This is a genomic window from Solwaraspora sp. WMMB335, from assembly GCF_049179075.1.
Classification (GTDB): domain Bacteria; phylum Actinomycetota; class Actinomycetes; order Mycobacteriales; family Micromonosporaceae; genus Micromonospora_E.
Map to the genome: position 1 here is coordinate 3389032 of NZ_JBMHMF010000001.1, position 230686 is coordinate 3619717.

The window sequence follows — 230686 nt, forward strand, 5'->3', positions numbered from 1 at the left end:
TAACCGGCGGCCTATCGTGACGGCATGACGCAGGTCCCCGGCGATCCCGGCCACCCCGATCCCGGCCACCCGACCCTACCGAGCTACCCGGGATATCCGAACCGCCCGGAGTATCCCGGGTATCCCGGGTATCCCTGGGCGGTTCCAGGCCAGCCCTGGGCGGATCCGGGTCAGCCCGCGGCAGCCAGCCCGTGGCCGGCGATCGTCGCGGTGCTGGTCGGCGTCTGGTCGGTCGCGGTGACCACCGTCGGCCAGGTCGGCGGCTGGCTGACCGACCAGGTCCTGCTGGCCAGCGGCCTGCCGACCCCGGCGCCGGTGTGGCCGCTGCTCGGGATCGGCACCGCGCTGCTGGTCGGGCTGCCCGCCATGCTGCTGGCCGTGGTGCCCCGATCCCCGGCGGTCCGGGCCACCGGCCGGGCCTGGCTGATCGGCGCTCTCGCCGTCGCCGGATGCGGTCTGCTACGGGCCGTCCCGACGGCGCTTCACGAGCTGTACCTGGCCGGGCTGACACTGCTGGCGGCCGGCGCGGCGGTCGGGTTGCGGGCGCTGCGCCGACGAACCGGACACGGACCGGACCGGGCCGCGGCGCCCATCGCAGCGCCCACCGCGACGCCGACCGCGACGCAGACCGAGAGCGGGCGGGACCGGGAACGCGACCGTGCCGTCGCGCTGCTGCTGGCCGGCGCGGCCGGGCTGGCCGTACTGCTGCCGTGGGTGTGGTTCGGGGCGCTCGGCGGTGCCCTGGAGACGGTCCTGGTCGGCACCGCGTCGGCCGCCATCGGCTGGTACGCGGCCGAACTGCTCGCACCCGGCCTCTGGGCCGCCATCGGTCGCCACGGCACCGCTTCCCCGGCGCGGGTGATTCTCGTCGGCGGGACCATCGCCGGGGTCGGTCTCCTCCTGCTCGCCGCCGCGATCGGGCAACCGGGCCTCCAGTTGGCCGCGATGCTGGTGCTGCCACCCCTCGGGTACGCGGCCGCCGCCATCGTCTGGGCGGCACGCCGGGACAGCGGCGCACCCGTCGGCGTACTGGTCGGTCTGGCCATCGCCGGGCCGCTGGCCTTCTTCGACGCCGAGGAGGTCTCCCTACTGCTGGCCATCGGCCGTGAGGTGCCGTTCTGGGCAGCGGTCGCCACCGCCACCGCGCTGGCCGCCGCCGTCGTGGTCGGACTGGTGCTGGGCTTCGGCCTCGGCCGTCGGCGGGCCGGCTGGCCGTCCCGCCCGGTCGCCGCGGCGACGGCCGTGGTGCTCGCGCTGGCCGGCACCGCCGTGTATCTGACCGTCGGGCAGCCGGGCCTGCACGGCGAGCGGGTGTTCGTGGTGATGCGGGAGCAGGCGGACCTGTCCGAAGTGGCCCGCGACACCGGGCCGCAGGCCCGCGACGCCCGGGTGGGTGAGGTGTACCGGCTGCTGGTCGACACCGCCGAACGCAGCCAGGCGGAGCTGCGTCGGGACCTGGACCGGTGGGGGCTGTCGTACACCCCGTACTACCTGGTCAACGCGATCGAGGTGGACGCCGGCCTGGCGATGCGGGCCTGGTTGTCGCGCCGCGACGACGTCGACCGGGTGTTGGTCAGCCAGCAACTGCGGCCACTGCCGGCCACGGTGACCGCCGAGCAGGGCGACGAACCGGCCCCGGACCGAACACTGTGGAACATCGACATGCTCGGCGCCGAGCGGGTCTGGACCGAGCTCGGCGTCAACGGCGACGGGATCGTGGTGGGCAGCTCGGACTCGGGCGTCGACGGCGATCATCCGGCTTTGTCCGGCGGGTTCCGGGGTGGCGACGATTCCTGGTACGACCCGTGGACGGCAACCCGCGCCCCGACCGACCACAACGGGCACGGCACCCACACGACCGGCTCCGCGGTCGGTGCCGACGGTATCGGGGTGGCACCCGGCGCGTCCTGGGTGGGCTGCGTCAATCTGGCCCGCAATCTGGGCAACCCGGCCCGCTATCTGGACTGCCTGCAGTTCATGCTGGCGCCGTTCCCGGCCGGTGGTGACCCGTTCACCGACGGGCGGCCGGAGCGGGCACCGCACGTGCTGACCAACTCGTGGGGCTGCCCGCAGGTCGAAGGCTGCGACCTGGGCTCGCTGCGGCCGGCGGCGGCGGCGTTGGCCGCGGCCGGCCTGATGATGGTGGTCGCGGCCGGCAACACCGGCCCGTTCTGCGACTCGGTCGACGACCCGCCGGCCCCGTACGCCGACGTGTTCACCGTCGGGGCGGTGGACAGCGACGGCGATGTCACCGACTTCTCCAGCCGGGGACCGACGCCGGACGGGCAGACCAAACCGGACCTGGTCGCGCCCGGGGCAGGCATCCTTTCGGCGATGCCCGGTGGCGGCTACACCACACTGGACGGAACATCGATGGCGACCCCGCACGTCGCCGGGGTGGTGGCGTTGATGTGGTCGGCCAACCCAGCGCTGATCGGCGATCTCGACACGACCGCCCGAATCCTACGGAGCACGGCCACCGACGCGGGCACCGGCATCGACGAGACCTGCGGCGATCCGGCCAATCTCACCGGCGCGGGACTGGTCGACGCGTACGCCGCGGTGCAGGCGGCCCGATCGGCCGGCTAAGGTCGGCTGTCGTGGACCGCGAACCCCGTGTCGAGTTCGGCGTCGAAGAGTTGTCCCAGCGGCACTGGCCGGAGGTCGTCGCGCTCTGCCGCGACGCGCTGGATCTGCCCGAGGACGCGGCCGAGGCGGAGCCGATCGTCACCCGGTTGCACCCGGTGACGACCGTACCCGCCGACGTCGACACCGTGGTCGGGCCGCGCCGCGGCATCGGCCTCGTCGCCCTGGTCGCCGGAGCGGTACGTGGGGTGGTGCTCGGCTCCCTGGGCCACCGGGATCCGGCCGTCGGGCATGTCGACCTGATCGCCGTACACCCGGATTTCCGGCGCCAGGGCCTGGGCCGGGCGCTGCTCGGCCGGGCGGAGAGCACGCTGGCCGCGCGCGGCGTCACCGAGGTGCTGCTGGCCGGCAACCCGCCGTACTACGCGTGGCCGGGGATCGACGTGCGTTATACGCCGGCGATCTGCCTGGCCATGGCGCTCGGCTACCAGCAGGACCGCACCGCCTGGAACATGACGGCCGACCTGACGTCGGCCAGCTCCCCCGCGTTGCGCGACACCGCGTCGGCGGAGCGACGGCTGGCCACCGCCGGCGTGACGGTACGGCGAGCCGCGACGCCGGACGCGTCGGCGCTGGTGAGCTTCGCCCGGTCGACCTTCGGTGACGCCTGGGCGGCGGAGGCGGCCCAGGCGATCGGCCGTGAACAGGCCGGCTGTCACCTGGCCGTACGCGAGCGCGACGGCGAGGTGCTCGGGTTCGCCGCGTACGGGTCGTCGCGGCCGAGTTGGTTCGGCCCGATGGGCACCGCGCCGACCGCGCAGGGGCTCGGGATCGGCGCCACCCTGCTCCGTCGCTGCCTGCGTGATCTGCGGGCAGCGGGTCACCAGCGGGTCGAGATCGGCTGGGTCGGCCCGGTGCCGTTCTACGCCTCGGCCGCCGCCGCCCGCATCGAACGCGTCTTCTTCCTCTACCGCAAGCAGTTCTGAGCCGCGCGGGGAGCGACCGCAGGGGCGGTCACCGGTGTCCCCGGTGACCGCCCCTGCGGTCCTTGCACGTACTACTACCGCAAGCAGTTCTGAGCCGCGCGGGGAGCGACCGCAGGGGCGGTCACCGGTGTCCCCGGTGACCGCCCCTGCGGTCCTTGCACGTACTACCTCCGGACGAACTGCCGGGCAGCCCGTCGCCGGTGAGAGGTGGACTCAGAAGTCCATCTCGCCGCCGCCCGGCGCACCCGCCGGGGCCGGGGTCTTCTCCGGCTTGTCCGCCACCACGGCCTCGGTGGTCAGGAACAGCGCCGCGATCGACGAGGCATTCTGCAGCGCCGACCGGGTCACCTTGGCCGGGTCGATGATGCCGGCCTCCAGCAGGTCGACGTACTCGCCGTTGGCGGCGTTCAGGCCGTGGCCCGGGCTGAGGCTGCGGACCTTCTCCACCACGACGCCGCCCTCAAGGCCGGCGTTGACGGCGATCTGCCGCAGCGGGGCGTCCAGCGCCAGCTTGACGATCTGGGCACCGGTCGCCTCGTCGCCGGCCAGGTCGAGCTTGTCGAAGGCGGTCTTGCCGGCCTGTACCAGGGCGACACCACCACCGGGGACGATGCCCTCCTCGACGGCGGCCTTGGCGTTGCGCACCGCGTCCTCGATGCGGTGCTTGCGCTCCTTGAGCTCCACCTCGGTGGCCGCGCCGACCTTGATCACCGCGACGCCGCCGGCCAGCTTGGCCAGCCGCTCCTGCAGCTTCTCGCGGTCGTAGTCGGAGTCGCTCTTCTCGATCTCGGCGCGGATCTGGTTGACCCGGCCCTGGATCTGCTCGGCGTCACCGGCACCGTCGACGATCGTGGTCTCGTCCTTGGTCACCTGGATCTTGCGGGCACGGCCCAGCATGTCGAGGGTCACCGCGTCGAGCTTGAGGCCGAGTTCCTCGCTGACGACCTGGCCGCCGGTGAGGATCGAGATGTCGGTCAGCATCGCCTTGCGGCGGTCGCCGAAGCCGGGAGCCTTCACCGCGACCGACTTGAAGGTGCCGCGCACCTTGTTGACGATCAGGGTGGCCAGCGCCTCGCCCTCGACGTCCTCGGCGATGATCAGCAGCGGCTTGCCCGACTGCATGATCTTTTCGAGGATCGGGAGCAGGTCCTTGACCGACGAGATCTTGCTGTTGACGATCAGGATGTAGGGGTCGTCGAGGACGGCCTCCATCCGCTCGGGGTCGGTCCAGAAGTAGGGCGAGATGTAGCCCTTGTCGAAGCGCATACCCTCGGTGAGCTCCAGCTCCAGGCCGAAGGTGTTGCTCTCCTCGACGGTGATGACGCCTTCCTTGCCGACCTTGTCCATCGCCTCGGCGATGATCTCGCCGACGCTGGCGTCACCGGCGGAGATCGACGCGGTGGACGCGATCTGCTCCTTGGTCTCCACGTCCTTGGAGAGCTTGCTCAACTCCTCCGCGACGTTGGCCACGGCGGCCTCGATGCCCCGCTTGAGGGCCATCGGGTTCGCGCCGGCCGCCACGTTGCGCAGGCCTTCACGGACCAGTGCCTGGGCCAGGACGGTCGCCGTCGTCGTGCCGTCACCGGCGACGTCGTCGGTCTTCTTGGCGACCTCCTTGACCAGCTCGGCGCCGATCTTCTCGTACGGGTCTTCGAGCTCGATCTCCTTGGCGATGCTCACACCATCGTTGGTGATGGTGGGAGCGCCCCACTTCTTTTCGAGCACGACGTTGCGGCCCTTGGGGCCGAGCGTCACCTTGACGGCGTCGGCGAGGGTGTTCATGCCCCGCTCGAGACCGCGGCGCGCCTCTTCGTCGAACGCGATCATCTTGGCCATACGGCGTTGTCCTCCTGGACGCTCGCGACACCGGAGCCGGTCGGCCCCGCCATGCCGCCTGCTTTACGCACCTTCGGACGTCACTACCTGGCGACAGTGACGTCCGCCGGCCGGGCCGGATAGCCCGCGACGACCGGCCATGCCCGCAGCGTCCCCGAGGGGACCGCGGTGATGGCCCCACCGCCCCGACCTTTGGCACTCCCGCTTGGCGAGTGCCAATCCTTGTTTAGCACTCTCCCCTGCCGAGTGCAAGCGAACAGAAGCTTGCCACCGATGTGATCCGGCGGGATGCCTCGACGCCGGTGCCGATCGGGCGGCCGACCGCCGCCGCAACGACGAAAGGCGCCGGCTCCGTGATGGAGACCGACGCCTTGGTGGTACGTACCTGGTGCCGTCCGGTCGGCGGCCGGATCGACTACCGGCGGCTAGGCGATGAGCCGGACCCTCTCCGCCTGAGGGCCCTTCTGTCCCTGGGCAATCTCGAACTCGACGCGCTGTCCGTCATCGAGCGCCTTGTAGCCGTCCATCTCGATCGCCGAGAAGTGGACGAAGACGTCCTGACCTCCGTCGACCGCGATGAAACCGTAGCCTTTTTCGCTGTTGAACCACTTCACGGTGCCCTGCGCCACGGTGCACTTCCTCACTTCTGTCGTGCCGGGCCTCTGCCGGCCCTCAGCCAGGCGCGTTCGCCTGACTGAGCCGCCGATCGGACAAGCCTGACGGACGTCCGAACACAGCAGCCGAAATCGCACGCTACACGAGGCATGACGGCGCCGCACTATCCCAAAATAGGACATTTAATCCCAGTCAAGTCTCCGGAACACCACACTTCGTTGACCACGTGTGTCCCGTACACCGCAGAACGTGAAGACCGGACGCCATCGGGCCCCCGGCCGCCGCGCCGTCCGCCCCGCCGACGTCCGCCCCGCCGACGTCCGCCCCGACTGCCGGGTCCGTGGTTCCCACCAGCGGCACCCGGTCGCCGCCGGCCTCGGGCTGCTCGTGGTGCTCGCGGCGTTCGCCGGCGGGCTGCCCGGCGATGTCGGGCCGCCACCGGCTCGCGAGCCCGGCTGGACCGCTGCGGGTGTCGACCAACGCTACGTCCTGCTGCGCGACGGGCAGGTGCCCACACCGGCCGACGGCTTCTTCTCCTGGGCGGCACTCAACCGGCGTACCGGCCTGCTGCGCGGGTCCGCCAACCTCGCCGCGCCCAGCGACACCATGTCACTGGTGAAAGCCTGGTTGGCCGCGGACGACCTGCGCCGCTCCGACGAGCAGGGCCACCTGCCGCGCGCACCGCAGCTGGCGCAACTGTCCGCGATGATCCGGGACAGTGACAATCCGGCCGCCGACGCGACATACGCCCGGGTCGGCCGGCGCGCGTCGATCGAGCGGATGGTGGACATCTGCGGGTTGACCGACTCGGCACCGGAGATGAACCGGTGGAGCAACACCGTGGTGTCCGCCCGCGATTTGACCCGGCTGGGCGACTGCCTCGCCAACGGCCACGCCGCCGGCCCACGCTGGACGCCGTGGTTGCTCGGTGAGATGCGGGCGGTCCGTGGTGAAGGCGACTTCGGCCCACGGGCCGCGCTCACCCCCGAGTACGCGGCGACCATCGCGATCAAGAACGGCTGGCTGTTGCGCGACGAGGACGGGCTCTGGCACATCAGTTGCCTGGCCATCGGCGAGACGTGGGTGATCGCGGCACTGGCCCGCTACCCCGGCGAGCGCGGTCTGGCGTACGGAGCCGGATTCTGCCGACAGATCGGCGCGGCACTGCTCCTGGTGGTCTGACCCTCGTCGGCCGACGACCGGGTTTGCCGACCGCCGACGAGAACGGGTAGGCATTCCGCTATGACTCAGCTCAGCGGCGGGACCACGGTCGTCCGGCGGGTCCAGTTGGCCGACGCCGCCCGGATGCGGGCGCTGCGACTGGAGATGCTCGCGGACTCGCCGCTGGCGTTCATCGAGCGGCTCGCCGATGCCGCGGCCCGACCGCACGACGAGTACGCCCGGCGGGTCGCGCAGGCCGCCACCGGCCGGTACCTGGCGCAGTTCGTCGCCGAGGAACCCGGAGGACGGCTGGTGGCACATGCCGGCGGACACGAGGCACGTGACGATCCGGCCACGACGGTGCTGTTCGCCATCTACATCAGCCCACCGTGGCGCGGCCAGGGCCTGCTCCCGGCCCTGATCGACGCGGTCGGCGCCTGGTCACGATCGGTCAACCGGCCCAGGCTGCTGCTGGAGGTGGTTGTCGGCAACGACCGTGCGGTGCGGGCGTACTCCCGGCTCGGCTTCGTCGACACCGGGGCACGGCTGCCGCACCCCAGCGTGCCCACGCTCACCGAGTTGCAGATGCGCCGCGCGGCCTGACCGGCCGCCCCGATCGCCGGCCGGTCGAGGTGGCACCCGGGCGGTCGCGGACGCGGTCCGCTCGCTGTCCCGCTGAACGCGGCGCCGCCAACCGGCGGACCCGGTCAGACGTGCCGGCGGGACTGGACGATCCGGAACCGTCCGGCGACGTACGCGCCGTCGGTCAGTGCCGCGTTGGCGGCCGGGTTGGCACCGCTGGCGTGGAAGTCGGAGAAGGCCGCCGACTGGTTGACGAACACACCGCCGGTCAGGTTCGCCGACAGGTGCACTCCGACGTCCAGCGCCGCCGCCTCGACATCGGCCAGCACCTGCTCGTCGGTGCTGTAGACGCCGGCGGTGAGGGCGCCACAGCCACCGACCGTACGCCGGAAGATCTCCACGCTCTGTGCCGTCGACGCGGTGACGACCACGAACGTGATCGGGCCGAACCACTCCCGGCCGTAGACGTCGTCGGCGGCCGAGTCCAGCTTGACCAGCAGCGGGGTACGGACCGTCGCGTCCGGGTACGCCGGGTGGGTCAGTTCCCGCGATTCGAGCACCGGCTCGCCCAGCTTGGCCGCTTCGGCGAGCCGGGACAGCACGCCGTCGTTGACGATCGCCCCGGTCACCTCGACCGCCCGGGCCGGGTCGCCGGTCATCTTGCCGAGCGCGGCACCGATCCCGTCGGCGACCTCGTCGAGGCTCTTGTGGCCCTGGTCGGTGTCGATGCCGCCGGCCGGTACCAGCAGGTTCTGCGGTGTCGTGCACATCTGGCCGCTGTAGAGGGCGAGGGAGAACGCCAGGTTGCGGCACATACCGGCGAAGTCGTCGGTGGAGTCCACGATGACCGTGTTGACCCCGGCCTTCTCGGTGTAGACGCTCGCCTGCCGGGCGTTCGCCTCCAGCCAGTCGCCGTACTCGGTCGACCCGGTGAAGTCGATGATCCGCACCTCGGGCCGCTCGGCCAGGACGGTGGCCAGTCGGTCTTGCGGTGCCTCGGCGGCGAGCTGCACCAGGTTGGCGTCGAAGCCGGCCTCGGCCAGCACCTGCCGGGCGTAGCGGACGGTGATCGCCAGCGGCAGCACCGCGCCGGGGTGCGGCTTGACCAGCACCGGATTGCCGGTGACCAGCGAGGCGAACAGTCCCGGGTAGGAGTTCCAGGTCGGGAAGGTGTTGCAGCCGATGACCAGGGCGACGCCGCGCGGTACGACGTGGAACGTCTTGGTCATCCGCAGCGGTTCGCCGCGTCCGGCGGCCTTCTCCCAGGTCGCGGTGTGCGGGTGGCGGGTCATCTCGGCGTACGCGTAGGCGATCGCCTCCAGCGCCCGGTCCAGCGCGTGTGTGGCACCGGCCTGGAACGCCATCACGAACGCCTGGCCGGTGGTGAACTGCACCGCGTTGGCGAGCTCGAAGCTGTGCGCGTGCAGCCGGGCCAGGATCTCCAGGCAGACTCCGGCGCGGGTCTCGGCACCGGCGTCGCGCCAAGCGGGCATCGCCGCCTGTGCGGCGGCGATCAGCGGATCGGCGGCGGCGCGTGGATACCGTACGCCCAGATCGACACCGAACGGGCTACGTTCAGTGGCGATCGGGTCGCCACCGGTGGCGACCTGGCCCAAGGGGAAGTCCTGGCCGAGGTAGGCCTGGAAGGCGGCCTGGCCGTCGGCGGCGGCGTGTTCGCCGTACACCCGAGGGCTGGGTGATTCGGGGTACGCGGACCAGTAGTCCCGTTCGGTGATCGCGGTCAGCGCCCGGGCCAGGGTGTCGGCGTGGGTGGCGTACAGCGGGTGCGGGGTCTCCGTCATGCCGCCCATCATGCCGGACCGACCGGGCCGGGCGGCTAGAGCGACTGCTGCCAGTTCTGCCAGCAGTCGACCGCCCGGTACCCGATCGCCTCGTTGATCGCGATCATGTGCTGGTTGCTGTCGGCGTTCCAGGTGTCGATGACCCGCAGCGCCGGTTCGTGCCGCAGCGCCCGCCGCAGGTTCTCGATCTTGACGATCGTCCCCAGTCGGTGGCCACGATGGTCCGGATCGACGATGGTGATCTGCTGGTACGCGTGCCAGCCCGGCTCGGCCTGCAGCGTGATGGTGGTCCAGGCCACGATCCGCCCGCTGGCCAGATGCCGGGTCGCCGCGTGGTAGCTGCGGGTGTCCGCCGCCTCCCGGGCCAGATCGACCTCGTGGATCCGCTCGGCGTCGACCTGCTCCGGCTCCCACTCCAGGTCGCCCATTGGCGAGTCGGTGACCATCCGCCCGTCGAGGTAGGCGAGGTCGTCGCGGTATCCGACCGGACAGACCCCGACCCAGGTGACCAGTTCGTAGCCGGGCGCACGCCGCCAGCCGTCGGCGAGCATCGCGTCGAGCGCAGGCTGGTCCACGGTGTCGATGTCGAGCCGCCGGCGCACGTCGACCAGGGCCGACTTGGCGCCCATCGCGTGTGCGAAGGCGGTGGGCGACGGGTCGCGGACCACCCCGCCGGGCAGGGTGTCGCACGAATGGCCCATCAGCCGGGTCCGGCCTTGCGCGCGGGCTCGGTCGACCGTGTACGCGTACAGCGCCCGACCGACGCCGCGACGTCGGTGTTCCGGCCGGATCTGGATGTCCACCCCGACGTTGTCCAGGTTGTCGAGCAGCGGAAACTCGATGGTGGCCAGTCCCATGGGTACGCCGTCCACACTGGCCAACGCGGCCTCGTGCCGTACGCTGCGCCGAGGATGCCGCAGCAGCGCCCCGAACCACGGCCGGGACGCCGGTGGCATGTCCGGGGCGAAGGTCGCCGCCTGCCTGATCTGGAACGCCTGCTCGAATGCGCTCGGATCGCCCGGATCCAGCGGGGTGATGGTGAGGTCCATGCCGTCGAGGGTGACGGGGTCAGGCCGCCCGCGCGACCGATTTATCGGCGACGTCGATCAGGACCGCCGTCTTGGTCGGGAGGGGCGCTCGCACGACGCCTCCGGCGCCGCTGGTCGTTGGGACCCAAAGTGAGATCGTTGCCAAGCTCTGTCGGGGCCCTTACGGCGAGTCGCCCTCCCGCACGGAGCATCCTGCGCTGTGCAAGTGCAGTCGTCAAGACCCTGCAGGTGTGTTTTCTCAACCTATGGCAAAAGTGCGACTACGGAACGCACACAACGCATCGGCTGACCGGTGGATGCGTGTCGACCGGTTCAGATGATGTAACGCTGGTAGGAAGGTCAGCCAAGCAGACCGGCTTCGCGAACCGAACGCAACGACGGCTTGACACGGTGCGTCGGTCCGACCTGGCCGGCAACGGCGTCGATCGTCTTCAAACCCTCACCCGTGTTGTAGACGACCGTCTCGGCGGCCGGGTCGAGCCGCCCACTGTCGACCAACTTCTTGAGTACGGCGACCGTCACTCCGCCGGCCGTCTCGGCGAAGACGCCGGTGGTCCGGGCGAGCAGCCGGATCCCGGCCCTGATCTCGTCGTCGTCGGCGTAGTCCATCCAGCCGCCGGTCCGGCGGACCGCCTCGATGGCGTACAGCCCGGCGGCCGGGTCGCCGATGTTCAGCGACTTGGCGATCCCGGTCGGCTTGACCGGGACGATGGTGTCGGTGCCGGCGTGCAGTGCGGTGGCGATCGGATTGCACCCGGCCGACTGCGCGCCGAACACCCGCCAGCCGTTCGCCGGTGCCTCGACCAGGCCGATCTCCACCAGTTCGGTGAACGCCTTGTCCACCTTGGTCAGCAGCTCACCGCTGGCCATCGGGATGACCACCTGCTCGGGAATTCGCCAACCCAGCTGCTCGGCCACCTCGTAGCCGAGCGTCTTGGATCCCTCGGCGTAGTAGGGCCGCACGTTGACGTTGACGAACGCGGTGTCCTCGAACTCGTCGGTCTCGGTCAACTCGCTGCACAGCCGGTTCACGTCGTCGTACGAACCGTCGATCGCGACCAACTCGCCGCCGTACACGGCGGTCGTCACGATCTTGCCGGGCTCCAGGTCACCGGGGATGAAGACGATCGACGGTACGCCGGCTCGCGCGGCGTGCGCCGCGACCGAGTTGGCCAGGTTGCCCGTCGAGGCACAGGCGAAGCGGGAGAATCCGAGCGTACGGGCGGCGGTGAGGGCGACCGAGACGACCCGGTCCTTGAACGAATGGGTGGGGTTGGCGCTGTCGTCCTTCACCCACAGCGGCGCCCGCAGGCCCACCTCCTGCGCCAGCGCGTCGGCGCAGACAAGCGGGGTGAGCCCCGGATCCAGGCTGACCCGGGTGGCCGGGTCCTGACCGGCGGGCAGCAGCGGCGCGTACCGCCAGATGTTGGCCGGGCCGGCTTCGATGTCGGCCCGGGTGACGCGGGCGATGGCCGCCGGGTCGTACGCGACCTCCAGCGGCCCGAAACACTCGAAACAGGCATGCTGTGCGGCGAGCGGGTAGTCGGCACCGCAGCCGCGGCAGATCAGGGCGCGTGCCGGACTGGCCGGGCCGGAGCCGCCGCCCTGGGCAGCAGCGCCGGCGGCGTGCGTCGTGCTGGTGGTTGCGTCGATCAGCGACGTCATATGAGGCCGTCCTCTCATCTTTCCCTGCGCCGCGCGGTGCGGTGGGGACGGAATTGGCACCTGCCGCGCGTGGCCTCTGCATCGGGTCATGCGGGGTGGTTGCCGGAGCTTCGTCGGGCCGTGTCCCTCTGCTCCTCTGGATGAGTTATGTAGTTGTTTCCGGCCAGTGTACGGGCGGGCGGCCGGGCGAGCATCCGCCGATCCCAGGGTGTGAGCAAACCCGCACCCCCTGCTGCCGCCCGACCTCAGGCTGCGGTGCGCAGGGCTGCCGTGCGTAGCGCCGTGTCGACGATCGCGAGCACCTTGTCGAGGATCTGCGGCGAGCCGTCGACGTCGACGACAGCGGCACCCGCCTCTCGGGCGATGAGCGTGCCCGCAGCCGTGTCCCACGGCTTGTTCGACAGCGCGATCGCCACGTCGGCCCGGCCCTCGGCCACCCAGACCAGGTCGACCGCGGCCGAGCCGAGCATCCGAACTCTCAACGTGGTACGCGCGATGCCCTCGGCGAGGGCGAACCGGGCGGCGTTGCTTCGCTCGGCGTCCGCGCCGACCGCGTAGTCGCCCAGGTTGACCAGCGCGTCGGACAACTGCGCCGCACCCCGGATCCGGATGGGGCGGCCGTCGCACCACGCGCCGCCGCCGACGGTCGCGCTGTATCGGCTGGACAGGAAGGGCAGCTCGACCACGCCGAGCACCGGGCGCTGGTCACTGACCAGACCCAGGGACACCCCGCACAGCGGTACGGTGTGCGCGAAGTTCACCGTGCCGTCGATCGGATCCAGCACCGTCTCCTCGGCGAGGAACGCCCGCAGGTCCCGGTCGCCCTTGCCGGCCAGGTGGCCGGGATCGCGGGTACGCATCAGCTCGGCACCGCGGCCCGTGGCCGCCACCGCGATCGTGAGCAGATCGTCGAGCGAGTCGCGCAGCACGGCGTGGACCGGCTCGGACGGCTCAGGGTCAGCAGCCATGCGACCAGCCTAGGCCGGCACGGCGGTGACCGGACGATCGGGCTTTGGGGCGTGTGCTGGTCAGACGCTGCCCGCGTACCCACGACTGGACTCGACCGCACTCTGAGCGAGCGCAGCTGCCTCAGCCAACTTCTGTTTCGCCTGCTCCAGCTTTGCCAGCGTCTCGGCCACCTGCGCATGACTCGACCCGCTGGTGATCCCCCGCAACGCGGCACCGCTCGCGCTCAACGCGTCCGCGCTCGCCCGGATCGCCCCCACCTGCCGGCCCACCTGGTCGCCGAACCGGGCAACCCCCGCCTTGACCTCTTCGACCGTGCTCACTCGGGAATCCTCCCCATCGGACTTTCACCAGTCGTCCCGACGCTATCTGATACCGGCCACCCGCCATTCACCGAACCGGCGGTAGCCAGATCCACGCCGAGTGGAGCGCTGTTGACGTCATTCTTCAAATTTGACGTCGAGCGCGCTCCACTCGGGTACCCGGCGGGCCGGATGAACAGTCGGATCGGCGACGCAACGGGCGTACGGGGCAGTGCACGGCGACGCCGGGCGGGCACGCTGGGCCGATGTCCCGCCCGGCCACGGTGCCACCCGAGTTGAGCTTCGCTCCGTTCTCCGGCAGCCGGGCGGTTGCCGCTGGTCTGCTCACCTGGCGGATGCTCAGCGGCCCCACCTGGCGCCGGCTGCTGCCCGACGTCTACGTGCACGCCGCCGCCGTCGATCCCGCCGACCATCGGATGTGGTGTGCCGCAGTGGCGGTGCGGCTGCCACCGGGCGCGGCGATTCACGGCGTCAGCGCCGCGTACCTGTGGGGAGTCGATCTGCTGCCCAGAAACAACCGTGCGCATGCGCGGGTACAGGTCACGGTCCCTCTCGGCGCCCGACCCAGAGCGCACCCCCGGATCGCGTACGCCCGCGGTGTGCTCGACGAAGACGACCGGACCTCGTTGACCGGGCTGCCGCTGACCACCGAGGTCCGGACCGCCTTCGACCTGGGCCGGTCGCTGCCGCACGCCGAGGCGCTCGGCGCCGTCGACATGCTGCTACATCGCCGGCTGTTGAGGCGTGACGACATCACGGCGTACGTGGACACGCACCCTGGCTGGCGCGGGATACGGCAGTTACGAGAAATCGTCGCGCTCGCCGAACCGGCGAGCGCGTCGCCGATGGAGAGCCGGCTACGGCTGCTGCTGTACGACGCCGGATTGCCCCGGCCGACCCCGCAACACGAGGTACGCGTGGTTCAGCGTGATCGCCGGGACGTCGCTGCGCCGGAGCACGCGAACCTCGTGTCGCGAGGACGGTTCGTCGCTCGGGTCGACCTGGCGTACCCGCAGTGGCGGATCGCCATCGAGTACGAGGGTGACCACCACCGGGACCGGGGCACGTTCCGTAAGGACGTGCACCGCTACAACGAGCTGCGCGCCGCCGGCTGGTTGGTGCTGCGGTTCACCGCCGACGACGTCCTGCGACGCAGCGGACACCTCGTGCGGCAGGTCCGGCAGGCGATCGCCGAACGCGCCGGACGGTGAGCCGGTGAGCCGGGCGGCCGGGCCGGGCCGCCGGGCGGGGCGGCCGGGTGGGGGGCGAGCGCGGCCGGCACCGCGTACGCGACCATGGCTGGCATGACGACGGCGGTGTGGGTACGGGCGGACCTGCGGCGACGCGCCGCCATGCTGCTTCGGTTCGGCTGGATCGAGGCGCAGTCGTGCGGCTTCGCGGTCGCCGTCCTCGCCTGCCTCGCGCTGACCTCGGTCGTCCCGCTGCCTGTTCCCCGCTACGACGTGCTGCTGGCCTGTATGGTGGCGCTGACCATCGGCATGTGGCTGCTCGGCTGGGAGACCGGCCGGGAGGTCGCCGTCATCGCCGGATTCCATCTGGTCGGGCTCGGTCTGGAGCTGTTCAAGGTCAGAATCGGCTCCTGGTCGTACCCGGAGGACGCGCTGACCAAGGTCGGTGGGGTGCCGCTCTACGCCGGGTTCATGTACGCCGCCGTCGGCTCGTACATCTGTCAGGCGTGGCGTCGATTCGACCTGAGAGTGACAGGCTACCGCGCACTCACCGTCACCGGGCTGGCCGTCGCCGTGTACGCCAACTTCTTCGCCCACCACTTCCTGCCCGACGCACGCTGGGTGCTGGCCGCGCTGCTGCTGATCACGCTCCGGCGTACCTGGGTGTTCTTCACCGTCGGCGACGCCCGGCTGCGGATGCCGCTGGCCCTCGCCTTCGTGCTGATCGGCTTCTTCCTGTGGGTCGCGGAGAACGCCGCGACCTTCCTCGGCGCGTGGACCTACCCGGACCAGCAGCACGTCTGGACGTTCGTCCACGCCAGCAAGTTCGGTTCCTGGTCGCTGCTGGTGACTCTGTCGTTCGTGCTGGTCGCGACGGTCAAGGCGACTGAAGGCCGACTGTACGGCGACCTCCCCCGCCCGACCGTCACTCCCGAATCCGACTGACCGCCACCTACGACGTCACGTCCTTGCGGGTGAAGCGCCAGAAGGCCAGGCAGAGGAAGACCGTGGCGTAGGCCAACGCCGAGATGCATCCGCGCACGATGTCGTCGGTCTGCGTCGGCGTGGACAGCAGGCCCAGCCAGGCGGTGCTGAAGTGGGTCGGCAGAAAGTCGCGCAGCACCCCGAGCGCGGTGATCTGGTCGAGGATGCTGGACAGGATCCACAGCAGCACCGCCCCGCCGACCGCGCCCAGCGCCGCGTCCGTCGACACCGACAGCAGGAACGCCAGCGAGGCCACGATCAGCAGCACCATCGCCAGGTAGCCGACGATGCCGAGCAGCCGCAGCACACCTTCGCCGGCCGGGATCTCGGCGGCCACCGTCGAGCGCAGCGGCGACCAGCCGTACCGCAGCGTGCCGACGGCCAGTGCGGTCGCCGCGAGCAGCACGATCGCCAGCCCCGAGTACGCCAGTGCGGCGAGCAGCTTCACGACCAGCAGCCGGGTCCGGGGCACCGGCACGGCCAGCAGATAGCGCAGGCTTCCCCAGCTCGCCTCGCTGGCCACCGTGTCGCCGCAGAACAACGCCACCGCCACCACCAGCAGGAACGTCGACGACACGAAGATGGTGAACAGGGCGAAGTTGAGTCCGCCCGAGGTGGCCAGCTCGACCAGGCTGCCGAACTCACCGCCGCCGTTGTCACCCTCAGGGTCGTCGTCGAACTCGAAGGCGACCAGCACGATCAGCGGCAGCAGCACCATGAAGCCGAGCGTCAACTGCGTGCGCCGGCGGGCCGCCTGCCGGCGTACCTCCGCCCAGAACGGCAGGGTGGCGCGGGCCCGGTAGCCGGCCGCGGCACCCGAACGGTCGGCCTCGGGCGTAACCACTCCGGATGACGTACCGGCCATCAGCGGTCCCCGCTTCCCCGTGAATGCTCGCCCACCAGGGCGAGGAAGGCGTCCTCCAGCCGGCGACGCGGCACCACCCGGTCCACCGCCACCCCGGCCCGCACCAACTCGGCGACGACCTCGCTGCGTGCGGTGCCGTCGACGTCGACGACCAGACCTGTGCCTTCGGCGGTGACGGTACGTACCCCGGGCAGCCGGTCCAACACCGCTTCGGCGGCGGCGACGTCGGAGACGTCGAACTGCACGCTCGGCGAGTCACCGACGATGTCGTCGACCGGCCCGGCCGCCACGATCCGGCCCTTGTTGACCACCACCGCGTGGGTGCAGGTCTGCTCCACCTCGGCCAGCAGGTGGCTGGAGACCAGCACCGCGCGCCCACCGGTGGCGTACCGTTTCAGCACCCGGCGCATCTCGGCGATCTGCGGCGGATCGAGGCCGTCGGTCGGCTCGTCGAGCACCAGCAGCTCGGGTAGACCGAGCATGGCCTGGGCGATGGCCAGCCGCTGGCGCATGCCGTGGCTGTAGTTGCGGATCCTGCGGTGCACCGAGTCTCCCAGACCCGCGATCCGCAGCGCCTCGTCGAAATGGGCGTCCGATATCGGGCGGCCGGTGGCCCGCCAGTACGCGCGCAGGTTGTCGATGCCGGACAGATGCGGCAGGAAGCCGGGTCCTTCGACGAGTGAGCCGATCCGGGACAGCACCGGCGAGCCGGGCACCAACCGGTGACCGAACACCAGGATCTCCCCGGCGGTCGGCTGGGTCAGTCCCATCAGCACGCGCAGGGTCGTGGTCTTGCCGGCACCGTTGGGCCCGAGCAGGCCGACGACCTGGCCGCGCTCGACGGTGAAGTCGACCCGTTCGACGGCGACGAACCCGTCGGCGTACTCTTTGCGCAGGTCGCGCACGACGAGCGGGGTCTGCTCGTGCTCGGCGACCACCGAGTGGTCCACCCGCCGCTGCCGTAACCGCACGGCGACGATGACGACGATCAGCCCGACGACGATCGCGGCGACCAGACCGACGAGCACCCACCGCCACAGCGTCGCCGAGGTGGCGATCGGTTCGCCGGCCACCTCCGGCAGGGTCACCGGAGTGCCGTCACCGCCGCCGACCGCACCGACACCGACCGCACCCGTGCCGATCGCCACCGTGTAGACGGTCGGTTCGACCGGGGTGGCGTACGCCTGGTCCGAGGTGGCGACGACGATCCGCAGCCGGTTGCCGGTCTCGAACCGGTGCACGATGGCCGGCAAGGTCACCTGCACCGGTCGCGCGTCGGCGATGTCGGCCGGCAGGTCCGTCAGCCGCACCGGCGCGACCAGCCCGCTGGGCAGGTTCATCGTGCCGTCCGGATCGACGTCGTAGAGCTTCACGAACAGCACCGCCTCGCCGCTGGGGGACGCCGCCCGGATCGACACGGTCGGCGCGCCGACCACGTCGACCGGTTCGGCCAACGGTGCCGAGTCGAATCGGCTGTGCTGACCGGGCAGTTCGCTGGCGATGCTGCCGCTGAGCAGGCTGGTCAGCCCGCCGCCGAACGGCAGCGAGGAGATGGCCGCCGGGTTGCCACCCGGTGGGTTGGCGACCTGTTGCGGCGGGCCCGTGACGGTGACGGCGACGGCGCCGTCCGGGGCAGTGCCGTCGATGCCGGGATAGTCGGTGATCCGGTATCCGGTGGCGACCAGGCCACGGTCCATCGCGTCGAAGCCGGCGATCCGCGACCAGGTGAAGCTGCCGCCCGGCGCGCCGCCGTCCCCGGCCACGTAATGGTCGAGCCATCCGGCGGTGAGGAACTTGACCCGGTCCTGGTCGGATTGAGGTCCGGCACCGCCGTCGTGGCCGCCGGTGAACCACGCCACCCGGACCGGGGTGCCGTTCGCCGCGATACCGCGTGCGTTCGCGTCGGCCTCGGCCAGGGTGAAGAGGGTGTCCGCACTGCCCTGGATCAGCAGCGTCGGGGCGGTGATCCGGCCCAGCACCCGGTCAGGGCTGGACCGGTCGAACAGTTCCACCGCCTCCGCGCTGGCCCGGCCGGCGGTGGCGATCTGCAGGTACGCGGCGCAGACATCGGCGGCGAACCGCCCGCATGCCGGGCCGACCACCGGCGACATGCCGGTCACGCCCGGTGGTGTCGTCGCCGGATCAGGCCGCCCGCCGTTTGACGGCGGCGCACCGTCCGGCAGCGGCGCACCGTTGATCGCCGGGTCGCCGAGGCCGGCGGCGGTGGCACCACCGCTGCCGAAGAAGACCCCGGCCCAGCCCTTCTTGAACACCCCGTCGGCCGGGCCGGCGCCGGTGGCCTCGGGCAGAAACGACCGGGCCAGATCGTTCCAGGTCATCATCGGCACGATCGCGTCGACCCGGTCGTCCTGGGCGGCCAGCAACAGGGCCAGTGCGCCGCCGTACGAGCCACCGACCACTCCGACCTGCGGATCCCCGGCAGCGTCGGTACGCACCTCGGGCCGCCCGGCCAACCAGTCGAGCAACCGTTGCGCGTCACGTACCTCGTGGTCGCGGCTGTTGAGGTGGATCTGGCCGCCGCTGGCACCGAAACCGCGCGCCGTGTAGGCCAGCACCGCGTACCCGAGTCCGGCCAGTTCCTCGGCGTCGGCGGCCACGGTCCGTTTGCTGCCACCGAAGCCGTGGGCGAGCAGCACCGCCGGCACCGGGCCGGCCGCCGACACCGACTTGGGCAGGTAGAACGTGGTGTCCAGGTCGACCGGCTGGTCGCCGTCCGGGCCGGAGCGCACCGTGATGGTCTGCTCGGTGGTGGTGTACGGCACCGACTCCGGCCAGACCGCCCAGGTGACCACCCCGGCGACCATGGCAAGGGCGAGCACCCCGCCGGCCAGCCGCCGTCGGGAGGGCAGCGGGAGGGCACGGCGCACCCGTACGGACATCGGAGTCGGCATGTGCCACACGGTACGGCGCACGATCGGCCCGTACCTGTGAACCCTCTCAGCGGGCGTGCGACGGATAGTCTCGGCGGGTGGCCGACCGAGAGCTGACCTTGACGGCAAGCCTGCGTCCAGCGGCGCTGGACGCCCGGCGGGGCATCGTCCGGCTGCATCCCGCGGTGCTGGCCGCGCTCGGAGTCGCCGCCGGGGATCCGGTCCGGCTGGCCGGGCGGCGGACCAGCGCCGGGATCGCCGCGCGGGCCGACAGCGGCGCCAGCCGCGCCCTGCTGTACGCCGACGATCTCATCCTCGGCAACATCGGTCTGCGCGACGGCGGCCAGGTCACCGTCTCCCCGGTGCCGGAGGTGGCCGCCCGCCAGGTGATGCTGGACGGGCCGGCGGAGATCATCGCGCTGGTCAGCCCGGAGATGCTGCGTCTGGCGCTGCTCGGCAAGGTGGTCACCGCCGGTGACAACGTGTCGCTGTTGCCGCAGGACGTGCTGCCCGAGCCGGCGACCCGGCGGATGATCGAGGCCGCCCGGCGCAGCCTGGCGAACACCGTCGGGTACGGCTGGACCAGCACCTTGCTCACCGTCACCGCCGCCGAGGCAGCCGGTGGATCCGTCTCGGACGGAGCCGTGCTGGTCACCATGGACACCGTGGTGGGCTGGCAGCACGGACCGGTGACGCACGGGTCCACCGGGGCTGACGTGCGCCCGGCGGCAGGCACCGCCACTGCTCCGCCGGCCGGCTCACCGCCGGCCGGCTCACCGCAGGCGGCCGGGCTGGGCCGTGACGGTCCGGACCGGGCCGCGACGGACCAGCTTGACGAGCCGCCGCCGAGCCTGGACGACCTACCGGGATTGCGCGCCCAGGCCGACGAGCTGACCGAACTCCTCGACCTCGGTTTCCACCACCGTGAGGTGCTCGCCCGGCTCGGCACCACCGTCTCGCTCGGGGTGCTGCTCAGCGGCCCCGCGGGGTCCGGCAAGTCGGCGCTGGTCCGAGCGGTGGCCGGTGCGGTCGGTGCCGAGGTGCGGGCGCTGTGGGCGCCGGAGATCGCCGCGCTGACCAACGACGCGGCGGCCCAGCGGCTGCGGGCCGCCGCGACCGCGGTCCGCCACGGTGGGCCGGCGGTGCTGCTGGTCTCCGACGTGGACGCGCTCGCCCCGCGTGACCAGCCGGGGCCACTGGCGACGGTGTTCCGTCAGATGCTCGCCGAAACGGTGGCGGCCGGCGCGGCGGTGGTCTGCACCACGAGCCACCCGGAGTCGCTGGATCCCGGCCTGCGTCGACCGGACCTGCTGGCGGTGCAGATCGCGGTACCGCTGCCGGACGCGGCGATGCGCCGCGAGCAACTGGCGGTGCTGACCCGGGGTATGCCGCTGGAGGACGGGGTCCGCCTCGACGGTATCGCCGGGCGTACCCCCGGGTTCGTCGCCGCCGACCTGGCCGCGCTGGTCCGCGAGGCCGGGGTACGGGCGGCGCTGCGGCAGAAGTCGGTCGCGGCACCGGTGGTGACGCCGGCCGATTTCGACACCGCGCTGGAGGTGGTACGACCGACCTCGATGTCGTCGTCCACGCTGGAGCTGGCCCGGGTCACGCTGGACGACGTCGGCGACATGGTCGAGGTCAAGCAGACCTTGACCGAGTCGGTGCTGTGGCCGCTGACCTATCCGGACACGTTCGCCCGGCTCGGCGTGCAGCCGCCGCGCGGGGTGCTGCTCTACGGTCCGCCCGGTTGCGGCAAGACGTTTTTGGTGACCGCGTTGGCTGGCACCGGAAAGGCGAACGTGCTGTCGGTCAAGGGCGCCGAGCTGCTGTCCAAGTGGGTGGGCGAGAGCGAGCGGGCGGTACGGGAGCTGTTCCGCCGGGCCCGCGAGGCGGCGCCGACGCTGGTCTTCCTGGACGAGGTCGACGCGTTGGCGCCGGTGCGGGGGCAGGCATCGGACGGCGGTACCACCGACCGGGTGGTGGCGGCGCTGCTCACCGAGCTCGACGGGGTGGAGGCGCTGCGCAACGTGGTGGTGATCGGCGCGACGAACCGGCCGGACCTGGTCGATCCGGCACTGCTGCGGCCGGGCCGGTTGGAACGGCTGGTGTACGTGCCGCCGCCGGACGCCGCCGCGCGGGTGGAGATCCTGCGGGCGGCGGCCAGGTCGGTGCCGCTGGCCGCCGACGTCGACCTGGCCGAGCTGGGCGATACGCTCGCCGGCTTCTCGGCGGCGGACTGCGCCGCCCTGGTACGCGAGGCGGCACTCGCCGCGATGCGGGAGTCCCTGGAGGCTTCATCGGTGACGGGCACGCACGTCACCGTGGCTCGGGAACGGATCCGGCCGTCGCTGGATCCGGCCCAGGTCGCCTGGCTGGCCGCGTACGCTGATCAGCAGGCGGCCCGCTAGCCGGATGAGCCTATTGCCTGCTAGCCGGCTAAGTCGGTGCTGAACGCCTCGTCCAGCCAGAACCGGGCGTGGACCTGGCCCTGCTCGACTTCGATCACCGCACCGCAGCGGCGCAGCAGGTTGATCGCGTACCGGTTGGTCACGGTGGTCCGGGCCACGACGAGCCGGGCGCCCAGCCGGGCGGCTTCTTCGAAGACCGCGCGCAGCGCCGCCGAACCGATGCCCCGGCCACGAGCCGAGCGACCGAGCCAGATGCCGGTTTCCAGCGCCCCGGCCGGTGCGTCGAGTCGGGTGAGCCGGATGCCGCCGACGACGTCGTCACCGTCGACGGTGATCGCGTACAGAATGGTGCCGGTCGGTCCGCAACGCGCACCGTCGAAGTGGGATCGGTAGAAGTCGCGGAACGCGTCGCGGCGGGCGGCGGTCCAGCCGACGGGGCCCGGCACCGGCGGCATGACCTCGCCCGGATCGGCTTCGGCCACGGCGGTGGAGAGCAACGGCTCCAGCAGGGCGTCGCTCATCGGTATCAACCGCACGTCGTGCCGCACGGCGGTAGTCTTCCAGGCCAGTGCCGGTTCCGCCTTACTCATTCCGCGCCCTCCACCTACCCAGCGAGTGGCTCCTGCAGTGGTTAATTGCTCAGTGCCGCCTCGCACGAAACGCCCCAGCGGCGCGGCTGGCCAGTCGGCGCCCGCCCACGGCCGCTGCGGTGAGCTGTAGTTCCAGGTCAGGCCACATCGACGGGCAGCATCATCCGTCATCGAACTGGCACAATATGGCGGTCGCGTCGTCGTGACGTTTGTAGCGGGGCGGCTGGTCGCGGTTGTCGCTGTCCCGCTCCGCGACGCGGACCCGCCGGATCAGTTCGGCCGGGCCGACGCGGGTCAGCAGGTCCAGCAGGCCCGGCCAGTCGACCAGGTCGAATTCCTCGACCGCCCGGGTCGCCCCGTCGCTGAGCAGGGCCGCCCGCCGGATGCGCCCCGGACCGGTCAGCGGGAGGGTGCCGCACAGCGCCTTGGCCGCGGCGGCTGGATCGGCCGCGGCGATCCAGTAGCCGTCCGGTTGGTTGGTGTGCTGCCGCTGCCACCGGACCGCCCGCCGGTACTGCTCGTCGGCGGCGGCCGGGTCCGCCGCAGGCGGGCCGGGCGGCCGGGGGCCGCCCCACAGCTTGCTCATGGCGGCGACCAGGCGGTCGTCGGCCACCACGCCGACCTGCCCGTCCGCGTCGAACAGCAGTGGACTGTCGCCAAGCACCAGATAGTCGAGGTGCCCGCCGACCTGGCGGAGCAGGCAGACGGTCGCCGACGGGATACCCGGGTGGTCGAGATCGCAGCTACCGCCGTGATCGTCGCGCACCGCCCGGATCGCGTCGGACAGAATGTCCGTGAGCGGCACGGCGGACATGGGTCGGGCGGACGTCGACACGCTCGACGCGGTGGACGCGGTGGACGCCGGCGCGGCGGCGAGACCGAGCCGGGCGGCGAGTCGCCGGACGTACCAGGCAGGCCCATGTACACATCCGGTCTCGAATCCGGCCGGTGCGGTCGCCCCGTCCAGTACGCCGACCAGTCCGCCGTACTGGAACATCTGGTCTTCGTTGTCCGGTTGACCGGGCGCCGCGACCGAGCACGCGTCGACACGCATCACCGGCGGCGCCGTCGGCACGGCGCGGGTGCGGGTGCTGGTGCTGGTCATCGCGCCCGGTGGTGGTCGGGAATCACCCTGAGCATCTCGCTAACTCTCCGAGTTTGGTCTACCACTGAAGGTAGCGTGGCCGGTAAGTGGGTGTCGAGGATCGTGGGCCGCGCGGCGCGCACGAGCGATACCCGGGGACACAGGGGGTCAGCAGATGTTGCAGCAAATGCATGAAAAAGGTGTACGGGCCGAACACATGTATCTGGCCGGCATGGCCAGTATCGCCATCTCCTTCGCCAGCTGGATGTTGTCCAAGCGGTTCGAAAAGGCCGGCATCGAGCGGGCCGACAGGTGGGGCATCTTCGTCGGCGAGTGGGCACCGACCTTCCTCGCCCTCGGTAACGGCCTGCGGATGTACGAGAAGTAGTCTCCGGTCTTCACCGGCGTCGGGCGCGGGACCGCGCGGCCCGCAGCCGGCGGAGCCGAGCCACCAGCACCGGCTCGGCGGCGAGCGCGGCCGGATCGTCCAGCAGCTGGTTGAGCAACTGGTAGTAGCGGGTCGCCGAGAGCCCGAAGGTGTCGCGAATCGCCTGTTCCTTGGCACCGGCGTGTTTCCACCACTGCCGTTCGAAGTCGAGAATCCGCTGTTCACGTTCGCCCAGCGGGGCCGCCGCCCGGTCCGTCCCGGCCGCGGACTCGCCGTCGGTGCGCTGCCGGGGAACACTCGTCGGGGCACCCGCCGCAGGCTGCGGGCCCGCGTCCGGTCCGGACCCGGTCCGGGTTTCGTCAGCAGCCGGCACCTCACCAGCGTAATCGCCAGCCCGCGCCGGGCGCATCAGGTGATGTCGCGCCGGCGCATCGTCCAGGCCGCCACGCCGAGCACCGCCAGCACCACGACCGCGATCAGGCCGCCGGTGTGCAGCCAGGTGACCTCGATGGACGGCGGCACGCAGCCGGCCGAGCCACCGCCGCATGCCCGCCAGTCGATGATCTCCATCGAGGAGTCCATCCAGGCGATCCAGTAGGTGGGGATTATCAACAACTCCGGGTAGCGCACCTCCCCCGCGAGAAAGCCGAGTCCGGCCTGCACGACCACCAGGAACCCGAGCGCCCCGCCGAGGGCGAGCGCGGTATGCCGACCGATCGTGGCCAGCCCGAATCCGACCATGGCCGCGGCGACCACCAGCACCACCGAGCGGACCTCCGTCAGGGCGACCGAGCGCCACGCTCCGGCGGTCATCCCGGCGGTCACCCCACGGTTGGTCGCGATCAGCCAGAACCCCGCCGTCCAGGCGAGTGCGGCGGGCACCGTCACCGCCAGCACTCCGGTCAGCAGCGCGGCAAGCTTGGTGAGCAGCACCTGCAGCCGCCGGGGCCGCCACAGCAGCAGGTTCATCATGCCGCCCGAGGTCCACTCGGCACCGACGAAGGAGGCGCCGACCGCGAAGAAGGTGAGCAGCAGCAGGCTGACGAACGTGTAGAGAGTCGCCCGGAACTGGTCACGGAACTCGAACGTCGGCGGCAGGAACATCTGCGCCCGGAACATGTCCCGGGTGGGCGGGGTGATGGCGGCGCAGTCGGCCGGGAACCCGCCCGTGTCCGCCGCACCCGACCGCTTGCTCTCCTCGCACTCGGTACGCCATCGCTCGCTGTCGGCGAGACTGAGCTCGTACTGCTGTTGGGCGGCTTGTTCCGCCTCGGCCACCGCCTGCGGGTCGACCTTCTGGTTGCCGAGGAACGTCCCGACGGCGACGATGGCGAGCACCAGCAGGCTGGCAAACACGAGATAGCGGACGAAGCGGCGCTTGACGAGCCGGCGCAATTCGGCCCGGTAGAGATTCACCGCTCGGCTCCCGCCTGGTCCGACTCCGACGTGGTGCCGGTCAGGTGGAGGAAGACACTTTCCAGATCCACTGCGACCGGTGCGAGTTCGCTGACGTAGAGGTCGCCGGCGGCCAGCGTACGGGTCACCCAGGACGGCTGCCCGACCCCGTACACCAGCAGGTGATCGGCGTGCCGGGTGACGCTGATCCCGGAGCCGGCGGCTCCGGCCGGCGCCGCTTCGACCAGCACCGCTTCGGCGGCCGGCAGGTCGGCGACGGCGTCCAAACGTACCCGAAGACCGCCGCCGGAATGCGCGGCCAGCACCTCGGCGACCGGACCGGCGGCGACCCGCCGGCCCCGCGAGATGATCGTCACCGAATCGCAGATCAGCTGGATCTCGCCGAGGATGTGGCTGGACAGCACCACGGTCGTGCCGGCGGCGACCAGATCACGCATCAAGGTGCGCATCTCCCGGATGCCGGCCGGATCGAGACCGTTGGCCGGCTCGTCGAGGATCAGCAACGCCGGCTCCTTCAGCAGCGCCGACGCCACGGCGAGCCGTTGTCGCATGCCCAGCGAGTAGGTCCGGACCCGGTCGCCGGCCCGGCCGGCCAGCCCGACCAGATCCAGCACCGCCGGCACACGCCGCGACGCGACCCCGCCGGCCTGGGCCAGCAGCGAGAGGGTGTCCCGGGCGGTGAAGTGCGGGAAGAACTGTGGACTTTCCACGATAGCCCCGACCTGCCGCGCCACCTCGGGAAGATGCTCGGGCACCGGCCGGCCGAGGATCGCCATCCGGCCGCCGTTCGCACTGACCAGGCCGAGCAGCGTACGCAAGGTGGTGGTCTTGCCGGACCCGTTCGGCCCGAGGAAGCCGTGCACCTGGCCGGCTTCGACCCGCATGTCGAAGCCGTCGAGGGCATGTCGGACCCCGCGTCGGCTGCTCCGGTACGTCTTGCGCAGTCCGTCGATCTCCAGTACGGCAGCCATCCACCGGTCTCCGCCCGTACGCCGTCAGGACAGCGCACACCATACGCGTCGGTCGTCGCGCCGAGCGGGGTGGCACGCGAGGCAGCACGCGGGTGTGGCGCTTCAGGCGGTGATCACCGTCAGGCCCAGTTCGCGGAAGGCCGCCACCGTGGCCGGATCCGCGCCGGAGTCGGTCACGAGGGTTTCCACCCGCTCGATCGGGCAGATCCGGGCGAACGCGTGTCCGCCGAGCTTCGACGAGTCAGCGATGATCACCACCCGTTTCGCACGGGCCACCATCAGCGCGTTCATCGACGCCTCGCCCTCATGGTGGGCGGCGGCGCCGAGCTGCGGGTCGATCGCGTCGACGCCCAGCAGGGCGACATCGAGGGTGACTTCGCGCAGCAACGCTCCACCCAGCGGGCCGACCAGCTCGAACGACTGCGGGCGGACCACCCCGCCGGCGACGACGATCTTCATCCGGGAACGGACCAGCAGCTCGTTGGCGATGTTCAGCGCGTTGGTGACCACGGTCAGTTGGGCGCCGTCCGCGCTGGTGTTCAGATCCGGGCGTACGGCCAGTGCGCGGGCCACTTCGGTGGTGGTGGTGCCGCCGTTGAGCCCGACCACCATGCCGGGTGCCACGAGCGACGCCGCCGCGGTACCGATGCGCTGCTTCTCCGCCGAGTGTTTTGCGGTCTTGTAACGCAACGGCAGGTCGTACGAGACGCCGTTGGCCACCGCGCCACCCCGGGTACGGGTGATCATCTGCTGCTGGGCCAGCTGGTCGAAGTCCCGGCGAATGGTCGCCTGGGACACGTCGAGCCGGGCGGCGGCGTCCTCGACGGTGATCCGGCCGCTGTCGGTCAGCAGCTCCAGCAGGGTGTTCCACCGTGCGTACCGGTCCATCCGCATCCCTCCCGACGCCGCGCTGCGCAATTGGTGACTGATCTGCTGCACACTAGTGCGCGAAACGCCTGTAAGGCAAAAGTTCCGTCTGCGCGATCGAGGAGGTTTGTTGCCAGTCGCTTACGCGAGCACGCACAATGACGCGCGAAAACCTGTTGGTTTGAGCTGGAACACGCAGCATCGCAGGGTCAGCAAGGAGTGTGGCGATGACCTACGTCGACGCCGAGATCGCCAGTCAGCCCGAGTGCTGGCGGCAGGCCGCCGGCATGGCCACGGCGAGTGCGCTGCCCCGCGACGGCGAGCGGGTCGCCGTGGTCGGCTGCGGCACTTCCTGGTTCATGGCGATGGCCTACGCGGGACTGCGCGAACGGGCCGGCCACGGAGAGACCGATGCCTTCCAGGCATCGGAGTTCCCACCCGGCCGGCGCTACGACCGCATCATCGCGATCAGCCGCTCCGGCACCACCACCGAGATCACCGACCTGCTCGCCGCGATCGACGACCGGCAGCGGACCACCGTCCTCGTCGGTGACCCGGACTCGCCGGCCGCCGCGTTGGCCGGCCACGCCGTCGCGCTGCCCTTCGCCGACGAGCGGTCGGTCGTTCAGACCCGCTTCGCCACCAGCGTGCTGGCTCTGCTACGCGCCCACCTCGGCGAGGACGTCGCCTCCTTCGCCGCCGACGCCGAGGTCGCGGTCCGCGCGCCGCTGCCGATCAGCCCGGCGCTGATCGACCAGGTCACCTTCCTCGGCCGTGGCTGGACCGTCGGGCTGGCCCACGAGGCCGCGCTCAAGTGCCGCGAAGCGGCGACCTTCTGGTCCGAGGCGTATCCGGCGATGGACTACCGGCACGGACCGATCGCCGTCGCCGGCCCGCACCGGATGGTGTGGGCGTTCGGCGAGATTCCCGACCACCTCGCCGACGACGTGGCGGCCACCGGCGCGGCGTTCGTGCACAGCCGCACCAACGGCGTGTACGGCGTACTCGGTCGTTGGACGGCCGGCCGCCAGCCGCTCGACCCGATGGCCGATCTGATCCTCGCCCAGCGGTTCGCGGTCGCCCTGGCCACCAGCCGCGGGCTCGACCCGGACAACCCCCGCCACCTGAGCCGGTCGGTCGTGCTCACGTGAGTGTCGGACGCGTATGAGTGCCACGGACCTGCGGTGAGCGCGCTCAACGGAGCTGGCGACGAAGGCGAAGTCGTCGTCGCGCTCGATGTCGGCGGCACCGGAATCAAGTGTGCCCTCGTCGGGCTGGCAGACCGGGCCGTACGGCACGCGGAGCGACATCCGACCTGGGCGGCCCGTGGACCGGCCGCCGTCGCCGAGACCATCTGCGAACTCGCCGAGAAGCTGGCCGGCACCGCCCGCGACCGTGGACTCACCCCGGTGGCCAGTGGCATCGCCGTACCCGGTGTCGTCGACGAGGCCAGTGGGACGGCGGTCTGGTCGGCCAATGTCGGCTTCCGCGACGTACCGCTGCGAGACCTGGTCGCGGCGCGGACCGGTCTGCCCGCGGCGCTCGGCCACGACGTACGGGCCGGCGGTGTCGCCGAAGCCCGGATCGGGGCCGCCCGAGGCAGCCGGCACGTGCTGTTCATCGCGATCGGCACCGGCATCGCCGCCGCTTCCGTCGTCGACGGCAGGACGTACTCCGGCGCGCACGGCGCGGCCGGCGAACTCGGCCACGTGGTGGTCCGCCCCGGTGGGCCGGCCTGCGGCTGCCGACAGGCCGGGTGCCTGGAGGCGATCGCCTCGGCCGGCGCGGTCGCCCGCCGGTACGCCGAGCAGGCCGGCCGCGACCCGGCCGGTGCCGCCGAGGTGGCGCGGTTGGCGGCCGACGGCGATCCGGTCGCCACCACAGTATGGACCGAGGCAATCGACGCGCTGGCCGACGGCCTGCTGATCGGCCAGGCGATGTTCGATCCGGAGATCGTGGTGCTCGGCGGCGGGCTGGCCGAGGCCGGCGGGCAACTGCTCGACCCGCTGGGACGGATGATGCGGGCTAAGCGGACATTCCACCGGCTGCCTCGGCTGGTGCCGGCCGCGCTCGGTGACGAGGCGGGCTGCCTCGGTGCCGCCCTGCTCGCGGCCGACGCCATACCGTCGTCGGGTGACGTCAGCCGGGTGCAGGTGTAGTGGTGCGGCTGCACGGACGGGTGGTCACCCCGAAGGCGATCATCGAGCGGGGTCGTGTCACCGTCGACGGCGACACGATCAGCGCGGTCGAGGCGGTCGAGGCGGTCGAGGCGGTCGAGGCGGTCCGTGCGGCAGAGTCCGAGGCGGCCGGGACCGGGACCGGCTGGCTCGTGCCGGGCTTCGTCGACATCCACACCCACGGCGGCAGCGGGGACACCTTCACCACCGGTGACGCCGCGTCGGCCCGCCGAGCCGCCGCCTTCCACCTGTCCCACGGCACCACCACCCTGCTGGCCAGCCTGGTGTCGTCGCCGGTCGAGCTGATGCGCGCGTCGGTCACGGCGTACGCCCCGCTGGTCGCCGACGGCACCCTGGCCGGGCTGCACTTCGAGGGACCGTACCTGTCGGTGGTGCGGTGCGGCGCGCAGAACCCGGTGCACCTGCGCGATCCCGACCCGGACGAGCTGGCCGGCCTGCTCGACCTCGGCGGTGGCAGCATCCGGATGGTCACCCTCGCACCGGAACGGGCCGGCGCGCTGGCCGCGATCACCCAGCTGGTCGGCGCCGGCGTGGTGGCCGCGATCGGACACACCGACGCCAGCTACGACCAGACCCGGGCCGCCATCGACGCCGGCGCCAGTGTCGGTACGCACCTGTTCAACGGCATGCGCCCGCCTCATCACCGCGAACCCGGACCGGTGTTCGCGCTGCTCGGCGACGACCGGGTGGCCTGTGAACTGGTCGCCGACGGGGTGCACCTGCACGACGGCACGCTCGCCTTCGCCGCGACGGTCGCCGGGCCCGGCCGGGCCGTCCTGATCACCGACGCGATGGCCGCCGCCGGGATGCCTGACGGGGAGTACGAGCTGGGCGGACAGCCGGTGGTCGTCGCCGGCTCGGTGGCCCGCCTCGCCCGCGACGGGTCGATCGCCGGCAGCACCCTCACCATGGACGCGGCGCTGCGCCGCGCGGTCGGGGCCGGGATCGGCATCGTCGACGCCTGCCGGATGGCGGCCACCACCCCCGCGGCGGCGATCGGCTTGGCCGGCACGGTCGGGGCGATCGCTCCGGGCCTGCGCGCCGACCTGGTCGAGCTCGACGACGACCTGCGGGTACGCCGAGTCATGCGCGCCGGCGTCTGGCGCTGAGGCGCGGTCACCCGGGGCCTCACCGGATCAGGACAACCCCGCGCGGCGGTGGAGGCCGTTGGGCAGCGCCGGCACCGGTATGCCGTCCCACGGCACCCGCTGCAGCAGGCGCAGCAGCAGCAGGCCGAGCAGCAGGCCGGCGACCGAATCGGTGAGCCAGTGGTAGCCGAGGTAGACCGTGGTGCAGAAGACAATGACCGTGGGCAGCACGCGCAGCGTGAGGTAGCCGGGGAACGGCCGCCCCGGCGGCACCGGTTTGCCGTACGAGCGCAGCAGTCCGGTGATCAGCAGGGCGATCACCGCGTACCAGACGATGGTGTTGACGACGTGCCCGGACGGGTACGCCATCGCCGGTGTGGCATCGGTGAACAGCCGCTCCGGCCGCGGATCGTCGAGGTCGTGGGGGTAGCCCCGGGGCAGCAGCACCTTCATCGGCCCGATGGTCACCAGGGTCAGCACCAGCACGGCGGCCACCGGCAGCAGCGGACGCACCGAGCGGACCCGTACGGCCAGCCAGAGCGCCAGCAGGCTCGACAGCGGGATGAGCACCCAGCCGCCCTGGCCAGCGAAGTTGAGCACCCGGGCGATCCAGTACGCCGCCAGCGGGCGGTTGGCGTCCACCCAGTCACGGATCGCCAGGTCGGTGTCGAGAAACACCCCGGTGGCCAGCGCCCCGGTCAGTCCGGCCAGGCCGACCAGTAGCAGACCGTCGAGCCACCAACCGGAGCGCGGAGTACTCACCTGCCCGGTGCCGGCCGGGTCGACCGGGGCACCGGTCGGCTGGGGTGAGACGGGTTCCGGCACGCCCGCCACGTTACCCAACGGGCAGGACGTGACGATGCTGTGTCCGCAGCGCGACATGTCGGCTGCGGCACTGCCCTTATCGGGGCAGTACGGGATGAAGAGGCAGTGTTAGTCGAGCCACGGAGAGCGGCGACCGCAGGCCGTACCCGTCATGCTTGATGCCGTGCGGATCACCTCGGCCCTTGTGGATCCGGCGCTGCTCGACCTGCCCTGGTCGACACCGCTGGAGCAGTGGCCTGCCGACCACCTGGTAGCGCTGCCGCAGGGCATTTCCCGGCACGTCGTCCGCTTCGTCAGGCTCGCCGGCACCGTCTACGCGGTCAAGGAGACCGGCGAGCGGGTCGCCGAGCGCGAGTACGACCTGCTGCGGGCGCTGGAACGGATCGACTTCCCGGCCGTGGAGGCGGTGGCGATCGTGGCCGATCGCACCGACCCTGACGGCGAGCCACTCGACCCGGTACTGATCACCCGCCACCTGCAGTTCTCCCTGCCGTACCGGGCGCTGTTCGCCAACCAGCTGCGCCCGGAGACCCTGGCCCGGCTGCTCGACGCGCTCGCCGCGCTGCTGGTCCGAATGCACCTGACCGGCTTCTTCTGGGGAGACTGCTCGCTGTCGAACACCCTGTTCCGCCGGGACGCGGGCGCGTTCGCCGCCTATCTGGTCGACGCGGAGACCGGCGCGCTGCGGCCCAGCCTGTCCAACGGCCAACGCGGCGAGGACCTGGAGATCGCCCGGGTGAACATCTTCGGCGAGGCGCTCGATCTGCAGGCGGCCGGGCTGCTGCACGACTCGATCGACCCGGAGGAGGTCAGCGAGGAAGTGGTCGCCCGCTACGAACGGCTGTGGCACGAAATCACTTACGAGCAGCACGTCGAGCGGGAGTCGCGGCACGACATCGAACGGCGCATCCGCCGGCTCAACGAGCTCGGGTTCGACGTCGCCGAGGTGGCGATGTCGCTGGTCGACCGCGGGTCGTACCTGGTCCGGCCGAAGGTCGTCGACGCTGGCTACCACACCCGGCGGCTGCTGCGCCTGACCGGTCTGGACGCCGAGGAGAACCAGGCCCGCCGGCTGCTCAACGACCTGGACGCCTACCGGGCGGAAAGCGATCTGACCGACGAGCAGCAGGCAGCGCACCGCTGGCTGACCGAGGTCTTCGAACCGGTGATCCGGGCGGTACCCGCCCACCTGCGCCGCAAGGTCGAGCCGTCCGAGCTGTTCGCCCAGGTGATCGAACACCGCTGGCGGCTGTCCGAGCAGGCCGGCCGGGACGTGGGGTTGGCACCGGCGGTGCAGTCGTTCCTCGCCGACGTGCTGGTGCACTACCCGGACGAGCAGGCGGTGCTCGGCGTGGAAGTGGTCGAGATCCCGATCTGATTCCAGTCCCCGAATGACGGGGCCGTCGGGCAGAAGGACATCAGGCCGGCGGCAGTTGCGGGCTGGACGGTGGCGGCGGCTCCGAGGCCTGTTTGAGCAGCCAGCTGAGCCCGGACCGGCGAGCCACCACGGTGATCCGGTCCCGGGCCGCCAGGCGGTAGCCCGCACCCGGCAACCAGATCGGGCCGGGCTCGCCGAACTGGGCGAACGCGATCACCCGTACGCCCGGATTCACGGCGACCGCGGCGAGCGTCCGGCCGTCCAGCGCCGACCCGGCGGCGACGATCACCTCGGCGACCAGCAACACGTGCCGGTTGACCGGAATGGTGGCGATGACCTCGCGATCCATCAGCGCGGCAGCGAACGCCGGTGCCGCCAGGTAGGAGACGCTGCGCGAAATGCCGATGTTGAACGCCTGTTGGATCCGGTTGGCGAAGTCGCCGTCGAACAGCCGCAGCACGATGTGCACCTGCGGGTTGATCTCCCGGCTGTAGAGGGCGGCCTGCAGGTTCGTCACGTCATCGGTGGAGACGACCACCAGCGCGCGGCAGCTGACCACCGAGGCGCTGCGCAGCGTCTCCTCCTGCGAGCCGTCCCCGATGATCAGCGGAAAACCCCGTTCCCGCGCGATCGACACCCCTCGGGCGTCCGGATCCTTGTCCACTCCCACGACCTCGACGCCCAGGTCGTGCAGCTGCCACATGACCCGGGTGCCGACGTTGCCGAGCCCGACGACGATCACGTGGCCGACGCGCTCGGCCTGCGTACGACCGTCGGTCAGGGCCAGCCGGGCGTTGACCACCCCGTCCACCACGGCCGCGGTGAGCAGCGGAATCAACGCGAGCCCGGCCAGGCTGAGCACCACCTGCATGACCTGGACCGCGGCGGACCTGCTGAGATCCGGGTCGGCGCCGCTGAGCGTCATCACCACGGTCAGGTAGACCGCTTCGGCGACGCTGACCCTCTCGGCCCGCGACAGCGCCATCCCGAACAAGACCACCACGGCGAGCACCACCAGTGTGGCGATGCCGATCTTGCGGGTGGCGAAGGACCGCAGCGCGCGGGCCGGGTGCCGCCACAACCGGGCGCGTTGGCGGGCCCGGGCGATCCGTCGGGCGGCCCACACCGGCCCGGGTTGCGCACCGGCGGCCTCCGCCAGCACCAGGTCGGCGTTGTGCTGGTCGGCCGGCAGCACCCGGGGACGGCCTGGGTCGCGCAGGTCGGCCAGGCCGCAGATGACGTGCTCCGGGCGTACCTCGTCACGGCGGGCCACATGCAGCGTGCGTCGACCGTGCCGGAAGTGGGTCGGCGACACCACGCCGAGCGCGGCGGCGACGAAGGCCGGCGCCGCCATCGAGGCGTCGGACAGCACCTCGCAGTCGGCGAACAGCACCTTCACCCGATTACCCAGCCGGGTGTTGAACATCCGCATCACCACACGCAGGTCCGGTTCGACCTCCTGCGCGCACAGCGCGGCATGGATGTTGCCCACATCGTCCTGGTTGATCAGCGCGAGCCCACGGGCGCCGGCCAACCCGGCCGACCGGAACGTCGCCTCGGTGAGCCGGTCGGCCCGCAACAGCCGGATCCCCTTGATCGAGCGCATGTCCGGCCCGTCGGGACGGGTCCGGGTAGGCACGATCACGGTGACCGCGGCGGCGGCCGCCACCAACTCGTTGACAAGGCGGTACGCCAACGGGTCGGCACCGCAGACCACATAGTGCGGCCGGTTGTCGCCGTTGTTCCGCAGCCGCCCCTCCACGGCTCGGCGGGCTCGGTGCCGCCATGGATCGGCTGCCATGCCCGGATGGTAGTCGTGGCCCGCACGCGCCGAGGTAACCGTAAAATCGCCTGCCGGGCGCCAGCGACCGGCACACTGGACGTACCCGATCCGCAAGGGAGGCAAGGTTTGGGACTGTCCCGAGCGGTCGGCCGGCTGTTCGGTGTACGGACCGAAGTGGTGCAGTCCGGACCGGCCGGCACCGACCGGGTCGCCGCCGGGACCGACGCGTTGGTCGTCGGCGGCGGTATCGCCGGTGTCTCTGCCGCGGTCGTGCTCGCCGAACACGGCGTCCGGGTCACCGTGCTGGAACGCGCCGACCACCTCGGCGGACGGTTGTCCACCTGGCCGGAAACCCTCGCCGACGGCACCGTGCAGCCGGTCGACCACGGCTTCCATGCCTTCTTCCGGCAGTACTACAACTGGCGGGCCATCCTGCGCCGCGCCGATCCGGAACTCGGCATGCTCCGCCCCATCGACGGCTACCCCGTGTTGTCGGCGCAGTGGCCGGCCGAGGAGTTCGGCCGGCTGCCCGCCGCGCCGCCGTTGAGCCTGGTCGCGTTGCTGCTGCGCAGTCCCAGCCTACGGCTGCGCCAGCTGCGTCAGCTGGATCGGCGGGCCGCCCTGCCGCTGTTGGCCTACCACCCGGCACGCAGCTTTGCGGATCTCGACGAGTGCACCGCCGCCGAGCTGCTCGACTCGCTGCGGCTGCCGGACCGGGCCCGAGCCATGCTGTTCGAGGTCTTCTCCCACTCGTTTTTCAACCATGAGCGGCAGATGTCCGCCGCCGAGCTGGTAGCCAACTTCCACTTCTATTTCCTCGGCAACCCGGAAGGGCTCGGCTTCGACGCGCCGGACGTGGACTACGGGACCGCGATCTGGCAGCCGCTGCAGGAGTACCTGCGCCAGCGGGGCGCACGGGTGGTCACCGGCGAGGAGGTACGCGCCGTCACGCCCCGGCGCGCCAACGGTTGGCAGGTCCGGTGCGCGTCCGGTGCCGCACACACCGCCCGGTACGTGGTACTCGCCGTCGACCCGCCGGCGCTGCGGGCGATGGTCGGCGGCTCGCCTCGGCTCGCCGAGGCCGCGCCGGTGCTGGCGAAGCAGGTCGCCGGGTTCGGCGTCGGGCCACCGTACGCGGTGGCGCGGCTCTGGCTGGGCGGAGACGTGGCGCCGGAGCGTCCTGTCTTCAGCGGCGTTTCACGCCAGCCGACGCTGGACTCGGTCACGCTCTACCACCGGTTGGACCGCCAGGCACGGCAGTGGGCGCAGCGCAACCGTGGCGCGGTAGTCGAGTTGCACGCGTACGCCTGTCCGGAGGACACCGGAGCCGGCCTGCTCGCCGATCGGATGCTCGCCGAGCTGGCCGGGCTCTGGCCGGAGGTCACCGGGCTGCCGGTGGTGCAGCGGCGGGCCCGGGTGCAGGCCGACGCGCCAGCGTTCGAGCCGGGTGCGGCGGCCCACCGGCCGGGGGTGGTCACCGACGCTGACGGGCTGTTCCTGGCCGGCGACGGGATCGGCACCGACCTGCCGGGGGCGTTGATGGAGCGGGCCGCGGTGACCGGGATCCTCGCGGCGAACCACATCCTGCGCCGGGAGGGCGCCGCCACCGAGCCGCTGCGGACGATCCGGCGGTACGGCCTGCTGGCCAAACCCTGATCCGGTCGGTCCGGGGGACCGGACCGGTCGCCGGTCGGGGCATGGCCCACCGGCGACCGGTCGGGTCTCAGCCGTCAGCTGGTCTGCTGGACGGCGTCGCGGATGCCGATGAGTTCGCTCGCCGCTTCGGCACCGTCGGCGAAGTAGAACAGCACCAGGGCCAGTGCTCCCCGATCTACCCAGACGCACAGCCCGCCGACCTCGCCTTCGAGGTCGGTGTCACCGCAGCGGGCCAGGGCACTCGACGATCCGAGATCGATCTCGACGACGTTGGTCAGCTCGAAGCCGAGGGCACCGTCGGTGACGTCGGCCATCTCCTGCTCGGGGGCGGCGATCAGCCCGGAGACTCCGGCGATCATGAACAGGGTCTCGGACTCCACGTCCCCGTAGAAGGCGCCGATGCTGCTGGTCGCCTCCGGCACGCCGGATTCCATCTCGGTGACCATCTCGGTAGCGGCGGTCTGCAGGTCCGGGTCGGTGCTGATCGGCTGGCCGGCAAGGGTATCCGGGGTGACCAGGCGGGTCTGGGTAGCCTCGATGACCTCACCGACCTCGTCACGGACCGCGAAGAAGGTGATGGCCACCCCGCCGAGGCAGAGCACGAGCACGGCGGCGAGCACGATCAGCACGATCTTGCCGGCGTTGGACTTCTTGGGTGCCGCCGGCGGCATCGCCGCAGCCAGGTCCCCGGCTGGATCTACGGCCGGTTGGCCAGGGTGCTGCGGTTGTCCGGGGTGGGTCATTCGTACTCCTCGTTTTGAGTCCCCGTGCGCGCCCACGGTTGCTGGACCGATCTGGAAGCTTCCTGACCGTCCGCTGAGCGCAGAACCGGACGATCGTAGCGGTACTCGACGGACATCCGTGACCCGCTGCCGGACGACCGTCCACACCGCCGGTGCCACACCCCCGTGGTCGGCGGCTGTCGGGTCCGCGACACTCGCCGGCCGGCTGTATCTCCACCACGGTCGTCGGCCTCTATGTGGAGACGCGGGATTCGCCCGCGCGGACCACAAAGGGGAGGGCACATGGCCAACTTCGTCTGCCATCGCGGGGAGGATCCGGACAACTGGTACCCACCGGAGGTACGGTTGATCTACGGCCTGACGGTGCGGCAGCCCTGGCCGGGCGTACGACCCAGCGACAAGTTCGACGTCACCAAGATCTGGGCGGAGCTGCAGAAGGACATCAAGCAACGCGGGCACGAGAACGTCAACATGTACACGCAGACCCTGCGGCAGGCCGGACAGCCGGTCGCGCTGGCCTTCTCCCGGGAGTACGACAAGGCCTACAGTCACAAGGGCAACGTCTACTCGGTCTCGATTCCGGGCGCCCGGACCTTCCGGTTCGCGGAGTCGACCCGGAACAAGTGCGTGCCGGCGCTCGGGAAAGAGGTCGACTGGGTGACCGACCACGCCGCGATCGATGACCACTACCTGGTGCTGAACGCGGACAGCATCGCCGGATCGACGGTGCTCGGACTCGGGCACCGTTCGAGCGGCTTGGAGGTGACCTTCTTCACCGACCTACCACGGCAGTGGGTGACACAGGTCAACAAGGAACCGGCCAGCGACATCGAGGTGACGGATCTCAACAAGCTGGACATCGACACCAGGATCAAGGTGCAGAAGCTGGGCAGGTAGCGGCAGGCCAGGACACGGGTCGAACCGACTGGCCCGGCGACCTGACCGCGACGTCGACTGTCGGACCGATGTCGTCCGACATGCGTCGGTGGCAGCTGTCCCGGTTGCCGTCAAGGAAGTCCCGCCGTGCTCCGCACGGCGGGACTTCCTTGACTGTGCCGGAGCCCCCGGCCGGGCTCGAACCGGCGACATCTCGCTTACAAGGCGAGTGCTCTGGCCAACTGAGCTACAGGGGCAGTGTCGTGCACGGTCAGCATAGCCACTGACGTGGCGATACCGCCGCATCGGCCGGTTCAGCCGATCGATCTCTTCCGTTGTACGGACGGCGGTCCGTCCCGGATGACCGTCGCGGGGTGGCGTACGCCACCCCGTAGTCCGTTTTGCGCCTTATTTGCGGTACCCGTAGGCCGTCCCGGTCTTGGCAGCCGGCCAAATTGCGTTTACCGTGGCGTGACACGTGCGACACGACGCCTGGCGGCGTCGTGCGCCGCCCGTGGGCCGGCACACGACGCCGGTCGCTCCTTCACTCGGATCGTCCGGCACGTTCCTGCCGGTGAAAGGAAGCGTTGAACCATGGCTACGGTCACCTACGAGAAGGCGTCCCGCATCTATGCGGGCACCGAGCGCCCCGCCGTCAACAAGCTGGATCTGGAGATCGGCGACGGCGAGTTCCTGGTGCTGGTCGGCCCCTCCGGCTGCGGTAAGTCGACCAGCCTGCGGATGCTGGCCGGTCTGGAGGACGTCGACGAGGGCCGCATCCTCATCGACGACCGCGACGTCACCCACCTGCCGCCCAAGGCCCGGGACATCGCGATGGTCTTCCAGAACTACGCGCTCTACCCGCACATGACGGTCTACGAGAACATGGCCTTCGCGCTCAAGCTCCGCCGGACCTCCAAGGCGGAGATCGACCGCCGGGTGAAGGAAGCCGCCGCGCTGCTGCAGTTGGAGGAGTACCTCAGCCGCAAACCGAAGGCGCTCTCCGGTGGTCAGCGCCAGCGGGTGGCGATGGGCCGGGCGATCGTCCGCGAGCCTCAGGTCTTCCTGATGGACGAACCGCTGTCGAACCTCGACGCGAAGCTGCGGGTGCAGACCCGTACCCAGATCGCCTCGCTGCAGGCCAAGCTGGGCGTCACCACCGTGTACGTCACCCACGACCAGGTCGAGGCGATGACCATGGGTCACCGGGTCGCGGTGCTGCTCGACGGCGAGTTGCAGCAGGTCGACACCCCGCGGAACCTGTACGACGCACCGGCCAACGTGTTCGTCGCCGGGTTCATGGGCTCCCCGGCGATGAACATCAAGACCGTCCCGCTGACCGACCAGGGCGCCGTGTTCGCCGAGATGGTGGTGGATCTGAGCCGCGAACAGGTGGCCACGGCGAAGGAGGGCGGCAACACCAAGGTCACCGTCGGCTTCCGGCCAGAGGACTGCGACCTGGTCAGCGCCTCCGAGGGTGGCATGCCGATGGTCGTCGAGCTGGTCGAGGACCTCGGCTCGGACGCCAACGTCTACGGCTACGCCACGCTGGACGGCGATTCCGAGCGGTTCGTGGTGCGGACCGACCGCAGGCACATGCCGCGGATGAACGACACCGTGTTCGTCCGGCCCCGGCCCGGCCAGCACCACGTGTTCCACGCCCAGAGCGGTGCCCGGCTCTGAACACCCTTCGGCCCGGCTGCTGACCGTCCTGGATCTGGTCGAGGGCGAGAACTGACGCACCGGACGGCCGGTCTCCCTCGCAGGGAGACCGGCCGTTCGGCGTTGCCCGACAGGCACGACGCACGGACGCGCGGACAGGACGCGGCGACGGCCCGGAACCGTCGTGGCAGGACGGTTCCGGGCCGCGCCGGCCTGGTGGACCGGCGGCCGGGCGGGACCCGGTGGGAACGGGCAGGCTCCGCGCGGGCCGGGCTACCAGCCGATGGTGCGTCGCCCGGTTACGGCGTGGGTCACGGCGTCACCACCCGACCGCCGAGGGTCACCACGAGGCGGCCGTCCGAGGCGAAGGACCAACCCAGAGCTCCCGAGTACGACGAGCACCGGGAGCCGTTCGAGCCGGACCAGAACTGGTTCGAGCTGTCCGAGTTGCCGATGATCCGGTCGGTGGACCCGCTGTCGCACGAGGTGTTGTTGCGGAACACCGAGGTGCCGCCGTCGAAGTTGAAGTTGCGCTCCTCGTTGCCGATGCTGACGTTGTTCGACACCGTCATCGTGCCGAGGTTGCGGTTGTACGTGAACCCGTGCTTGCCGTTGTAGTACGCGATGTTGCCCCGGATGGTGTGGTTGACCCCGATGTCCTCACCGCCGAGTTTGTAGCCGTTGCGGTCGCCGTTGCCGGCCTGGCTGCCGTCGCTGAGCGTGCCGTTGTCGTACGCCAGGGAATATTCGATGGTGACCGCGCCGATGGGTCCGGTGTCTGTCTTGGTGTAGAGGTCGTACCCGTCGTCGATGTTGTTGTGGGCGACGGTGTAGCGGAACACGTTGCCGGGGCCGACGGTGAGCTTCGGAGCGAATCCGTCCGCGTCCTCCCCGTCGGAGTCGACGTTGTCGTGCGACACCGAGCTGAGCACCAGGTTGTTGGCCGGCCACTGACTACTCGGCGCACCGGCGACCAGCCGCGACAGCTGCAGCCCGGAGTCGCGGTTGTGGCGGGTCACCACCCGCTCGATGATGTTGTTGTTGCCGGCGAGGAGGATCCCGTTGTCACCGGCACGCTCGACGATGATGCCGTAGATGTGCCAGTACGATCCGCCGACGGCCAGCCCACGGTTCGCCGAGTCCTCGCTCTGCGCCGAGAAGTCCAACACCGGGGTTTCGCCCGGGTAGGCGTACAGCTTCTTGCGTGCGCTCGATGTGCCGTTGTTGTCCTGTCCGATGGTGACGGTCTGCGCGTAGCGGTAGGTGCCGCCGCGCAGATAGATCGTGCCGCCGGGCGCGATCCGGGTGATCGCCGAGGTGAGCGTCGTCGGGTTGGACACCGTCCCGGACGCGCTGTCGCTGCCGTTCGGCGACACGTACAGACTGTCGCTTGACGGCGGCGGAGTCGTCGGCGGCGCGGTGGTCGGCGGGGTCGTCGTGGGCGGCGGAGTCGTCGGCGGGGTCGTCGTGGGCGGCGCGGTGGTCGGCGGCGGAGCGGTGGTCGGCGGCGCCGTCGTGGGGTCCGGCACCGAGCCGATGGTGTCCACGCTGACGTCGTCGTAGCTGGCCCCGGCGTACCCGGTGACCAGCGCGATCCGGCCCGAGCCATAGTCGCTGTCGCTGCCGGATCCGATCTGGCTGCCGTTGACGAAGCCTCGGATGGTGCTGCCGCTGGCCTCGATCCGCAGCGTGTACCACGTTCCGGTGGAGACGGTCAGGGCGGCCGAGCCCAGCACGCTGATCGAGCTGCCGTTGACCACCTGCAGCTCGGCCCGGTTGCTGTTGGTCAGAGCCAGCCGGTACATCTTGGTGTTGCTGCTGACCCGCGACGCAATGCCGACGAACCGGTCCGAGCCGTTGAACGACAACGGCTTGACCCGGGCCTGCAGCTGGTAGTCGGTCCAGCTGGTGCTGCCGTTGAAGAACCGGGCCAGGTTGCTGCCGGTGTTGTCCTGCCGCAGCACGTTGCTGCCGTCGGAGACGATCTCCCAGCTGCCGCCGGACTTGGACCAGCTGCTCGTCGAGCCGTCTTCGAAGGTGGCGGAGAAGAGGGTTGCCGCCTGGGCGTTGCCGGTCACCCCGACCACCAGTGCCGCGGTGACGGCACTGGCACCGAGGGCGGCCAGCAACCCGCCCCGACGGCGGGATCTGGTTCTGCTCTGCACGAGCACTCCTTGGGTTCGGCACCACGACAGTGGTGCGGTCCGGGTGGGTCGCCTGGTGCCCCGCGGGCAGCGGGACCGTCCACTGCCCGCGGGAGCTTGCGGTGAGAACGGCCGCTGGTCGTCAGGCCGGCAGCTTGCCGGCGCCGGCGGTCAGCGTGGTGTAGCCGGGTACGAGCGGGGCGGGCAGCACCGGGCCGTGCCGCAACGTCGGGGTCCAGCCGGCGTCGGAACCCAGGTCCGGGTCGTATGCCGCGTTGTACGCGTCCAACAGGCTGGCCGGGCGCAGCGGCCGGCGGCCCTGCGCGACCCAGCTGCCCTTCTCGGTCAGCACCGTGCCACCCCAGTCGTGGAGCAGGTCGGCGGTGTCCAGTCCGGAGCCCAACCGGAAGGCGTTGTTCTCCAGGTACGGCGCGGCCTGCACACCGACGCCGACGGCGTACTCGAACGCATCGCCGGACAGCTTGTAGTAGTTGTTGTAGACGTCGACCTGACCGAACCGGATCCGTGGCAGGCGCTGCAGGCTGCCGTCGAAGATGTTGTGATGCAAGGTGACGTTGAGCCGACCGACATCGGGGCCGACGGTGTTCGACGACCCGATCAGCATCACCTTGTCCCGGCCGTCGAACTTGTTGTACGACACGGTCACCAGGCTGGCGGTGTGGGTAATGTCGAGCGCCCCGTCATGCACCTGCAACGGCCGGCCGAAATAGATCGGCTGGGCGCTGTCCGGGTTGTCGCCGTCGGTGAAGGTGTTGTGGTCGACCCAGACGTTCTCCGACCGGCGCACGGACATCAAATCGTACTGCGAATTCCAGTTTCCGGCGTCGCCGTCGTCCGGCGACCAGGCGGGAAAGCAGTCGTACGCGTCGTCGAAGAGGACGTTGCGGACGATCACGTTGCGAACGCTGTCCACCATCAGGGTCAGGTTCTCGAAGCGGGCCCCGTGCAGCCCGACGATGGTGGTGTTGGCACCGACGTTGATCTGGGTGTAGCGGGTCTGGTTGGTGACCGAACGGCGCCGGGCGTCCTCCAACGGACCACTCGGGTCGTTCTCCCACCCCCAGACCGCCGGGTCGTACGTGACCAGGAACTCATCGAAGTCGTACTCAGGGTCGGCAAGGTCGTCACAGGTCAACCGGCTGCCGTCCGGCCCCTCGAAACCGTTGATGACACCTTTCACATAGATGATTTTCGGGGTGTCGTTGTTCCGGTTGGTGGCGTTGTCGCCGCCCAGCGCGTCGATCAGCCCGGCCCGGCTGTCGACCACATGGATGTGCTCCTGGCTGGCCACCGATCCACCGGTGGTGCCGTCGCCGGCGGCGCCCCAGCCATCGTCGGCCGGCAGCACCTGCCGGCCCAGCGACCGGGCTCCCCAGGACAGCCGGTCGGAGTCGTTGTTACCGCCCGCCACGGCCGCCGAAGGGGGCAGCACCGCCACGAGCGCAACTCCGGCAACGACGGCAGTCAATCTCCTCAGTCGCATTACCACACTCCGCGCTATTGTTCGGATCCGATCACGTAACCAACACGCAATCTTCCTGAACCCAAACGATAAATATTACCGACGAAATGTGTCAATGCGATACGTTTGCAGGTTATTTGCAATGCGCCAGGACAAATTTGACTACCCGGCGCCGATCGGCCGAGCGGACGACTATTCTGTCCGAGTTTGTGACAACAGGGGAATCCGTCGATTTGCAATACGGTTTCCGTTCAGCCGGCCGCCACCTCCTGCCCCAACCAGGCCCGGTGCGGCCGGACCGCCCACGGCACCTCCTGCTCGGAAAACAACGCCAGCTCGGCCGCGCTGCGCCGGACGATCGCGTTGATGCCGTCGATCGTCAGCACCCGGTCGGCACCGACCGTCCCGGTGCTGGCCGTCCGGTCCGCGCCGAGCAGGCACGGCTCCGGCGCGGCCTGCACCACCTCCAGCAGCGCGGTGAACGCCTCGGTCCGCGCCAACGGGGCGACCAGCGCCACACCGGCCGGGTCCCGCCGGTGCGCCAGCAGGTTCTCCAGCAACCCGACCCGGCCCGGCACCACCGTCAACTGCGGCTCGCCGGGCAGCCGCAGCCGATCCGTCGGATACTCCAATACCGCCGTGCCGGCCGTGCCGTGCACCAGCACCTCACCGGCGATGAACTCCTCACCGGCCAGGGTCACCGCGACCACGATCGCCAGCCCGGAGTCCAGCGTGATCCGCATCGACGCGGTGTCGTCGACCTCGATCGGACGGACCCGGTAGCGTTCGAGCTCGACCAGCATCGGCGCGCCGGGCTCGACCGCCGCCGCCACCGCCAGGCACTGCATGGTGGCATGCGCCAGCGGGTTGGCCAGCGCCCCGTCCAGCGACGGCTGCCCGTGCACGCTGCGCCGCCCGGCCCACGGCGACCGCCGGTAGTAGGCGTCGTCACGCCGCCAGGCCGCGACCGTCGAGATCCCGGTCACCGTGCCCAGCCGGCCGTCGGTGGCGGCGGCGGTCAACTCGGCCAGCGCCGCCGACCCCAGCGCCTGGAAGCCGACCTGGCAGACCCGGCCGTGCCCGGCCAGGGCCGCGGCGAGCCGCCGGTGCTCGTCGAGCGAGAGCACCGGCGGCTTCTCCAGCAACAGGTCGGCACCGGCGGTGAGCGCGTCGAGCGCGATCGGCAGGTGGGTGTACGGCGGCGTACAGATGATCACGACCTCCGGCCGGACCTGCGCCAGCATCTGCCGGTGGTCGGTGAACACCGCGGCGCCGTCCGGGACCGGAGCCTCCGGTGCCGGCTCGACCGGTCGTACGTCGGCCAGCCCGACCAGCCGCAGCACCCCGGCCTGGTGCAGCGGCGCCAACTGGCGCCGGTGCCACAGGCCGTGCCCGCTGGCGCCAATCAACGCGACCCGGGGCGGCTCGTCGGTGGACCGCGCACCGGCCGGTAGCTCGCTCGTCACGTCGAACCTCCTATCCGCACGGTGTGCGCGGTTTCCTATCCGGACGGTGTGCTGTCGGTCAGGACGCGGCGTCGGCCAGCGTGGCGGTCACGCCGTGCTTGTCCAGGGTGTCCAGCCAGCTGGTGATCATCTCCCGCACCTCGGCGTCGGCCGCCAACTCGGGTGGGAACACCTCGGTCAGGTCGAGCAGCGCGTCCACCACGGCCGCCGGGTTGCCGCCGGTGCCGGCCAGCGCCGCCCGGATCGCGTCGGCGAGGGGATCGTCCAGCGGCAGCGCGGCGCCGCTGTCGGAGCGCCCCTGCACGAACCGCATCCAGGCGGCGATGACCAGGGCCGACCAGAACGGCCGGCCACCGGCCGCGCGCCGGTCCGCCATGGTGTGCAGCACCCGCTGCGGCAGCTTCTGCGACCCGTCCATCGCCACCTGGATGGTGCGGTGCCGGATCGCCGGGTTGGCGAACCGCTCCAGCACCGACTCGCCGTACTCGATGACCGACACCCCCGCCGGCGGGTCGAAGCTGGTCGCGACGTCCTCGACGACCAGCCGACGCAGCACGGCGGGCAGGCCGGGGATACCGACCAGTGCCTCGGCGATGGTGTCGTGCCCGGCCAGCGCCCCGAGATAGGCGATCGCCGAATGCACCCCGTTGAGACCACGCAGCTTGAGCCGCTCCCACGGGCCGGCATCGCCGGTCAGCACCGCTCCGGCGCGTTCCCAGGCCGGCCGCCCGCCGGGGAAGGCGTCCTCGATCACCCACTGCGAGTACGGTTCCCCGGCGATCGCCGCCAGGTCGGTGACGCCGAGCGCGGACCGGGCGGTGGCGATCGTCCCGTCGGTGGCCGCCGGCACGATCCGGTCGACCATGGTGCCGGGGAAGGTCACGTTGGCGTGCACCCAGTCCGCGACGTCGTCGGGCGCCTTCGCGTACGCCAACGCCTCGCCGACCAGGCCGTGCAGCCGGCGCCCGTTCGACGGCAGATTGTCGCAGCTGACCAGGGCCAGCGGTCCGGCGTCGGCGACGGCCCGGGCGGCCAGTCCGCGCAGCAGCAGGCCCGGCACGGTCATCGGTGGCCGGTCGCCGCGCAGGTCGGCGGCGACCGCCTCGTCCGGGCGCAGCCGTCCGGTGACCGGGTCCAACTGGTACGCCTTCTCCGTCACGGTCAGCGTGACCACCCGGATCGCCGGGTCGGCCAGCAACGCCACGATCGCCGCCGGGTCGCCGGCCGCGTGCCGTACCCCGGCGAACGCGCCGACCACCTGGGTGCGCGCCCCGGCCCCGGACAGCGTGGTGACGCTGAACAGGTTGTCCTGCGCGGTGAGGCGCCGCACGACGTCGAGGTTGCGCGGCGCGACCGCGACGATGCCCCAGTCGCCGCCGGCCCGGGCGATCGCCTGCTCGGTGTAGACCGCCTGGTGGGCCCGGTGAAAGGCACCGAGGCCCAGGTGCACGATGCCGGCCGGCACGTCGCCGGGACGGATCAGCGGCCGGCTGGTCGCCGGCACCCGGTCCAGCGTCCGCAGGCTGAGCAGCGGCGGGTCGGTGGCAGGGCTCCCGGACGCCGGGTCCTCGGCGCGTTGCCCGGCGCTCACCGCCATACCGGCCCGTCCGGGAACGAGTACTCGGCGATCGAGGCCGGCTTCATGGTGGCGCTGTAGCCCGGCTGCTCGGGCACCAGGTAACGCCCGCCCCGGGTGCGCACCGGGTCGACGAAGTGCTCGTGCAGGTGGTCGACGTACTCGACCATCCGGCCGTCGAGCGAGGTGCCGACCCGCAGATAGTCGAAGATCGCCAGGTGCTGCACGTACTCGCACAGGCCGACGCCGCCGGCGTGCGGGCAGATCGGCACGCCGAACTTGGCGGCCATCAGGATCACCGACAGCACCTCGTTGACCCCGGCGATCCGGCAGGAGTCGATCTGGCAGACCCCGATCGCCTCGGCCTGCATCAGCTGCTTGAAGATCACCCGGTTGGCGGCGACCTCGCCGGTGGCGACCCGGCACCGACCGCCGGACAGCTCGGTGACGGCGGCGGCGATCCGGGCGTGGCCGAGCACGTCGTCGGCGTGTGTCGGCTCCTCGATCCAGTACGGGCCGACCTCGATCAACCGCGTCATGTTGGCGATCGCCTCGTCGACGTCCCAGACCTGGTTGGCGTCCATCATCAGCAGCGCGTCCGGGCCGATCTCGGCACGGATGATCCGGGCCCGGCGGACGTCGTCGTCGATCGGGCCGCCGACCTTCATCTTCATCGCCCGCCAGCCGTCGGCGTACGCCGCCCGGGTCAGCGTCCGGACCTTGTCGTCGGGGTAGCCGAGCCAGCCGACCGAGGTGGTGTACGACGGGAACCCGTCGCGCTGCAGCTCGGCGAGCCGGTCGGCCTGGCCGGTCAGTCCCTTGTCGAGGATCGCGGCGGCCTCGTCGGCGGTGATCGCGTCGGTGATGTGGTGGAAGTCGATGCTGGCGACGAGTTCGTCGGTGGGCATCTCGGCCAGCAGCCGCCACAGTGGTTTGCCCGCCAGCTTGGCCCGCAGGTCCCAGACCGCGTTGACCAACGCGCCGCAGGCCATGTGGATGACCCCCTTCTCCGGGCCCAGCCAGCGCAGTTGCCCGTCGGCGGTGAGCGAGCGCCAGAAGACGACCGGCTCGCCGACGATCTCGGCGACGGTCCGCCCGGTGACGTGGTGGGCCAGGGCCCGGACCGCCGCGCAGGTGATCTCGTTGCCCCGGCCGTTGGTGAAGGTGAAGCCGGCGCCGAAGGTCCCGTCCGGGGCGTCGGTGCGCAGCTCGACGTAGGTGGCCGAGTAGTCGCCCCGGTTGATCGCGTCGGATCCGTCGCCGGCCGCCGCGGTCGGGAACCGTACGTCATGCACGTCGACGCCGGTGATGGTGACGCTCATGCCAGCTTCTCCCCGATCTTGAAGACCCGCTTGGGCAGGCGGTATGCCAGGTCGACGATGGTCTCGGCGGCCTCGTCGAGGCCGAGCCGGTGCTCGGCGACGAGCCGGGCCAGGAAGCCGGCGTCGATCCGGCGGGCCACGTCGTGGCGGGCCGGGATCGAGCAGAACGCCCGGGTGTCGTCGACGAAGCCGGCGGTGTTGTAGAAGCCGGCGGTCTCGGTGACCGCCTCGCGGAAGCGGCGCAGCACCTCCGGTGAGTCCAGGAACCACCAGGGCGCGCCCAGGTACAGCGCGGCGTACCCGCCGGCGAGCGGGGCCAGTTCGCGGGTGAAGGTGTACTCGTCGAGGGTGTAGACGACCAGCCGCAGCCGGGGGTCGTTGCCGTACGCGTCCAGCAGCGGGGTCAGCGCGTGCAGGTACTCGGTGGCCTGCGGGATGTCGCCGCCGACGTCGCGGCCGTGGGTGGCGTACAGCCACTTGTTGTGGTTGCGTACCGAGCCCGGGTGCAGCTGCATCACCAGTCCGTCCTCGATGGACATCCGGGCGAACTCGACCAGCATGTGCGCGCGGAACGCCTCGGCGTCGGAGGCGGTGGCCGTGCCACGCAGACCACGCCGGTACAGTTCGGCGGCTTCGCGCTCGTCCAGCAGCAGGGTCAGCGCGGTCAGGTGCCCGTGGTCGGTGCTGGTCGCTCCGGCCGCGATGAACGCCTGCCGGCGGGCACGCAGCGCGGCCAGGAAACCCGGGTAGGTCCCGGTGTCCTCACCGGTGATCGCGCCGAGCTGGTCGATGTTGTCCCGCCAGTTGTCGAACTCCATGTCGGCGACGTTGTCCGGCCGGAACGTGGTGATCACCCGTCCGCCGGGGCCGCCCCAGCCGTCGGCGGCGAGCTTGGCGTGCCGGGCCAGGTCGTCCAGCGGCGACTCGGTGGTGGCCAGCACCTCGATGTTGAACCGTTCGAACAGCGCCCGGGGCCGGAACGCCGGCTCGGCCAGCTTCGCCGCGATCGTGTCGTAGATGTCGTCGGCGGTGTCCGGGCCGAGGCGGTCGGTCACGTCGAACACCTCGGCGAAGGTCTTCTCCAGCCACAACCGCGACGGGGTGCCACGGAACAGGTGCCAGTTGGCGGCCAGCCGCCGCCAACTGGCCCGCCCGTCGGCCTCCGTGCGGTACTCGCCGTCACCGGCCGGCGGCCGGGCGAGGATCCCGGGCCGGGTCGGTACGCCGAGTTCGCCGGGCGCAATGCCCTGGCTGAGCAGCATCCGGGTCACGTAGTGGTCCGGCACGACGATCAGCCGCGCGGGGTCCGGGAACGGCTCGTCGTCGGCGAGGATCGCCGGGTCGACGTGGCCGTGTGGCGAGATGATCGGCAGATCCCGGACGTGCGCGTACAACTCCCGGGCGATGGCCCGCTGGGTGGGCTCGGCCGGGAAGAGCAGGTCGGCCCGATCGGGTTGAGGGAACACGGAAGCAGGCTCCTCGGGGTACGGGGTCGGTGTCTGCGCGGTCAGTCGACCGCGAGCAGATCGGCCACCTGGACAGGTTGGCCGGTCTCGAAGGACCGGTTCGCGGCGAGTCCGGTGAGCAGGGCGAGCGCGCCGTCGCGGGCGGTCGCCGCCCGGCCCATCGGGTCGGTCTCGCCGCCGAACAACACGGCGGTCATCTTGGCGTCGGCCCCGCCGTGTCCGGCCCGGCTGTAGCCGGCCACCGGCACCTGGCGTGGCTGCTCCCAGAAGGGGCGGACGGTGAGCTTGGCCCAGCCCTCCTCGACAGCCGCCTGGACGCCGTGCAGCGCGGCGCCTTTGAGTTCGCCGGCGGCGTACGGACTGACGAAATCGCTCTCCACCACCTCCAGCTCCAACCGACCCCGACTGCCATTGAACATCACCCGATAGCCCTCCCACGGCGCGTACGCGGTGAGGTGGTACGTCATGGTCGCGCCGGTGGAGTACGTGGCCAGCACCGACATGTCGTCCTCGATGGTCACCCCGGGAGCGAAGACGTTCTGGTCGCGGTGGTAGCCGTCCTCGGCCTCGGCTTCCAGGTAGAGCGCGCGCAGCCGTGGATGGGCGGCCAACTGCAGCGCGAAGGGGTCACTGGCGGCGGCCACCGATCCGTGTGCCCGCTCGTATTCACGCGCGTAGCCGTGTCGGCGGCCGTGCTCGCCGTAGAAGAACAGCCGGCCGGTCGCGTAGACCTGCACCGGAACCGCGCCCAGCCACCAGTTGACCAAATCGAAGTGGTGGCCGGCCTTGTGCACCATCAGGCCGCCGGAGTTGGCCTTGTCGCGGTGCCAGCGGCGGAAGTAGTCGGCCCCGTGGCGTACGTCGAGCAGCCACTCGAAGTGCACCGAGCCGACCTCGCCGATCTCGCCATCGGCGAGCACCTGGCGGACCCGCTCGTGCAACGGGTTGTAGCGGTAGTTGAAGGCGACGGAAACGGTGCGCCCGGTCTGCGCCACCGCGTCGAGAATGCGCCGGCAGCGTGGCGCGTCGACGGTCATCGGTTTCTCGGTGATCACGTCACAGCCGGCTTGCAGGGCGGCGACGATGTACTCGTCGTGCACCCGGTCGACCGTGGTGACCAGGGCGGTGTCGACGCGTTCCTTTTCCAGCATGGTGACGAACTCACGGGCCGGGTACGTCGGCAGCGCGTCGCGGCCCAGTTCCTCCAGCCAGGAGTTGTGGGCGTCCATCCGGGCCTGGTTGGTGTCGGCGAAGGCGACGAGGTCGGCGGTGTCCCGGTGGTCGAGCACCAGGGAGCGGACGAACATCTCGGCGCGGGCGCCGGTGCCGACGAGCGCGTAGCGCAGCCGTCGCCGATCGGATTCTGGGGACATGCTGCTCCGCCTCCGGATTGGCTGCAAAGGTTTGCAGCAGAAGCTGCCACGAGACGGACACCCTCGTCAATGGATCCAGTCGAACCAGTACCTATTGCGGTATTTTGCGAGGTTATGAACACCGACGAGGTTGCCGGTCGCAACAAACACGTAATCGAAGACCGTTGACACGTGAGCAACCGTTTGCATTAATTGGCGAACCAACGTGACCCCAGCCACACCGGCCGGCACCGTGCCCACGCGGCTGCGGCCACCCCCGAGCCGAAGGACTACGCGTGCCAGCCACCATTCGAGACGTCGCGCGGGCGTGCGGAGTGCACATCTCCACCGTGTCCCGCACGTTCTCGGCACCGCACCTGGTCAACCCGGAGACCCGCAGCCGGGTGCTGGCCTGCGCGGAGCACCTCGGCTACCGACCCAACCGGGCCGCCCGGGCGCTGATCACCGGGCGGACGCACAACATCGGCCTGATCGTCGCCGACATCGCCAACCCGTTCTTCCCGCCGCTGATCAAGGCGGCGGAGAGCCAGGCCCGGCACCGCGACTACCACATCTTCGTCACCGACACCAACGAGGATCCGGCGGTCGAGGAAGAGCTCGTCCACGCCCTGGCCAAGCAGGTCGACGGGGTGCTGCTGTGCAGCCCCCGGATGAGCAACAGCCTGATCGAACAGCTCAGCCGGGACGTACCGCTGGTCGTGATCAACCGGCAGGTTACCGGCCTGCCGAACGTGGTCATCGACGTCGGCCAGGGCGCCCGGGCGGCCGTGGAGCACCTGACCGGCCTCGGCCACCGGCGGGTCGCGCTGCTCGGCGGTCCGCGCGGCTCGTGGACCAATCGGGAGATCCGTCGGACCGCGACCGCCGCGGCCCGCAGCGCGGATGCCACGTTGACCGTGATCGGTCCCAACCCGCCCACCGAGGGCGGCGGCATCGCCGCGGCGGACCAGGTCCGCCGGGCCGGTGTCACCGCCGTTCTCGCCTACAACGATCTGATGGCGATCGGCCTGATCGAAGGGCTCGACGCACACGGGATCGCGGTGCCCCGGGACATCAGCGTGGTCGGCATCGACGACATCGCGCTGAGCCGGCTCACCCGGCCCAAACTGACGACGGTGGCCACCCCGAACGCGGCCGCCGGCAGGGCGGCCGTCGACATGCTGCTCCAGCATGGCGACGACCGTCGCACCACCGCCCAGATAACGCTCCAGACCGAGCTGGTCATCCGCGACTCGACGGGCCCGGGGCCGCACAGCCATGCGGACCCGGGCGACGTGGCTGCCGCCGCGCCGGCCGACGTCGCCTCCTAACCCCAAGGAGTGAGCGCAATGTACCCCGCAACATCACCGACGGCGAGCGCGCCTGCCACGCGTGCTCACCGTACCCCTTTCGGCCGCCGGCGCCTGCTGCGCGGCCTCGCCGCGACGGCCGTCGTGCCGCTGGTCCTCGGCGCCGCGGCGTGCGGCGACGACGGCGGCTCGACCGACCCCGACGCGCCGGTCACCGTCGAGTTCTTCTGGTGGGGCGGCGAGTCCCGTGGCGCACTCACCGAGCAGGCTCTCAAGCTGTACGAGGAGAAGAACCCGAACGTCACCATCAACCCCACCTGGCAGGCGTTCACCGGCTACTACGACAAGCTGGCCACCATCTCCGCCGGCGGCAACGCGCCGGACATCTTCCAGATCGACGACAACGGCCTGGCCGAGTACGCGGGTCGCAACGTCACCCTGGACCTGACCGAGTACGTCGCCTCCGGTGCCATCGACCTGAGCAACCACCCGGAGAGCCTGACCCAGTACGGCCAGATCGACGGCAAGCAGGTCGCGGTCGCCGCCGGTGAGAACACCCCGGCCCTGGTGTACGACAAGACGAAGATCGCCGAGCTCGGCCTGCCGGAGCCGGAGACCGGCTGGACGTACGACGAGTTCGTCTCCTGGGGTGCCGAGGTGAGCGAGGCTGCCGGCGGCGACTACTGGGGCGCGATGGATCCGAGCGCCGACTACAAGGCGCTCTGGCTGTGGTTGCGATCGCAGGACAAGGAGTTCTACGACGGCTCGCAGCTCGCCTTCACCGAGGCCGACCTGGCCGAGTGGTTCCAGTTCTGGCTGGACGCCCGGGAGGCCGGCGCCACCCCGCCGGCCGACGTGGTGCACGAGGCGGTCGGCGGCGGCGTGTCCGACCAGCTGGTGGTGACCGGTAAGGGAGCCACCTCGTTCATGTGGTCCAACCAGCTCTCCGAGCTGGGCAAGTCGACCGAGAGCGAGCTCGGCATGGTGGCCTACCCCGGGGATCCGAAGGGGCAGTGGGCGCGGGCGTCGCTGTACTGGGCCGGATCCCGTACCACCGAGCACCCCGACGTGGTCGCCGACATCATCGACTTCCTGGCCAACGACCCGGACGCGGCGCAGATCCTCGGCGTCGACCGGGGCCTGCCGTCCAACCTCGACAACCGGGAGACCGTCCAGGCCACCCTCGACGACCCGTACATGACCGCCACGGTCGAGTTCGAGAACGCGCTGATCCCGCAGATGGGCCCGGCGCCGGTACCGCCGCCGCAGGGCCACGGACCGCTGCGCTCCACCCTGACCACGGTCGCCGAGAGCGTCACCTACGGCCAGGCCAGCCCGACGGACGCCGCCGCGGAGTTCTTCCGGCAGGCCGAAGCCACCCTCAAGTAGTCCCGGGGCGGACCTTGCGAGGTCGTGGTGCCCGCCGTCGGCGCGCCGACGGCGGGCACCACGACCGACGACCGTGAAGAGAGGAGCCAGCTCGTGGCCCTGACCACGAAATCCGTCCCGGCCACGGCCACGACCACTCCCGCTGCCCAGGCCGGCAGGCAGCGGGGCAGCGCCAAGGGCGGCAGCCGGCGGCACGGCGAAGGGCTGGCCGGGTACGTCTTCCTGTCCCCGTGGCTGCTGGGGTTGATGGCGATCACCGCCTTCCCCATGCTGTTCTCGCTCTACCTGAGCTTCACCAACTACGACATCCTGTCCTCCTGGGAGTTCGTCGAGTGGGTGGGCTTCGAGAACTACTGGGAGCTGTTCGTCCACGACCAGACGTTCCGCCACTCGGTGCAGGTCACGCTGATCTTCGCGTTCGTCGCCGTACCGCTGAAGTTGGCCGCCGCCCTCGGCGTCGCGCTGCTGCTCAACCGCGAGTCGCGCGGGGTCGGTCTGTTCCGCAGCCTGTTCTACCTGCCGTCGCTGCTCGGCGGCAGTGTCGCGCTGGCGCTGATCTGGCGGGCGATGTTCAGCGGTGACGGCGCGGTCAACGACTTCCTCGCGCTGTTCGGCATCACCGGACAACCGTGGGTCAACGACCCGGACTGGGCGTTGGAGACCCTGATGGTGCTGGCCATCTGGCAGTTCGGCGCCCCGATGGTGATCTTCCTGGCCGGGCTCAAGCAGGTGCCCACCGAGCTGTACGAGGCGGCGTCGGTGGACGGCGCCGGCAAGATCCGGCAGTTCTTCAACGTGACCCTGCCGATGCTCTCCCCGGTGATCTTCTTCAACCTGGTACTGGAAACGATCAACGGTTTCCAGGGTTTCACCGCCGCCTTCGTGATCAGCAACGGCACCGGCGGCCCGGTGGACTCCACCATGCTCTACACGCTGTACCTCTACACCAAGGGCTTCACCGAGTTCCAGATGGGCTACGCGTCCGCCCTGGCCTGGATCTTCCTGATCGCGATCGGCCTGATCACGGTGCTGTTCTTCAGCACCGGCCGGTTCTGGGTGCACTACTCGGACGGAGACAACGACTGATGGCATCCGAAGCTGCTCCGATCTCGACAGCCGGCGGGAGTGCGTCGCGTCGCCGGGCCCGGTCCGCCGCCGGCCTGCGCAACACCGGTCGGGTGGTGATCCTGGTCGCCGTCCTGGTCGTGGTGCTCTACCCGCTGATCTGGGTGCTCGGCTCGTCGCTGAAGTCGCCGACCGAGGTGGCCAGCAACCTGTCGGTCATCCCGCAGGAGCCCACCTGGGCGAACTATCCGGACGGTTGGAACTACCTGAGCAGCATCTCGTTCGGCCGGTTCTTCTGGAACAGCACGCTGATCTCGCTGGCCACCGTGGTCGCCAACGCGGTGTCCTGCCTGCTGGCCGCGTACGCGTTCGCCCGGCTGCGCTTTCGGGCCCGCAGGTTCTGGTTCGCCATCATGATCGGGACACTGCTGCTACCCAGCCACGTACTGATCGTGCCGCAGTACATCATGTTCAACTCGTTCGGCTGGATCGACACCCCGCTACCGTTGATCGTGCCGAAACTGCTGGCCACCGAGGCGTTCTTCGTCTTCCTGATGGTGCAGTTCATGCGCGGCATCCCGCGTGAGCTGGACGACGCGGCCAAGATCGACGGCTGCTCGCCGTTCGGGGTGTTCCGCTACGTGATCGTCCCGCTGGCCCGGCCGGCACTGGTCACCACGGCGATCTTCTCGTTCATCTGGACCTGGAACGACTTTCTCACCCAGCTGATCTACCTGCCGAGCGTGAAGAGCTACACGGTGCCGATCGGCCTGCGGCTGTTCATCGACTCCACCGGGCAGACCTCGCTCGGGCCGATGTTCGCCATGTCCGTGCTGTCCCTGCTGCCGGTCTTCCTTTTCTTCCTCGCCTTCCAGAAGATGCTGGTGCAGGGCATCAACACCAGCGGTCTCAAGGGGTGAGCACGATGGCGGGACGGGACACCGGTGCCGGGCCGATCGACGGTCCGGCACCGGCGGCCCGCCCCGACTGGCGGGAAACGCTGCGGGCCGCCACCGACCTGGCGCTGCTCGGCATCCTCACCAGCGTCGCCTCGGTTCCCGTGCTGACCGCGGGTGCGGCGTTCGCCACCGCGAGCACGGCGATCCACCGGTGGAGCGTCGACGGGTACTGGCCGGGCCTGCGTGAACTGGCCGGCGCCTTCGGCCGTGGCCTGCTGCCGGGTGCCGGGGCCACCGCCGCCGCGCTCGGCACCGCCGCCCTGCTCGGCGGCAACCTGCTGCTCGTCTCCGCCGGGGTGGTGCCCGGCGGCACCGTGCTGCTGGCCGGCACGGTGTTGCTCGTCGCGCTGCTCGCCGGGCTCGCCGGGGTCGTCGTGGTGCAGGTCGGCCGCCGGGGCGGCACCGGCTGGTGGGCGGCGGCCCGGACGGTCGGGCGGCTCGCCGAACGGCGCCCGCTGGCGATGCTCGCCGCCGCCGCGGTGGTGAGCCTGGCCGCCGTACTCGCCACGCTGGTCATGCCGCTGCTCACGCCGATCCTGCTCGGCTACACGCTGTTCGCCCTGCACACCGTGCTGCGCCGGCTCGCGCCGGAACCGTCCTGACCGGATCCGGAACTGTCCTGGCCGGATCACGAACCCGCGAACCGGTGCACCACGAACCCCTCGTCGATCGGGCAGACGATCCGGGACCGGTCCCAGGAACAGGCGCCGCCGCGGACGCCACGCAGCAGGCCGAGCTCGATCTTGTCCTGCGGAGCCGCCGCCGGCACGCCGGCCACGCTGACATCGTCGGGGTAGCTGCTTGGGCTGGCCGCGAACCACAGCATGTTGCCCCGGTCGATGCGTACCGCCACCCCGGCGTTGCGGTACACCTCCTCGCCGGCGGAATCCACCAGCACCGACAGGTAGCCGCCCGACGTCTGCTGCAGCAGGAAGTGCTCGCCCAGCGGTACGACGGCGTCGAAGCCGGCGGCGTCGACCCGCCAGCGCTGGCCGCCCTCGGCCAGGTCGACCACGACGAGTTCGTTGGTGTCCGAGCTGAAGCCGGTGGACTCCAGCAGGCACACCAGCCCGCCGTCACAGGCGACCATGAGCTGCAGCCGGCGCTGGTCGTCCGGCGGAGTGTAGAGGTTGACCGGCTCCCCCATCGTCGACAGGTCGTACGCGGCGATCCGGTAGCCGCTGGCCGACGGCGCCACGAGCAGCCGCCCGTCGTAGACCATCGCGGTGTCGGTCGGCGCGGCGACGTTGCCGCGCCGCTGCAGCAGGTCGCCGCTGCCCGCGTCGAAGACGAGTGCCTCCCGGGTCGCGGTGAGCTGCACGAGCCGCCGGTCGTCGCCCCGGTCCGGGGCGCTCGGATAGCCCTCGAAGCCGGCCGGACCGGCCAGGTCCGCCCGGCTGAACACCGCGTACACCGCGCTGTCGGTGTCGTCGTACTCGTCGGCCGGGTTGTCGTGGGTCCAGCGCTCGTCGCCGTCATCCAGATCGAGCCCGACCAGCCGCCCGCCCTCCACATCGGACCAGACGAGGACGTCGTCGAAGACGAGCAGCGAATCCTCGCCCCGGATCTCCTTGGTCCACAGCTCGCGTCCATCGGCCGCGTCGAGCACCACGACCGGTCGCGCAGTGCTGCCGTACGCGTCGCCGAAGGCGATCACCGCCTCGCCGGTGGCCCGCATCCCTGCCCACCGGTTCGCCGAGACCGTGGTGGCGACGTCCCAGCCCTTGTCTGCGGTCTGCGGGTCGATGGCCAGTACGCCGAGCCGGCCGTCATCGCGCACGTACCCGCCGTACGCCCGCCCGTCGACCAGCTGGGTGAAGTCCGCGCTGGCGGTCAGCTCCTCGGGCAGCGTGATCGCCTCGCCGACCTGGGTGAACGCCTGGAACTCGATCGGCTGGTCCGAGCCGCGCAGCAGGTACACCACGGTCGTGGCCACCACCGCGACCAGTGTGAGCACCGCACCGGCCACCAGCCACGGCACCGGCCGGAACCGGCGGGCCGCTGACGGCGGTGGCGCGGCTGACGATGGCGCTGACGGTGGTGGTGGTGGCGCTGCTGACGGTGGTGGTGGCGCCGGGGCGACGGGCGGCGGAGCCGACGGGCTCGGGGCGGCGGAGCCGAGCAGGTCGAGCAGCGCGCCTTCCGCGACCGGCAGTTCCGGCTGTTCGAGTACGGTCGGCGCGACACCCAACTCGCTGTGCAACAGCCGGGCCACCAGTGGCACCCGCGACGATCCGCCGACCAGAAACAGGCCGGCGAGCTGGTCGGGGCGCAGCCCGCCAGCGGCGATCACCCGCCCCGCCTCCTGCACGCCACGGCGCAGCAGCGGAGCCGCCACCCGCTCCAGCTCGTCGCGGGTCAGATGCACCGCCTGGTCGACGCCGGGTACGGCGACCGGGGCCGAGGCCGAGCGGGACAGCATCTCCTTCGCCCCGCGTACGTCGTCCCAGAACCGCCGCCGGTCGCGCCACTGGGCGGCGGTGGCCGGCCGGGTCAACCGCTGCCACACCTGCGGATCCACGACCGTGCCGAGATGGTCGACCAACGCCGCGTCCAGGTCGAGGCCGCCGAGCTCGGCAAGCCCGCCGGAGCCGATCACGGTGAACCGGGCCCGCCCGGTCGGATCGGTGCCATCGTTGCGGACGACGGCGATGTCGAGAGTGCCGCCGCCGAAGTCGAACACCGCGAGGGCGTGGCCGACCGGCACCGGTCGGCGCAGCACGTCGGCGAAGTAGCGGGCGGCGGCGACCGGTTCCGGCACCAGCCGGGTGCCGGATGTCGCGCCATGGTCCACCGGCGGCCAACCGGCCCGGGCCACCGCCTGCCCCAGCGTGTCGCGGCGGCGGCTGCCCCAGGTGGCCGGGTAGGTCACCACCGCCGGCGGCAGGAAGCCGACGGCCTCGACCGCAGCCCGGGCGACCGTGGCGAGCACGGCGGCGAGCAGGTCGGCGGTCGGCACCTCCCGGTCGCCGAGCAGCACGGCCGGTTCGTCGATGCGGCGTTTCGGGTTGGGTTCGAACCGGGCCGGGTCGGACTGGGCGAGCCGCTGCGCGTCCCGGCCGACGTACAGGCGGTCGCCGAGAAACACGCCCGAGGGCAGCATCGGCTGGCCGTCGAAGAGCAGCGGCCGGGTCCGCCCGTCCGGCCACCGCAGCACCGCGACGGTGTTGGAGGTGCCGAGGTCGACGCCGAGCGCGAAGCCCGCCTGCCCTGTCATCTGCCGATTCCTCCACCCAACGACCGCGCCGACCTGCGCATGTTACGGGTGGCTGTCAGGCTGAACAGTGATCGGCCAGTCAGCCGACGGCACGACGGCGGAATCAGCCGACGGCACGACGGCGGGACACCTCGGCGAGGGTGACCGCGGCGGCGACGCTCGCGTTGAGCGACTCGACGTCGGAGTGCATCGGGATCCGGACCCGCAGGTCACAGGTCTCGCCGACCAACCGGGACAGGCCCCGACCCTCGGAGCCGACCACGACCACCAGCGGGCCGACCGCCGCCTCCAGGTCGTACAGGTCGGTTTCACCGTCGGCGTCCAGCCCGACCACGATGAAGCCGGCCGCCTGGCAGGCCTTCACCGCCCGGGTCATGTTGATCACCTGGCTGACCGGGGCGCGGGCCGCCGCGCCGGCGCTGGTACGCCAGGCGGTGGCGGTCATCCCGGCGGCGCGGCGCTCGGGCACGAACACGCCGTGCGCGCCGAAGGCGGCCGCCGAGCGCACCACCGCACCGAGGTTACGCGGATCGGTCACCCCGTCCAGGCCGACCAGCAGCGGCGACGGCTGTTCGGTCGCGGCGGCCAGCAGGTCCTCGAACGGTTCGTACGCGTACGCCGGCACCTGCAGCCCGACGCCCTGGTGCAGCACCCCGCCGGTCATCCGGTCCAGCTCGGCGCGGCTGATCTCCAGGATCGCGATGCCGCGGTCCCCGGCGGCCCGAACCAGTTCGGTGACCCGGTCGTCGACCTCGATGCCCTGCGCGACGTAGAGCGCCGTCGCCGGCACCTGCGCCCGCAGCGCCTCCACCACCGGGTTGCGCCCGACCAGCAGCTCCGGGGCGTCCTTGGGCGGTCGGGCCTTGCGCCCCGGAGCGACCCGTGGCGTCGGCTTGCCACCCCGCGACGGCTTCGGCGCGCCACGGCCACGACCGCCACCGCCCCAGGTGGTGTCCTTGCTGCCGGGCACGCCGATCTTCGGTGCCCGCCCTTCGGCGGCCGCCGCCCGGCGCTCCTTGTCCTGCTTCCAGGCGGTGCGCTCGGGCAGCTTCTCGGTGCCGGAGTACGCCTTGTGCCAGGGCCGCTCGTCGGCCGGCAGGGTGCGGCCCTTGCCGGCCAGACCGGACCGGTTCTTGCCGCCGGAGCCGCCGGTCGCCCCCTTCTTGGAGGTGACCCGCCGGCCGCGTCGCTGGGAATTGCCGGGCATCAGAACTGCTCTCCAATGCTCCATCGAGGTCCGTTGGGGGTGTCTTCGACCGTGATCCCGGCCTGCTTGAGCTGGTCGCGGACCGCGTCGGCGGCGGCCCAGTCCTTGCGGGCGCGGGCCTGGGCGCGCTGGTCCAGGGCGAGCGCGATCAGCGCGTCGACCGCGCCACGCAGCTCGTCGCGCGGCGCGGCGTCACCCCAGGCCGGATCCAGCGGATCCAACCCGAGCACGCCGACCATGGCACGGACCCGGCCCAGGCTGGTCCGGATCGCCGCCTCGTCGGCACCGCCGAGCAGGTTGTTGCCCTCGCGTACCTCGTCGTGCAGCACGGCGAACGCGGCCGAGGTGTTCAGGTCGTCGTCCATCGCGGCGGCGAAGGCGGCCGGGATGGACGGCTGGGTCGCCGGCCCGGCACCGACCCGCTCCGCCGCCCGCCGGACGAACCCTTCGATCCGCCGGTACGCGGTGGCGCTCTCGCGCAGCGCGTCGTCGGAGTAGTCGATGCGGGACCGGTAGTGGGCGGCGGTCAGGTAGTAACGCAACTCGACCGGGCGTACCCCGATCTTCACGATGTGATCCAGGTCGATCACGTTGCCCAGCGACTTGCTCATCTTGGCCGCGCCGAGGTTGAGCAGGCCGTGGTGCACCCAGTAGCGGGCGAACGGCAACCCGGCCGCCTGGGACTGGGCGACCTCGTTCTCGTGGTGCGGGAAGGTGAGGTCGAGTCCGCCGCCGTGGATGTCGAACTCGGGGCCGAGGTAGCGCCAGCACATCGCCGAGCACTCGATGTGCCAGCCGGGGCGGCCCGGACCCCACGGGGACGGCCAGACCGCGTCGGCCGGCTCGTCCGGCTTGGCACCCTTCCACAGGGCGAAGTCGCGCGGGTCGCGCTTTGCCCGCCCGACGCAGTCCTCGGCCGGCTGCATCGCGTCGAGCCGCTGCCCGGACAGCGCGCCGTAGTCGGCGAACGAGGCGACGTCGAAGTAGACGTCGCCGCTGCCGTCACCGGCCGGGTAGGCGTGGCCGCGCTCGATCAACCGGGCGATCAGCTGGTGCATGTCCGGGATGTGCCCGGTCGCGCGCGGCTCGTACGTCGGCGCCAGCACGTTGAGCGTGCGGTACGCCGAGGCCAGCACCAGCTCGTTGGCGTACGCGATCGACCAGAACGGCTGACCGGCGGCGGCCGCCTTGTCCAGCACCTTGTCGTCCACATCGGTGATGTTGCGGATGAAGGTGACCCGCAGACCCTGATGCGTCAGCCAGCGGCGCAACACGTCGTAGTTGACCCCGGAGCGAAGATGCCCGATGTGCGGGGCCGACTGGACGGTGACTCCGCACAGGTAGATCGCGACCTCGCCGGGTTGGCGGGGCACGAAGTCCCGCACGGACCGGGTCGCGGTGTCGTACAAGCGGAGCGCCACCGTACCAGGGTAGCGACCGGTCGGCCGGGCCGCCGCGTCCGTACCCTGCCGCCGCGTCCGTACCCTGTCGGTGTGCAGGCGCGACCGGCGGAGACCGCGCAGACCCTCGACCGGGGGCTACGGCTGCTGCGGCTGATCGCCGAGGCCGCCGGCGGGCTGACCGTCACCGAGGCGGCGGCCGAGCTGGGCATCGGGCGGGCCGCGGTCTACCGGCTGGCGACCACCCTCGGCGAACACGGCATGCTGCGGCGCGACGCCGCCGGCCGGCTGCGCCTCGGTGCCGGGCTGCTGCAGCTGGCCCGCCGGGCCCAGCCGCTGCTCGCCGACGCGGCGCTGCCCGCCCTGCGGAGGCTGGCCGAGCTGGCCGGCGCCACCGCCCACCTGACCATCGCCGAAGGCGCGGAGGCGGTCGCCCTGGCGGTGGTCGAACCGAGCTGGACGGCGTTCCACGTGGCGTACCGGGCCGGTTCGCGCCATCCGCTGGACCGGGGTGCCGCCGGCCGGGCCATCCTGGCCGGCCGTGACGGCACCGCCGAGCCGGTGACCAGCAGCGGCGAGCTGCAGCCCGGCGCGCACGGCGTCGCCGCCGCGGTGCTCGGGGTGGCCGGGCTGGAGGCCAGCGTCGGGGTGGTGGCGCTGACCCCGCTGGACGGTACGGCGGTCGGGGCCCAGGTCCGGGCAGCCGCCGACACGGTGGCCCGGCTCCTGGCGACCCAGCCCTGACGGTGACGGACTGACCGGCCGGCACGGCGACGCGCGGGCGCTGCCGGTGCCGGGGCCGGTGACGCGGTGCCGGGGCCGGTGACGCGGTCAGGGCAGGTCGGCGACGGCGTCGGGCAGGTCGGCCAGCGAGCTGATCTCCCCGTCCGGGCGCGCCTCGCGCGGGCGGGGCACCCCGGACCGGTTCAGCCAGATCGCCCGCAGGCCGGCCGCCTGCGGGCCGAGCACGTCGTGCGGGATCGAGTCGCCGACGTAGACCACCCGGTCGGCGGCGGTGGCTCCGGCGGCGGTGAGCACGGCATCGTAGAACCGCCGGTCCGGCTTCTTCGGCAGGCCGCCGACGTGCGCGTACACCTCGAAGGAGAACTGGCCGCGCAGGCCGCAACGGTCCGCCCGGCTGTTGCCGTTGGTGGCCAGCCCGATGGCGTACCGACGGCGTAGCCGCGCCAGGGCGGGCAGGGTGTCGGCGAACGGGCGGCTGAGGGCGTACCGGCGGGTGAAGAACAGCTCGGCGATACGGTCCAGTTCGTCGGGCAGGTCGATCCGGTCCAGCGAGCGGGCCAGCGCGGCGCGGCGGATCCGGGTCACCGGGGCGGCCGGATCCGCCGCGAAGGCCACCGCCCAGTCGGCCTCGAAGTCGGCGAGGGTGAGGTCGTCGGCGCGCGGGGTCAGCCGGCGCAGCTCGGCGAGCACGGTCTCCAGCGCCCCGGTCACCGCGGGCCGCAGGTCGACGAGGGTCTCGTCGACGTCGAACACCACGGTGGTAATCACCTCACCAGGGTATGCCCGCTCAGCCGGGTCGGGTCATCCGCAGGACGTCCAGTGCCCGGTCCAACTCGTCGGCGGTGAGCCGGCCGGCGTCGACGTGCCCGCGTTCGAGCACGACCGCACGGATCGACTTGTTCTCGGCGAGGGCCTGCTTGGCGATGGAGGCTGCCTCGTCGTAGCCGAGGTGGCGGTTGAGCGGGGTGACGATCGACGGCGACCCTTCGGCGTACGCCAGGCAGGTTTCCGGGTCGGCGGCCAGGTCGGTGACGCAGCGCTGGGCCAGCAGTCGACTGGCGGCGGCCAGCAGCCGGACCGCTTCGAGCAGGTTGCTGCCCATCACCGGCAGCATCACGTTCAGCTCGAAGTCGCCCTGGCTGCCGGCGAACGCGATCGTCGCGTCGTTGCCGATCACCTGGGCGCAGACCTGGCGTACCGACTCGCAGACCACCGGGTTGACCTTGCCCGGCATGATCGACGACCCGGGTTGCAGGTCGGGGATGCGCAGCTCACCGAGGCCGGCGCGCGGCCCGGAACCCATCCACCGGATGTCGTTGGCGATCTTGTAGAGGCCGACGGCGATGGTGCGCAGCTGCCCGGAGGTCTCCACCAGGGCGTCGCGGGCGCCCTGCGCCTCGAAGTGGTTGCGGGCCTCGGTCAGCGGCAGCCCGGTCGCGTCGGCCAGCTTGGCGATGACGGCGGCGGCGAACCCGGGCGGGGTGTTCACCCCGGTGCCGACGGCGGTGCCGCCGAGCGGCAGCTCGGCCAGCCGGGGCAGGATCGAGCGCAGCCGCTCCTGGCCGTAGCGGACCTGCGCGGCGTAGCCGGAGAACTCCTGGCCGAGGGTGACCGGGGTGGCGTCCATCAGATGGGTACGCCCGGCCTTGACGACGGTGGCGAACTCGTCGGCCTTGCCCTCCAGCGCGGTGGCCAGCTCGTCGAGGGCCGGGATCAGCTCGTGCACCACCTGGTGCGAGGCGGCCAGGTGGATGGAGGTCGGGAAGACGTCGTTGCTCGACTGCGAGGCGTTGACGTGGTCGTTGGGGTGCACCGGCCGGTCCAGCTCGCGGGCGGCGAGGGTGGCCAGCACCTCGTTGGTGTTCATGTTCGACGAGGTGCCCGAGCCGGTCTGGAACACGTCCACCGGGAACTGGTCGTCGTAGCCGCCGGAGGCGACGTGCGCGGCCGCGGTGGCGATCGCCTCGGCGATGCCGGCCGGGATCACCCCGAGGTCGGCGTTGACCTGCGCGGCGGCCCCTTTGATCTGGGCGAGGGCGCGGATCTGGGCGGCTTCGATCCTACGGCCGGAGACCGGGAAGTTGTGCACCGCGCGCTGGGTCTGCGCCCGCCACAGCGCGTCGGCGGGCACGCGTACCTTGCCCATCGTGTCGCGTTCGATCCGGTAGCCCTCGTCCCGGACGCCGTCCTCGCTGATCCCACCGTCGCTGATGCCCTCGTCGGTCACCCTTCCCATCCTGCCCCGAGCGGCCGCACCCCGCAGGGCGGTTGCTCGCGGGTGGCGGCGGCTACGCCTCGCGGGTGGTGGCGTCGCTGGTCGTGCCGCCGGCCGGCGTACCCATGCCGCCGCTGGTGGCGTCCCCGGTCGTCGTCGGCGCCACCTTGCCCCGACCCTTCTTCCCACGGCCGGGGTCCTTGCCCCGGCCAGGGCCGGTGGCACGGCGGGTGCTGGCCGGGCCGGCGGTGCCACCGGTGGTGGTCAGCCCGCCGCCGGAGCGGGTCGGGCCGCCGTCGCGCAGCACCTCGGCCGGAATCGGCACGTCGGCCGGGTCGTCGAGGTCGCGCTCCTTGACCTCGCGGACCGGGTCGGTCGGCGGCGCGACGACGTCGTCCAGAATCTCCTGGCGGTACGCCGACCGCTGCTCCAGGTCGTCGACGAACGCCTGCCCCTCGTCGCCGGCCCACTCGGCGTCGCGGTCAGCGTCGCGTTCGGCGTCGCGGTCCCGTCGTGCCATCGTCACCACCCCCCTCCCGCGTCACGGCGGGTGTGCCCGGATCAGCAACGGCGAAACCTGAGCCGGGCCGGCCCGCCTCAGCCGCTGGTGAGGCGCACCCGGTGGCTGTCGCCGTCGGAGAGGAACGCCGCCACGCTCTCCCCTTCCTCGGCCACGGCGGCGCGCTCGGCGCGGGAGAGGCCGCGGTCGGCGTCGTCGATGATCCGGCTGCGGTCGTCGTAGCCCAGGACCGCGTTGTCGAACGCCGGCAGGAACCGCACCGGGGCGGGAGTGTCCGGGTCGGGTCGCGGCGCGTCCGGCAGGTCGAGCAGTTGTCGACCGCGCTGGTCGCGGAAGACGACCAGTTCGTCGCGGACCGCCGCCACGGCGGCCGGCAGCCCGGCCAGTCCGCACCAGGCGCGCAGGTCGGCGCTGGCGGCTGGCCCGTCCGCCGCCAGGTAACGCCGTACCTGCGTCTGGCCGACCGGGTCCGTGCCGGCTGCCTCGGTCAGCGGGTTCGGCTGCTGGCCGACCCACCGCGCCAGCGGCCGGTAGCGTGCCCCACCGGCGGTACGCCACAGGCCGCGCGGCGGCAGCTGCACCATCGGGATCAGTGCCGCGACCAGCACCTCCCCCAGAGCTCTCGGCTCCAGCTGCCGCCACGGGTCGGGCAGGGCGCGGGCCAGGCCGGTCATCGTCCGGGGTTCGCCGTCGGCCGGCACCGCCCGACCGGCCGCCGCGAGCGCGTCGAGGTCGACCCCGGCGAGCTCGCGGCGGTAGCCGGCGAGGGCCCGTTGCCGCAGCATGGCGTCGTGGCGGGGACGCCAGGCCACCGCGTCGGCGGCGGTGAGCAGATGGACGGTGCGGCGCATCAGATGGGTCCGGTGGCTGACCCTGGGCTCCTGGTCGTGGGTGGGTCTGGCGAGCACCGTCGGCATGTTCGACACCGACATCGAGGTCGTCGGCCCTCCGGAGCTGGCCGCCGCCTTCGCCGCCCTGGCCCGCCGGTACGCCACCGCAGGGCAGCCTCCGGCGCGGTGCGTTTCCACGACGGCATCGCACTGTAGGAGCGCCAGCGCGCCGGCCCAGCACGGCTACCGGACGCGCTCGCCGAACGCGACCTGACCGTCACCATCACGCCCAGACGCGCTGCTCGTTGTGGGCCTCCTTGCGGCGTAGCGCGTCGTCGAGGTCGATGCCGTACCGGTTGGCGACCGCGCAGACGAAAATCAGGATATCGGCGAGTTCTTCATCGACGGTGCCGACGATCGAAGTGGCTTCGATCGAGAGCCGTTCCTGTTTGCGCACCGCCTTGAACAGCTCTCCGACCTCCTCCCCCAACAGCAGACACTGGTCGACGGCGCTGCGGTCGGCGAATCCTCGGTCCTTCTCCATCTCGGAGACGTACCGTTGCAGGTCCTGCAGCGTTGCGGCACTGGGCAGCGGGAGCATCAGCGAACCTCGTTCAGGTGTCGGGGCGCCGAGGACGCTACCGGCCCTGGTAGACGCCGAATGGAGGACATGGTGCCGGTCACCGGTGCGCTGCCGTCGTAACCCATCCGCAGGCCGGCGGTCACGCGTCGGGCCGTCCGTCGAATCCCGGCCCGGATTGCCGAGGTGACCCGGCCGCGGAACACGATGCAGGACACTGCACGCTCTGGTTGATTCCATCGCCAGATGCCGACGACCTTGCCCGCGACGACGATCGTCGGCAGCGCTTCGCCGATCTGGTTGAACGCTGCCCGTTCGGCCACATTGCCGAGATAGCGTGACCGGGTTTCGGCATACGCTTTCAAGGCGACGTCCTCGTGAGCCAGAAAATGCGCCTCGTCCGACGGTTCCTCGTGCCCGTCGCGACTGAATTGCTCGAAACGGTCACGGTAGATGTACAGGGTCGCGGTGGTCCACGGCGCGTGCAAAGCGACGAGCGGCCTGTTACCACTGTCCAGCGCTGCCAGAATCGCGCTGCGGGAGAACCCGGCCCACCAGGCGACGTCGCGCAGCGACGCCGGCCCGTACCGGTCCAGGTATGCCTCGACGAGGCGCGCGGTGCCGGTCGGCCGGTCGAGGCTCAGGTCGAGGTCGGGGTGGGCGGTGGAGGTGAGCGCGAAGGTGCGCTGTTCGCGGTTCCAGCCGGCACTCCGGTTGCGGTACGTGACCAGCCCACGCTCCCAGGCCAGCTTCAACGCAAGGCGGACGGCGACAACCGGGGTGCCCCCACCGCAGAGACGTTCCTCGATCGTCCGGTGCGGAAGGTGCCCTGCCTCGCTGAGCAGCGCCTCGATCGCGGTGGTGGTCCGGCGGATCATCCGGTCGGTCAGCCCGGCGTTGATCACCTGGCGCAGGGCGTCACGTTCCCGGTAGTGCAGCGTGGCGGCGTGGGCTGCGGCAGCAAGGTCGAGCGGCAGGGTGTGCAGGGTCTTGCGCATGCAGCGGATGGTGGTGACGGCCCGGTGGGTGTGCGGGTGCCAGAGCCGCATCGCGACGTCCGGGCTGTGCGCGCGGGCCAGCACGGTGGCGTACGGTGACGGCAGCCGGGCGGCGTGCAGCCCGAGCGCGGCTTCGGCGATCTGCGGGACGTCTGTGTACCGTCGACTCGCGCCGAGCCCCTGTCGGTCCAGCAACCATCGCCAGAGCCGGTCGGCCTCCGCCTCGGTGAGGCAGTGGCGGGCGGCGATGTCCGGTTCGGCCGCAGGCACGCGGGGACGCTAGCACGATGGTGTGCGTCCCGGGATCAGCCTTGCCGGCCCCAGTTCTCTTCCACGAAGTTTCTCAGCAGGTCATACGACTGCTGCGTCTGTGCCCACTGCTGCGCGGTCCCCCACCAGTGCCGGTCGTTGTGATGAATGTGAAACTTCGCCCAGTCGCCGTCCCAGTCCGCTTGCAGGTGGGTGCCCCGCAGGCCGTTGGTCGCCGCCTGTTCGTAGATTCGAGTGCCGGGCAGCGGTACGAACCGAGTTGCCGGGCCACCGCGGCTGCGGTGTCGGTGCCGATGTCGTAGGTCAGGACAGGATGCCCGGCCCGGCGCAGCGCCTCCGCAGCGGCGACGAAGCCGGCCCGTTCGCGCTGGTTGGTCGCCGGGCCGGGGGTGTGGAAGCGGCTGTAGTGCCCACGGGTCGCTGCCCGACGGGCGCAGACCTCTGGGTCTCCAATCAGGATGATTGCGATGTCGGAAACCGGCAGGTGGCGGTAGATCGCCCAGACCACATCGGACGCGACGCCGTCGAGCGGATCCAGCACGAGCGATGACGCGAGATAGCGGTCGCAGATCACAATCGCACCGTCGGCGACCGCTGGCCGCAGCACGCAACGCTCGTGGTGGTATCGGTCGGCCGCGACCAGCAGCGCGAGTTCCCATGCGCGGTAGGTGAAGGTGCCGGCGCGGGCGAGGGAGCCGACCTCCGAGTCGGACGGGGTGCGGGTAAGCAGCACCCGCCTGCCCTGAGCGCGCAACTGTTCGTGGAGCAACCGCGCGGCCGTGGTCTTGCCGACTCCGCTCTGCCCGTCGAGGGTAACGAGCAAACCCGATCCACCCACAAACCCAGGGTGATGCAGTCAAAACTAATTGTGAAGACGTATCGAATCGGGCTCGCTGTCGCCTTTCGGCAGCGTCACACGTGGGTGACGACGTCGAAGTTGCCGGCACCCGCCGTCGACTCCAGGGTCCGCATGATCGCGCGCGGGTCGTCGTACGGGCCGGAGATGTAGAGCGGCTTGCCGTCGCGGCCGAACTGGATCGGGGTGGGGGTGGCCGGTGCGCCGAGGTAGGGGGCCGTCGGGCCGAAGTCCGGGTGCGGTTCGAAACCCAGACCCCGGGCGTACGCGACCGCCCCGTGCACCAGGTGCTGGGCCAGCTCCAGCGGCGCGACCAGCGGCGACACGTCCAGCGTGCTGAAGAACTCGCGGCGGAAGTCGTCGATGGTGCTGACACTCATCGGCAGCGGGCCGATGGCGTTCTTGACTCCGAGGCAGTAGACGTCGATCAGAAAGCCGCAGACGGTGGCCCGGCTGGCCCGCTCCTGGCGGGCGACGAGCACGTGCACCAGGCCGCTGGGGCCGACTTCGACACCGGCCTGCGGGTCGGCGGCCGCCCACTCGTCGGGCGCTTCGGCCAGGCCGAGGCCGACGCTCCAGCCGGGGTTGACCCAGCAGCCGAGCAGCGCCCGGTCCGCCGGGTCGGCCTGCGCCTGCTGGGCTGCCGCGATCTGGCGGACCAGCGGCGCGACGGCCGACGGCGCCATCCCGAGGGCCTTGGCGATCTGCTTGGGTGAGCTGCCCCGCTCCCGCAGCTCCCGAACACGGGCGAGAAGGTCCTGATCGGTCACCCGGGCATCCTAAACCAATATGAATCGGGCCCCTTGGCGGAGGACAGCCAGAGCGGCCGACCGGTCGGCCAGCCGGGTGGCGAGGGTCGCCATCGCGAGCCGGGCCGGCAGGGCAGCGCTGAACTTGAGCCCGGCCAGGGCCTTCTCGTCGACCTCGGGCAGGCAGATCCGGTCAGTGGCGTCGGCGGTGAGGAAACGCCAGTCGACGGGGGTCAGGTCGGCGCGCAGCCGGATCTGGCAGTCGTCGAAGCGCTGCACCGGGTCGACCACCTCGCTGAGGGTCGCGGCGAGGGTGGCGTTGGCCCGGTATCCGGCCCAGGTCCACCAGCGCAGGTCGCTGGAGCGGTCACGCAGGACGACGTTGCCACCGGGGTGCACCAGCGAGGAGCGCTCGTCGCGTACGCGGTGCAGCCGGTCGACCGCGCGGCCGGTGAGCCGTACCGGTGGATCGGTGCCGAGCAGGACATCACGCATGGCCCGGGTCAGTTCGTAGCCCAGCCCGGCGAGGCCACCAGCCGTCCAACGGGCCTTCCCGCCGCCGTCGGCCGGTTCGACGAAGCAGCGCCGTCGCCGCCAGTCGATGTACGTGACCCGCCAGCTCTGCCCGGTGAGCAGCAGCCGCCGGTCGCCCCGGACCTCCTCGGTGAGCAGGCTCGGGTCGATCCGGCCGAGTTCGGATCGTCCGTGCAGGACGGTGAACTCGGGTGGCCCGGTGAAGACCGCGGTCATCGACATGAAGTGCCGGTGCCCGAACCGTTTCTCGGCTTCGGGGCCGATGAACAGCATGCCGCTGTCGGTGTCGAGGTACCCGCTGTCCACCAGGTGCCGCAGGATCGGCCGGGCGCTTTCGTCGAACGGTGCCAGCCCGTTCCACCAGGCGATGCACTCCTGGTCGCCGATCTGCCCATGCTGCAGGCTCAGGGCGAGGATCTGCTGAGCGACAATGTGCCGGGGCTCGGGCGGCGGGATGACCGGCTCCACCCAGCCACGGCCCCAGAGCGTCAGCAGCGCCGCCGCTTCGACCAGCGCGTCGCCGTCGCGGGCGAGGAACAGGCAGTTGCGGGTGGCACCGGGTCGACGTCCGGTCCGGCCGAGCCGTTGCAGGAAGGACGCGACGGTCGCCGGGGCGTCGATCTGGATCACCCGGTCGAGGTCACCGACGTCGATTCCCAGCTCAAGGGTGCTGGTGGAGACGATGACGCAGTCCCGGGCCTCGGCGAACGCCTGTTCGGAGCGGCGTCGTTCGTCGGCGGAGAGCGAGGCGTGCGACAGGAATGTGGTGATGTCGCGTTGACGCAGCAGTTGGCCGAGTTCTTCGACGGTCTGCCGGGACTCGCAGAAGACCAACCGTTTCTCGCCCGCGTGCAGCGCGGCGATCACAGTGGCGGCGTTGGAGAGCGAGCCGACGAAGTCGAGTTCGACGTCGCCAGGCGGTGGCCGGCCTGCCGCTGCTGTTCCCGCGCCCGGGTCGGCGGCCGGGGCAATGACCCGACCGGGGCGGGTGACCGCGCCGGAGCCCTGCAGCCAGGTCAGCAGGTCGTCCGGGTTGCCGACGGTGGCCGACAGTCCGATCCGCTGCAGCGGGCGGCCGACCAGGTGGGTGAGCCGTTCCAGGACGGCCAGCAGATGCCAGCCTCGGTCGTCGTCGGCGAAGGCGTGCACCTCGTCGACGACCACGGCCCGCACCCCGGCGAAGAACGACCGGTGGTCGACGTTGGCACTGACCAGCATCGCTTCCAGCGACTCCGGGGTGGTCAGCAGCAGGTCGGGACGGCCGGCGAGGATCGCCCGGCGGCGGGCCGGGGTGACGTCGCCATGCCAGAGGGCGGCCCGGCGGCCCAACCAGTCGGCGTAGCGTTCCAGCCGGGGCAGCAGGTTGTTCAGCAACGCCCTCAACGGGCACAGGTAGAGCACCGAGGTGCCGGGCCAGCCGGCGTCGGCCATCTTCGACAGCAACGGAAACACGGCGGCTTCGGTCTTGCCGCCAGCGGTCGGGGCCAGCAGCAAGGCGTCCTCGCCAGTGAGGATCGGGCCGACCGCAGCCCGTTGCATCGGCCGCAGGTCCCGCCAGCCCAGGGTGTTGACCAGGTGGTACGTCAGGACCGGGTGCAGCTCGCCGGTGTCGGTCACGGCAGGTCCAACGGGACCTCGCCGGCGCTGGCCGCGTTGCGTTCGACCGGGGTCAGCTCGTCGGAGCGCAGCGTCAGCTGGTAGTGCCGGCGCGGGTCCCAGTCGACGAACTGGTCGGCCCGGTCGAGCACATCGGCGACGAGCTTCTTCAGGTAGATCCGGGGCGCCACCCCGACGGTGCCGCCGAGTCTGCCGGTGACCGCGTCGGCCAGCTCGGTCAGGTACGCGTCGTCGATCCGGTCGGCGAACCGGTCGCTGCCGTAGATCCGGCGGACCCGTACGCCGAGCTCGACGAGCGCCGGCACGGTGAAACCGGGCAGCCGCAGCTGCACCGCGCGCGGGTTGTCCCAGCGGGGGTCGCCGCCGAAGTCGGTGGCGAGGCGTTGGGCCAGCGGGGCGAGGCGCTGCACCCCCTGTGCGCCGTCGTAGAAGGCGGGCGTACCGGTGATCACCAGGAGCAGGCCGGGGAACCGTCCGGCGTGGACGTCGTCGACGAGTTGGCGCAGCGCGTTGAGGGCCTTGTCGCGGGAGTCGGAGCGGACCCGTTGCAGGGTTTCCACCTCGTCGAGGACGAGCAGCAGACCGGGATGGCCGCTGTCGCGCAGCACGGTGAGCAGGCCACGCAGGAAGCTGAGCGCGGCGAAGTGGTCCAGGTCGCCTTTGACTCCGGCGGCCCGGCGCGCGGCGGCGGCGACGTGCGGCTGCCCGGCGAGCCAGGCGGCGAGCCCATCGGCGGTGAGCTGGTCGCCGACGGCGGTGGCGGTGCGGTAGCCGCGCAGCGCGGCGGCGAACCCGGGGGTGCTGCGGGAGATTTCAGCGAGGCGGCGTTCCAGCAGGTCGCTGACGGCCCGGTCGAGCCCGTCGCGGTCCGATTCACTGACAGTGCCGGAGGCAAGTACGTCCTCCTCCAGCGCGAAGATCCAGCCGTCGAGGACGGGGCGTAGGGCGCTGGCGGCGAACTGTTCGGTGTTGAGGTGCTCGACGAGCCGTCGGTAGACGGTCTCCATCCGGTGCAGCGGGGTTTCCAGCTCGGAGATCTGCACCTCGGCGGCGGCGAAACCGCGCTGTTTGGCCCGTTCGGCCAGCCAGCGGGCGAAGAACGTCTTGCCGGCGCCGTACTCGCCACGGACGGCTTTGAAGACGCTGCCGCCGCCAGCGACCCGGTCGAGGTCGTCGTCGATGGCGGCGGCGAACCGGTCCAGTCCGACCGCGAGTGCGTCGAGGCCGTTGGCGGGCACCGCACCGCGCCGCAGCGCGTCGATGATGTCGCGGCGGCGACGGGGCGAGATCTCCGGTGGGTTGCCCGGCGGGGTCGGCACGGTCACGACGACTCGCTGAGGTCGAACTGCTCGACCAACAGCGACCTGTCGAGCACGACGGTCTGCCCGTCGGCGTCGATGGTCAGCACCGGGTAGCCCTCGACCTGCAGCAGCCGACGCAACGCGGTCACCGTGCCCTGGATCCGGTGGGCGGGCACCCCGGCCTGCGCGGCGAGGGTCTCCAGCCCGGCCCGGCCGTTGCCGGCCAGCAGCACCCGGAGCAGGGCGGCGACCCGGTCGTCGTCGAGCGGGGTACGCGGGTTGCGGCGCTGGGCGTACCGCTCGCTGGCGAGCAGCCGGTCGATCAGCGCCCGGTCCGCGTCGGCCGGCGTGGCTGCCACCGGCGCGGCCGTCGTCGGCTGCTGCGGATCGGCGGGTACGTCGAACAACTGCTCCACCTGGACCGGTTTCGCCGACTGTCCGCCCTTGGCCGATGCCCGCCGGCCGCCGTTACCGGACCGGCCGCCGCCACCGGTGCCGGGCTGCCCTGTCGACGACACCGGCTCCCGCCACCAGTCGGGGCTGGCGACCGGGGCGGGTTGCCAGCCGGGCACCGACTCCTCGTTGCCTGCGGTGAACATCAGCAGCGGGATGACGACTTCGGCCGGGGCGGCGCCGCCGTGGTAGCCGGCCTTGCGGGGGCCGTAGCGCAGCTCCTCCCGCCAGGGCAGCACGACGGTGCCGCCGCCGAGCAACACCCGCCGCCCGCTGACCACGATCTCGCCGCCACCCAGCCTGTCACCGAGCCGGTCGCTGGCGTTGTCGGTGGCGGCCGGTCGCCACCGGTTGTGCTGACCGTCGCCGCCGGGGAGGGTGACCGCCTCGGGGCCACGGTCGACGACGTGCCCGTGGTCGGAGACGATCACCGCCACCCGGTGCCGGGCGACGGCGAGCAGGTCCCGTACGGCCGGGACGGTGTCCTGGCCCCAGACGGTGCTGCCGGGCTCGCCGTAGCCGAGGGAGTCGTCGATGGTGTTGACGACGGCGGACAGCACCGGCACCGACGGGTCGTCGATCGCGGCCCGGACCTCGGGGTCGATGGCGGCACCCGCCCCTGCCCGCAGGGACCTCTTGTGCAGCAGCCGACCACCGGTGAACCGCCGTTCGAACGCGGTCTGCTCGGTCTGCCGGCCGCCAACGGCGAGTCGGCCGCTGAGCAGGCTGCACCGGCTGGCCTCGGTCACCGTGGGCAGCGCGGCGAGGACACCGGCCCGGGGGCCGCCGGCCTGGGTCAGCTCGATCCAGCTGCCGTCGCGGCTGAGCGACTCGGCGAGTTCGGTGGCGGCGGCGACACCCATGCCGTCCATGACCAGCAGCAGCGCCTGGCGTCCGGCGTCGAGGATCGGGGCGACGACCCGGTCCAGGACGTCTTCGACGCGCAGCATCCGGCCGGGTTCGGCGTCGGCGCGGGTGGCTTCGGTGAGCAGGACGGCGAACTGCTCGTCGTGGCGGGCGCGGCGGACGTCGACGGCCCGGTGCAGCGCCTGGTACGCCTCGGCAACCTCGGGGTCGACGTCGCCGGCGAAGACGTCGAGCCGGGCCCGGTCCACCCATCCGTCGACAGTGACCTGCCGTTGCAGGGCGGCGTACAGGGTCCGGGGTGGCTGGCCGGCCGGTCGGCTGAGCCAGCGCAGCAGGCGCAGGGCCATGTGGGCGGTGGTCCGCCGTCCCCGGTCGGCGGCCCGGTGTTCGCTGAGCCGTTTGAACGCGGCTTCGGCGCGGCTGAGCCCGGCGGTGGTGACCGTGCCGGCGGCGGGTGCGCCGGGCGGCGGCAGGGCGGCGCGGACGGCGGCGGCGAAGGCACGCAGCCGCCAGGTGACGCCGGCGGGCAGCAGGCTGGACGCCGCCAGCTGGCTGGTCAGCTCGATGTCGGCGGCGATGGCCTCGGCCCGCCGGACCAGCCGCAGCCCTTGCTGGCGGGCCAGCTCGTCGTCGGAGTCGAGGGCGCGGGCCACCCAGGCGTCGGCGGCGTCATGCAGTGCGGCTGCCTGCACCGGGGTCATCCGCAGGGCGCCGAAGCGGGGTTCGAGCCGGGTCCGGGCGACGGCGACCTCGACGCCGCCCGGTCCGCTGGCCGCTGCGCCAACTGGCCTGCCGGCTGTGCCGCTGGCGGGCGTGGGCCAGAGCATCTCGGCGAGCAGTCCGATGGGGATGACGTCGACGCCGTGGCCGGCGCGGACCGCCGCCATCACCGGCTCGGCGATCGGCCCGGCGACGTCGCGGAGATAGGACGTGATCCCGTCGGCGACGTCGGCGGCGACCGTGTCGGTGAACCGCTGCTGGGCCGGCGCGTCGGTGGTCCACTGCAGCAGCCCGGAGGCGTCGAGCTGGTCGCGGTCGATGCCGAGCAGCTCGGCGGTGAGGCAGCGCAGCGCATGGTCGCGGGTGAGGATCGTGCCGGGCGGAGTCGGCCAGCCGTCGACGGGGGCGTGGTCGGCCAGCGCGGCGGGCAGCCAGCGGCGGTCGGTCGGCAGACTCGGGTCGAGTCGCACGCCGCCGAACATCTGCCGGACGAGTTCCCATGCGTTGACGCTGCGGACGGACTGGCGGCTGAGGTGGGCGAGCAGCCCGTCACCGAGGACGGCGTCGGGCAGGTCGGTGAGCAGCACCAGCTTTTCGTCGTCGGCCCGGTCGTGCAGGGCGGCGCGGGCGGCGAGCGGCGTCGGGCAGGCGACGACCCGTAGCCGGACGCCGCCGACGACGATCACCGGGTCGCTGTCCCAGACCGGTGCGGCGCGCAGCGCGATGGCGTCGGCGCCGTCGCCCTCCTTCAGCCAGGCGTCGACTTTGCGGCGTACGGCGTCGGGCCGTACGACGTCCGGCTGGCCCGGTAGGGTCCTGGTCGGCTGAGTAGGTGCTGCGGTCACTCGGTCTCCCAGGTGATCCGGACCCGTCTGCCCTGGGCGAGCTCGCCGCCGATCTCGTCGGTGAGTTCCTTGAGGCCGGCCTCGTCGACGATGGTCCGCTGGTGCGGCACCTTGGCTCCGGGGACCAGGCCTGGGCCAGGCAGCGGGTTCAGGCCGCCGGTGTGGTCGAGGCCCACGCCGGCCACATCGGAGGGATCGGCGACGGCGACCGTGGCGCCCCCGCCGGGCAGCTGCGGGTTCGGCATCGGATTCGGGTTCGGAGCCGGGTCCGGTGTCGGCGGTGTCGGGATGGGGCGGCGTTCGGCGAGCAGTGCGGCTGCCGCGCCGAACACGGCGTGCAGCTCGCTGACCAGGTCGAGGGCGTGCTGGTGGTGGCCGGCGGCGGTGTGCAGCCGGTCGACCAGGGCGCGGGCCCGCTGGTCGTCGTCGGCCATCGACGCGATGGCGGTCAGCACCGCCCACTGAGTGTCCCGCAGGACGCGGATCAGCGTCGGCGCGCTGGCGATCGCCGTACCTACGGTCGCGTCGTCGATGTCGCCGAAGTCGGCGCCGGCGAGTTGGGCGATCAGGACGACGTCGTCGCGTTCGTGGCGCAGGTCGGTGAGCAGTCGGGCGAGGCGGCGGGTGACGCCGATCCGGCCGGTGTCGCCGGCGGGGTCGAGGCCGAGGGTGCCGGCGTGCGCGGTGAGCTGGTCGAGCAGGTCGCTGACGGCCGGTCCGCGTTCGGTGGCGGCTTTCCGGACCTGGATCGCCGCCTTGGCGAGGTTCCCCGGGATGAGCCAGGCCGGCAGCACCTGACCGAACAGGTGCTGGGCGCGTTCGATCGCCCGGCGCCAGTCGGTGTCGCTCGGCATCGGCGGGGACTTCAGCTCGTGGGCGTCGGTGACGGCGTCGACCCGGTCAACGGTGACCTGGCCTTCGTTGAGGTACCAGGCGAGCTGGTGGTCGAGGGCGAAGACGCACAGGATCAGGTTCTGCAGGCTGCGGTCGAAGCCTCGGGGCTCCGGCTGGTCGAGGTAGCCGCGCAGTCGGTGCACCGGGAAGCTGTCCCGGTGGCCGTCGGCGGCGGCCTTCTGCAGCAGGTGCCGGGTCCAGTAGCTGGTGCTGGTGGTGAGCACGTAGCGGTGGTCGGCCAGCTCGCCGAGTTGCAGGTTGTTGCAGATCCGCCGCAGGGTCCGCTGGTCGGTGGTCGGGACGGTGACGCCTCGGGCGGGGTCGGCGACGGCCTGCCGGGCGTATTGGAGGACCTTGGCCAGCTCGGCGCTGGTCGGCGGTTTCTCGTCCTCGGGCAGCGCCGGCCGGCCCGGGTAGGTCAGGGCCAGCAGTTGGCCGGTGAGATTGTGGAACGCCTGGGCCAGGGTGCCGCCGCGCGGGTCGCCGAGTTCGCCGTCGACGGCATCGTCGAGGGTGTGCAGCACTCCGACGCTGTCCTCGACGACGTCGCCGGGCTGCGCGGTGGCGACGCCGTACGCCTGTTTGAGGGCGTTGACGACGGTGCCGCGCAGCTGGGTCTGCCGCTGCTGGAGGTAGACGCGGCCCTGCTGGCGTTCGCTCACCGGCCAGTCCCGGACGGCGTCGTTGTACCGCTCACCGGTGCCACCCAGCAGATAGTTGATTTTGGACAGTTGGGCAAGGTGGCCCGTCATCTGGTCGCTGAGGTAGAGCGGCAGCCAGAAGACACTGCGGTAATCGCGCGGCAGGGCCTCGATCCGGGCCCGGTCGTCGCTGCGCGGGCGGCCCTGCGGGTCGAACGGGTAGTCGATGACGATCCGCCAGGCGTCGCCGGTGGGCAGCAGCGCGGCGACGGGCATACTGTCGGCGTCGCGTACGTTGCCGAACTTGACCTGGACGGTGTGTCGCCGGCCGCGCCATTCCCGGAGGTGTTGCAGCTCGCCGAGTTGCCCGGTGGCGCCGGTCAGCCCGATCTCGGTGCTGACCAGCTCGCGCAGCAGCTGCTGCAACGCGCCGCCGGTGGTCGCCTCCTCGGGCCGGACCAGGTCGAGCAGCTTGTCGTAGTCGACGGTGTGCAGCTCGATGGTGACGACCGGGTCGGCCCCGTCGGTGAGGTGCAGCTCGCCGGCTTCGTTGGCGACCTTGTTGAGCCGGTTGAGCACGATCTGGTGCTCGTAGCCGGGAATCGGCGAGGTGATGGTGCCGAAGTTGAGCGCGTGCAGTTTGCCGGCGGTCAGGTTGTGCAGGGCGGGCACCTCGGGCACCAACGCCCCGAGCAGCACCGTCTTGATCAGCTTGTCGTCGAGTTCGAACTGGGTGTTTGCGGCGGCGTCGGCTTCGGTGATGCCGTTGAGCCGCAGCAGCAGCGGGCGCAGCTTCTTGCCGTACAGCTCGCGGGCGGCCTGGAAGCGCTGCTTGAGTTCGATCCGGTCAGGCAGTTCGCCGCGCAGCACCAGCGGCTCGAACAGCGCGGCCACCCCGATCAGGTCGTTGATCCGCAGGGTGTCGCGGCGTTCGACGAGCAGCTCGGTCATCACCTTGATCGCGGTCCGTTCCCGCTGCAAGGCTTGGGAGAGGGCGACGAGGGTGGCAACCAGGGCCGGCGAAAACGGGTAGAGCTTGCGGAAGGCGGTGGCGTCGGAGCCGATCCCGGCGTCGCCGTACTGGGCGCCGAGCAGCAGGATGTCCCAGACCTGCCGGTCACCGCGGACCACGGCGAACGCCCGGTCGATCTCCGCCTTCGCCTCGTCGCTGCGCGGTTTGAGCAGCCGCTTCTCGGTGATCTCCGGCAGGTTGGTGTCGGCGAGCGGGATCTCCCCGAGCCGGCCCTGGACGCTACGCAGGACAAGCGCGAGGGCTTCGCGTTCGGTGCCGCCGACCTGCGGGCCGAGGAAATCCTCCAGATTGCGTTGCCGGGCGACGAACGAGATCAGCGGGATCGGCCGGTCGGCGTCGGCCGACTCGACGAGCTTGTTCAGCTTGGCACCTTCGGTGTTGACGAAGACGTGGTCGCTCAGCTTTGTGGACAGCCACAGGATCATCTCGTCGAGGAAGAGGACGATCCCGTGGTAGCCGAGGTTGCTGGCGTGCCGGGTGATGACGGCGAGGCCGGTGTCCAGGTCGAGGTATTCGCCGCTGCGTACCGCGTTGGTGAAAAACGCGGTGGTCAGGGCGGTGACGAGCCGGTCGCGTTCGGCGGTGCCGGGCGGCTCGGCGGCGGCTGCGGCGTACCGGTCGGCGGTCCAGCCCTGCCGCTGGCTGTGCAACACGGCCAAGCCGGGGGTTTCGCCGTCCGAGCCGGCTGCGGAGTCGGACCCGGCGGCGCTGCCGGCGGCAACGCCGGGGTCGGCGTCACCGAGCGCGGCGAAGAACGCCTCGTCACCCATCCGGGCGCGCAGCCGGGCCGCGTCGGTCAACAGCGCGTCGGACCGGTGTACGGCGGGCGCCGGCGCGTCGGGGTGCAGGGCGGTGATCTGGTTGAGGTAGCCCTCCAGCACGGCCTGCTCGACCGAGCGGGCGTCGAGCATGTGGAAGGTGAGGGTGAGCAGCCGCCGCCCGGTGAGCCACGTGTCGGCGGCGATCACCTGCTCGCCGAGGTTGCGCAGGGCGCGGGCTTCGGGGTTGCCGTGCAGGATTTCCCGCAGTACGGCCATGAAGTGCGACTTGCCGGAGCCGAAGGAGCCGTGCAGGAAGCTCGCCTGGGACCGGCCGGTGGTGACGGCGTGCTCGACCTTGGCGAGTGCTTTGGCGAAGCTGTCCCGGAGCTGGTCGGTGACGACGTAGTTGGCCAGATCGGCACCGGCGGCGGCACGTACGACGAAGTCGGAGTCGCCCACCGAGGTCGGGATGTTGATCAGATCCCGCAGCAGTGTCATCCCCGATCCCCTCCATCTGGCTCGGCACGTGTGAACCTGTGACCGCTCAGCCCGTCGATCCTAGGCTGACTGCGCTCGCGATCCCAGACGTGCCGCCGGATCTGGCCGAGATGTCGCGGGCGCTGTCAAGGTCAGATCTGTGTCAACCGAATGTCCGATCTATGCGCTGCTGATTCTGACTATTGCCCCATGCCAGCGGTTGAAAGTCTGGGGTCTGTTTCGGTCACGGTGGTTCCGGTAGCAGGCTGAGTCCGGTCTGGGCGAGGAAGCCGGGGATCAGGTCGGGTCGGTACTGGATGCGTTTGAGTCGGTTGCGGATGATCGCGGCGAGGTGGTCCACGCCGTCGACGGCGAGGTTGCCGAGGCTGGACTTCATCGTTGACCACAGGCCCTCGACGGGGTTGAGGTCGGGTGCGTACGCGGGTAGTTGGACCACGGTCAGCCACCGGTGGAGGGCGGCGATGAGCTGGCGCATCGCGTGGCTGGTGTGGGTGTTGACTCCGTCCCAGATCAGGATGATCGGGGCGTGGAGCCGGTGGTGCGCGGCGGTGATCAGGGTGGCGTAGTCGTCCTCGGACAGGCTGCGGCGCTCACCGGCACGGTTGCGGTGGACGCGCAGGCGGTAGAAGACGTGGCCGCGTTCGCCAGGTTTGTAGGCGATCAGTCCGGCGATCGAGACCCGGCCCGAGCCCTTGCCCGATACCCGCACGACGGGAGTGTGGCCCCTGCGGGCCCAGGTCCGGGCACGGGGTGGGCGCAGCGTCTGTCCGGCCTCGTCCTCGAAGACGATCCACGCTCCGGTCGCCGCCGCTAGCCTCGTACCTTGGCCCAGGTGGTGGCCCGCCAGTCGGCGATCTTGTTCTCATCGCGCTGCACGGCCCGATGCCTCGGCACCTGCGGGGTGTAGCCCATGCGGTGCAGCAGATAGGACACGCCGCGCAGGGTGTAGGAGACGTGGAACAGCCGGCCGATCAGGGTGGCGACCCGGGCGAGGGTCCACCGCTGGTCCTCGGTCCAGCCGTGCGCGGCCGGGCCGAGATCCAACTCGGCGCGTAGCCGCAAGAGCTGATCCGGCGAGAGCCGGGAGAGGTTTCCACCCGGCCCGGTCGAGGCCAGGGCGGTCATCCCACCCGCCCGCCAGCGGCGCCGCCACTGGTAGACCGACTTCGTCGACACCCGCAACCGGGCCGCGACCCGCGTCGCCGGCACATCGACGGCGAACATCCGCGCGGCCTGCATCCGTACCTGCTCCCGCTTGACCCGCCCGGCAGCGGACAGGCCACCACTATCGGCGTACCTCACACCCCAGGTATAGATCGACACCGACCAAGAGTCCAGAGTGGTTGATCATAGGCGATCGATCGGATCAGACCCCAGCCATTCAACCGCTGCAACAGAGGTCACGGCAATCATAATCGCATCAGAAAACGCGACATGAAGCCGAAATCACCAATGAGTGATAGGATTTGATCTCTGCCCCAGATTCCATAGAGAGTACATGGACGCTCGCCCGGCAGCCATTGATGCGGATACCGGACGAGCGGGGCAGCACAAGCTACTTTGACCTATCCCGACCCCTGCGCATTGCCTGCCTGCTCAGCCTGACAATCTGGATGGCAGCATTAATGACCATGATCGTTATTAGCAGGGGGAGAAGGTTGGTAAACCAGTCAATCTTCGACCATCCGCCCGGATCGAATAGCGCCGTCATGATAAAGGCAAACAGAATAACCACGGCAGCGATCTGGAGAGTTGTTAACAGTACAAAGCGGATACTTTGGTTCATGCTCTCTCCCTTGAACATGGACAGGGAATTTACTAGGACTACCTTGGCGAAGAGGCTTCCACCTTCCAACTCCACGGGTATGACCCAGCCGTAGATCCAAGCTCGATGTTGATGTATGGGTAGGTCGCCGTGTAGCACCCGACGTTTCCGCCCACACAATACTCGATGTTGGCCCTCTTATCGTGCCAGCCGCTCTTGGGGTTACTGCGAACGCCGAAGCTGTCTACCTGCCAACCTCGGTGGTAGATTCCCCAGGCTACGTGGCTGATATAGCCAACTGCGCGGTCTACGCGCACAAGGTTGTAGCTGACCGTATCATAGCACCAGTCCGTCTCGATATTGAACCGGTAGATACGGCTACCGAAGATATCATTCTGTTCTACATAGCTCCACTGGTTCCAGCAGTTGATGGCTTGCGTGCCGAAGTCCGATCGAATGGCGTCTGACGGTGTTATCGGCTGGGCTGGCATGGCGGTCAGCGTTCCTGGGTCGCGAGGGTCAGGGACAAGCCGGCCCACCTCTGGCACCTGCTTTAGTAGGTCGATGTCGGCCTCGCTCCATGTGCCGTTCGAGATTCGGCTCAAGCTTGCGCGAATTTCGGCATCACTCGGCTTGACTGCGGCCGCTACCGCAGGGTTCGCGACTGCGAGCATTCCGGCGCACAGCGCGAGCGAAGCCGCGACGCGACTGACTTGGTGGAGTACACTGGATCGCGTTCTCACGTTCGTGGCCTCCTGGGCGACAGTGGGATCCAATGACCCGTGGGGCCTAATCCCACGGGTCATTTCCATGCAATAGACCCATCTGAATGTCACTCATGTCGTGCACCCGCTACCGCGGACGCCATGTTCGTGTTGACTACGTACCGTGAGTCCCATTCCTGCAAACTGGCAGCAATCGGACATTTCGCCGAGATGTAGGTGCGGAAAGTAGGTGGCGGTGTCGGATTCCATACAGATCGACTGGCGCATCCAACCGCGTGGGTATGGGTTCGATCGGCAGTCGCCCGCAAGGTCAGAGGCGCCAGAGTTGGAAGGTGGGGCCGGCGGCGGGCAGGGTCAGGGTGCCGTCGGCCTCTGGGCGCAGCGGTGGTGCGCCGCCGTACAAATTGTCGAGTGCCGGAGCAGCAGCGTCCGGCGGGGCCACCAGACCGGTCAACCGCACCGGAGCACCCGACGCACGGCGGGCCAACGCCAACACCGCCCCGGACGGCGACTCCCGCAGGTAGACCAGGGCGTCGTCATCGGCGTACACCCACCGAAGGCCGCCGTGCCGCAGCTCCGGCACCTCCCGACGCAACGCCACCAACGCCCGATACACCCCGAACGTCGCCCCATCCCACGAGCCCGGCCGATCCCACGGCATCGGCGTCCGCGAACCCTCCCCGTTCTCACCCCGTAGTACGGCAGCCCGGGTTCGTTATGTAGATGACCGGCGATGAGTTCGGTCGGGTAGAGGCTGTTCGGCGTGTCTGCGGGCACGAGGACGGCCGCCGGTTGATCATGCACTGTTTGTGAAGACAAGCGAAGATCGCGTGGCGGCCGCTGGGCACAGCGTAGACGCCGACAGTTGGCGGGAAGAGTTCGACACCGGGTTCGCGTGGATCGCGGGCCGGTTCGGGCGGGTGGAACCGCGCCGGCAGGCCAGGGCGTTCCTGCTCGGTCTGTTGTCGGATGTGGACACCCGATCGTGTTGGCAGTTGCCGGGTACGGCTACGACGAGGCCGGCAACCGCGTCAACCGCACGGTCGACGCGGCTCTGGACGCCAGTTGGAGCTGGGACACCCTCGGCCTACCGACCCGCCTCGACGAACGCGACGGCACCGACACCCTGACCCATCAGTGGTGGACAGACCCGATGACCGATCTGGGTGCCGCCCTCGCCGACACCGCCAGCGGCACCCCGGCCTGGTTGCTCGGCGACCATCAGGGCAGCATCACCGGAGTCGCTGACACGACCACCCTGACCGGCAGCACGGACCTCGACCCGTACGAAAGCCCGACCGGTGCCGACACCGGCGACTACGCCGACAACCCGCTGCGCTTCCACGGCCAGTACCTCGACCACACCACCGGCCTGTACGACGTCCGGGCCCGTGACTACGACGCCACCACCGGTCGGTTCACGTCCCCGGACCCGATTGCCGCCGCAGCGGACACCGCCTTCACCCAGACCTACCACTACGGCTACAACCGGCCGACGGTCCTGACCGACCCGACCGGAGAATGCCCGATCATCTGCACCGCCATCATCGGCGGAGTAGCCGGGGCCGCCGTCGGCGGCATCGACTGCTGGCTCAGCGGCGACGACCGCAACACCTGCCTCACGAAGATCGCCGTCGGCGCTGCGGCCGGCGCGCTCACCGGCGCCACTCTCGGTGCCGGTGGCAGCGCAGCCGCCGGCCTGTACGGCGGAGTCAGCACCGGAACCCAGATCGCCGGAGGAATCGTGGCCGGCGGCGCCGGCAGCGTCCTCTACGGATCCGGCGTGGCCGCCGCCACCGGGCAGCCCTACAGCTACGGCAACGCCGCCTACGACTTCCTCTCGGGCGCCGCCGGTTCCGCCGGTGGCGTCGCAGCCGGTACGGTAGCCCAACGAGCCGCCGCCCGCACCGCAGGCATCCAAGCTGCCAACTGCCCACCAGCCTCTGGTGTCAGCCTGTGGACTACCTGGGCAGAGTATCCGAAAGTTTTTGTTGATAGGCAGCAATACGCGAGAATTGGAGGACGCCTATACACGCGACACGCCGTCGACAGAATGCAGCCCAGCGGCCTCAGATACTCTGGGCGACCGGGCCCCGACGAGGGAGGACTTACCGGAGGCATGCCGCAAATCAGGCAAGCTGGGGGTGACTACGACTACGGCAGGGGCGTTTCTCCAAACTGGGTCGAGTACGTCATTCGCAGCACTCGCGGCACACTACAGGACAACGGAAACTTTTCCCATGTTCTTGGCACTCTGCAAGTAATAGTCAGTCCAAAAGGTCGCGTTGTGACGGTGATAACACATTGAACAGCAAGCAAATTGTCAGCCAGATCACCGAGCTACACAAATCACTAGAAACTGGTCAGATTAGCCTAAGTGAATTTTCAATTTCTTTCGAGGCCACTCTGAGAAGTGGGTTCTACGAGGAACGCGACCTCCCACAAAAGCTCCTCCAGCTGATAAACAGGGTTGAAATACTTCAATACACACTGCTTGAGGAAAACCAGCCCAGAGCGATCACCTCCGTAGTAATGGACGCCATCCGACTGCTATCAAGCAAAGAACTGCTGGAACCGTGATATTCAGTCAGATTGAAACGCAGGAGACTCGGCGTCGGGCTGGCCGTCATCCGCGCGAGCACGGGCCAACAGGTGGCCAGCAGATCGGGTGCGTCGGGGCCACCTGGAGCGGTGCCGCCACCGGTCAGCCCTACAGCTACGGAAATGCCACCAACGACTGCCCCTGGGCGCCGCCGGTTCCGCCGACAACCAATGTCGAAAGGGTGTGCCGTGGTAGAACTCTCGCACACGGGTGAGATGGGATTTCCCGGTTCACGTCGAGGATCATCGGTGTGGTGGTTCGGCTGGTATATCCGATTATGATCCGGCTAGTCGGCACTCTCGGACTGCTGGTCCGAGGTGACACCGCACCCCAGGCGGAGGCCCTCGCCCTGCGCCATGAGATGACGGGGCTGCGCCGGCAGCATTCTCTACAGATCGGCCTACATAGGCAAGCTTGTGGACGAGATCTTGCAATTCGTGGCAAACCATCTCACCGGATCCTACGGAATCATGCACGACCGCGATGACGAGCAATCACACCCACCTGGACCGAATGCCTTTCGCGTCAGAGTAATTCGACACGGACAGATAATCCAAAAATCAGACAACCTCCTATCCCATGTCGACCACTAATTGAAGACCAACCAGAACTGCAGCAAAAATCCCAGAAGCTGGCGGCGTAAATCAGAAACGACGAAAGATATCAACCGAATGCCGACAGATGAACAGAATAGACAGGGTCGCATCGCCAAGAACCGAGACTTCCTAGACGAAACACATGAACGCTGGGTCGCCCTTCGAAATCGCGATACCACCCATGCCGACTATCGTGAAGAATGGTACGACGAGCAATGCGGCTCATGTAGATTCTGGTTCCCGCTCGCGGGCGAACTGGGCGCAGATTATGGCGCGTGCACAAATGCCCGATCACTCTTCGACGGCAGGGTGCGATTTGAGCATGATGGCTGCGATGAATTCGAGGATGCAGGCGAGTGGGTGACCAGCAGTTCTTTATAGCGGATGCCTTCCGGACAACCCGACGCCAAGGGTCCACAAGCACCATCACCGCTCATCCAGTCCCATGAAGATTGACGATCGAGAGGTCGCTGTCGGCGTACTACGGGCTGCCATTCTGGCTGTTGCAGACAGTCTGCCCCGTAATGACGTAGAAAGCATCTGGGGTCTGATCGATGCCGGCGAGCCAAGGGTGGACTTCGAGAATTTCTGCACTCAGCTCGACGAATACGAGGTGTCGACCAACGAAACGACGAGATCCGATCTAGCCGCCGTCGGCGATTACCTCGGAATAGAAGAACGGATATGGCAGGATTTGCCCCGATAGCACCTGGAGCCAACTGCTGTGGTATGACTATTCAGTGGCCCGACGAACGGCCACGACGCCGATAACTTTAAAGGACCGGAGGCGCTGGCCACGTTCCGTACGGACACCGGCCAGCAGGTCGGTTGCGTCGGGGGTGCCCGGGGCTGCGCCGCAGCCATCGATCTCGTCTTCAGATCGGCGAGAAGCTGTCGATCGACTGGATCAGCCAGCGCGAGCCACCGAACAGATGGTCCCTAGTGGAGATGAATCCCGTTGGCAGAAGATAAATTGCTCGCGCAAGTCATGGCCGACTACGATTGTTTTCCACTCTGGCTCCTTAATCGAGGCGGCACAGACAATGTCGACCCAAGGGAGCTGGGACTCTCGCCGCAGCTTCGCTCAGCACTGTTGGCGTGGGCGGATGCCTACGATGCGACGCTGGACCGCCAACGAGCTGATTGATGCGAATATCACAGATCCCGCAGCCCAGGCTCTGGCGGTTCGCATCCATGGTCGAGTCTCCGTCAAGTTCTCAAGCGATCCAAAAGGGCGCGAGTTCGACGCGGTCAGCCACCTTTATGTAGCACAGTACAAGCCAGCAGATTATCGAATCGGCAGCGATTTCCGCAACCAAGCAAAGGCAACGTTCGAGTGGGCACTTCAGACCGGGCGACGTCCGTACTTCCACTTTGAGGGACCCCTAAAGCCAGAAGTGATTCGCAAGCTCCAAGAGTATGGCGTACGGTACGGGATACAACCCACGATCGACACCAGACCACTTGGAGGATGAAATGTACCAACTTCATGGATGGATTACACTGTTAGATAGCACTTTTGAATCGGACTTCGACAACCTCGACTCAATTATCCAAGAGCTACACGGCTTGATCAACAAGGCTCGCTGGACAACGATGTCCGTCGAAGTTCGACCCCTCAACGGCACCTACCATCTTTTCGTTGGCATAAACGCCAATCGGAGACGCGATGAAGCCAGGCTTGCGGACGAAATCTTGCAATTCGTGGCACACCGCCTACCGGGGTCTTACGGAATCCTGTACGACCGCGATGACGAACGATCAGACCCCCCTGGCCCAAACGCATTTCGGGTCAGGATAATTCGACGCGGACAGATAGCCCAAGAATCAGACAACTTCCTGTCACCATGTCAACCATTAATCGAAGACTGACCCAGACCTATCGACAGCAAGCCCGAGAAATAAATAGCCGCTGTCGGTCAATGCGCTGACAATTCCCATTCCCGTGTCAGCCACTCATCGAAGATCGATTCAATGGAAACGAGTCTGGCGGGTGGGTGAGAAGTGATGTGGTGTCGGGGTGGCCGGGTGCCATACGGGCACGGGCCAGCAGGGTCGGGGGCGCTCCGGCTCGGGTCAACCTGGTGGGCGCGAGCCGCCGAGCAGTTGATCGAGATCGTGGTGGTCGAGCAGGTTCCGCATGGGGAGGAAGAGTGGATCAGGCATCGTGGGCGGGGCGATCCAGCGGAGGTCGACGAACGTGTCCGGCTCGCGGACCTGCGGAGTGCCCCGCAGGTGGTCACTGATCATCCAGATCGTCACGTAGTGCCGGGCATCGTCGAACACGTCGTTGGTGACCGCGCCGAAGCGTACGTTGGTGATCTCGACGCCGGTCTCCTCGACGACCTCCCGCCACGCGGTCTGCTCGAAGCTCTCCCCGTGTTCGAGGTGACCGCCGGGCAGCGACCAGGTGTCGGCCCCGTGGGCACCCTTACGTAGGCCCATCAGGAAGCGACCGTCGCTGAGCACGAAGACCGCCACACCGACCCGAGGTTGCCGCACGCCGACCAGCTAACGCCCAGCCGCGCGAGCCGTCAACCGCCCGTCTCGGCGGATCGGGTGGCCGCCGCGCTGCCGATTCCGACGATTGCCCTATGCCAGGCACGGCACGCTTTTCGCTGCTCCCCGGCGCACTTAACATTGATCGACTTGTATTCTTTCCTAGTTGGCCCACCAGCGTTTTCCTTGATCCCTTTCTTGGCGCGCTGGCGGAACATGAGCCAAGGGGAGGATGGGAAATGAATCTCTCGCGCGTCCACTGGCGTCGACTGGCTGCGGCCAGCGTCGCCACGACCGTGCTCGCCGCCCTGGCGGGCAGCCCCGCAGCCGCCGCGCCACCAACCGGCGAGATCCGCCACACGGTCGGTGCACAGGCCATACCGAACAGCTATGTCGTCGTGCTCAAGGACAGTGCCGTCGGGGGCCGGGCCGGCACCCGCCAGGCCACCGTCCGGAGCCTGGCCGCGAAGCTGACCACCCGGTACGGCGGCAGCACCGGCGACGTCTACGGCGACGCGCTCAACGGCTTCGAGGCGCGGCTGCCCGAGCCTGCCGCCAGGCGGCTGGCCGCCGATCCGGCGGTTGCCTACGTCGAGGAGAACCACGTCATCCGGACGACGGCCACCCAGTTCAACCCGCCGTGGGGACTCGACCGCATCGACCAGCTCAGTCTTCCGCTGAGCGGCACCTACAGCTGGGTCAGCCAGGGCACGGGCGTCACCGCCTACATCATCGACACCGGAATCCGGATCACCCACCCCGAGTTCAGCGGGCGGGCGGTCTACGGCGTCAACACGGTCAACGGAGGCACCAACGCCGACGACTGCAACGGTCACGGTACCCACGTGGCCGGTACCGTCGGCGCCATCACGTACGGCGTGGCGAAGAACGTCCGGCTGGTCGCCGTGAAGGTCCTCGACTGCGGAGGCGGAGGCACCCTCACCGGCGTGATCACCGGAATCAACTGGGTGACGGCCCACCATTCGACGGGTCAGCCGGCCGTGGCGAACATGAGCCTCGGTGGTTCCTTCAGCACGAGCCTCAACACCATCGTGAACAACTCGATCAACGACGGCATCACCTACGTCGTCGCCGCCGGGAACTCGGCCGCGAACGCCTGCAATTTCTCGCCAGCCAGCCTGCCGGCCGCGATCACCGTCGGCGCCACCCAGGCAAACGACGCCCGGCCGTCCTTCTCCAACTACGGCCCCTGTGTGGACATCTGGGCGCCGGGTGTGAACATCGTCTCCACCTGGATCGGCCCGCCCACGAACACCCTGACCGGCACGTCGATGGCGGCACCGCACGTGGCCGGCGCGGCGGCCCGGGTGCTCCAGGTCAATCCGGGCTGGCCTCCTGCCCAGGTGGAGTCGTTCCTGGTCGGCACGGCCGGGCCAACCGGCATCGTGTACCTGCCCCCAACATACTGACGGCCGATTCCACCTCAAGGGCTGCGGTGGTCGGCTCGGCCGGGCCACCACCGCGGCCCCGGTGTGCAACCGCACGTCTGATGGCCCTTCTGCGTCAACGCTCGGATGGTCCGAACCGGGGGATGCGGCGATCTGCGTCCTCATGAAGCGTCGTTCAGCTTGATGGTGGTGTGGGTGCCGTCGGGGCAGAGCCGGACGGTGGCGGGTTCGCCGGGCCGGGTGGCGGCGAGGCGGCGTACCTCGGTGACGCAGGCTGCGGTGTCGACGACGGTGCCGGCCGTCGCGGCCTGCTGTGGCACGGGCAACGGCGTGGCCGGGTCGGCCGGGATGGTGGCGCGCAGTGCGCCGTGCAGGTAGCGGTAGCACAGCGCGACGGCTTCGGGCAGGGCGGCGCTGGTGGGCACCGGGTCGACGGCCAGCGGGATGGCCGGGTCGACGACCCGGACCGACCAGCTGTGGCCCTGCGACAGTTCGGGCCGGCCGACGGTGTTGCGGTGGTCGATGACGGTGACGTCCAGGGCGAGGCCGAGGCCGCGGACGACGGCGGCGAGTTCGTCGAGGGTGGGGCCGGACCAGTCGGTGGCCAGCACCAGGACGCGGGCGCCGTCGTGGGTGGCGCCGACTTCACCGAGGTACGCGTCGAGCGGGTCGCCACCGGTGTGGGCGACCTGGCTGACGCCGTTGCGCAGGTGCTGGTCGATGACGTGTTCGCCGTCGATGTCGGTCAGATCGGTCGGCTCGACGCCGAACTGCGCCGCGAGCGAGCCGATCTGGTAGTGCTCGTCGAGCTGCCACACGGTGGTGCCGGACGGCCGGTCGGTGAGCGCCAACGTGGGCGGTTGCGGGCCGGTGCTGTCGTCGGTCGGGTCGCCGCCGGGTCGCCAGTTGCGGTGCACGGTCCGGCCACGCAGGTCGGTGACGGTCAGCACCGCGCCGCGCCGAACCCGCCGGGTGCCGTAACAGTCCAGGCAGAACGGCGGGTCGGCCTGATCGGCGCACCGGGTGCACGGGTGGGCGGGGATCCGCTCGCCCCAGTATTTCGGGGCCGGCGGTTCCCAGCCGCGCACGAACCGGCCGGCGGTTTCGGCGGGTCGCAGGCTGGCGTGCCACCAGTGCCGGTTGCGCCAGATGGCCTGCGCGCCGCCGTGCCGCTCGGCATCGGCAACCATCCGCCGTTCGAGCTGGTCGAGGTCGTGGCCGCCGGGGTGGCCGTCGAGCCCGACCGGCACCGCACACGCGGTCAGCGCATCCTCGGTCAGGTAGTGGGCGGGCAGCTGAGCATTGGCCACGGTCAGGCCGGTCACGGCCCGCTCGGCGGGGATGGCGGCGAGCGCGGTCGGCAGGTCGGCGATCCAGCGGTGCTGGTAGTCGGGCACCGTGCCGCCGGGCAGTTCGAACCGTACGTCCCAGCTCAGCCCGCCCTTGGTGGAGCTGGGCCGGGCCTCCAGGACCAGGTCGACGTGCAGCTGGTCGGCGAGCGCGCACAACCGGCCGAGCAGCCGGGCCGGGTCTCCCGGTGGTGGCGGCGCAACACTGCGGCCGATGAGGATCAGCCACGGTGTGGCCTGCCGGTTGGTGAGCGCCGCTGCCTCCCACCGCAGGCGGTCCCGTTCGGGGATGCCGGGCTGCCACTGAATCGGCAGCGTCAGCCCGGAGGACGGCAGCCGGCCCGGTTCATCGGGAAAGTCCGGGTCACGCAGCGTCGCCTCGGCCACCCCCGCGCGGGCCGCCAGGTCGGTGACGATCGGCGCGTACGGCAGCCACCACGTGCCGCCCGGAGTCGGCAGCGGCGTGAACGTGCCGGGGACGAGGCTGGTCGAGGCCACCGCCCCGGTGTCGAGGTTGGCGACGGTGAACACGCGTTGCGCCCGCCGCCGGTCCGCGCCGACCCCGACGACGTGCAGCGAGCCGGGCGGCACCGCGTTGGTCCCGTTCACGCCGCCACCCCCGCCCCGAACCGGTGCGACTGCTGGGTTTGCTCGAACTGCTGCGACTGCCAGTCCCGCAGCGCCTGCTTGACCCGCACGTTCTCGTCGCGGGCGGCGGCCAGCTCGGCGCGCAGCGCGGTCAACTCGTCGGCGACCAGGTGCAGGAACGCGCGTACCTCGACCGGGTCGCAGCCGCGCCGGGTCCGGTCGGCGAACCGGCGGTCGCGGACCAGGCCGGGGCTGATCGACGGCCGCACCGGCCGCCCGTACAGGTGACCGGCAGCGTTCGGGGCGTGCCGCACCGGCGGGCGCGGCCCGGCCGCCGCTGTCGGCGAGTTGTGGGTGTGGCGGGCGATTTCGGCGAGCAGCCGCCGGTTGCGCCGGCTGCGCACCGGCCGACGGAACAGGTCAAGGATTCTGCGCACGGCAGGACCACCTTCCAATCGAGAAAAGACCTTCAGGGGTACGGGTCGAAAGGGCGCGGTTCACGTCGCGGTGCCGCTGCCCTGGTCAGTGGTGTCGTCGTCGGATAGGTGCCCAGCGGAGGCCGTCACGCTGGACGAAGATCTCCCGTCGATCGCGGGCCTCGCCGTCGGGTGCCAACACATAACCGGCCAACCAGACCCAGCCCTGGTACGTCAGCTTCTTGTCTACTGTCGTCACCCGGAACCGGAAGCCTCGCCCGGCCGCGAACTGCACACTCGCCCGACCATCGATGATCAATTCGTCGCCGGGACGGGGATCGGCCGGAGACCGGTCGGCCGGCACGCTACCGATCGGCGGCGGGAACGGTCAGCCGACCGCAGTCGGGACACCAACGCGATTTGATCTTGAAACTGAACAGCCCCACGAAGAACCCGAGCAGGATTCCGGAAGCCAGGGCACCAAGCGCCACCATGATCAACCCTTCTGATTGGGCTGGGGACGACCGGGCGGGCCGTTACCGCGACCCGCCCGACCACCTGGGATTTCAGCGAAACGCAGCGGGAAACGATCAAGACACTCGCCGTTCCCCGTTCCCGCTACCCGGCAGCCGGCCAGTTGATCAACCGTCCACCGTCGATGCACGGACTACGTTGGCACCAATAATGTGATCTTGCAACTCATCACTTCACAAAAATTTGCCGCCCGATGGGTACTCGCCAAGCGATGCTCGCATGGTGCACACTGTCCGCTGTGGCAGGAATCCAGACCATCCAGCGCCGTCGACTCGCAACGGAGCTCCGCGCACTTCGCGAAGCTGCCGATCTGACACTCGACCAGGTCATTCAGAAGGTGAAGATCGGCAAGTCGACGCTGTCTCGCGTCGAGAATGCCCAGGTCTCGGTGACGACTCGGAACGTCATGAAGTTGCTGCGCCTCTACGGCGCTCCCGCCGAAACGGCCGCAGAGATCCTCCAGCTCGCTGGCGAGGCCCGTCAGCACAGCTGGTGGCTTGACTACTCGAAGACCTTGCCTGACTGGTTCGCCGAGTACGTGGCCTTCGAGAACGAGGCGACCCAGCACCGCATCTACGACGTCCAGCTCGTCAACGGTCTACTCCAGACTGCGGACTACGCTCGCACCATCATCAGCGCCGAGTTCCCGGACGCTCCGCCAGAGAAGATCGAGGACCGAATCGACGTCCGTGCCACTCGCCAGCGGATCATGGATCGCATTGATCCGCCCCGGATGTGGTTCGTCCTCGACGAAGCAGTCCTACATCGGCCGATCGGTGGCCCACAGGTGATGGCAGCCCAGCTGGAGCACCTGAGCACCATGGCACAGCGGCCGTCGATCACCATCCAGGTGCTGCCGTTTCGCCAGGGCGCGCACATGGGCATGGGCGTGCCCTTCACGCTGCTCGACTTCAGCGACCATCCGACCGTGGTCTACCAGGAAAATCTGAGCGGTGCCGCAGTCCTCGACAAGGCCTACCATGTAGAGACGCACGGGCTGGCGTTCGACCACCTCCGCGCAACCGCGCTCTCACCCGCCGACTCGCTGGCCTTCCTGCGGATGAGGGCCGAGGCGATGCTGGAGCAGGGAGCAAGGGAGAGCACCGAATGACCACCACCCCTCGTAGCCTGGATCTGGCTATCTGGCGCAAGAGTTCCCGCAGCAACGGGCAGGGTCAGTGCGTCGAGGTGGCCACCAACGTCCCCGCCACAGTCCTCGTACGCGACAGCAAAGACCCCGCCGGCCCGGCACTCACCTTTTCCCCCGCTGGCTGGACGTCCTTCCTCTCCACCCTCACCCCCGACACTCCTCACTGACCGATCCGCAAGTGGATCACCACGTCACCGCCGAGCAGCTTGCCGACGCCCTACCCGCCAGGCTGCTCCGCGCGAATCGGGTTCAGATCCTCGATCGCCGAGGCGAGATTCGCCCAGCCCGCAAGCAGCGTGCCCACGATCGGCCGTTGTTGCTCGCGGCCGTCGTGGATGCTGACGTGCTGGATGGCCGACTGACTACAACGCCACGGCGGCCACCGCCGTACCGACCGCCAGTAGCTCTCGCCGCGAGTGACGAGTATCCGTCACTCAGGGTCGCCTACCAACAGCTGGTCGACTATGGTCAGACAAGCCGAAAGTGAGCCTCCGCTTATAGAGAGGGTTCTCGGCTATCCACGCCAGTCAGGACTTGGGGAGACACTGGTGGCGAGTATCCAAGAGGTCAAGGCCGGACTTGCCCAGGCCGCCGAGCATGGGAACGCGACACGGCAGCAGATTGCCGCCGCAGTGAACGCTTTGGACAACATGCTCACGCAGCTCCGCGCGGTCGCAGCAGGCACCGGGCACCCCCTAATCGGCGAGGCCATCAACCGCTGCGAACAGACCAAGAACCAACTTGAGTCCGCCGTCGGCCTCGTCCGATCCGCAGGGGAGGCAACCCAGCGGTACGCCGGTATCCTCGGGTAGCAGCAGTGAGTGTCGACGAAGTCAAGGGCCGTCTGCGCGAGGGGACCGAGACATTGGAGGCGGCGGCGACAACCATCGGGTCCGTACGGGAGACCGTCCGGAGCTGTCACCTCGCTGCCATCGCAGTTCTCCAAGACAGCCGACACGATCACGTCACGGCTGCTCTCAGCCTGCTACGCGAGGCTGACACCGAAGGTGAACTGGTTCAGCGCCGGATCCGAAACAGCAGTGGCAGCGCCGACAAGTACCTGAAGGCCCTCGGGTGAGCAGCAGCGTTGGCGACGTTATCGGGCAGCTGCGGCAGATCCTCAGTGATCTTGACGGTGCTGCCATCGAGGCCAGCAACGCGCAGCAAACAGCGGCCGAAGGACTCAAGCACTACGAGACCGCCACGGCGGGTGCCAACAACAAGCACGCTGACGCGATGCTAAGTGAGGCCAGCGAAGCAGCCGCGAAGTCCGGCAAGGTCGCCCGACTCGTCGCTGAAGCAGCCGCCGAGATCGCGAGCTACGCCGACCACATCGCTCCCGGCTCGATCCCGAGCCGCAGTTCCAGCACTGGGGGGATGCCAACCGGTGAGAGCCTCACAGTGCCGCAGTACAGCAAGTCGCCGAAGGCGATCAAGGCGCTCGGCCGGATCGGGCAGGTCAGAGCCGCGGACGACGGACTTCAACACATCAAGAAGGCTGTGGACTGGTTCCATGATGCAGCGAACCTACCCGGAGGAAGCACGGTCAGCAGGCCTCCAGATTTCGCCTTCGAGCCGGCGCATCAACCAAGCGGAACAGCCGGCGAAGCGCTCCTGGCCGCACTGACTCTCGCTGTCCTTGGCGCAAAGGGATCCGAGATCGCTTCAGGAATTCGTAAGCGAGCAAAGAATCGAAAGTCAATCAAGAAGGACGATACCGATGGATGAAGAAACCAAGTTTGTTCGCACGATCCTGATTCAAGACTGGAAAGCCTACGACTCCTTCGTCCGACAGTTCGAAGAGCAGGGCAAGGGCACTCCCGTAGCCATCATCGGGTACGCCTTCTTTGTCGCAGTCCAGCGGCGGTTCGGCCAGAACCTCGATCCAGGCGAGGTCATGAGGTTTGTCGCCGATGCGCGAGCGAACCTCGCTGAGGGACATGAACTGCCAGCGAAAGAATCTGAAGCTCTCATCTTCGCCATGCTCGGCATGGACATCGCGGGCGCCGAGGAGACCGTAGATAAGCTCGACATCGGCGCGATGGCAGAGATCCAGGCCCAGCTGCTGTTCAGACTCATTGAGGACGCGCAGTTGAGCGAGGAACAACTTGACGCCTTCCTTTTAGAAGCCGAAGGACTGCTCCACGAGGCCCACCCCGAGCACAATGAATAAGACAGTGGTCGCACGACAACAACTGAGCGGCCCGGTCCTATCAGCGGCCCGACACCACTATCAGAGTCGACTTGCGGTATCGACAGCACTGGCGAGGATGGCATCAATCTTGTCGCCACTTGCCCTGCCCTCGCCGAGCACGTGCATGATGATGAGGCTCTGGATCTTACCGGCCATCTCAGGATCGAAGTCGGACTCGACATCGGGGTCGAGTGCTGCCTTCACCAAGCCCTCCGCAGCGTTGGCGTCAATCTCGCGTGGGTCCACCGGGGCAGCCGCGCGCAACTCGGCAACGAATTGCACGATGTCGGATTCGCTAGCGTCCACCGGCAGATGGTAGTTGACGGCATAGTAGAAGACGATGCCAATTAGAGTAGAGAAGTCACCCCAACCCTTGGTGTTCAGTTGAGCTTCCAAGCAATCATTTTCGGCATAATCACCCTTGAGCATGGTACGGAAATATTCAACCAAGTCAGGCTCAATCTTCATTATTTGCTTTCCTTCACGACGCTTTTTGTATTTTTCCACATTTCGCGGCCCACCACCGCAGCAGCACCTGCAGTTACGATTACGGCAGTCACAGGATTATCCGCAGTCGGGCGATCAGCAGAAATCGAATCCGGCGCTACCGTTCGTAGCACTCTCCGAACCCGGCTTAATCTTAAAAAGATCGAAAATCTCCTTCCCCGTCTGCATCGTCTTTTCCGCGTTCTGCAGATGCTCCCCAGCGGAGTCGACCTTCTGCACGAAACGACGCGCAAACCGATCAGCCCTGCTGCCTGCCCCCTCAGCCTCAGCCACAAGACGTTCGCCAAACATCGATTTTAGGATCAGACGGAGGCGCCACACCCGGGGCACTGGCGCAAGAGCACCCGTAGCAACGCGCAAGGCATGTGCGTCGAGGTCGCCACCAACGTCCCCGCCACAGTCCTCGTACGCGACAGCAAAGACCCCGCCGGCCCCACCCTCAGCTTCACCCCCACCGGCTAGACGTCCTTCCTCTCCACCCTCAACCCCGAAGGCTCCCGCTGATCGATGCCTGTGACGGATTTCCGTCGCTCAGGGTCGCTGTCCCACGACTCGTCGAGTATGGTCAGACGCACCGAACGAACGTGCGCCGTCGTCCCGAAAGGCGGCTCCGCGACCGTGGAGGCCGGCTAGGTGAGCGTCGACGACGTCAAAGCCCAGCTGGGCAGGGGCTTGGAGAGCGCAGCCAGCAGCAAGAACACGTTGCAGCAGGCAGCGGCAACAGCGGGCAAAGCGCTGGAACTGGCTACCTACACCTGCCAGGGCAGCAACCATGAGCGGGCGACAAACGCGCTCAACAAGGCCCAGTGCGCGCTCAACGAGATCGAGTTGACGATCGCCAGGCTCGACGCCGGCACCAAGTTGGTCGACACCTACCGCTCGGGACTCTGATGAGCGGCCCGGTTGCCGACGTCATCGCCCAGCTCGCTCGGGCATCCACTGGCTTCAGCTCAGCCGCTGCGGCAGCCCTCCGCGCCCAGCAAGAAGCAGCAGAGGCGCACCAGATCCTTGCCGACGCCAGCACCGGCGCGGCAGCACCCGCTGTCACCAACGCCACCGCCGAGTGGACGACCGCCGCCGACAAGGCCGCGAAGGTGGCCCGACTGCTCATGGAGGCAGTCAGACACCTCAACGCCTACTCCAACCGCATCGCCCCCGGCTCAGCACCCACCGAACCCACACTCGCCGGCCCCACCGGCGAAGAACTCCTCGCCGACACCACCCGCCGATCCGACGCCCGTCGAGGTGCTGCCAGCTTCTTGAACAAGATGGCGCGCAACGCCGAGAACGTACAAGACACCGGCAAGAGCATGGTCGAGGCTGGCCAAGTGGCAATCCGCATCGGTGGCGGCCCACGTGGTCCGGCAGGCACACAGACCAGCCACACCGGCACCCCGAGCGCGTTCGTTCCAACCCATCCCGCCCGGATCGACCCGCCGGAGGCCGGTGGCCATATCCTCATCCTCGGGCTGATCGCCGGCATCACGGTCAACCGAACGGTCAACGCCGCACGAAGACAGATAGCGAGGTACCTAAAACGTGACCAACAAGCAAAACCTTAGTGATCTCGTCCGAGCCTTTGCTCGAGGTGACTGGGGCACGGCGGATCGGCTGCTCGTAGAGATTGGTGACAACGGGCTACGGGAAGGCCCTCAGACCATCTCTGCGGCATTTCTCATCGCCGTGCAACGGCGCTTCGGCGAGACGCCGGACCTCAAACAGATCGCCAACTTCGTCACCATGACCCGTCAGCGATACGCGGACGGTCACGAACTGCCAGCTCTGGCGATGGAGGGCATGATCCGAGGAGCCCTCGGCGAAACGGACCTGCTCGACGGAATCGAGCCAGACGTCGCCTTCTCAACTCAAATCCTGCTCCTCGGGACGCTATTGCAGGACGAACAGTGGACCGAAGCCGAGTTGGAGGATTTCATCCGCGAAGCGGAGGAAACCGCCGCTCAGTACAGGTAGCTGTCACTTCTGGTCTGACTACTCAGGGAGGCCACGGAGCAGGGACAGGGCGGTGCGATCGGAGCTGAGGGTGGACAGCTCGGTGTTGATGAAGTCGGTGTAAAACTGTGCCGGCGATCCGGGGTAGCCGGGGCGTTCGGCGGCGTACCACTGGTGTAGCCACGGCTCCAGCTCCAGCAGCCCGGCGAGCAGCGGCAGCAGGCGGTGCGCCTCCCACGCCTCCTGGCTGCGCCGATTCACGTACACCGTGGCCAGCGCCTGCGCCTGCGCCAGGTGGTCCCACCCGGCCCAGCCGAGCAGCAGGCTGGAGTCGGTGTCCCGACCCATTTCCGGGTACGAGATGAAGCGTTCCTTCGGCACGTCGAGCTTGCCCCGCGCCTTCGCGTACGACGGCCGGACAAAGTCCGCCGAGGTGTACTTCGGCGGCACGTCGATCTCCACCGTCTCCCCAGCGTCCTCGCGCCGCTGCTTCTCCCAGGCCTGCTCCCACAGCACCCGCTTACGCAGCCCGGACGGCTTGTAGCGCTGCTTCGGCAGGAACGGCACATGCTCGGTGGCGACCAGCTTGTCGAGCGCGACGACCAGGCTCATGCCCTCGTACTCTGGCAGCAGCGCCAACACCTGCTGGAAGTCGGCGTCGCCGGCCACCCGGTCGGCGAGCTGCGCCACCGACAGCGGCTCCGGCGTGCCACCCCACAGCTCCGGGGCCTCCAGCCGCTCCAACAGCCAGTCCCGCAAAGCATCCGCCTGCATCGTGGCCCAGCCATCGGTCTTCCACCGACGCTTGCACTCCGGGCGCTCAATCAGCTGAAGGTGCCGGTTGCCGGCCGTGGCAGCGATCCGTCGTTCGACCAAGTCGCGGTAATCCGCCGGCCAGTCGGGGTTGGGCTTGTCCACCGGTACGGAGTCGTGCCGCACGAACCAGGCCGTCTCCACACCCTTCCGTACCATCGTGATCTCGAACGCCCGCTCACCAAGGCTCAGCCCTGGCGGGTCCGGATGGGTCAGGTCCTCATCCATCAGCCCGTAGAGCCGGTAGACCTCCCAGTCCAGCTCCTCCTGAAGCGCGATCATCCGCGCCCGGACCAGGTCGTACTCGACTCTCGCCTGCGCCAGCCGCTCCACAGTCGGCACCCCCGACTCGGCCACCGCCGCCGGCGTCAGCTCGCCTAGCCGCTGCGCCAACGTATCCAGCTCACGCGCCCGACCCAACGGATACTCCGCCGGCAACGGAAACTCCTCCAACTTGGTCCCCGTGAACTCCCACCGATCCATCCAGCTCTCGGGCTGAATCCCACGGCCGATGCCGCTGCCAGCCTTGCTCTGACTGACCTGCTTGAGCCAGAAGCAGGCGGTGGAGCTGTTGAGTACGCCGAGCAGCTTCAGATGGTCATCCTCCGTCGCCCCCTCCGGCAGCTTGATCACCGGCGCAGAACGGTTGAAGACCTTCCCGCCCCGATCCAGCACAAAATGATTGTGCGTAGCCACAAACGCAAACGCAATCGTCAGCGGAACCCGCAGCTTCTCCCGATACAGCTCACCAAACTCGTACCAGCACAACGAGGGTATGTCCTCAATTAGCGTGCCGAATCGCTTTCTGCGCTGCAGGACCCTCCTGTTCGACCAAAGGTGCACAAATTCGTTGGGGATTCGATCCAGCTCGGCTGCAGCAAGATCTTGATTGTAGGGAAATACGCAGACAACCTCGGGCATGACCCTGAAGTCCCGCAAGGAATCCCCGGTAACCATCGGCCGGACATGCTCGACACCCTTCCGCCTGGCAGCATCGAGGCCAAGAAAGAATGCATCATCTTCAGCGGTGATCGCCACGAAGCCCATGAGATCGACGAGGTCCTTCAGCGGACCACTCGATGCCTGGTTGACCGACTTCATCAGATCAGGTGCGCCGCCCCCACTGAGACTCCATGGGTGCTTCAACAGTCGATCGCGAGAGAGGTTTGCAACGGTAACCCACTCCGACTCTGAACCCGGCTCATCCACCTGCCTGACGATTGCATTCCAAACCAGACCGTCAGCGGCTGGCTCAGGAGTCGATGGCTCCCCGCGAATTCCAAGGACAACCCGAACGCTGCCGCTGTAGCGAATGCTCGTGGGCCGATTTCGGCCGACGAGGATGACGGTAGGCGTGCCGTGCCCAGGAATGAATGCCCCTGAGGTGTCGATCACCTCAAACAGATCAACTTCGTGCGCGAAGTATTGCTCAATCAACTTCTTGCCAAACTCGCGCTTCATGAAGCCGTTTCCGGTGATCTGCCCCACGAAGCCGGCACCTTCACCGTACTTGTCGCCGCGCTGCGCCAGTTTGAAGAAGCGCTGAGCGAACGGGACGGTAAGTTGGTACTTTCCCGAGCAGGCGTCGTAGATCTTGCGATAGCGACCACTCTGCGCCGGGTCCGACACCGTGATGTAGGGCGGGTTGCCAACCACCACCGTGTACTGGCCGACCTCCAGATACTCGGCTAGCAGTTCGTCGTCTTCGCTCTCGTAGGCGAAGACTGGTTCCCCTTCCAGGGCTGCCAGCAGGTCACCTTGTGCGCGGGAGGTGAAGCGGCCCCACTCCAGCAGGGAGTCTCCGGTGGCGACCCGGACCGGGAAGGCGGGGCAGCGTTCGAGCTTGTGCCACTTGCCGAGCTTGATCGCGGCGACCAGCAGCCGGAAGCGGGCGATGGCGACCGCGAAGGCGTTGATGTCGACGCCGGTAACCTGGCCGAGCGCCCGGTCGACGATGGCCCGGATGTCGGTGGTCGGCTCCCGCTTGCGCCACTCGCGCACCAGCCGGTCGAACGCGCCGAGCAGGAAGTGGCCGGAGCCGCACGTCGGGTCGATCACCTTCATCTCGGGCAGGCCGAACTCGCTCAGCGCCGGCTCGAAGGTCCGGTCCAGGATGAACTTCTCGACGAACACCGGGGTCTGCAACAGCGCGTACGTCTTCTTCGCGTACGTCGACAACTCCTGATAGAGGTCACCGAGAAAGCGAGTGTCCAGAGTCTTGCTGCGCAGCGACACCCGGCCCTCCCCCGTACGGAAGAAGTTGCTCAACTCCTCCGCCGCCGCGCCGGAGATGTCGAACCGCCACACCGGGTTGTGCTCGTCGAAGATCTGCGCCGTCGGGCGCAGCCTGCCCAGGTAGCGGAACGCTTCCCGCAGCCAGTGCCGGTCGTTGTGCAACGCATGCTCGGCCTCGATCAGGTACGCCTGCCGCCGCTGCATCCCCGCCTCGGCCGGGGCCTCCGGGTCGTCGCCGCCGATCCACAGCCCGTCGATCAGCTCGTTGTCCTCGCAGAAGCGGACGAAGACACAACCCAGCACCCAGGCCACCGCCGCCTGGTCGAGCACGTCCTCCAGCCACACCTCGAACGCGCCGGCCAGCCGCTCGGCCTTCTTCGCCTTCTCGTACTCCTGCAGCAGCTCGGCCCGCAGCGACAGCGACTCCGGCTCCGCGAGCCGCAGACGCAGGTCCTCGGCCAGGAGTCTTACCTGCGCCTGCATCGCCTGCTGGAGTCGCCGCCGCGCGTCTTCGTCGAGTTCGTCGAGCACGGCTGCGATCCTACGGCCCGCCACCGGCACCACGCCCCTGCCAACATGAGGTATCCGCAGCCGCGCCGCCGGGGCGGGTAGGGAGGAAATCATGAGGACGCACCGAATGGTCGCCGCTTCGATCCTCACGCTCGTGCTCCTCAGCGCGTGCGGCGGCACCGGGTCGGACTCAGTTGCGGCGGGACCTGGCAATCCGACCGTCACAGCGGTGCCGTCCGCATGGCCGAATCAGGGCGAAATGAACCAGATCGCCATGGCGGTCGGGCGCATCGGCGAAGGTGAGTTCGCCGAGGTCTACGCCGGTCTCGCGATCGATGTGCAGGATGATCGGATCGATGTCTGGGCCAAGGATTCCGCCGAGTTCGAGGCGGCGATCGACGCAATGCCGTGGAGCCATCGGGTGCGTCTACACCCGGCCGACCATGCGGCGATAGAGCTAGAGCCGACGTTTCAACAGATCCTCCGCGACCAGGACTACTGGCGGCAGCAGGGCCTGCCGGTGGTGCAGTCAGGCGTACGCCACGACGGATCCTGCGTGGAGGTCGGCACCCCGGCGCCCGAGCAGGCGGAGCGCGCGTTCCCCCAGCGCTACCCCGGAGTGCCGTTCTGCTTCTCCAAGCAGGAAGACAGCGGCAACCCCTGGCATGAGGAACGCCCCAGTCCCACAGGCTGACACAAGCCTCCGAAGCAACGAGCGGCCATCGCCCCGGTCGACTACGACCGGGGCGACTCGTTAGCCCTCCACACAGACCTTTCTGGCCGACCAGCGGCAGCTCACTCGTCGTGCTCGGTGTCGTTGTCGGCCACGCCGGTCATGTCCGGCCCGAGCATGACGCCCAGCCCTTTCGCGAACGCCCGCAGCCGGTCCTGCAACACCTCGGCCCGCAGCCGTAGGAACCCCTCATGATCGCCGGCCAGCAGCCTGAGAAAGGCCCGCTCGGTGATGCAGTGACTGGCCAGCAGCCTCGTCACATGCTCCCGGCTGATCGTGCGTTCCAGCTGACCGTTTCGTAGCTCCTTGAACACCCCCAGCGGGTTGTCCCCCGGGCTGGTCGGCAGGATGATCCGGTTGGCCGCAGTCGAATGGCCGGGCACGATCTGCCGGTACGCCTGCGGCACCCCGCCGGCCAACCGTTTCACCACCTCGAACTCCTGCCCGAGTGCGTCCCGCCGGGTCGGGAACTCGTGCGCCTCCCACGCCACGTACGCCAAGGTCCGGGCGCTGTTGAGGTTGAACGGCTCCGGCATCGGCTGCACCGCGCCGACGTCCAGCTTCAGGTCCGGGGCCGCACCGGAGGCGAACGACTTCATCTCCGCCAGGCCCTCACGGATCCGGGTCGAGTTGGCGCCCGCGAACGACCCCGCCCACGACGTCACCCAGAACCACTTCTCCAGCTCCAACCGCTGGTTGCCGGTCGGCTCCGGCCGGCAGTGGAAGAAGTAGGTCAACAACACCAACTGATGCGAGTACGGCAACAGCGCCGCCAACGGCAGCCCCGCCGCCCGCAGCAACTCGACCGCCTTGTGCACTGCGGCATCGGTGGCCGGCACCGCGTCGACCAGCCGATTCTGGACCCGTTCGGCGAGCTTCTCCCACCGTGGGCTCATCACGTCCGGCTCGTCGGCGATCGCCAGCAGCGACCGGAACAACGCCATCCGGGGCAGCTCTCCGAAGCCGGTCGCGGCCACCGACTCCGAGATCGCTTTGAGCCGCTCACTGAGTGGCTGCTGGTACTCCCGGTGGGTCAACGCGGAAACGACCTGGTCCGACTCCATCCGCACACCACGCCGGTTCAGCCGGGTGTAGACCTCGACCGCCTCCCGCAGGTGCGCGCCGCGCAGCCTGACCAGCGGGATCCGAAAGCTACGGATCCGCTGCGCCACCCGCTCTGCCTCGTCGACCAGCCGGTCCAACCGCTCGCCTGGACCAATCGTGAGCTCCAGATGCCGGGCGAACCGGAGGAAATCCGCCGTGGAGTTCACCGACCGCATCGGCAGAAAATTCACTGGTACGCGAGCCGGCGGCGAGCCCTGCGCCCGGTGGTGCCGATAGCGCTCGGTGTCGGACCTCGGCTCCAGATCCCGGTAGATCCGCCACTTCCACTCGGTCTGATCGTCCGGGCGCGGCGCACGGCCCTGCCGGCGCAGCACCCCAAACAGGGTGGACAGCCGCTGATGCCCGTCCAGCACGTACGCCACCGGCCGCCCCGGCGGAGCGGGCTCCACCGGCACCTCGCCGACGTGATCCAGCGAGGCCACGTCGTCGGTGGTCTCCCACAGCAGCAGATACCCGATCGGGTAGCCCCGCTCGATGCTGTCGAACAGGTCCAGCATCTGCTCCGGCCGCCACACGAACGGCCGCTGGAACGCCGGCACCCGGATCCGGCCGGTGGCGATGCCGTGCAGCACGTCGCTCAGCATCGTCACGACAGGTTCGAGCTCGCCGTCACCCCGGTCGCTGAGCATGCTCATCAGTGTCCTACAGGATCTCGTGGATCATCGCGAAGAGCCGCCGCAGTTCGTCCACCACATCCGGAGCCAGGGCGCGAAAGTCGTCCTCAGCCAGATTCCGGTCGGCCACGGTGAGCTGCCGAGGCAACCCCTTGCCAGGGTAGGCATCCTTCTTCAGATAACCGCGCTGCTCCGCCGGCATCGCCCGCAACCGCTCGATGCTGCGACGCTGCCGAGGGAAGAGACACTCCCACACAGTCAACGGCACGTAGTTCTCCATCGACCGGTAAGCGAGGATGTGCACGTGCCGGATGCCGACGGCGTCGGCGTCAGCTCGCTTGTTGTCGTTAAGACCCTCCTGGCCTGGGCCGTCGCGGTCACCGTCGAGAAGGATCGCGACCCGAGGTGGCAGGACGACGAACCGCTTCCCCTCATCGGCGGCAAGCTCGACTATCTGCGGCGCTCCACCGCCGTGGTGCAGCCGCAGCCAAGTCCTACGCAGCGCTTCGGCGATCCGTCGCTCGTTGAGAGCCACCGCGATGTCCCGCACCACGCTGCCGTCGGCGAGCTGGTTCTCCACCACCAGTACGGCCGGCTTCTCCAGATCGGCGACCACGTGCTCCAGATCGGCCAGGGTGACCCGGATGCTGCCTCGGGTGTCCGGCGGGCTCGGGTACGCGGACTCCTCCACGACCTCCTCCGCCCACTGGCGCAGAACCGGCATCCGGACTCCAGCCTGGTCCAGCCGCTCCACGAACTCGACCATCCGCACCGCCTGCGGCAACGACGGACGCCAGTCGTGGCGCTTCTCCGCCACCATGCAGAGCAGCGTAATCACCGGTCGGTGATCCTCCGCGTCCAGAATCCGCTCGTCGACGTCAAGAAGCACGGGCGTTCCGTTCCGACTGGGCGGCGGCGAGCGCGCGGACCTCGTGGTAGTCCTGGGAGAAGTAGCCCGGCGGCCAGCTGTCGTCGAGGTTGCCGAGACTGTCCAGCTCGACCCGACGGGCGGACGAGACCCCGTCGTGCTGCTCTACCACGTAGATGGCGACCATCTCCGGGCCGTAGTCGTTGTCCATCTCCGCGATCCGGCGACGCAGTCGCAGCAGCAACGTCTCGCTGTGCGTCTCGATCAAGAACTGGGTCCCGGTGTCCTTGGCAACCGCCAGATAGAGCTCGGCCAGCTCTGCATGGGCGTACGGATGGAGGTGCGCCTCCGGCTCCTCGATGATCTGCAACGGTGGGTCCGCCGCTCCATTCTCAAGCTCGTCGATCGCGAACTGTGCCAGGACCGGCAGTACCTGGGCCAGGCCACTGCCTGCGTCAGCAAGGTTGATCTTCGCCTTGGATCCGTCCCGGACCAGCACTGTCGACCAGAGTGGCCCGGCCTCAGTCTCCGCAAGCCGCCAGCCGGGCACGATCTCGCTCAGCTTTGTGTTGATCTCTGCCAGCAGTCGGCCGTCCGCCCGCCGCTGGCTGTCGGCCAGCAGACCGGCCAGCCCTTCGCCCCTGATGCCGAGCCCGGCCGGCGTGCCGATCGGCATCCGGTGCTGGCGGGCCACCCGTTCCCGGTACGGCCCCAGATAGCGGATCGGACCAGGGCGCAACTGACGTAACAGGTCATCAAGCTCCGGCAGCTCACCGGGAGCCGGCAGCAGACCCGAGAAACGCACCGATCTCGTCCGGGTCGGCTGGCCCGTAACGCGGATCTCGTATTCGATCGTGTCGCCGTACTCGGGATCGATCTGCGCCGACGCTGAGATCGGGTCAATGTCCCGGGAGTCCAGCATCGGGTCCATAAACGAGGACGCCACCAGCTCGATCGTGCCGACCGGGTCGGTGCTGTCGTCGGTGTCGATCCGCAGGGCCGCCACGATGGCGCTACGCTGATTGTCGATGTACTCCAGGTCGGCCCGAAGCGTGTACGGCACCGGACCATCGAGGGTCAGGCCGATGGTAAGCGGCTGGATGGTGCGCTGGTCGTGGTAGAACTCGCGCAGGTCGTCAACCGCGTCCGGGCCGAGGCGTTCGAGGTCCAGCGGGGACGGCGAGGTGGTGTCGAAGCCGGTGGCGATCACCAGCGGCGCACGGGTCAGGGCACTCTTGCCGGAGTTGTTCTTGCCGAGCACGACGGTGATCGGTGCTAGCTCGATCTCCTGCCGGTTACGGAACCCTCGGTAGTTCTCCAGAAGCAGCCGTCGGATGGGCATGGTGGATAGTCCTACCAGAAGTGGCCGACAGCCATTGCCCCGAAATCCACAGCGATTGACTCGCCGGTGACGTCAACGGCAGCTGGTAGCCGTCCAACATGGCCGGCTCCGGTTTGCGGGCCGGCACCAGCAGCAGCCGGGCCGCCGGCCGGGGGCGGGTCAGATCCGCCAACTCCACCAGCAGCTCCACCTGGCCGTACCGGGCCAGCGGCGCCGCCTCGGTCAACAGCACCGGCGCGTCGGTGGCCAACGCCGCCCGCAGCGCCGGCACCGCCTCGTGCCGGACCAGATCCACCAGGCTGCGGAAGTTCGCGTCGGTGGCCGAGCCCGAATCCGCCGCCACCAGCGCCTGCCACGGGTAGCCGAGCGCCCGCAGCCGCTCCAGCAGGATCCCGGTCACGTTCACCTCGGTCAACGCCAGCCGGGCCAACAGCTCCCGCCGGGCGGTGGCCAGATCCCGCAACGGAGTCAGCACCGCCAGGAACGCCCGCCGGTCGATCGCCCCGGCCAGCTTCGCCGTGACCTCGTCGGCCTGCCAGAGCGGCGGGGCGAACCCGCCGGTGACCGTGGCGCCCCGGGTGCCGCTGAACACCGACGGCAGCGGCGGCGGCGCATACACCCGTTGCTCGGGCTCCCAATTGAGCCCGGCGACGTCGGAGACCAGCGTGTCGAGCTGCGGCCGGCCCGGCAGCTCCTGCGCGCGCGGAAAGCGGGCCCGCACCCGACCGAGCACCTCGTCCGGGCGCAGCCGCTGCCCGGCGATGCTGCCGGCAGCCAGCCGCAACGCCTCCTTCGCCGGCATGTCCACCGGGTAGAGCTGACCCTGCCCGTTGACGTCGACCCGGCCGTTGCTGCCGGCGGCGGCCAACTGCAGCAGCCGCAGCTCCGGCACCGTCGGCATCGTCGGCGGCGGGAGGACCGCGGACAGCTCCGCCACCGCCCGCTGCCGGGTCGGCAGCGGATCGGCCGCCGCCAACTCCACCGCGCGGCCGCCGAGCGCCACCACGTACGACAGCAGGTCGGCGGCCGTGGTCGTCGCCGCCGGATCCACCGGCTCCCGGCCCACCAGCACCGTCTGCGAGTTACGGAACCGCTGGATCGCCAACCGGGCGTCACCACCGGTGGCCAGCTCCGTCTCCACCGCCGCCCGGACCAGGCCGATCGCCTGCGCGGTGCGCTTCGGCTCGGACGTGTACGAGCCGTGCGTAGCGATCAGCGCGTCCGCCAGCTCGGCGGCCGACATCACCGCCCCCCGGCTCTCCACCAGGGCCACGATCTCGTCCCGGACCGCCGACACCGCGTCGCTGCCCGACCAGGTCTGCACCTGCTTACGCAGCAGGACGGAGATCTGCGGCTGGGTCTGACCGGTCCGCCGTGCCACCTCACCCTGAGTCGGCCAGTGCAGCCACGTGTCGTCGCCCGGTGCCGGCTGCTGGCCCAGCAGCACCCCCAGCGTCGTCCGGAGCTTGCCGTTGCGGCTCGTCTGCGCCGGCAGCAGTGCGGCACAGATCGTCTCCATGCCCCGCGTCGCCACCCCGGCGGCCTGCCGGCCGTCGCCGCCCGGCTCCGGCCCCTCGGCAGCGCCGACGGCGTCGGCCTGGTCCGCCTGGTCGGCCGCCAGCAACGGGCGCAGCGACCGGGCGTACGACAGAATCTCCTTGCGGGTCGCGTCCGGCACACCCTTCGCGATGGCCAACGTGGACGGTTTTGCCTGAAGCAGATCGCGCACGGTGACGAATCCCAGCCGACGTACCGCCGAGCGGGCCCGCTCCGTCAACGTCGACTGCGCCAACAAGGTGTCCAGGCTTGCCACGGACACCGCCACCGGCGACGGCCCGCCACCGGCGACCGGCACCTTGCGGAAAATGTCCCGCCAGGCGTCGAGCATCTCCTCGGCCGTGTCGAACCGGTCGGCGGTCTCCCTGGCCAGCGCCCGACCGAAGAAGTCGACCAGCCGATCCGCGACCGCCGGCTCGAACATCGCCGGATCCAGGGTCACCTCGTCGCTGACCGCCGCCGGGTTCGCTCCGCCCCACTCCGGCAGCGACCCAGTCGCCATCTCGAACAACGTCACCGCAGCGGCGAACCGCTCCGCCGCCCGGTCGTAGCGCAACCGCCTCGGCGGACCAAGGAACGGATCCAGATATCCGGCGGTGCCGGCGCTCAGCTGATCCACCGGGCTCGCGGAGAGCGAAAAGTCGAAGACGCACAGATGCGGCTGCCGGTCCTTGAGGTTCAGCGGTCGGGCCGCCAGGTTCGCCGGCTTCAGATCCCGGTGCCAGATCCCCACCTCATCGAGGTAGACGACGATTTCCAGCAGGTCCCGGCCGTACCGCTCCAGCAGATCCAGCGTGAGCCGGCCGCCCTGCAGCTCCTCGGAGAGTGTCCGCTCCCCCGCACTCTCCATCAGCAGCGCCGTTCGGCCGCCGACCGTGATCGGCCCCTGCACCAGCGCGGCGACCCGCCGGTCCCGCAGCTTGCCCAGCGTCTGCGCCTCCGCCGCCAGCCGGGCCGCGTGCTGCTCGTCGCGGGCCACCTTCAACACCAGTCGCCGGCCGTCCTTGCCGTCATCGGTTGGCTCGCTGACCAGCAACGCCAGCGCCGTCGAACCGGCACCGAGGCGACGCAGCACGGTGTAACCGATGTCGAGCACATCGCCCTTGCGGGCATTCAGCGGATCGACCTCCGGCTCCGGCTCGGGTGCGGTCAACTCGTCCCACACCCGCTCCAGACCACGCCGGAAGTCGGCCACACTCGCCGACCGGCGCGTCGGATCCCCCCGGGTCGCGTCGTAGACCGCGTCGACCAACGCCGCCGGCATGCCGTCGACCGCCGCCGCCAGGTTCACCCCGCTGTCGCGTACGGCCGTCGCCAACTCCTCGGCACTGCCCGCCGGCGGGCCATCGGTAAAAATTCGGTAGCCGACCGCGCCGAGGGCGAAGATGTCCAACTGGTGGCCGGGCGGACGGCCCGGCATCGCCGCCTCCGGCGCCTGGTAACGCCGCACCTCGTCGTCGTGCAGCAAGGTCAGGCTGCCCGGATCCGTCGACGAACCACCGGTACGGGTCAGCCGGGTGTCCGCCAGCCGACCACCGGTCTGCCAGTTCGTCACCACCAGCTGCGGACGCGACGAATCCGGATCGCAGACGTACACCGCGCCCGGATGCAGCGCCCGGTGCGCCAGCCGGCGCGAGTGCGCGTAGTCGATGATCTCGGCCAGGTCGCCGAGCAGGTGCAGCCGCTGCGCCAACGTGAGCCGATCACCCCGCTCCACCAGATACTGGTCCAGGCGTACCCACTGCTCCTGATGGTCGAAGATCAACGCCGGGCCAAACGCATGGTCGATCAGGTCGTGTGCCTGGGCGATCCCCGGATGGTGGATGCCCTGCAGCAGCCGGAACTCCCGCTCGGCGGCCGCCCGGATCGCCGGGATCTCCTCCTCCGGGGCACGGCTGGTCAGATAGAACCGCACCCGGCGCAGCAGCGCACTGTCCACCACATGCCGGGCGATGAAATCCTGCCAGCCGACCCCCTCGGCGAACGGACGCGGAAACAGCAACAGCTGCCCCACCTTGCGGTCCGCCACCGACGGGCGGATGTTCGCGCCCTTGACCAAGGCGACGATCTCCCGCCCCCGGGCCTCGTCGACCAGGTGGGCCGGGTTACGCGGCGCGGCCGTCAGCATCTCCCGCAGACTCGGCAACCCCGACTCGGGCGCATCGTGCAGGCCGTACACATGCTGACGGCCGATCGCATCCAGCTGCGACCGCAACGACCGGGCATGCAGGAAGACCGCCGCCCCGATGAACGGCGTACGGGCATGTCTGCGCTGCTGCCGGGCGTAGTGGTCGATCAGGCTCGCCAACCGCTTCGCCTTACGGTTGGCCAGGATCGTCGGATTGTCCTGCGGGATCAGCCGGGACGTCTTCGTCGCCCGACGCGTCCATTGGCCGCCGTCGCCCGACACATCGCCCTGCCAGTGCTTCAGCTCGACGACGTACAGCCCGCTGGGGGTGAGCACCAGCGCGTCGACCTCGTTGATCGAGCCGTCGGACGCGACGAACTCGATGTTGGCCCAGACGTGGTACGGGTCGACATCGGGCAGGTACGAGGCCAGCTCCCGCAGGCCCTCCCGTTCCCACTCGTACCCACTGGGGTTGATCTGCTCCCACCTCGGCGAGTCCTGGCGCACCGACCGACGGTAGCAACGATCCGCCCGTACGCCGATCGCCCGTCCGGTGCAGCGGGTGAAACGCTGGTTAGAGTCCTCGGCGTGGATGACGATCCCCGGAGCATCGCGGCCGGCCTCGCCGAGTTGGGCGACGTGACGGGGGTTTGGCAGATCGTCGAGAAGCGCCTCCAGACAGGCGATGCGCGTTTCGTCGCGGATCTCGGCGTCGCGGTGTGGCGCAGGCACGGGGGCGATACGACAGCACCGTGGCAGTACCGAAGCGTGTTCGATCGGACGCTGCGGCTGCTGACTCTGACGCCAGGGGCGATCGACCAGGCCGTCCGGTTGATCTCCGTCGTGCAGGACCGCCGCCAGCTCCGGTACGCCGCGTCCCTGCTCGCTTCGGCCCACACCGTCACCGACCTGGCCGTCGTGTTCGATGCGGGTGGGTCGGAGGAGTTGCGGGCCTGTCTGCTGCAGGAGCTGGTGTTGCGTGGTGCCGAGGTGCATCACCGGTGGGTTGTCTCGCCGCACTGGCGCCATCATCCGCTCGGCTGGCTGCCGTTGTCGTTGACGCCGATCGAAGGGCACCCCAGCCGTCCTAGAGACCATCTCGGTGGGGGCAGCCATGACCTGCCGGCCATGGCGGCGGAGCCCGTGCAGGGGCACGGTCCTGTTCCCCGGTGGCAGGAGACGACCACGTCTGGCGAGGCTGCGGCGCTCAGCGCGGCGGTCGACAACTGGGCCGAGGAATCCAACGGCCGCGTCGAGGCACGAACGTTCGCGTTCGACGACGACCTCCCGCCGGACGCCGTCGGCGATGCGCTGCTGAGCATCGACCTGGAGTGCACCCAGGGCATGACGACCGGGCTCGGCACATGCTCGCCGCCGCAGGCGTGGCGGCAGTTGTTCTCGGCAGCGTCGATCGGGGGCGCGTACAACCACGGCGCGTATGGAGCGTACGGAAGGCTGTTGGCGTGGCGGTCGGTTGCGGCGCTGGTCGGCGCTCCGCATGGCGCACCGGTCGGTGACGTCGAGGCGCTGGCGCGTCACTGCTCGTGGTACTCGTTCGCCGGCTCCACCGCGTGGTTCGACCGTATCGCTTGGGATATCGGTCTGGCAGTCGTGTCACCGGACAGGCGGCGACTGGCGGTACTGGCTGCCAGCGACACCGACTGATCCGCCTGCGCAAGGTTGGCCTGTGGGCAGACGAGGGAACCGTCATTGTCGTCAAACCGGGTCCGAGACAGCCATGGAGGTTCCCTCGCACATCGCTACCCGTGCTCCTCGACGGTAGCGAGGCCCGCGATTGGAAGACTAGATCGCCTGCGTTTGGCAGAGTAACTACCCTGCACTTGGTAGAATGACGGAATGGTTGAGTATCGGCGCCGCATCCTGGACGGCACGCTGGATGAGCTCCAGCCGCATCTTCGTGCCATGTCGATCCACGGGCCGAAGGGCGTCGGGAAGACCGCGACGGCGATGCAACGAACCGCATCGGTCATCGATCTCAGTCTGGCCGCCCAACGCGAGATCGTCACGGCTGACCCGTCGATCCTGACCCGCCTGCCGGGGCCGGTCCTGGTGGACGAGTGGCAGCGCCTACCCGAGGTATGGGACCACGTGCGACGCGCCGTCGATGCCGGCTCCCCGCCCGGTCACTTCATCATCGCTGGAAGCTCGGCACCGCGAGGCGCAGTGGTCCACTCCGGTGCCGGGCGGATCGTGCCAATGCGGATGCGGCCGCTGAGCCTGGCCGAGCGGGCCATAGAAACGCCGACCGTGAGCCTGGCGGCGCTGCTGGCGGGCGACCGCATCGTCAGCGGCGCCACCAAGCTCCGGTTGACGGACTACGTCGAAGAGATCGTGGCGTCGGGCTTTCCTGCCATCCGCGGATTGCCGCCTCGGGTGCGTCGAGCGGAGCTGGACGCGTACCTGGACAACGTCGTGCAGCGGGAGTTCCCCGAGCAGGGCTACCCGGTTCGCCGGCCGGCCGTGCTGCGTGCGTGGCTGGCCGCGTACGCGGCCGCGACATCAACCACGACGGCGTACTCGAAGATCCTCGACGCGGCAACCGCCGGGCTGGCGAACAAACCGGCAAAGGAGACCACCCTCGCCTACCGAGACGCCCTGACATCACTGTGGCTACTCGACGCGATACCGCCGTGGATTCCCAGCCACAACCACCTGGACCGGCTCGGCCAAGCGGCCAAACACCACCTCGCCGACCCTGCTCTGGCCGCCCGGCTGCTCGGGCTCGACGACGATGCGCTGTTGCGCGCCGAGCAGGGCAGCACGCAACTGTCCGAGAGCACGATCCTCGGCGCCCTCTTCGAGCACCTCACCGCGCTGAGCATTCACACCTACGCCGAGGCTGCCGAGGCCCGAGTTGGTCACCTGCGCACCCGCAACGGCGATCACGAGGTGGACCTGCTCGTCCAACACGCGGACAGCCGAGTGCTGGGTATCGAAGTCAAGCTGGCCGATCGCGTCGAGGACGCCGACACCAAGCACCTGCACTGGCTCCGTGACCGCATCGGCAAGGAACTGGTCGATGGAGTTGTCGTGTATGCGGGCGAACACGCCTTCCGCCGCCGCGACGACATCGCGGTCGTGCCGCTGGCCCTACTCGGCCCGTGACGGGCGATGCCCACGCACCCGCAGCTAGCCATCGAGGTGACGCTGACACACGTTAAAAAGCGAGAATTACGTGTGTCAGCGTCACCTGGATGTGGGCTCGCGTGGACTCGCCTGCTCACTCGGCCGGCTGCGGCCACCCGACCCTCGTCGGGTGCGGGCTGGGCCGGGTGTAGCGCGTTCTGCCCAGCGTGCCGGACAGGGCGCAGGAGGTGGAGTCGGCCGGCGCGAGGTACATCATCGTGTAGAAGAACTGTGTCTGCGTGTCGGCGTACGTCGAGATGACCAGGACGCTTCCTTCGGGGAACAGCTCCGGCTGCATGGCGTAGCCGTCGGTGGAGACCGGTTCGCCCTCGGGGCCGAGTTGGTTAAGCGCCTCACTCGTGTAGCCCCGATCAGCGACACCGGGGCAGAAGCGCTCCGGCAGCCCGGTACGCAGCTCGGCTGGTACGCCGGCTTATCGCAGGTCGGCGGTGAGGCCGGCCGGGCCGTCGAGCCAGATCGTCGACGCCGCGGTGGTCCCCGCCACGGCAGCGGCGGCGACCCCGCCGAACGCGAGCCGCCGGTGCCGCAGCTGCCGAGTGGTGGTGGCGCGCCCGCGCCGTACCGCCGCCACGCCGGACCATCGCGCGGCGTCGGACCATCGCGCGGCGTCGGACCGGGGTTGAGCGAGGATGCCGGCCAGCATCGCCGTGGCCTGCGGCGACTCCGCGTCCACCCGCCAGTCGGCGGCGGGATCCGCGGCGCATCAGTGGGTCGCTTTCCATCATCGTCCTCCTTCGTAAGCCAGCGGTGAGAGCTCGGCGTCCGCCGGCCCCCGGGTCGGTGCCGGCTCCAACGCGGCCGCCAGCCGCCGCCGGGCAAGGAACAACCGCACCTTGTACGCCGTCCGACTGCACCCCATGACGGTGGCGGCGGCGGTGGCGTCGAGCCCTTCCCCGGCGGCCAGCCGAAGCGCCTCCTGATCTGCTTCGGACAGTTGCGTCAGCGCCCGACGTACCCGTACCTGGTCAACCACCACATCGGCGTGGTCGGCCGTGACCCGTCTCGGCGACCTCGCCCAGCCGGGACGTCAGCCTCGCCTGCCGGTCCCGGCCCCGGATCTCGTTGCCGATCAGGTGCCGGGTCATCGCGTACAGCCAGGGCAGCGGGTCGCTGACCAGCACGTCCGGCAGGCGTCGCCGGGCGACGAGGAACGCCTCGCTGACGAGGTCGGGCGCGCGTTGCCGGCCGACCCGGCGCGCCGCGTACCGCATCACCGCGCCGTAATGTCGCCGGAACAGCTCCGCGAATCTTGACCGGCCGTCGTCCATACCCAATCTGTTTCCGCCTCGGCCGACGGGGTTACCGAGCCGAGCGGAGGCTGGGCCATGCCTTGGCTAGATCGGGAATCGGCCGCGGCGCCACTGCCAGTGGCGGCCGGCCGTCAGGTGGTCGACGACGGCGCGTTGCAGCACGGTACGACGGGGCAGCGCGTCGAGTGGCGTGCTCAGGGTGCGGAACACGAACCGCAGCACCTCGACGTCGGCGTCCAGCCCGTCCGGCTCCTGGTACGGCTCCAGCTCGAACCGGCGCTGGAACCGGACGATGTTCGCGTCCTCCGGCAGGTACTCCCGCAGCTGCGGGTCGAGCAGCCACGAGCCGCAGGCGAACGCCGCGTACCGCTCGTCAGGGAAATGCCGGGGGAAGAACGCGCGTGCCGCGTCGAGCGACGCGCTGACCGCCTCCGGGGTCAACGGCCCCGCGTCGGGGATGTGCAGGTCGATGGCGGTGTCGCCGCGCTGGTGTTGCAGCCGGCCCAGCTCGTAGAGGCTGCCGCGCACGTGCAGGGTCAGCCAGGCCTGCATGACCGGCCAGCCCTCACCACGCATCCGCCGGTCGACGGCGAGGTTGCGGCCCAGGTCCGCGAGGGTCACCCAGGACACGGCGTCGGCGATGCCGTGATCCCGGTGGTACGCCCGGACGACGTCAACCAGAGCCAGGTACGCGTACACGTAGAGGTGCCGCCAGGCGGGTCCCCGGTCGCGGGGCAGCTCCGGGCCGGGCGGCAGCCAGCCGTAGCCGCCGAGGTCAGCCCGGACCAGGGCGATCGTCCGGTCGAGCAGCCAGCGCAGCTCCGGGGTCCACAGCGGCGAGTCGGGGTCGGGCCAGCCGGCCATGATCTCGGCGGCGTCGTCCGGCCGCACCGCGAGCCGGTCCAGGATCTCGGGCACATCGGCCCTGGCCGGCAGCGGAGCCGACGGCCGGTCACCGGCGAGCCGGTGCACCCGCTCGACATCCGCGACGGACACCCCGAGCCGGGCCGCGGTCTCGTCCAGGTTCACCCGGATGACGCTACCGCCGCGGCCACCAGCGTCCGCGCCGGAGCCCGGCCCCACCGCCGTCGAACCGCACGTACGTGCGGCTAGCGCCACCTGCTCGGCCCGCATCGCCCTCACTCGGCAACCGATCCGCACGTACGTGCGGAGTGAGCTCCGCAGCCACTCCGTACCGTTGTGGTCTTGAGCGCCAACGGCGGGGCACATCCGGCCTGCCCGGCGCTGGTTCCGAGGATTGGTGGACACCTGACATGCAGGCGTACGTGTTGACGCGGTACGGGGACGCGAGTGCCATGGCACTGCGCGATGTCGCTGAGCCGGCGGTCGGCGACGGCGAGGTGCTCGTCCGGGTCCGGGCCGCCGGGCTCAACCCGATCGACGTCAAGACCCGACAGGGCAAGGTACGGCTGGTGAACCGCATCGACCTGCCCATTGTCGCGGGAAGTGAGCTGTCCGGTGTGGTGGAGCAGGTCGGTTCCGGCGTCACCCGGTTCGCCGTCGGCGACCGCGTGTTCGCCCGGTTGGACAAGAGCAGGCTCGGCGCCTTCGCCCGCTACGCCGCGGTCGACGAAAACCTGCTGGCGAAGCTGCCGGACTCGTTGGACTTCGAGGACGCGGCCGGGCTCCCGCTGGCCGGGTCGACCGCCCTGCAGGCGCTGCGCGACGAGCTGTCCGTCGCCCCGGGTGACCGGGTGTTCATCTCCGGCGGCGGTGGGGGCGTCGGCACCCTGGCCATCCAGCTGGCCGTCTGGATGGGTGCCGAGGTGGCCACCACCGCGTCGCCACGCGGTGCCGACCTGGTGCGGTCACTCGGCGCCAGTGTGGTCGTCGACTACCAGCGGCAACGGTTCAGCGATGTACTGAACGACTACGACGGCGCCTTCGACCTGACCGGCGGGCCGGACCTCGCCGACAGCTTCGCCATCCTCAAGCCGGGAGCCACGACGGTGTCCGTTGCCGGAGTCCCGGAGCCGACCACCGCCCGCGTTGACCTGGGTGCCGGCCCGCTGCTGGCCGCCGCGTTCTGGGCGGCCAGCGCCGGAATCCGTCGCCGGGCCCGGCGGTACGGAGTCAACTACCGGTACATGTTCATGCGTCCCAGCGGAGCCGACCTCGACGTACTCGCCGGCCTGGTCGACCAGGGCAAGCTGCGGACGGTGACCGACCGGGTCTTCCCGCTGGAGCAGATCGCCGAGGGCTTCGCCTATCTCGAACAGGGCCGGGCCAAGGGCAAGGTCATCGTCCGGATGTGAGCGACGGTCTGCTGCGTGAAGGTTCCCCAGACGAGACCGGCCGCAAAGGGCGGGGGGCCACCTGAGTTGTCAACGCCCGACCCACTGCTCAATCTCGTGCACGAGCCAGCTGCGGCGTCCCACCACGGCACCCACCGCCGCCAGCACCGCCGCCAGCACCGCCGCCAGCAACGCCAGGGCGGCCACTGCGACGGAGACCTGTTCGATGCCCGACAGCGTCCGATCGCGCTCCACCGGCTGGACCCACTGGCCGGGCACCGCAGAGACCTCGATTCGCTGGCCCTGCACCAGCTGGCCATGCGGCCAGCGGTACAGCCATCCCGGCTCCTGCTCGTCAGCTCCTGCCACCGCCACCCGGTACACGCATGACCCGGGCTCGGGCGGACACTGCACCTCGACGACGGTGGCTTCGGCCGGCCGCCCGAACATCAGGTGCATCAGCATCGCCGAGGACGAAGACAGGGCCGCCGCCGTGACCAGTCCGCAGGCGCACACCACCGCCGCCATGGGAAAGTTCTTTTTGAGCAGCCCACGCCGACCAGGCCGTCACAGCCCGGCGGCCATCGTCCTCGTGTCGCAGCTCGCGAAGCCCTCGTCTGGTTTCGCGCGTCCACGCTCGCCGCTCCCGGCGATCCCTCCGCCGGTCGGCTCCGAAGACCGACTGAGCAAGCCGACGACGCCGCCAGCCGTACATGGCTCCACGGTAGGAACAGCCCGCCACCGTTGGTCACGTCACGCGCCGTCCTTGCTGGAGATGACCAGACCGAACGCCACGACACCAGGCTCCGGACGGGTCCAGGTGTGACGCGCAGTCGGTCAGCCGAGGTCCTCCGGATCCGGGGTGAGCCGGTCGCGGGCGAACTCGTGGAACCTGGTCGTACCGAGTCCATGCTCGACGGCGAGTTCGGTGAGGTCGCCGAGCAGATCGTCATCCGGGCCGACCTGGTCCAGGTAGTCCATGGTTTCGCGGGCCAGGTCCGACTCCAGGTTCCAGAGCTGGTCGCTGATCGCGGTGAGCGCGGCGGACCAGGCCGGTACGGACTGACTCGGCGCCAGTTCCCACGACTCGAGTTCGGCGGAGAGAATCCGGTGCCGGTCTGCCGGATCGGACACCCGCAGCGGCTGCTCGGTCAGTTGCCCGGGTCGCACCACCGGGACGGCGGTGCTACGCAGCGCGTACGCGCGGCGCAGGTCTTCCCCGTCGGTGGTGGTCGGCGTGATGTCGCTGAGGTAGCCGCGGGCGGCCGCCCGCTCGGGGTCGGCGTAGGCGCGGCCGAACGCCTCGTCGATCTCGGCGATCCGGGCCGTCAGCACCTCGACAGCGGCGGCGGGCAGGCCCTGCCGCTCGGCCGCCCACCCGGCCCAGGCGGTGACGGCGGCACCGAGCCCGGCCCGCTGGGCAGGGGTCAGCTCGAAGGTGCGTGGGACGTGTTCGCCGAGGACGTGTCCGAGCCAGACCGGCCCGATCCGGGTCGGCGCCGAGCCGTCCGTTCCGGTGGAACCGGCCAGGACCTGCGCCCAGAACCGCAGGACGTCGCCGTCGACGCCCGGCAGGGGTGCGGTGGCGGCCAGGAACTCGTCGACCGCCGTGGCCCGGTCCGCCCGGGTGTGGCGGGTCGACTCGACCGGTTCGGGCTGCGGGAGCAGGTCGACCCGCTGCGCCACGATCGGCAGCCAGGCCCGGCTCTCGGCCGGCAGGTCAGGCTTGACTCGCCGGAGCACGCCGGCCAACGCCCCGGACGCCCACGCCAGGGTGGTCTCTTCCAGGATCACCCGGCCGGCGGCGGTGTCGGCGGATTTCTCCAGGACCTCCCGCAGCGCGTCGACGCTTCGGGACAGGTGGACCACGGTGACCGTGGGGGTGGGGCAGGTGGCGATCTCGACGAGGATGCCGTGTTCGGCGGCGTCGCCAGCGTAGCCGAAGGTCACCAGCACGGCCTCCTGATCATCGAAGGCGTCCCGGTAGCGCCACGCCCGTCGTGGGTCCACCTTGCCGAGCCGCTCGGCCCACGCCGGAAGCGGCACTCCACGCCGGGCCAGATCGGACAGCGCCTTCCCGGTCGCCAGGCCGGGCATCAGGTGGTTCACGGCGGCGACGAACGCCGCGACGTGCGGCTTCGGCCGCCGGCTCGCGATGGAGAGCGCCCCCATCGCCAGCCCGAACGACCCCGACGGTTGGGTCTGGTCGAACCGGGCCAGCAGCTGCGAGGTGTGGATCTCCACGTCGAACGGGTCGGCCCGGTCGCCGAACTCACGGAACGTCTCAGCCTCGGCGTCGACCACGTCGGCGCTGGACTCGGCGAGTTCCATCAGTCCGTCCATCGCCTGCTTGACCTGGTCGGCGACCGGCTCGGCCGGCCAGCTGCCGTCACCCGCCAGGACGGTGAACGTGTTGCCGGGACCGCCGGGCCGGATCTCGTCGAGGGTGGCCGTGTGGCGCCACCTCCGGCCGGGGCCGTGGAAGTAGTGGAACTGGTCGCCGGGTTCGGTGGCGATCGACACCAACCGTTCCCCGTCCGCCGGGACACCACGCTGGCCCGACCCGGGCGCGACGATCGTGTACTCGTCGGTGCGGAAGGCGTACGACCCCTCACCGGGCAGGTCGAAGGCCTCCTGAAGCATCCGGTGGGCCCGGTCCAGCGGGGTGTTCGACGGGATGGCGACCCGCCGCCACACCCTCGGCGTCACCCCGTCGAGCTCGACGGTGAGCACCAGCGACGCCGGGTCGGCCGGTTCGACCGCCAGGAACGATGGTGCCGCGCAGCACCTCTTGTACTTGCGGCCGGAGCCGCACCAGCACCCGGCGTTGCGCTCCGGCGGCCAGGCGACGGTGTCGGCGCCCTGCTCACCGAGCCAGCCCACGAAACCCAGCCGGGTCTGCCGGCTGGTCGGGTCCTGGCCGGTCTGTTCCGCGTACGCCAGCAGGCCGGGCACGTCCAGCGCGACGATCCGGATCGGGCCTCGGCCGTCGGCGGACAGCGCCTGCAGCTGCTGCTGGATCTCGCGGCGGTAATCCGCGTGGTACCGGTAGTTGGTGGCGTCCAGCAGGCCGCGCTCCCACGCCTGCTCGTACGCCGATGGTGGGAAGTACGCCATCTGTCGGACGGCCGTGATCGGCATGCTCGGGTCCTCGTAGCTGTTCGGGGTGGTCGGGGTCGGACCGGCTCGGGCTGGCCGGCCGGCTGAGCGGCCGGCCGGCTCGGTCAGTGGGTGAGCCAGGCCAGGTCCTCCTGGGCGCGGCGGCGGGCCTCGCGGTCGCGGTCGAAGAGCGCGTCGGTCTTGCGCAGGACCAGAGTGTACGGTCGCCCGCTGCGCCGGGTCTGATGGTCGACGGGCAGGTCGGCCTGGTCGATGCGGGAGTGGACATGGCGGCGGCGCTGCTCGGCCAGCGGCCACTCGAAGGTGCGGCGCACCGGATCGTCGAGGAACGCCACCAGGGTGGTGCACAGCTCGCAGTCGCATCCCTTGGGCAGTTCCACCGACCAGTCGTCGGCGGCTCGAACTGGCCGGGCGAGCTGCTGCTCGAGCCGCCGGGCGACGTGCGCGGCGAGGGTGTCGAGGGTGTCGAGGTCGGCCACCTGCTGCCCCGCCTGGCCCGCTGCGGTCGCGCGGGCGGCCCGCAGCGTCGACATCGCGCAGTCAAGCACGTCGTCCTCGTCCCGGCAGAGGAACTCGACCGCCGGGCCAGCCAGGTCCGCCGTGCCGAGGCGGGCGGCACCGGCCAGGACGACGGCGATCCGCGGCCCCAGGTCCGCGAGATACTTGCGCCGGTCGCGGGCCGCCGGGTAGGTCAGCAGTCCTCGGGCCCAGCCGTGCAGCTCGGACCAGACGCCGGCCACCAGCAGCCCGCCGACCAGCACACCCCCGGCGTCGGAGGTCGCCCGCAGCGCCGCGCACATCGCGGGCAGCGATGCCAGCCAGTCCGGGGTCTGCTTGTCGAACAGCGACGAACGGGACAGCCAGTTTCGGCCGAACCAGCCGTTGACCCGCTCCCGGATCCAGGACTCGCCGTAGCGGGTGGCGAGGCGGGCGAGCACCGGGGCGTCGGCCGGCGCCAGCGTCTCCACCCGCAGCGGCGCCAGCAGCATGGCTGCCAGGTCCGGCTCATCGAGTTCCCAGGCGACCGCCAGTGCCCGCCCGACGACAAGCTCGCCGGCCGCCGGGGCGACCTGCCAGAAAGAGGCGAGCGTGGCGGCACTGCGCCGGGCACCGGCGACGTCCCCGGCCCGCAGCAGACCGGCGAGCCGGTCGAGGGCCCAGCATGGCGACGCCTGCGCACGGATCGCGAAGGTCCACCGACGCGGCCACACGACGATCGCCGCCCGGCGGTACCACCGGTCCAACGTGTTGCCGTAGTTGCCCATGTACCCCTCGTACTCCGACGATTGGGGCGACAGGTTCGCGGTGGGCGTCGTGGCACACACCTCGTCGTCTGAAATCCGCAGCGATGTGGGCACCACCTCGCCGGACTCGTCCAGCCAGCAGTCGAGGGTCATCGACGAATCGATGAGCTCTTCGAGCTCGTACTCGCCCGATCCGCTCCCGCCGCTGGGTTCCTCCTCGTCGTATCGATACCGACCGTATCGACCCCGGCCCCGGCCCCGGCGGCCCCATGACTCCTCGGGGTCGACGGCGCTCCAGGTCTCCTGCAGCTCCGCCAACGCCAGGGTGACCTCACAACCGGCGGCCTGCGCGGCCGCCCGCACCGCTGCTGCGCGGCCGACGTCGTCGCCCTTGAGCCGGTCCCAGCCCAACGCCCGCTGGGTGTACTCGTGATCCAGCAAGTAGACCAGCCGGGCGGGCTCGTCGGACAATTCGGCGAAACAATCGTCCAGGCAGCCGCCCAACTCGGTGACCAGGTCCTGGTCCAGCCCTTCGGCGGCCAAGGCGACCGGGTCACCGGCGAGCAACAGGTTGTAGGTCAACACGATCCGGTGACCCGACGTCACCGGCGACACATGGTGCCGACAGTCGGCGTAGAACGCGACGAAGGTCAGCTCGTCCGGTGACGATTCGTAGGTCCCGGTCCGGCCGGCGTGCTCGACCGACAGCACGCCGCCGGCCGTCTTCGACGGCAGCGTCACCACCAGGGTGCCGACCATGGCATCGGCTTTCTCCGAATCCTGATGTGGCGCGAAGAACTGGCCGGGCCCGTACGCCAGCATCGAATGCAGCTCGGCTACCAGCTCGCACCCCTGGGGCAGGCCGAGGTCGGCTCGGAGGTGGTCCAGCATGGGGCGCAGCGTTTCGAGCCACCGCTGTTCGTCGATGTCGACGAGGCTCGTCGGGATTTCCCACGTGTCCCGGACCTTGGCGTCCGTCAGCGTCTGCTCGCCCTTGCCGAACCTGGCCGGCCGACCAACGGAGCACAGCTGCTCCGCCTGCTCGGCGGTCGCCGGAAAGGCGATCGGCCCGACACCGCGCACCGAGAGCGTCAGACCATCGGGCGACGCGGTACGACGTGCGCTGAACGCGCCCGCCGGGCCAGCGGTGCCCAGTAGCGCGGCCAGTCGGTCAGGCGGGGTAACGGGGGATGCAGGCACGCGCAGACTCTAGGCCAGACGATCCGGTGAGGCCACTCTCACGTCCGTTCAACGGACAACCGGTGCGACAGTCGACTATGGGCAGTCCGATCAAGCTTTACCGGGCGCCGGACAGGTCTGCGAGGAGGGTGTCGAGGACCAGCTCCTCCTCGACACGCGTACCGTGCCGGCTCATCAGCGCGGTCAGTTCGGCGTCCCAGTTGGCATCGACCGGCCGACCGGTCAGCGTTCCCGACGCGGCACCCGTGCCCGACGCGACACCCGCCACCGCCGCCCGGTACGCGGCGGCGTCGTAGCGCCACGGCTGCCACGTCACTCGGGAGCGCAACAGGTTGGCGATCCGTACGCCGCCCCAGTCGAAGTCGCCGTGGTAGCGCAACCGCGCGCCACTGGCAGCCAGACCAGCGAGCAGCCGTAGCGCGGCGGTGCTCGGCTGACCGTTGACGCAGACCAGCGGCGGACACGCCGGACCGAGCAGGTCGGCCGCCGCGGCCAGTACGGTCGGGTTCTCGCAGACGTGGACGGTGCCGGCCGGAAAGACCGGCTGTCCGCGGCCGAGTTGGCGCAGAGTCAGCACGAGCGGTTCACCGGTCGTCGCGGCGGGCGCGGTCAGGGCGTACAGCCGGCTGCCGGGACTCGCCACCACGTTGAGTGTCAGGACGGTCGACGACAGTTCGTCGACGAGGACGCCGGCGCTGTCCCACAGCGCCCGCCGCCGCTGCGCCGGGGACGTCGGTTCGTCGTCGCCGCGCCACCAGACGGCGCGGACGGCCGACAGCACGAGCGTGGCCAGCGGACGGTCGGCGTCGAGGGCGTGCGCGTCGCCGGTGGTGTGTGCGGCGAGCCGAGCCAGCGGGATCCCGTCGGCAGGCAGCGCCGCCAGCACCGCGACCAGGTGCTCGACGAGGGGACCCGCCGCGTCCGGCGTACCGGACAGTCGGCGCGTCAGCGCGACCGTACCGCGATCGCCGCACCAGTCGGCCAGGTCGGGCGTGCGCCGGCCGAGCCGGTCCAACGGCGCCAGCACGGTACGCCAGGCGGTGTCTTCGGCGGCGCGGACCTCGGCGTTCACCGGCACCGGCCCGAGGATGGTCTCGACGGCGGCGGCCAGTCCGTCCGGGTGCAGGCCGCTGCGGCGCACCACCTGGTCGAGGTCGTCGAGGTTGACCGTCAGCGACGTGCCCCGGCCGGGTGGGCGCCCCAGCAGTCGTTGCACCGCCAGCCGCTCGGCCGACGTCGGCTGGCTCAGCGAGATGGTGCCGGTCAGCGGCCGACCGTGGGCCATCCGCTGGCGGACCCGCTGCACGACCCGTTCGGTGTCGGCCCCGCCGAGCTGGCGGCGCAGCCGGTCGAGATCCGGCCCGACCACCTCACCGTCCGGCCCGACCACCTCACCGTCCACCTCGGTCACTCGGCGGACCACAGCGCGGGCTGCTCAGCGCCGTCAGGTCCGGCCGGGTCCGGTCTGGTCGGGTCCGCTTCGCCGTCCGGTCTGGTCGGGTCCGCTTCGCCGTCCGGTCTGGTCGGGTCCGCTTCGCCGTCCGGGCGGGTCGGTCGCTGCTGCGGTACCGCCAGCTCGACGCGACGCATCCGGTGCCGTTCCCGCCCGTCCCACCGCCACGGGGTGACCAGTACGGCGTCGATGCCGTCGTGCCGGGCCAGCTGCGCGATGCCCAGACCGGGCACCTGCGGATAGCAGCCCCACTCCCGTTCGCTGGTCATCACCACGTCCAGGTCGAAGGTGGCGAGCAGCCCGAGACACTTGGCCCGGGAATCGTCGTCGACCCCGGCGAACGCCTCGTCGAGGGCGATCAGGCGCGGCGCGTACGGGTTACCCGCCGAACCGTAGTACGAGGAGGCGGCGGCGAACAGCGGGATGCTGGCGGCCAGCACCCGTTCACCGCCGGAGGCGGGACCGGTGGCCGGGCGCCACTGCCCGTCCTGATGGCGCTGGATCGCGAACTCGTGCCAGGCCCGGTAGTCCAGCGCCCGGGTGAGCTGCTCGTGCCAGGTGGCCGCCTCGTCACGCAGCCGTTCCCGGCTGATCTGCTCCTGCAGGAACGCGCCGATCGCCCGACGGTCGGTGTCGTTCCACACGTCGGTGCTCTGCCGCAGCTGCCGGGCACGCAGCTCGGCCAGGCCCGGCGGGGCGTCCCGGGTCGGCCGCCACAGCAGCCGCAGCCGCATCCCGGTGGAGGTGGGCCGCTCCTCCAACTCGCCGTTCATCGTCGCCACCTGCAGTTCGGCTCCGGCGACGAGCTCCTGCAAGGCTCCGGCGACCTCGTTGACCAGGTGGGTCTCCAGCACCTCCCGTTCGTGGGCGGAAAGCACCCGCTGCCGTTCGTCGATCTCGGTGACCAGGGCGGCGGACAGGTCCGCGACGGAGCGGCTGTGTCCCTGGAACACCACCTCCACGATCATGATGTCGTCGCGGACGACGGGCAGCACCTGGTGCCCGTGCCGGGACAGGCTGTCGGTGAGCACCTTCATGTCCAGGCTGACCTGATGCTGGACCCGTTCCCAGGGGCGGTCGCCGTCGTCGACGTCGGCGAGCAGCCGGTCGACGCCACGCGCCACGGTCACCGCCGGCGTCGTCGCCCACGGCTGTCGGGGGTCCGGCAGTTCCTGCTCGGGGCAGGCCAGGGCGATCAGGCCGGTACCGGCGAAGGTCCGCAGCACCTCGACGGCGGCGTCCCGGGTCGCGGTGGCCTCCGCCAGGTCCCCGGTCAGCCGGTCACGTCGCCCGCCGGCATCACCCCGGGCCTCCCGGGCCTCGCGTTCGCGCTGCTGGGTGTCGCGGCGTTCCCGCCCACACTCCTGCTCGGCCTCGGCCACCTCGCGAATGCGGCGTTCCAGGTCGGCGACGGACGCACCGGCGGTCGCGTCGAGCGTCTCGAACTCCACCCGGGCCAGCCGGGCCGTCTCGGCTGCCTCGGCCGCCTCGATCGCGGCGGGTTCGAGCTGCCCCCGCTTCTCCTCGTATGCCTGGGATGCCTCGTCGCGGCGGCGCGTCGCGTCGCGTACCCCGGTCAGGGTGGGCCACCAGGCGGCGAGCGTGACCTGGTAGTCCTGCAGCCCGTCGCGGACCTCGGCCAGCCCGTCGGCGTCGGCGGGCAGGCCCACGTCGTCGGCGAACTCGGTCGCCTCGGCCAGTGCCGCCTGTGCGGCCGAGACCGCCGTACGGTGCCTCGCCGCCGCCTCGTCACGTCGGCCGGCGGTGTCCCGGCGTAGCTGGTGGGCGCCACGGACCACGGTGTGTGCCTCGCGCAGTGGCTGGTCGGAGGGGAGGTTCTCGGTCTCCCGGCCGACCGCCCGCCGGCGTTCGTCCAGTGTGATGCGTTGCTCGGCGAGGTCGGCCGACACGGCGGCGAGTTCGTCGGCCTCGGCGTGCAGCGCGGCGATCCGGGCCCGACGGACAGCCTCCCGGGCGCCGTCGCCGATGTGCTCCGCGTCCGGTTTCGTCCACCGGCCGGTGACGACGCCGATGCCGAAGCCGCCGTCGGTGCCGACCCACGTCGGCGCGCCGGAGTCCGCGCCGAGGCCGATGGCGGCGAGTACGGCGGCGACGGTCCGCCCAGTCAACGCGGCGGCGTACGGGTCGGCGTCGTCGATGGCCGGGCGCAGCAGGGTCCCGAGGTTCGTCCCCGCCTCGACGGTGGGTCGCAGCAGCGCGTCGCCGCTGGCCGGGTTCCGTACCGTGCCGTCCGGGTCGATCCACGCGTCGAGCACCCCGGCGGCCTCCAGCGCCGCCTCGATGCCGGCGCGCACCTGCGGCGGCACGTCCTCGACGAAGTCAACGACTCGCCACAGTGGAGCACCGGGCCGGTCGAGGCGTACCTGCGGGGACCGGGTGTGCGGTGCCGGCGGTGGCTGGTGCACCCCGTCGGTCAGCCGACGCAACTCGGCGTCGATCTCCCCGACCCGGTCGGCGACCCGCCGCTGCTCGGCCTCCACCGCCGCGTCGGCCCGGGCGATCGCCTCGGCGGCCACCCGGCTGGCGGCGGTCACCTCCCGGGCGACCGGATTGTCCCCGTCCAGGGTGGTCACCCAGGAGTCGAGTCGGCCGAGCACCGCCTCCGGGTCCACGATCGACAACTCGACCAGCCCGGTCAGATACTCGCCGGTCCGCCGTACCAGTGTTTCGCCCTGTTCGGCCGCGACCGTCTCGGCGTCGGTGACCGCTTCGTCGGCCGTCGCCAGCTCGGCGTCCAGCCGGTCGGCCTCCTCCCGCGCCCGGTCGGCCAGGGTCCGGGCCGAATCGGCGGCGACCCGGAGCCGATCGAGGGTACGCAGCGCGGCCCGCCGGTCCTCGATCAGTTGGCCGGCGGCCCGGCGCGCGTCGTCCAACCCGCCGCCCGGCCCGCCGGCAAGCCCGGCGGCGGGCCCGCCGCCGCGTGGTTCGTCCGGCAGGGCGGCGAGGACCCGGTCACGGTGCCGGTCGGCGAATCGCGCCGCCGCCGCGCCGCCCGCCACCCGGGTACGGGCCGCCGCCTCCTGCCCCTGGGCTGCCAGCAGCTCCTGCGCCGTCTGCTCGGCGGTACGCCGGGTCCGCGCCACCTCCGCCTCGACGTCGCGCAGACGTTTCGCCTGCTGGCCGGCGAACGTCGCCAACTGATCGGCCGCCTCCCGCAGCCGACGCAGGTGCTCGGCCGTGCGTGCCTCGGGGCTCTCCGCCAGTGCCCGCCGGCGCGCCTCCAGCTCGGTGCCGCGCGCGTCCAGCTCGGCCAGCCGGACTTCCGCCTGGCGTACCGCCTGGTCGGCCTGTTCGTGTGCCCGCTGTGCCTCGCCCAGCTCGCGGCCCAGCTGCTCGTACCGGCTGTGTTGCTGGCGCAGCACCGCGGCCTTGCGTTTCGTCGCGATCCGCGCGTACTGCCGGTAGCGGGTGAGGAAGTCGTCGGCCGCCTTCTTCGTCTCCCGCAGCTCGGTCAGCGTCTCCCGCTCGTCGTCGAGACCCCGGAACGCCTCGGCGACCTGGGCGATCAGGTTCTCGTCCAGCGGCGGCAGCGCGTCGCCGAGCGCCCGGGACAGGGTCTTCTCGTCCGGGCGCTTCGACAACTGCGGCTGCCGCAGCTTGATCAACAGGGACACCAGTGCGTCGTACCGGTCGCCCAGGCCGAACAGCGCCTCGTCGACCGCCCGGCGGTAGTCGACGGCTCGGTCGTAGAGCATCCCCGCCGGGCCGATCGCGTCCCGCAGCCGGTCCCGGGTCGACGCCGTACCGGTGGCGGTGAGCAGGTGCAGATCGGCGCCGACCCGTTGGCTGGTGACGAAGTACCAGTGCCGGGCGATTCCGCGCCCGGCCACCGCCTTCAGTCCACAGCCGATGGTCAGGAAGCGGGCGGTGCCGTCGGCGTCGCGGCGGCCGAACTCCAGCCAGGTGTAGCCGGTCCGTTCCGGGTGCGGGTGCCGGCCGCCGAGCAGCAGGTTCCATTCCATCCGCTTGTGCGGATCCCCGTCGGGCTCCACCCGGTACGGTGCCAGCTCACCATCCAGAAGAAACGGTACGGTCAACGCGAGAACCTTCGACTTGCCGGTGCCGTTGTTGCCCCGCAGCAGCAGACTGCCGCCGTGGAAGTGGAACTCCTCCTGGTCGTAGTAGAAGATGTCCACCAGCCCGGCCCGCAGCGGCTGCCACCGTTCCCGGTCCGGCACCGGCAGGTCCCGGACCAGGGTCGACGTCGATGCGGATTCGATGGCGGCGGCGGTCACGGTGACGGTTACTTCCTCTCATCGACGGAGCGAATCGTCGGCGCAGCGGGTGGATCAAACGGGTGGATCAACGGACGACGGTCCGGGTTTCCCGGATGGTCGGCTCCGCCAAGGCGTAACGGGCGATCGCCGGGCGGGCGACGACCAGCGGGTCCTCGGCCGGCTCGACCGAGATCAGCTTGAGTGCGTGCAGCGCGTCCAACGCCGTGGCGACCAGTTCGATCTCGGCGCCCGGATCGGTGGCATGTTTGCGCCAGTACGACCGGTGCGCCCGGGCCAGCTCGCGGGTGTGCCGGTGCAGTTCGCTGACCCGCAGCCCGCCCGCGCCGCCCGCGCCGGCCGCCGCGATCCGCTCCGCCAGCAACAGTGTCAGGTGGCTCTGCATCCCCTCGGCCGGCATCCGGACGTCGGTCAGCTCGTCGGCCGGGTCGACCATCGCGACTCCCTCGGCCCGCACCTCGCCGACCAGCCCGGTCAGTTGGCTGATCCGGCTCAGGATGGCGTACCGCTGGCTGGTCAGGTAGGCCAGCTCGGCTTCGGTCAACTCGTCGTAGTAGACGACCGGCTGTTCGAGCAGCAGCCGGGTGAGCCGGTGCCGCAGCGCCCGGTTGCGGGCGTCCTCCACGTCGGGCACGACCTCGACGGTCAGTGCCGCCAGCCGGGCGTCCGGTGCCACGTCACCGATCATCGACGGGCCACGGCTGCTGGCCAGCAGCCCGGCGATCACCCGCCGGTCCACGTCGTAGAGCGCGTCGCCGCTGGTGCCGAGGTATGCGTCCTCGTGGCCGGCCACCCGACGTAGCACCCCCCAGTGCAGCAGCAGCCGGACCACCGCCACCATGTCGGCGCGCCGCTCCCGCCGGTCCAGGGCGAACGTGAACCCGGTGGCGGCCAGCGCCGGATCGGCGGCGGCCAGAACCACGTCCTCGGCCAGCCGGCCCAGGGTGATCTGCCCGTCGGCGCGTTCCAGCGCGGCCAGGGCGAGGCAGGCCAGCACGTACCGCTGCCGGGAGAACGGGGTCCTGGCCTTTGGATCCCGGGCCGGATGGGTCTGGTCGCGCGGGTCGGCGGTCAGCTTCATCAGCCGGATCGTCTGGGCGTCGGCGACCAGCCGCCACCCGGTCTCCCGGTCGAACCACTCCCTCAGCTCCGAGGCGTACGTCCGGACCAGTCGGAAGTCTTCGTCCGGGGTCAGCCCGGCGACCAGCAGGGGGCGGGCGAGCAGCAGCCGGGCGGCCCGCTGCAACCGGCCCGAGGAGTCGCCCTCGGCAGGGCCGCGAGCCCTCATCCGGCCACCCCGACCGAGGCGAGGTCGGCACTGGCTGACGCACGGTCGGCTGCGATCGGCGCGCGGTCGGCTGCGATCGGGGCGAGATCGGTGATGTCGACGAGATGTTCCGGCCCGGTGAGCACCCCGTCGGCGGTGACGATCCGCACCGGCGGTGCTCCGTCGACGCGGACCAGGCGTACCCGTAGCGTGCCGTCGGAGGTGGAGGTGGTCACCTCCGCCGCGCCCGGCCGCCGGGCCGCCAGCGCGTCGCCCAGCAGCTGAAGGAAGAGCCGGAACTCGGCGGTGTCCAGCTCACCGAGGCGCGACAGCGGGACGGGGCCGGCGGTGGCCAACGCCGCGCGGGCCCGAGCCGTCTGCGCCGTCTCCCGCTCGGCGCGTTCGGCCAGCTGCCGTCGCTGCGCGGAGCGGTCCAGCACCCGGCTCGGCGAGCCCCGCCGCTCGTACGATCCGGTCCTGCGCAGTCGCGGGCTGATCTCCAACCGGGGTGCCTGGGCCCACGATGTCGACGCCGGCACCGGCCGTTGCTCGACCGCGGCCAGGGTCTCCGCGGTGACGGTCAGGTGCCGCACCGGCGACAGACCGAACGCGGTGTGCCACAGCCGGTGCGTGGTCTCGTCGTCGGGGGCCTGCGCGAACCACAGCGCCAGGGACCGGAAGTCGGCCGACCGGTCCGACCGGCCGGCCCGACGTTCGTTGATCGACGCCACCGCGCCGAGCAGCTGCCGGATCGCGCCGATGGCGGCGGTACGCAGCAGCCGCGCCTGGGACTGCCGGCTGGAGTCGCCGCTGACGAACCAGTCCCGCAGCCCGTTCCAGCGTTGCTGCCAGACCCCCCGCGCCTGGTGCAGTGCCTGGTCGTCGGCGTCCTCGCCGGGCGCGGCGTCGGTGGCCTCCCGACGGGCCACGATCTCCAGCAGCGGGCGCACCCCGGTCGCCTCGATCCGGTGGGTCAGGCCGGCGATCTCCGCACCCCGGTTGGCGAGGTCGGCGATGAACCGTTCGATGTACGCGATCAGCTGTTCCTTGTACGCGAGGAAGGCCGCCACGTCGGCGTCGGCGAAGTCGACCGCCCGCCGCAGCGAGGCCATGAACGCCTGCGCGTTGTCGGCCAGCCCGGTGAACCGGTCGACCAGGCTCAGCATCAGCAGGTGGGTCTTCGCCGGATCGGGCGCGGAGCCGGCCGCGGCCTCGGTGGCGATCTCCAGCAGGGCGCGCAGCTGGTCGGCGATGTCGGACAGCGCCACCGACTGCAGCGCGCCGCGCCGGCCGATCGTCTCCTCGTACGTGGCGATCGCCTGCTCGGCGGCGTGGCCGTGCGCGCTCAACTGATAGAGGTAGCGGGCGCGGTGGAAGTCCTCCACCGTGGTGACCCGTCCGGTGTCCGGGTCGGCCCGCAGGTTGCCCCAGTCGGCGAGCTGGGCCAGCGCCGCCGCGACGGCCTCCAGCGACACCCCGGGACCGATCTCGGCCAGGACGTCCTCCGGACGCAGGTGCACGGTGAACCGACGTTTCGCCCGAACGAATGCGTTCAGCACGTCCCGGTACAGCGTGACGTTCTGCGTTTGCAGGTGCGCGAACGGCTGGGCGGGCGGGGCGGTGCCGGTGGACATCCCGCCATCATCGCAGAGTCGTTCGCGGCGGGCGGGCAGCCTCTCCCACACCGTGACGGCCGCAAAAAAGCGACATCGTTCCACCTACCGGTCGCCGCGCAGATACCGGGTCACCATGTCGACCAGTTCGTTTTCGAGCGTCTCGACCGGGATGGCCCGCGGGTCCGCCATCAGCTTGTGGGTGTTGACCTCCACCGTGAACAGGATCAGCTCGGCTGCGGTGTCGACGTCGCGTACGTCGACGTCCGGGTGTCGGGTGAGCAGGTCACGCAGCTGACCGACCCGGACCTCGCCGTGCCGGTTGATCGCGTCGAGCAGCTCCCGCGAGAGCGGCGCCTCCTCGATCATGATGCGGAGCAGTTGCGGATCGTCCCGATGGTTGTCGATCGCGTCGCGGACGATCGCCTGGACCATCGCCTTCAGGCTCCCGACGGACATGTCGAGCTGATCGGCCTGCTGCCAGGCACCGCGATCGATGTGGCGGACCAGCAGCTCGGCGAGGATGGCGTCCTTGTTCGGGAAGTACTGGTACAGCGAGCCGATGGAGATGCGGGCGCGCTCGGCGATGCGGTTGGTGGTCCCGGCGGCGTAGCCGTGCTCGGTGAAAACGTGAGCGGCGGCGGTGAGGATGCGCTCGCGGGTCAGCTCGGCGCGCACCTGGCGAGGCCTGCGACGTGGCTGAAGACGATCGTCGCCCGACGGCATCCGGGTCCTCCTCGACGGCGACGAAAAGCGAGTAGCCAAAAGATGAGCTATTGCTCAGAATAGTGCTGTGAACTGCAAAAACCAAGACTTGATCGGTACGGATGGCGAGCCGAGATGGTGAGCATCGCAGGCCGACTGACGACAGTGGAGCAGGTCGAGACGATCGTCGGCCGACCAGCGCCGATGGTCGTGCTCAAGCAGATCAACGCCCTCGACGAGGGCTGCCGGAGCATCCTGGCCCGCTGTCCGATCGCGGCCTTCGGCTACCGCGACACCAGCGGCACCAGCAGGACGACCTTCATCGGCGGCACGCAGGGATTCACCCACGTCCACTCACCCACCCGGATCTCGTTCGCCCTGCCAGCGCCCGGCGACCCGGACGGGCCGGTCTCGTTCTTCTTCCTCCTGCCCGGCGTCGGGGAGATCCTGCGCGTCAACGGCAGGGTGGTCGCGCGCACGGGCGCGCGGACGACGGTCGACATCGAGCAGGCGTACGTGCACTGCGCACAAGCCGTCCTCCGGTCCCGCCTGTGGCGGCCGCCCACCCCGCCGGCACCGGCCGGGCCGGCGGCACCACCCACACCGGCGGCCGGGACGACGGGTGACGGCCCGCTGTGCCGACCCGGCGTCGCCGAGTTCCTCGCCACCGCACCGTTCCTCGCCCTGTCCAGCTGGGACTCGAATGGTGGAAGCGACACCAGCCCACGCGGCGACCGGCCGACGGTGGTCCGGATCCTGGACGGTCACACGCTCGCCATCGCCGACCGCAAAGGCAACAAACGCGCCGACACGTTGCACAACCTGCTGCAGGACGACCGGCTCTCGTTCGCCGCGCTCGTCCCCGGCCGCAGCGGTGTGCTGCACGTGCGTGGCCGGGGTGCGATCACCGACGACCCCGCGCTGCTGGAGACGATGGCGCTGCGTGGGATGGCACCGCACGCGGCGCTGTTCGTCGACGTCGAGCACGCCGAGGTGACCGACAACTCTGCGGTGGCGCGCTCGCGGCCCTGGGATCCCGACGGGCACATCCGGCCCGGCGAGGTTCCGGACCTGATGGCGCTGGCCGGGGAACGCCTCGCCGTCGGCGCGGCGAACGCCGCGGGCGGCCCGCCAGCGTTCCTGCTCAAGGCCCTCGGGGCGGTCCCGGGGATGCCCCGGTTGGTGCGCCTGGTGTTCAACCGTGCCTATCGTTTCGGGCTGCGCAGGGAGGGCTACGACGGCATCGAGCCCGAGGCGGTAGGCGGGCGTCGTCACGGCCTGCTGACCCGGCTGCGCCGCCGGCCGGCGACCGGTCCGCGGACAGAGAACCCGCGGACAGAGAACCCGCTCCGCGAGGTACGGGTCGTGCAGGTCCGCCGGGAGACCCCGAACGTCGTCACCGTCGTACTGGCCGACGCCGACGAGCGCCGAGCACCGTTCGACTTCCAGCCCGGCCAGTTCTTCACGCTCGTCGTCGACATCGACGGTCGACCGGTACGACGGGCCTACTCGGCCTCGTCGGCGCCCGGCTCGCCCCGGCTGGAGGTCACCGTCAAGCACGTCGAGGGTGGGCGCTTCTCCACCCACGTGCACCGTGACCTGCGTGCCGGCGACCGCCTCGCGGTACGCGGGCCGTCGGGCTCCTTCCACACCGCAGGACAACGTCGCGGTGACATCGTGCTGGTCGCGGCGGGCAGCGGCGTGACGCCGATGATGAGCATCATCCGTACGCGGCTCGCCGCCCGGACCGACGATAGCCGGACCGACGATAGCCGGACCGGTCCCGACAGCATCGCGCTGCTCTACAGTAGTCGTAGCGAGCAGGACATCATCTTCGCCGACGAGTTGCGCCGGCTGGAGCGTGCGCACCCCGACCGGTTGTCGGTCACCCACGTACTGACCAGCAGGGACCGGCGGCTCGACGCGGACGGCGTCCGCCGCTGGATCACCGGCCTGTCCCCGGCCCGCGACGCCCACTATTACGTCTGCGGCCCCGGACCGCTGATCGACGCCGTCCGAGGCGTGCTGACCAGCCTCGGAGTCCCGGACACACTGGTACACCACGAGCTCTACACCAGCGCGGCGGACCCGGCGACCGCGCCGGCCGTGCCCCAGCCGGTGACCGTCGAGCAGGATGGACAGCCGGTCGCGACGGTTCTGGTCGAGCCCGGTCAGACGCTGCTCGATGCGGGACTCGCGGCCGGGTTGGCGATGCCGTACTCCTGCACCGTCGGCAACTGCGGGGAGTGCGTGGTGAAGCTCCGCGTGGGGCAGGTCGCGCAGGACGAGCCGAACTGCCTCACCCCACGGCAGAAGGCCGACGATTACGTGCTGACCTGCGTAGGTCGCCCGATGTCGAAGGTCACCCTCGACATCGGGGACCCGTGACCGGCCGACCGGTCCGGTGTCGGTGGTCGATGCCGATCAGACCCTGCCGCTCGGACCGGGCGGCACCGCCACTCTGGACTGCGCCGGCCCAGACCGGCCGCCGGCCGCCGTCAGCTTGCCCAGCCGGGTGCGGCGTCATACTTCGGGCTGGGACCAAAGCGATTCGGACCGGGCGTGCCGTCCAGTGCGAAGAACACCAGTAGGACGATCGTGCCGATGATCGGGATGATCCCGATCAGGATCCACCAGCCGGAACGGTCGGTGTCGTGCAGCCGGCGCACGCCGACGGCCAGCGACGGCAGCAGCAGCGCCAGAGTAGCGATCAGGCTGAACAGGCCGTTCGACCCGTCGAAGTCGGTGCCCAGCACGACGTCGAGGATCGAGGTCACGATGCTGACCAAAAAGGAGAAGAGGAAGAACCACCAGTACTCGGAGCGGCGGGCCCGCCCGCCGAACCCGACGTACTGCGAAAGCACCGAACGAACGGCTGCGGTGAAGGACATGACGACTCCGGCGTCTCGACGGTCAGCGATGGGTGGCAACAGGGTACGCGGCGGCGGCAACCAGCCCGATCCGCCTTTCAGGACACCCCGACTCTTCGCTGCGATGTCGCCGGTGGCCTTCCCTCGCTTGCCCAGGCGCATCCGGGCCGGAATCACCCGCCGAGGGCCGGGGGTGGCCGTCTCCCCTTCCCGCCGCTGGTGGACGACCCCGACGGCATTCGGGCCCTGCCCGAGGGCTTCAGCTACGCCGTGGTCACCCGGACCGGCGTCACCCGGCTCGACGACGGCCAGGGCGTGACCCCGGCCGAGCACGACGGCATGGCCGTCTACGACGCCGGACGCGGCCGGTACACCACGGCTACGTCTTCGAGGTCCGGGCCGACGGCCACGCGGACCCGAGGCCGATCAGGTGCCTGGGTCGCTACGCCCACGAGGCGCTGGCGATCGACGCCGACCGGACGAAGATCTACCTGTCCGAGGACGCCGACGGACCCAACGGGCTGTTCTACCGCTGGACCGCACCCCGCCGGGTCAAGCTCGGTCCCGGCGTGCTCACCCGGCTCGCCCCGGACGCCGGTGTGCTCGCCGCGATGCAGATCATCATGGACGACGGCTCGGTGCTGCCGGACGTCGCCTACCTGACCTCCGCCCAACTGGGCCGGCCGTTCCCTGTCCGGTGGATCGAGGTGCCGGAGCGCGACGCGCAGACCACGACCGTACGCGAGCAGTTCGCCGACGACGAGGTCACCCGTGGCCGCAAGTTCGAGGGCGTGTGGGGCACCGACCAGGGCGTGTACGTGGTCAACTCGTACGCCTGGGAGGACGGCGACCTGCCGGCGGACGCGGCCCCGCACGACGGCATGGTCTGGTTCTACGACTACCGGGCCGAGACCATCCAGCTGGTGACGTACTTTCCGCACCAGACCACGTCCGAGGAGGGTACGCCGGCGAAATACAGCGACCTGACCTTCGACGGTCCGGACAACGTGACCGTCACCCCGTGGGGCAGCCTGGTGCTCGCCGAGGACGGTTCGGGCGCGTCCCACGTGCTCAGCGCGATCCCGGGCGGCCCGACCTACGCGATCGCCCGCAACCAGCTCAACGACTCGGAATTCTGCGGGCCGACCTTCACCGACGACGGCAAGATTCTCTTCGTCAACATGCAGGACCCCGGCCTCACCCTGGCCATCACCGGCCCGTGGGAGAAGTACCTGAGCTGACCATCGCCAGATTGGACCCCGGCGGGGGTCGGGCGGATCGCCCCGCCTCCGCCGGTCAGCGGCGGCCGACGGTGAGGACAGGTTTGGTGACCTCGGCGTAGAAGTCGTTGCCCTTGTCGTCGACCACGATGAACGCGGGGAAGTCCTCCACCTCGATTTTCCAGATGGCCTCCATGCCCAGCTCCGGGTATTCGAGGACCTCGACGTGCCGGATGCAGTCCTGCGCCAGCCGGGCCGCCGGCCCGCCGATCGAGCCCAGGTAGAAGCCGCCGTGCTCGGCGCACGACCGGGTCACCTGCGCCGAGCGGTTGCCCTTGGCGAGCATGACGTGCGAACCGCCGGCGGCCTGGAACTTCGCCACGTACGCGTCCATCCGCCCGGCCGTGGTCGGGCCGAACGAGCCGGACGCGTACCCCTCGGGGGTCTTCGCCGGGCCGGCGTAGTAGACGGCATGGTCGCGCAGGTACTGCGGCATCGGCTCACCGGCGTCCAGCCGCTCGGCGATCTTCGCGTGGGCGATGTCGCGGGCCACCACCAGCGGACCGGTCAGCGACAGCCGGGTCTTCACCGGGTACTTCGACAACTCGGCGCGAATCTCGGCCATCGGCCGGTTCAGGTCGACCCGGACCACGCCCGCGTCGGCGGACTCGTCGGCGGCGAGGGTCTCGTCGGTGACGTCGGGCAGGAAGCCGGCCGGGTCGGTCTCCAGCTTCTCCAGCCACACCCCGGACGGGGTGATCTTCGCCACCGCCTGCCGGTCGGCGGAGCAGGAGACGGCGATCGCGACCGGACAGGAGGCACCGTGCCGGGGCAGCCGGACCACCCGTACGTCGTGGCAGAAGTACCGCCCGCCGAACTGCGCGCCGATGCCGAACTGCCGGGTCAGCTCCAGCACCTCGGCTTCCAGCTCCAGGTCACGGAAGCCGTGCGCGGTCATGCTGCCGCTGGTCGGCAGGTTGTCCAGGTACTTGGCACTGGCGTACTTGGCGGTCTTGAGCGCGAACTCGGCCGACGTGCCGCCGATGACCACCGCCAGGTGGTACGGCGGGCAGGCGGCGGTGCCGATCAGCCGCAGCTTCTCCTCCAGGAACTGCATCATCCGCGTCGGGTTCAGCAGCGCCTTGGTTTCCTGGTAGAGGTACGACTTGTTGGCCGAGCCACCGCCCTTGGCCATGAACAGGAACTTGTACGCGTCGGGCTGCCCGCCCGGGTCCTCGGCGTACAGCTCGATCTGGGCCGGCAGGTTGGTGCCGGTGTTGCGCTCCTCCCACATGGTGATCGGCGCGAGCTGCGAGTAGCGCAGGTTCAGCTTCGTGTACGCCTGGTAGACGCCGAGCGCGATGGCCTGTTCGTCGGTGCCGTCGGTGAGCACGTGCCGTCCCCGCTTGCCCATCACGATCGCCGTGCCAGTGTCCTGGCACATGGGCAGCACCCCGCCGGCCGCGATGTTCGCGTTGCGCAGCAGGTCGAGGGCGACGAACCGGTCGTTCGGCGAGGCCGCCGGGTCGTCGATGATCGCTCGCAGCTGGGCCAGGTGTGCCGGGCGCAGATAGTGAGCGATGTCATGCATCGCTTCGGCGGTCAGCGCGGTCAGCACCGCCGGGTCGACGGTGAGGAACCGGCGCCCGCCCGGCCCGTGTACGACGTCGACGCCTTCGTCGCTGATCAGGCGGTACTCCGTCTGGTCCGCCCCGAGGGGCAGCAGCGGGGCGTGGGTGAACGGGGCGGCACTGCTCATGAGCGGCAAGCCTAGGCCAGAGCCGGCCCGACCTCCCACCCCCTCCAGGGTCAGCCGTCCTTGCCGGGCAGGGGGCGGCACTCCGGTTGCTTCGGGCCGCCGCAGTTGGGGTCGCCGTCGGGGTCCGGTGGGGCGGCGGGTGCGGTGGTCGGGGTCGGGGTGACCACGCCGGTGAACCGGACGTAGCCGATCTCCCGGCCGTCGCCGAGCACCATGCCGGCCGGGCCGACGGCGAGGACCTCGGCCGACGTACGCAGGTTGACCAGCTCCTTTCCGGTGGCCGGGTCGAGCGCGACGACCCGGTCCGGTTTGCGGTCGACGAGCACCGCCGCGTGCCGGGTGAGCGCCGCCTCGGCGTCGGCGTGGATCGGCCGGCTCCACCGGACGGCGGGCACCGGCAGGGCGTACGCCTGCAGGGTCTCGCCGTCGGCGGAGCGGACCAGGGCGTACCGGTCGTCGACCGCCAGCAGTTCCTGCCCGGCGGCCCCGGTCCACAGCACCCGCCCGTCGTGTGCGTCGAGCACGGTCTCCCGCATGTCGGGGGCGATGCCGGCGAGCACGTTCGGGCCGCCGGTGGGGTCGTGCCGCTGGGCGCAGCCGATGCGTTCGGCGGTACGCAGGTTGATCCCGGTCCGCTGCCAGACCCGTAGCCCGGTCACCGGGTCGTCTGCCTGGACGTTGAAGTAGCAGGCGCCGTCGCGCGGCGTGGCGACCAGGCTGAACACCCGGCCGGCGACGGCCACGATCCGCTCGTGCTGCTCCGGTTCCAGCTCCTGCAGGGCACGCCCGGTGCGGGTTTCGACCAGGTGGATCCGGCCGTCGATCGGGAAGCCGAGCACGGCGGGCATGGTCTGCGGGCCGCCCGCGCCGGCGGCCACGTCCTGGGTTTCCAGTGCCCGGCTGCCGAGCAGTTGCGGGTTGTCGGCGAAGACGACGAACCCGATCCCGGGCAGGTTGCTGCTCCAGCGGGGGGTGCGGCCCCGGGGGTCCCAGGCGGTGAGGGTGCAGTCGCGTGGGCTGGCGCAGCGCACGTCGAGCAGCGCGTTGCGGTACGTCCAGACCGCGACCGCCTCGTCGTCGCTGCGCAGCAGCCCGCCGGTGGCCGGGTTGGTCACCTGGTAGCCGTTGACCAGCAGTTTGCCGTGCACGACGACCTGCTCGCTGCCGTCGCCGGCGACCGCCGCCCAGTCGGCCTTGTGTTCCCAGACCTGGTTGCCGGAGACGAGGCTGCGTCCCTCCACGGTGGTACGGTGCTCGACGATCACGGCCCGGTCGGTGATGGTGACGCTCTGCGGTGTACCGCCGACCCGCTGTTGCCAGGTGACGTCCGGGTCGGCGAGTGGTTGGCTGCGGTTGATCCAGTCCCACAGGCCGGGGAACGGGTTCCAGACGTTGGTGGCGGCCAGCACGATGACCACGACCAGCGCGAAGGCCAGGTAGCACTTCACGCACGGCGCGCTCCCCTTCGCCATCGGGCCACCGTAACCGGGCTGAGGCGCCGGACAGCCTCCTGACCGAAATACACCTTTTAGGCGTGTCGGGGTACATTCATGCGCGGTACCCGGAGTACCCGCCACAGCGCCAGCGTCGCGGCCAGCGACAACGCACCGAACCCGGCCATCACCAGCCCCGGGTCGAGCCACTCCGCGGCCAGCCCGGCCGCACCGGCGGCCAGCCCCTGCCCGGTCATCATCCCCATGTGGGACAGGCCGAACGCCTGGCCGCGCCGGTCCACCGGCGCCGCGTCCAGGAACCGCCGGGCCAACCCCAGGTGGTACGAGAACCCGAACGTCGCGGCGGCGAACAGCACCGCCGCCAGCACCAGCGCGAGGTCGGCGACGAAGGCCAGCATCGGCACGCCGAGCAGCAGCGCCAGCCACGGGGTCAGCTTCTCCCGCCGGGCCGGCGCCGCCAGCCGCCCGACGACCAGGTCACCGAGCAGCATCCCGGCCGCACCGGCCATGAACAGCACGCCAGCTCCCTCACCACCGGCGTACGGCACCATCACCCCCTCCGCGCCGACCAGCAGCGACCCGGGCAGCCAGTGGGCCAGCAGCAGATCGCGCACCGACCGGTCGGCCAACAACTGTCCGTTCACCCGCCAGGTCTCCCGAACCGCGCCGCCGGTGCCGATCGTGCGCGGCGGTCGGTCGGCCAGCCCGAACCGGATCAACGCCGCCGAGATCAGGCAGGTCGCCGCGGTCACCCAGAGCGCGCCGTACGCCCCCAGCAGGCCGATCAGCGCGCCGCCGACGGCGAACCCGAGCACCTGGGTGGCGCCGGCGGTGATGGTGAACAGGGCCCGACCGAGCACGTACCCGTCACCGCTGAGCAGGTCGGGTAGCAGGGCGGTCCGGGTGGCCATCGCCACCGGCGACGCCAGTCCGATGCAGAACACCAGCGCGAGCGCGCCGCCCGGCGGCAGCACCCCGAGCGCCAGCACCCCCGCCGTGGCCAGCCGGATCAGGTCGTAGCCGACCATGATCCGCCGTGGCCGCCACCGGTCGGCGTACGCCAGCAGGAACATCCCGCCGATCACGCTGGGCAGAAACCCGGCGACGTACGCCAGCGCGGCCAGCAACGGCGAGCCGGTGCGCTCGAAGACGAGCACGCTCAGCGCCAGCATCTTCACCGTCTCGCCGATCATGTAGATGCCGAAGCTGGCGAACAGCGCCCGGAATTCGACAACGGCGAACAGGTCGCGGAAGGTCGCCCGCTCACCCGGCGACGGTCCGTCCGGCCGACTGATGGGAGCACTGGTGCTGGTCACCGGCAAAGCATGCGACCGACCGGCGACCGGCGGTAACCTTTCGGCCTGGAACGAAAGTAGCGGCGCGAAAGCAGCAGCGCGAAGGTAGCGGGCGCGAAGGTAGCGGGCGCGGGAGTTCGGTGACGGCGAGTGCGGAGCGCGGACGATGTGGATCAAGGTGACCCCGACCGACGTCGCCGCCAGCCGGTACGCCATCTCACCGATCGGCGAGACGATGGCGGCACTGCGGCTGTTCGCCGGGGCGCACCCGGCCGGACCACTGCTGCCCTGGGTGCACCGGCACCGCGACCGCTACCTCGCGCTGCGCCAGGCGCAGCCCGGCATCGTGGCGATCCGGGCGCTGTACCGCCGGCACGGCTACAGCGCGGATTTCATCCAGCCGCCACCGGCCGGGGTGGGGCTCACCTTCGCCGAACAGCTCGCGGTGGTCCGGGCCACCCCGTTGCCGCAGGCACACGACGAGATCGCTCGTAGCCTGGCCGGCCGCCGCCCGCCCAGTGGGACGGTGCGGCGCCTACTCGACGCCGATGACGTGGTGGACCGGCTCGCCGACGCGATCGACGCGGCCTGGCGGACGCTGATCGCGCCGGACTGGCCGAGGCTGCGCGGCATCCTGGAACGGGACGTGGTCTACCGGGCAGGCCGGTTGACCGCGTACGGCTGGAGTTCGGCCCTGGCCGATCTCGACCCGCGGCTGAGTTGGGCGGCGTCCGAGGCCACCATCGCGGTGACCGGCTTCGCCGCCGAATCACACCACCTCGGCGGCGAGGGGCTGCTGTTCGTACCGACGGTTTTCGGCACCCTGAGCCTGCATCTGGACCCACCGTGGCCGTACGCGATCGGCTACCGCGCCCGCGGCGTGGCCGACCTGTTCGGCCCGCCGCCCGCCGGTCGGGCCGCCGACGGCCTGGACCGGCTGATCGGGCCGACCCGGGCCGCGGTGCTGCGCGCCCTGGCCGTGTCGGCGACGACCAGCCAACTCGTCGCCCATCTCGGCATCGGTCTGGGCACCGCTGGTGATCATCTCGCGGTGCTGCGCGACGCCGGCCTGGTACGCCGGGCCCGCGCCGGCCGGGCGGTGCGCTACGAGCGGACCGCGCTCGGCGACGCGCTGTGTGCCGACGGATGACCGGGCACCGGCCGGCGGGGTGCCGCGCCGGGTCCCGTCCGGCGCGGCACCCCGCGGACGGTCAGTAGACGGAGTACGTGGTGCTGCAGTTGATCGGCAGGCTCAACCAGTTGATCCCGCCCCATGGCGTCGGTACGCCGTAGCTGAGCACCGCCGACCCGCTGATGTAGACACTGGCACCGTTGTTGCGGATCGACGCGCTGGCCACCTGGTTGCTCTCCTCCACGCCGAGCGTGAAGCCGACCAGTTCGGTACGGGCGTTGGTGGCCGACTCGATCCACCGGTAGCTGCTGCCGGCGACCTGCGCCACGGTGACGTCGGCTTTGACCCGCCAGTACTGACCCACCCCGGTCGTCCACTCACAGCCACGGGTGGTGGTGACCCGGACGATGGTCTGGGCGGACGCCGGTGGTGCCACCACGGCGGTCGCGCCGAACGCGAGCGTGACGGCGCCGACGACGGCGAGCAGCCGGCGGACGATTGCTGATCTTACGGGCATGTTTCCTCCCTGTCGGTAACTGCCCAACCCACCGTAAGAACGTCGCCGCGCTCCGCAAGCCACCCTTTGTTCGATCGACAGTGGTCAACGCGGGGACAACCCGACCAGCAGCGCGATCAATCCGGTCCGCCGATCATCGGGCCGCGCCGCGTGCCGGTGGCGGCGGACCGCACCAACGGCATGATCCGGTACGGGATCTGCTCGGCGAGCGCGATGATCGTCGAAGCCCGGCGGATCCCGGCGTTGGCCAGGATCTGGTCCAGCACCCGCTGCAGGTCGCTGTTGGATCGCGCGACGATCCGGCAGAGCAGGTCACCGGACCCGGTGATCGTGTGCGCCTCCAGCACCTCGGGGATACCGCGCAGGTGCTCCGCCACCGGTTCGTGCCCGTGCCGCTGGCCGATCTCCAGCGTCACGAACGAGGTCACCGCGAACCCGATCGCGGCCGGCGCCACCTGCGGCCCGAAGCCCTGGATGACGCCACGGGCGACGAGTTTGTCCAGCCGGGCCTGAACCGTTCCCCGGGCCACCCGCAGCCGACGCGAGCACTCGAGTACGCCGATCCGCGGCTCCGCGTCGAGCAGGGCGATCAGCTCAGCGTCAAGCTGATCTAGCTGGACATTCTGCGCAGCATCCATGCCGGGCAACCGTACCTGATGGGCAGAGTGGCCAGCCGGAATCGCAACAGTTGCTCAGCCACGGTCGGTGCCCTGATCCTGCGGATACCGGCCCGATCGGCCGAATTGGCCCGGCCACGAAGGGACGACCATGAGCTACCTGACCGAATCCCGCTCCACATCCCGCTCCACCCGCGTCGACGACGTCAGCGACCCGTTCCCGGTGCACGGTGTCGACCACCTCGCTTTCCTGGTCGGCAACGCCAAGCAGGCGGCGCACTACTACTCCACGGCGTTCGGCATGAGCTGCGTGGCGTACCGGGGCCCGGAACAGGGCTACCGCGACCACGCCGAGTACGTGTTGACCAGCGGCGCGGCCCGGTTCGTCGTGCGCGGCCCGGTACGCGCCGGTGCTCCCGGCGCCGAGCACGTCACCCGGCACGGCGACGGCGTGCTCGACATCGCGCTGGCCGTACCCGACGTCGACACCGCGTACGCGCACGCGCTGGCCCAGGGCGCGACCGGCCTTGCCGCCCCGTCCGACAGCGTCGACGCCAACGGCACGGTGCGCACCGCGACCATCGCCGCGTACGGCGAGACCCGGCACACCCTGATCGACCGGTCCCGCTACGACGGCTCGTTCATGCCGGGCTTCGTGCGTCGCGACCCGATCGTCGACCGCGCTCCGATGATCGAGGCCGGACTGCAGCCCAAGCGCTTCTTCCAGGCCGTCGACCATGTGGTCGGCAACGTCGAACTCGGTCGGATGGACGAGTGGGTCGAGTTCTACCAGCGGGTCATGGGTTTCACGAACATGGCCGAGTTCGTCGGCGACGACATCGCGACCGACTACTCCGCGCTGATGAGCAAGGTCGTCGCGAACGGCAGCCGCAAGGTCAAGTTCCCGCTCAACGAGCCGGCCGTGGCCCGGCGCCGCTCGCAGATCGATGAATACCTGGAGTTCTACGGCGGTCCCGGCGTCCAGCACGTCGCGTTGGCCACCAACGACATCCTGGCCACCGTCGACGCGATGCGCGCCGCGGGCGTCGAGTTCCTCGACACGCCGGACTCGTACTACGACGACCCGGCCCTGCGCGCCCGCATCGGCCAGGTCCGGGCACCGATCGGCGAGTTGAAGGCGCGCCGCATCCTGGTCGACCGGGACGAGGACGGCTACCTGCTGCAGATCTTCACCAAGCCGGTGCAGGACCGGCCCACGGTCTTCTTCGAGCTGATCGAGCGGCACGGCTCGCTCGGCTTCGGCAAGGGCAACTTCAAGGCGCTGTTCGAGGCGATCGAGCGGGAGCAGGAGAACCGCGGCAACCTGTGACCTGCCCGGGCGGGCGCGGTCGTTAAGGTGCGAGGGTGAGCATCGCGGAGACCGTACGGTGAGTTCCATCCCGCCCGGCTGGTACAAGGATCCTGCCGAGCCGACGACCCAACGGTACTGGGACGGCGGCGGATGGATCGGCGCCCCGTTGCCGGCGGACGCGACCCCGCCGGACGGTCCGCCGCCCCGGCAGGCCCCACCGGACAGCCCGCAGGCCCCAGCGGACAACCCACCGGCCCCGCAAACGTCGCCGGCCACCCGGGCCGCTCCGCCGGTCAACGGGATCGGCACGCCACCGGCCGGTGGATGGACGCCGTACCCGTACCCACCGCCGGGCACGCACCCGCGGTCCGGGCAGCCCGCGCACCCCGAGCAGCCCGGGCCGACCCAGCCGGGGTGGCCGCCCTACCACATGCCGCCGCCGCAACCACGACCGCACGGGATGGCACTGGCGCCGTTCGGTGCGCGACTCGTCGCCCGGCTGATCGACATCACCGCGGTGCTGCTGCTGAACATCGCCATCAACGGCTGGTTCGTGTGGCAGTTTCTGATGGAGAGCTGGCCGACGTTCGCGGAGATCTTCCGTCGGTCGTTGGCGAACGACCGCTCCACCGACGGCATTCCGCAGTTGACCGAGCGCGCGGCCAACCTGCAGCTGACGATCATCCTGCTGGCCGCAGCCATCTGGTGGGCCTACGAGGTGCCGGCGACCGCGAACACCGGTCAGACCCTCGGCAAGCGGCTGACCCGGCTCAAGGTCGTCACGGTGGAGCCGGACGGCCGGTTCGGGTTCGCCCGGTCGTTCCGCCGGTGGAACACCCTCGGCCTGCCGACCTTGCTCTGGTTCTGCTGTGTCGGCTTTGTCCTGCAGTTGATCGACTGTGTCTTCCTCCTGTTCGACCGGCCGCTGCGGCAGGCTCTCCATGACAAGTCCGCCCAGACGGTCGTGGTGCAGTTACCCACCAGGCCGGCGTCCGCCGCCGGTACCGGCGGCGGCGCCCCTGGCAGTCATGACACCCCCGCGAGCTCCGCATGACAGGAGACCCCCGATGTCCCTCGGCCTGACCCGTACCGACCTCGACTCGCTGCCCAACTACGTACCGGGACGCAGCCCGGTGGACCTCGCCCGGGAACTCGGTCTGCCCGAGGCGATCAAGCTCGCCAGCAACGAGGTGCCGTACGGGCCGCTGCCCGGCGTGGCCGAGGCGGTGGCCGCCGCGGTGGCCGTCACGCACCGCTACCCGGACATGGGAGTACTGGAGTTGCGGGCGGTGCTGGCCCGCCGGCTCGGGGTCGACGCCGAGCGAATCGTCACCGGCTGCGGCTCGGTCGCACTGTGCGAACACCTGGTACGGGCCGCCTGCCTGCCCGGCGACGAGGTCGTCTACTCGTGGCGGTCCTTCGAGGCGTACCCGATCATCGCCGCGACCACGGCGGCGAGCAGCCGGCGGGTGCCGAACACCGCGACCCACGGTCACGATCTGCCGGCGATGGCCGCCGCGATCACCGGGCAGACCCGGATCGTGTTGGTGTGCAACCCGAACAACCCGACCGGCACCAGCGTGCGTCGCGCCGAACTGGACCGTTTCCTCGACACCGTGCCGAACGACGTGCTCGTGGTGCTCGACGAGGCGTACCGCGAGTTCGTCACCGACGACCAGGTGCCCGACGGGCTGGCCGCCTACGGTGACCGGCCCAACGTGGTGGTGCTGCGGACGCTGTCCAAGGCGTGGGGGCTGGCCGGGTTGCGGGTCGGTTACCTCGTCGCGCATCCCGAGGTGGCCGCGGCGGTACGCAAGGTGGCCACCCCGTTCGGCACCAGTGCCCTCGCCCAGGCGGCGGCGCTGGCCGCGCTGGACCAGGGCGACGAGGTACGCCGTCGGTGTGACCTGGTGATCGCCGAGCGTTCCCGGGTCACCGAGACGCTGCGCAAGCTGGTGCCGGAGGTGCCGGAAAGCCAGGCCAACTTCGTCTGGCTGCCGCTGGGTGAGCGGGCGGCGGCGTTCGGCGCGGTCTGCGAGTCACGCGGGGTGATCGTGCGACCGTTTCCCGGCGACGGGGTCCGGGTCACCATCGGTACGCCGACCGAGAACGATGCCTTCCTGGTCGCCGCGGAATCCGCCCTCTGACGTCGGACTCCGGCGGCACTCGTCATCGGCATCGCTCAGGTGTTGGCCAGGATCACGGTCTCCTGCAGGCGGTAGTAGCGGCCGTCGTCGGCGTCCGGATCGACCGGCAGCCGTAGCCGCTCGATCGCCACGAAGCCGCTCTGCGCGTAGACGTAGCCGGGTGCCCAGTCGGTGATCCGCTCACTCGGCATGATCAGGACGAATCTGGATAGTTCCGCCCCGCTGCCGGAGTCCAGGGTGATCAACTGCCGGTCCCCGGTGAGCAGGTGGGCCTGCCCGGGCTGCACGGCGATCAGCCGGGCACCGTCGCCGTCCGGTGCCCGCCGCGCCGGTGCGTCGGTGCGCCACACCGGCACACCGGTGCGCGCCGAGTTCGCCACGACCTCACCGGAGCCTGGGTCCTGCCCGATCGCCAGCCCGTCGACCAGCATCGTGTCAACCGGGTCGAGCGGCGGCGCCGGCACCGGATCCGGGCCGTCGACCAGCCAGCCACGCGACTCGCCCGCACCGGTGGTCCGTAGGCCGGCACAGTGGGAACGGGCGACGGTGCAGCCGAGCGGTTCCACCGCCAGCCCCGGGCCGGCGCCCTCCGGCTGCCAGGTCTGGGCGAGCTGGCCGGTCGACAGGTCGTACAGCTCAAGTGTCGGGGGCGCCGCACAGCCGTTGACCAGCGCGAGCTGGCCGCCGGTGGTGGTGAAGCCGGCAGCACGGCAGGCGTCGCCCTGACCGGGCAGCTCGGTACGCCACAGTTCGCGACCGGTGGCCAGGTCGACACCGAGCACCTGCGACTCACCACGGGCCACCACCAGCCTCCGGCCGTCGGCGGTGGTGCCGGTATGCAGTCCGGACGGGGCGTAGACGGTCTGCGCCCCGGTACGCCGGCCGGCGTACTCGCTCTGGCCGGGCACCGGGCCGGCGACCCGCCAGGAGACCTCGCCGGTACGGGCGTCGATCGCGACGATCTCCCCGTCGGACCAGCGGCTGGTCACCGTCGTGCCGGCGGCGGCGACGCCGATCAGCTGTTGCGGCCAACGCCGGAACGACCAGGCGGGGGTCGCCTGGGTGCGCATGTCGATCGGGCCGTCCGCCCGCATCTGCCGGGTCGTCGCGTACACCCGCAACCGGCCGTCGACCAGTAGCGGCGCGGCGGACAGCCGGGCGACCGGGCCCGGTTCGGCTGCCGGCGGGGTCGGCAGGTACCCGGCCGGGGTGACCACCTCCGCCGGGGCGAGGACCCGGTACGCGATGACCGCCACGACGCCGAGAACCAGCAGACCGGCCACCACCGCGGCGGTGACCAGTTGCCAACGCGGCCGGCCGCGCCAGCGCCAGCGGCGGCGGCTGGCCGCGCCCGCGCCACCGGTCGGCGCCACACTGCCGGCTGCGCCCGTACCGCTCGCTGGCTCACCCATCGGCGCACCTCCTACCGCACCCTACCGAACCGGACAGCAGAAGACCGGTCCTACGCCGGCGGCGAGCGGGGGGCACGGTGCCGGCACGTGGGTGACACGGTCCGCCAGCGGCGCTGCCGAGTCAGCCGGCGACGTCCAAGCGGGCTTGGTGCTCCTCGGTGAGGACCAGCGCGACGCCGTCGAGCGCCGCGTCGAGCTGGTACAGCTTGCTGCCGCCCAGGATCGGGCGGATGCCCTGCGCCACCAGCCAGGCGAGCACCACCTGCCCGCGCGTCGCGCCGGTGCCCCGGGCGACCTCGTCGAGCGCCGCGAGCCGGCGCACGGTGCCCGGATGGTCGTACACCGGCGGGATCGGCTTGGCCGGATCGTCGTACCCGCCGGACAGCAGCGGGGTGTAGGCCCAGGTCTCCATTCGGTACGCCGCGGCGATGTCCCGTTGCTCGTCGCTGAGCAGTCCGAACGGGTGGATCACCCCGTCCGGGCGGGTGCCGGGGCGGGCCCGCAGATAGGTGGCGTTCAACTGCAGGGCGTCGATCGGCGAGCTGCCGGTGGCGACGGCGTGGGCGCGGGCCCGCTCGACCCGCCAGGCCGGATGGTTGGACGCGCCGACCCGGCGTACGGCGCCGGTCGCGACCAGATAGGTGACCGCGTCGACGGTTTCCTCGATCGGTGTGGCCCGGTCCTCCTGGTGCAGCCAGAGCAGGTCGACATGGTCGACACCCAGCCGTTGCCGGCTACCGGCGAAGGCGTCGTGGATGGCACGGCGGGTCAGCCCGGCCCGGTGGCGCGGCCACGACCCGGCCCACAGCGGCTCGGCACCGACCTTGGTCGCGATGCGCACCCGCTCCCGTACGCCGGGGCGGGCCGCGAGCCACCGCCCGATGACCCGCTCGCTGGCCCCACCCCGGCCGTCCGGGCTGGCCCAGAACGCGTAGCAGTCGGCGGTGTCGATCCACTCGCCGCCGCGCTCGACGAACCGGTCGAGCAGGGCGAACGAGGTCTTCTCGTCGATGCGGGTGCCGAACATCATCGCGCCCAGGACCAGCGGAGAGGCCGGTGCCGACGTGCTGTTCTCGTACGTCATGCGTCCACCCTGCGTCCTGGAGTGCGCTCCAGGTCAAGCGGTACCGTCGGCGGTATGACGGCCTACTCACCTGCCGAGGCGGCGGCCCGGTCCGGCTTTTCGATCGACACGCTGCGCTACTACGAACGGGAAGGCATCCTGTCGCCGGTCGCCCGCAACGCCGGCGGGCGCCGCGTCTACAGCGACGACGACCTGGGCATGCTCGACTTCCTGCGCTGTCTGCGGGACACCGGGATGCCGATCGAACGGCTGCGCCGCTACGGCGAGCTGTGCCGCGACCCACAGACCATTCCGGAGCGGATCGCGCTGCTGCGCGAGCACGCGGACGCGGTCGAGCAGCAGATCGAACAGCTGCACCGCTGGCGGGCCCGCCTCGATGAGAAGCTCACCTGGTACCACGGCCAGGCGGCAGACACGACCGCAGCCGAGGGCTAGTCTGCCGGCTTTTCCGCCTACCACCCCGCACCATGGGAAACAGCAGCTCAGACGGGGTGAGGAGAGCGATCGTGGCAGCACCGGTGGACAGCGTCGGCAATGATCTGCAGGCGATGCGGGCGGGCGTCGAACGGACCCGGACGGCCGCTGCGGCGGCCCAGCAGGAGGCCGAGCGGGTCGCCGGTCAGGCGGCGGCCAGCGGCTTCAGCGGCATCGTGGCCGGCATGATCCAGGTACGCAACACGCTGAAGGAGTTGCAGGCCGGGCTGACCGGAACCACCGGCACGCTCGACGAGGCGGCGGCCACGGTGGTGCCGGTGCCGAGGGAGCCGTCACCGGCGGAGGTGCTGGCCACGCTGGGTCGGGCCGGCGACAAGCTGCGCGCCATCCAGGACGGGATCGGCGCGGCCGCCGCGAAGGCCGACGAGGCGGCGACGCTGGTGGCGCGGGTGCTGCAGGGTGGCGACCCGGCCCAGCTGCTCGGTGCGCTCGGCACCGTCAAGGAGACCTTGGCGGCGGTACGGCAACGGGCCGGCACCGTCGACGAGTCGCTGGCCGCTGCCGCCACCACCGCCCGCCAGGTCGGTAACCCCGGCCTCTGACCTACGCCGCTGCGGCATGTTCATGCCAGAGCGGAGCTATCAATAGCCAGAATTCTGACCGGTCACTAGAATGGCCCCCATGGAGACCATCCCGATAACCGAGGCCAAGGCCCGGATCGCCGAACTCGCCGACAGGGTCGCCCGAGAACACGACCACTTCACCATCACCCGCAACGGCCGCGCCGACGTCATGCTGATCTCGGTAGCCGAGTACGAGTCGATGCGGGAAACACTCGACCTGCTCTCCGACGACGAAGCCCTCGCAGATCTACGCCAATCCCGGGAGGACTTCGCCTCCGGCGACACCTTCTCGATGGACGAGGTTCGCGGCGAGTTGGAGCGACGTAGCAACAGAGCAGCCTGATGCCTCCCTTGGGCTCACAAGCGGACGACAGCACCGGCGAACCGCCCGGCCCGTACACGGTGATGTTCTCCCGCCAGGCACGCCGCAACCTGCACGAGAACCTGCCGCTGGAGGTGGCGGTCGCCGCGACGGAGACCGTCCAGCGGTCGATCGCCGTCAACCCTTATCGGGCCGGCAAGCCGCTCGACGAGCCCTTCGATGGTTTCCACTCCGCCCGGCGCGGCACCTACCGGATCATCTACCGGATCAACGAGGCCAAGCGGGTCGTCGAGATCCAGTCGATCCGCCACCGACGCGACGCCTACCGCTCGTGAAACCTGGGTCTCGAGAGTGACGTGCGCTTAGGTAGGCAAAATCCACTTGTGACAGTCTCCTACCCTGAGTGTCACGGATCGCTCCGCTTGAGACGCTGGAGGCGTCATGTCCTTTGCCGCTGCGGTTCGCTCGGTTCTCTCCCAGTACGTCGGGTTCAGCGGGCGGGCCCGCCGCTCCGAGTACTGGTGGTTCGCCCTCTTCTCCTTCCTCGTCAGCATCGTGACCTCGGTCCTCGACACCGCGCTGGGCACCGACTTCGAGGACTCCACCAACGGCGTCATCGGCCTGATCGTCAGCCTGGCGCTGTTGCTGCCGTCGTTGGCGGTCACCGTACGCCGGCTGCACGACACCGACCGGTCAGGCTGGTGGATCCTGATCGGGCTGATCCCGATCATCGGCTGGATCGTCCTGCTGGTGTTCTACGTGCAGAACGGCACGCCCGGCCCGAACCGCTTCGGCCCCGACCCCAAGGACGTCGCCGGGTTCGGGTCAGCCGTCTGACGCCTGCGACAGCGTCGACGATGTGCGGCTGAGATACCCATCCCGCGCGCCGATAGGTATCTCAGCCGCACATCGTGACCTCAGCGCAGGTGCGGGCGCGGTCAGACGGTGAGGGCGCCGCCCTTGGTGGCGGTGATGCAGGCGGACCAACTCGCCGGGGAGATCTGCAGGTCCGGCCCAACTACGCGATCAGGGTCAACCGGGTGATCAGCGGCTACATCGAGGTCAAGGAACCCTCGGTGGCGATCGACCCGGCCAAGTTCCGCAAACGCAACCGCGAGCAGTGGGAACGCCTGCGCGATCTGCCCAACCTGCTCTACACCAACGGCCACAGCTGGGCGCTGTTTCGCAGCGGCGAACAGGTCGGCGAGACGGCGTACCTGGCCGGCGACCTCGCCACGGCCGGCCGCCGGCTGATCGTGCAGGACGCCGCATTCAAGCAGGTGTTACGGGACTTCCTCTCCTGGCACCCAGCGCCGGTGCGCTCGGTCGCGCAGTTGGTCCGGTCGATCGCGCCGCTGTGCCGACTGCTACGCCACGAGGTCCTGGACCGGATGGGGCGGGAGGCGACCGGCATCCGCGCCGGCCAGGCCAAGGAGGAGCAGCCGTTCACGATGCTGGCCGACGAATGGCGGCGGCTGCTGTTCCCCACGATCGACGACCACGCCTACGCCGACGCGTACGCCCAGACGGTCACGTTCGCGTTGCTGCTGGCCCGGTCGGAGGGCATCGACCTGGAGAAGCTGACCCTGCACGAGGTCGGCGGCAAGCTGGGCAACACCCACTCGCTGATGGGGCGGGCGCTGCAACTGCTGACCGACAACATCGAGCAGCAGTGCCGGGTCAGTGTCGACCTGCTGATCAGGGCGATCAACGCCGTCGACTGGCCGCGCATCGGTTCTCACCGTGAAGGAGCTGACCGCCACCGGGGTCCTGCCGGTGCCAGCGGTAGCCCGCACGCCGCACCGGCAGCCAGCACCCACCGAGGACACCACCCAGGGCTCGCTCTTCGGTGATGAGATGCAGAGTTGAAGCGGTGACGCCGACGCGAGGCTGAGATACGTATCCCGTTTGCTGTTAGGTATCTCAGCCTCACATCGTGGCAGTCAGCGCAGGTGCGGGCGCGGTCAGACGGTGAGGGTGCCGCCCTTGGTAGCCGTGATGAAGGCGGACCAGCTCGCCGGGGAGATCACCAGCACCGGCCCGGCCGGGTCCTTGGAGTCGCGTACGCCGACCACCCCGCCCAACCCGTCGGCCACCTCGACGCAGTGGCCCTGAGCGTTGGAGCGGCTGCTCTTCCGCCAGGTAGCGGTAGAGAGGTCGATCATGACTCGTACTCCTTTGCGGTCCGGGCGAGGAGGTCACGCGTCGCGGCCTGACCCAGCGCGGCGGCGGTCAGGTCATCGAAGGCCATCGTATAGCGCTCGGCCTCGTCGGGACGGTCGAGATAGAGGGCACCGGTGAGGCCCTCGACGTAGACGGTGGTCGGCTCCAGCTCAGCGGGGAAGTCGAGCATCACAAAGCTGCCAGTCAGAGATCCGCTGTGGACACCGGCGCTGAACGGGATCAGTCGGATCGAGACGTTCGGTAGTTCGTCGACCTGGATCAGCCGGCGCAGCTGGGCGGCCATCACCGCCCCGGAGCCGACCGGGCGACGGATTGCTGCCTCGTCCAGCAGGATGTCGAACCGGGGTAGATGCGGCTCCATCCGGGTGAGCAGCTTTGCACGCTGCAGCCGTGCCGCCACCCGCTGCTCGATGACCTCGGGCGACAGGCGCAGCGGGTTGCGCGTGAACACCTCGGTCGCGTACTCGCGGGTCTGCAATGGGCCGGAGATGAGGTCGACGTGGTACTCGCGGAGGTGGGAGGCGGCCTCCTCAAGGCCGATGAACAGCTCGAACCAGGACGGGATGCTGGCGTAGTCGTGCCACCAGCCCTTCTCCTTGGTCTTCGGAGCCAGCGCGGCCAGCGCCTCGATGGTCTTCAGGTCAGCGCCGTACAGCTCGCAGAGCAGCACCACGTCCTCGGCGCGGATCGGCACCTCACCGCGCTCCATCCGCAGCAGCTTGGTCGCCGACCAGTCCAGCTCCCGAGCCGCCGTGGTCTGCGGGACCCGGGCCAGCCGCTCCCGCAGCCGACGCAGCTCCCGACCGAGCTGGCGTCGCGGTACCGAAGAGTTCAACAGGGCCGAGGACATTGGTGTCACCTCCTGGAATTGATCACCTGCGGATTGATCATGCACGTCTGGCAGGTCAACTCTCGGTCGACCGAGGTCTATTCGACTGACTGGCCATATCTCTACCACATGGCCCCGACACTGTTGCGTTGGCGCAGATTGACCGACAGACTCTTTTCCGTTCGGGAACGGGATCGAAGCGCCGCAAATCGGCGCTGACCTTTCGTCGACGAATACGGCATGACCAATCGGTGGGCCGGCAAACCATCCGAACGGTCAGCACCGTTCTCCCCAATCAGGCGTGGCGGCCGGCACGGCACCCCCGAGCCGCCCGGCCGCCACGCCGCCGGAGAAACCCCAGCTCACCACGCTTATGCGAGAGGGTGAAGCGATGTCGTCGATCGGCTTCGGGATCGCCATGATCAGCTCCGCCATGATCGGATTTCTCGCCGGTCTGCTGAGCTTCAAGGTGAAGAGCCGCTGGTGTCCGGACTGCGGAGCGATGACCTACCCGCAGCCGCCACCCTGACCGCTGGCGTAGACACCAACGCCACAGCACCACCGGCCTACATGCAATTTCCACGGCGGCCAGTGAAACCGCAAAAAAAGCAATTCTCGGACGGCTATCTCAGACGGCAATACTGACGCGAGGAGAATCATGGCGTACCGAAATGACAAGCCCGACCGGTTCACCCGCCGGCCGCAGCCGTCGGAACAGATCAATCGACGGCCTACAGCGGGCCGCCCGCCGCTGCCGAGCCGAGTGCCCGGCGAGACCGACATCGACACCGACCCGCGCTTCAACCTGGTCGGAGCGCGCGGCGTCGCCCCGGCACCCCGCGACGGCAGGCACGACCGGGTCGACGACGGGCATGACACCGCCGACGACGGGCACGGTCACGCGCACGACAAGCCGCAGTCGGACAGCGACCTGGCGCTCGTCGCGAAGATCGCCAAACGGATGGCCGAGCGGCACATGCCGGACCGGACAGGCGGCTGCCGGCACTGTGGAGGCACGTACTGCGAACTGTTCCTGGAAGCGCTCGCGGTGCTGGACCGGCGCGACCCGGCCGCCGCCCGACGAATCCGGGCCGTCCTGCAGTACGCCGGCCTCACCCCGCCCTGACCCGCTCCCGCCACAGTGACGGTGACGCGTCGATTGCGCCGAAGACGACGTGCGGCCCGCCGGTCCGTCAGGAAGTGAACAGGAGCGGCACAAGTTGAAAGGGTGAGCGGATTGGGACAGCCAGAAAGACCGCGATCGAGTCCGGCTTGGTTGTTGGCGATCGTCGCAGCCTCGGCAGCGGTGATTGTCGCGCTGGGCACATTGTCGCTATGGCTCGTGTTGGCGACGGGCCGGAACGCCAGTCCGAGCCAGACTGCCGGTGAGCCCACTGGCACCCCGGGCGGCGGGACCTTGTCCCAGGCTACTCCGGTGGTGACGACGGCTCCGGCTGCCGCACCGACCAGCGCCTCGGCCACCGAGGCGCCAATGGACGATCCGCAGTTTCCCTGCGTCGATGAAACCCAGTACTTTTACTGCGACACGATCCCCGTCATCCAGTACTACGGCCGCAATCTCGACGAAATCCCACCGCAGGACCGTTTCCGTGGGAACGACATCAACTTCAGCCGCAACGGGCTCAGTGCCGGCAAGAACGCCAAGATCGGCAGGTGGACATCGCCCGATCTGGCCACCAGGGATAGTTGCCGCGAACTGCTGAACGGCATGGACCCGGCGAAGACGACGATCCTGCTCGACCCCGGCATCGAGGACAGGTTCTGTGTCGAGACCACCGGTGGTAGCGAGACCACTAGCCGGTATGCCTTCGGGAAAATTGAAAATGTCCAGGCAGACCGGTTCATCGTCCAGATCATTGTCTGGGACAACCCGTGACTCGTGGGCGCAGCGGGAGCCCGGTACCCGTCACTGCCTGCTGGTCTCGTCCATCTCTGCCTAGACCCGGCGCACCTCAGCCGGATCTCCGCCGTTACCGCGAGCATGCTCTGCGCCCGCCCGCATCGTCGCGCTGGGCGTAGGCACCACGGTGCCGGTGACTTCGCCGAAGCCGATCGTCGTGCCGTCCGGGCCGGGGGCGGTGGCCGTGATGACGACCGTGTCGCCGTCTTCGAGGAAGGTGCGCTCGGACCCGTCGTCCAGTTTGACCGGCTCGGTGCCGCCCCAGGTCAGTTCCAGGAACGAGCCGACCTGGTCACGCCGTTCGCCGGAGACGGTGCCGGAGGCGTAGAGGTCGCCGGTGCGCAGCGACGCGCCGTTGACGGTCAGGTGCGCCAACTGCTGGGCCGGCGTCCAGTACATCCCGGCGAACGGCGGCTCGCTGACCAGCGTGCCGTTCCACTCGACCCGCAAAGTGAGGTCGAGACCGCGCCGATCCGATTCGGCGAGGTAGGGCAGGACCGGCGGGTCCTGGATGGAAGCCGGCACCCAGGCGTGGTCGAGGGCCTCCAGCGGCACCACCCACGGGCTGACCGAGGTGGCGAACGACTTGCCGAGGAACGGGCCGAGCGGTTGATACTCCCAGGCCTGGATGTCGCGGGCGGACCAGTCGTTGACCAGGGTCACCCCGAACACGTGGTCGGCGAAGCGGCCGGTCGACACCCGCTCACCGAGCGCCGTCGGCATGCCGACCACGAAGCCGACCTCGGCCTCGATGTCGAGCCGGCGGGACGGGCCGAAGACCGGGCCGTCGGGGCTGCGTCGCTGCCCGCAGGGACGCACGATCGGGGTCCCGGAGACGACGACGGTGCCGGCCCGGCCGTGGTAGCCGATCGGCAGGTGCCGCCAGTTGGGGGTGAGCAGCGGCTGACCCGGGCGGAAGATCTGCCCGACGTTGCTGGCGTGGTGCTCCGAGGAGTAGAAGTCGACGTAGTCGCCGACCGTCACCGGCAGAGCGAGGTCCACCTCGGACAATGGGACGAGAAGCGGCTCGACGGCGGCGCGGTGCTCCGGCTCGGTGAGCAGTTCGACGATCCGTCGGCGAACCGTAGTCCACTGCGGACGTCCGAGCGCCAGAAAGGCGTTCAGGGTGGACTCGCACAGCGCGCCGCCGGCCAGGATCACATCGGCATCCTCGGCGCCGCGCAGGTCGAGCAGGAAGTCCCCGACCCGTACGCCGAGTCGCTGCTCCTCGTCCCGACGGCGGAAGGCACCGTACGGCAGGGTCTGCACCCCGTACGGTGAGCCGTCGGCACCGGGCACCCAGCAGGTCGTCACGCGAATCCTCCATCGATCAGGCCGAGCCGGACCAGATCGGTCAGCGGGTCGGTGATACTGCACGACCCGAAACCTACCCACAACGGCCGGTCGGTGCCGCCGCGTGTGCGGGCCGGCTCGATCAGCCGGGCGGCGTCCGTGGTGGCGAGCAGCTCGGCGACCTCGGCGACCTCCGCGCCCTCGGCGGCGGTGATGGTGGCGGCGAGCACGTTGAGGAAGCCGTGGTGGGTGAAGCCGGTCTCCGGATCGGTGTCCCGGATGGCGTGGTGCAGCCCGGCGGTGAGCTTGAACGGCAGTGCCCGGTCCCGGCAGGCGCAGATGACGGCGGCCAGTTCGACCGGGGTCGGGAACAGCTCGGCGGCCAACCCGCCGGTGCGGAACTTGGCGGCGACGTCGACACCACCGGCGCGGGCCTCGGCCAGCGTATCCAGGGCGGCGAGCAGTCCCCAGGTGAGCGGCACCTCGGCGTACCCGCTGGTCTTGGGCCAGCTGGTGAGGGCGGCCAGCAGCGCACGGAGGCCGGGTTGCGGGTCTTCGCCGCGTTTGGCGACCGCGACCTCGACCTGGCGCAGCCGGACCCGGTCCGGTGGCAGGGCGTCGACCGCGCCCGGCAGGGCGGCGACGCCGGTGTCGCCGATCAGCCCGATCTCGATGCCGTCGCCCGGCCCGACCAGCCGGGTGGCCGGTTTGATCTCCGAGACGGGCAGCAGGAGCGGGCCGACGAAATCGGCGTACCAGGCGGTCCGGTGACCCCGGTGCGCGGCGATCGCGTCGGGCAGCGCGGCGCTACCCGGTGGGAAGACCGCAGCGTCGTCGACGAGTCCGGTGAAGATCCTGGGTACGTGCATTGACACGCCTTTGAACCTAGTGGATTCTACGATTAACGGACAACAGCGTCCGATTATCGGACGCTTTCGCCCGGTCAACGGGGAGATACGGAGGGTAATAATGCCGTACTACCGCAGCGTTGGCGAGATCCCCCGCAAGCGGCACACGCAGTTTCGCCAGCCCGACGGCAGCCTGTACGCCGAGGAGCTGATGGGCCAGGAAGGCTTCTCGGCCGACTCGTCCCTGCTCTACCACCAGCACCCGCCCACCGCGATCGTCGCCGCCGAGCCGTACGACCCGCCGCCGACCACCCGGTTGCCCAACCGCCCGTTGAAACCATGGCACCTGCGTACCCACAAGCTCGACTCCGGCCACACCGACGCCGTTCTCGGCCGGCAACCGCTGCTCGCCAACGACGACGTCCGGATCTCGTACGTCGTCGCCGACCGACCGTCGCCGCTGTACCGCAACGCCATCGGCGACGAGTGCCTGTACGTCGAGTCCGGCGCCGCCCGCGTCGAATCGACCTTCGGCGTGCTCGGGGTCACCTCCGGCGACTACGTGATCATCCCGACCTCGGTGGTGCACCGGATCGTGCCGGCGGTCGACGACGTGCCGTTGCGCCTGCTCACCGTCGAGGCGACCGGCCACATCGGGCCGCCGAAACGCTACCTGTCGGTACGCGGCCAGTTCCTGGAGCACGCCCCCTACTGCGAGCGCGACATCCGTGGGCCGGGCAAGCCGCTACTGGTCGACGGCGCCGACGTCGACGTGTACGTCCGGCACCGCCACGGCTGGACCCGGCACGTCTACGCCCAGCACCCGTTCGACGTCATCGGCTGGGACGGGCACCTCTACCCGTGGGCGTTCAGCATCCACGACTTCGAGCCGATCACCGGACGGCTGCACCAGCCGCCACCGGTGCACCAGACCTTCGCCGGCCCCAACTTCGTGATCTGCTCGTTCGTGCCGCGCAAGGTCGACTACCACCCGCAGGCGATCCCGGTGCCGTACAACCACCACAACGTCGACTCCGACGAGATGCTGTTCTACACCGGTGGCAGCTACGAGGCCCGCCGCGGCTCCGGCATCGAGCAGGGGTCGGTCTCGCTGCACCCGGCCGGATTCACCCACGGCCCGCAGCCCGGGGCGGTCGAGCGGGCGATCGGTGTCGACTACTTCGACGAGCTCGCCGTCATGGTCGACACGTTCCGCCCGCTGGACCTCTGCGATGCCGCGCTCGCGTGCGAGGACAGCGGGTACGCCTGGAGCTGGTCCGGCACCGGCCCCCGCTGACCGCTCGGCCCCGGCAGACCACCCGCGCCCGGCCCCGGCCGACCACCCGGCCCCGACGTAACGGCGGCTCCCCGGCGAGGTGTCAGAGCTGCTGATCGGGTGGGCGGCGGGGCGGCGACCGGCGCATCACCAGGAACTGGGCCGCCGTGGCCGCCACGATCACCGCGACCAGCAGCCATGGGGTCGCGATCGCCGCATAGCACAGCAGCAGCACCGGGGCGGCGGTCACCGCGTACACGCTCAGCGCCAGGCCCCGGTCGGATTCCATCAGCTGCGGCAGCAGTTCGGTGAGTCGGCCGGGCACCCGCTTGGCCAAGCGCCAGACCAGCAACACCCCGCCGACCGCGGCGAACACCGCCCAGCCGCGGGAGAGTGTGCTGCCGCCGCCGGCGGCACAGGCCACCACGACCGCCGCGATCGAGCTGTAGCCGGCACCGAACAGCACCAGCCGGCGCAGTTCCCCGTCGACCGTACGGATCCGTTCCTGCCGCGCCGGGTCCGGCGGTGGCGGCGGAGCCATCGCCGCGGCCCGCTCGGCGAGAAAGGCCAACTCGGTGGCGTACCGGCGCTGTTCCAGATTGATCACCCCGACGTCGTGCTGCGCCTCACCGATCAGCGGGTCCAGCCGCAATGCCTCCTGGTAGGCGCGATGGGCCAGGTCGAACAGCTCCAGCCGGGCGGCGACCAGGCCCAGCACCAGATGCGCCTGGGCCGATTCGGGCGCCACCTCCACCGCGCGCCAGGCGGCGTCCAGCGCCGGCTGTCCGTTACGGGAGCCGGCCAGGATCGCCGCGCCGCTGCGCTGGGCGTAGGCGTCGTCCGGGTACGTCGCCAGCAGGTCGGTGGCGAGCTTGGCCGACTCGGCGAACCGGCGCAGGTCGATCAGGGCCAGCCCGCGCACCACCAGCAGCGCCACCCGGTCGGGCTGGCTCAGCTCTGCCGTGGTGACCGGGTCGAGCAGCGGCTCTACCGCGGCGAGCGCCTGGTCGGGCCGGTCAGCGGCGAGGTGTACCCGGGCCAGTGTGCTGCGGGCCGGCACGCTGTCCGGATCCAGTGCGACCGCGAACCCGATCTCGGCGGCCGCCTCGTCGTAACGGCCGAGATCGGCCAGCAGTCCGGCACGTTGCAGGAAGCCGGCGGCGTCGGTGGGTGGATCGGGGGGCGTCTCGCTCGGCACCGGTCGAGCCTATCCAGCCGCCGCCACCGGTTGGCCGGCTCCGGCGTCGTCCCGGGCGGCACCGCCCGGATAGATCATCGCCACAGCCAGGCCCGCGAGACCCTCACCCCGGCCGGTCAGCCCGAGACCGTCGGTGGTGGTGCCGGCGACGGTGACCGGGGCACCGGCGGCCCGGCTCAGCGCCTGCTGGGCTTCGACCCGCCTGGGTCCGATCTTCGGCCGTACGCCGATCACCTGGATGGAGATGTTGCCGATGGCGAACCCGGCGACGGTCACCCGACGAGCCGCTTCCGCCAGCAGGTCCACCCCGGCCGCCCCGGCCCAACGCGGCTCGGCGACCCCGAAGTTGGCACCCAGGTCACCGAGCCCGGCGGCGGAGAACAGCGCGTCGCAGGCGGCGTGCGCGGCGACGTCGCCGTCGGAGTGCCCGGCGAGACCGGTCTCACCGGGCCAGTGCAGCCCGGCGACCCAGCAGGGCCGGCCAGCGGCGAAGGCGTGCACGTCGGTGCCGATGCCCACCCGGGGAACGATCATGCGTGCAGCGTACGGGTCGCCGGCCCGGCACCGGCCGACTCGGTGGCCAGCAGGTGCTCCGCGATCACCAGATCGAACGGCCGGGTGATCTTCAGCGCCCGGTCCGAGCCGGGTACGCAGTGCACCGGTACGCCGAGCCTCTCCACCAGCCCGGCGTCGTCGGTGTGCGCGTCGATTGCGCCGGCATGCGCGGCGGCGAGCACGCAGCGCCGGAAACCCTGCGGCGTCTGCACGGCCCGCAGTACCGCGCGGTCGACCGTGCCCGCAACCGTACCGTCCGGGCCGACCGACTTGATGGTGTCGACGACGGGCAGCACCGGGATCACCGCGTCCGCCCCACCACGCACGGCGGCGGCGACCGACTCGACCAGCGCGGGTGGAGTGAGCGCCCGGGCGGCGTCGTGCACCAGGACGATGTCCGGGCCGGCGGGCACCGCAGCGAGGGCGGCGGCGACCGAGGACTGCCGGTCGGCGCCGCCCGGTACGACGATCACCGCCGGGTCGTACGACACCGTCGGGCCGTACGACCCGGCAGGGCCGGCGGGCACCACCGAGGCCAGCAACTGCTCGACGGCGTCGGCGTCGGCGGGTGGGGCGGCGACGACGATCACGCCTACCGACGCGGCCGCGGCGAGTCGACGGACCGCGTGCACCAGCAGTGGGGTGCCGCCGAGGGTACGTAGCGCTTTGGGGGCTCCGGGTCCGAGACGTACCCCGGCACCAGCCGCTGGAACGAGGACCGCGACGTCACCGCGCGGCTGGAGATGCGCGGTCACGTCGCGGTCCTCGGGATGCGATATCTATGGAGTGGAGAGCTGCCTACGCGTCGGTGAGCACCTTGTCGAGCAGGATCTCCGCTTCGTCCTTGGTGCTTTTCTCCGCCAGCGCGACCTCGCCGACCAGGATGTCCCGGGCCTTGGCGAGCATGCGCTTCTCACCTGCGGACAGCCCCCGCTCCCGCTCCCGACGCCAGAGGTCGCGGACGACCTCGGCGACCTTGAGCGGGTTTCCGGAGGCCAGCTTCTCAAGGTTCGCCTTGTAGCGCCGCGACCAGTTGGTCGGCTCCTCGGTGTGCGGTGCGCGGAGTACGTCGAAGACCTTGCCCAGGCCTTCTTCGCCTACCACTTCGCGCACACCGACGATCTCGGCGTTCTCGGCGGGCACTCGCACCGTGAGGTCACCCTGCGCAACTCTGAGAACGAGGTACTGCTTCTCCTCGCCCTTGATGACCCGAGTCTCGATTGCCTCGATGAGTGCGGCCCCGTGGTGGGGGTAAACAACGGTCTCGCCGACACTGAAAACCATAGGTTCGAAGCCCCTTTCGCTGTGTCTAGGGTAACACGCTCAGGCACCGATGTCCCGCTGCAGTCGTCGCCGTAAGCGCAGGTCAGAGGGGCTGTGAGAGGTCTTTCTCAGGCTTGACACGCTTCCCCCAGGGGGATTTGAACACACTGAGTAACCAGACGATCAGCAACCTGCTAACCAGTCGGACATGCCGGATGGCATGCGTTTCGGCGCATCCCCAGCATATCGCCCCGAGTCATCTGTGACCCGGCACTGGCGCGAGATCCTTCGGTGCGGGACCCTGGTACCAGACCCCGATCGACCTTTTGGGCGAGCGGCTGGGGGTGCTGTGGGCGGGACAGGCAACGGCGATGGGTGGTCGGATGGTGCCGGGGCGCCCGACGACCTGCCCGAGATTCCGCCGGAGTGGGGCCCGGTCGTCATCCCCGACGACCCGTCCGCCCTGGCCGCAGAGGCCGACCTGGTGCGTCGGGAACTCCGTCGCAGCCGCCGCCAGGACCGGTGGCACCGGCGGCTGGGCCTGCATTCCGCCGACAGCGGGCGCGGGCACCGGCCGCACGAGATCGCGGCACTGCGGCTCCCGCTGATCATCATGCTCGTCGCAGTCCTGGCCGCGATGGTGAGTCTGTTCATGGTCGCCTGGTCGGACCGGCCGAGGCCGACTCCCACGACCAGCCCGTCCGCCCAGGTTGCGCTGCCCACCGAGCCGCTGCCGGCGCTCGATCTGATCGACGAAGCGGGAAAGGCGGTGCCGATCCGCTCGCTGCTGCCGGCAGTCGTCATGCTCGTCGAGGGCTGCGACTGCGCCAGCCAGGTCGCCGCCACGGCGGCCGCCGCGCCGGCGGGAGTCTCGGTGGTAGCGGTCACCAGCGGTGCCAGCATCCCCAGCATCCTGCCGTCGCTGACGGTCGGCCAGTCGGCCACCTATCTGCTCGCCGATCCGGCCGCCGGACTGCGCGGCTATCTCGACGTCGGGGCCAGCACCGGCACCGCCACCGTGCTGCTGGTCACCGAGACCAACGAGGTGATCCGACTGGTGCCGCAGGCCCGCTCGGTCGAGACGTACCGCGCCGACCTGACACTGCTGGTCGGCCTCTGAGCCCGGCACCGGGTGCCGGGCTCGGGCCGGCCGGAACGATCCGGCGTCAGGTCGGCCTGGGCGGACCCGACGTCAGGTCGGCCTGGGCGGACCCGACGTCAGGCCGCCGTGAGCAGCCCGGCGTACAGCGTCAGGCCCGGCCCGAAGGCCAGCACGACCACACGGCGCGGAGCGGGTACCGCCGCCCGGAGTCGGTCCAGGATCAGCAGGACCGTGGGCGACGAGCAGTTGCCGTACGCGGACAGGGTGGCGCGCGAGGCCGCCATCGCCGCGTCCGGCAGTGCCAACTCCCGTTGCACCACGTTGAGGATCCGTGGTCCGCCCGGATGCACCGCCCAGCCGTCGACCTGCGGCACCGTCAGTCCGTGCCGCTCCAGCAGGCCGGTCACCAGATCACGGACATGCTGCGACAACACCTGCGGCACCCGCGGCGACAGCCCCATCCGGAAGCCGAGATCGGTCACCTCCCAGGTCATGTGGTCGGCGGTGGCGGCGTCGGTAGCGGCGGCGATCTCCCGGACCCGGTAGGTGGCCTGTCCCGCCCGGTGACCGGCCGGACAGGCCGATGCCGGCGCCAGCACCACCGCTGCCGCGGCGTCGGCGAACAGCGCGTGGGCGACGATCTGCTGGGTGTCCACCCGACGTGCCGGCGGCTGCAGGTGCAGGCTGGTCAGCTCGGCGCACAGCAGCAACGCCGGCCGTCCCCGGGCGACGACGAAGTCGGCCGCCGCACCCAGCCCGGGCAACGCGGCGTAACAGCCCATGTGCCCCACGAACAGCCGCTGCGTGTGCGGCGCCATCCCGAGATCACGGGCAAGCAGGATGTCCAGGCCCGGTGTGGCGTACCCGGTGCAGGAACAGACCACGAACAGCCCGATTTCGCTCGCGGCCAGGCCGGACCGGGTCAGCGCCTGCGCCACCGCCTCCTTACCCAGTGGCAACGCCTCGACCTGGTACCGACGCATCCGCCGCTCAGTCGGCCAGTCCGCGACGTCTTCCAGCAGCGGGCTGACCGCCGCTTGCCGGGTCCGCACCCCCGAGTTGGCGAAGATCCGCTCGGCGAGCGCCCGGGCACCGCCCTCGTAGCGCCCGGCGAAGTAGTCCCGCCACAACTGGTCCTGCCGGGCCGACGGTGGGAGCGCCACACCGAGACCGAGCATCACCGCACCGCCGGCCGCACCACCGCCGGCCGTCGCACCGTCACCGGTGCCCGACGCCGGGCTCACCACCGGGGTGCCGATCCGTCGCGGTCCGGGTCCCCACCGAGGGCGGCCACACCGAGCCAGTCCGCGCAGACGTCGGAGGTGGGCGGGTGCAGCGCGCCGCAGCGCGCGTCCCGGTAGAGCCGTTCCAGCGGGTTGCCCCGCCGGGTGGCCGAGGTGCCGGCCGCTTCGAGCATCGAGGCGGCCACCTCGGCGGCGGTGCCGCCGGCCGTCAGCTTGGCCCGCCAGACCCACTGGTTGGTCTGCGGATCCCCTGGCTCGGTGTCCACCCGGCGGGCCGCTTCCCGCACCATCAGCAGCGCCGCGGCCGCAGCCGCGTCGGCCCGACCGATGCGGGACCGGATCGCCGGCAGGCCGACAAGCCCTCGCTCGGTCAGGTGGGCCACCGCCGCGTCGACCGCGGCCCGGGCGACCCCGGCGTACACCGCGGCGTAACTGGCCACCATCCAGTGCGGCATCAGCTGGGCGACCGCCAGGGCAAGTCCTTCCACCCCGCCGAGCAACGCGTCGACGCCGACGGTCACGTCCAGGTGAAGGTCGTGCGAGGCGGTCGCCCGCATGCCGAGTGAGTCCCAGGTGGGTTCCACCCGCAGCCCAGGAGTGTCCGCCGGCACCAGGAACTGCGACACCATCGACTGGTCGGCGGCGTGCCGGGCGGCGACCAGGTAGCCGTCGGCGTGTCCGGCACCGGAACAGAACGCCTTCGCTCCCTTTATCTGGTACCCGTCGCCGGTACGGTGGTACACCGTGGCGAGCTGGGACAGCCGGGAACCGGCACCCCGCTCGCTCATCGCCACCGCGTACCAGGCACCACCGGCGGCGGCGGCGAGCAGCCGGTCACGGGCGGCCAGTGCCTCGTCCGGCAGACCCAACGACTCGGCCAGGTTCTCGTCCACCGCGCCCAGGGCACCGGTGACCGAGGCGTGCATGTTGAACACCAGCGCGGTGGCACCGCTGCCACGCGCCAGTTCGTAGGCCACCTCGGCGTATTCGGCGAAACCGGCGCCGTGGCCGCCGAGGTGGGCCGGAACCATCAGTCCGAACAGACCTTCCTGTCGCAGGTCGGCGAAGTCCGCCACCGGAAAGGTGCCGGTTCGATCGTGTTCACCCGCCCGTGCCGCCAGCCGCGGCACCACCCGTCGTGTCGCCACCAGTGCATCCGCCACCATCGCTGCCCCTCTCGCCGTCGGCTAGCTCGCTTTGATCCCCCTGCCCTGGTAGAGCACCGCAGTGGACCAGGTCGGGATGATCCTGCGGGGTACTCTCCAGAGTGCCCGGTCGGTGGCTGATCGCCCCAACGCCGCGCGCAGCAGCCACTGCCCGAGTGCCGATCCGGTCGGCCGGATGCCGCGCACCGCCAGTTGTACGCCGTGTCGGGCGCACTCGGCGATGAGCCGGCGCGGCCGGATGAACAGTGCCGGGTCGTGGATGCCCCGGGGCACCATCGGCAGTCGTTCCCCCAGTTCGACCGCGATCAGCCGACTGGCCATGGTGGCGTTCAAGGTGTCCAGCACCAACAACCCACCGGGGCGCAGCACCCGACAGGCCTCGCCGACCGCGGCGGACAGATCGGTCACGTGCTCCAGCAACTCTCCGGCGGAAACCACATCGGCCGCCGCGTCGGTCACCGGCAGCGCCGCCGCATCGCCGTACATCGGATGGACGCCGTGCGCACCCGCCTGCCGCAGCGCCGATCCGACGAGGTCGACACCGACGTGGCGGTAGCCCTTGCCCCGCAGGTACGGGGCGAGCAGTCCGCCCCCGCAACCGATGTCGACCAGGGTCGCGTCCGGTCGCGACGCCGGCGGAATCAGCCGCGCCCGGGCCTCGGCGATCCAGTGCAACAGTTCGAACGCGCCACCGGGCCGCCACCAGTGCTCCACCAGCGCGTCGTACTGACGCGGATCGTTCGGTGGCAGATTGGACATCCGTCGAGCCTGGCACGAGTCGCCGGCAACGGCCACAATCAGCGGATATGTCGTGCCGCGTGTCCGGATTGCTCCGAGCCAGCCATCCCGAGCCGGCGGTTGCGGTCACCGCGGTGACCGCGCTGCTCGCTTGGGGGATCGGGCACACCCCGATCGGGATCGTACTGGTCAGCCTCACCGTCGCGGCCACCCAACTCGCCGTCGGGTGGACCAACGACTGGCTGGACACCGGCCGGGACGAACGGGCCGGCCGGGACGACAAGCCGATTCCCGCCGGCACCGTGAGCCGCCGGGCGGTCGGCCTGGCCGGGCTGGCCGCCGCCGTGGCTACCCCGCTGCTCGCCGCACCGACCGGCTGGCCGGCGGCCGGGTGCATCACCGCGGCCTTGGGCAGTGCACTGCTGTACAACTGGCCGCTGAAGGCCACCGCCGCCTCGGTGTTGCCGTACCTGGTCTCGTTCGGCGCGTTGCCCGCATTCGTGGTGCTGGCGCTACCCGGCTCGCCGGCACCACCCGGTTGGCTGGTCGCCGCCGGTGCGCTGCTCGGCGCCGGCGGCCATTTCGCCAACGTACTGCCGGATCTGGCCGCCGACGCCCGCACCGGGGTCCGTGGTCTACCGCACCGCATGGGTGCGGCTGGCTCCCAGTTCGCCGCCGCCGCGTTGCTGTTCGCCACGACCCTGGTCCTGGTCTTCGGCCCGCCGGGGCCGCCGTCGTGGGCCGGGCTCGCCGCGATCGCCGGCACCGCCGCCGTCCTGCCCGCCGGTTGGTACGCCGCCCGGCAGGCCCGCCGGCACGGCCGGCGCCCGGTGGCGGTCTTCCGGGCGGTGATGCTGGTCGCCGTGATCGACGTCGCGTTGCTGGTGACCGGCGGTCGGGTGGTCTGACCCGGCTGATCAGCCGTGGCCAGGAAGCTGCCGTGGCCAGGAAGCTGCCGCAGGCCACGGAATGTCGGGTCCGGCGCAGTCCGCCGATCACCGCCAACTACCCTGGAGCCGGCTTGCGCGGGGTGTTGCCACCGCGCCTGGCGCCGACCCGGCGCGGATCGTGACGAGGAGGACCGACGTGACGCCCTCGACCAGGGGATACCGCCGAGCCGCGAGGCTACTCGCCGGTGCTGCCGCGGCCAGTGCCCTGCTGCTGAGCGGATGCGCCGCGGGTCAGATCGCGGCGACCGCGACCAAGTCGACCTCGATCAACGGGCTCAACATCGACTCGCCGGACGGTTCGGTGTCGCTGCGTAACCTCTCGCTGCCATACCCGGGCACCGACGGCTACCCGGCCGGTGGCGACGTGCCGATCGAGGTGGCGATCTACAACAACACCACCGAACCGATCGCGGTACGGGTCGGCGCCGCGCCGGCCGATGACGGTGCGCAGGAAACCGTGGTCGAGGCCAGGACGGTGGTCCTGGGCGGCTCGGTGGAGGTCGGGCCGACCGCGGAGCCGACCGGCGGCCCGGAGCCGACCGGCCTGCCGCAGGTCGACCTGGGCAGGGAGGCGATCATCCAGCTACCGGCCGGTGGCTGGACGTTGTTCACCGCGGACTCGCCCGAGCCGCTGCGGATCACCGGCCTGTCACGGGAGCTGACCGCCGGCCACTCGGTGAACCTGATCTTCGAATTCAGCGACGGCAGCGCCCCGCTGATCGTCCCGGCACCGGTGAACGTGCCGTTGTCCCCGGCGCCCCGCGCCCCGGCCGAGCACGCAGAAGAAGGGCACTGATCGGCTAACGTGCTCAGGTGACCTCCAGACCGATTCCCCGCGGCGCGACCTCCCGCACCGGTGTCGCACGTAGCCGGTCAGCGGCACGCGAGCCCCGGCCCGGCTACGAGTGCGACGCCTGTGGGCACCAGCCACCCAAGTGGGTGGGCCGGTGTCCGGAATGCGGCGAGTGGGGTTCGGTCATCGAGTCGGTCGTCTCCGGACCGGTGGTGTCCGGCCGGGTGGTCAGCACCCGGATTCCGGCCGAGCCGGCCCGGCCGATCGCCACCGTCAGCGCCGCTCCGGCAAAGGCCCGGCCGACCGGGGTGACCGAGCTCGACCGGGTCCTCGGTGGCGGGTTGGTGCCAGGTGCGGTGGTGTTGCTCGCGGGTGAGCCCGGGGTGGGCAAGTCGACGCTGTTGCTGGATGTCGCCCAGCAGTGGGCCGTCGGTGCCGGCAGTCCGTCGTTGGTGGTCAGCGGCGAGGAGTCGACCAGTCAGGTCCGGCTGCGGGCGGAGCGGATCGGTGCCCTGCACGAACGGCTCTACCTGGCGGCGGAGAGCGACCTCGGTGCGGTGCTGGGGCACCTCGACGCGGTGCGGCCCGGACTGCTGGTGCTCGACTCGGTGCAGACCATCGCGATGCCCGGATCGGACGGTATCCCGGGTGGCGTGACCCAGGTACGGGCGGTGACCGCCGCCGTGGTCGCGGCGGCGAAGGAGCGCAACGTCGCCACCGTCCTGGTCGGCCACGTGACCAAGGACGGACAGGTCGCCGGGCCTCGGGTGCTGGAGCATCTGGTCGACGTGGTGCTGCACTTCGAGGGCGACAAGCACTCGTCGCTGCGGATGGTGCGCGGCATGAAGAACCGGTTCGGCGCCGCGGACGAGGTCGGCTGCTTCGAGATGCACGAAGGTGGCATCAGCAGCCTGCCGGATCCGTCCGGGTTGTTCCTGACCCGCTACAGCGAGCCGGTGCCGGGCACCTGTGCGACGGTGGCCATGGAGGGCCGCCGGGCGCTGGTGACCGAGGTGCAGGCGCTGATCGGTGCGACTGTGGCCGGCTCACCACGGCGTACGGTGTCCGGGCTCGACGGTGCCCGGCTGGCCATGGTGCTCGCCGTCCTGCAACGCCGTACCGAACGGCTCACCCTGCACGACCGGGAGGTGTTCGCGGCGACGGTCGGCGGTATCCGGGTGGTGGAGCCCGCCGCTGATCTGTCGGTGGCCCTCGCGGTTGCCTCCGGCGGGCTCAACCTGGCCGTCTCGCCGCAACTGGTGGCGATCGGTGAGGTCGGGCTCACCGGTGAGGTCCGCCGGGTCGGGGCGGTCGCCCGGCGGTTGGCCGAAGCGGCCCGGCTCGGCTTCCGCCACGCTCTCGTACCGCCGGGTTCCTCCGGCGGCGGCGCCGACCCGCTGCCGGCGAACATGCGGGTGACCGAGGTCGGTGACGTGCGGGCCGCCTTGCAGGCGGCGGCCCGGGCCTCCGCCGACTGACCGGGCACCGGCCGCAGTAACCACGGGAGCACCCACCGCATGGCGGTCCGTAGACTGTTGCCCGTGGCGATCGACCGCGATGCGAACAAGACCGCCGGCCCGGGGCTGCCCGGCCGGGCCGGCACCGCCGGCTCCTCCGCCCGCGCCGTCGGTGCCGGCACTTCCGCGTTGACCAGTCCGGCGGCCACCGGCGACCCGCTGCGGGCGAATCTCGCCCTGATGGCTCCCGGCACCGCGCTGCGGGACGGGCTGGAGCGGATCCTGCGCGGTCGCACCGGCGCGTTGATCGTGCTCGGGTACGACAAGCAGGTGGAGGCGCTGTGCACCGGTGGCTTCCCGCTCGACGTCGAGTTCTCCTCCACCCGGGTCCGCGAACTGTGCAAGATGGACGGGGCGGTGGTGCTGTCCAGTGACGGCACCCGGATCGTCCGTGCGGCGGTGCACCTGATGCCGGACCAGGCGATCCCGACCGAGGAGTCGGGCACCCGGCACCGCACCGCCGAGCGGGTCGCCCGGCAAACCGGCTTTCCGGTCATCTCGGTCAGCCAGTCCATGCGGATCATCAGTCTCTACGTCAACGGCCAGCGTCACGTGCTGGACGATTCGGCGGCCATCCTGTCCCGGGCCAATCAGGCGCTGGCCACGCTGGAGCGTTACAAGCTACGCCTGGACGAGGTGTCCGGGACCCTGTCCGCGCTGGAGATCGAGGATCTGGTCACCGTCCGCGACGCGGTCGCGGTCGTGCAACGGCTGGAGATGGTACGGCGGATCGCCGACGAGATCGCCGGATACGTGGTCGAGCTGGGCACCGACGGACGGCTGCTCGCGCTGCAACTCGACGAGCTGATGGCCGGCGTGGACGCCGACCGCACCCTGGTGATCCGGGACTACCTGCCGGCGGCGCGCAAGGCGCGCACGCTGGACGAGGCGCTGGTCGAGCTGGACCTGCTGACGGCGACCGAGTTGATCGACCTGGTCGCGGTGGCGAAGGCGATCGGCTACGCCGGGTCGACGGACGCCCTGGACGCCGCGGTGAGCCCACGCGGGTTCCGGCTGCTGGCCAAGGTGCCCCGGCTGCCGGTCGCTGTGGTCGACCGGCTGGTCAACCACTTCGGCAGCCTGCAGCGGCTGCTCGGAGCCACCGTCGAGGACCTGCAGGCCGTCGACGGCGTCGGCGACGCGCGGGCCCGCAGCGTACGAGAGGGTCTGTCCCGGCTCGCCGAGGCGTCGATCCTGGAGCGCTACGTCTAGCGTCCCGCCGGTCAGTTGGTGATCGTGATGACCACCGGATCGCTCACCTTGCTGCCGAGGCGGGCGAACAACTGGTAGTCGCCGGCGGGCGGGAAATCGCCGACGGCGACGTTGTTGGCGCACTCGCTGGCCGCCCGGCCGTTCCAGGAGATCTGGTAGTCCCGGGCGGTGCCCGGCCCGAGGGTCTGCACGTCGCTGCCGCGGGCCGCTCCGCAGGTGTCGGAGGACCAGATCAGCTCGGCCCCGCGTTTGAGATACAGCTCCTGCGGATCAGCCCCCACATCACGCTCACATGTCCGGCTGGAAATATTCTGTACCCGCAGCCGCAGCGCGAGGGTGACCCCCCGCTGCGCGGTGGTCTGCGAAGCCGCAGCGGTGAGCAGGATCTCGCCGTCGGTGCAGGTGCCGGTCGCCACCCCCTGATCGCCGGTGCCGCCCACCGGCTGTTGGCCGCCGGTCGCCCCGCCGTCGGACGTACCGTCGTCGCCGGACGTCCCGTCGTCCGAGCCGCCGCCGGCGGGCGCACCACCGGTGTCCCCGCTACCGGTGGCATCGCCGTCGCCACCGGACGTCCCGTCGTCGCTACCGTCGCCGCCGGTGCCGTCGGTCGGCGAGGGCGAACTGGTGCTCGGAGTGAGTATTCCGTTGCTGGCGCTGGGCGTCGGCGTGGCCCGGGTGTCCACACCCGCTTGGTTCGAGCCGACGCAGGAGTAGACAACGATAAATACTAGGAGCAACACTGCTCCGAGCACGACGGCGCGTCGCCGCCAGTAGATGGCGGGTGGCAAGGGGCCAACCGTCAGTCGCATGATGGCACACCGTATCGGGAACCCCGGGGCAGCCCGACAGCGACGCGCCGATCGTGCGGTCGCCTCGTCAGAGATATGTCTTACGGGGGAAGACGGCGTGCGCCCCGGCCACCCGGTCCAGGAACAGCAGGCCGGCGCAGTGGTCGATCTCGTGCTGCACCGCACGCGCCTCGAACCCGTCGGTGACCAGCCGGACCGCCTCGCCGGTGCCCGGCAGCACGGCCTCGACCGTCACCCGGGTCGCCCGCTTGACGTCGCCGGTCAGGTCCGGCACCGACATACAGCCCTCCCGACCCGGCCGCCACCGGGTCGTCTCGATCAGCCGGGCGTTGCACAGCACGAACGCGCCGTGCCCGGTGACCGTCTTGGCATGGCCGGTCACGTCCACCGCGAAGACCTGCAGGCTGGCTCCGATCTGCGGCGCGGCCAGCCCGACGCAGCCCGGTGAGACCCGCATGGTGGCGACCAGGTCGGCGGCGAGTTGGACCACCTCGGCGGCCACCGGATCGACCGGCTGGCCAGCCCGGCTGAGCACCTGGTCGGGTGCGGCGACCACCGGACGGATCCGTCCGGGCACGCCGAGCGCCGCCTCCGACCAATCCACGAGGGTACGGCTGAGCGTGCTCACAGCACGTCCGACTCGGCCGGTCGAAGCGTCACCTCGACGTCGAGCTCACGCGCCACCTCGGCGAGCCGCCCACCGAGCCAACCGGCCACCCCGACCGGCAGCTCGACCTCGGCGATCAGCACGTAGAGCGGGCCGGTGAGCCGGGTGGTGAGATCGCTGACGTTGCCGCCGGCCTCGGCTACCACCCGAGTCACCGCCGCGACTATGCCCAACCGGTCGGCTCCGTGCACGCTGAGCAGATAGGGTTCACCGGCTGTCGGCCGGTGGCTCTCCGCCGGCACCGGACGGACCGTGGCGAGCAACTGGTCGTCCGCGGTCAACGGATGCAACGCGACCGCCACCTCCTCGGCACCCGGGCCGGCGCAGACCAGGGTCATCGCGAAGTGGCCGCGCAGCCGGGTCATGGTCGAGTCGGTCAGGTTGGCGCCCAGCCCGGCGAGCGCCTCGGCGACGTCCGCGACGATGCCGGGCCGGTCGCGCCCGATCACGGTGATCGCGAGTTCGTCCATGTCCAGCAGTCTGCCCGACCGGCCGTCGTCGCCGCCGGGCGGCCTGGCAGTATCAGCCGTGCTATGCGCGATGTGAGCTTCGCCGACACGGCCATCCGGTGGTACGACCGCAACGCCCGCGACCTGCCCTGGCGCGAGCACGGGGCGAGCGCCTGGGCGATCCTGGTGAGTGAGGTGATGCTCCAGCAGACACCGGTGGTGCGGGTGTTGCCCGCCTGGCACGCCTGGCTGGACCGCTGGCCGGGGCCGGCCGAGTTGGCCGCCGACGCACCGGCCGAGGCGATCCGGATGTGGGGACGGCTCGGCTACCCACGGCGGGCGTTGCGTCTGCACGAGTGCGCCGGTGCGCTGGTGCAGCGGCACGGTGGTGAGGTGCCGACCGGGCTGGACGACCTGCTCGCCCTGCCGGGCGTGGGGGCGTACACCGCACGGGCGGTGCTGGCGTTCGCGTACGGTCAGCGGCAGCCGGTGGTGGACACCAACGTCCGGCGGTTGGTGGCCCGGGCGGTCGACGGGGCGGCAGACGCGGGGCCGGCCACCCGCCCGGCCGACCTGGCGGCGACCGCCGCGTTGCTGCCGGTCGAGCCGGCCCGGGCGGCCCGGGCCAGCGCCGCGTTCATGGAGCTCGGCGCGGTGGTCTGCGTGGCCCGTACACCACGTTGCGGGGCGTGCCCGCTGGCCGACCGTTGTGCCTGGCGGATCGGCGGTCGGCCGGCGTCGGCCGGTCCGAGCCGGCGGCCCCAGCAGTACGCCGGCACCGACCGGCAGGTTCGTGGTCTGCTGCTGGCGGTGCTGCGGGAGTCGACCGGTCCGGTGCCACAGCAGCGGTTGGATCTGGTGTGGGCCGACGATCTGCAGCGGCGACGGGCGCTGGCGAGCCTGATCGAGGACGGCTTGGTGGAGCCGGTCTCGGTAGCGGACGCGCCGCCGAGCGCCTACGCGCTTGCCGGCCAGGGCGGCTGAGGAACGTTCCGGAGGAGCAGACGGGCCCGAGCGACGGATGCGTTGCGGGCAGTGATGGACACGTTACGAGGCGCCGACGATGTCGGCGCCTCGTAATAGGTGTCGCCCGGTGTGCGGTATCGCGTCGCTCAGTGTCGTGGCGCGACCGGTCGAAGGCTACTCGTCGGCGCCGGCCGCAGCAGTGCCGCCGAGGTCGGCGGGTACCGCGTCCGGCACGGCGACCGGTCGTTCCGCGCCCTGGAAGACGAGCTTGGACTTGTCGATGTCCTCCGGATCGCCCTCGCAGTCGACCACCACGATCTGACCCGGCTTGAGCTCGTTGAACAGAATCCGCTCGGACAGGTTGTCCTCGATGTCACGCTGGATCGTCCGACGCAGCGGCCGGGCACCGAGCACCGGGTCGAAACCCTTCTTGGCCAGGTACTTCTTCGCGTTGTCGGTCAACTCCATGCTCATGTCCTTGTTCCGCAGCTGTGCCTCGATCCGCGAAATCATGATGTCCACGATCGACAGAATCTCGGTGCGGTTCAACTGATGGAACACGATCGTGTCATCGATCCGGTTGAGGAACTCCGGCCGGAAGTGCTGCTTCAGCTCGTCGTTGACCTTCTGCTTCATCCGGTCGTAGTTCGACTCCGAATCCTCCGACGCCTGGAAGCCCAACGACACCGCCTTGGCCACGTCCCGCGTGCCCAGGTTCGTGGTCAGGATGATCACCGTGTTCTTGAAGTCCACGATCCGACCCTGACCGTCGGTCAACCGACCGTCCTCCAGGATCTGCAGCAGCGTGTTGAACACATCCGGGTGGGCCTTCTCGATCTCGTCGAACAGCACCACCGAGAACGGCCGACGCCGCACCTTCTCGGTCAGCTGCCCGCCCTCGTCGTAGCCGACGTACCCGGGCGGGGCACCCACCAGGCGGGACACCGTGTACCGGTCGTGGAACTCCGACATGTCCAGCTGGATCAACGCGTCCTCGGAGCCGAACAGGAACTCGGCGAGCGCCTTCGACAGCTCGGTCTTACCGACACCCGACGGACCGGCGAAGATGAACGACCCGGACGGCCGCTTCGGGTCCTTCAACCCGGCACGGGTCCGCCGGATCGCCTTCGACACCGCCTTGACCGCATCGGACTGCCCGACGACCCGCTTGTGCAGCTCGTCCTCCATCCGCAGCAGCCGGGACGTCTCCTCCTCGGTCAACTTGTAGACCGGGATACCGGTCCAGTTGCCCAGCACCTCGGCGATCTGCTCGTCGTCGACCTCACTGACCACGTCGAGATCGCCGGCCTTCCACTCCTTCTCCCGCTGCGCCTTCTGCCCCAGCAGCTGCTTCTCCTTGTCCCGCAGCTGCGCGGCCCGCTCGAAGTCCTGCGCGTCGATCGCGGACTCCTTGTCCCGACGCACCTGGGCGATCCGCTCGTCGAAGTCACGCAGGTCCGGCGGCGCGGTCATCCGACGGATCCGCATCCGGGCACCCGCCTCGTCGATCAGGTCGATCGCCTTGTCCGGCAGGAACCGGTCGGAGATGTACCGGTCGGCCAGCGTCGCCGCCGCAACCAGGGCGGCGTCGGTGATGCTCACCCGGTGGTGCGCCTCGTACCGGTCCCGCAGACCCTTGAGGATCTCGATGGTGTGCGCCAGCGACGGCTCACCCACCTGGATCGGCTGGAACCGCCGCTCCAGCGCGGCGTCCTTCTCCAGATGCTTGCGGTACTCGTCGAGCGTCGTCGCGCCGATGGTCTGCAGCTCGCCACGGGCCAGCATCGGCTTCAAAATGCTGGCCGCGTCGATCGCACCCTCGGCCGCACCCGCACCCACCAGAGTGTGGATCTCATCGATGAACAGGATGATGTCGCCCCGGGTACGGATCTCCTTGAGCACCTTCTTCAGACGCTCCTCGAAGTCACCCCGGTAGCGGGAACCGGCCACCAACGCACCGAGGTCGAGAGTGTAGAGCTGCTTGTCCTTCAGCGTCTCGGGCACCTCGCCCTTGATGATCTTCTGGGACAGGCCCTCCACCACGGCCGTCTTACCGACCCCAGGCTCACCGATCAGCACCGGGTTGTTCTTCGTCCGGCGGGAGAGCACCTGCATCACCCGCTCGATCTCCTTCTCCCGACCGATCACCGGGTCGAGCTTGCCCTCCCGCGCCGCCTGGGTCAGGTTACGGCCGAACTGGTCCAGCACCAGACTCGTCGACGGGGCGGCCTCGCCGGTGGCGGCACCCGCGGCGGCCGGCTCCTTGCCCTGGTAGCCCGACAGCAGCTGAATCACCTGCTGACGCACCCGGTTCAAGTCGGCGCCCAGCTTGACCAGCACCTGGGCCGCCACGCCCTCACCCTCGCGGATCAGACCAAGCAGGATGTGCTCCGTACCGATGTAGTTGTGGCCCAGCTGCAGCGCCTCCCGCAGCGACAGCTCCAGGACCTTCTTGGCCCGCGGCGTGAACGGGATGTGCCCGCTCGGCGCCTGCTGACCCTGGCCGATGATCTCCTCGACCTGTTGACGCACACCTTCCAGCGAGATACCCAGACTCTCCAGGGCCTTCGCCGCCACGCCCTCACCCTCGTGGATGAGGCCGAGCAGGATGTGCTCCGTGCCGATGTAGTTGTGGTTGAGCATCCGGGCTTCTTCCTGAGCCAGGACGACAACCCGTCGCGCTCGGTCGGTGAACCGCTCGAACATGCCCTCGTGCTCCTCACGTGCCGTGCGCCAGTGGTCTTGGCGGGGCCAGCGCACGAGCTCCCAGATGGAAGCCCGTGCCATCACTCTATCGCCGCGGAACGGTTCCGCTCGTACCGTGTCCAGCCGGAGCAGGGGCGATCCGCGACCTTTAACCCAACTGTGCCGGCTCACTGGCTGTTCCCCGAGGCCTGCGCGCTACGCGGTGAGCGAAATCGGCACCGCTCCTGACGGGACGCACGGCACCGTCGGCTGCACTTTACCTGACAAGAGTCGCGACTGGCACTAAAGGGACACGAGGCACGGATGTCACATCCGTGCCTCGTGTCACGTCACGCCGCCGGGCGGCCGGCGGACCAGTGTCCGGCCGGCCCGGACGGGTCAGCGCCCGGCTTTGGCGTGATACTCGTCCACGATCTCCTGCGGGATGCGCCCGCGGTCGGAGATCTCCTTGCCTTCCTTCTTCGCCCAGGCCCGGATCGCCCGGTTCTGCTCCCGGTCGGCAGCAGCACCGCCCCGGCCCCGCGCGGCGCGGCCACCCACGACCACGCCACCGCGGCCGATCTTGGTGCCAGCGGCCACGTACGGAGCGAAAACGTGCCGCAATTTCTCCGCGTTCTTCGCCGAGAGGTCGATCTCGTACTGGACGCCGTCGAGGGCGAACTTGACGGTCTCGTCGGCGTCACCGCCGTCCAGATCGTCGACCAGCTTGTGAATGATCTGCTTGGCCACAGGCCGTTGTCCTTCCGAGCACGTTCTCCCGCAATCAAGAGCACAATAGCCCGAAAGACGCGCCGCCCGTCAATAGGACGCGCAAAGTCACGGAAAAAAGTTGGCCGAACTACTCCGGCCGGACGAGCGGGAAGAGGATGGTTTCGCGAATACCCAGGCCGGTCAGGGCCATGAGCAACCGGTCGATTCCCATTCCCATGCCACCAGCCGGCGGCATTCCGTACTCCATGGCCCGCAGGAAGTCCTCGTCCAGCCGCATCGCCTCGGGATCGCCGCCAGCGGCGCGCTGGGCCTGGGCGATCAGTCGCTCCCGCTGCACCACGGGATCCACCAGCTCACTGTAGGCCGTGGCCAACTCGACACCCCGCACGTAGAGGTCCCACTTCTCGGCCACTCCCGGCACCGACCGGTGGGCCCTGGTCAGCGGGCTGGTCTCGACCGGGTAGTCGCGCACGAACGTCGGCGCCTGCAGCCGCGGCACGACCAATTCTTCGAAGAGTTCCTCGGCGAGCTTGCCCGGACCCCACTTAGGATCCACGGCGACGTCGAACTTCTCGGCGTAGCGCAGCAACTGCGCTCGGTCGGTGACTCCGGTGACTTCCTCGCCGAGAGCTTCTGACAACACTCCGTACAGAGTGACAGTGCGCCACTCCCCGCCCAGATCGAACTCGGACCCGTCGACATGGGTAACCACATGTGACCCGGTGATCGCAGAAGCGCACTCCTGTACCAGTTCTCGGGTCAACCGCGCCATACTGTCGTAGTCTCCGTACGCTTCGTAGATCTCCAGCATCGCGAACTCCGGCGAGTGCGACGAGTCAACGCCTTCATTCCGGAAGTTTCGGTTGATCTCGAACACCCGATCGAGGCCACCGACCAGACAACGCTTGAGGAAAAGTTCGGGTGCGATTCGGAGATACAGATCAGCATCAAGAGCATTGCTGTGCGTAACGAACGGACGGGCGGCGGCACCGCCCGGCAACACCTGCAGCATCGGGGTTTCCACCTCGATGAAGTCCCGGCGGTGCAACGAGTCACGCAATGCACGCATGGTCGTCGCACGTGCGCGAACCGTACGCCGGGCTTCGGGTCGCACGATCAGGTCGACGTACCGTTGGCGGACCCGGGCCTCCTCGCTCAACGGCTTGTGCGCCACCGGCAACGGGCGCAGCGCCTTGGCGGTGATCTGCCAGGACTCGGCGAGCACCGACAACTCGCCGCGACGGCTGGTGATGACCTCTCCGGTGACTCCGACGTGATCGCCGATGTCGACCAGACGCTTCCACTCCTCCAGCGACTCGGCGCCGACCCGGTCCCGGGAGAGCATCACCTGCAATTCCGCGCCTTCTCCTTCACGCAGAGTAGCGAAGCACAGCTTCCCGGTGTTGCGGACGAAGATCACCCGGCCGGTCACCGCCGCCTGTTCCCCGCTCGCGGCGTCGGTCGGCAGATCGCCGAACCGCTGACGCAACTGCGCCAGCGACGCGGTCCGCGGATAGCCCAAGGCGTACGGTTGCCTGCCCTGCGCCAGCAGTCGGTCCCGCTTCTCCCGGCGTACCCTCATCTGCTCCGGGAGATCCTCGGCGGCGGGTACGGTCACGTGCTCGGTCACGGCGGGCATCCTCAGAAACAGGGGGTACGGACAACGGGTTCGACCTCGTAGCGAGATCCGGCACGAGCGTACTCAAGGAGCATCCGGCACTGCAGCCGACAAGCACCCGGGCGGGGTCAGGTGTTGCGTTCGTACACCATCCGCAGGCCGATAAGGGTGATCATCGGTTCGTGGTGGGTGATCGTCCGGCACTCGCCGATCACCACCGGGGCCAGTCCGCCGGTGGCGATGACGGCACTGAGCTGCCCCAACTCCGCAGCCATCCGCTCGACGATCCGGTCGACCTGACCGGCGAATCCGAAATACATCCCCGACTGCAGGCACTCCACCGTGTTCTTGCCGATCACCGACCTGGGTCGGGTCGGCTCGACCTTGCGTAACTGGGCGGCCCGGGCGGCCAGCGCGTCGAAGGAGATCTCGATGCCGGGCGCGAACGCCCCGCCCAGGAACTCCCCCCGGGCACTGATCACGTCGAAGTTGGTGGTCGTACCGAAGTCGACCACGATCGAGGGACCGCCGTAGAGCGTATGCGCGGCGAGGGTGTTGACCACCCGGTCCGACCCGACCTCCTTGGGATTGTCGATCGCCAACTGGACGCCGGTCCGCACGCCGGGCTCCACGATCACGTTCGGGATGTCGCCGTAGTAGCGGCCGAGCATCGTACGCAGCGAGCGCAGTGCCGCCGGCACCGTCGAGCAGGCCGCCACCCCGGTGATCTCCACCGCGTCACCGGCGAGCAGCCCACGGAACATCAGACCCAGCTCGTCGGCGGTGGACCGGGCGTCGGTCTTGATCCGCCAGGAGTGCACGAGCTTGTCACCGCTGAACGTGGCAAGCACCGTATTGGTGTTGCCGATGTCGATGCAGAGCAGCATGTGGTCTCCTCGACCGTTCGTTCAGCCGACGCACCGGTCGGTGCCGCCGGTACGCAGGTCCAGCGCGATGTCCATGATCGGAGAGGAATGGGTCAGCGCTCCCACCGACAGGAAATTCACTCCGGTCGCCGCGTACTGCGCCGCGTTGGTCAGGGTCAACCCGCCGGTCGCCTCCAGCTCGGCCCGGTCACCCACCGCGGCGACCACCTCGCGCAGCAGGTCCGGCGGCATGTTGTCGCAGAGTAGGTAGCTCGCTCCGGCCCGCACCGCCGCCACCGCCTCCGCCACGGTGGTCACCTCGACCTCGACGCTGACACCGGGGAACGCCGCCCGGACCCGCCGGTACGCGGCAGCCACCCCGCCGGCAGCCAACTTGTGGTTGTCCTTGACCATCGCCACGTCGTACAGGCCGATCCGCTTGTTGCCACCGCCGCCCACCCGCACCGCGTACTTCTCCAGCTCCCGCAGGCCGGGGGTGGTCTTGCGGGTGTCCAGCACCGTCGCCGTGCTACCCGACAGCGCGTCCGCCCAGGCCCGGGTGTGCGTCGCGATCCCGGACATCCGGCTGATCAGGTTGAGTACGGTGCGCTCGCCGGTCAGCAGGGTCCGCACCGGGCCGGTGACCGTGGCCAGTACGGTGCCCGGTGGTACCCGGTCGCCATCGGCCCGGTGCAGGCGTACCTCGATGTCGCCGCTACCCGGTGGCACCGCCTCGAAGACCACTGCGACCAGGGTCAGCCCGGCCACCACGCCACCCGCCCGGGCCACCAGCTCGGCCGCACCACGCTGGTCCGGATCGATCGTCGCCGCGGTGGTCACGTCCAGCCCGTCCGGACCGAGATCCTCGGCCAGCGCGCCGACCACGATCCGCTCGACCGTCACCGGGTCCAGGCCGCAGGCGCGCAGACCTGCGGCGGTCACCTCGCTACCCATGACGGCTCCCAGACGAGATCGGGCGCTCCGGCCAGGCCCAAGCTGGTGACCAGGTGGCCCGACCAGTCCGGCATGGCCTTCGGAAAGTCGTCACGCCAGTGACAGCCCCGGGTCTCCTGCCGGGCGTAGGCCGCCGCGACCAGCGCGGTGGCTACGGTGACCAGGTTAGTCGCCTCCCACGCGGCGGTCGTCGGCGTGTCCCGCCCGCCCGCCAGGTGATGCAGCGCAGCGGCGGTGCCGGCCAGGGTGAGCGCGGAACGCAGCACCCCGGCGCCCCGGCTCATCGACCGCTGCAACGGTTGCCGGGCGGCTGCGGGCACCACCCAGGCCGCGCCCCGGGTACCGTCGTCGCCGGCGGCCGGGTCGGCCTGGGCAGGTAGCTCACGGGCGATGTCCCGGGCGATCCGCCGGGCGAACACCAGCCCTTCCAGCAACGAGTTGCTGGCCAACCGGTTAGCTCCGTGTACCCCGGTGCAGGCCACCTCGCCGCAGGCGTACAGGCCGGGAATCGTGGTCCGGCCGTGCAGATCGGTACGCACCCCGCCGGAGGCGTAGTGGGCGGCCGGGGCGACCGGGATCAGGTCCTGCGCCGGATCGATGCCCGCCGCCCGGCAGGACGCGACGATGGTGGGGAACCGCTGAGCGAGGAACTTGCCGCCGAGGTGGCGGGCGTCGAGAAAGACATGGTCCCCGTCGGTCGCGGTCAGCACCCGGTGGATGCCCTTCGCGACCACGTCGCGAGGTGCCAGTTCGGCCAACTCGTGCTGGCCGATCATGAACCGCTTGCCGTCGTCGTCGACCAGGTGGGCGCCCTCGCCGCGCAGCGCCTCGGAGACCAGCGGCTGCTGCCCGCTGCCGAGCGGCCCACCGCCGGGCTGCCCCACTCCGGTCGGCACCACCAGCGCGGTCGGGTGGAACTGGACGAATTCGAGATCTGCCACCGCAGCACCGGCACGCAGCGCCACCGCGACCCCGTCACCGGTGGAGACCGCCGGGTTGGTGGTGGTGGCGAAGACCTGCCCCATGCCACCGGTGGCGAGCACCACGGCACGGGCCAGGATCGCCCCGACACCGTCCTCGCTGCCCTCACCGAGCACGTGCAGGGTCACTCCGCAGGCCCGCCCGTCGCGCTGCGCTCCGGCCCGCAGCAGATCGACCACGAGTGCGTGCTCGACCAGTCGGATCCACGGATCGCGACGCACCGCGGCATGCAGGGCACGCTGTACCTCGGCGCCGGTCGCGTCGCCGCCGGCATGCACGATCCGGTTGGCCCGATGGCCGCCCTCGCGGGTGAGCAGCAGCGCGCCGTCGGCATCGCGGTCGAATTCGGCACCGACCCGGATGAGTTCCCGGATCCGCGCCGGCCCTTCCTCGACCAGCACCCGCACCGCCGCCGGGTCGCACAGGCCGACGCCGGCGACCTCGGTGTCCTGGGCGTGCGCGGCCGGAGTGTCCAACGGATCGAGGACCGCGGCGATCCCGCCCTGCGCCCATCGGGTCGACCCGTCGTCGATGTTGACCTTGGTCACCACGGTGACGTGCAGCCCGGCCTCGCGCAGGTACAGCGCCGCGGTCAGGCCGGCGATGCCGGACCCGACGACCACGACATCGGTGGTTTCCGCCCAGCCCGGATCCGGCGCGGCGAGCCGGCCGGGTAGTAGGGGCAGGTCCGGGGTCTGGGCGAGCATGCGCCAAGTGAACCCCGCCGGCCGGTGCGACTGCCTGTCGGGGCGACCGGATGTGGGCAGGTGCACCCGGCCGGGGGCCGGTCGGCCGGCCGTTACTCGTACCGGTTGGCCGGCCACTACTCGTACTGGATCCGGCCACTACTCGTACTGGATGGGGAGCCCGTCGGTGCCCACGCCCTTCAGGGACCGGTCGACATCGCGCTCGTTGAGCCACAGGTAGCAGCGGACCCCACGGTTGCCGGCCGCCCATTCGGCGGCACCGCCGGGCAGCGAGATCACCCCGGTGCGGAACTGCAGGTTGTCGTCGATCGGAACGCCGGCATAGCCGCCGATGACCTTGCGGCATTCGGTGTGGAACTGGTTCCAGTCCCGGTCCCGGGTCGGGTACGGGATGTCCGGCGCCTGCCACACCCCGGCGAACTCCGCGTTGTGCGGCTTGTCACACTGCTCGGCCGGCATCGTGTCGATCGCCCCGTTACTGTCGTTTCGGACCGCGTAACAGGTCAGATGCAGCGGCGACGGCTCCGCGAGAGCGTCGCGCAGGCTGGCGGTACGGCTGGCCGTGCCGCCGTTGTCCTCGACGTTGGTGACCTCGGTGACGTCGCAGCGGAACCACCGGGCGCCGCCGCCCCAGGCCGCCGGCGACGGCACCGCCACACCGACCCAGAGCCGACCGAGCCGCCAGTCGGCGCCCACGTACTCGGCGGTCTCGGTGTCGCACTCGGCGTACGCGCCGCGCATCTCGGCGGAGCCCTGGGCGGGCGGCTCGGCCGCCTCGGCGAGGGCGTCGCCGAACGCGCCGACATGGACCGTCTCCACCCGGTGCGCGACCGAGCAGTCCACCGGGCTGTACGACGACAGGTACGCCGTCTCGGCGAAGTCACCCGGGTGGCAGACCTCGGCCGGTGGCACGAACGGGCTCGGCTCGGGGATCGGCGCCCAGCCGTTGGTCAGCTCCCCGTCGACCCCACCGGGCAGTCCACAGCCGGTCAGGCCGAGCGTTAGCGCTCCCCCGACCGCCACGGCAGCGGTCCAACGGCGCATCGTGTCCCTCCCCACGGGCACTGGCTGGCGGTCCGGACCGCCGAGCATACGTCACCCGCCGGCTACTGACCGCTCACCGGCCGCGTGACAGCGCGCCGCGGCGGTGACCGGTCCCACGCTACGGCGTGGCGACAACCGCCGGCCACTCGACGCCGTCGCCGCGCACCGGGTCACCGATCAGCCCGGCCGGTGCGCCGGCCGGGTCGGCGTCGAGGGTGACGACCCGGTTGGTGCCGTCGACGTGGACCACCCGTGGCTGGTACGCACGGGCCTCGGCATCGGTGAACTGGGCGTACGCGATCAGGATGACCAGGTCGCCTGGGTGGACCAGATGTGCGGCGGCACCGTTGATCCCGATCACTCCGCTGCCCCGGGCTCCCGCGATGACGTACGTCTCCAGACGAGCACCGTTGGTTACATCGACAATCGCCACCTGCTCGCCGGGGAGCAGGTCCGCCGCGTCGAGTAGCTCCTGGTCGACCGTGACCGAACCGACGTAGTGCAGGTCGGCCTGGGTGACCGTGGCCCGGTGGATCTTCGACTTGAGCATGGTGCGCAGCATCAGGGTCCTTCCGTTCCGGCACCGGTCAACTCCACCGGAGCGTTGTCGATCAGCCGGGTGTCGCCGACCCGGGCGGCGATCAGCAGCCGGGCCGCGCCGGTGGCAGGTGGCCCGAGGTCCGGGTCGGTGAGCGCCAGATAGTCGAGCTCGGCGGCACCCGCCGTGTGCCGGTCGAAGGCGGCCCGGCCGGCGGCCAGCGCCGTTTCGGGTGCCGCACCTGTCGCCGCCGCCTCGGCGCCGGTCCGCAACGCGGCGGCCAGCCCGAGCGCTACCTGCCGCTGCTGCGGGGTCAGGTAGCGGTTGCGGCTGGACCGGGCCAGCCCGTCCGGTTCCCGGACGGTCGGCACTGCGACGATGCGCACCGGCAGGTCCAGGTCGCGCGCCATCCGCCGGACCAGAGTCAGCTGCTGGTAATCCTTCTCACCGAAGAAGGCCAAGTCCGCCCGGGTGAGGTTGAGCAACTTGAGCACCACGGTGAGCACACCGTGGAAGAAACCGGGCCGGCTGGCGCCTTCCAGCACCTCCCCCAACGGCCCCGGGTTCACCCGGACCAGCGGCTCGCCGTCCGGATAGATCTCGCCGCGCCCGGGCGCGAACACGGCACCTACCCCGGCCCGCCGACAGATTTCCAGATCGTCATCGATGGTCCGCGGGTAGCGGTCGAAATCCTCGGTCGGGCCGAACTGCAACGGATTGACGAAGATCGTGACGATCACGTGGTCGGCCAGCGCGGCGGCGGCCCGCAGCAGCGCGGCATGCCCGTCGTGCAGCGCACCCATCGTCATCACCACGGCGACCGTTCCGGACCATCCGGCGCGCAACTCGGCGAGTTCGGCACGGGTCCAGACCACCTGCAGACCGGCCGGTGCCAACGGTGGCCGGCTCACCGCACCGGCTCCCGAGCCGGCGCGGTGACACTGGCCAGCACGTCGAGCAGGGGCACGGCCTCGGCCGCGGTGAGTCGGCCGGCGGCGATCGCGCGATCAGCGGTTCGCCTGGCCAGCGCCAGGTAGCTGGGCAGACTCTCCGGGGCGGTCCGGGCGAGCCGGTCCAGATGCCGGGCCACCGTGCCGGCGTCGCCACGCGACACCGGCCCGGTGAGCGCTGCGTCGCCGCGGGCCAGCGCGTTGTCCAGGGCCGCGTGCAGCAGCGGAGCAAGCACCCGGACCGGGTCGTCGACACCAGCGTCACGCAGCCGGTCAGTCGCTTCGTTGACGAGGGTGACGAGGTGGTTCGCGCCGTGCGCAAGCGCGGCGTGATAGAGCGGCCGGTCCGTCTCGGCCACCCACTCCACCGCACCGCCGAGCGCGCCGACCAGGCGCGTCGCCAGCGGACGCAGATGCGCGGCGGCGGTGACGCCGTAGCTCGTGCCGGGCAACCGGTCGAGATCGGCCGCGTCGCCGGTGAAGGTCATCGCCGGGTGCAGCGCGAGTGTCGCCGCCCCGGCCCGCGCGGCGGGGGCGAGCACCGCCAGCCCGTGCGCCCCGGAAATGTGCGTCACCACCTGGTCAGGGCGGATCGCCCCGGCGGCGACGAGTTCGGCCACGACCATCGGCAAGGCGTCGTCGGGGACGGCGACGATCAGCACCTCGGCGGCAGCGGCCACCTCGGCGGCCGGCCGGCGCGGTACGGCCGGTAGCAGGCGGCGGATCCGATCCCGGCTGGCCGGGCTCGATCCGGAAACGGCGGAGATCGGATAGCCGGCGGCCGCCAGCGCGGCGGCGAGCACCGCGCCCACCCGGCCGGCGCCGATGACGCCGACAGCGGGATTTGCCCTCGCCAGCGGGCGCGCCCGTGCGCTCATGATGTGATCCAGTCCTCGAAAACGTGGGTACCGGTCGATGACCAGTATGCGCCGCTGCCACATGCCCGAAACAACGGTGTGTGAAAACCTTCACCCCCTGATCTAGGGTGGGCAGGTGCTGACCTGGCGAGACGCGATCGCCACCGCTCTGTACGGGCCGCGCGGCTTCTACGTCACCGGATCGCGGACACCGGCCAGACATTTTCGGACCAGCGCGCAGAGCGGAACGCTGCTCGCCCGGGCGGTGCTACGGCTGGTGATCCGGGTCGACCAACTGCTCGGTCGTCCGGGCCAGGTCGATCTGGTCGACCTCGGCGCCGGGGGCGGGGAGCTGCTCGCCGCGGTGCATTCGGCCACCACAGGCGCCACGCCGGTGGCCGGTCGGCTGCGGCTGACCGGCGTGGACCTGGCTCCGCGACCCGCTGGGCTGCCCGACCAGATCCGCTGGCGGCACAGCCTGCCGCACGGATTCAGTGGGCTGCTGATCGCCACCGAATGGCTGGACAACGTACCGCTGGACGTGTCAGAGCGGGTCGACGGCCAACCGCGTTACCGGCTGGTCGATCCGGCGACCGGGATCGAGCGGCCGGGTGGCCCGGTCACCGACGCCGACGCCGCCTGGTTGACCCGTTGGTGGCCGGCGCTGCCCGACGGCGGGCGGGCGGAGATCGGCCGGCCCAGGGACGAAGCGTGGGCTGACGCGGTACGGGCGCTACGACGCGGCGCGGCCGTTGCCGTCGACTACGGTCATCGATCTTCCGACCGGCCGCCGACCGGCACGCTGACCGGCTTCCGCGCCGGCCGCGAGGTCGCCGCGATACCGGACGGCACCTGCGACATCACCGCTCATGTGGCGGTCGATTCGGCCGCTGCCGCCGGCGCCTCCGCCAATCCGCCCTACGGCCTGCTGCGCCAACGGGACGCGCTGCACCAACTCGGGGTGCACGGTCGGCGGCCGCCGCTGGCGACGGCAACCGCCGACCCGCACGGCTACCTGGCGGCGCTGTCCACGGCGAGCGCCGCGGCGGAGCTGACCGACCCGCACGGGCTCGGCGGACACTGGTGGCTGGTCCAGCCGGTCGGGCTGGCTGTCTCCGGCGAATCCCTGCTGGCCGGCGCCTGACGTCGGGCGCCTGCCGGCTCGCGCCCCACGCCGGGCGTGGCACGGTCGGGCGTGGCACGGTCGGGCGTGGCACGATGGCGGGCATGGACGGCGGCGGCACCGGAGTGCGCAGATTGACCGTCGGCACCGGCGCCGGCCTGGACACCGCCGACATGGTGCTCAACATCGGGCCGCAGCATCCGTCGACGCACGGCGTACTGCGGTTGAAGCTGGTACTCGACGGCGAGCAGGTGCTCGCCTGCGAGCCGGTCGTCGGGTACATGCACCGCGGTGCCGAGAAGCTGTTCGAGGTCCGCGACTACCGGCAGATCATCATGTTGGCCAACCGGCACGACTGGCTCTCCGCGTTCGCCAACGAACTCGGGGTGGCACTGGCCGTGGAACGGCTGATGGGCATCGAGGTGCCCGAGCGGGCGGTCTGGCTGCGGACCGCGCTGGCCGAGTTGAACCGGGTGCTGAACCACTTGATGTTTCTTGGCTCGTATCCGCTGGAGATCGGGGCGATCACCCCGATGTTCTACTCGTTCCGCGAACGCGAAACCCTGCAGACGGTGCTGGAGGAGGTCTCCGGCGGGCGGGTGCACTACATGTTCAACCGGGTCGGCGGGCTCAAGGAAGAAGTGCCGGCTGGCTGGACCCACCGGGCCCGGCGGGCTATCGGGCAGGTCGAGTCCCGGATGCCGGATCTCGACCGGTTGATCCGACGCAACGAGATTTTTCTCGCCCGTACGGTCGGAGTCGGGGTGCTGGACGCCGCTACCGCCGCCGCGTTCGGTGCCACCGGACCGGTCGCCCGCGCCAGCGGGCTCGACTTCGACCTGCGGCGCGACGAGCCGTATCTCGCCTACGGCGAACTCGACGTACCGGTCGTCACCCGGGCCGCCGGCGACTGCCATGCCCGCTTCGAGGTCCTGCTGGACCAGGTGTACGTCTCGCTGGAGTTGGCCAATCGCTGCCTGGATCGGGTCGACCAGCTCACCGGTCCGGTCAACGTCCGGCTACCCAAGGTGGTCAAGGCACCGGAGGGGCACACGTACGCGTGGACCGAGAACCCGCTCGGTGTCAACGGCTACTACCTGGTGTCCCGTGGTGAGAAGACGCCGTGGCGAATGAAGCTGCGGACCGCGTCGTACGCGAACGTACAGGCACTGGCCACGCTGATCCCCGGATGTCTGGTGCCGGATCTGGTGGCGATCCTCGGCTCGATGTTCTTCGTCGTCGGCGACATCGACAAGTAGCCGGCACCGACAGGCGGCCACTTTGCCGTTGGTCCAGAGACTGCGGGTCAGCGCCACCGGCGGTCGTCGGAGTACTCGTAGTCGGGGCGGCGCTCGGATCGCCACCGCTCTCCGTCCCAACTCGACTCCTCGTCACGGTAACGACGAGACCCCCGGTCGTCGTCGCGGTAGCGCCGGCCCGGGCCGTCGTCGTCGCGGTAACGACCGCCACGGTCATCCTCGCGATAGCGACCGGGCTCGTCCGCGTCACGGTAGCGGCTCGGTCCGTCGTCGCGGTAACGACCGCCACGCTCGTCGTCGCGGAATCGGCGTCCTGCTCCATCGCCGTAACGGCGTCCGGTATCGCTGCCACCGTCGCGGTAGCGACCCGGCTCCGCTGGCTCGTCGCGGTAGCGCCGGCCCGGGCCGTCGTCGTCGCGGTAGCGACCCGGCTCCGCTGGCTCGTCACGGTAGCGGCGGCCTCGACGGCCTGGCTCCGGGCCGGTCGCGTCGGACTGCGGTATCCACGGCGCCAACTCGGCGCCGCTGCCGGCCGGCAGCGCCGGCAGGGCACTGCGTGGCTGAGCGGCGTTGTCCGCCTGGGCGTCGGCTGCCCGCTGCCCCCACCGGGCGTCCCGCCAGGGCGGTTGGTCCGTGCCACGATCTGAACCGGACAGTGGTACGTCGAAGCGGCCGCCGCGGTAGCCCGAGCCTTCGCCCGGATCATCGCCGTCCCGGCCGGGCCGATCGCCGTAGCGATCCTCGGCGTAGCGCCCACCGCCGTACCGGTCGTCGCGGGTGGCACCGCGTGAACCGTAACCGTCCTCGCCCTGGGTCGCCGACCACCGTTCGGCTGGCGCGGCGTCGCCACCACGGCCGGCGTCCCAGCGGTCGTCACTGCGGCCACCGTACCGGTGCTCGGCGCTGTCGTCCCGGTCCGTGCCGGCGGACCAGCGGTCCTCAACCGGCTCACGCGCTCGCCGCTCGCTCCACGGCTCGTCCGCGGCGGCGCGCCGGCCACGGGCCGGTCGGGCCGACCATTCCCCGTCAATCGCCTCCCCCGCCCGCCCGCTGTAGCGGCTCCCGCCGTACACCGTGCCGCCACCAGAGTCATCGTCTGCGCGCGGATCGACCACGGTGTGCCGGGTGGTGACCTGGACGGTCTCGGTGTGCCGCACCACGCCGTTGGGCACCGGCTGGCGGGGCAGCACGGTACCGCTCACCGCCGGCACCGACGCCCGACCTGACTGGCCTGACTGGTACTGGCCGGCGAATCCGGTGGGGCCCGATGCCGGCGCCACCGCCGGTGCCGAGGTCGGCACCGCGGAGGCCGGCGCCACCGGGTCGAACGGGTCGCGGTCCGGCCGGTCATGGTCGGGCCGGTCGTATTCGGCCCGGTCCCGCCCCCAGTCCGGCACGTCGCGTGCGAATGCCTCGGCGCGGGCGGCCTCCGGCCGGACAGCTTCGGCCCGGGCGGTCTCGCTACGCACCACCTCACCACGAACCGCGTCGACCTGACCACGGAGCGCTTCGAAATTGTCCTGTACGGACTGCATCTTCTCGCCGAACGCCCGGTGAGTGGCCCGAACCGCGGTGGAAATGTCGTTTCGGACGTCCTCCCGAAGCACATCCATCTCTTCGACGAGCACATCCTCCATATCGGCACGCATGGTTTCCATGCCACCACGCAACGTGATGGACAAGCCGATCAGAACAACCGATGCGATAGCGATCACCATCGCTAGCCGCATCGAACCGTCACCATCGCCCAGCAGCAGCAAAACCGCAGCTAGCGGCGCAAGTGCGAGACCGCCCCAGGAAAGCCACTTGAGCGGCACCGTACGGCGCGGCTCCTCTTCGGCCTCGGGAGCGGACATGGCTGTGGAGCCTACCCACTTCTCCAGATCAACGGAAAGGGCAGCGCCGTATGTCCGGGTGGGTAGGCTCCACTCGAGATTCGGCCGGCGGCACCGGGCCCCGGCCGAAAAGCTATCCTGCGGCCAACTCGCCGTCCGAGGAGAAGACCAGGCCGACGCTGATTTCCCCGGTGGTCAACGCGGTCTTGGTCTGCGGACCGCCGGCGTCGAGCGAACTGAACTCACCGGCCCGGAAGTCGTACACTTCCTCCAGACCCTGCTGGCACTTCGGCCGCTGTGGGCACTCCGGCGGACCGCCCAGGACGGTCGCGGCGCCAGAGCACTTCTCGGCCAGCTCGGACAGCGTGCGCACCCCGTACTGCTCGGCGAACTCGCTGGTCACCGCGAACGCGTTCTGGTCCTGCGCCGCCGACGGCTCACCGAAGACGATGCCCACCTGCTCGCCGACCCGGCGCAGCCCGGACATGGTCTCGTCCAGGTCCGGCGACGAGATCGGCGTCGCGTCCGCGCCCTCGATCTTGTTGTTGATGAAGTCCGCCATGGTCGCGGCGTACTCCGGCACCACCTGGATCTCGCCGGACTCCAGTGCCGGCTCGTACAGCTCCCGGTTGCCGATCTGCTGCACGGTCACGTCGTAACCCGCCGCGGTCAGCACGATCCGGTAGAGCTCACCGAGGGTCTCGCTCTCGCTGAAGTTGGCCGCGCCGACGGTCAGCTCACCGCCCGGTCCGGTGGCGATGCCGTCGGTCAGCCCGTTGGCGGCGGCGAACTCCTCGGCGGCCACCGCCGGCGTCTGCCGGTCGACGTCGACCGCCCGGTTGAGCTGGATCAACCGCTCGGTGTCCAGCGCCGCCGACACCTTGTCCAAGGCCGCGATGAGCTCCGGCGTCGCGGCGTCGGCGTTGACCGCAGGCACGATGTTGTCGGTGTTCTGCAGCTTCTGATCGTCCTCCAGCACCACCAGCTGGTCGCCAGCGACCGGCGCGCAGCCCGCCCCGGTCGCTGCGGCCTGGGGCGCCTCGGCGCCCGACGAGCCGGCCTCACCGCAGCCGGCGAGAATTCCCGCCGCAGCGAGGGCTCCGGCTGCGCCCAGAGCGATCCGTGTCCGCGCGTGCATACCTGCCCGCCTCCCGTGTCCCGGCGCGACCCCCTGCGGGCCGGCCGCGTGTCCGACGGGCACGGCAAGACCCCCGGCGCGGGCCGGGCTGCCGTCACCCGTTCCCTTCACCGAACATGGTTGCAGCGGGGTCCGACAACTATTGAAGATCGGTTGTCATCAGATCGTCACCCGCCCCGTACCGCCGGTGCTCCCGGCTCAGGCCGCGCCCACCGCGCTGGCCTGCTCGCCCGCCCGCCGCCCGGCCCGGCGCAGCGGGTGCGGGGTGAGGGCCCGTTCCAGCACGGCGAGCAGCCCTTCGGTGATCATCGCGAGCAGCGCGACCAGCAGCCCACCGGCCAGGATCTGGCCGCCGCCGACGGAAATGCCCAGGCCGAACCCAGCACTGATGAGCTGCCCGAGTCCGCCGCCGTTGACGAACGCGGCGAGCGCCGCCGTCGCCACCACCTGCACCGCAGCGGTACGGAAGCCCGCCGCCAGGTACGGCACCGCCAGCGGCAGCTCCACCCGGCGCAGGACCTGCCAGCCGGACAGTCCCATTCCCCGCGCGGCTTCCCGCACCTCGGGATCGACCTGGCGCAGCCCGGTGAAGGCGTTCGCCAGCAGCGGCGGTACGGCGAAGACCGCCAAGGCGATGATCACCGGCGGTTTGCCGAAGCCCAGGAAGGTCAGCGGCAGGATGGACAGCAGGGCGATCGTCGGCACCGCCAGGGTGACGTTCGACAGCAGCACGACCAGCCCGCCGCCGCGCCCGACATGGCCGAGCCACAGCCCCAGCGGCCAAGCGACCAGGCAGCCGACGGCCACCGCGGCCGCGGAGATGAACAGATGCTCGCCCAGCCGGTCCAGCACCCCGCCCGGGTTCGTCCAGTTCAGCGGATCGTTGAGCCAGACCACCGCCTGTCCGACCGGATTCGCGGCGGACACGGAGCTGCTCATGACGCGGCCCGCCGGGCCGCCCAGGGCGTCAACAGCCGGCCGGCGGCGGCCAGGACCAGATCCAGCAGCAGGGCCAACGCGATGCTGAGCAGCGTACCGGTGAGAATCTGGGCCTTGTAGAAGTTGTTCCGGAAGCCGCTGAAGATCAGGTCGCCGAGCCCGCCGTAGCCGATCAGCGAGCCGATGGTGACCAGCGCGACAGTGGACACCGTGGCGAGCCGCAGCCCGGTGACGATCCCCGGCAGGGCCAACGGCAACTCGATGCGCAGCAGCCGGCCGAACCGGCCGTACCCCATGCCGTCGGCCGCCTCGATCGTGGCCGCCGGAACCTGGCTCAGCCCGGCCAGCGAGTTGCGGGTAACCAGCAGCAGGGCGTACAGCACCAGGGCGATCAGCACCGATACCGGGTTGGTCGCCCCGACGTAGGGTGCGACGAGGGCGAGCAGCGCCAGCGAGGGGATGGTGTAGAGCACGCCGGTCAGCGTGAGGATCGGCCCGGTGAGCGGGCGGAACCAGTACGCCGCCACGGCCAGCGGGACCGCTATCACCGCGGCGATCAGCACCGCCTGTACGGTGAGGGTGACGTGCTCGGACAGTGCGGCCAGGATGGCTTCCGAGTTGTCCCGCAGATACTGGCCGGAGAACCACGGGTTGCCTGGATCGGCCCGGTCGGCGAGCAGGTGGAAGGACACAGGTGGACGGTACCCTGCGGGACGCCGGCGGCGCGGCGGCGATCACTCTCGCCGGCATCGGCAAGCGGTTCCCGGACGGCACCCAGGCGGTGCACGACCTCACGCTGCGGATACCGGCCGGGCAACTGGTGGTGCTGATCGGCCCGTCCGGCTGCGGCAAGTCCACCATCCTGCGCATGATCAACCGGTTGATCGAGCCGACCTCCGGGCGAATCCTGCTCGGTGAGGAGGACGTCACCCGGGTGGACCCGGTGCAACTACGCCGCCGCATCGGGTACGTCATCCAGCACGTCGGCCTGTTCCCGCATCAAACGATCCGGGCCAACGTCGGCACCGTGCCGCGGTTGCTGCGCTGGTCGCGGGACCGGATCCGGAAACGGGCCGACGAACTGCTGGATCTCGTCGGCCTGGAGCCGGCCCGGTACGCGAAGCGCTATCCGCACGAGCTCTCCGGCGGACAGCGCCAACGCGTCGGAGTCGCCCGGGCGCTCGCCGCCGACCCGGTGCTGCTGCTGATGGACGAGCCGTTCTCCGCGGTCGATCCGATCGCCCGGGGACGGCTACAGGAGGAGTTCCTGCGCCTGCAGGCCACGGTACGCAAGACGATCGTGCTGGTCACCCACGATCTGGACGAAGCGGTCCGGCTCGGTGACCGGATCGCCGTTCTGTCGCAGGGCGGTCGGCTGGAGCAGTACGCCGAGCCGGCGCATCTGCTCGGTGCCCCGGCGACCCCGTTCGTACAGGAATTCGTGGGCACCGACCGGGCGATCCGGCGGCTCGCCGTCACCCCGGTCGCCCCGGACCTGCTGGCTCCACCGGACGGACCCGGGGAGCTGCCGGTGGTGGCGCTGGGCACCTCGCTGTACGACGCGCTGGCCGCGATCCTGGTCGCCGGGACGGAGCACGCCCGGGTCGTCGACGCCGCCGGGCAACCGGTCGGACTGCTCGACCGACGTCGAATCCTCGACGCCGGTTGAGCGGTCCGACCGGCCAGGGTCAACGCCGGCCACGCCACCCGCCGAGGGTGGCGATGCCGACCACCCAGCCGACGAAGAAGCCGTACCGGGCACCGGAACCGGCTGCTTCGAAGGCGCCCAGCAGCGACGGGTTGGTCTGCACCAGGGCGGTCAGCAACGCGGCGAACGCGCCGGCGAACACGTACGCGGCCCAGCCCGCGAAGAACTGACTGACCGTCCCTCTGGCCCGGGCGAGCTGGGATCCGGGCAACAGGAACAGGAACAGGGCGGTGAACGCGACGACGAGGATCGCCCGCAGGTCGGCGGCGATCAGGTCCTGGATGGACGCGTCGGAGTCGAACCGCCAGCTCGGCCAGGCCAGCAACTGCAGAAACCAGCCTCCGGCCGTGCCCGGGTCCGCATTGGCTTCGGCCCAGTCCGCGTACCAGGGACTACCGAAGATGAGTACCAGCAGGAGTGCCGCGATGGTGCCCGCACCGGTCGCGGTCTTGTATCGGTTGGTGAGAGCCATGGCGCCGGTAGTTCCCAACGCCGGCCGACCGGCAAACCTAGCTCACCTGCGGTGAGTTTCGCCAAGCAGGTAATCGATGAACGCGGCCCGGAGCAGCGGCTCGGACTCGCCGTACTCGTGGCCGGTGAACTCCCGCCACATGGCCACCGCGTCCTCGACGGTCGGGCCGATCGAGTTGGGTGCGCCGTCCAGTTCGCTGGCCTCGTCGGCACGGGACAGCCGTTGGGTGATCGACCAGAAGAAGCCGATGTCCTTACGCTCGCGGGCCAACTCGAACGACCGCTCGCGCAGCTCCTCGGTGGGCAGCTGGTCGAGCTGCTCGAAGGTGGGCAGTGCGTGGTTCGGGGCGGACGACTCGGTCATGCGCCGAGCCTAGCCCCGGCCGGTGAGCAATGCGTCAGCGTCCGGACATGTCCCACCGCTCGCCGCCGTCCCACCGCTCGCCGGCGTTCCAACTGTCCCGGGTGCCGGTCGGCTGGGCGGGTAGGGTCGACGACCACGATTCCTGGGCGGTGTGGCCGGACTGCGGCCAGTTTTCGCCGGCCGGCTGCTGAGCCGACGACCAGTCCTCGTCGGCGTCCCCGCGATCGTCGTCGGTTCCGTCGTCAGGGTCGTCGTCGACCTCGTCGTGGTCGGCCGGACGGGGCCGACCGTAGGCCTCGATCAATCGGGTGACCGCCAGTCCGACCGCCATGGTCACCGCACCGGTCGCGTAGAGCGCGATGTCGAGATCCCGCAGCTCGGCATAGTGGATGAAGATCGTCACGCTGACGACCGCGAGGAGACCGCCGAAGACACCACCCCGGCGACCGAAGACGCTGGTGCCGCCGAGCAGCGCCGCGCCGATGGCGAGAATCGACCATTCCAGGCCGGTCGTCGGGTTGACCGGGCCGCTGCCGACGGCGGCGAGCAACACCCCGCCGACCGCGGCGAAGACCATCGACACGACGGTGGCTCCGGTGGTCAGCAGGGCGGCGAGTGCGCCGCGCCGCTCTGCCGGATCAGCGACCGGGCGGAACCGCCCGACCGTCCGCCGGATCGTCTTGATCGTGCCGAAGGCACCGCCGAGCACGGCCAATGCGGCGAAGCCACCGAACAGGTACAGGGCGTGACCGGCGGGGTCGTACTCGCCTTGCAGGTCGACCGGGCCGGGACGCTGCTGGATGAAGACGATCGCCACGGCGGCGGCGATCAGGCTCGCCGCCCAGCCGGGTACCTGTAGTCCGGTGACCAGCACACCGGTGCCCAGGCCCAGGACGACGGCCCAGATCATCGCGGTGACCAGCACCGGGACCACCCCGTTGTCGCCGTTCTCGGCGAAGTGCAGCGCGGCGGCCACCGCGACCGGCCCGATGGCCAGGTTGGGTGCCCCGGCCCGCAGCGTCACCCCGGCTGCCAGGACCAGCAGGCCCAGACCGGTGGCGTAGGCCAGCAGCCGGTCGAGCGTGCCCGCCCCGATGACGCCGGGATCCTCCTGGTAGACCAGGTAGCCGAGCCCGGCGACGACGGCCGCCAGGATCACTTCCCAGGTCACGTGTACGCCGAGACGGTCGCGCCCGCGCTCGCCGTGCCGCGGATCGTCGAATACGTCGTCGAGGCCGTGGGACCGTCCCCGACGGCGGGAGCGCCCGGCGCGCCGGCCGGCGGCGTGTCCGGTACGCCCGCCGCCGCGCTCGGCCGCATCCGTAACGTCTTCGCTGCTGAACTGGTCCGTGGTGGTGAAGGCACTCGCCGAATACCCGGTCGTCGACCGGTAGCCGGCGTCCGGGTTGTATGCCGGGCCGCCGTACCGGTTGTCGTCGGTACGGCTGTGGCCGGCAGGCTCCGGGGTGTCGGTGCTGCGCCGGCGATAGGGCGAGTCGTCGTACGCCATATCGCGTCTCCTCTGGTCGGTACGTCGACCAGTGGCGTCACGCGGATGTCGCGCTACGGCCGGACCGGTCGCAGGCACCGTACCCGCGACCGGGTCCGGCCGTCACCCCCCGTGTCCGCAGCGCATCGCCGACGCCGGTCGACACGGGACCCGGCGGGCCGGTCAATCGATGGTCTGGTCCGGGTCTTCGGAGTCCTCCGGCCGGTCCGGCACCCGGCAGGACCGCTCCAGCCACAGCGCCGCCGCGACCAGGGCGGCTGCGGCCGCCAGCCCGCCTCCCGCCGCCGGCAGGTCGTTGCCGGCCGCCCGCGTCTGCTGGATGAACAGCCACAAGACCAGGCCGGCGTAGAAGCCGGCGAAGATCGCGCCGGCCAGCGCCGAGGCTTTGGCGAGGACCACGAAGCGCGCCACCAGCAACGGGTTGACCGGGTCCTGTCCCGCCCGACGGTCGATGCGTGCCCGGGTGTTCAGCGCCGCATATCCTTCGAATACGGCCAATGCCGCTAATGTCACCGTGGGTAGCCAGGGAAAGACCGGCATCCGTACGTACCAGTTGCTGATCACCAGCCAGCCGACGGCCGCCGCGGCGAGTGCCGCCACCACGAGCGTGGACAGCTTGGTGGTCTCCATCCGTGGCTCGTCCGGTCCGCGTCCCCGCGGGCTGACGCCGGGCCCGGTCACGGCCGGACCCGCACGGGCGCCGCGCTGGTGAGCAGTCGTTGTAGCGCGGCACCCGACACCGACCCGATCGCAGTGATCGACAAACGCACGTTCACCGTGCCGACTCTAGCGGCAGATCCGGCCGGGGGCGCAGTTCGAGCAGTTCCGCAGCGACCGGATCGCGGCCGAGCAGGTCGGTGAGCCACCCGTGGCCGGGCAGGTAGCCGAACGGCTCGATGTCGATCCACGGGCGCAGCACGAATCCCCGCAGGTGCGCCCGTGGGTGCGGCAGCGTGAGCTCGGGATCGTCGCTGCGCACCGCCGTACCGTCGGCGGACCACACCGCCACGACGTCCACATCGAGGCTGCGCGGGCCGTACGGGCGGGCCGGATCGCGCACCCGCCCGGCGGCCAGTTCGAGCGCCCGGCAGCGGTTGAGCCAGTCGGACGCGGCGGCGGTTTGATCGACGACGATCGCCGCGGCGTTGAGATAGTCCGGTTGCTCCGGATCCCCCCACGGCGGCGTTTCGTAGACACCGGAGACCGCCACCAACACGTCGTCCAGCGCCCGTACCGCCGCCCGCAGGTGGGCGTGGCGGTCGCCGAGGTTGCCGCCGAGGGCGAGCACCGCGCGGGTCACGGCAGTTCACCAGCGGTATCCGTCCGCGCACGGGTGAGCGTCACCGCGACGTCGGCGAACTCGTACGGGATCGGGGCCTGGGGCTTGTGGACGGTGACCATGGCCGACCGGACCCGGCGGTCGGCCAGGCAGGCGGTCGCGAGCCGGTCGGCCAGTGTCTCGATCAGGTTCACCGGCTCACCGGTGATGATGCCGACCAGCTCGTCGGCCAACTCGCCGTAGTGCACCGTGTCGGCCACCTCGTCCGACCGGATCGCCGGCGCGAGGTCGAGAGTGAGCACGACATCCACCACGAAGTCCTGACCATCGGCCCGCTCGGCCGGATAGACGCCGTGCCGGCCGCGCGCCCGCAGGCCGGTGAGCAGGATCCGGTCGGTCATCGGGGCATTCCCGTCGCGCCGGCGGCCGGCGGTCCCGTTCCGGTGGTGGCCAGTGCCGGCCGGCCGCTCGCCTGCCAGACCGCGAGCGCGTCCACGGTGTCTCGCACATCGTGCACCCGTACCCCCCAGGCGCCGGCGGCGACGGCCAGCACGCTGGTGGCGATGGTCGCGGCCCCCCGCTGACCGACCGGGCGGGGCTCGCCGTCCGGGCCGGCCAGCAGCCGGCCGAGATAGGACTTGCGACTGGCGGCGAAGAGCACCGGATAGCCGAGGCTGAGCAGCTCGGGCAGGCCGATGGTGAGCTGCCAGTTGTGCTCGGCGTGCTTGGCGAAGCCGAGCCCCGGGTCGACGATGATCCGCTGTGGGTCGACACCGGCGGCGAGCGCGTCGTCCACCCGGGCGCCGAGCGCGGCCCGGACCTCACCGACCACGTCGGTGTACCGGGCCAGGTCCTGCATCCGGTTGGAATGGCCTCGCCAGTGCATCAGGATCCAGGGGCAGCCGGCGCCGGCGACCACCGCCGCCATCTGCGGATCCGCCAGTCCGCCGGAGACGTCGTTGACCACCGACGCGCCAGCGGCGAGCGCGGCGTCGGCGACCGCCGCCCGGGTGGTGTCGATGCTCATCGGTACACCCGCCCCGGCCAATGCCCGGATCACCGGTAGCACCCGGGCGTTCTCCGTCTCGGCGTCGATCCGGACCGCTCCCGGGCGCGTCGACTCGCCGCCGACGTCGATCAGGTCGGCGCCCTCCTCGTACAGGCGTACGCCATGGGCGACCGCGGCCTCGACGTCGGCGTAGCGACCGCCGTCGGAGAACGAGTCGGGCGTGACGTTGAGGACGCCCATCACGACCGGCCGGGCCGGTCGTAGCAGATCGGTCACGGGTAGACGGTACCGGCGCCGGTGGCCGGCCGGCGGCAGCGGGTTCACTGGGTACGCTCGAACCAGTCAACAGTGCCGTGCGGGCGCCACCGGTCGAGATCCAGGCAGCTTGTACCAGACAGGGGTGGCCCGTACGCTTTGCATTTGCGGGCGATCAGTAAGGCCGAAGGTCGAGAAGAAGGGCCGAAATTGGACAAAGAGCCCATATTTGTTCACCGTACGCGGTGATCGACAGACGCAGGGTCAACATCGCGGCATGACCCACAGCGTTCCCGAGGCTTGACGGCTGCCGCGCCCCGGCCAAGCCGGCCGCACACCGGGGAGGTACCCATGATCGACACAGCGCTCGTCGAGACGTTCCGCGCCGCAACGGCGTCCGCGCTCGACATCCTGCCGCCACTTGCCGCCGTGGCCGGCGAGCCCGACACACCGACGGGCTTCAACACCGAAGGCGTTGTCTCGTTCCTTGCCAGCAAGGTCGCACCGATCCTGCTGGCGATCCTCGGAGTCATCTTCATCGGCCGAGCCAGCAAGGGCGAGATCTCCAAGGTGCTGACCAGCTCCGCGATCGCGATCGTGGGACTGGCGTTCATCGCCGGAGCGGCGACCCTCTTCTTCGTCGGCGACTTCCTCATCGATCTGATGTTCGAATAGGACGCGGGGCACGAGATGCGGCTGCGTACCGACGACGACATCTACCGGGCCCGCCTGGTCTACCTGGGCCCGCCCGGGTACACGTTGCCGATTCACCTGCCGTATGCGCAGTACGGGGTTTTCATCCTGTTGGTCCCGTTCTATATGTTCGTCCACTGGCTCTTCACGTTCACCGTGGAACTCTTCCCGGCCTGGGAGATCGCTCTGGCGATCGTCACCACCTCTTTCATCTTCCGGTACGTGGACCCGGACCGACCGGCCCGGATGGTTGTCCGGACCGCCCTCACCGACTGGCGCCGCACCCGCGAGCCCGCCACGGAACAGCGGGACCCGAGACTGACCGCCAGCCACATCAGGATCCGGGAGGAGCTGGCATGACGTGCACCCAGCACCGGGCGGCCACCAGCGTGCGCTCCGTCAGTCGCCCAGACCGGTCCGGCAGCCGCTCCGGCGAGGCGATGGCATGAGTCGATCATTCCCGCCGGGCTCTGCTCGCCCGGCCGGCCAGCAGGCTGACAACGGCAGTAACGGTAAGCAATCAAGCGACTACCATGCTTCCGACCTCGACGGCAGGCCGCCCGAGACCGAACTGGTCACCAGCCCGAGCCACGGCGCCGTGGCGGTCTTCCAGTCTCCGGCGGCAGCCCGCGGCCCGCGTAAACCACCCGTTCCACCGGCGACGCCGGTGCCGGCGCCCCGGGGCGACGTGAGCGATCACACCGACATCGATTCCCCCTTTCTCGACCTGTTCGCCGGAACGAATCCGGCCTCACCGCGGGGCGGGAGCGGCACCCGCGAACCACGGCACGCAATTCCGCCCCCGGCCCGGCCCGCGATCCCACCACCGGCAGCCGCACCCGCGATCGAGCCACCGGCAGCCGCGCCCCGAGCGACGACCCGGCCTGAACGACCGACGCCGGCTCAGCCCACGGCACACGAGCAGCCCACGGCACACGAGCAGCCGGAGCCGCCGCCGGCATACCGACCGGCACCGCCGCGCGCGTCGGCACCGCCACCCCGTCAGCCGGCACCGCCATCCCGACCCACAGCGCCCTACCAGCCCGCGCCCTACCAGCCCGCGCCAACCCAGCCGACGCCATCCTTGCCACCGGCCGGGTCCGAGCCGGTTCCGGATTCAGCTGCCGGCCAGCGGCCGGTCACCGGGACGCCACCGGCCGACGGGCCTGTTCCGGTCGATCCGCCCCAGGGCGGTACCTCCCAGTGGCAGCCCTCGCCGCGAGGACGACGGCGGACCGCCACCGCGGGAGCGGAGCCGGCGCGCCGCGACAGAGCGGAGCCGGCTCGCCGCAACGGACTGGAGCCGGCCTCGCGGGACAGGGCGGAGGCGACCCGGCGGGACAAGCCGATCAAGCCGGTACCGATCAAGCCGCCGAAGGTCAAGTTCACCGATCGTGACCCCGCCGCCGAACTCGCCATCACCGAGATCGCCGGCCACCTGACCTTCACTCCGAACACCGTCACCGCCTGGTACTGGTTGCCCGAGGTCCGCTGGGCGTTCCGCCCGGACGCCGAACGCGAGGTTCTGCTGTCGGCCATCTCCGAGCAGTACGCCGGCCTGGCCGGGTTCCGTCTCCACCTACGCCGCACCACCCGGCCGTTCCCGGCCGACGAGTGGGCCCGCACCATCGATTCGCTCACCAGCGACCCGCTGCCGACCGTCGCCGGCGGCACCTCCTGGTCCGATCACCTGGTCGCCGCCCAGCGGCACCTGATGTCGGTCAACCACGCGGAAGGCCAGACCTACCTGGGCATCACCTTCGCCCGCCGGTCCCTCGGCGACTCGCTGACCGAGCGGGTGTTGCGGGTGTTCGGCCGCGGGGTGGCGGAAAGCGAACGCCGCCGGCTCAGCCGGATGGTCGACCAGTTCGACGAGGTGCTCGGGGCGTTCGGAATGCGGGGCCGGCGGGTCACCGCCGGCGAACTGGAGTGGCTGCTCTACCGCTCGGTGGCGTTGTGCATGGCGCCACCGACGATGCTCTCGCCGGTGCGCGACGGCAACTGGGACCGTGGTGACCTGCTGGCGCTCACCGAACAGATCGAGCGCTACCGCACCCCGTACGGCTCGACGTTGAAGCTGGTCAACCGGATGAGCGGCGAGGAGCGGCACGTGGCCGTGCTCGCGGTGGGCCGGATGGAACCGCTGGAGATTCCGGAGCGGCACGAGCCGTGGATGCACTTCCACGAGCGGCTGCCCTGGCCGATGGAGATCAGCTCCCGGGTGGACCTGCTCGGCCCGGCCGACTCGTTCCGCAACCTGGAGCACCGGCTGCGGATGATCCGCTCCCAGCAGCTCGACTACGCCGAGCACGGCATCGACGCACCGCCGGAACTGGAACGGCTCGCCAAACGGGCGTTGCACATCGGCGACGAGATGACCACCGGACTGCCGGTGGAATCCGCTCGGGCACACGGCTGGCACCGGGTCGCGGTCGGCGGACGGACCCGGGAGGAGTGCCTGGAACGGGCCCGGCGGCTGATCCAGCTCTACTCCCGGGAGATGCGCATCTCCCTGCAGCATCCGAAGAACCAGGACTGGTTGGCCCGGGAGTTCATCCCCGGCGAGCCGGTGGCCAACACCGGATACATCCGGCGGATGCCGGTCAAGCTGCTGGCCGCCGCCGTGCCCCAGGCGGCGTCGACGGTCGGCGACCGGCGCGGCGACCTGATCGGACGTACCGCCGGCACCTGTCGCCGGCCGGTCTTCCTGGACCTGCACTTTCCGATGGAGGTCCGGGAACGCTCCGGGCTGGCGGTGTTCGTCGCCGAACCGGGCGGCGGCAAGTCGACGCTGCTCGGCGCGCTGGGATACCTGGCGGCCCGACGCGGGGTCCAGGTGACCCTGCTCGACCCGTCCGGCCCGCTGGCCCGGCTGTGCGCGATGCCGGAGCTACGACCGTACTCACGGGTGCTCAACCTGACCGGTTCCGAGCAGGGCACGCTCGCGCCGTACTCGCTGATCCCGACACCGGTGCGCGGCGAGTTCGCCGTCGGTACGGCCGGCGACCGGGAGTACGAGATCGCCGTCTCCAACGCCCGTGCCGAGCGCCGGATGCTGGTCCAGGACATCTGCATGATGCTGGTGCCGCCGCAGGTGGCCCGCGAATCGTCGACCGCGACGCTGCTACGTCACGCGGTACGGCAGGTGCCGGCCGAGGAGACCTCGACCCTGGACGACGTCGTGGCCTGCCTCAACGGCGTCGACGAAGACGGCCGCGAGCTGGCCAACCTGCTGCTGGACACCGCCGAGATGCCGTTGGCGCTGCTGTTCTTCGGTTCCCCGACACCGGGGCTGCTCGGCGCGGACGCCGCTCTCACCGTGATCACCATGGCCGGGCTGCGGCTGCCCGACCTGAAGATCGAGCGCGAATACTGGTCCGCCGAGGAGGCCCTCGCGCTACCGATGCTGCACACCGCACACCGGCTCGCGGTCCGGCGCTGCTACGGCGGCTCGATGTCGTCGCGCAAGCTGGTCGGCCTGGACGAGGCACACTTCATGGAGGGCTGGCGTTCCGGGCGCTCGTTCCTGGTCCGGCTGGCCCGCGACTCCCGTAAGTGGAACCTCGCCGCGCTGGTCTCCTCGCAGAACCCGAAGGACATCCTCGGGCTGGACGTGCAGAACCTGGTCTCCACCGTCTTCGTCGGCCGTATCGCCGAGGACGAGGAAATCGCCGCGGAGGCGCTGCGGTTGCTGCGCGTACCGGTCGACGACGGCTACGAAGCCACCCTCGCCTCGTTGTCCGCGGTCGACAGTTCCTCGGCGCACCGGCTCGGCTTCCGCGAGTTCGTCATGCGCGACGTCGACGGTCGGGTGCAGAAGGTACGGGTGGACGTCTCGTACGTCGAAGGGCTGCTCGACCACCTGGACACCACACCGGGGACGCCGCAGGCGGCACCGGCGGGTCCGCCGTCGGCGCTCCGTGACCTGGAGGTGTGACATGGTGAGGGCCGCGACCCGGTGCACCGCACTCCTGATCGCCGTCCTGATCGCCGCCGTGGCGAGCATCTCCTGGCCGGCCCTTGGCGCCGCCGCGCCGGCTTACGCCGCCCCGGTGGGTCCGCTGCCCGCTCAGGCACCGGCGGACCTCTGTTCGGTGGAGGAGTGGCAGGCCGACCTGCGGGGTTGTCTGGACAAGTTGCAGGACGTCAGCTCGGCGCGGGCGCAGTGCCTGGACCCGCCCGCGCCCAGCGCACCCGACTCCGGCTTCGGCGGCTGGTTCGCCACCCAGCCGCAACAGGCCGAGGGTGTCAGTGGCTTCTACACCAACTACGGGTACGCGGGCTACCGGTTCCCGACCTACGACCTCGACGGCGGCTGCGCGTCCGGGGTGACGAACGTCGACGTCGGAGCGTTCACCGGGGTCGCGAACTTCGAGATGATGGTGGCCACCGCGATCATCGGCGCGTCGAACGCGATCCGGGAGCGGGCCTGGGATCCGGGCACCATGTACGCCTGGGCCGACCCGCTGGTCGAGCAGGCCACCACCGCCATCTACGAGAAGGTCTTCACCGTCTTCGGGTTGATCACCCTGTGTGTGGTCGGCCTCTACCTGATCTGGCGGTCGCGTCAGTCCGACATGAGCAACATGATCACGACGGCCGGCTGGGCGATCCTGATCATGGTGGTGGTGACCGCGATCGCCGCCTGGCCGGTCCGGTCGGCCAACCTCGCCGACGGCGCGCTGATCAGCACCCTCGGCGTGGTGCACGAGGCGGTCGGACCACGGGCCGTCGAGATCCCCGCCGACGAGTGCCTCGATCCGGACCCCGAGCGCTGCGCCGACCTTCGCCCGCCGGCGGTGCGCGCCAGCGACACGACCACCTCGGCGATGCTCTACCGCAACTGGCTACGCGGGGTGCTCGGCTCGGCGGACAGCCCGACCGCCGAGAAGTACGGTTTCGCCCTCTACAACGCCCAGGCCTTCACCTGGTCGGAGATCGAGGAGATCCGGACCGATCCACAGGCGCGGGACATCATCATCAACCAGAAGAACCAGCAGTGGATGCGGGTCGCCGAGCAGATCCGCACCGAGGATCCGGAGGCCTACGAGCATCTGCAGGGCATCCGGGAGATGGACCGGGTGGGCACCGGACTGATCGCGATCTTCGCGGCGGTCATGTTCGCCATGTTCGACCTGGCCGCGTCCGTGCTCGTCCTGCTCGGGTTCCTGCTGTTCCGGTGGGCCGTGGTGGCCGCCCCGATCCTCGGTACCATCGGCCTGCTGCGCCCGGCCGGGGCCGGCATGCGGCGGCTGGGCAACGCGGTGGTGGCGGCGGTGTTCAACATCGCGATCTTCGGCACCGGTGCCGCGGTCTACCTCTTCGCCGTCGACCTGATCATGAGTACGCCGACCCTGCCCGGGTGGCTGCAGGTGGTGTTGATCTGGCTCTGCGGGATGGTCGGCTGGCTGTTGCTGCGCCCGTACCGGCGGATCACCGACCTCGGCGGCCGGGACGCGGACCGTGGCGGCGGCAGTTCCTGGCATCTGCGCTACTTCCGGGAGACGCGGGAGACCCGCGAACCGGAACAGACCGTGGTGGTCAAGTCAAAGGACAGCCAGGACAAGTCGACCACCCGGCAGACCGTACGGCCGGAGGCCCGGCTGGAGGATCCGAGCCACGACAAGCCGGCCGGCGGGTCCGACAGCACGGCGAAGCCGGCACGGGAGCGACCGGACGGACGCGAGTCGGCGCCGGAACCGGCACCGGAGCCCGCGTCCACCCAGCCCCGGGCGCGGCCACGTCACAGCCCGGAGTGGACGCCACCGGACGTGCCGGCCGAGGAGCAGCGGTACGCGGTCTACCGACCCGACAGCGCACGGGAACCCAGCGCGCCGCCGAAGCCCCGGATCCGCAGCGAAGCCCGGTGACGACGGATGCGCACACTTTTCTCCGTCGTCGCGGCAGCGGCCCGCCTCGTCTTCCGGTCCCGGATCGGGCTCGCCGCGCTGCTGCTCGTGGTCGTGGTGAGCGTGGTCGGGGTCGGCCGGGTGGTCGGCGTGTCCGGCCCGTCCGCCCGGGCACCGCTGGGCGATCCCGGGCCGCAGCCCGCGCTCACCATCGACCCCACCGCCGGTGACGACGGCATCCAGTCGGTGGCGCCGCCGCCGGACCCGGTCGTCAGTGCCGGCGGTGACGATCCGCAGGCGGTCGCCCAGGCGTTCGCCGGCGCCTGGATCCAGCGTCGACTCAGCGCCGGGCAGTGGCACGCGGGCCTGGTGCCGTACGCCACCGAGGAACTCGCCGCCAAACTCGACGGCGTCGACCCGCTCGACGTGCCGGCCGAGCGGATCACCGGCGATCCTGAGCTGATTCCGTACGCGACGAACCTGGTCGAGGTGGTGATCGAGGTGGACTCGGGCAAGCTACGACTGCGGCTCACCGGCCCGGACGGTCGTTGGCTGGTCGACGGCGTCGACTGGGAACGCGGATGAGCGCCGGCACGGACACCAGCGTCCGTACCCGCGCGGCCCGGCATCTCGCCCTCACCCTCGCGTTGACCGCGACCCTGGTGCTGCTGTGCTGCACCGGCGGCATCGGTGCGGTGCTGTTCAGCGACGACGACTCGGACAGCGTGCTGTTCACCTCCTTCGGCTGCGGACAGGACGGTCCCGTCGACCTGTCCGACGGGATGCCGTCGATCGGCCCGTACGGTCCCGACCAGATCGCGAACGCCGCGGTGATCATCAACGTGGGTGTCGACATGTCGGTACCGCCGCGCGGCTGGGTGGTCGCGGTGGCCACCGCGATGCAGGAGTCGGCTCTGCGGAACCTGCCGCATCTCGGCGAGCGCAACGACCACGACTCGGTCGGGCTGTTTCAGCAGCGCCCGAGCCAGGGCTGGGGCACTCCGGAGCAGTTGCAGGATCCGGCGTACTCGTCGCGCAAGTTCTACCAGAAGATGCTCACCGTCGACGGCTGGGAAACCATGACGCTGACCGACACCGCGCAGCGGGTCCAGGTCAGCGCCTTCCCGGACGCGTACGCCAAGCACGAACCGCTGGCCACGCAGATCGTCAACGCGCTCACCGGTGGGGCGGCCCGGGCGGTCCTCGGGGCGGACGGACTGCGCTGCGCCGCCGGCGCCGAGATCGCCGCCTCGGGTTGGACCCGACCGGTGCCCGGCAATGTCGGCTCGGGCTTTCGCACCAGCAGTCGCCCCGGCCACAACGGCGTCGACATCGCCCAGCCGAAGGGCACGCTGATCCGCTCGGCCGCCGCCGGCCGGGTGATCGTCTCCCGGTGCGACCCGGACCACAACGGCCGGCTCAACTGCAACGTGGACGGATCGCCGAGCACCGGCGGCTGCGGCTGGTTCGTCGACATCCTGCACGCCGACCAGGTGATCACGAGATACTGTCACATGGTGAGTCGGCCGGACGTCGGCGAAGGCGACCTGGTGGACGCCGGGCAGGTGATCGGCAAGGTGGGTTCCAGCGGCAACTCCTCCGGACCGCACCTGCACTACGAGGTGCATCTGCGGGGCGACCGCAGCAGCCGTGGTGCCGTCGATCCGGTGGCCTTCATGCGCGATCGCGGGGCGCCGCTGGGTGAGCGCGGCTAGCTGGACCGGAGCGGGGGTGTCGATGAGCCGAGAGCCGATGCCGGATCCCTTCGCCGATCAACCGGACTGGGCACCCCGGCCGCCCCGGCCGCTGGTGCCCACGCCGGCGACCACCGAGCGGGAGCTCCGCGGTCGGCGGGTGCTTATCGGGCTGACCGGTATCGGGTGGCGTGGCGATCTGCGCTGCGACGAGAAGGTCGTGCAGGGCAGTCGTACCTACATCCCGGTGTTGCCGGAACAGGAGTGGTACCGGGCGGAAGCGGAGCAGGTCGAGGTCTTCGCCCCGCTGGTGCCGGCCGACCGGGTCTGGGTGGAACGTCCGGACGACACGCTGGCCGCGCCGGCGCGCACCGACGTACTGTCCCGGCTGGTCTCGTTGGACGCGCCAGCGGCGCGGTTCCCGGTCCCGGTGGTCGACGCGGGGCCGTTGACCGGCCGCCGCCTGGTGCACATGGACGGCGGCCAGGAGCGCCGTGATCTGCGGGCGGTCACCGAGTTGCACACCGGGGCGGACGGCGACATCGCGGTCCGGGCGGCACCCGAGTTGGCCTGGTACCGCTGGGTCTGGACCGGGCACCTGCCGGAGACGACCGAGCTACCGGTGCACCTGGTATGGGTGGAATAGTCGCCCAGGCGCGCTGTCAGTCGAGTTGCTCGGCGGAACAGACCCGCCAACCGCCCTGATCGACCGTCTGGAAGCGCCACTGATCGGCGATCTCGAACATCCCGCTGCCGGTCGTCGCGGTCTGGCGCACGGTCGCGGTGACCACGGCGGCCGCCGGCGACTCGGATTGCACCTCGACCGCGTGGATTCGCACGACGACCACCGTGTTGTTGCGTTCCTCGTACGCGACGATGCGTTCGCGCACCTCCTGGATCGCCGACAGGTCCGGCTCCGCACAGGTGTACGCCGCGGCCCTGACATCGTCCCGGTCGTCCAGCGAGGCGATCAGGTAGTTGCGCACGGCCGTGCCGGGCGTACCGCGGTCGGGGGCGGTGACATTGGCGTAGAGGACGAAGACGACTCCGGCACCGCCGAGGCAGAGCAGTGCGAGAGTGCCGGTGATCAGGACGAGCGCGAGCCGCAACCGGCGTCCGGGCGGGACGACCGGCGGCGTGGCGGAGCCGGGGGCGCCCCGCTGCCGGGGCACCCGCAACCGGCGTACGGGGATGGCCGGTCGGGTCTGCTCCACTTCTCGACAGTATCCGGCCGCAACATGAGACTGAATAGCCGAGTCGAGTCCTCATTGGTCATATATCCGGCGAATCGGCCCGATGAGTAATGATCAATCGTGAAACAACGGTTGCGTGGCACCGACGGAGCGGGCACTGGGATACCGTCTCAGGTCTGACGGACGAGGCACCCGGGGCGGGCCGGCCCTCACGGCACGTGCGGCGAGGATGGTCGACATGAACGCGGAGCTGGACCGGGCGACCGTGCTGCACCGGTCCGCAGCCGCCGCCCTGGCTGCGCTCGACGGACCGAAGCCGGGCACCACCGCGCCCGGTGCCGGCCAGATCGGTGCCGGCCCGGCTGGCACCGCCCAACACGAGATCGCCGAGGAACTGCGTGTGCTGGCCGCGCGGCTGGCCCCGGGCTGGCTCGGCGCCCCGCTGGACGTGCAGACACCCGCGATGCCGTTGGGCGGCGTGGACCGCGGTGGACACCTGCGTATCGGCGTCGCCCAGCCGCTGGACGACGCCCGGTTTCCGGTTGTGGTCCCGTTCCTGGGCAGTGCCCACCTCGCCGTCGACGGCGACGCCCGCGACCGTCGGGTCGCCGGGCTACTCCGGGCCGTGCTGCTCCGCCTGCTCGCCGCCGTGCCGCAACGGCAGTTGACGGTACGCACGGTGGACGGCATCAGCACCAGCCGGGCCGGGGTGTTCGCCCCGTTCCGACCGCTGGTCGAGGCGGGCCTGCTCCGTCCGACGGCGACCGATCGGGCCGGCTTGCGTGCCGCGCTGGCCGAGGCCGAGCAGTGGCTGCGTCCGGCCCGGCCGGCGGTGGCCCGGCACCGTCGGCACGGTCGGCTGCTGCTGCTGGTGGTGGCCTCGCTGCCCGAGCTGACCGACGGTGCCGATCTCGACCGGCTCGACCGGCTGGCGCAGGTAGGCCCGGAACACGGGCTGCATCTGGTGGTCGCCGGGTGGCCGCCGCCGCCGGTCGACCCGGAGCTTGCCCGGGCCGACCTGCCGCGCAGCACCACCATCCGACTACGTAACCCGTACGTGCTGGTCGGTGACCCACCCGGGGAATCGTTCCGGGATCCGTTGGCCGGCGGGGCTGGTCCGGTACGGAACAGTGACTCGGCCGGTGCGAGGGGCCCGGCCGGTGCGAGGGGCCCGGCCGGTGGGCTGAACTCACCGGTCTACCTGGACGACGACCCACCGGGCCACCTGGTCGAGCAGGTCTGCGCCGAACTCACGGCCCAGGCCGACCCGGGTGCCCGGCCGTCGCTGGCTGAGCTGCTGCCCGATCCGGCCGTCGACCACTGGTCCGGACCGAGCGCCGAGCCGGCGGCGGACGGCCTGGTCACCGGTGCGGGTTTCGATGATCAGACGCCGGTGCTGCTGCGGTTCAACGAGATCACCCCGCACTGGATCGTGGCCGGGCGACCCGGTGCCGGCCTGGACGAGTTCGTCACCAACGTGCTGTACGGCCTGGCTCTGCGGTACCGGCCGGCAGAGCTGGCCGTGCACCTGGTGGACCTGTCCGCCGGATCGTCGTTCACCACCGTGCTGCCCGGCCCGCATGATCCGTCCTGGCTACCGCAGCTGGTGTCCGTCGGGGTCGAGGCCGACCCGGAGTACGGTGTCGCCGTGCTGCGTCATCTCGCCGTCCAGGCGGAACGCCGGGCTTGGCAGGCCGACCGCACCGGGACCAACAAGTTCGCCGACCTCGCGACCGCCACTGGCATGCCCCGGATCGTCTGTGTGATCAAGGAGCCGGCCGCACTGCTCGACCCTGCCGGGCCGGTCGCCGCCGAGGGTCTCGATCTGCTGGAGAAGGTTGCCCGAGCCGGTCGTGCCCACGGCATCCACCTGCTGCTGGCCGACTCCGGGGCGGAGGCAGGCACCGCTGGTCGGGGTCTCGTCGGCGGCCCGTGGCGGGAGTCGGTGCTCAGCCAGTTCCCGGTCCGGGTCGCGTTGGCCGGTGGCGACTGGGTACTGGAGCCGAGCAACGACGCGGCCGCCGGCCTGCCGTTGGGCACCGCGGTGATCAACACGGCCGGCGGGCTCGGCGGACCACGCGGGGCGACCCGTGGTCACGAGCGGTCGGTCAGATTCCCGGACCCGTCTGTCGAGGCGGGCAAGCTCGCCGCCGTACGCCGGCAGTTGTGGTCCCGCGGCCCGGCGCCCGCCGTCGCACCGCAGCTCTTCGTCGGGTACGAACGACCGGATCTGGACGCCGATCCGGCGCATCGACGGGCGCTCGCCGACCCGGCCGATCCGCCGGCCTGTCTGCTCGGCCGGGCCGTGGACCTGCCGGCCCGCCCCGCCGAGTTCCGTTTCGAGCGGAGCCCCGGCCGGCACCTGGCCATCTTCGGCACCGACCGGACCGGTCCGGACCTGCTCGCCACGGCGGTGGTCAGCGTCGCGGCTCAGCATCCACCCGGCAGCGCCCGGATCCTGTTGCTCCCGCTCACCGGGCCCGATCGGCAGCTTCTGGAGCGGCTCGCCGGCCGGGTCGGTGACCGGCAGCCGGTCGACATCGTCGATTCCGATGTGGTACGCACCCTCGGCGACAGCGCCGGGCCCGCGTACCTGGTCGTCCCGGCGGCAGACGAACTCGAACCGGCGGGTCCGGTCGCGACGCGGCTGCGTAACCTGCTGGACGCTGGTCCGGGACGCGGTATCCATGTGCTCGCCTGCTGGCGGCGGGTGGAGCGGTTCGTGGCCTTCCTCGGCCCCAGCCCGGAGCTGATCGCCGGGATCGTGCTGCTCGACCTGCCGGCAACCGGGCTCGCCGCTGGGCCCGGCGCGCTGTCCTCGTGGCGTCCCCGGCCCGGACGCGGCCTGCTGTACGACGGGCAGACCGATCGGCAGACAGTCTTCGTCCCGTTTCGGGCCACCGCCACCGCGGCCGCCAGTTCCAGCCCGAGCGCCGGCACCGCTACCGTGCCCGACGCCGCTACCGTGCCCGACACCGAGGCTGACCTCGACGGCATGCGGGAGGTGCACCAATGAGCATGCCCCCGGCAGCAAGTCCGGGTGACTGGGCGGACTACGCGGCGGCCGCGCGGCGGCTGGATCGGTTACGCCGTGGCAACCCGGATCAACCGGTCCTCGCCCAGGACGAGACCGAGCTCACCGCGTTGCGGCACCGGCTGGCGCGGCAGCGGCAGCAACTGTTGGCGCTGGGCGTGCCGGCGACCGCACTCGAACCGTTGCCGGCGGAGGTAGCCGCCTGTCGGTCCACCCTTGCGGCGGACGGAGCCGGGGCGCGGCAGGCGGTCCGCGTCCAGGTGGCGTCCGCGCTCGACACCGCCGCGACCAGCCTTGCCCGCACGGCACCGGCCACCGGCGCACCGGCCGTACGCAACCTGCTGGTGTACGGACCGTTCGCGGCGATCACGCTGGTCATCCAGGTCGCGCTGTTCGTGGCCGCCGGGCAACGGGCACCGCTGGCCTACGTGCTCGGGTGTGGCCTGGTGATGCCGCTGGTCGCGTTCGGGTTGGGTTGGCTGGCGGTCGGTGTGGTCTTCGCCGGACCAGGGCAGGCGGTGCAGCGCACCCCGCTGGTCGGCGCGCTGGCCTGCGCCGCCCCGCTGCTGCTCAGCTGCGTACTGGCCATGGTGGTCGGGGTGACCCGCTGATCGACGCTCATAGGTCAGCGGGTCCAGGAGCCACTGATGATCACACAGAACTGCGGATGATCAGACTCATCGCCTCGGCGCGGGACTTCGCGTCCCGCTGGAACACACCGCGTACCGCCGAGGTGATGGTCTTCGCGCCGGCCTTCCGGATGCCGCGCATGGCCATGCACATGTGCTCGCACTCCAACACGGTCACGACGCCACGCGGCTCCAGCCGATCCATCAGCAGATCGGCTATCTGGGCGGTGAGCCGCTCCTGCACCTGCAGTCGCCGGGCGTAGACCTCGACGAGCCGGGCCAGCTTGGACAGGCCGGTGATCCGGCCGGTGCTGCCGGGGATGTAACCGATGTGGGCGACCCCGCGAAACGGCAACAGGTGGTGCTCGCAGAGCGACATCACCTCGATGTCGCGAACCAGCACCAACTCGTCGTGGTTGGCTTCGAAGGTGGTGGTGAGCACCTGCCCGGGGTCGGCACGCAAACCGGCGAGCAACTCGGCGTAGGCGCGGGCGACCCGGGCCGGGGTCTTGCGCAGGCCGTCCCGGTCCGGATCCTCCCCCACCGCGATGAGGATCTCCCGGACCGCCTGCTCGATGCGGCCGAGGTCGACGGAACGCTCGATCGGCGTGCCGTTGAGCCGACCGTCGACGAGTCGGGCGGCGAGATAGTCCAGCGCGTCATCGTCCGGCTCGGTCGATGACGCGCTGGCGGAGGACTGACGACCGTTCAGGACGTACCGTCCGAGTTGGCCGACAGGCCACCACCGCCGCCGAAGGCCGCCTGGGCACCGTCCGCGGCGGCCTGCACCTTGAGGCCCTCCTTCTCGGCCGGGGTGAGCACCGGGGGCTCGGTGGACGGCTGCCGCTTGCCGAACCCGTTGAACGGCGCCATCGGCGGTCGCTTGACCACCCGGGCACAGATTCGGGCCATGTCGGTCTGCGAGATGGTTTCCTTCTCCATCAGCTCCAGCACCATCGTGTCGAGCACGTCGCGGTACTCGACCAGGATCTCCCAGGCCTCGTCGTGGGCGAGCTCGATCAGGGCACGGACCTCGCTGTCGATCTCGGCCGCCACCGAGTCGGAGTAGTCCCGCTCGTGGCCCATGGTGCGGCCGAGGAACGGCTCGTCACCGTTGGTGCCGTACTTGACGGCACCGAGCTTGGCGCTCATGCCGTACTGGGTGACCATGGCCCGGGCCAGCGCGCTGGCCTTCTCGATGTCGTTGCCGGCACCGGTGGTCGGCTCGTGGAAGACCAGTTCCTCGGCAGCGCGCCCACCGAGGGCGTACGCCAGAGTGTCGATCATCTCGGCCCGGGTCTGGGTGTACTTGTCCTCGGTCGGCAGCACCAGGGTGTGCCCCAGCGAGCGGCCCCGGGACAGGATGGTGACCTTGTGCACCGGGGCGGCGTGCGGCAGCGCCCAGGCGACCAGGGCGTGCCCGCCCTCGTGGTAGGCGGTGATCTTCTTTTCCTTGTCGCCCATCACCCGGGTCCGCCGCTGCGGGCCGGCGACCACCCGGTCGATCGACTCCTCCAACGCCTCGTTGGTGATCGCGCGGGCGTCCTGGCGGGCGGTGAGCAGCGCCGCCTCGTTGATGACGTTGGCCAGGTCGGCACCGCTGAACCCGGGGGTACGCCGGGCCACCGCGTCCAGGTCCACGTCGGGGGCGAACGGCTTGCCACGGGCGTGCACCCGCAGGATCGCCTTGCGGCCCTCCATGTCGGGAGCGTCGACCGGGATCTGCCGGTCGAAGCGGCCGGGACGCAGCAACGCCGGGTCGAGGATGTCGGGACGGTTGGTGGCGGCGATCAGGATCACGCCGCCCTTGGTGTCGAACCCGTCCATCTCGACGAGCAGCTGGTTGAGGGTCTGTTCCCGTTCGTCGTGACCGCCGCCCATGCCGGCGCCCCGGTGACGGCCGACCGCGTCGATCTCGTCGACGAAGACGATCGCCGGTGCGTTCGCCTTGGCCTGTTCGAACAGGTCACGGACCCGGCTGGCACCGACACCGACGAACATCTCGACGAAGTCGGAGCCGGAGATCGAGTAGAACGGCACCCCGGCCTCGCCGGCCACCGCGCGGGCCAGCAGGGTCTTGCCGGTGCCGGGCGGGCCGAACAGCAGCACGCCCTTGGGGATCTTGGCGCCGAGCGCCTGGTACTTCGCCGGATTCTGCAGGAAGTCCTTGATCTCCTGCAGTTCCTCGACCGCCTCCTCGGAGCCGGCCACGTCGGCGAAGGTGGTCTTCGGGGTGTCCTTGGTGATGACCTTGGCCTTGGACTTGCCGAAGTTGAGCACCCGGGAACCGCCGCCCTGCATCTGCGACATGAACAGCAGCAGCAGGATCACCAGGATGGCGATGGGCAGCAGGTTGACCAGCAAGGTCAGGAAGATGCTGTCCGAGGAGACCTCGGCCTCGGCGGGACCGGTGATCCGACCGGCGGACTTGGCGGCCAGCACGTCGGTCCAGATCTCGCCACCGACCTCGTACGGGAACTGGGCCTCGATACGGTCGGTCTCGGTGTCGCCGAACTCTTCCGGCTCGGCGAGGTCGAGGCGGAGCGTCTGCTCCCGGTCCTGGAATATCGCCTTGTCGATACCGCCCTGTTCCAGCCGCTCCAGGGCTACCGAGGTATCCACCTTGTGGTAGCTGGGGCCGTTGGTGAAGAAGGAGCTGAGCGCTATCGCACCGATGATCACCAGGATGATCCAGACCACCGGCCGGCGGAAGAAACGCGTACGTTCCATACGTTTGTCGGGCGCCGCGGCGCCCGGACCCTCCTGATCGACTTCTGACCGTCTGGCTAGCGACTCCGAGGCGCCAACCACACGCCACGGTCATTCGAAGGTACACCGTGGTGGCGCGGCGCGCGTCCGCGAGCCGGTCGGCCCGGTGCGCCGACGCTGGACCTGCACGCCGGTGCGGCTGTCTGTCCGCACTACCCGATACCGTAGCGCTGTTTCCTGAAAGTGGCCTGTACGTCCCGCCGAGTTCCCGTCATGCGGCAGCGGCGGCAGCGACGACGGCTCACGCGCGGGCGTACACCTCGGGTTTGAGCACTCCGACGTAGGGCAGCTCGCGGTAGCGCTCGGCGAAGTCGAGGCCGTAGCCGACGACGAACTCGGTCGGGATGTCGAACCCGACGTAGCGCACCGGGACCGGCACCTTGACCGCTTCCGGCTTGCGGAACAGGGCGACCACCTCGACGCTCGCCGCGGACCGGGAGGCGAGGTACTTCAACAGCCAGGACAGGGTCAGGCCGGAGTCGATGATGTCCTCGACCACGACCACGTGCCGGCCGGCGATGTCGCGCTCCAGGTCCTTGAGGATGCGCACCACACCGGAGGAGGTGGTGCCCTGGCCGTACGAGGAGACGGCCATGAACTCCAGTTCGACGGACGGACCGTGCCGGCCGAGTGCCCGGGCGAAGTCGGCCATGAACATGACCGCGCCCTTGAGTACGCAGACCAGCAGCAGTCCGTCCGGCGTGTCGGCGTAGTCGGCGGCCACCTGCTTTGCGAGTTCCGCGGTCTTCTCGCGGATCTGTTCCTCGGAGATGATCACGTGGTCGATGTCGGCGTCGTACCAGGAGGAGCCGTCAGCCATGTCCCTAAGCCTGCCGTATCCGGCTGGCCAGCCGTCATCGGGGCTGCCGGCTGCCGTCCTGGGTGGGCTGCCAGTCGAGCGAGTCACGGCTGTCCCGGGTCAGGCCCGCCGCCGAGGCGACGGTGAGCAACACGAAGATCACTAGAACGACGAGAATTTCCATGGCGGCTGCCACCTCCACGCTGGTGCCGGTAGGTTTGCCGCCGGTGCGCACCGGGGTTCACCATCAAGTCTGCGCCGGGGTCGACACCGATGACCAGTGGCAGGTATGCCACTGGTCATCGAATTTCTGCCACCGCTACGGTAGTCTCGACGCATGATCCGTACCGTCGCCGTGATCGCGCTCGACGGAGTCGCCGCCTTCGAACTTGGCGTGGTCTGCGAGGTGTTCGGCCTGGACCGCACGGCCGACGGCTTCCCCGGCTACCGCTTCGACGTCTGCACCGTCGACGGCGGCCCGGTCCGCAGCACCTCGGGCTTCGCCCTCACACCCACCGCGGACCTCGGTCCGGCCGCCGACGCCGACCTGGTCGCGGTGCCGGCCGCGACGAACCGGCCAAGCGTGCCGCCGGCCGTGCTCGACGCGCTACGCGCCGCCCACCGGCGGGGGGCATGGATCCTCAGTGTCTGCTCCGGAGCCTTCGTGCTCGGTGCCGCCGGACTGCTCGACAACCGCGAGTGCACCACCCACTGGAAGTACGCCGAGCAACTGGCCAGCCGGCACCCGCTCGCCCGGGTGCGGTGCAACTCGCTCTACGTCGCCGACGGCAACGTGCTCACCAGCGCCGGCACCGCCGCCGGCATCGACGCCTGCCTGCACCTGGTCCGCCAGGTGCACGGATCGGCGCTGGCCACCAAGCTCGCCCGACGGATGGTGGTGCCGCCACACCGCGACGGCGGCCAGGCACAGTACATCGAGGCGCCGATCCCGCACACCCCTACCGCCGCCACCCTGGAACCGCTGCTGACCTGGATGCTCACCAACCTGGACAGCACGGTGACCGTCGACGAACTGGCCGCGCGGGCACATATGGCACCGCGGACCTTCGCCCGGCGGTTCCGGGCCGAGACCGGCACCACCCCGCACGACTGGCTGACCGGCCAGCGGGTCCTACTCGCCCGGCAACTGCTGGAAGAGACCGGACTCGGTGTCGAAGCGGTCGCGAGCCGGTGCGGATTCGGCGACGCCGCCACCATGCGACACCACTTCGGCCGGCGGGTCGGTGCCACCCCGCAGGCCTACCGCGCGACCTTCCGTGACCGGGCCGCTGGTGCGTGGTCCGGCGGTGGCCCCGCCAGCGGTGGCCCGGCGGCTGGGGTACGGGCCGCAGCCGACCGGTCGCCGGAGCCGGAGCCGGTGGGCTGAACCACGAGTTCGTCGGCACGGCGACCCACCTCGATGGCACCTGGCAGATGCACCGCCCGCTGTCCCCGCCAGCGGGTGACCAACGCGTCGAGCGCGGCGACATGCCGGTGTGACAGCGCACCGCCCGCCGCGCCGAGTTCACGCGCCCAGCGGTGCAGCGCTCGGGTTCGCACCGCTTCCGGTTGGTCGGCGAGCATGTGCACCGCCAAGCCGCCGGCACCGGTCCGGGCGCGTTCCAGCACCGCCGCGGCGAGTCTGTCGAGCGCCGCGTTGTCGGCGGCCAGCAGGGTCGCCGTACGGGCCAGGTTCTCCACCACTCCGGCACCGAGCGCGTCGGCGAGCGCCGGGAGTACGTCGGCGCGCACCCGCGCCCGGGCGTAGGCCGGATCGGTGTTGTGTGGGTCGGACCACGGGGCCAGCCCCAACGCGGTGCAGGCGACGCCGGTCTGTGCCCGGCTCACCGCCAGCAGCGGGCGCAGCAGGGTGACACCGGACAGGTCGCGGGCCGCCGGCATCCCGGACAGTCCGGCCGGGCCGGCGCCACGGGCAAGTGCCAGCAGTACGGTCTCCGCCTGGTCGTCGCGGGTGTGCCCGAGCAGCACGGCACCGGCCCGATGCCGGTGTGCCGCCTGCACCAGCGCGTCGTAGCGGGCCCGGCGCGCGGCGGCCTCCGGGCCGCCCGGACCGCTCACCCGTACGGTCGCCACCTCGACCGGCGCGAGACCAGTGGTTTCCGCCCACCGCGCGACCTGGCGCGCCTGGTCGGCGGAGCCAGCTTGCAGGCCGTGGTCCACCGTGACCAGACCCGCGGCGACCCCGCACCGGGCGGCCACGAAGTTGACCGTGGCCGCCAGGGCGAGTGAATCGGGCCCGCCGGAACAGGCCACCAGCACGAGTCGCCCGGAATAGCCGCGCAGCGCCTGCCGGACCGCGACACGCAGCCCGGCGACCGCCGGATCAAGCCTGGCCACCCGCGGCTCAGGCAACCGTCGGGGATGAGCCGGAAACCGGGCCGTGCACCCGTGCCACCCACCCGTCCGGATCGCCCAACTCCGCCAGCCGCGGCAAGGTCAGCGGAGAGTCGAAGACCTTGTTGAAGCCGGTCATGCCGACCCGCTCCACCACGCCGTGCACGAACTTGCGGCCCTCGGCGTACTGGCGCATCTTGACGTCCACTCCGAGCAGCCGGCGAACCGCCTTCTCCAACGGGTTGCCGGCTTCGCGGCGGCGGTTGAACCCGGCCCGGATCCGCTCGACGGTCGGGATGACCGCTGGCCCGACGCCGTCCATGACGAACTCGGCGTGCCCCTCGAGCAGGGTCATCAGCGCGGTCAGCCGGTCGAGCACCGCCCGCTGTGCCGGGGTCTGCACGATGTCCAGCACGCTCGCCCGGCTCTGCGGATCCCGGACCGAGTCGGCCAACGTGCCGATCCCCCGCCGGATCCGGTCCATGAGATGGTCCCCGCCGGCCTGCGAGGCGTCCACGAACGCCTGCACCTGGCCGAGAAAATGGCCCCGCATCCAGGGTACGGCGGTGAACTGGGTGCGGTGGGTCACCTCGTGCAGACACACCCAGAGCCGGAAGTCGCGCGGATCCGCGTGCAGCTTCCGCTCCACCTCGACGATGTTCGGAGCGACCAGCAGTAGCTGACCGGGATCACCGGAGAAGACCTCGTACTGGCCGAGCACCCGGCCGGACAGGTAAGCCAGCACCGTGCCGGCCTGCACGCCGGTCACCCGTGAGCCGATGGCGTCGGTGAGCGGCCCGGGTGCCTGGTCACCGGCTGCCCGGGAGACCAGTGGCGTGATCACATCGCGCAGCCCGGCGATGTTGGCCGCGGCCCAGTCGCGCCGGTCGACGACCCGCACCGGCGGGTGGGCGACCTGCGCGTGCAGACCGGTGTACGTGATCACGTGGCCCGCCGCCTCGTCGGTGAGCCGCCGGAGGTCGTTGACCACCTCGGTCGCCTCCTCCAGGGAGGCCTTCGGGCCCGACTTGCTCAGCGCCCCAGCGGTGGCGGCGGCCAGATCCCAGTCCACGAACTGCGCCATGCACCCCACCGTACCCGCGCAGCGCCCGTCGACTCCGGTGCTGCGGACCTGTCAGCGGCAACCGCACCGGGCCAGGGTGGCCGCGATCCGGTCCAGGGCGGCCTGCGCGGCGTCGATGTACAGCGGGACCGAATCGGCCAGCACCGCGAATGCGAGGAGCCGGCCGTCGGCGGTGGTCACCGTGCCGGCGAGGGCGTTGACCCCGGACAACGAACCGGTCTTCGCCCGGACCATGCCGGCACCGGCCCGGCGGGCATCAGACGTGTTCTGGTAGCGATCTTGCAGCGTGCCGGACCAGGCAGCCACCGGCAGTCCGGAGAACAAACCGGTCAGCTCGGGACGGCTGCCGCTGCCGGCCAGCACCAGCAACTCGGTGAGCAGGGCCGGCGTCAGCCGGTTGCGGCGCGACAGGCCGCTGCCGTCGGACAGATCGCTCTGCTCCGCCGGCAGCCCCAGTTCCAGCAGTACAGCGTCCATCGCCGCCGCCGCGCCGGTGAACGATGCCGGTTCACCACGTGCGATCGCGACCTGCCGTGCGATCGCCTCCGCGATCACGTTGTCGCTGTCCGCCAACATCATCTCCACCAGGCCGATCATCGGTGGCGAGGCCACCCGGGCGAGTTCGGAGCCGGGCTGCACCGCGGCATCCGGGCTCGCGGCCGACGCCGAGGGCCCGGGTCGCGCCGAGGCCGCCGCCGGGTTCTGCACCGAGTCCGGTGACGCGGCTGCGGCCGGACCGGCGCTACCTTCCGACTGCGGCGGCGCACTCGCCAACTGCTCGACATAACCGGCAGGCGCGGTGCTGACCGAGGCTGCCGGCAGGCCCAGTGCCCGGGCGAACGCCCGACCGGCGGCGAGATCGGGTTGCGCCGACCGCTGCGCCCAGCCCCTGCCGGCCGCCGGGTCGGACCGGCCACCGTCGATCATCAGGGCGGTGATGGCGGACGCGTAACCGCCGGTGGGTATGTCGTCGTCCCAGCCCGGCCCGAGCGCGGGACCGGAGAACAGCGACACGTCGAGAATGATCCTGGTCGGGGTGCTGCCACCCAGCGCGGTGCGGGTTGCGGCAGCCAGCTCGTCGAGGCGCGCCGCACCCGGGTAGAACCCGGATTCACCGGCTGTCAGAGTCGGATCACCGCCCCCGATCAGCACCACCTCGCCGGGTTCCGAGCCCGCCACCACCCGGGTGGTGATCCGGTGCGCCGGCCCCACCGCAGCGAGCGCCGTCGCGGCGGTGACCAGCTTGGTGGTCGACGCCGGCATGGTCATCGCCGACGGGCTCTGGCTGAACAGCACCGTCCCGGTCACCATGTCCTGCACCGCCACATGTGTACGTGGGCCCAGCGACGCGCCGGCCAGGACCTCGGACAGCGCCTCGGACAGTCCGGCCGCGGTGGGCATCGGGGTGTCCACGGCCAGGCCCGCCAGCACCGGACCCGGCGTTGGTTCGGCCGACGGGGTCGGGGTGGGGCTCGGGGGCGGCGCGGCACCGAGCCAACCGGCCACCGGACCGGGACGCACCACGGCGACCGAGGCGCCGGTCGCCACCAGCAACACCCCGATGATCGTGGCCACCACCAGCGGCAGTTTGCGACGGCGACGCGGGGGCGCCGCCGGTGGCGATCCGTCCGCTGGCGATCCGGCCAGTCGCGATCCGGCCGGGTGGGGCGGCTGCGCCGGTTGGGTGGGCCGCGGTGGCGGTGGCGCGGCGCCCCGGACCGGCACCGTCGCCCGGCCGCGGTGGGTGTTCGGGTTGGCCACGCCGGGCGGCCCGACAGCGGCGGACGGCGGCACAGCCGCACGACCTGTCGCCGGCCCGGCGGCACCAGTCGCCGGCACACCATCAGCCACCGACCGGTCACTTTGATACGACGGCCCGGTGCCACGGTTGGTGTGGTCCGGCCGGCCAGCGGTCCTACCCGACTGTGAGTCTTCCCTCCCCACCGGCCCCACCTCCCATTCGTATAGCCGACTACGCGACACTACTTGCGTTCACTACGAGCGGCAGCCACAACGGTCGGGCGGGGCAACGCCCGAGCGGTGGTCCGCTCTATTTCCGTAGCCAGCGCGGGCGACGAGGGAGCGTGAGATGGATTTCGACGTGACGGTTGAGATCCCCAAGGGTCACCGGAACAAGTATGAGGTCGATCATTCAACCGGCCGGATCCGGCTGGACCGCACTCTGTTCACTTCGACGCAATACCCTGCCGACTACGGTTTCATCGAGGGCACCCTCGGCCAGGACGACGATCCCCTGGACGCGTTGGTGCTCGTACCGGAACCCACCTTCCCAGGATGCCTCATCCGCTGCCGGGCGATCGGCATGTTCCGGATGAAGGACGAGAAGGGCGCCGACGACAAGGTACTCTGCGTGCCGTACGAGGATCCACGGCAGGAGCACCTGCGCGACATCCACCACCTCGGTGAGTTCGACCGGCTGGAGATCCAGCACTTCTTCGTCGTCTACAAGGACCTCGAGCCCGGCAAGTCGGTCGAGGGCGCGACCTGGGTCGGCCGGATCGAAGCCGAAGCGGAGATCCGGGCCTCGTTCCGCCGGCGGGAAGCCGCCCTGGAGCGTGACGAGACAGCGCACTGACCAGCCACCGTGCGCTGAAACGGTACCGAGCTCTCGACCGAGCCCCGGCTCAGCCGAGCAGCCCGGTCGCCCACCGGTACAGCCCGAGCACCGCGCACGCCGTCGGGATCGTCGCGACGACCACACCGGTCTCCAACAGGTCGGCGGCCCGGCCGAGGTAGGGAGACGGCGCCCGGGCGGCGTGCCGGACACCCACGGCCACAGTCGACAGGGCGATCAGCCCGAGCAGTGGAACCAGCACCGGTGGTCCCGTGCCGGCCGGCGGCAGCAGCCCGCCGGCCGGCAGGCCGACCGCGACCAACAGCACCGCCGCCGCCAACCCGGCGAGGCGCAACGGCAACTGGTGCCGCGCGGCCGCGAACGCCCGGGAGCGCAGGGGCAGGGCTACCGCGGCCACCCCCACCAGCGCCTGGTCGGCGATTCCCGGATCCAGCACCAGCACGGCAGCTGCCCCGGCGGTGAGCACGGCGTACCCGCCGAGCATGCCGGTGAGCAACCGTTCGGCCCGCGCGACATGGAACGTGACCCGGGACGGATCGGCCGATACGGCGGCCGGCGAGGTGGCGACCGGCACCGGCACCGGCGCCAGTCTGATCGCCAGACGCGGCAGCAGCCCGATCCCGCACACCACGATGGCCAGCAGGACGGCGGCGGCCCCCGCCGCGTCGGTCACCGTCATGGCAGCCACCGCGACCACTCCACTCAGCAGGCCGACCGTGCCGGCCGCAGCGAACATCGACAGACCCGCGGCAACCCCGACGGCGACCAGAAACGCCGTCAGCAGGAGCGACACCGACCCGGCCAACAGCCCGGCCGTAGACAACCAGCCGGGTCCGGCGGCGGACGGTCCCGCGTCGCTGACACTGAGCGCCCCACCGGCGAAGGCGTACGGCAGCGACCAGCACCCGAGCACGACCCCGGTCACCGGGTCCCGCCATGCCCGGGCGGCCAGCACCGCCACCACCGCCAGGACCGCACTGGTCAGCAGAGCCGTCGTCGCCAGCCGTGGTGTCCCGGCGGTCAGCAGCACCAGCAGGCCCACGGCGAGCCAGACCCCCGTGGTGGCGAGCGCGTACCGGCGGGTCGCCGAGCTCGACCAGTCGCCGCTCCGCCGGCGCACGGTGTCGGCCACCACCTCGACGACGTCGTCGTACTCCGGTTCCGGCCAGTACATCCGCCCCGGTACGAGATGTAGCAGGTCGCCGTCGCGGATGCCCTGTTGGTGCAGTGGCTGGCCGGCCGCGACCGGGTCGCCGTCACTGCGACGTAGTACCCAGCCACCATGCTGCTCACCGTCGTCGGCGAGTCCGTCACCGCAGTGCCGCAGCAGATCAGGCAGCAATTCGGCGACCGGCAGGTGGCCCGGCAGGGCGAGGTCGATCCGGCGTCGCGGTCCGCAGACGGTGATCCGGGCGAGGCGGGCGCTCATCGATCCTCCGTGATACTTGGCGGCGACAGCCGACGGACCGGTGCACTCTATATCCGGATCTGGCGATCGGGTGCCCACGCAGTCGCTGTGCGTGTTAACTTGCCCGGTGCCCTTCACCGTCCTCAAGCGACCGGCTCGCCGGCCGGCACCGGACATTCCGGTCGGCGAGGTGCCGGTGGCCGCGCCACCGGAGCTGCCGCAGCAGGTCGAGGGCCACTGGCGACAGGTACTGATGCTGCTGCCGATGTTGGGCGGTTCGGTGGCCATGGCGATGATGTTCGGTCGCGGCGGCGGGGCCTACTCGTACCTCGTCGGCGCGGTCTTCGGAATCTCCGCGCTGGCTGCGCTCGCCACCTCGTGGAGCAGCGGTGCGGGCGTGCCCAAGCGGGCCGCGCTGATCACCGCCCGCCGCAGTTACCTGCGGCAACTGTCGGCGCTACGGCATCAGGTACGGGACACCACGGCGCGCCAGCGCGCCGCGCTGCACTACCGGCACCCCGATCCGGGTCGGCTGTGGTCGACGGTGGCCAGCACCCGGGTCTGGGAACGACGTCGTGGCGACGACGACTTCGGTGTCGTACGGGTCGGCACCGGTCCGCAGCTGCTGGCCACGCCGCTCGTCCCTCCGCCGAGCCGGGCCGGGGTGGAAGCCGAGCCGCTGACGTCGGCCGCGATGCGCCGCTTCCTCGACACGTACGCCGTCGTACCACGGCTGCCGGTGGCCGTCGCACTGCGCGGATTCGCCCAGATCTTCGTGACCGGCGGTGCGGACCGAGGTGACGCCGACCAGGCTGCCGCCCTGGTCCGATCGATGCTCGCCCAGCTGGCGGTCTTCCACGCCCCGGACGACGTGCGGATCGCCGTCTGCGCGGCGGCCGAGCGGCGGCGCCGGTGGGAGTGGGTGAAGTGGCTGCCGCACGCCCAGCACCCGTACCAGGTCGACGCCGCTGGCCCGCTACGGCTGGTGACCAGCGATCGCCGCGAGTTGCACGACCTGCTGGTGCCGCTGCGCCCCGACCGGGGATCCGGGCCGGTGTTCGGGGCAGAGCCCGGGGCGGTGCCCGGGGCGGTGCCCGGGGCGGCAGACCTGACGGCGGCCGCCGGTGCGCACCTGGTCGTCGTGTACGACGGGGTGACCGCTGCGGATGACGGGATCGTGCCCGCCATGGTCGCCGAAGCGGCGACCGTGTTGACGCTGGACCGCCCAGCACCACACGTGTTCGACCGGACGGTGCTGGAGCTGCGGTTGGCTCCCGACGGCCGGCTGTTCAGCAGGACCCTGGCCGAGCTGACCGAGACCGGCACCCCGGACCAGCTCAGCGTTGCCGAAGCGGAGGCGGTGGCCCGCCGGCTCGCTCCGCTACGGCTGGCGGTGGCCGGGACGGATCCGGCGGCGCCGGCCCGTAGCGTCGAGCCGGATCTGGTCCGGCTGCTGCAACTGGACGACCCGGCCCAGGCACGGTGGTGGACCGGTGCCACGGCAGGCCGGCATCGGCCAGAAGGCCAGCTGCTGCGCGTACCGATCGGCCTCACCGTCGACGGGGAGCCGCTGGAGCTGGACCTGAAGGAGTCGGCGCAGCATGGAATGGGGCCGCACGGGCTGGTCGTCGGCGCAACCGGATCCGGCAAATCCGAGCTGCTGCGCACGCTGGTGCTCGGGCTGGCGCTGACCCATCCGCCCGAGGAACTGAACGTCATCCTCGTCGATTTCAAGGGCGGCGCCACGTTCGCCGCGCTGGATCGGCTGCCACACACCGCCGCGATGATCACCAACCTGGCGCAGGAACTGCCGCTGGTCGACCGGATGGCCGACGCGCTCACCGGGGAACTGGTCCGGCGGCAGGAGTTGCTGCGCCGGGCGGGCAACCTGGCGAGCCGACGGGACTACATCCGGCGACGGGCCGGCGACGCCGCACTGCCCACGCTGCCGTCGCTGGTGATCGTCTGCGACGAGTTCTCCGAACTGCTCTCCGCCAAACCCGACTTCATCGACGTCTTCCTGCAGATCGGTCGGGTGGGGCGATCGCTCGGGGTGCACCTGGTGCTCGCCTCGCAACGGGTCGACGAGGGTCGGCTGCGCGGGCTGGACACGCAACTGTCGTACCGGATCGGGTTGCGGACGTTCTCGTCGCTGGAGTCGCGCGCGGTCCTCGGCGTGCCGGACGCCTTCCATCTGCCGACCGATCCGGGGCACGGGTTCCTCCGCCGTGGCACCGCCGCACCGGTGCGGTTCAAGACCGCGTACGTGTCGGGTCCGCACCGGCGGCCGGCGCCGCGCCGGGCCGGCGGGCACCAGCCGCAGAGCGTGCTGCACCGCTACCGGACCACGCCGACAGCCACGCCACCGCCGGCGCCGGCCCAGGTCCGTGCCGGCGACCCCAGTTTGCTGGATGTCATGGTCGGCCGACTGGCCGGACAGGGCCCGCCGGCACACCAGGTGTGGCTGCCGCCCCTGGCCGAGGCGCCCACCCTGGACGAACTACTCGGCGAGCTCCGAGTGGTCCCGGGCCGTGGCCTGGCCGCCGCCCGACAACCACTGCCCGGCCGACTCCGGGTCCCGGTGGCCGTGGTGGACAGGCCGTTCGAGCAGCGCCGGGAACCGCTCTGGCTGGCGCTGGACACGGCCGCCGGGCACGTCGCCACCGTCGGCGCGCCGCAGAGCGGGAAATCGCAACTGATCCGAACGCTGGTCATGGCCCTCGCGCTGACCCACACTCCGGTCGAGGTGCAGGTCTACTGCCTCGACTTCGGCGGCGGCACCCTCGCCGTGCTGCGCGGCCTGCCGCATGTCGGCGGCGTCGCGGCCCGCGCCGACACCACCGCGGTACGGCGTACCGTCGCCGAACTGGCCGGCCTGCTCGCCACCCGGGAACAGCGGTTCGCCGCGCTCGGCATCGATTCGATGGCGGCGTACCGGGCCCGCCGGGCGGATACCGCGACCGGCACGGCGGCGGGGGACGATCCGTACGGTGACGTGTTTCTGGCCGTCGACGGCTGGCCGACGGTGCGCAACGAGTACGACGATCTGGAACCGGTGCTCGTCGACCTGGCTACCCGTGGCCTGTCGTACGGCATCCATCTGGTCGTGTCGGCACTCCGCTGGTCGGACTTCCGGCCCGCCCTGCGGGACCTGTTCGGCTCCCGGTTGGAGTTGCGCCTCGGGGATCCGATCGACTCGCTGATGTCGCGCCGGTCCGCGGCGAACGTGCCGGAGCAGACACCGGGTCGGGGGATCACCGGCGACGGGATGCACCTGTTTACCGCGCTTGCCGAGGTAGCCCAGGTGACCGAGGTAGCCCAGGTGACCGAGGTAGCCCAGGTGACCGAGGTGACCGAGACGGTCCGACCACCCGGTCACGGCACCGCCGCCCTGGTCACGGCGGTCGCCCGGCACTGGTCAGGACCGAGCGCCCCGCCGGTGCGGCTGCTACCCGCGCTGCTGCCGTACGCCGAACTCGACCGTGCCGGCACCGGCGGGCTACGGGTGGCGATCGGGCTGGCCGAGGTGGATCTGCGCCCGGTGGTCATCGATTTCACCGCGGAGCCGCACCTGCTGGTCTTCGGCGATGCCGAGTCCGGCAAGTCGAGTCTGTTGCGCGTGCTGGCCACGGCAATCGCCGCCCAGTGCGCTCCCGAGCAGGCCCGGGTGATGATCATCGACTACCGCCGCAGCCTGCTCGACGCGGTCACGACCGAGCATCTGATCGGGTACGGGACCGCTGCGCCGCACGCAACGGACCTGATCGGATCGGCAGCGAGCTATCTACGGGACCGGCTGCCAGGACCGGAGATCACCGCCGAGCAGCTGCGGTCCCGCTCCTGGTGGTCCGGGCCCGAGCTGTTCGTGTTGGTCGACGACTACGACCTGGTCGGCGCGGGACCGGCCAACCCGCTGCAGCCACTCGTCGACTATCTGGCGCAGGCCAAGGACGTCGGGCTGCACCTGGTGATCGCCCGCCGCACCGGCGGTGCCGCACGGGCGTTGTACGAGCCGGTCGTCCAGCGGCTGCGCGAACTCCCCACGGCCGGGCTGGTGCTTGCCGGTGACCGGGACGAGGGTCCGCTGATCGGCCAGGTCCGTCCCGGACCGCTGCCGCCCGGTCGGGGCCGGTTGGTCACCCGCCGGGACGGGGTCCGACTCGTCCAGTTGGCGTACCTGCCGCCGGATTGACCAGGCGTACCCGCCGGAGTCGGCAAGACTGCTTCTGCGGCCAGGAAATCGCGGTAACCTCCGTGCAGCAAGTGTCTGCTGGGGTGAGAAGGCCGCACTGTGACGTCGTCGCCACGCCATCCACGCGGCACCGCCCGGTGGCTCGCCGGGGCGGTGCTGCTGTCGATGGTGGGCGTCGCGGCACCGGTGGCCGTGGCGCCGGGTGCACCGGCGTCCGCCGCGTCCCGGGCAGGCCCGGCCACCGCCGACGCGCGGCTGGCAGCCCCGGCGGAGGCAGCCCCGGCGGAGCCGGCGGAAGCGGAGCCGGTCAGGAACGCTACCCCGAAAGGTCCGGTCACGGCGGCGTTGCTGCCCGCCAGGTTCGATCAGATCCGCGACGATCAATGGCAACTGCGTACCTTGGACGCGTCAGCCGCCTGGCAGCTCGCCACCGGCGTCGGCATCACCGTGGCGGTGATCGACTCCGGCGTCGACGCGTCGCACGTGGATCTGGCCGGCCAGGTGCTGCCAGGAATGGACTTCGTCGACGACGGCGACGGTCGTTCGGATCCGGTCGGGCACGGCACCACCGTCGCCGGGCTGATCGCCGGCAGTGGCGATGACGACGACGGAGTCCTCGGACTGGCCCCGGGCGCGAAGATCCTTCCGGTGCGGGTGCTCGACGAGGAAAACCGTTACGACGACGCGATGGTGGTGGCCAAGGCGGTCCGGTGGGCGGTGGACAACGGCGCCCAGGTGATCAACCTGTCGCTCGGCGGCGGTGGCGACAGCCCGGCGCTCGCCGCCGCGCTGGACTACGCCTTCGCCAGTGACGTCGTCGTCGTCGCTTGCACCGGCAACGTGTCGGCGACGAGTTCGTCACGAGTGTGGTATCCGGCTCGTGAGCCTGGCGTGGTCGCGGTCGCCGGACTCAACCGTGACGCCGACAACCTGTGGCCGGGATCCATCACCGGACCGGAAACGATTCTCGCCGCCCCGGCCACCAGCCTGGTCGGGGCACGGCCCGACGGCTACTGGCGGGTGCAGGGCACCAGCTTCGCCGCCCCGCTGGTCGCCGCGACCGCCGCTTTGATCCGATCCCGTTGGCCGGACATGTCGGCCGGCACCGTGGTGACCCGGCTGATCGAAACCGCCCGCGATCTCGGGGCACCGGGACGTGACGACCGCTATGGCTTCGGCCTGGTGGATCCGGTCGCCGCACTGACCGGCGGAGTCGCTCCGGTCGCCCGCAACCCGCTCGACGACAACGAGACGCCCGGAGTCGCCGGCTTCGGTCGGGCGCCAGGACTTGAGGCGGTCGAACCCGCCCTCGCCGGCGGATCGGCCCCGCTGAGCGGGCCGGCCGGCGACGATCAGGGTGCGGGTTGGGCGGTCGGTCCGGTGGTCGAGGCCACCCGGCAGGACACGCCGGGCTGGCTCAGCGGCGGTCTGCTGGTGCTGGTGACCGTCGCCGCCAGCGTCTGGCTCTGCCGCCGGATGCGACGGGTCACCGCCGCTGGGCGAATCACCACCGCTGCCCGGCAGCCGCTCAGGCGCACTCCCCGGTAGCCGTCTGGCGGGTGCTCCGGACGCCCAACACCGCGGTGTCGGCCGCCTCCTGCGCCGTAACCGCGAAGCCGGTGTTCGGATCGTCGGCCGCCGCGGCGAAGATCACCCCGAGAACCAGGCCGTTCACGGCGACCAGCGGCCCGCCGGAGTTTCCGGAACGCACCAGCGCCCGGATGGTGTAGACCTCGCGGTTGACGTCGCCGTCGTCGTAGATGTTGGGACCGGTGATCGGGCCGACGTCGCGTACCCGCGCGGACTGCGCGTCGTACGGGCCGTCCAGCGGAAACCCGAGAACGATAGCGTCGGCACCAGTGGGCGCCGGACGGTCGGCGAACGGCATCACCGGGGCCGGCAGGTTCGGCACGTAGATCACGGCCAGGTCGAGATCCGGGTCGTAGACCACCACCCGGCCGTTGTGCCGCTCCCCCTGCAACTCGACCGCCACGGTCTGGGTGCCGGCGACCACGTGCGCGTTCGTCATGACCCGGTCGTCGGCGTACACGAAGCCAGATCCCTCGATACGCCGAGAGCAGCGCGGCGCCGAGCCGAGAACCTTGACCACCGACTGTTCCGCGTTCGCCACCACCGCCGAACCTGCCAGCGCCGGATCGGGGGCGGGAACCTCCCGCACCCGGGTGGGCGCGAGTCCGCCGAAGACATCGGGAAAACCCCTGGTGTCGACAGTGTCCCGCAGCGCGTCGGACAACGCCTGCGCCTGCGAGGGCATCACCCGGTCGATCCCGTTGAGCAGCGCGCTGTTGCGGACCGCACCGGCCAGGCCCGGCAGCGAGGAAGAGCCCAGCGGAACAGCGACCAGCCAGGCGACGAGCAGCACCGCGACCAGGGAGATCGCCGCGCCGCCGATGTCGTCCGCCCGTCGACCGGCCGGGCTGCTGATCGCATGCCGCAGCCGGGAGCCGGCCCAGCCGGCGAGTGCCTGGCCCAGCACGGCCAGGCCGAAGACCGCGATCAGCGACACCACCACGCGTACCGCGTTGTCGGCGAACTGCTGCGCCAGCAGCGGGCCGAGTTGCAGGCCGATCAACGCACCGCTGAGGAAGCCGGCGAACGACAGCACCCCGATGACGAATCCCTGGCGGTAGCCGCTGATCGCGAACAGCAGCATGAGCAACAACAGCACGACGTCAACGGCGGACACCCGTCAAGACTACGGGGCCGGCCGGACAAACCCGACGGCACGCGCGGCCGGCAGCCGTGGTCAGGGCGGCTGGTCACCGGCGGCTGGCGGTGAGTCGGTCGTACGGTGCCCGGCGGCGGTCGCTTCCGTGACCGGCTCCGGCACGGTGTTCGCCGGTGGGGTCGGCGGCAGGTCGATGATCCGGTCAATGGGCCACGGGCCCGACCAGCCGCCCATGTCAAGCAGTGTGGCGAGCACACCGGCGGTGAATCCCCAGACCAGCATGCCGCGAAGCTGAAAGGCTGGACCCACCCAGCCGCTGGGATGGCGTATCTGCAGGCGGTTGTCCGGGTCGACCAGTTCCCGGAACGGAATACGGGTGACGTGCGCGACCTCCGCCGGTTCCCGTGGGTGTACCGGATGGGGTCGGTGCCACCAGCCGAGCACCGGCGTGACCACGAAATTGCTCACCGGAATCCACTGCTGCGGTAGCTGGGTCAGCACCGTGACGCTGGTCGGGTCGAGGCCGACTTCCTCCTCGGCCTCCCGCAGCGCCGTCGCCGGCGCGTCTGCGTCACCGGGATCGGCGGCACCGCCCGGGAAGGCTGGTTGGCCGGCATGGGTACGGAGCGTGGCCGCCCGCTGCAACAGCAGCACATCCGGCTCGTCCGGCCCGTCCTCGCCGAGCAGTACCAGCACCGCGCTGGGCCGTCCGCCCCGGGCTGGGGTGGACAGGCGGGTGAAATCGGCGGTACGGGCCGACCGGAGCCGGGTCAGCAGTGGCATCCACCAGGGCGGCAGCGAGCCGGACACAGGTCCGCTCACCGCGCCACCGCCACCCGCAGCTCCTGCTCGACCAGTCGCGCGAGCATGGCGTCGTCGAGGACGGACTCCTGGTGCAGCAGCCGCATGTCGCCACTGTCGTCCACGAAGATGGTCAGCGGCAGCGCGGTCCGCTGCACCGACCGCAGGAAGCGTCGGTCCGGGTCGACGAGCTGCGGGAAGTCCAGCCCCAGGTCCTCGGCCACCGAAAGGGCCCGGCCGCGATCGTCGGCGGTGTTGACGCCGACGACGTGCAGTCGCCCGGCGCTCTGATCGGCCAGGCGTTGCAGGGCCGGTAGCTCCTCTCGGCAGGGCGGGCACCAGCCGGCCCAGAAGTTGATCACCGCTGGGCCACGGAGCGCCCGCACGTCGATCGGTGTACCGCCAGCGAAACAGGGCAGGCGCAAACCGGGAAGCGGCGTCGCCGCGACGGCGGGCGACGCGACGGCGGTCCCGGCCGGCGGCGCGGTCAGCGACGCGCAGCCGGCGAACGGAACGGATTCAGTCTGCTGCGGTTCGGACGACGGGTCGGCGGTGCAACCGGCCGCGGGCAGCAGGACGGCCGTCATCGCCGCAGCGGCCCAGAACGCCCGCAGCCGGCCGGCCCTCACGGCACCTCGGCGGTGACGGCAGCGGCCGGCACCAGGTCGGCGGCCACTCCGGCCTGCTCCGCGAGCTCCCGGGCACGCGGCCCCTTGAGCAGCTTGGCCGCTGCCGCGGCATCGGTCGGACCGGTGCCGTAGGCGGGGCAGAGCGCGGCAAGGGTGCACGCGCCGCAGGCCGGTTTGCGGGCGTGACAGACCCGGCGGCCGTGAAAGATCACCTGGTGCGACAGCATCGTCCAGTCGCGGCGCTCGATCAGCTCGCCGACCGCGTGCTCGATCTTGACCGGTTCGGATTCCTCGGTCCACCGCCACCGGCGTACCAGCCGCTGAAAATGCGTGTCGACGGTTATCCCCGGCACGTCGAAGGCGTTGCCCAGGATGACGTTGGCGGTCTTGCGGCCGATGCCGGGCAGCTCCACCAGCTGCGTGAGCCGGCCTGGCACCGCGCCACCGTACCGTTCGGTGAGCGCCTGCCCGAGACGGATCAGCGCGCTGGCCTTGTTGCGGAAGAACCCGGTCGGCCGGATCAGCTCCTCCAACTCGGCGCGGTCGGCGGCGGCGTAGTCGGCGGCCGTCGGGTAGCGGGCGAACAGCTTGGGGGTGACCTCGTTGACCCGCTTGTCGGTGCACTGCGCGGAGAGAATCGTGGCCACCGCCAGCTGCAACGGACCGTCGTGGTCGAGTTCGCAGTGGGCGTCGGGGTGTGTCTCGGCGAGCAGCCTCGCCATCCGCCGGGCGCGCCGCTTGCGTCCCAGGTCGGTCTCGTTTCGTGCCGCGAGCGCTTTCGCGGGTCGGGGGGCCACCGGTGTCACGCCGGCCAGCCTACGTCGGCGCACCGCACCGTGTGCATCAGTCCGCCGGCGGGGAGATCGTCCCGTCCTCGCCGAACTGAGCGCCGGTCTGCGGGAAGTCCGCCTCGCTCAGCTGCCTGACCAGGTCCAGACCACGGCGCTGTTCGTCGATGGTCGGCAGCCCGTTGCCGTCCATGAAGGTCGCGGTGAACTGGCCACCGGCCCAACTGCCGTCGAGGTTCAACGAGACCTTGAGCACCCCGCCCAGCCCGAGCCGGCCGCTGTTGTTCAGCGTGCCGCCACCGCCGGCGAAGTTGCCGAGGCTGTACGCGATCAGCCGACCCTGGTAGAACTCCATGCCGCGCAGCACGTGCGGCCCATGGCCGACGATCAGGTCCGCACCAGCGTCGATCATGGCACGGGAAAAAGCCATCGGATCGCCCCGGTTCTCACCGAGAAACAGTTCGGTGCCCGGTGTCACCCGGGTCATCTCCGCTCCTTCGCCACCCATGTGCACCTGCACCACGACCAGATCGGCCAGCTCGTCCGCGCGGCGCACGACCGCCGCCGCGGACTCCAGGTCGATCAGGCTGTTGTTGGGCGGCGAGTACGAGGAGAAGCCGGCGACGCCGACACGCACCCCCTCGACGTCCAGTACGGTGATCTCGTCGAGCGCCCCGGTGTGCTGCATGCCGTGCTCTTCGAGCGCCTGCTGGGTGTTGCGGTAGCCTGCCTCCCCGTAGTCGTAGCCGTGGTTGTTGGCCTGGTTGAGCAGCATGAACCCAGCGTCGCGCAGGTGCGCGGCGTACTCCGGCGGAGCACGGAACTGGTGACACTGGGTGGAGTCGGGGCCGCACTTGCCGGTGCCGGTGTCCACCGTCAGCGGCTCCTCCAGATTACCCATGACCAGGTCTGCGGCCAGTGCCTCGGCAACCGAGTCGAAGAAGCCGGCACCGTCGTCGGCGGGCAGCCGGTCCGGCGCGTTGCCGAGCACGATGTCACCGGTCGCCGACATCGAGATGGCCGCTGG

General features: G+C 70.7%; 203 protein-coding genes, 1 tRNA gene, 6 pseudogenes and 1 riboswitch (1 of these 211 cut by a window edge). Of the genes and pseudogenes, 82 read left to right on the forward strand and 128 right to left on the reverse strand.

What is annotated here, in order from left to right; all coding sequences use genetic code 11:
• Positions 1-24 precede the first annotated feature (24 nt).
• A complete protein-coding gene (locus ACN27F_RS14640) occupies positions 25-2589 on the forward strand; it encodes a S8 family serine peptidase (RefSeq protein WP_421434004.1) in 2565 nt (854 codons plus the stop codon).
• A gap of 11 nt (positions 2590-2600) precedes the next feature.
• Positions 2601-3572, forward strand: a complete 972-nt coding sequence (locus ACN27F_RS14645) for a GNAT family N-acetyltransferase (protein ID WP_421434005.1) — start codon at positions 2601-2603, stop codon at positions 3570-3572.
• 213 nt (positions 3573-3785) lie between these two features.
• On the opposite strand, the gene groL is transcribed toward ACN27F_RS14645, so the two are convergent.
• Together groL and ACN27F_RS14655 are read right to left on the reverse strand one after the other, a co-directional pair.
• Positions 3786-5408 (reverse strand): chaperonin GroEL, encoded by a 1623-nt coding sequence (gene groL / locus ACN27F_RS14650; protein WP_421434006.1) that lies wholly within the window; start codon positions 5406-5408, stop codon positions 3786-3788.
• Positions 5409-5833: 425 nt separating this feature from the next.
• Positions 5834-6037, reverse strand: coding sequence for a cold-shock protein (locus ACN27F_RS14655; protein ID WP_132264918.1), 204 nt, complete (start codon positions 6035-6037; stop codon positions 5834-5836).
• A gap of 235 nt (positions 6038-6272) precedes the next feature.
• Here ACN27F_RS14655 and ACN27F_RS14660 point away from each other — a divergent pair, with 235 nt between their 5' ends.
• Positions 6273-7205 carry a serine hydrolase gene (locus ACN27F_RS14660; RefSeq protein WP_421434007.1) on the forward strand — a complete coding sequence of 311 codons (933 nt, stop codon included), beginning with the start codon at positions 6273-6275 and terminating at the stop codon, positions 7203-7205.
• A gap of 60 nt (positions 7206-7265) precedes the next feature.
• Positions 7266-7787, forward strand: coding sequence for a GNAT family N-acetyltransferase (locus tag ACN27F_RS14665; protein WP_421434008.1), 522 nt, complete (start codon positions 7266-7268; stop codon positions 7785-7787).
• Positions 7788-7891: 104 nt separating this feature from the next.
• Here the strand turns inward: ACN27F_RS14665 and paaN are convergent, their stop codons facing one another.
• From paaN to ACN27F_RS14690, 5 genes are all read right to left on the reverse strand, one after another.
• Positions 7892-9568, reverse strand: a complete 1677-nt coding sequence (gene paaN / locus ACN27F_RS14670) for a phenylacetic acid degradation protein PaaN (RefSeq protein WP_421434010.1) — start codon at positions 9566-9568, stop codon at positions 7892-7894.
• A gap of 35 nt (positions 9569-9603) precedes the next feature.
• Positions 9604-10617 carry a GNAT family N-acetyltransferase gene (locus tag ACN27F_RS14675; protein ID WP_421434012.1) on the reverse strand — a complete coding sequence of 338 codons (1014 nt, stop codon included), beginning with the start codon at positions 10615-10617 and terminating at the stop codon, positions 9604-9606.
• Between the two features lie 339 nt (positions 10618-10956).
• Positions 10957-12282, reverse strand: coding sequence for a threonine synthase (gene thrC, locus ACN27F_RS14680; protein ID WP_421434013.1), 1326 nt, complete (start codon positions 12280-12282; stop codon positions 10957-10959).
• An 11-nt stretch (positions 12283-12293) separates the two neighbouring features.
• Positions 12294-12429, reverse strand: a riboswitch (SAM riboswitch).
• A gap of 98 nt (positions 12430-12527) precedes the next feature.
• Positions 12528-13250, reverse strand: a complete 723-nt coding sequence (locus ACN27F_RS14685) for an inositol monophosphatase family protein (RefSeq protein ID WP_421434014.1) — start codon at positions 13248-13250, stop codon at positions 12528-12530.
• A gap of 60 nt (positions 13251-13310) precedes the next feature.
• The gene (locus ACN27F_RS14690; RefSeq protein WP_421434015.1) at positions 13311-13571 is read right to left on the reverse strand and encodes a hypothetical protein; all 261 of its coding nucleotides are present in this window, start codon (positions 13569-13571) and stop codon (positions 13311-13313) included.
• Between the two features lie 245 nt (positions 13572-13816).
• Here ACN27F_RS14690 and ACN27F_RS14695 point away from each other — a divergent pair, with 245 nt between their 5' ends.
• Positions 13817-14782: an endonuclease domain-containing protein gene (locus ACN27F_RS14695; protein ID WP_421434017.1), complete on the forward strand. Its 966-nt coding sequence runs from the start codon at positions 13817-13819 to the stop codon at positions 14780-14782.
• A gap of 93 nt (positions 14783-14875) precedes the next feature.
• The gene (locus ACN27F_RS14700; RefSeq protein WP_421434019.1) at positions 14876-15706 is read left to right on the forward strand and encodes a DUF817 domain-containing protein; all 831 of its coding nucleotides are present in this window, start codon (positions 14876-14878) and stop codon (positions 15704-15706) included.
• Between the two features lie 7 nt (positions 15707-15713).
• Here the strand turns inward: ACN27F_RS14700 and ACN27F_RS14705 are convergent, their stop codons facing one another.
• From ACN27F_RS14705 to ACN27F_RS14715, 3 genes and pseudogenes are all read right to left on the reverse strand, one after another.
• Positions 15714-16610, reverse strand: a complete 897-nt coding sequence (locus ACN27F_RS14705; RefSeq protein WP_421434021.1) for an ABC transporter permease — start codon at positions 16608-16610, stop codon at positions 15714-15716.
• A pseudogene (locus tag ACN27F_RS14710) lies at positions 16610-17524 on the reverse strand (ABC transporter ATP-binding protein); the annotation flags it as partial. The pseudogene ACN27F_RS14710 and the gene ACN27F_RS14705, both read right to left, overlap by 1 nt.
• A gap of 65 nt (positions 17525-17589) precedes the next feature.
• Positions 17590-19366: pseudogene (locus ACN27F_RS14715) on the reverse strand (alpha/beta fold hydrolase); the annotation flags it as partial.
• 233 nt (positions 19367-19599) lie between these two features.
• Between ACN27F_RS14715 and ACN27F_RS14720 the strand changes: the two are divergent.
• Entirely contained in the window at positions 19600-21909 is a 2310-nt protein-coding gene (locus ACN27F_RS14720; RefSeq protein ID WP_421434023.1) for an AAA family ATPase, read from the forward strand.
• 20 nt (positions 21910-21929) lie between these two features.
• Here the strand turns inward: ACN27F_RS14720 and ACN27F_RS14725 are convergent, their stop codons facing one another.
• Both ACN27F_RS14725 and ACN27F_RS14730 read right to left on the reverse strand, forming a co-directional pair.
• Complete coding sequence (locus tag ACN27F_RS14725; protein ID WP_421440213.1) at positions 21930-22457, reverse strand: GNAT family N-acetyltransferase; 528 nt, start codon at positions 22455-22457, stop codon at positions 21930-21932.
• Positions 22458-22659: 202 nt separating this feature from the next.
• Complete coding sequence (locus tag ACN27F_RS14730) at positions 22660-23604, reverse strand: hypothetical protein (protein ID WP_421434024.1); 945 nt, start codon at positions 23602-23604, stop codon at positions 22660-22662.
• Between the two features lie 154 nt (positions 23605-23758).
• Here ACN27F_RS14730 and ACN27F_RS14735 point away from each other — a divergent pair, with 154 nt between their 5' ends.
• Complete coding sequence (locus tag ACN27F_RS14735) at positions 23759-23971, forward strand: hypothetical protein (protein ID WP_421434025.1); 213 nt, start codon at positions 23759-23761, stop codon at positions 23969-23971.
• Positions 23972-23981: 10 nt separating this feature from the next.
• Here ACN27F_RS14735 and ACN27F_RS14740 read toward each other — a convergent pair whose 3' ends face one another.
• The 4 genes from ACN27F_RS14740 to ACN27F_RS14755 form a co-directional block, all read right to left on the reverse strand.
• Positions 23982-24380, reverse strand: a complete 399-nt coding sequence (locus tag ACN27F_RS14740) for a DUF3263 domain-containing protein (protein WP_421434026.1) — start codon at positions 24378-24380, stop codon at positions 23982-23984.
• Positions 24380-25387: an ABC transporter permease subunit gene (locus ACN27F_RS14745; protein WP_421434027.1), complete on the reverse strand. Its 1008-nt coding sequence runs from the start codon at positions 25385-25387 to the stop codon at positions 24380-24382. Before ACN27F_RS14745 ends, ACN27F_RS14740 begins: the two co-directional genes overlap by 1 nt.
• A complete protein-coding gene (locus tag ACN27F_RS14750) occupies positions 25384-26358 on the reverse strand; it encodes an ABC transporter ATP-binding protein (protein WP_421434029.1) in 975 nt (324 codons plus the stop codon). Before ACN27F_RS14750 ends, ACN27F_RS14745 begins: the two co-directional genes overlap by 4 nt.
• Positions 26359-26460: 102 nt before the next feature.
• The gene (locus ACN27F_RS14755; protein ID WP_421434030.1) at positions 26461-27246 is read right to left on the reverse strand and encodes a DeoR/GlpR family DNA-binding transcription regulator; all 786 of its coding nucleotides are present in this window, start codon (positions 27244-27246) and stop codon (positions 26461-26463) included.
• A gap of 206 nt (positions 27247-27452) precedes the next feature.
• Here ACN27F_RS14755 and ACN27F_RS14760 point away from each other — a divergent pair, with 206 nt between their 5' ends.
• From ACN27F_RS14760 to nagA, 3 genes are read left to right on the forward strand one after another with little or no spacing between them, the layout of a single operon-like run.
• Complete coding sequence (locus tag ACN27F_RS14760; RefSeq protein WP_421434032.1) at positions 27453-28376, forward strand: SIS domain-containing protein; 924 nt, start codon at positions 27453-27455, stop codon at positions 28374-28376.
• Between the two features lie 33 nt (positions 28377-28409).
• The gene (locus ACN27F_RS14765; RefSeq protein ID WP_421434034.1) at positions 28410-29384 is read left to right on the forward strand and encodes an ROK family protein; all 975 of its coding nucleotides are present in this window, start codon (positions 28410-28412) and stop codon (positions 29382-29384) included.
• A gap of 8 nt (positions 29385-29392) precedes the next feature.
• Positions 29393-30532: an N-acetylglucosamine-6-phosphate deacetylase gene (nagA, locus tag ACN27F_RS14770; RefSeq protein ID WP_421440214.1), complete on the forward strand. Its 1140-nt coding sequence runs from the start codon at positions 29393-29395 to the stop codon at positions 30530-30532.
• Between the two features lie 27 nt (positions 30533-30559).
• Here the strand turns inward: nagA and ACN27F_RS14775 are convergent, their stop codons facing one another.
• Positions 30560-31336 carry a phosphatase PAP2 family protein gene (locus ACN27F_RS14775; protein ID WP_421434035.1) on the reverse strand — a complete coding sequence of 259 codons (777 nt, stop codon included), beginning with the start codon at positions 31334-31336 and terminating at the stop codon, positions 30560-30562.
• Positions 31337-31487: 151 nt separating this feature from the next.
• Here ACN27F_RS14775 and ACN27F_RS14780 point away from each other — a divergent pair, with 151 nt between their 5' ends.
• Positions 31488-32714 carry a DUF4032 domain-containing protein gene (locus ACN27F_RS14780; protein ID WP_421434037.1) on the forward strand — a complete coding sequence of 409 codons (1227 nt, stop codon included), beginning with the start codon at positions 31488-31490 and terminating at the stop codon, positions 32712-32714.
• Positions 32715-32754: 40 nt separating this feature from the next.
• On the opposite strand, the gene ACN27F_RS14785 is transcribed toward ACN27F_RS14780, so the two are convergent.
• Positions 32755-34515: an NAD-binding protein gene (locus ACN27F_RS14785; RefSeq protein ID WP_421434038.1), complete on the reverse strand. Its 1761-nt coding sequence runs from the start codon at positions 34513-34515 to the stop codon at positions 32755-32757.
• 108 nt (positions 34516-34623) lie between these two features.
• On the opposite strand from ACN27F_RS14785, the gene ACN27F_RS14790 reads away from it, so the two are divergent.
• Entirely contained in the window at positions 34624-36153 is a 1530-nt protein-coding gene (locus ACN27F_RS14790; RefSeq protein WP_421434039.1) for a hydroxysqualene dehydroxylase, read from the forward strand.
• Positions 36154-36227: 74 nt separating this feature from the next.
• Here ACN27F_RS14790 and ACN27F_RS14795 read toward each other — a convergent pair whose 3' ends face one another.
• Positions 36228-36896 carry a hypothetical protein gene (locus ACN27F_RS14795; protein WP_421434040.1) on the reverse strand — a complete coding sequence of 223 codons (669 nt, stop codon included), beginning with the start codon at positions 36894-36896 and terminating at the stop codon, positions 36228-36230.
• 282 nt (positions 36897-37178) lie between these two features.
• Here ACN27F_RS14795 and ACN27F_RS14800 point away from each other — a divergent pair, with 282 nt between their 5' ends.
• A complete protein-coding gene (locus ACN27F_RS14800; protein WP_421434041.1) occupies positions 37179-37793 on the forward strand; it encodes a hypothetical protein in 615 nt (204 codons plus the stop codon).
• 162 nt (positions 37794-37955) lie between these two features.
• Here ACN27F_RS14800 and ACN27F_RS14805 read toward each other — a convergent pair.
• Positions 37956-38029, reverse strand: a tRNA-Thr gene (locus ACN27F_RS14805).
• A 337-nt stretch (positions 38030-38366) separates the two neighbouring features.
• Here ACN27F_RS14805 and ACN27F_RS14810 point away from each other — a divergent pair.
• Entirely contained in the window at positions 38367-39455 is a 1089-nt protein-coding gene (locus ACN27F_RS14810; protein ID WP_421434042.1) for an ABC transporter ATP-binding protein, read from the forward strand.
• 290 nt (positions 39456-39745) lie between these two features.
• Here the strand turns inward: ACN27F_RS14810 and ACN27F_RS14815 are convergent, their stop codons facing one another.
• From ACN27F_RS14815 to ACN27F_RS14845, 7 genes are all read right to left on the reverse strand, one after another.
• The gene (locus ACN27F_RS14815) at positions 39746-41599 is read right to left on the reverse strand and encodes a family 16 glycoside hydrolase (protein ID WP_421434044.1); all 1854 of its coding nucleotides are present in this window, start codon (positions 41597-41599) and stop codon (positions 39746-39748) included.
• 121 nt (positions 41600-41720) lie between these two features.
• Entirely contained in the window at positions 41721-43082 is a 1362-nt protein-coding gene (locus ACN27F_RS14820) for a pectate lyase family protein (protein ID WP_421434045.1), read from the reverse strand.
• Between the two features lie 230 nt (positions 43083-43312).
• Positions 43313-44527: a Gfo/Idh/MocA family protein gene (locus ACN27F_RS14825; RefSeq protein ID WP_421434046.1), complete on the reverse strand. Its 1215-nt coding sequence runs from the start codon at positions 44525-44527 to the stop codon at positions 43313-43315.
• A gap of 58 nt (positions 44528-44585) precedes the next feature.
• Positions 44586-46058: a mannitol dehydrogenase family protein gene (locus ACN27F_RS14830; protein WP_421440215.1), complete on the reverse strand. Its 1473-nt coding sequence runs from the start codon at positions 46056-46058 to the stop codon at positions 44586-44588.
• A 56-nt stretch (positions 46059-46114) separates the two neighbouring features.
• Positions 46115-47425: an enolase C-terminal domain-like protein gene (locus ACN27F_RS14835; RefSeq protein ID WP_421434048.1), complete on the reverse strand. Its 1311-nt coding sequence runs from the start codon at positions 47423-47425 to the stop codon at positions 46115-46117.
• A complete protein-coding gene (gene uxaC / locus ACN27F_RS14840; protein WP_421434050.1) occupies positions 47422-48891 on the reverse strand; it encodes a glucuronate isomerase in 1470 nt (489 codons plus the stop codon). Before uxaC ends, ACN27F_RS14835 begins: the two co-directional genes overlap by 4 nt.
• A gap of 41 nt (positions 48892-48932) precedes the next feature.
• Entirely contained in the window at positions 48933-50264 is a 1332-nt protein-coding gene (locus ACN27F_RS14845) for a Gfo/Idh/MocA family protein (RefSeq protein WP_421434052.1), read from the reverse strand.
• A 275-nt stretch (positions 50265-50539) separates the two neighbouring features.
• On the opposite strand from ACN27F_RS14845, the gene ACN27F_RS14850 reads away from it, so the two are divergent.
• The 5 genes from ACN27F_RS14850 (at position 50540) to ACN27F_RS14870 (ending at position 55568) form a co-directional block, all read left to right on the forward strand.
• Entirely contained in the window at positions 50540-51574 is a 1035-nt protein-coding gene (locus ACN27F_RS14850) for a LacI family DNA-binding transcriptional regulator (protein ID WP_421434054.1), read from the forward strand.
• Between the two features lie 18 nt (positions 51575-51592).
• Complete coding sequence (locus ACN27F_RS14855; RefSeq protein ID WP_421434056.1) at positions 51593-52942, forward strand: ABC transporter substrate-binding protein; 1350 nt, start codon at positions 51593-51595, stop codon at positions 52940-52942.
• A gap of 99 nt (positions 52943-53041) precedes the next feature.
• A complete protein-coding gene (locus ACN27F_RS14860) occupies positions 53042-54028 on the forward strand; it encodes a carbohydrate ABC transporter permease (RefSeq protein WP_421440217.1) in 987 nt (328 codons plus the stop codon).
• Positions 54028-54927 carry a carbohydrate ABC transporter permease gene (locus tag ACN27F_RS14865; RefSeq protein WP_421434058.1) on the forward strand — a complete coding sequence of 300 codons (900 nt, stop codon included), beginning with the start codon at positions 54028-54030 and terminating at the stop codon, positions 54925-54927. The genes ACN27F_RS14860 and ACN27F_RS14865 overlap by 1 nt, the downstream gene beginning before the upstream one ends.
• A gap of 5 nt (positions 54928-54932) precedes the next feature.
• Positions 54933-55568 carry a hypothetical protein gene (locus ACN27F_RS14870; protein ID WP_421434060.1) on the forward strand — a complete coding sequence of 212 codons (636 nt, stop codon included), beginning with the start codon at positions 54933-54935 and terminating at the stop codon, positions 55566-55568.
• A 26-nt stretch (positions 55569-55594) separates the two neighbouring features.
• On the opposite strand, the gene ACN27F_RS14875 is transcribed toward ACN27F_RS14870, so the two are convergent.
• From ACN27F_RS14875 to cysS, 3 genes are all read right to left on the reverse strand, one after another.
• Positions 55595-58183: an Hsp70 family protein gene (locus ACN27F_RS14875; protein WP_421434062.1), complete on the reverse strand. Its 2589-nt coding sequence runs from the start codon at positions 58181-58183 to the stop codon at positions 55595-55597.
• Positions 58184-58286: 103 nt separating this feature from the next.
• On the reverse strand, positions 58287-59390 hold the full coding sequence (gene rlmB / locus ACN27F_RS14880; RefSeq protein WP_421434065.1) for a 23S rRNA (guanosine(2251)-2'-O)-methyltransferase RlmB: 1104 nt from the start codon (positions 59388-59390) through the stop codon (positions 58287-58289).
• On the reverse strand, positions 59390-60811 hold the full coding sequence (gene cysS, locus ACN27F_RS14885; RefSeq protein WP_421434067.1) for a cysteine--tRNA ligase: 1422 nt from the start codon (positions 60809-60811) through the stop codon (positions 59390-59392). The genes rlmB and cysS overlap by 1 nt, the downstream gene beginning before the upstream one ends.
• A 72-nt stretch (positions 60812-60883) precedes the next feature.
• Here cysS and ACN27F_RS14890 point away from each other — a divergent pair, with 72 nt between their 5' ends.
• Positions 60884-61534, forward strand: coding sequence for a helix-turn-helix domain-containing protein (locus ACN27F_RS14890; RefSeq protein ID WP_421434069.1), 651 nt, complete (start codon positions 60884-60886; stop codon positions 61532-61534).
• Positions 61535-61621: 87 nt separating this feature from the next.
• On the opposite strand, the gene ACN27F_RS14895 is transcribed toward ACN27F_RS14890, so the two are convergent.
• The 4 genes from ACN27F_RS14895 to ACN27F_RS14910 all read right to left on the reverse strand — a co-directional run bounded on the left by ACN27F_RS14895 (position 61622) and on the right by ACN27F_RS14910 (position 65120).
• Positions 61622-62302 carry an HAD family hydrolase gene (locus ACN27F_RS14895; protein ID WP_421434071.1) on the reverse strand — a complete coding sequence of 227 codons (681 nt, stop codon included), beginning with the start codon at positions 62300-62302 and terminating at the stop codon, positions 61622-61624.
• A gap of 19 nt (positions 62303-62321) precedes the next feature.
• Positions 62322-63770 (reverse strand): class II fumarate hydratase, encoded by a 1449-nt coding sequence (locus ACN27F_RS14900; protein ID WP_421434073.1) that lies wholly within the window; start codon positions 63768-63770, stop codon positions 62322-62324.
• Between the two features lie 52 nt (positions 63771-63822).
• Positions 63823-64269, reverse strand: a complete 447-nt coding sequence (locus ACN27F_RS14905) for a hypothetical protein (protein ID WP_421434075.1) — start codon at positions 64267-64269, stop codon at positions 63823-63825.
• A gap of 77 nt (positions 64270-64346) precedes the next feature.
• Complete coding sequence (locus ACN27F_RS14910; protein WP_421434077.1) at positions 64347-65120, reverse strand: DNA glycosylase AlkZ-like family protein; 774 nt, start codon at positions 65118-65120, stop codon at positions 64347-64349.
• Between ACN27F_RS14910 and ACN27F_RS14915 the strand changes: the two genes are divergently transcribed.
• A complete protein-coding gene (locus ACN27F_RS14915) occupies positions 65110-65373 on the forward strand; it encodes a hypothetical protein (RefSeq protein WP_421434079.1) in 264 nt (87 codons plus the stop codon). The genes ACN27F_RS14910 and ACN27F_RS14915 overlap by 11 nt on opposite strands.
• A gap of 9 nt (positions 65374-65382) precedes the next feature.
• Here the strand turns inward: ACN27F_RS14915 and ACN27F_RS14920 are convergent, their stop codons facing one another.
• The 13 genes from ACN27F_RS14920 to ACN27F_RS14980 form a co-directional block, all read right to left on the reverse strand.
• Entirely contained in the window at positions 65383-65700 is a 318-nt protein-coding gene (locus tag ACN27F_RS14920; protein WP_421434081.1) for a MazG nucleotide pyrophosphohydrolase domain-containing protein, read from the reverse strand.
• Complete coding sequence (locus tag ACN27F_RS14925; protein WP_421434083.1) at positions 65700-66947, reverse strand: DNA glycosylase AlkZ-like family protein; 1248 nt, start codon at positions 66945-66947, stop codon at positions 65700-65702. Before ACN27F_RS14925 ends, ACN27F_RS14920 begins: the two co-directional genes overlap by 1 nt.
• Positions 66948-67020: 73 nt before the next feature.
• On the reverse strand, positions 67021-67785 hold the full coding sequence (locus ACN27F_RS14930) for a dTMP kinase (protein ID WP_421434085.1): 765 nt from the start codon (positions 67783-67785) through the stop codon (positions 67021-67023).
• Positions 67786-67859: 74 nt separating this feature from the next.
• The gene (locus tag ACN27F_RS14935; RefSeq protein ID WP_421434087.1) at positions 67860-68573 is read right to left on the reverse strand and encodes a hypothetical protein; all 714 of its coding nucleotides are present in this window, start codon (positions 68571-68573) and stop codon (positions 67860-67862) included.
• 9 nt (positions 68574-68582) lie between these two features.
• On the reverse strand, positions 68583-70703 hold the full coding sequence (locus ACN27F_RS14940; protein WP_421434089.1) for a DEAD/DEAH box helicase: 2121 nt from the start codon (positions 70701-70703) through the stop codon (positions 68583-68585).
• Positions 70700-72028, reverse strand: a complete 1329-nt coding sequence (gene brxD / locus ACN27F_RS14945) for a BREX system ATP-binding protein BrxD (RefSeq protein WP_421434090.1) — start codon at positions 72026-72028, stop codon at positions 70700-70702. Before brxD ends, ACN27F_RS14940 begins: the two co-directional genes overlap by 4 nt.
• Positions 72025-74889, reverse strand: a complete 2865-nt coding sequence (pglZ, locus tag ACN27F_RS14950) for a BREX-2 system phosphatase PglZ (RefSeq protein WP_421434092.1) — start codon at positions 74887-74889, stop codon at positions 72025-72027. The genes brxD and pglZ overlap by 4 nt, the downstream gene beginning before the upstream one ends.
• On the reverse strand, positions 74886-78716 hold the full coding sequence (locus tag ACN27F_RS14955; RefSeq protein WP_421434094.1) for a phage resistance protein: 3831 nt from the start codon (positions 78714-78716) through the stop codon (positions 74886-74888). The genes pglZ and ACN27F_RS14955 overlap by 4 nt, the downstream gene beginning before the upstream one ends.
• Positions 78717-78939: 223 nt before the next feature.
• Positions 78940-79563 (reverse strand): IS630 family transposase, encoded by a 624-nt coding sequence (locus tag ACN27F_RS14960; protein ID WP_421440219.1) that lies wholly within the window; start codon positions 79561-79563, stop codon positions 78940-78942.
• Positions 79527-80039, reverse strand: coding sequence for a winged helix-turn-helix domain-containing protein (locus tag ACN27F_RS14965; protein ID WP_421434097.1), 513 nt, complete (start codon positions 80037-80039; stop codon positions 79527-79529). The genes ACN27F_RS14960 and ACN27F_RS14965 overlap by 37 nt, the downstream gene beginning before the upstream one ends.
• A 232-nt stretch (positions 80040-80271) precedes the next feature.
• Positions 80272-80502: a hypothetical protein gene (locus ACN27F_RS14970; RefSeq protein WP_421434099.1), complete on the reverse strand. Its 231-nt coding sequence runs from the start codon at positions 80500-80502 to the stop codon at positions 80272-80274.
• Between the two features lie 38 nt (positions 80503-80540).
• Positions 80541-81224, reverse strand: a complete 684-nt coding sequence (locus ACN27F_RS14975) for a hypothetical protein (protein WP_421434101.1) — start codon at positions 81222-81224, stop codon at positions 80541-80543.
• Positions 81225-81516: 292 nt separating this feature from the next.
• Positions 81517-81867 (reverse strand): DUF3459 domain-containing protein, encoded by a 351-nt coding sequence (locus ACN27F_RS14980; RefSeq protein WP_421434103.1) that lies wholly within the window; start codon positions 81865-81867, stop codon positions 81517-81519.
• Positions 81868-82036: 169 nt separating this feature from the next.
• Here ACN27F_RS14980 and ACN27F_RS14985 point away from each other — a divergent pair.
• The 8 genes and pseudogenes from ACN27F_RS14985 to ACN27F_RS15020 form a co-directional block, all read left to right on the forward strand.
• Positions 82037-82225: pseudogene (locus ACN27F_RS14985) on the forward strand (IS701 family transposase); the annotation flags it as partial.
• 134 nt (positions 82226-82359) lie between these two features.
• Complete coding sequence (locus tag ACN27F_RS14990) at positions 82360-83514, forward strand: RHS repeat-associated core domain-containing protein (RefSeq protein ID WP_421440220.1); 1155 nt, start codon at positions 82360-82362, stop codon at positions 83512-83514.
• The gene (locus tag ACN27F_RS14995) at positions 83511-83786 is read left to right on the forward strand and encodes a hypothetical protein (RefSeq protein WP_421434105.1); all 276 of its coding nucleotides are present in this window, start codon (positions 83511-83513) and stop codon (positions 83784-83786) included. The genes ACN27F_RS14990 and ACN27F_RS14995 overlap by 4 nt, the downstream gene beginning before the upstream one ends.
• Positions 83787-84212: 426 nt before the next feature.
• Positions 84213-84401: an Imm7 family immunity protein gene (locus ACN27F_RS15000; RefSeq protein WP_421440222.1), complete on the forward strand. Its 189-nt coding sequence runs from the start codon at positions 84213-84215 to the stop codon at positions 84399-84401.
• Entirely contained in the window at positions 84402-84785 is a 384-nt protein-coding gene (locus ACN27F_RS15005; RefSeq protein ID WP_421434107.1) for a DUF3027 domain-containing protein, read from the forward strand.
• A gap of 64 nt (positions 84786-84849) precedes the next feature.
• Positions 84850-85110: a hypothetical protein gene (locus ACN27F_RS15010; protein WP_421434109.1), complete on the forward strand. Its 261-nt coding sequence runs from the start codon at positions 84850-84852 to the stop codon at positions 85108-85110.
• Positions 85111-85519: 409 nt separating this feature from the next.
• Positions 85520-85879, forward strand: a complete 360-nt coding sequence (locus tag ACN27F_RS15015; RefSeq protein WP_421434111.1) for a restriction endonuclease fold toxin — start codon at positions 85520-85522, stop codon at positions 85877-85879.
• 1 nt (position 85880) lies between these two features.
• Complete coding sequence (locus tag ACN27F_RS15020; protein ID WP_421434113.1) at positions 85881-86276, forward strand: Imm7 family immunity protein; 396 nt, start codon at positions 85881-85883, stop codon at positions 86274-86276.
• A 204-nt stretch (positions 86277-86480) separates the two neighbouring features.
• Here ACN27F_RS15020 and ACN27F_RS15025 read toward each other — a convergent pair whose 3' ends face one another.
• Positions 86481-86906: a nucleotide triphosphate diphosphatase NUDT15 gene (locus ACN27F_RS15025; protein ID WP_421434115.1), complete on the reverse strand. Its 426-nt coding sequence runs from the start codon at positions 86904-86906 to the stop codon at positions 86481-86483.
• 236 nt (positions 86907-87142) lie between these two features.
• Here ACN27F_RS15025 and ACN27F_RS15030 point away from each other — a divergent pair, with 236 nt between their 5' ends.
• Entirely contained in the window at positions 87143-88333 is a 1191-nt protein-coding gene (locus ACN27F_RS15030; protein WP_421434117.1) for a S8 family peptidase, read from the forward strand.
• A 140-nt stretch (positions 88334-88473) separates the two neighbouring features.
• Here ACN27F_RS15030 and ACN27F_RS15035 read toward each other — a convergent pair whose 3' ends face one another.
• From ACN27F_RS15035 to ACN27F_RS15045, 3 genes are all read right to left on the reverse strand, one after another.
• Entirely contained in the window at positions 88474-90270 is a 1797-nt protein-coding gene (locus tag ACN27F_RS15035) for a hypothetical protein (protein ID WP_421434119.1), read from the reverse strand.
• Positions 90267-90686, reverse strand: a complete 420-nt coding sequence (locus ACN27F_RS15040) for a DivIVA domain-containing protein (protein ID WP_421434121.1) — start codon at positions 90684-90686, stop codon at positions 90267-90269. The genes ACN27F_RS15035 and ACN27F_RS15040 overlap by 4 nt, the downstream gene beginning before the upstream one ends.
• 85 nt (positions 90687-90771) lie before the next feature.
• A complete protein-coding gene (locus ACN27F_RS15045) occupies positions 90772-91029 on the reverse strand; it encodes a hypothetical protein (RefSeq protein WP_421434123.1) in 258 nt (85 codons plus the stop codon).
• Positions 91030-91437: 408 nt separating this feature from the next.
• Here ACN27F_RS15045 and ACN27F_RS15050 point away from each other — a divergent pair, with 408 nt between their 5' ends.
• From ACN27F_RS15050 to ACN27F_RS15070, 5 genes are all read left to right on the forward strand, one after another.
• Positions 91438-92310: a helix-turn-helix domain-containing protein gene (locus tag ACN27F_RS15050; protein ID WP_421434125.1), complete on the forward strand. Its 873-nt coding sequence runs from the start codon at positions 91438-91440 to the stop codon at positions 92308-92310.
• Positions 92307-92516 carry a DUF397 domain-containing protein gene (locus ACN27F_RS15055; RefSeq protein ID WP_421434127.1) on the forward strand — a complete coding sequence of 70 codons (210 nt, stop codon included), beginning with the start codon at positions 92307-92309 and terminating at the stop codon, positions 92514-92516. Before ACN27F_RS15050 ends, ACN27F_RS15055 begins: the two co-directional genes overlap by 4 nt.
• Positions 92517-92897: 381 nt before the next feature.
• Positions 92898-93161 carry a hypothetical protein gene (locus tag ACN27F_RS15060; RefSeq protein ID WP_421434128.1) on the forward strand — a complete coding sequence of 88 codons (264 nt, stop codon included), beginning with the start codon at positions 92898-92900 and terminating at the stop codon, positions 93159-93161.
• Positions 93162-93423: 262 nt separating this feature from the next.
• Positions 93424-94077, forward strand: coding sequence for a hypothetical protein (locus ACN27F_RS15065; protein WP_421434130.1), 654 nt, complete (start codon positions 93424-93426; stop codon positions 94075-94077).
• The gene (locus tag ACN27F_RS15070) at positions 94070-94522 is read left to right on the forward strand and encodes a hypothetical protein (protein ID WP_421434132.1); all 453 of its coding nucleotides are present in this window, start codon (positions 94070-94072) and stop codon (positions 94520-94522) included. Before ACN27F_RS15065 ends, ACN27F_RS15070 begins: the two co-directional genes overlap by 8 nt.
• A 60-nt stretch (positions 94523-94582) precedes the next feature.
• Here ACN27F_RS15070 and ACN27F_RS15075 read toward each other — a convergent pair whose 3' ends face one another.
• Positions 94583-95011, reverse strand: coding sequence for a hypothetical protein (locus ACN27F_RS15075; protein WP_421434133.1), 429 nt, complete (start codon positions 95009-95011; stop codon positions 94583-94585).
• A 114-nt stretch (positions 95012-95125) separates the two neighbouring features.
• Positions 95126-95341 carry a hypothetical protein gene (locus ACN27F_RS15080; RefSeq protein WP_421434134.1) on the reverse strand — a complete coding sequence of 72 codons (216 nt, stop codon included), beginning with the start codon at positions 95339-95341 and terminating at the stop codon, positions 95126-95128.
• Between the two features lie 48 nt (positions 95342-95389).
• Between ACN27F_RS15080 and ACN27F_RS15085 the strand changes: the two are divergent.
• The 4 genes and pseudogenes from ACN27F_RS15085 to ACN27F_RS15100 all read left to right on the forward strand — a co-directional run.
• Positions 95390-95512 (forward strand): annotated as a pseudogene (locus tag ACN27F_RS15085) (DUF397 domain-containing protein); the annotation flags it as partial.
• A 171-nt stretch (positions 95513-95683) separates the two neighbouring features.
• A complete protein-coding gene (locus ACN27F_RS15090; protein WP_421434135.1) occupies positions 95684-95941 on the forward strand; it encodes a hypothetical protein in 258 nt (85 codons plus the stop codon).
• Positions 95941-96612 (forward strand): hypothetical protein, encoded by a 672-nt coding sequence (locus ACN27F_RS15095; RefSeq protein ID WP_421434136.1) that lies wholly within the window; start codon positions 95941-95943, stop codon positions 96610-96612. Before ACN27F_RS15090 ends, ACN27F_RS15095 begins: the two co-directional genes overlap by 1 nt.
• Positions 96590-97021, forward strand: coding sequence for a hypothetical protein (locus tag ACN27F_RS15100; RefSeq protein ID WP_421434137.1), 432 nt, complete (start codon positions 96590-96592; stop codon positions 97019-97021). The genes ACN27F_RS15095 and ACN27F_RS15100 overlap by 23 nt, the downstream gene beginning before the upstream one ends.
• 18 nt (positions 97022-97039) lie before the next feature.
• On the opposite strand, the gene pglX is transcribed toward ACN27F_RS15100, so the two are convergent.
• On the reverse strand, positions 97040-100579 hold the full coding sequence (gene pglX / locus ACN27F_RS15105) for a BREX-2 system adenine-specific DNA-methyltransferase PglX (protein ID WP_421434138.1): 3540 nt from the start codon (positions 100577-100579) through the stop codon (positions 97040-97042).
• A gap of 106 nt (positions 100580-100685) precedes the next feature.
• On the opposite strand from pglX, the gene ACN27F_RS15110 reads away from it, so the two are divergent.
• Positions 100686-101252: a hypothetical protein gene (locus tag ACN27F_RS15110; protein ID WP_421434139.1), complete on the forward strand. Its 567-nt coding sequence runs from the start codon at positions 100686-100688 to the stop codon at positions 101250-101252.
• Between the two features lie 101 nt (positions 101253-101353).
• Here the strand turns inward: ACN27F_RS15110 and ACN27F_RS15115 are convergent, their stop codons facing one another.
• From ACN27F_RS15115 to pglW, 4 genes are read right to left on the reverse strand one after another with little or no spacing between them, the layout of a single operon-like run.
• Complete coding sequence (locus ACN27F_RS15115; RefSeq protein WP_421434141.1) at positions 101354-103045, reverse strand: DUF262 domain-containing protein; 1692 nt, start codon at positions 103043-103045, stop codon at positions 101354-101356.
• A gap of 13 nt (positions 103046-103058) precedes the next feature.
• The gene (locus ACN27F_RS15120; protein ID WP_421434142.1) at positions 103059-103919 is read right to left on the reverse strand and encodes a hypothetical protein; all 861 of its coding nucleotides are present in this window, start codon (positions 103917-103919) and stop codon (positions 103059-103061) included.
• A complete protein-coding gene (locus ACN27F_RS15125; RefSeq protein WP_421434144.1) occupies positions 103909-105240 on the reverse strand; it encodes an AAA family ATPase in 1332 nt (443 codons plus the stop codon). Before ACN27F_RS15125 ends, ACN27F_RS15120 begins: the two co-directional genes overlap by 11 nt.
• Positions 105194-109657: a BREX system serine/threonine kinase PglW gene (gene pglW / locus ACN27F_RS15130; protein ID WP_421434145.1), complete on the reverse strand. Its 4464-nt coding sequence runs from the start codon at positions 109655-109657 to the stop codon at positions 105194-105196. The genes ACN27F_RS15125 and pglW overlap by 47 nt, the downstream gene beginning before the upstream one ends.
• On the opposite strand from pglW, the gene ACN27F_RS15135 reads away from it, so the two are divergent.
• Together ACN27F_RS15135 and ACN27F_RS15140 are read left to right on the forward strand one after the other, a co-directional pair.
• Positions 109565-110590: a DUF6183 family protein gene (locus ACN27F_RS15135; protein WP_421434146.1), complete on the forward strand. Its 1026-nt coding sequence runs from the start codon at positions 109565-109567 to the stop codon at positions 110588-110590. The two genes, pglW and ACN27F_RS15135, sit on opposite strands and share 93 nt — an antisense overlap.
• Before the next feature lie 192 nt (positions 110591-110782).
• Positions 110783-112051, forward strand: a complete 1269-nt coding sequence (locus tag ACN27F_RS15140) for an ATP-binding protein (protein ID WP_421434148.1) — start codon at positions 110783-110785, stop codon at positions 112049-112051.
• Between the two features lie 115 nt (positions 112052-112166).
• Here the strand turns inward: ACN27F_RS15140 and ACN27F_RS15145 are convergent, their stop codons facing one another.
• The 5 genes from ACN27F_RS15145 to ACN27F_RS15165 form a co-directional block, all read right to left on the reverse strand.
• Positions 112167-112370 (reverse strand): hypothetical protein, encoded by a 204-nt coding sequence (locus ACN27F_RS15145; protein WP_421434150.1) that lies wholly within the window; start codon positions 112368-112370, stop codon positions 112167-112169.
• 135 nt (positions 112371-112505) lie between these two features.
• Positions 112506-112766, reverse strand: a complete 261-nt coding sequence (locus ACN27F_RS15150) for a hypothetical protein (RefSeq protein ID WP_421434152.1) — start codon at positions 112764-112766, stop codon at positions 112506-112508.
• A gap of 48 nt (positions 112767-112814) precedes the next feature.
• Positions 112815-113066, reverse strand: coding sequence for a sigma factor-like helix-turn-helix DNA-binding protein (locus ACN27F_RS15155; protein WP_421434154.1), 252 nt, complete (start codon positions 113064-113066; stop codon positions 112815-112817).
• The gene (locus tag ACN27F_RS15160; RefSeq protein WP_421434156.1) at positions 113059-113304 is read right to left on the reverse strand and encodes a sigma factor; all 246 of its coding nucleotides are present in this window, start codon (positions 113302-113304) and stop codon (positions 113059-113061) included. The genes ACN27F_RS15155 and ACN27F_RS15160 overlap by 8 nt, the downstream gene beginning before the upstream one ends.
• A gap of 123 nt (positions 113305-113427) precedes the next feature.
• Positions 113428-114372: an acyltransferase domain-containing protein gene (locus ACN27F_RS15165; protein ID WP_421434157.1), complete on the reverse strand. Its 945-nt coding sequence runs from the start codon at positions 114370-114372 to the stop codon at positions 113428-113430.
• Between the two features lie 245 nt (positions 114373-114617).
• Between ACN27F_RS15165 and ACN27F_RS15170 the strand changes: the two genes are divergently transcribed.
• Complete coding sequence (locus ACN27F_RS15170) at positions 114618-115619, forward strand: NADP-dependent oxidoreductase (RefSeq protein ID WP_421434158.1); 1002 nt, start codon at positions 114618-114620, stop codon at positions 115617-115619.
• Between the two features lie 69 nt (positions 115620-115688).
• Here the strand turns inward: ACN27F_RS15170 and ACN27F_RS15175 are convergent, their stop codons facing one another.
• The 8 genes from ACN27F_RS15175 to ACN27F_RS15210 form a co-directional block, all read right to left on the reverse strand.
• Positions 115689-116126: a hypothetical protein gene (locus ACN27F_RS15175; protein ID WP_421434159.1), complete on the reverse strand. Its 438-nt coding sequence runs from the start codon at positions 116124-116126 to the stop codon at positions 115689-115691.
• 309 nt (positions 116127-116435) lie between these two features.
• Complete coding sequence (locus ACN27F_RS15180) at positions 116436-118739, reverse strand: IS1096 element passenger TnpR family protein (protein ID WP_421434161.1); 2304 nt, start codon at positions 118737-118739, stop codon at positions 116436-116438.
• 83 nt (positions 118740-118822) lie between these two features.
• Complete coding sequence (locus tag ACN27F_RS15185) at positions 118823-121162, reverse strand: 2OG-Fe(II) oxygenase (RefSeq protein WP_421434162.1); 2340 nt, start codon at positions 121160-121162, stop codon at positions 118823-118825.
• Positions 121163-121259: 97 nt separating this feature from the next.
• A complete protein-coding gene (locus tag ACN27F_RS15190; RefSeq protein WP_421434163.1) occupies positions 121260-122573 on the reverse strand; it encodes a TIGR02679 family protein in 1314 nt (437 codons plus the stop codon).
• Positions 122570-126871, reverse strand: a complete 4302-nt coding sequence (locus ACN27F_RS15195) for a TIGR02680 family protein (RefSeq protein WP_421434165.1) — start codon at positions 126869-126871, stop codon at positions 122570-122572. Before ACN27F_RS15195 ends, ACN27F_RS15190 begins: the two co-directional genes overlap by 4 nt.
• A gap of 67 nt (positions 126872-126938) precedes the next feature.
• Entirely contained in the window at positions 126939-128159 is a 1221-nt protein-coding gene (locus ACN27F_RS15200) for a TIGR02678 family protein (protein WP_421434166.1), read from the reverse strand.
• A complete protein-coding gene (locus ACN27F_RS15205) occupies positions 128156-129772 on the reverse strand; it encodes a TIGR02677 family protein (RefSeq protein ID WP_421434167.1) in 1617 nt (538 codons plus the stop codon). The genes ACN27F_RS15200 and ACN27F_RS15205 overlap by 4 nt, the downstream gene beginning before the upstream one ends.
• Positions 129773-129856: 84 nt before the next feature.
• Positions 129857-130429, reverse strand: a complete 573-nt coding sequence (locus tag ACN27F_RS15210) for a TetR/AcrR family transcriptional regulator (protein ID WP_421434168.1) — start codon at positions 130427-130429, stop codon at positions 129857-129859.
• Positions 130430-130591: 162 nt separating this feature from the next.
• Here ACN27F_RS15210 and ACN27F_RS15215 point away from each other — a divergent pair, with 162 nt between their 5' ends.
• Entirely contained in the window at positions 130592-132844 is a 2253-nt protein-coding gene (locus ACN27F_RS15215; protein WP_421434169.1) for a 2Fe-2S iron-sulfur cluster-binding protein, read from the forward strand.
• A 110-nt stretch (positions 132845-132954) separates the two neighbouring features.
• Here the strand turns inward: ACN27F_RS15215 and ACN27F_RS15220 are convergent, their stop codons facing one another.
• The gene (locus ACN27F_RS15220) at positions 132955-133347 is read right to left on the reverse strand and encodes a DUF805 domain-containing protein (RefSeq protein ID WP_421434170.1); all 393 of its coding nucleotides are present in this window, start codon (positions 133345-133347) and stop codon (positions 132955-132957) included.
• 32 nt (positions 133348-133379) lie between these two features.
• On the opposite strand from ACN27F_RS15220, the gene ACN27F_RS15225 reads away from it, so the two are divergent.
• Positions 133380-134567, forward strand: a complete 1188-nt coding sequence (locus ACN27F_RS15225; protein ID WP_421434171.1) for an alkaline phosphatase PhoX — start codon at positions 133380-133382, stop codon at positions 134565-134567.
• A 55-nt stretch (positions 134568-134622) separates the two neighbouring features.
• On the opposite strand, the gene ACN27F_RS15230 is transcribed toward ACN27F_RS15225, so the two are convergent.
• Genes ACN27F_RS15230 through ACN27F_RS15240 form a run of 3 tightly spaced genes read right to left on the reverse strand, consistent with a single transcriptional unit; the run spans position 134623 to position 139075 of the window.
• A complete protein-coding gene (locus ACN27F_RS15230; protein ID WP_421434172.1) occupies positions 134623-136305 on the reverse strand; it encodes a fumarate hydratase in 1683 nt (560 codons plus the stop codon).
• Positions 136306-136355: 50 nt separating this feature from the next.
• Positions 136356-137777, reverse strand: a complete 1422-nt coding sequence (locus ACN27F_RS15235) for a PQQ-binding-like beta-propeller repeat protein (RefSeq protein WP_421434174.1) — start codon at positions 137775-137777, stop codon at positions 136356-136358.
• 56 nt (positions 137778-137833) lie between these two features.
• Positions 137834-139075, reverse strand: coding sequence for an MFS transporter (locus ACN27F_RS15240; RefSeq protein ID WP_421434175.1), 1242 nt, complete (start codon positions 139073-139075; stop codon positions 137834-137836).
• A gap of 145 nt (positions 139076-139220) precedes the next feature.
• Between ACN27F_RS15240 and ACN27F_RS15245 the strand changes: the two genes are divergently transcribed.
• On the forward strand, positions 139221-140204 hold the full coding sequence (locus tag ACN27F_RS15245) for a DUF5937 family protein (RefSeq protein ID WP_421434177.1): 984 nt from the start codon (positions 139221-139223) through the stop codon (positions 140202-140204).
• Between the two features lie 61 nt (positions 140205-140265).
• On the opposite strand, the gene ACN27F_RS15250 is transcribed toward ACN27F_RS15245, so the two are convergent.
• Positions 140266-140703 carry a hypothetical protein gene (locus ACN27F_RS15250; protein WP_421434178.1) on the reverse strand — a complete coding sequence of 146 codons (438 nt, stop codon included), beginning with the start codon at positions 140701-140703 and terminating at the stop codon, positions 140266-140268.
• A gap of 116 nt (positions 140704-140819) precedes the next feature.
• The gene (locus tag ACN27F_RS15255; protein ID WP_421434180.1) at positions 140820-141341 is read right to left on the reverse strand and encodes an Lrp/AsnC family transcriptional regulator; all 522 of its coding nucleotides are present in this window, start codon (positions 141339-141341) and stop codon (positions 140820-140822) included.
• A 130-nt stretch (positions 141342-141471) separates the two neighbouring features.
• On the opposite strand from ACN27F_RS15255, the gene hppD reads away from it, so the two are divergent.
• The 3 genes from hppD to hisC are packed head-to-tail and all read left to right on the forward strand — an operon-like array spanning position 141472 to position 144779.
• Positions 141472-142650: a 4-hydroxyphenylpyruvate dioxygenase gene (hppD, locus tag ACN27F_RS15260; RefSeq protein WP_421434181.1), complete on the forward strand. Its 1179-nt coding sequence runs from the start codon at positions 141472-141474 to the stop codon at positions 142648-142650.
• A 58-nt stretch (positions 142651-142708) separates the two neighbouring features.
• Positions 142709-143686 (forward strand): RDD family protein, encoded by a 978-nt coding sequence (locus tag ACN27F_RS15265; protein WP_421434182.1) that lies wholly within the window; start codon positions 142709-142711, stop codon positions 143684-143686.
• Positions 143687-143699: 13 nt separating this feature from the next.
• Positions 143700-144779, forward strand: a complete 1080-nt coding sequence (hisC, locus tag ACN27F_RS15270; RefSeq protein ID WP_421434184.1) for a histidinol-phosphate transaminase — start codon at positions 143700-143702, stop codon at positions 144777-144779.
• Between the two features lie 35 nt (positions 144780-144814).
• Here hisC and ACN27F_RS15275 read toward each other — a convergent pair whose 3' ends face one another.
• Positions 144815-146191, reverse strand: a complete 1377-nt coding sequence (locus ACN27F_RS15275; protein ID WP_421434186.1) for a PQQ-binding-like beta-propeller repeat protein — start codon at positions 146189-146191, stop codon at positions 144815-144817.
• Between the two features lie 121 nt (positions 146192-146312).
• Positions 146313-147275: an aldo/keto reductase gene (locus ACN27F_RS15280; RefSeq protein ID WP_421434188.1), complete on the reverse strand. Its 963-nt coding sequence runs from the start codon at positions 147273-147275 to the stop codon at positions 146313-146315.
• 54 nt (positions 147276-147329) lie between these two features.
• On the opposite strand from ACN27F_RS15280, the gene ACN27F_RS15285 reads away from it, so the two are divergent.
• From ACN27F_RS15285 to ACN27F_RS15310, 6 genes are all read left to right on the forward strand, one after another.
• Entirely contained in the window at positions 147330-147710 is a 381-nt protein-coding gene (locus tag ACN27F_RS15285; protein WP_421434189.1) for a MerR family transcriptional regulator, read from the forward strand.
• A gap of 71 nt (positions 147711-147781) precedes the next feature.
• Complete coding sequence (locus ACN27F_RS15290) at positions 147782-148312, forward strand: DUF6244 family protein (protein WP_421434190.1); 531 nt, start codon at positions 147782-147784, stop codon at positions 148310-148312.
• A gap of 79 nt (positions 148313-148391) precedes the next feature.
• Positions 148392-148676 carry a type II toxin-antitoxin system Phd/YefM family antitoxin gene (locus tag ACN27F_RS15295; RefSeq protein ID WP_421434191.1) on the forward strand — a complete coding sequence of 95 codons (285 nt, stop codon included), beginning with the start codon at positions 148392-148394 and terminating at the stop codon, positions 148674-148676.
• A 62-nt stretch (positions 148677-148738) separates the two neighbouring features.
• Positions 148739-148990, forward strand: coding sequence for a type II toxin-antitoxin system RelE family toxin (locus ACN27F_RS15300; RefSeq protein WP_421440224.1), 252 nt, complete (start codon positions 148739-148741; stop codon positions 148988-148990).
• Between the two features lie 106 nt (positions 148991-149096).
• Positions 149097-149492, forward strand: coding sequence for a DUF805 domain-containing protein (locus tag ACN27F_RS15305; RefSeq protein WP_421434193.1), 396 nt, complete (start codon positions 149097-149099; stop codon positions 149490-149492).
• Positions 149493-149695: 203 nt separating this feature from the next.
• Positions 149696-150508, forward strand: a complete 813-nt coding sequence (locus ACN27F_RS15310) for a hypothetical protein (RefSeq protein WP_421434195.1) — start codon at positions 149696-149698, stop codon at positions 150506-150508.
• A gap of 111 nt (positions 150509-150619) precedes the next feature.
• Here the strand turns inward: ACN27F_RS15310 and ACN27F_RS15315 are convergent, their stop codons facing one another.
• Positions 150620-150820: a DUF397 domain-containing protein gene (locus tag ACN27F_RS15315; RefSeq protein ID WP_421434196.1), complete on the reverse strand. Its 201-nt coding sequence runs from the start codon at positions 150818-150820 to the stop codon at positions 150620-150622.
• Positions 150817-151689, reverse strand: a complete 873-nt coding sequence (locus ACN27F_RS15320) for a helix-turn-helix domain-containing protein (RefSeq protein ID WP_421434197.1) — start codon at positions 151687-151689, stop codon at positions 150817-150819. The genes ACN27F_RS15315 and ACN27F_RS15320 overlap by 4 nt, the downstream gene beginning before the upstream one ends.
• Positions 151690-152059: 370 nt before the next feature.
• Here ACN27F_RS15320 and ACN27F_RS15325 point away from each other — a divergent pair, with 370 nt between their 5' ends.
• From ACN27F_RS15325 to ACN27F_RS15335, 3 genes are all read left to right on the forward strand, one after another.
• Positions 152060-152197, forward strand: coding sequence for a hypothetical protein (locus ACN27F_RS15325; protein ID WP_421434198.1), 138 nt, complete (start codon positions 152060-152062; stop codon positions 152195-152197).
• A 129-nt stretch (positions 152198-152326) separates the two neighbouring features.
• Positions 152327-152794, forward strand: coding sequence for a hypothetical protein (locus ACN27F_RS15330; RefSeq protein WP_421434199.1), 468 nt, complete (start codon positions 152327-152329; stop codon positions 152792-152794).
• Between the two features lie 153 nt (positions 152795-152947).
• Complete coding sequence (locus tag ACN27F_RS15335; RefSeq protein ID WP_421434200.1) at positions 152948-153565, forward strand: hypothetical protein; 618 nt, start codon at positions 152948-152950, stop codon at positions 153563-153565.
• A gap of 144 nt (positions 153566-153709) precedes the next feature.
• Here ACN27F_RS15335 and fahA read toward each other — a convergent pair.
• Both fahA and ACN27F_RS15345 read right to left on the reverse strand, forming a co-directional pair.
• A pseudogene (gene fahA, locus ACN27F_RS15340) lies at positions 153710-154903 on the reverse strand (fumarylacetoacetase); the annotation flags it as partial.
• Positions 154900-155757 carry a hypothetical protein gene (locus ACN27F_RS15345; RefSeq protein ID WP_421434201.1) on the reverse strand — a complete coding sequence of 286 codons (858 nt, stop codon included), beginning with the start codon at positions 155755-155757 and terminating at the stop codon, positions 154900-154902. The gene ACN27F_RS15345 and the pseudogene fahA, both read right to left, overlap by 4 nt.
• A 94-nt stretch (positions 155758-155851) precedes the next feature.
• On the opposite strand from ACN27F_RS15345, the gene ACN27F_RS15350 reads away from it, so the two are divergent.
• Positions 155852-157027: a homogentisate 1,2-dioxygenase gene (locus tag ACN27F_RS15350; protein WP_421434202.1), complete on the forward strand. Its 1176-nt coding sequence runs from the start codon at positions 155852-155854 to the stop codon at positions 157025-157027.
• Positions 157028-157109: 82 nt separating this feature from the next.
• Here ACN27F_RS15350 and ACN27F_RS15355 read toward each other — a convergent pair whose 3' ends face one another.
• From ACN27F_RS15355 to ACN27F_RS15370, 4 genes are read right to left on the reverse strand one after another with little or no spacing between them, the layout of a single operon-like run.
• On the reverse strand, positions 157110-158204 hold the full coding sequence (locus tag ACN27F_RS15355; protein WP_421434203.1) for a tetratricopeptide repeat protein: 1095 nt from the start codon (positions 158202-158204) through the stop codon (positions 157110-157112).
• Positions 158205-158213: 9 nt separating this feature from the next.
• Entirely contained in the window at positions 158214-158738 is a 525-nt protein-coding gene (gene ispF / locus ACN27F_RS15360) for a 2-C-methyl-D-erythritol 2,4-cyclodiphosphate synthase (RefSeq protein ID WP_421434204.1), read from the reverse strand.
• Positions 158735-159514: a 2-C-methyl-D-erythritol 4-phosphate cytidylyltransferase gene (gene ispD / locus ACN27F_RS15365; protein WP_421434206.1), complete on the reverse strand. Its 780-nt coding sequence runs from the start codon at positions 159512-159514 to the stop codon at positions 158735-158737. Before ispD ends, ispF begins: the two co-directional genes overlap by 4 nt.
• A 43-nt stretch (positions 159515-159557) precedes the next feature.
• Positions 159558-160043, reverse strand: a complete 486-nt coding sequence (locus tag ACN27F_RS15370; RefSeq protein ID WP_421434207.1) for a CarD family transcriptional regulator — start codon at positions 160041-160043, stop codon at positions 159558-159560.
• Positions 160044-160371: 328 nt separating this feature from the next.
• On the opposite strand from ACN27F_RS15370, the gene ACN27F_RS15375 reads away from it, so the two are divergent.
• On the forward strand, positions 160372-161142 hold the full coding sequence (locus ACN27F_RS15375; RefSeq protein WP_421434209.1) for a hypothetical protein: 771 nt from the start codon (positions 160372-160374) through the stop codon (positions 161140-161142).
• 98 nt (positions 161143-161240) lie between these two features.
• On the opposite strand, the gene ACN27F_RS15380 is transcribed toward ACN27F_RS15375, so the two are convergent.
• From ACN27F_RS15380 to ACN27F_RS15390, 3 genes are read right to left on the reverse strand one after another with little or no spacing between them, the layout of a single operon-like run.
• A complete protein-coding gene (locus tag ACN27F_RS15380) occupies positions 161241-162371 on the reverse strand; it encodes a type III polyketide synthase (RefSeq protein WP_421434211.1) in 1131 nt (376 codons plus the stop codon).
• Positions 162365-163534, reverse strand: coding sequence for an acyl-CoA dehydrogenase family protein (locus ACN27F_RS15385; protein ID WP_421434213.1), 1170 nt, complete (start codon positions 163532-163534; stop codon positions 162365-162367). The genes ACN27F_RS15380 and ACN27F_RS15385 overlap by 7 nt, the downstream gene beginning before the upstream one ends.
• 21 nt (positions 163535-163555) lie before the next feature.
• Positions 163556-164293: a methyltransferase domain-containing protein gene (locus tag ACN27F_RS15390; protein WP_421434215.1), complete on the reverse strand. Its 738-nt coding sequence runs from the start codon at positions 164291-164293 to the stop codon at positions 163556-163558.
• Positions 164294-164340: 47 nt separating this feature from the next.
• Here ACN27F_RS15390 and ACN27F_RS15395 point away from each other — a divergent pair, with 47 nt between their 5' ends.
• The 4 genes from ACN27F_RS15395 (at position 164341) to disA (ending at position 168744) form a co-directional block, all read left to right on the forward strand.
• Positions 164341-165180 carry a UbiA family prenyltransferase gene (locus ACN27F_RS15395; protein WP_421434216.1) on the forward strand — a complete coding sequence of 280 codons (840 nt, stop codon included), beginning with the start codon at positions 164341-164343 and terminating at the stop codon, positions 165178-165180.
• Positions 165181-165358: 178 nt separating this feature from the next.
• Complete coding sequence (locus ACN27F_RS15400) at positions 165359-166018, forward strand: hypothetical protein (protein WP_421434217.1); 660 nt, start codon at positions 165359-165361, stop codon at positions 166016-166018.
• A gap of 17 nt (positions 166019-166035) precedes the next feature.
• Entirely contained in the window at positions 166036-167493 is a 1458-nt protein-coding gene (gene radA / locus ACN27F_RS15405; protein ID WP_421434219.1) for a DNA repair protein RadA, read from the forward strand.
• 63 nt (positions 167494-167556) lie between these two features.
• Positions 167557-168744, forward strand: coding sequence for a DNA integrity scanning diadenylate cyclase DisA (gene disA, locus ACN27F_RS15410; protein WP_421434220.1), 1188 nt, complete (start codon positions 167557-167559; stop codon positions 168742-168744).
• A gap of 11 nt (positions 168745-168755) precedes the next feature.
• Here the strand turns inward: disA and ACN27F_RS15415 are convergent, their stop codons facing one another.
• The 3 genes from ACN27F_RS15415 to ACN27F_RS15425 form a co-directional block, all read right to left on the reverse strand.
• On the reverse strand, positions 168756-169553 hold the full coding sequence (locus tag ACN27F_RS15415; RefSeq protein ID WP_421434222.1) for a hypothetical protein: 798 nt from the start codon (positions 169551-169553) through the stop codon (positions 168756-168758).
• Between the two features lie 67 nt (positions 169554-169620).
• The gene (locus tag ACN27F_RS15420; RefSeq protein ID WP_421434224.1) at positions 169621-170181 is read right to left on the reverse strand and encodes a peptide deformylase; all 561 of its coding nucleotides are present in this window, start codon (positions 170179-170181) and stop codon (positions 169621-169623) included.
• On the reverse strand, positions 170178-170690 hold the full coding sequence (locus tag ACN27F_RS15425; RefSeq protein WP_421434225.1) for a glycine cleavage system protein R: 513 nt from the start codon (positions 170688-170690) through the stop codon (positions 170178-170180). The genes ACN27F_RS15420 and ACN27F_RS15425 overlap by 4 nt, the downstream gene beginning before the upstream one ends.
• A gap of 63 nt (positions 170691-170753) precedes the next feature.
• On the opposite strand from ACN27F_RS15425, the gene ACN27F_RS15430 reads away from it, so the two are divergent.
• A complete protein-coding gene (locus tag ACN27F_RS15430) occupies positions 170754-171653 on the forward strand; it encodes an A/G-specific adenine glycosylase (RefSeq protein ID WP_421434227.1) in 900 nt (299 codons plus the stop codon).
• Between the two features lie 156 nt (positions 171654-171809).
• Here the strand turns inward: ACN27F_RS15430 and ACN27F_RS15435 are convergent, their stop codons facing one another.
• The 10 genes from ACN27F_RS15435 to ACN27F_RS15480 form a co-directional block, all read right to left on the reverse strand.
• Positions 171810-174341, reverse strand: coding sequence for an ATP-dependent Clp protease ATP-binding subunit (locus ACN27F_RS15435; RefSeq protein ID WP_421440225.1), 2532 nt, complete (start codon positions 174339-174341; stop codon positions 171810-171812).
• Positions 174342-174719: 378 nt separating this feature from the next.
• Positions 174720-175070 (reverse strand): histone-like nucleoid-structuring protein Lsr2, encoded by a 351-nt coding sequence (locus tag ACN27F_RS15440; protein ID WP_421434228.1) that lies wholly within the window; start codon positions 175068-175070, stop codon positions 174720-174722.
• A gap of 109 nt (positions 175071-175179) precedes the next feature.
• On the reverse strand, positions 175180-176691 hold the full coding sequence (gene lysS / locus ACN27F_RS15445; RefSeq protein ID WP_421434229.1) for a lysine--tRNA ligase: 1512 nt from the start codon (positions 176689-176691) through the stop codon (positions 175180-175182).
• Between the two features lie 107 nt (positions 176692-176798).
• Positions 176799-177557 (reverse strand): type III pantothenate kinase, encoded by a 759-nt coding sequence (locus tag ACN27F_RS15450; RefSeq protein WP_421434230.1) that lies wholly within the window; start codon positions 177555-177557, stop codon positions 176799-176801.
• Positions 177558-177578: 21 nt separating this feature from the next.
• Positions 177579-178490: a carboxylating nicotinate-nucleotide diphosphorylase gene (gene nadC / locus ACN27F_RS15455; protein WP_421434231.1), complete on the reverse strand. Its 912-nt coding sequence runs from the start codon at positions 178488-178490 to the stop codon at positions 177579-177581.
• Entirely contained in the window at positions 178475-180178 is a 1704-nt protein-coding gene (locus ACN27F_RS15460) for an L-aspartate oxidase (RefSeq protein WP_421434232.1), read from the reverse strand. The genes nadC and ACN27F_RS15460 overlap by 16 nt, the downstream gene beginning before the upstream one ends.
• 138 nt (positions 180179-180316) lie before the next feature.
• Positions 180317-181222 (reverse strand): septum formation family protein, encoded by a 906-nt coding sequence (locus ACN27F_RS15465; RefSeq protein ID WP_421434233.1) that lies wholly within the window; start codon positions 181220-181222, stop codon positions 180317-180319.
• 118 nt (positions 181223-181340) lie between these two features.
• On the reverse strand, positions 181341-181784 hold the full coding sequence (gene panD / locus ACN27F_RS15470) for an aspartate 1-decarboxylase (RefSeq protein WP_421434234.1): 444 nt from the start codon (positions 181782-181784) through the stop codon (positions 181341-181343).
• Positions 181784-182671, reverse strand: coding sequence for a pantoate--beta-alanine ligase (gene panC / locus ACN27F_RS15475; RefSeq protein ID WP_421434235.1), 888 nt, complete (start codon positions 182669-182671; stop codon positions 181784-181786). Before panC ends, panD begins: the two co-directional genes overlap by 1 nt.
• A complete protein-coding gene (locus ACN27F_RS15480) occupies positions 182668-183588 on the reverse strand; it encodes a Rossmann-like and DUF2520 domain-containing protein (RefSeq protein ID WP_421434236.1) in 921 nt (306 codons plus the stop codon). Before ACN27F_RS15480 ends, panC begins: the two co-directional genes overlap by 4 nt.
• Positions 183589-183706: 118 nt before the next feature.
• Between ACN27F_RS15480 and ACN27F_RS15485 the strand changes: the two genes are divergently transcribed.
• Together ACN27F_RS15485 and ACN27F_RS15490 are read left to right on the forward strand one after the other, a co-directional pair.
• On the forward strand, positions 183707-184711 hold the full coding sequence (locus ACN27F_RS15485) for an SAM-dependent methyltransferase (protein ID WP_421440227.1): 1005 nt from the start codon (positions 183707-183709) through the stop codon (positions 184709-184711).
• A gap of 83 nt (positions 184712-184794) precedes the next feature.
• Positions 184795-185949, forward strand: a complete 1155-nt coding sequence (locus ACN27F_RS15490; RefSeq protein ID WP_421434237.1) for an NADH-quinone oxidoreductase subunit D — start codon at positions 184795-184797, stop codon at positions 185947-185949.
• Between the two features lie 47 nt (positions 185950-185996).
• Here ACN27F_RS15490 and ACN27F_RS15495 read toward each other — a convergent pair whose 3' ends face one another.
• From ACN27F_RS15495 to ACN27F_RS15510, 4 genes are all read right to left on the reverse strand, one after another.
• On the reverse strand, positions 185997-187805 hold the full coding sequence (locus tag ACN27F_RS15495; protein ID WP_421434238.1) for a hypothetical protein: 1809 nt from the start codon (positions 187803-187805) through the stop codon (positions 185997-185999).
• Between the two features lie 112 nt (positions 187806-187917).
• Complete coding sequence (locus tag ACN27F_RS15500; RefSeq protein WP_421434239.1) at positions 187918-188922, reverse strand: glycine betaine ABC transporter substrate-binding protein; 1005 nt, start codon at positions 188920-188922, stop codon at positions 187918-187920.
• A 198-nt stretch (positions 188923-189120) separates the two neighbouring features.
• Positions 189121-189861 (reverse strand): ABC transporter permease, encoded by a 741-nt coding sequence (locus tag ACN27F_RS15505; protein WP_421434240.1) that lies wholly within the window; start codon positions 189859-189861, stop codon positions 189121-189123.
• Positions 189858-190553, reverse strand: coding sequence for an ABC transporter permease (locus ACN27F_RS15510; protein WP_421434241.1), 696 nt, complete (start codon positions 190551-190553; stop codon positions 189858-189860). The genes ACN27F_RS15505 and ACN27F_RS15510 overlap by 4 nt, the downstream gene beginning before the upstream one ends.
• A gap of 2 nt (positions 190554-190555) precedes the next feature.
• On the opposite strand from ACN27F_RS15510, the gene ACN27F_RS15515 reads away from it, so the two are divergent.
• On the forward strand, positions 190556-191530 hold the full coding sequence (locus tag ACN27F_RS15515) for an ABC transporter ATP-binding protein (RefSeq protein WP_421434242.1): 975 nt from the start codon (positions 190556-190558) through the stop codon (positions 191528-191530).
• A 19-nt stretch (positions 191531-191549) separates the two neighbouring features.
• Here ACN27F_RS15515 and ACN27F_RS15520 read toward each other — a convergent pair whose 3' ends face one another.
• The 7 genes from ACN27F_RS15520 to folP all read right to left on the reverse strand — a co-directional run bounded on the left by ACN27F_RS15520 (position 191550) and on the right by folP (position 196478).
• Positions 191550-192041, reverse strand: coding sequence for a hypothetical protein (locus ACN27F_RS15520; RefSeq protein ID WP_421434243.1), 492 nt, complete (start codon positions 192039-192041; stop codon positions 191550-191552).
• Positions 192042-192083: 42 nt separating this feature from the next.
• Positions 192084-192404 carry a hypothetical protein gene (locus ACN27F_RS15525; RefSeq protein ID WP_421434244.1) on the reverse strand — a complete coding sequence of 107 codons (321 nt, stop codon included), beginning with the start codon at positions 192402-192404 and terminating at the stop codon, positions 192084-192086.
• A gap of 34 nt (positions 192405-192438) precedes the next feature.
• Positions 192439-193914 carry an ABC transporter permease gene (locus ACN27F_RS15530; protein ID WP_421434245.1) on the reverse strand — a complete coding sequence of 492 codons (1476 nt, stop codon included), beginning with the start codon at positions 193912-193914 and terminating at the stop codon, positions 192439-192441.
• 162 nt (positions 193915-194076) lie between these two features.
• Positions 194077-194544 (reverse strand): DUF3180 domain-containing protein, encoded by a 468-nt coding sequence (locus ACN27F_RS15535; protein ID WP_421434246.1) that lies wholly within the window; start codon positions 194542-194544, stop codon positions 194077-194079.
• A gap of 142 nt (positions 194545-194686) precedes the next feature.
• Positions 194687-195214 (reverse strand): 2-amino-4-hydroxy-6-hydroxymethyldihydropteridine diphosphokinase, encoded by a 528-nt coding sequence (folK, locus tag ACN27F_RS15540; RefSeq protein ID WP_421434247.1) that lies wholly within the window; start codon positions 195212-195214, stop codon positions 194687-194689.
• Positions 195211-195594 carry a dihydroneopterin aldolase gene (gene folB, locus ACN27F_RS15545; protein ID WP_421434248.1) on the reverse strand — a complete coding sequence of 128 codons (384 nt, stop codon included), beginning with the start codon at positions 195592-195594 and terminating at the stop codon, positions 195211-195213. The genes folK and folB overlap by 4 nt, the downstream gene beginning before the upstream one ends.
• Positions 195591-196478, reverse strand: coding sequence for a dihydropteroate synthase (gene folP, locus ACN27F_RS15550; protein WP_421434249.1), 888 nt, complete (start codon positions 196476-196478; stop codon positions 195591-195593). The genes folB and folP overlap by 4 nt, the downstream gene beginning before the upstream one ends.
• A gap of 330 nt (positions 196479-196808) precedes the next feature.
• On the opposite strand from folP, the gene ACN27F_RS15555 reads away from it, so the two are divergent.
• From ACN27F_RS15555 to ACN27F_RS15585, 7 genes are all read left to right on the forward strand, one after another.
• Positions 196809-197132: a hypothetical protein gene (locus tag ACN27F_RS15555; RefSeq protein WP_421434250.1), complete on the forward strand. Its 324-nt coding sequence runs from the start codon at positions 196809-196811 to the stop codon at positions 197130-197132.
• 15 nt (positions 197133-197147) lie between these two features.
• Entirely contained in the window at positions 197148-197510 is a 363-nt protein-coding gene (locus ACN27F_RS15560; RefSeq protein ID WP_421434251.1) for a hypothetical protein, read from the forward strand.
• 307 nt (positions 197511-197817) lie between these two features.
• On the forward strand, positions 197818-201087 hold the full coding sequence (locus ACN27F_RS15565) for an ATP-binding protein (RefSeq protein WP_421440229.1): 3270 nt from the start codon (positions 197818-197820) through the stop codon (positions 201085-201087).
• Position 201088: 1 nt separating this feature from the next.
• Positions 201089-203020, forward strand: a complete 1932-nt coding sequence (locus ACN27F_RS15570; protein WP_421434252.1) for an MFS transporter — start codon at positions 201089-201091, stop codon at positions 203018-203020.
• Positions 203021-203026: 6 nt separating this feature from the next.
• Positions 203027-203584 (forward strand): hypothetical protein, encoded by a 558-nt coding sequence (locus tag ACN27F_RS15575; protein ID WP_421434253.1) that lies wholly within the window; start codon positions 203027-203029, stop codon positions 203582-203584.
• Entirely contained in the window at positions 203581-204714 is a 1134-nt protein-coding gene (locus ACN27F_RS15580) for a M23 family metallopeptidase (RefSeq protein WP_421434254.1), read from the forward strand. Before ACN27F_RS15575 ends, ACN27F_RS15580 begins: the two co-directional genes overlap by 4 nt.
• 22 nt (positions 204715-204736) lie before the next feature.
• Entirely contained in the window at positions 204737-205339 is a 603-nt protein-coding gene (locus ACN27F_RS15585) for a hypothetical protein (RefSeq protein WP_421434255.1), read from the forward strand.
• Positions 205340-205355: 16 nt separating this feature from the next.
• Here the strand turns inward: ACN27F_RS15585 and ACN27F_RS15590 are convergent, their stop codons facing one another.
• Complete coding sequence (locus tag ACN27F_RS15590; RefSeq protein ID WP_421434256.1) at positions 205356-205907, reverse strand: hypothetical protein; 552 nt, start codon at positions 205905-205907, stop codon at positions 205356-205358.
• Between the two features lie 217 nt (positions 205908-206124).
• Here ACN27F_RS15590 and ACN27F_RS15595 point away from each other — a divergent pair, with 217 nt between their 5' ends.
• Both ACN27F_RS15595 and ACN27F_RS15600 read left to right on the forward strand, forming a co-directional pair.
• Positions 206125-208902, forward strand: coding sequence for an FtsK/SpoIIIE domain-containing protein (locus ACN27F_RS15595; protein ID WP_421434257.1), 2778 nt, complete (start codon positions 206125-206127; stop codon positions 208900-208902).
• A complete protein-coding gene (locus ACN27F_RS15600) occupies positions 208899-209531 on the forward strand; it encodes a hypothetical protein (protein WP_421434258.1) in 633 nt (210 codons plus the stop codon). Before ACN27F_RS15595 ends, ACN27F_RS15600 begins: the two co-directional genes overlap by 4 nt.
• Before the next feature lie 40 nt (positions 209532-209571).
• Here ACN27F_RS15600 and folE read toward each other — a convergent pair whose 3' ends face one another.
• The 4 genes from folE to ACN27F_RS15620 all read right to left on the reverse strand — a co-directional run bounded on the left by folE (position 209572) and on the right by ACN27F_RS15620 (position 213352).
• A complete protein-coding gene (folE, locus tag ACN27F_RS15605; RefSeq protein WP_421440231.1) occupies positions 209572-210204 on the reverse strand; it encodes a GTP cyclohydrolase I FolE in 633 nt (210 codons plus the stop codon).
• Positions 210205-210257: 53 nt separating this feature from the next.
• Positions 210258-212279, reverse strand: coding sequence for an ATP-dependent zinc metalloprotease FtsH (gene ftsH, locus ACN27F_RS15610; RefSeq protein ID WP_421434259.1), 2022 nt, complete (start codon positions 212277-212279; stop codon positions 210258-210260).
• A gap of 280 nt (positions 212280-212559) precedes the next feature.
• A complete protein-coding gene (hpt, locus tag ACN27F_RS15615; protein ID WP_421434260.1) occupies positions 212560-213138 on the reverse strand; it encodes a hypoxanthine phosphoribosyltransferase in 579 nt (192 codons plus the stop codon).
• A gap of 34 nt (positions 213139-213172) precedes the next feature.
• On the reverse strand, positions 213173-213352 hold the full coding sequence (locus tag ACN27F_RS15620; RefSeq protein ID WP_421434261.1) for a hypothetical protein: 180 nt from the start codon (positions 213350-213352) through the stop codon (positions 213173-213175).
• Positions 213353-213454: 102 nt separating this feature from the next.
• On the opposite strand from ACN27F_RS15620, the gene ACN27F_RS15625 reads away from it, so the two are divergent.
• Positions 213455-214504, forward strand: coding sequence for a GlxA family transcriptional regulator (locus ACN27F_RS15625; RefSeq protein WP_421434262.1), 1050 nt, complete (start codon positions 213455-213457; stop codon positions 214502-214504).
• On the opposite strand, the pseudogene tilS reads toward ACN27F_RS15625, so the two are convergent.
• The 3 genes and pseudogenes from tilS to dacB form a co-directional block, all read right to left on the reverse strand.
• Positions 214504-215475: pseudogene (gene tilS, locus ACN27F_RS15630) on the reverse strand (tRNA lysidine(34) synthetase TilS); the annotation flags it as partial. The gene ACN27F_RS15625 and the pseudogene tilS overlap by 1 nt on opposite strands.
• Before the next feature lie 7 nt (positions 215476-215482).
• Positions 215483-216556, reverse strand: a complete 1074-nt coding sequence (locus tag ACN27F_RS15635; protein ID WP_421434263.1) for a zinc-dependent metalloprotease — start codon at positions 216554-216556, stop codon at positions 215483-215485.
• Positions 216557-216607: 51 nt separating this feature from the next.
• Positions 216608-218203 (reverse strand): D-alanyl-D-alanine carboxypeptidase/D-alanyl-D-alanine endopeptidase, encoded by a 1596-nt coding sequence (dacB, locus tag ACN27F_RS15640; protein WP_421440233.1) that lies wholly within the window; start codon positions 218201-218203, stop codon positions 216608-216610.
• Between the two features lie 442 nt (positions 218204-218645).
• On the opposite strand from dacB, the gene ACN27F_RS15645 reads away from it, so the two are divergent.
• The gene (locus ACN27F_RS15645) at positions 218646-219152 is read left to right on the forward strand and encodes an inorganic diphosphatase (protein WP_421434264.1); all 507 of its coding nucleotides are present in this window, start codon (positions 218646-218648) and stop codon (positions 219150-219152) included.
• 49 nt (positions 219153-219201) lie between these two features.
• Here the strand turns inward: ACN27F_RS15645 and eccD are convergent, their stop codons facing one another.
• A complete protein-coding gene (gene eccD / locus ACN27F_RS15650; protein WP_421434265.1) occupies positions 219202-220581 on the reverse strand; it encodes a type VII secretion integral membrane protein EccD in 1380 nt (459 codons plus the stop codon).
• A 106-nt stretch (positions 220582-220687) separates the two neighbouring features.
• On the opposite strand from eccD, the gene eccCa reads away from it, so the two are divergent.
• Positions 220688-224752, forward strand: a complete 4065-nt coding sequence (gene eccCa, locus ACN27F_RS15655; protein WP_421434266.1) for a type VII secretion protein EccCa — start codon at positions 220688-220690, stop codon at positions 224750-224752.
• Positions 224753-224851: 99 nt separating this feature from the next.
• Positions 224852-226300, forward strand: a complete 1449-nt coding sequence (gene mycP / locus ACN27F_RS15660; RefSeq protein WP_421434267.1) for a type VII secretion-associated serine protease mycosin — start codon at positions 224852-224854, stop codon at positions 226298-226300.
• On the opposite strand, the gene ACN27F_RS15665 is transcribed toward mycP, so the two are convergent.
• The 5 genes in view from ACN27F_RS15665 to ACN27F_RS15685 are tightly spaced (at most 60 nt apart) and all read right to left on the reverse strand, a layout consistent with a single transcriptional unit that may run on beyond the window.
• Positions 226281-227459 (reverse strand): MarP family serine protease, encoded by a 1179-nt coding sequence (locus tag ACN27F_RS15665; protein WP_421434268.1) that lies wholly within the window; start codon positions 227457-227459, stop codon positions 226281-226283. The two genes, mycP and ACN27F_RS15665, sit on opposite strands and share 20 nt — an antisense overlap.
• 60 nt (positions 227460-227519) lie before the next feature.
• Positions 227520-228224 carry an NUDIX hydrolase gene (locus ACN27F_RS15670; protein ID WP_421440235.1) on the reverse strand — a complete coding sequence of 235 codons (705 nt, stop codon included), beginning with the start codon at positions 228222-228224 and terminating at the stop codon, positions 227520-227522.
• 35 nt (positions 228225-228259) lie between these two features.
• Positions 228260-228871 carry a TlpA family protein disulfide reductase gene (locus ACN27F_RS15675; protein WP_421434269.1) on the reverse strand — a complete coding sequence of 204 codons (612 nt, stop codon included), beginning with the start codon at positions 228869-228871 and terminating at the stop codon, positions 228260-228262.
• Positions 228868-229686: an endonuclease III gene (nth, locus tag ACN27F_RS15680; protein WP_421440236.1), complete on the reverse strand. Its 819-nt coding sequence runs from the start codon at positions 229684-229686 to the stop codon at positions 228868-228870. The genes ACN27F_RS15675 and nth overlap by 4 nt, the downstream gene beginning before the upstream one ends.
• Positions 229687-229714: 28 nt before the next feature.
• Positions 229715-230686, reverse strand: the 3' portion of a protein-coding gene (locus ACN27F_RS15685; RefSeq protein ID WP_421440238.1) for a CapA family protein. The gene runs 168 nt beyond the window's last position; only the last 972 of its 1140 coding nucleotides appear in the window; its start codon lies off the right edge, out of view — the gene reads right to left on this strand; the stop codon is at positions 229715-229717.

Bases quoted from the DNA above. Each gene is read 5' to 3' on its own strand.
- ACN27F_RS14640 (WP_421434004.1), top strand. From the start codon at position 25: ATGACGCAGGTCCCCGGCGATCCCGGCCACCCCGATCCCGGCCACCCG.
- groL (WP_421434006.1), bottom strand. From the start codon at position 5,408: ATGGCCAAGATGATCGCGTTCGACGAAGAGGCGCGCCGCGGTCTCGAG.
- ACN27F_RS14665 (WP_421434008.1), top strand. From the start codon at position 7,266: ATGACTCAGCTCAGCGGCGGGACCACGGTCGTCCGGCGGGTCCAGTTG.
- paaN (WP_421434010.1), bottom strand. From the start codon at position 9,568: ATGACGGAGACCCCGCACCCGCTGTACGCCACCCACGCCGACACCCTG.
- ACN27F_RS14675 (WP_421434012.1), bottom strand. From the start codon at position 10,617: ATGGACCTCACCATCACCCCGCTGGATCCGGGCGATCCGAGCGCATTC.
- thrC (WP_421434013.1), bottom strand. From the start codon at position 12,282: ATGACGTCGCTGATCGACGCAACCACCAGCACGACGCACGCCGCCGGC.
- ACN27F_RS14685 (WP_421434014.1), bottom strand. From the start codon at position 13,250: ATGGCTGCTGACCCTGAGCCGTCCGAGCCGGTCCACGCCGTGCTGCGC.
- ACN27F_RS14695 (WP_421434017.1), top strand. From the start codon at position 13,817: ATGTCCCGCCCGGCCACGGTGCCACCCGAGTTGAGCTTCGCTCCGTTC.
- ACN27F_RS14700 (WP_421434019.1), top strand. From the start codon at position 14,876: ATGACGACGGCGGTGTGGGTACGGGCGGACCTGCGGCGACGCGCCGCC.
- ACN27F_RS14705 (WP_421434021.1), bottom strand. From the start codon at position 16,610: ATGGCCGGTACGTCATCCGGAGTGGTTACGCCCGAGGCCGACCGTTCG.
- ACN27F_RS14730 (WP_421434024.1), bottom strand. From the start codon at position 23,604: ATGACCAGCACCAGCACCCGCACCCGCGCCGTGCCGACGGCGCCGCCG.
- ACN27F_RS14735 (WP_421434025.1), top strand. From the start codon at position 23,759: ATGTTGCAGCAAATGCATGAAAAAGGTGTACGGGCCGAACACATGTAT.
- ACN27F_RS14740 (WP_421434026.1), bottom strand. From the start codon at position 24,380: ATGCGCCCGGCGCGGGCTGGCGATTACGCTGGTGAGGTGCCGGCTGCT.
- ACN27F_RS14750 (WP_421434029.1), bottom strand. From the start codon at position 26,358: ATGGCTGCCGTACTGGAGATCGACGGACTGCGCAAGACGTACCGGAGC.
- ACN27F_RS14755 (WP_421434030.1), bottom strand. From the start codon at position 27,246: ATGGACCGGTACGCACGGTGGAACACCCTGCTGGAGCTGCTGACCGAC.
- ACN27F_RS14760 (WP_421434032.1), top strand. From the start codon at position 27,453: ATGACCTACGTCGACGCCGAGATCGCCAGTCAGCCCGAGTGCTGGCGG.
- ACN27F_RS14780 (WP_421434037.1), top strand. From the start codon at position 31,488: ATGCTTGATGCCGTGCGGATCACCTCGGCCCTTGTGGATCCGGCGCTG.
- ACN27F_RS14785 (WP_421434038.1), bottom strand. From the start codon at position 34,515: ATGGCAGCCGATCCATGGCGGCACCGAGCCCGCCGAGCCGTGGAGGGG.
- ACN27F_RS14795 (WP_421434040.1), bottom strand. From the start codon at position 36,896: ATGACCCACCCCGGACAACCGCAGCACCCTGGCCAACCGGCCGTAGAT.
- ACN27F_RS14800 (WP_421434041.1), top strand. From the start codon at position 37,179: ATGGCCAACTTCGTCTGCCATCGCGGGGAGGATCCGGACAACTGGTAC.
- ACN27F_RS14810 (WP_421434042.1), top strand. From the start codon at position 38,367: ATGGCTACGGTCACCTACGAGAAGGCGTCCCGCATCTATGCGGGCACC.
- ACN27F_RS14820 (WP_421434045.1), bottom strand. From the start codon at position 43,082: ATGCGACTGAGGAGATTGACTGCCGTCGTTGCCGGAGTTGCGCTCGTG.
- ACN27F_RS14835 (WP_421434048.1), bottom strand. From the start codon at position 47,425: ATGAGCGTCACCATCACCGGCGTCGACGTGCATGACGTACGGTTCCCG.
- ACN27F_RS14845 (WP_421434052.1), bottom strand. From the start codon at position 50,264: ATGTCCCCAGAATCCGATCGGCGACGGCTGCGCTACGCGCTCGTCGGC.
- ACN27F_RS14855 (WP_421434056.1), top strand. From the start codon at position 51,593: ATGTACCCCGCAACATCACCGACGGCGAGCGCGCCTGCCACGCGTGCT.
- ACN27F_RS14865 (WP_421434058.1), top strand. From the start codon at position 54,028: ATGGCATCCGAAGCTGCTCCGATCTCGACAGCCGGCGGGAGTGCGTCG.
- ACN27F_RS14870 (WP_421434060.1), top strand. From the start codon at position 54,933: ATGGCGGGACGGGACACCGGTGCCGGGCCGATCGACGGTCCGGCACCG.
- ACN27F_RS14875 (WP_421434062.1), bottom strand. From the start codon at position 58,183: ATGACAGGGCAGGCGGGCTTCGCGCTCGGCGTCGACCTCGGCACCTCC.
- rlmB (WP_421434065.1), bottom strand. From the start codon at position 59,390: ATGCCCGGCAATTCCCAGCGACGCGGCCGGCGGGTCACCTCCAAGAAG.
- ACN27F_RS14900 (WP_421434073.1), bottom strand. From the start codon at position 63,770: ATGGGAAGGGTGACCGACGAGGGCATCAGCGACGGTGGGATCAGCGAG.
- ACN27F_RS14905 (WP_421434075.1), bottom strand. From the start codon at position 64,269: ATGGCACGACGGGACCGCGACGCCGAACGCGACGCTGACCGCGACGCC.
- ACN27F_RS14910 (WP_421434077.1), bottom strand. From the start codon at position 65,120: ATGCGCCGCACCGTCCATCTGCTCACCGCCGCCGACGCGGTGGCCTGG.
- ACN27F_RS14920 (WP_421434081.1), bottom strand. From the start codon at position 65,700: ATGCTCCCGCTGCCCAGTGCCGCAACGCTGCAGGACCTGCAACGGTAC.
- ACN27F_RS14955 (WP_421434094.1), bottom strand. From the start codon at position 78,716: ATGACACTGCTGCGGGATCTGATCAACATCCCGACCTCGGTGGGCGAC.
- ACN27F_RS14970 (WP_421434099.1), bottom strand. From the start codon at position 80,502: ATGAACCAAAGTATCCGCTTTGTACTGTTAACAACTCTCCAGATCGCT.
- ACN27F_RS14980 (WP_421434103.1), bottom strand. From the start codon at position 81,867: ATGCCGTGGGATCGGCCGGGCTCGTGGGATGGGGCGACGTTCGGGGTG.
- ACN27F_RS14990 (WP_421440220.1), top strand. From the start codon at position 82,360: ATGACCGATCTGGGTGCCGCCCTCGCCGACACCGCCAGCGGCACCCCG.
- ACN27F_RS15010 (WP_421434109.1), top strand. From the start codon at position 84,850: ATGAAGATTGACGATCGAGAGGTCGCTGTCGGCGTACTACGGGCTGCC.
- ACN27F_RS15015 (WP_421434111.1), top strand. From the start codon at position 85,520: ATGCGACGCTGGACCGCCAACGAGCTGATTGATGCGAATATCACAGAT.
- ACN27F_RS15020 (WP_421434113.1), top strand. From the start codon at position 85,881: ATGTACCAACTTCATGGATGGATTACACTGTTAGATAGCACTTTTGAA.
- ACN27F_RS15030 (WP_421434117.1), top strand. From the start codon at position 87,143: ATGAATCTCTCGCGCGTCCACTGGCGTCGACTGGCTGCGGCCAGCGTC.
- ACN27F_RS15055 (WP_421434127.1), top strand. From the start codon at position 92,307: ATGACCACCACCCCTCGTAGCCTGGATCTGGCTATCTGGCGCAAGAGT.
- ACN27F_RS15070 (WP_421434132.1), top strand. From the start codon at position 94,070: ATGGATGAAGAAACCAAGTTTGTTCGCACGATCCTGATTCAAGACTGG.
- ACN27F_RS15075 (WP_421434133.1), bottom strand. From the start codon at position 95,011: ATGAAGATTGAGCCTGACTTGGTTGAATATTTCCGTACCATGCTCAAG.
- ACN27F_RS15080 (WP_421434134.1), bottom strand. From the start codon at position 95,341: ATGTTTGGCGAACGTCTTGTGGCTGAGGCTGAGGGGGCAGGCAGCAGG.
- ACN27F_RS15095 (WP_421434136.1), top strand. From the start codon at position 95,941: ATGAGCGGCCCGGTTGCCGACGTCATCGCCCAGCTCGCTCGGGCATCC.
- ACN27F_RS15110 (WP_421434139.1), top strand. From the start codon at position 100,686: ATGGTCGCCGCTTCGATCCTCACGCTCGTGCTCCTCAGCGCGTGCGGC.
- ACN27F_RS15115 (WP_421434141.1), bottom strand. From the start codon at position 103,045: ATGCTCAGCGACCGGGGTGACGGCGAGCTCGAACCTGTCGTGACGATG.
- ACN27F_RS15125 (WP_421434144.1), bottom strand. From the start codon at position 105,240: ATGCCCATCCGACGGCTGCTTCTGGAGAACTACCGAGGGTTCCGTAAC.
- ACN27F_RS15140 (WP_421434148.1), top strand. From the start codon at position 110,783: ATGGTTGAGTATCGGCGCCGCATCCTGGACGGCACGCTGGATGAGCTC.
- ACN27F_RS15145 (WP_421434150.1), bottom strand. From the start codon at position 112,370: ATGCAGCCGGAGCTGTTCCCCGAAGGAAGCGTCCTGGTCATCTCGACG.
- ACN27F_RS15160 (WP_421434156.1), bottom strand. From the start codon at position 113,304: ATGCGGTACGCGGCGCGCCGGGTCGGCCGGCAACGCGCGCCCGACCTC.
- ACN27F_RS15170 (WP_421434158.1), top strand. From the start codon at position 114,618: ATGCAGGCGTACGTGTTGACGCGGTACGGGGACGCGAGTGCCATGGCA.
- ACN27F_RS15175 (WP_421434159.1), bottom strand. From the start codon at position 116,126: ATGGCGGCGGTGGTGTGCGCCTGCGGACTGGTCACGGCGGCGGCCCTG.
- ACN27F_RS15180 (WP_421434161.1), bottom strand. From the start codon at position 118,739: ATGCCGATCACGGCCGTCCGACAGATGGCGTACTTCCCACCATCGGCG.
- ACN27F_RS15200 (WP_421434166.1), bottom strand. From the start codon at position 128,159: ATGAGGGCTCGCGGCCCTGCCGAGGGCGACTCCTCGGGCCGGTTGCAG.
- ACN27F_RS15205 (WP_421434167.1), bottom strand. From the start codon at position 129,772: ATGTCCACCGGCACCGCCCCGCCCGCCCAGCCGTTCGCGCACCTGCAA.
- ACN27F_RS15215 (WP_421434169.1), top strand. From the start codon at position 130,592: ATGGTGAGCATCGCAGGCCGACTGACGACAGTGGAGCAGGTCGAGACG.
- ACN27F_RS15220 (WP_421434170.1), bottom strand. From the start codon at position 133,347: ATGTCCTTCACCGCAGCCGTTCGTTCGGTGCTTTCGCAGTACGTCGGG.
- ACN27F_RS15230 (WP_421434172.1), bottom strand. From the start codon at position 136,305: ATGAGCAGTGCCGCCCCGTTCACCCACGCCCCGCTGCTGCCCCTCGGG.
- ACN27F_RS15235 (WP_421434174.1), bottom strand. From the start codon at position 137,777: ATGGCGAAGGGGAGCGCGCCGTGCGTGAAGTGCTACCTGGCCTTCGCG.
- ACN27F_RS15245 (WP_421434177.1), top strand. From the start codon at position 139,221: ATGTGGATCAAGGTGACCCCGACCGACGTCGCCGCCAGCCGGTACGCC.
- ACN27F_RS15250 (WP_421434178.1), bottom strand. From the start codon at position 140,703: ATGCCCGTAAGATCAGCAATCGTCCGCCGGCTGCTCGCCGTCGTCGGC.
- ACN27F_RS15255 (WP_421434180.1), bottom strand. From the start codon at position 141,341: ATGGATGCTGCGCAGAATGTCCAGCTAGATCAGCTTGACGCTGAGCTG.
- hppD (WP_421434181.1), top strand. From the start codon at position 141,472: ATGAGCTACCTGACCGAATCCCGCTCCACATCCCGCTCCACCCGCGTC.
- hisC (WP_421434184.1), top strand. From the start codon at position 143,700: ATGTCCCTCGGCCTGACCCGTACCGACCTCGACTCGCTGCCCAACTAC.
- ACN27F_RS15275 (WP_421434186.1), bottom strand. From the start codon at position 146,191: ATGGGTGAGCCAGCGAGCGGTACGGGCGCAGCCGGCAGTGTGGCGCCG.
- ACN27F_RS15280 (WP_421434188.1), bottom strand. From the start codon at position 147,275: ATGACGTACGAGAACAGCACGTCGGCACCGGCCTCTCCGCTGGTCCTG.
- ACN27F_RS15285 (WP_421434189.1), top strand. From the start codon at position 147,330: ATGACGGCCTACTCACCTGCCGAGGCGGCGGCCCGGTCCGGCTTTTCG.
- ACN27F_RS15295 (WP_421434191.1), top strand. From the start codon at position 148,392: ATGGAGACCATCCCGATAACCGAGGCCAAGGCCCGGATCGCCGAACTC.
- ACN27F_RS15300 (WP_421440224.1), top strand. From the start codon at position 148,739: ATGTTCTCCCGCCAGGCACGCCGCAACCTGCACGAGAACCTGCCGCTG.
- ACN27F_RS15305 (WP_421434193.1), top strand. From the start codon at position 149,097: ATGTCCTTTGCCGCTGCGGTTCGCTCGGTTCTCTCCCAGTACGTCGGG.
- ACN27F_RS15315 (WP_421434196.1), bottom strand. From the start codon at position 150,820: ATGATCGACCTCTCTACCGCTACCTGGCGGAAGAGCAGCCGCTCCAAC.
- ACN27F_RS15320 (WP_421434197.1), bottom strand. From the start codon at position 151,689: ATGTCCTCGGCCCTGTTGAACTCTTCGGTACCGCGACGCCAGCTCGGT.
- ACN27F_RS15325 (WP_421434198.1), top strand. From the start codon at position 152,060: ATGTCGTCGATCGGCTTCGGGATCGCCATGATCAGCTCCGCCATGATC.
- ACN27F_RS15330 (WP_421434199.1), top strand. From the start codon at position 152,327: ATGGCGTACCGAAATGACAAGCCCGACCGGTTCACCCGCCGGCCGCAG.
- ACN27F_RS15350 (WP_421434202.1), top strand. From the start codon at position 155,852: ATGCCGTACTACCGCAGCGTTGGCGAGATCCCCCGCAAGCGGCACACG.
- ispF (WP_421434204.1), bottom strand. From the start codon at position 158,738: ATGATCGTTCCCCGGGTGGGCATCGGCACCGACGTGCACGCCTTCGCC.
- ACN27F_RS15370 (WP_421434207.1), bottom strand. From the start codon at position 160,043: ATGGTTTTCAGTGTCGGCGAGACCGTTGTTTACCCCCACCACGGGGCC.
- ACN27F_RS15385 (WP_421434213.1), bottom strand. From the start codon at position 163,534: ATGGTGGCGGATGCACTGGTGGCGACACGACGGGTGGTGCCGCGGCTG.
- ACN27F_RS15390 (WP_421434215.1), bottom strand. From the start codon at position 164,293: ATGTCCAATCTGCCACCGAACGATCCGCGTCAGTACGACGCGCTGGTG.
- ACN27F_RS15395 (WP_421434216.1), top strand. From the start codon at position 164,341: ATGTCGTGCCGCGTGTCCGGATTGCTCCGAGCCAGCCATCCCGAGCCG.
- ACN27F_RS15415 (WP_421434222.1), bottom strand. From the start codon at position 169,553: ATGCGACTGACGGTTGGCCCCTTGCCACCCGCCATCTACTGGCGGCGA.
- ACN27F_RS15425 (WP_421434225.1), bottom strand. From the start codon at position 170,690: ATGGACGAACTCGCGATCACCGTGATCGGGCGCGACCGGCCCGGCATC.
- ACN27F_RS15430 (WP_421434227.1), top strand. From the start codon at position 170,754: ATGCGCGATGTGAGCTTCGCCGACACGGCCATCCGGTGGTACGACCGC.
- ACN27F_RS15435 (WP_421440225.1), bottom strand. From the start codon at position 174,341: ATGTTCGAGCGGTTCACCGACCGAGCGCGACGGGTTGTCGTCCTGGCT.
- lysS (WP_421434229.1), bottom strand. From the start codon at position 176,691: ATGCCCGCCGTGACCGAGCACGTGACCGTACCCGCCGCCGAGGATCTC.
- ACN27F_RS15450 (WP_421434230.1), bottom strand. From the start codon at position 177,557: ATGCTGCTCTGCATCGACATCGGCAACACCAATACGGTGCTTGCCACG.
- nadC (WP_421434231.1), bottom strand. From the start codon at position 178,490: ATGGGTAGCGAGGTGACCGCCGCAGGTCTGCGCGCCTGCGGCCTGGAC.
- ACN27F_RS15460 (WP_421434232.1), bottom strand. From the start codon at position 180,178: ATGCTCGCCCAGACCCCGGACCTGCCCCTACTACCCGGCCGGCTCGCC.
- ACN27F_RS15465 (WP_421434233.1), bottom strand. From the start codon at position 181,222: ATGCGCCGTTGGACCGCTGCCGTGGCGGTCGGGGGAGCGCTAACGCTC.
- panD (WP_421434234.1), bottom strand. From the start codon at position 181,784: ATGCTGCGCACCATGCTCAAGTCGAAGATCCACCGGGCCACGGTCACC.
- ACN27F_RS15480 (WP_421434236.1), bottom strand. From the start codon at position 183,588: ATGAGCGCACGGGCGCGCCCGCTGGCGAGGGCAAATCCCGCTGTCGGC.
- ACN27F_RS15490 (WP_421434237.1), top strand. From the start codon at position 184,795: ATGGACGGCGGCGGCACCGGAGTGCGCAGATTGACCGTCGGCACCGGC.
- ACN27F_RS15495 (WP_421434238.1), bottom strand. From the start codon at position 187,805: ATGTCCGCTCCCGAGGCCGAAGAGGAGCCGCGCCGTACGGTGCCGCTC.
- ACN27F_RS15500 (WP_421434239.1), bottom strand. From the start codon at position 188,922: ATGCACGCGCGGACACGGATCGCTCTGGGCGCAGCCGGAGCCCTCGCT.
- ACN27F_RS15505 (WP_421434240.1), bottom strand. From the start codon at position 189,861: ATGAGCAGCTCCGTGTCCGCCGCGAATCCGGTCGGACAGGCGGTGGTC.
- ACN27F_RS15520 (WP_421434243.1), bottom strand. From the start codon at position 192,041: ATGGCTCTCACCAACCGATACAAGACCGCGACCGGTGCGGGCACCATC.
- ACN27F_RS15525 (WP_421434244.1), bottom strand. From the start codon at position 192,404: ATGACCGAGTCGTCCGCCCCGAACCACGCACTGCCCACCTTCGAGCAG.
- ACN27F_RS15530 (WP_421434245.1), bottom strand. From the start codon at position 193,914: ATGGCGTACGACGACTCGCCCTATCGCCGGCGCAGCACCGACACCCCG.
- ACN27F_RS15535 (WP_421434246.1), bottom strand. From the start codon at position 194,544: ATGGAGACCACCAAGCTGTCCACGCTCGTGGTGGCGGCACTCGCCGCG.
- folB (WP_421434248.1), bottom strand. From the start codon at position 195,594: ATGACCGACCGGATCCTGCTCACCGGCCTGCGGGCGCGCGGCCGGCAC.
- ACN27F_RS15555 (WP_421434250.1), top strand. From the start codon at position 196,809: ATGATCGACACAGCGCTCGTCGAGACGTTCCGCGCCGCAACGGCGTCC.
- ACN27F_RS15560 (WP_421434251.1), top strand. From the start codon at position 197,148: ATGCGGCTGCGTACCGACGACGACATCTACCGGGCCCGCCTGGTCTAC.
- ACN27F_RS15570 (WP_421434252.1), top strand. From the start codon at position 201,089: ATGGTGAGGGCCGCGACCCGGTGCACCGCACTCCTGATCGCCGTCCTG.
- ACN27F_RS15575 (WP_421434253.1), top strand. From the start codon at position 203,027: ATGCGCACACTTTTCTCCGTCGTCGCGGCAGCGGCCCGCCTCGTCTTC.
- ACN27F_RS15580 (WP_421434254.1), top strand. From the start codon at position 203,581: ATGAGCGCCGGCACGGACACCAGCGTCCGTACCCGCGCGGCCCGGCAT.
- ACN27F_RS15585 (WP_421434255.1), top strand. From the start codon at position 204,737: ATGAGCCGAGAGCCGATGCCGGATCCCTTCGCCGATCAACCGGACTGG.
- ACN27F_RS15595 (WP_421434257.1), top strand. From the start codon at position 206,125: ATGAACGCGGAGCTGGACCGGGCGACCGTGCTGCACCGGTCCGCAGCC.
- ACN27F_RS15600 (WP_421434258.1), top strand. From the start codon at position 208,899: ATGAGCATGCCCCCGGCAGCAAGTCCGGGTGACTGGGCGGACTACGCG.
- ftsH (WP_421434259.1), bottom strand. From the start codon at position 212,279: ATGGAACGTACGCGTTTCTTCCGCCGGCCGGTGGTCTGGATCATCCTG.
- hpt (WP_421434260.1), bottom strand. From the start codon at position 213,138: ATGGCTGACGGCTCCTCCTGGTACGACGCCGACATCGACCACGTGATC.
- ACN27F_RS15625 (WP_421434262.1), top strand. From the start codon at position 213,455: ATGATCCGTACCGTCGCCGTGATCGCGCTCGACGGAGTCGCCGCCTTC.
- ACN27F_RS15635 (WP_421434263.1), bottom strand. From the start codon at position 216,556: ATGGCGCAGTTCGTGGACTGGGATCTGGCCGCCGCCACCGCTGGGGCG.
- ACN27F_RS15645 (WP_421434264.1), top strand. From the start codon at position 218,646: ATGGATTTCGACGTGACGGTTGAGATCCCCAAGGGTCACCGGAACAAG.
- eccD (WP_421434265.1), bottom strand. From the start codon at position 220,581: ATGAGCGCCCGCCTCGCCCGGATCACCGTCTGCGGACCGCGACGCCGG.
- ACN27F_RS15670 (WP_421440235.1), bottom strand. From the start codon at position 228,224: ATGCCACTGCTGACCCGGCTCCGGTCGGCCCGTACCGCCGATTTCACC.